Raw genomic sequence first — 230,686 nt, 5'->3', positions numbered from 1 at the left:
ATTGAACGGCAGCACCACTTCTTTCACCGAGTAGTACGGCGGGATAATTTCTTTGGTCACGCCCTGCTCGCTCAGCGTTTTGCCCGCCATGACGCGCGCGGCCACTTTCGCCAGCGGCACGCCGGTGGCTTTGGAGACGAACGGCACGGTACGTGCGGCACGCGGGTTCACTTCAATCAGATACACTTCGTTATCTTTCACTGCGAACTGCACGTTCATCAGGCCACGCACCTGGAGTTCAAAGGCCAGTTTCTGCACCTGCTGGCGCATAACGTCCTGAATCTCCTGGCTTAAGGTGTACGCCGGGAGCGAACACGCGGAGTCGCCCGAGTGCACGCCCGCCTGCTCGATATGTTCCATGATGCCGCCAATCAGCACCATTTCGCCGTCGCAGATAGCGTCCACATCCACTTCTACCGCGTCATCCAGGAAGCGGTCCAGCAGAACCGGCGCGTCGTTGGAAACGCTCACTGCTGTCTGGAAGTAACGGCGCAGGTCGGCTTCATCGTAGACAATCTCCATCGCGCGACCGCCCAGAACGTAGGACGGGCGCACCACCAGCGGGTAGCCGATGTCTTTCGCTTTCTCGATGGCCTGTTCGATGGCCGTTACCGTAGCGTTCGCCGGTTGTTTCAGCTTCAGGCGATCCACCGCCTGCTGGAAACGCTCGCGGTCTTCAGCGCGGTCGATGGCATCCGGGCTGGTGCCGATAACCGGCACGCCAGCCGCTTCAAGCGCTCGCGCCAGTTTCAGCGGGGTCTGGCCACCGTACTGCACGATAACGCCTTTCGGTTTCTCGATGCGCACGATTTCCAGCACATCTTCCAGCGTCACCGGCTCGAAGTAGAGACGGTCGGAGGTGTCGTAATCCGTCGACACGGTTTCCGGGTTACAGTTGACCATGATGGTCTCGTAACCATCTTCGCGCAGCGCCAGCGCAGCGTGTACGCAGCAGTAGTCAAACTCGATGCCCTGGCCGATACGGTTCGGCCCGCCGCCCAGCACCATGATTTTTTCACGATCCTGATTCGGGTTAGCTTCGCACTCTTCTTCATAGGTTGAGTACATGTAGGCAGTATCGGTCGCGAATTCTGCCGCGCAGGTATCCACGCGTTTGTAGACCGGATGGAGGTTGTACTGCTCGCGCAGCTTACGGATTTCCGATTCGCTCACGCCTGCGAGTTTCGCCAGACGCGCATCGGCAAAACCTTTGCGCTTAAGCATACGCAGGAAATCGGCGTTCAGACCGTTGATGCCCTGCTCGGCCACCTGTTCTTCCAGGCGCACCAGTTCTTCAATCTGCACCAGGAACCAGCGGTCAATGTTTGTCAGGTTAAACACGCCGTCCACAGACAGGCCTGCGCGGAACGCATCGGCGATGTACCAGATACGCTCAGCACCGGCGTCTTTCAGTTCACGGCGGATTTTGGTCAGCGCTTCCGGGTCATCCAGGCTCACTTTCGGGTCGAAACCGGTCGCGCCCACTTCCAGGCCGCGCAGAGCTTTCTGCATCGATTCCTGCTGGGTGCGGCCAATCGCCATGACTTCGCCCACCGATTTCATCTGGGTGGTCAGGCGGTCATTAGCACCGGCGAATTTCTCGAAGTTAAAGCGCGGAATTTTAGTGACTACGTAGTCGATGGAGGGCTCAAACGACGCTGGCGTGCGCCCGCCGGTGATGTCGTTCATCAGTTCATCGAGGGTGTAACCTACCGCCAGCTTCGCCGCGACTTTAGCAATCGGGAAGCCGGTTGCTTTAGAAGCCAGTGCCGAGGAGCGCGACACACGCGGGTTCATTTCGATAACAATCAGACGGCCATTTTTCGGGTTTACCGCAAACTGTACGTTAGAGCCGCCGGTTTCGACGCCAATTTCACGCAGTACCGCCATTGAGGCGTTACGCATGATTTGGTATTCCTTGTCGGTCAGCGTCTGGGCAGGCGCTACGGTGATGGAATCACCGGTGTGGATACCCATCGCGTCGAAGTTTTCAATAGAGCAGACGATGATGCAGTTGTCGTTTTTATCACGCACCACTTCCATCTCGTACTCTTTCCAGCCAATCAGCGACTCGTCAATCAGCAGTTCTTTGGTCGGGGAGAGATCCAGACCGCGGGCGCAAATTTCTTCGAACTCTTCGCGGTTGTACGCGATGCCGCCACCGGTGCCGCCCATCGTAAAGGACGGACGGATGATGCACGGGTAACCCACATCGGCGGCCACCGCCAGCGCTTCGTCCATATTATGGGCGATGCCGGAACGGGCTGTGTCGAGGCCGATTTTCTTCATCGCTACGTCAAAACGGCGGCGGTCTTCCGCTTTATCAATCGCGTCGGCGGTCGCGCCAATCATGGTGACGCCAAACTCATCCAGCACCCCCTGACGCTCCAGCTCCAGCGCGCAGTTGAGTGCCGTCTGGCCGCCCATGGTCGGCAGCACCGCGTCCGGGCGCTCTTTTTCGATGATCTTGCGCACCACTTCCCAGTGGATAGGCTCAATGTAAGTCGCGTCGGCCATCTCCGGGTCGGTCATGATAGTCGCCGGGTTTGAGTTCACCAGAATGACGCGGTAGCCCTCTTCACGCAGCGCTTTACACGCCTGCGCGCCGGAATAGTCGAATTCGCACGCCTGGCCTATCACAATCGGGCCTGCGCCAAGAATCAGGATGCTTTTAATATCTGTACGTTTTGGCATTGTTCTCTTTCTCCCGATTATTTAGCGGTCTTACGGTACTGCCCGATTAATTCGATAAAGTGGTCAAACAGCGGCGCGGCATCGTGCGGGCCTGGGCTCGCTTCCGGGTGTCCCTGGAAGCTGAACGCCGGTTTATCGGTGCGATGAATGCCTTGCAGCGTGTTATCAAACAGGGATTTGTGCGTGACACGCAGCGTGGCGGGCATTGATGCTTCGTCGACGGCAAAACCGTGGTTCTGCGCGGTGATCATCACGCGGTCATTATCTAGGTCTTTCACCGGATGGTTGCCGCCGTGGTGGCCGAACTTCATCTTCACGGTTTTTGCCCCGCTTGCCAGCGCCAGCAGCTGATGACCCAGACAGATGCCGAAGACCGGCACGTCGGTGGCCAGGAATTTCTGAATGGCGTCGATAGCGTAGTCACACGGCGCCGGGTCGCCAGGACCGTTGGAGAGGAAGATGCCGTCCGGATTCATTTTCAGTACGTCTTCGACAGGCGTTTTTGCCGGTACGACCGTCAGGCGGCAGCCGCGATCCACCAACATGCGCAGAATGTTGCGCTTCACGCCGTAGTCATAGGCCACCACGTGATAAGGCAGTTCTTCTTCTTTTTTCGCTTCCGGCAGTTCGCCTTTTAATGTCCAGCTGCCCTGCGTCCAGCTGTAAGATTCGGTCGTGGTCACTTCTTTGGCGAGATCCATTCCATTCAGACCAGGGAAGGCTTTCGCTTTTTCCAGCGCCAGCGCGGCATCGACGTTATCCCCTGCGATGATGCAGCCGTTCTGGGCGCCCTTCTCCCGCAGCAAGCGCGTTAGCTTGCGGGTATCGATATCGGCAATCGCCACAATGTTATGGCGCTTCAGATAAGAAGAGAGATCCTCGGTGTTGCGGTAGTTACTGGCAATCAGCGGTAAATCGCGGATCACAAGACCCTGTGCGTGTACCTGGGAGGATTCTGCGTCAGCGTCATTTGTACCGACGTTACCAATATGAGGATAAGTGAGAGTGACAATCTGGCGGGAGTAGGAAGGATCAGTGAGGATTTCTTGATAACCGGTCATTGAAGTATTGAAAACGACTTCCCCTACTGCCGTACCTGTTGCCCCGATGGCCCGACCGTAGAATTGGGTTCCGTCTTCCAGAACCAACAGCGCTGACTTAATCAAAACGTCCTCCAGGGAATAAACAGTCAATTTATTTGCATATTAATTCAACCAGCATAGCTAAATCAATGCAAAAACGCCTGAACAGCGAATTTTTGGCAAACGGCGGCATTCTAGAGAGAAGGTGCGGTAAAGTCCACCCGAAAAGACAATTTTTATTGTTTTTTTGGGGGCTTTATCAGTAAAAGCCAAAGTGAAGGGCAAAAATCAAAGAAAACGGAGCGCAGAAAACGGTTGCTAATTGAGAAAAGTAAAGCGGAAGCATAACACAGCTTTTAAAGTGGACCAAACGGTCAAAATTTACAAAATCATAACATCAAAAAGCAACAAGTCATTTACTTTTACGGTTTAAAACTAAAAATAATGTCTAAGCACCCATAAAAACAAAATAAAAAAGGGCAATAAATTATTGCCCTTTCAATCAAATACTTATGATTGTAATAACCACATCACAATGGATGATAAAAATCACAACGCATTCAGATCCAGCACATCTCGCATATCATAAAAACCCTTTTTACGGGTTTTTACCCATTCTGCTGCCCTGACCGCGCCGTTCGCAAATGTCATCCGGCTGGAGGCTTTATGAGTTATCTCAAGGCGCTCGCCGATGTCAGCAAACATAGCAGTATGTTCACCGACGATATCGCCCGCGCGCACCGTGGCAAACCCGATGGTGCCTGGCTCGCGCTCGCCCGTATGGCCTTCACGCGAGTAAACGGCGCAGCTTTTTAACGCTTTATTCATCGCGCCGGCAATTGCCTCGCCCATGGCAAGTGCGGTGCCGGAGGGCGCATCCACTTTATGCCGGTGGTGCGCTTCAATAATTTCGATATCGGTGTAATCGCCCATCACCTGTGCCGCTTTTTCGAGCAACTTAAGCATCACGTTAACGCCGACGCTAAAGTTGGCGGCGAAAACGATAGCAATGTCAGTTGCAGCATCGCGAATAGCCGCTTTACCCGCCTCGTCAAAACCGGTGGTGCCGATCACCATGCCCTTCCCCTGCGCGCGGCAGAATGCCAGATACGCGAGCGTGCCTTCCGGGCGCGTGAAATCGATAAGCACGTCGAAATCATCTTTTACCGCCTCAAGGCTGCTTTGAAGGATGACGCCCGTCGCGCCCACGCCCGCCAGTTCGCCGGCATCAGCACCCAGCAGGGTAGAGCCTTCGCGCACCAGGGCTGCGCCCAGCGCTACGCCTTCCAGTGACATTGCCGCCTGAATCAACTGCCGTCCCATACGGCCATTCGCCCCCGCGATCGCGACGCGGACCTGTGCATCATGCATATTTATACTCTTCAGATTGCTTAGAAATCGTTCTCAGGGTAACCAGCCCGCCCGCAGGCCGCCAGCCGAAAACAGGAATAATTAGAAATTTATGACAAAACGGCGGGGATATCAGTAAAAGGCGTGGATCGCCTGTTTTTTTTACGGGTATTGCGATGCGCGCAGGCAGGCGCAGACGCCTGCCTCAGAGGGTTAATCCGGGAGCTGGTAGGCCACCAGCAACTGGCCTTTTTTGATTTTAATGCTGGTAAGCGTGACGTCGCCTACCTCGGCCAGCGACGCGACATGCGTGCCGCCGCAACCATATACCGGCAGTTCGCCAAAGCGCACCTGCCGCCGCCCGTCGGCAAACTCAACCTGCCGCGGCAGATCGTCTGCAATCCACGTGGCGATAGCCTGTGCCAGCGCGTCGCTGTCGGGCGCGTCGGCGGCCGTGTCCGGGACAAAGGTGATTTTCCCTTCGCCGGGCCAGTGGTGCGCCTTCACTGGTCGCCAGCCGAGCTGCTCGCCTGCATAACCAATCAGATGCCCTGCGGAATGCCAGCGGGTATGACGGCGACGTACGCTTGCGTCAACGACCAGTTCGACAAGGCCGGTCGCGACCGGCTGTGCCAGCAGGTGGAGAACAGTATCGCCGCGGTTCTCCACGTGTAGCACGGGAAAGCGATTGATAGTTCCCTGATCCGCAGGCTGCCCGCCGCCCTGCGGATGAAACCATGTCTTGTCGAGCTCAACTTCATAATGGCCCTGCGCGTTTTGCTCGCAGCGCAACACGGTTGCCTCGCCCTGTAGCGCGTCGCTCAGGTAATACTCACGTTGTGTCATCGTTGTCCTCCCGGTTCACTACACAGTATATTTATTATTGCCGCAGCGATAATCCTGCGAGATAACAACGAACCTTTGCATCAGGCGCACAAATATGAATTTAGCCCTTCTGCCAGATATCGCGATGTTTGTTCAGGTGGTGGAAAGCGGTAGCTTTTCTGCCGCCGCGCGAAAGCTTGGCAGTACCCCCTCATCCGTTAGCCGCAGCGTCTCCCGTCTTGAACGCGAACTCGGCTGCAAGCTACTGGTGCGCACGACTCGTAAGCTGCGTCTGAGCGAGGCAGGCAATGGCGTGTTCCAGCACGCGGCCAGCATGATGGACGCGGCGCGCGACCTGATGGCACTTGGCGGCACCGCATCGCAGTCGCCGCAGGGCAAAGTCACGCTCGGCGTGCCTAAAGCCGTCGGCCGTTTCGTGATCCATCCCTTAATGGAAGAGTTTCTGACACGCTATCGGGATGTGGATATCTGCCTGCGTCTGGAAGACCGCTATATGGATTTGATTGACGACGAAGTGGACTTGACGCTGCGCATTACCGACTCCCCTTCCCCGGGGCTTTATGGCAAACCGCTGATGCCGATTGAACATCTGCTGTGCGCCACACCGGCCTATCTCGCCCGTCACGGCACGCCGGATACGCCACAGGCGCTACGTCAGCATAGCTGTATCAGCCTTGGCGAAACCGCCGCCGATGCGCGCTGGAAGTTTCGCCGTGACGGAAAAAACGTGGTGGTACAGACGCATGGCCGTTACGCCGCCAACCATACCGGCGTACGCCTTGACGCAGTTAAGCGCCATCTGGGCATCGGCAGCCTGCCGCGCTTTACCGCCAGCGACGCGCTGGCCGCCGGAGAGATTGTTCAGGTATTGCCGGAGTGGGAATTTATCAGCAGCTATTCCGGCAAACTCTGGCTGCTGTGGTCTGCCGGCCGCCATATGCCCGCTAAAATCCGGGTATTGATTGATTACCTGACGGAAAAACTGTGCCCGCGAGCGTGAGTTACGGCGCGAACGCGAGTGTCTGCGCGACCCAGTCACGGAAGGCAGGAACGTCAATACCCAGCGCTACGTGCGCATTGGCAGGTCGGTTCAACCGGCCCTCGATATCCACAACCGTGGTGCCCGCCGTGTAATCGCCGCGCGTTTCTACCGCGACGAAGCAGTGCGTAAGGGTGAACAGCTCGGGTTTGACCAGCCAGGCGATGGCGCAGAGATCATGCATACGCAGGCCCGTGGCCATACTGCCTGAGCGATAGTGGCTGAAGATCGCATGAAGCATGCGGCCTGTCTGACTCAGCGCGGGCAGCGCGGCGAGATAATCTGGCACGAGTACCGCCTGTTGCGTGACATCCAGTCCGCACATCACGATTTCAATGCCACTCTCAAACACGCGCGCGGCGGCCTCCGGATCGATGGCGATATTAAACTCCGCGTTGGGCGTGAAGTTGCCGCGACCGGCGGAACCACCCATCATCACCAGCCGTTTGATTTTCGCCATACTGGACGGATAGTGCGTCAGCAACAGTGCAAGATTGGTAAGCGGCCCGATGGTGACTATCGTGAGCGGCTCATCGCTCGCCATCAGACGTTCATACATCGCCTGAAAGGCGGGTATGCCGAGCGTCTGCCGGTCATGCGTCACAAACGCGTACCCCTCCATCCCTGACTCGCCATGAACCGCAGCGGCATCGCCTAGCGGACGCGTAAGCGGCGTGGCGGCCCCCTGCGCCACCGGCACGTCTGCATTCCAGAAGTGCAGCAACTGCAACACGTTACGGGTCGTTTTCTCCACGCTGACGTTGCCTGCGACGGTGGTGATGAGTTGTACATCAATTGCGGGAGAGAACAGCGCGGCGGCGAGCGCCACGGCGTCATCGATGCCCGGATCGGTATCAAGAATGACAGACGTTGTGGTCATGGAGATCCCTCACTGTTTCAGCCCGGACGTCAGAAAAAAAATGCCGGACGAGTTTACCGTCCGGCATGCTGTTATCGTTGCCTGCGCGGCAATTACTGCACTTCGCGGGCGTCGATGCGCAGTTCCTTCGGCACTTCGAAAACGATGTTTTCTTCACGGCCGGTTAGCTCGTGCGCGTCGCTGCCGCCGAGCGCCTTCAGGCGCGCGATAACATTCTGCACCAGAATATCCGGCGCCGAAGCCCCTGCGGTCACGCCCACACAGGCGGCGTTCTGCACCCAGACTTCCTGGATGTCATTCGCATCGTCGATGAGATACGCCGTTTTGCCCATGCGCTGAGCAAGTTCCGCCAGACGATTAGAGTTAGAGGAGTTTTTCGACCCCACCACTAACACCACGTCCGATTGCTCCGCCAGCGCACGCACCGCTTCCTGACGGTTAGTGGTGGCATAGCAGATGTCGTCTTTACGCGGGCCGACGATTTTCGGGAAACGACGGCGCAGCGCGTCGATAACGTCTGAGGTGTCGTCCACGGATAACGTCGTCTGGGTCATAAAGGAGAGGTTGTTCTCATCCTTAACGGTGATTTTCCAGACATCGTCCGGCGATTCCACCAGGTACATGCCGCCTTCCGGGTTGCTGTACTGCCCCATCGTGCCCTCGACTTCCGGATGCCCGGCGTGACCGATGAGAATTGCTTCTTCGCCGCGACGGCTGGAGCGCGCCACTTCCATATGCACTTTGGTCACCAGCGGACAGGTCGCGTCGAATACCGTTAAGTCACGGCTTTTCGCTTCGTTGCGTACGGCCTGGGACACGCCGTGCGCAGAGAAAATCAGGATAGCGCCATCCGGCACTTCGCTTATCTGCTCGATAAAAATTGCGCCGCGCTCGCGCAGGCTGTCTACAACGTAGCGGTTATGCACAACTTCATGACGAACGTAGATAGGCGCGCCGTAAATCGCCAGCGCGTTTTCTACAATGCTGATAGCGCGGTCTACGCCTGCGCAGAAGCCGCGCGGGTTAGCCAACAGGATCTGCATCTTAACTCTCCAGCGCCGGGTCGATTTCCAGCACGTCTATATCAAAATGAAGGGTATGCCCGGCGAGCGGATGATTGAAATCGACCGTGATCGAGTCGCCGCTGATTTCACGGATAACGCCCGGCATTTCGCTGCCATCCATTGCGGTAAAAAGCATAATGGCGCCGATCTCAGGCTCCCCCGCATCGATAAATTCACGACGTGAGAAATATTGAATCAGATCCGGGCTCGGTGTGCCGAATGCGTCTTCCGGCAGCAGCGTGAAGGTTTTTTTATCGCCAGCATGCAGGCCGAGCAACTCACGCTCCAGACCTTGCGACAGCGAACCGTCGCCCAGGCGAAACAGCGCGGGCTTGCCGCTGTTGCGGCTCGACTCCGCCGTGGATCCGTCTTCAAGCTTAAGCGTAAAGTGCACGAGCACTGCGCTGTTGCTCTGTATAGATGTAGACATGCAAATGGCTCGCTTGTTTTGGCCTACCGGTTTGCCCGGCGGCATGTCGCGTACCGGGCTTGCGGGAGGCCACTTAATCTGTAGGCCGGATAAACTCAACGTCATCCGGCATTTACATTTACGCCTGTTACGCCTGTGCTTTCGCGGCAGGTTTAGGCAAGAAGCCTTCCAGTACGATTAACGCCGCGCCGATACAGATAGCAGTATCGGCCAGGTTGAAGGTAGCGAAATGCCAGTCACCGACGTAGAAGTCGATCATATCGACGACAAAACCGTGCCACAGACGATCGAACAGATTGCCCAGCGCGCCGCCAATAATCAGCGCGTAAGCAATGTTGTTGAGCTTCTGGCTCGCCTTTGCGCGATACATCATAACCGTGAGCAGCACACAGATACCGAGTGCGATGCCGGCGAAGAACCAGCGCTGCCAGCCGTCTTTATCCGCAAGGAAGCTGAACGCCGCGCCGTAGTTACGCGCATAGTGAAGATTAAGCGACGGGAACAGCGACACGGTTTCCCCCAGCGCGAAATGCTGGAGGATTAACGCCTTGCTACCCAGATCGACAATCAGCACCACCACCACCAGCCACAGCCAGCGCAGACCGGTTGAAAGAATCGGTTTACTCATCAGGCAAACTTACGTTTTTCGCCGTCACCGGCGACGTTACTGACACAGCGACCGCAGATCTCTGCGTGTTCCGCCACCTTGCCGATATCAGTGGTGTAGTGCCAGCAGCGCGGGCACTTCTCACCTTCGGCTTTTACGAGCGCGACTTTCAACCCTTTGAGCAGTTCGCTCTGCTGGGCATCCGCAGCGGCGCTGGCATAATCCTCAACCTTCGCCTGCGAGGTCAACAGGACAAATCGTAATTCCTCGCCAAGCGCGGTGAGCTTCGCCGCGAGTTCCGGCTCGGCAAACAGCGTAACCGCCGCTTCCAGCGAGCCGCCGACTTTCTTATCGGCACGCGCCTGCTCAATCACTTTGTTGACTTCGCCGCGTACTTTCAGCAGTGCGTCCCAGTAAGCGTCGTTCATCGTTTCGGTTTCAGCCAGCCCAAACAGGCCTGCATACCACTCGCCGGTGAAGACGTATTTCTCACGATCGCCCGGCAGGTAGCCCCAGATCTCGTCTGCGGTAAAGGACATGATTGGCGCCATCCAGCGCACCAGCGCTTCCGCGATATGATACAGCGCGGTCTGACAGCTGCGGCGCGCCACGCTGTCCGCTTTGGCGGTGTACTGACGGTCTTTGATGATATCGAGATAGAACGAGCCCATTTCGATAGAGCAGAAACGCATCAGACGCTGTACAACCTCATGGAAATCGTACGCTTCATAAGCGCTGACGATATCGTCCTGCGCGGCTTTCGCGCAGCCGACGGCCCAGCGATCCAGCACGACCATCTCTTCCGGCTGCACCATGTCTTTCGCCGGATCGAACCCGTTCAGGTTAGCCAGCAGGAAGCGTGCTGTGTTACGGATACGGCGATAAGCGTCGGCGGCACGTTTTAAGATCTCATCAGACACGGCCATTTCGCCAGTGTAGTCCGTTGATGCGACCCACAGACGCAAAATGTCCGCGCCGAGTTTGTTCATCACATCCTGCGGAGAGACCGTGTTGCCGATCGATTTCGACATTTTGCGGCCCTGACCATCAACGGTGAAGCCGTGAGTCAGTACCTGGCGGTACGGCGCTTTGCCTTTCATGGCGGTAGAAATCATCAGCGAGGACATAAACCAGCCGCGATGCTGGTCAGAACCTTCGAGATACATATCTGCCGCATGGCCTGCGAATTCCGGGCGCACGTCAACTACCGAGGAATGGGTTGAACCGGAATCGAACCAGACGTCCAGGGTATCCGGCACTTTTTCATAGACATCAGCGTCATCGCCCATGATGTCGCGCGGATCGAGATCCCACCACGCCTGAATGCCGTCCACCTCTACACGCTTCGCGACCTCTTCCATCAGCTCAAGCGTACGCGGATGCAGTTCTTGCGTCTCTTTATGCACAAACAGAGACATTGGTACGCCCCAGGTGCGCTGGCGGGAAATACACCAGTCCGGACGGTTAGCGACCATCGATTCAATACGCGCCTGGCCCCAGTCCGGGATCCACTGTACGTCTTTGATCTCTTTCAGAGACTGCGCACGCAGGCCTTTTTGATCCATGCTTACGAACCACTGTGGCGTGGCACGGAAAATGATCGGTGTTTTATGACGCCAGCAGCACGGATAGCTATGCAGCAGTTTCGCGACATTCAGCAACGCGCCTTTTTCACGCAGCAGTTCAACGATTTGATCGTTCGCTTTAAAGACGTTCAGGCCGTCGAGCGTCGGGTAGGTACCTGGCAGGTAAGTCCCGTCAGGGCCAACCGGGTTCGCGATTTCCAGGCCATATTTCTGGCTGATGGTGTAGTCGTCCGGGCCGTGACCGCCTGCAGTATGCACCGCGCCGGTACCGGCATCGAGCGTGACGTGCTCGCCGAGAATCGCCGGTACGTCAAAGCCCATGAACGGATGGGTAAAGCGCAATAGCTCAAGCTCCGCACCTTTCGTCTCGCCAAGTACGGTGTAATCCGCGATGTTCACGCGCTTCATCACGCTCTCAAGCAGATCTTTTGCGACGATCAGTGCCTGACCTTCAACCTGCACCAGCACGTAGTCTATCTCAGCGTGCAGGGAGATAGCGCGGTTCGCCGGCAGCGTCCACGGGGTGGTGGTCCAGATAACCAGCGATACCGGCCCTGTAACGTTTTGCGCGCCGAATTTCGCGGCGACAGCCGCAGGGTCGACCGCGCGAAAAGCTACGTCGATAGACGGCGACGTTTTGTCGTAATACTCCACTTCCGCCTCAGCGAGTGCGGAGCGGCAGTCAACGCACCAGTGCACCGGCTTCGCGCCTTTATGCAGATGGCCATTGCCGATGATTTTACCGAGCGCGCGGATGATGTTGGCTTCGGTTTTGAAATCCATCGTCAGATACGGGTGCGACCAGTCGCCCAGTACACCCAGACGGATAAAGTCTTTACGCTGACCATCCACCTGCGTGGCGGCATATTCGCGGCACTTGGCACGGAATTCGGCAGCGGTGAATTTCTCACCCGGCTTACCATATTCCTGTTCAACTTTCAGTTCGATCGGCAGACCGTGGCAGTCCCAGCCGGGCACATATGGAGAGTCATAACCGGCAAGTCCTTTGGACTTCACGATAATGTCTTTCAGAATCTTGTTAACCGAGTGACCAATATGAATGCTGCCATTCGCATAAGGAGGGCCATCATGCAGAATGAAGGTTTTTTTGCCTTTTTTGGCTGCACGAATGATGCCGTAGAGGTCATCATCGGTCCAACGCGCCAGCATCCCCGGTTCGCGCTTGGCGAGATCGCCACGCATCGGGAACCCTGTTTCCGGCAAATTCAGGGTTGATTTATAGTCACTCATCAGATTCTCGGTTCCGTATTTCGGTTTGATAATTAGCCGATTCAGGCGTTACGCCGGTGTCGGTAGCCCAAAAAAGTCGCGGGCGGTGATCACGTCTCGGGCGATTTGCGCCTTGAGTTCATCAAGCGAGGCAAACCGCTGTTCATTGCGTATTTTTTTACGCAGCACTACATCTATATGGCGGCCATAAAGGTCGATTGCAACGTCCAGCAGATGAACTTCAAGCTGCTGACGCAGACCAGCCACCGTCGGGCGGGTGCCGATATTGGCGACGCCGGGCAGCGGTTTATCGCTAATGCCCAGCACTTCCACCGCATACACGCCCTTCACGGGCGAAACATGACGGCGCAGCGGTACGTTCGCCGTCGGGAAACCTATGGTGCGTCCCAGCGCATCGCCGTGGACGACGCGTCCGGAGATAGCAAAAGGCCGGCCGAGCAGATTTTCTGCAAGAGACAGGTCGTCTTGCGCGAGCGCCTGGCGCACCGCCGTACTGCTGATGCGAACGCCTTCGTCGCAAAACGTTTGCGTGCTGGTGACTTCAAAGCCATATTCGCGCCCGGCTTTCTGTAATAACAAGAAATCCCCTTCGCGACCAGCGCCAAAGCGGAAATCGTCACCGGTTGCCAGAAATTTCACGCCGAGGCGCTCTACCAGCAAATCGCTTACGAAGTTCTGCGCCGTCAGCGCGGCAAAGCGCCGATCAAAGCGAATACAGAGCACATAATCCACGTCGCAACGGGCGAGGTAGCGCAGCTTCTCGCGCAGCCGAGTGAGGCGCGCGGGGGCTTTATCCGCCGCGAAAAGCTCAAGCGGCTGAGGCTCGAAAATCATGACCATAACGGGAAGGCCGCGCTCGCGCCCTTGCGCGCATAGCCCGCTCAGCAAAGCCTGGTGACCACGATGCACGCCATCGAAATTGCCGATGGTCAGCACGCAACCGTGATGCTCAGAGGTGAGATTATGTATGCCGCGTATCAGCTTCATGACTGGCTCAGAACAGTGAAAATCGTCGGATTATACCTTGTACAGCCTTTAAGGTTAACCGACGATTTGGCCCTGTCAGCCATAAACCGACAAGGAATTCATTGCGCTGCGCGTTGGTTTAGCACTGAACGCGAATTTTGTCCCATAAAGGCTGTATTCGCACGAGGCAAGCTGGTAGAATCTTGCGCCATCACTACGTAACGAGCGCCGCATAACAACGGCGCTTATTTGCACAAATCCATTGACAAAAGAAGGCTGAAAGGGCATATTCCTCGGCCTTTGAATTGTCCACATAGATCATATTTGGGAGTTGGACCTTGGCTAATATCAAATCAGCTAAGAAGCGTGCCGTTCAGTCTGAAAAGGCCCGTAAGCACAACGCAAGCCGTCGCTCTATGATGCGTACTTTCATCAAGAAAGTGTACGCAGCGATTGAAGCTGGCGACAAAGCTGCTGCACTGAAAGCATTTAATGAAATGCAACCAATCGTGGATCGTCAGGCTGCTAAAGGTCTGATCCACAAAAACAAAGCCGCGCGTCATAAGGCTAACCTGACTGCGCAGATCAACAAACTGGCTTAATCGCCGTTCGTTGTCGCTTGTTTCAAGCAGCTTGTAAAAAAAACCCGCTTCTGCGGGTTTTTTTATTTCTGTTGCTTTATTTTGGCGGTACGAACAACGCGGAGTAATCGCGATTGCAGATACGCTGCACCGCCGGATGCTGGATCATCCTTTCCGCAAAAATTGCGTGATACTCCTCCATTACGTTATCCACCCGCCCTATCTCGACAATATTGTCATCTTCATAAAAATCATGCGCGTAAAGGCTGGGAGCGACGAAAATGGCATTGTGCGCCGCGCCGAACGCTTTCATAAGCGCCGCATCATCAAATTCGCCAAGGATTTCCACCTTCAAACCCTGCGAATGAATCCAGTTCAGTAATTTGCGCCCGAGCATCGAGCGTCGTCCAGGAATCAACAGTCGCCGCTCTTCAAGACATGTCGGGAAAGGTTTCGCCGGCGCAGGGCTCTGGCACCAGAAACTTACGCTACATTCGCCGATTTTGACGGAAAACAGCCCTGCCTGCTGAGTGGAGTCGATGGGGCAGTCGGAAATAATCATATCGAGCTTATGCTGGCTCAGCTGTTCCAGCAGCATCTCATGGGTCGACTCAAAACAGCGCAGGTGGATCTGCTCATCTTCCACTACCGCCGCGTCCAGTACGCCGCTCACCAGCCGTTTAGACAGCGCGTCCGCCACCCCGACATCAAATAACAAATGCGATTCTTTGCGGTAGTTAATGATGTCGAGCATTTCCTGACTTAGGGTAAACATACGATCGGCGTAACGAAACACCAGTTGTCCCAGCTCGCTCGGTTCAAGCCCTCTTCCTTTACGCTTAAACAATTTGCCCTGCAGCCGCTCCTCAAGCGCTTTGATCTGCCCGGTGATGGTTTGCGGCGTCAGGTACAACGCCTCGGCAGCCCCGACCACGGAGCCTTCCTTACAAACCTGCCAGAAATAATACAGATGGTTGTAATTGATATGAGACATAAGCGCTTTCTCTCTGGGATCCGTGAGGGCGGAGCGGCCTTCACTCCGAAAGGCCGCGTGATAAGGCGGGCGCTAGCGCGTTCCCGACAAATGGCTTCGCAGCAGAAGATACCCTGTTACCGCAGCCAGTAATGAACCAACCAGAATGCCAAGCTTCGCCCAGGTCACCAGAGAGGCTTCGACGTCGCCAAACGCCAGCGAAGCGATAAAAATCGACATGGTAAAACCGATGCCGCACAGTACGCCGACCGCCAGAATGGTTTTCTGGCTGACGCCCGGCGGCAGCGTGGCCCACTTAAACTTTATCGCCAGCGCACAGAAGAGACTGATGCCCAGCGGCTTGCCAATAAACAGGCCAGCAATAATACCCAGCGGCAATAGCGAAGTCAGCCCCGCAAGCGTCACGCCTGCCAGTGAAACGCCCGCATTGGCGAAGGCGAACAGCGGCAGGATCATAAAGCCCACCCACGGATGCAACGCATGTTCAAGCGTCCCGGCAGGCGAACGCCCTTTTTCCGCTTTCAGCGGCACGAAAAAGCCAATGATTACGCCTGCGAGCGTGGCGTGTACGCCCGATTTCAGCACCGCTGTCCAGAGCACTACACCTACCAGAATATAGACGCCCACGCGGCGTACGTTGCAGATATTCAGTACCGCCAGCACAGCGATGGCCCCCGCAGCCACCAGTAATGACATCATTGACAGCGAGTTGGTATAGAACAGCGCAATAATCACAATCGCGCCCAGGTCATCGATGATAGCCAGCGCCATCAGGAAAATTTTCAGCGCGGGCGGCACACGGCTGCCAAGTAGCGCGAGAATACCCAGCGCGAACGCGATATCGGTCGCGGCCGGGATAGCCCATCCCCCACGCGTCACCGGGTCCTGAAAATTAAACGCCAGGTAAAGCATCGCAGGAACGACCATGCCGCCCAGCGCAGCAATCACCGGCAGCGAAGCCTGCCGACGGCTGGCGAGCGAGCCCTGCACCATCTCACGTTTGACCTCCAGGCCCACCAGCAGGAAGAAGACCGCCATCAGGGCGTCATTCACCCACAGCAGCATATTTTTTTTAATCTCCAGCGCGCCGACCTGTAACTCCACCGGCGTGCTGAGAAAACCTTCGTAGAGATCGTGCGTGACGTTCAGGTTCGCCAGCAGCATGGCCAGAGCGGCGGCCACAATCAGGACGATGCCGCCTGCAGCTTCACTTTTAAAAAAACGTTGTACGGTGTTTATCATCATTGTTTATCCAGAACCATGGATCCATTTATTAACTAAATATCGGTAACTATAAGGATAGCGTTCTTTATTCATCGGAAAAGCAGTTTATTGTGCACACAAGACTCGTTAAAACCGAGTTATGGGGCTAGTGGAAAAGAGGGCCGCATGAAAAAGCATAAAAAAAGCCCCGGTAATCCTTACCCGGGGCCAAAGGTCCGCTCAAAGACAGGCTGAGCAGAAAAGGGAATACGCTTAATAAGCGCCTAAATCGGTCCAGACCTGATAAGGTCCGCTGTTCAGGTCAGGCTGCTCGCCCTGCGAGTACCAGTTGACCTGATAGTTACGGCCTTTCCAGCTTACCTTCTCGAAAGTGCCCCATTTTGCGCCGTAAATGGCGCTCGCGCTCCAGAGCGGATAAGGCGCGTTACCGGCGCTGTTATCGTCAGGCACGGGCGTTGGTGTGGGTTCCGGGTCCGGTGTTGGAGTCGGTGCGGGGGTATCTTCGCCAGACGGCGCAGCATTTGCCGGTACAGCGGTGACAACAAACCGCTGCTGAGACGAAGGCTCGTTTTTACTGTCGCGAACGAAAAGGGTGAACTGGTAGTCAGTACTCTGCGTCACCACTGGCACCTCAAACTCAATGACAATTGCGCTCTTATCCGCCACGGTGATGCTGGACGGCACGCCCCAGCTGAAACTCAGCGCGTCGTTATCCTCATCGTGCGACGCCTCGCCAGAAAGCTGAATGCGCGAGCCGCCAACGACACGCAGCTGGATAGCCGCCACCGGCGCATGGTTTACCGTTGGTTGCGGCACGCTGTCGCTGCCACCGTTGTCCGGTACGGCAACGTTAATCCCGTCGAAATAGAACGGCTTCATGTCCACCGTCTGGGTTTCTATTTCATAACCAAGCCCTTCACGAGCGGCATTAACCAGCACGCCGTTGTCCTGATCGATAGTCCAGGTAAACAGTCCGCCAAGATTGCGCGACGCGGCATACTGACCTTTCGCCTTCACCGAGCGCGGCGTATCAAGCGACATAAACAGTTTGCTTTGCGGATTGTAGAGGTAATCGGCATTGGCGATTTTATCGGTATAGACGTTAAAGCCGTTGCGCCCTTGTTGGTTTTCCAGATCCAGGTAGTTATAAAGGGTGTCATACCATTCGGTGCTGCCTGATTCGAACGTCCCGGTAGTGGTGCCATTACCCGGCGAGTAAGCGCCTTTCAGCGGAGAGAAACTCTCAATCACGGCGTTACGGGCATTGCGGGAGTAACCGGCATAACCGATGTTAATGCGATCGGACGGGAAACCTTCGGCAATCAAATAATCCACCACGGCCTCAATGCTCCAGCCGCCAGCGGTGAGCGGCGTCAGGTTGGTGTGATGCGTGAGGGTGTCAGCCCAGGGGGTGCCGAAGAAGTCATATGTCATCACGTTGATGGCATAAAGCCCGGCGTCCAGCAGCGCTTTCACGTTGGAATACTCAAGCGTAGAAACTACCGCCGAGCTGGCGATAGAGATTTTCACGTCGCTGCGCCCTGCCGCGCTGAGCTGTTTTTTCATCTCGGCGATAAGCAGCGCGTAGTTAGTGCCATCTTCCGGGCCGTGCGGGTTGCCGTTGCCTTCCGCGTTCGGGTACTCCCAGTCGATATCCACTTCGCTGAACATCGGGAACTGTTTAAACAGTTTCACGACACCGGCGGCAAAAGTTTTCCGGGAGGAGTCGGTTTTTGACATCTCATGGAAACCATTGCTCATGGTCCAGCCGCCGATACTCATCGACAGCGCCAGGGTATGCCCCTGCTGCTTCGCTTTTTGCTGGAGATCGCGCAGCCCGCCAAGCAGACCTTTGGTGGTCGCCTGGGTCACCGTGGCCGGATCGATATCCCAGCCGCTGGTGGTGTGGCCGCAGTTTTCATAGGACTGAAAATCGCCCCAGGGATCGAGAAACGTCGGTTCGTTGGTGTTTTTATTCGTCTGGCGCGCGGCGTTTTCAATGGTGTACTGCTTTTCGCCTTTGTCGCCGACGATGCCGAGGAAACCAAAAATGATTTTGTCATACGCAGTAGGCGAAACTTTTGCCAGGTCATAACCGCGGCCGCGGTTAGCAGGCGTATCGTCACCCTGCAGGCGGCCATCATATTGTGACCAGTCGGTATAATAACCAAACACTTTTGGTTTATTAGCAGGCTTATATTTATTGTATACCGGCTTTGCTACACGAGCGGAAGTATAACTGTATTTCTCAACTTCGCTGGCCGCTTTAAAACCATCGGCCGCATTACTGGTTTCAGTCAGGCTGTCGCCCTGAATTAATTTACTGGTAGTCATGTTTATTTTCCTTCGTGAAAAGTGAGTGCAGTACTTTCTGCGCTGACTATCATGTCCGGCTACACGGCCCCCGCTCCAGTCACAACTTATAAAAAGAGATTAAAAAATAAATGTGACTTAAATAACGATTACAAAATCGAGAACAAAAGGTATTTTTTACGTCTTTTACATTAGTATTCAACAAAATGAAACAAAATATATCATACAACAAAAATTAACCGCCTGTTAATTGCAAATTAAACGAGATTTAAAATGCCTGGCAAATCGTGATCTGGACTGCCGTTTCGCTAAATAAAAACGTCTTTTTGTTTACCGGCGATGGAAAAGGATTAAGCATATCCCTAATCTGAATGTCGCCAGAGAACTTCCCGCCCTATATTTATAGTTGTCCACAGGTGATATATGAAAAGCTATCTCATCAACCGTAACTGTATTTTTTCAGAGGCAAAAAACTAATTAAAAAATACCGATAATGCATGTGTCATAAAAATGACAACGATGCGGGCTCGGTGTTTGAGTTTTATTATCGAAAACGCCGGAAACGGCGTTATTGAAAAACAGCAAATTGCTGCCGTTTTATGGGGCAACCGGGGGCAGTATGTTAGCGACGCGAACCTGACACAGGTGCTTTACCTGTTGCGCCGGGACCTGCGTAGCCTCGGCATCAACGAGCTGTTTGTCACTATTCCTAAGCTTGGCATCAAGGTAAATGACGATGTCCCGGTCGATCTCCTGACCGAAGAAAACAAGAAGAAACCCAAACGCGCCTTCTGGACGGTAGCGGCTTTCGCCGTCTTTGTCGTCTGTGTCCTCGCGCTTTTAACGCTAGCGGATGTGAGCAATCCCTAATCTCTCTGTGAGGAATCACTATGAATCCTGTTATTGATGGCATTTTAAACATTGAGGGCAATTATGTGGAGCACCCGGCCGATCGTGGCGGCCCCACTAAATGGGGCATCACCGAGAAGACCGCCCGGGCACATGGTTACACAGGCGATATGCGTGACCTGAGTCGCGACGCTGGTTAAATGTGTTTAACCGTGAGCAGAAGCTTTACGACGATCTCGTTGTAGATGGCCATATCGGTAACCAGACGCTGAACGCGTTGAAACGTTATCTTGATACACGCGGCAAAGAAGGCGAAGGCGTGCTTGTGCGGGCGCTGAACTGTACGCAAGGCGATTACTATCTGGAGATAACGGAAAAGCGGGAGGCTAACGAAGCGTTTATCTACGGCTGGTTGCGCGAGAGGGTAACGATGTCCTGAGAAGAAGGCGTAAAAAAGCCCGCTACGATCGCGGGCTTTTTCCTGACTTATTTTAACAGTGAAGCACCGCTCAAAAAGTTTTTCACTTTCTCGCTTAATACTCGCAGGATAGGCGTAGCAAATACTCCGCCTAGCCCTGCCACCATCAGCACCATATTAAAGCTCATGTTACGGTCAATCGCGGCAACGCTTAGCAGGAATGCGGTAAAGCAGGAAATCGCTATCTGGGCCAGACAATCCATGATGTCTTTATGGGTGTCGCTTTTCTCGCGCTTCATTAAATAACTGACAAAGCCGCCCCACCCGCCGATGGCGATAATCGTTAATAAAATCTCCAGTTCGACCAGAACCAGTTTGGGTGCCCCGATGTGCGCTGCAATAGACATAATAAACCTCGTAAGAAATTAAACGGTGAAAGAATACGCCGTCTGGCGATGCGATTACGTTAGCCCCGCAATCAGTAGCATGCTAATCATTTAATCTCATTCTTTTTGCCGATAACGCTTCCCTTTCCGACTGCGCTTGTTTAATAAAAAATGTTTGCGAATGATTCACAGGCGTTTGAAAGATTATTTACGGTAATTGATAAGTGTTTGTAGCATCGCGATAACATCTTTAATCTGCTCACGCTGAGGATTCCCCCGATACCAGGCGGCATAAACTTTAATTATTTCAAGGTCTATAGCTTCGGGCAGCCCAATTAGCGCGATACGGTATTTCCCGCGTGTCTGGAAAAAGCGCGCCACCTTTAAAGGCAATATTGCTATCATCGATGTACTTTCAATAATACTCAATAAACCATTTATTGAATCTGTATAATAGCCGATGGAAAACTGCCTGTTAAATAATGATGACGAATCATGACTGGTGATATCTTTCTTTATTAAGGGTTTTATTGAACAAGGCTGATAGACCGCATGCCGGGCGCCAAAAAGATGCGCGAGCGACAATTGCGGCAGTGCGCAAAGCGGATGTTGAGTATTACAGATAACGGTGTAGTGACGATACTGATCGATAATAAGCTGTTCGATATCCGGTTCGCTGAAATAGTGGGTGGAAATGAGCAGGTCGCTTTTGCCCGTCTGGAGCTCACTGGTATGGCGCGCAACGCCTTTGCCCACGGAGGAGAGGTAATGCAGCCGATAACGTTCAAACATTTCCATATCAAACAGTTGGGAAAAATAGAACTGTTCACTGATGTCGTCCCCGGTTATTTTCAGCTCGCGTCGGGTATTTGACGCGACGTCAGGTTCAAACGTCGCGTTTATCATATTCATTACCTGGCTATAAGCGCGATGAATTTCATGCGCTCGTGGTGTCGGCGTCAGCCCTTCACGGGTCCGAATAAAAAGTTCTTCATTATAAGTTTGTTGCAGACGCTGAATGGCAAGCGTAATGGCTGCAGGGGTTACCTGAAGTCGTTGAGAGGCCCGGGTGGCATTGCCCGCAATGATCACCGCATCAAGTACTTTGATCAGATTATAATCGAACTCCCTGGCATCCTTTTTCTTCATGTCGCGGAGTGTCCTGGCAGGAAAGGTAACAACATATCTGCCCCTCAGCCTTCTGACAAAATCAATTTATCTCGCGGATAAATCACGCTCGCTCAAATAACCTCTTATCTCGTCTTTTTATGGCTAAGTGTGGCGTAAGTGAGAAATGCCGGCGAGGATAGTCGCGTTTGCACGATTTATCCTGCACCTGGCTAATGGCGGACACAAAAAAGCCTGAAAGGGATCTCCTTTCAGGCCTGTTATTGCGCATTAAAGCCAGACGGTTAGCGGGTCAGATCGTCAAAGAACTTTTTCACGCCATCGAAGAAGCTTTTAGAACGCGGGCTATTCTTTTCGCCAGTCGGGCCGCCAAAACTTTCCTGCAGCTCCTGGAGCAATGCTTTCTGGCGATCGTTCAGACCCACCGGCGTTTCGACCACGACACGACACAGGAGATCGCCCTGCGCACCGCCGCGTACCGATTTCACCCCTTTGCCCCGCATGCGGAACAGCTTGCCGGTCTGGGTTTCGTTCGGCACTTTCAGCATTACGCGGCCATCCAGCGTCGGGACTTCAATCTCACCGCCCAGCGCCGCCATTGCGAAGTTGATCGGCACTTCGCAGTAGAGATTATTGCCTTCGCGCTCGAAGATCGGGTGCTGTTTGACCTGCACCTGAACGTACAGATCGCCTGCCGGCGCGCCGTGCTCACCCGCTTCGCCTTCTCCTGCCAGACGAATACGGTCACCCGTATCGACACCCGCCGGGATTTTCACCGACAGCGTTTTGGTTTTCTCGATGCGGCCATGCCCGTGGCAGTTGTTGCACGGATCTTTAATCAGCGTACCGCGGCCCTGACAGTGCGGACAGGTCTGCTGTACGGCGAAAAAGCCCTGACGCATCTGCACCTGACCCGCGCCATGACAGGTCGGGCAGGTCTGCGGTTGGGTGCCGGGTTTAGCGCCGTTGCCGTGGCAAACTTCACACTCTTCAAGCGTCGGGATGCGGATCTCTTTCGTAACGCCGCGTACCGCTTCTTCGAGCGTCAGCTCCATGTTGTAGCGTAAATCCGCGCCGCGTGAGGCGCGACGACCGCGGCCACCACCAAAGATATCGCCAAAGACGTCACCGAAGATATCGCTGAAGTCCGCGTTGTTACCAAAGCCGCCGCCGAAACCACCGCCGCCCATGCCGCCCTGTTCAAAGGCCGCATGGCCATACTGATCGTAGGCCGCGCGTTTTTGCGCGTCGGTGAGGATTTCGTACGCTTCTTTAATCTCTTTGAATTTCCCTTCGGCCTCTTTATCACCCTGGTTACGGTCCGGGTGATATTTCATGGCCAGGCGTTTATACGCCTTTTTTATTTCACGCTCGTCCGCCGTTTTGGGGACGCCTAAAACTTCGTAATAGTCTTTCTTCGCCATTTTTTATCTGCCCCTGACATGCGTGCACGGGCGTGGAGAAAACTCCTACGCCCGTGCCAGTGTTATCTACCCTGCATCAGGGCGATTATTTTTTGTCTTTAACTTCTTCGAACTCAGCGTCAACGACGTCGTCATCTTTCGCATTGTTCGCAGAAGCGTCAGCGGAGCCCGCCTGCTGCTGAGCATGCTGCTGCTGAGCGATTTCCATCAGTTTCTGGGAAACCTGCGCCAGCGCCTGCATTTTCGCGTCGATATCCGCTTTGTCTTCGCCTTTCAGGGACGTTTCCAGCGCGCTCAGCGCGGATTCGATAGCGGTTTTGTCATCAGCCGGCAGTTTGTCACCTGCTTCTTCAACCTGTTTGCGCGTGCTGTGCACCAGGTGATCCGCCTGGTTGCGGGTCTGTACCAGTTCTTCGAACTTACGGTCAGATTCCGCATTCGCTTCTGCTTCGCGGACCATTTTCTGGATTTCGTCTTCATTCAGACCAGAAGAAGCCTTGATGGTGATTTTCTGCTCTTTGCCGCTGTTTTTGTCTTTCGCGGACACATGCAGAATACCGTCGGCGTCGATATCGAAAGTGACTTCGATCTGCGGCATGCCGCGCGGCGCCGGGTTGATACCATCCAGGTTGAACTGACCCAGAGATTTGTTATCGGCAGCGCGTTTACGCTCACCCTGCAGCACGTGAATGGTCACGGCGGACTGGTTGTCTTCAGCCGTCGAGAACACCTGGCTGTGCTTGGTCGGGATGGTGGTGTTTTTGGTGATGAGCGGGGTCATCACGCCACCCATGGTTTCGATACCAAGAGACAGCGGGGTCACGTCCAGCAGCAGAACGTCTTTCACGTCACCGGTCAGAACGCCGCCCTGAACGGCAGCACCGATTGCCACTGCTTCATCCGGGTTAACATCTTTACGCGGCTCTTTACCGAAGAACTCAGCCACTTTCTTCTGAACCATCGGCATACGCGTCTGACCGCCGACCAGGATAACGTCGTTGATGTCAGAAACAGACAGACCTGCGTCCTGCAGCGCCACTTTCAGCGGCTCGATAGAACGGTTCACCAGGTCTTCGACCAGGCTTTCCAGTTTCGCGCGAGTCACTTTGATGTTCATGTGTTTCGGACCGGTCGCGTCTGCGGTGATGTACGGCAGGTTCACGTCGGTCTGCTGCGCAGAAGAAAGCTCGATTTTCGCTTTTTCTGCAGCTTCTTTCAGGCGCTGCATGGCCAGCGGATCATTACGCAGGTCAATGCCCTGATCTTTCTTGAATTCTTCTACCAGATAGTTAATCAGACGGCTGTCGAAGTCCTCACCACCCAGGTGCGTATCACCGTTGGTTGCCAGTACTTCGAAGGTTTTTTCGCCGTCGACTTCATCGATTTCGATGATAGAGATATCGAACGTACCACCGCCCAGGTCGTATACCGCGATGGTGCGGTTGCCGGTTTCTTTATCCAGGCCGTAGGCCAGCGCTGCGGCGGTCGGTTCGTTAATAATACGTTTGACTTCCAGACCCGCGATGCGGCCGGCGTCTTTGGTAGCCTGACGCTGCGCGTCGTTGAAGTAAGCCGGAACGGTAATGACGGCTTCAGTCACCGGCTCGCCCAGGTAATCCTCGGCAGTTTTCTTCATTTTTTTCAGCACTTCCGCGGAAATCTGCGGCGGTGCCATTTTCTGGCCTTTCACGTCAAGCCATGCGTCGCCGTTGTCAGCGCCGATGATTTTGTACGGCATGATAGACACGTCGCGCTGAACTTCTTCGTCCTGGAAGCGGCGGCCAATCAGGCGTTTGATAGCGAACAGCGTGTTCTGCGGGTTAGTCACTGCCTGACGTTTAGCCGGCTGACCTACCAGAGTTTCACCATCCTGAGTGTACGCAATGATAGAAGGCGTGGTGCGATCGCCTTCCGCATTTTCCAGCACGCGAGCCTGAGTGCCATCCATAATCGCTACACAAGAGTTGGTTGTACCCAGGTCAATACCAATAATTTTACCCATCTAAACGTCTCCACTAAAAAATCGTCATCATGTGGTATGAACCTGTTATGCGGGCTAACGGTGGGGATTCAACCGTCCACCGCCCTTTTTTTTCAGGCTCATCCATTGCGGTTGACTACAAGATGGGGTCGCTCAGCCCGCCATCAAGGGGCAAAGCACAAAATTTTTTTATTTTCTCCCTTCTCAGATCATAGACGGCGCGAAAGGGCCTGATTATGATGCCGCGCCCTGTCACGAGAGATAACGGCCGGGGCGTTACTTTTTGCAAATTTTTCTTATTATTTTGAGGGTTTATGGGCAACATTAAGTTGGCTAATCCGGCCCCCCTGGGGTTAATGGGCTTTGGTATGACTACCATTCTGCTCAATCTGCACAACATCGGGATGTTCCCGCTGGACGGCATTATTCTGGCGATGGGAATTTTCTACGGCGGTATCGCGCAAATTTTTGCCGGTCTGCTGGAATATAAAAAAGGCAATACCTTCGGCTTAACCGCCTTCACGTCTTACGGTTCGTTCTGGCTGACCCTGGTGGCGATTCTGCTGCTGCCGAAAATGGGGCTGGCTGACGCCGCTAACGGCCACTTCCTCGGCGTTTATTTAGGCATCTGGGGCGTGTTTACGCTGTTCATGTTCTTTGGAACGCTGGGTGCCGCGCGCATGCTGCAGTTTGTGTTCCTGAGCCTGACCGTGCTGTTCGCCCTGCTCTCCATCGGCCATCTGGTCGATAACGAAAACATCGTACACATCGCAGGCTGGATTGGCCTTGTGTGCGGTGCCAGCGCTATCTACCTCGCCATGGGCGAAGTGCTGAATGAGCAGTATGGCCGCACCGTCCTGCCGATTGGCGAGAAACACTGATTTATGTTTTACGTCGTGCCTGCGGGCACGACGCCTTCTCCCGATGCGCTGATTGACGCGCCGTTCATCCTCTCTGTGCCACGCTTAGGCTATCTCTTTTTATCCGGCACGTTGTCTATGTTCACCGCTTCTTCTTCCTCTTCTCTGTTACGCCGCTGGGTCGCGCTGTTGTTGACTGGCGTGCTCGCGGGCCTTGGCGGCATGTTGCTCGCCCTGTTATTGCATGAAATTCAACATCTCGCGTATGGCTACAGCCAGCACACGCTGCTCGGCCCGCGCTCTTTTTTACAAGGCGTGAGCGATGCGGCCACGCCGCGCCGCTTCCTCGTGCTGGCAGCGGCAGGCATCGTGGCAGGCGGCGGCTGGTGGCTACTTGGCCGCTACGGTAAAAAACGCGTCAGTATCAGCGCGGCGGTCGCCAGTCCCGATATACCGATGCCGCCTAAAACCACGCTGGTCCACATTCTGCTGCAAATCGTGACGGTTGCGATGGGCTCGCCGCTCGGGCGCGAAGTGGCACCACGCGAAGCGGGCGCGCTCTTTGCGGGCGGCATCGCTCGCCGTTTGCATTTAAGCCGCGAAGAGATTCGCCTGATGATCGCCTGCGGCTCCGGCGCGGGCCTGGCGGCGGTATATAACGTGCCGCTCGCGGGTGCCATCTTCACGCTTGAAGTGTTGCTGGTCAGTTTTAACCGCGAGGCGGCGCTGGCGGCGCTAACCACCTCCGCGCTCGCGGCATGGATTGCCTCACTGGGGCTTGGCGATGAGCACCAGTACCGCTTCACCGCCGAAGCCGCTGGCCTGTCGCTGGTCTTCTGGGGAATGCTTTCCGGCCCGCTGTTCGGCGCAGCTGCGTTTCTGTTCCGTCGCCTGACGCAGCGTGCCCGCGCTAAAGTTCGCGCCAACTGGCAGATGCCGGTGTTCAGTCTGGTTGCTTTTCTGCTTCTCGCTGCACTGGCCGTCTGGTTCCCACAGTTACCAGGCAACGGTAAAGGCCCGACGCAGCTGACGCTCAGCGGCGACGTGACGCTACCGCTCGCCGTTGCGCTGTTGTGCCTGAAAGTGCTGGTCATCTGGGCGGTGCTGCGTGGTGGGGCGGAAGGCGGTCTGCTGACGCCGGGGCTGACCGTCGGCGCGCTGCTGGGCTCGCTCATTTTCCTGCTGCTTGGCCGCTATTTCCCCGGCAGCGATATGGCAGGGTTTGCGCTGACTGGTGCCGCCGGATTTTTATCAGCCTCAATGATGATGCCCATCACCGCGGCGATGCTGATGCTTGAGTTCACGCGCATGGATCACAGTTTTATCGTGCCGGTCGCGCTGTGCGTGGCAGGGGCGTTTACCACCTGTCGCCTGCTTGAGGGAGCCTCAAAAGGCTAATTTTTCACCAAAGGGAAACGGCGAGTAAACAAAAGCACAGTAATCCCTTTTTTTAATTGATAAGAATTATCATTCAATAATAGTGTGGCCGGGCGTATGCCGGATATCCCGTATCCGGCGCGCCTGAAATGGAACGTTAAAGAAAGACAACGATTCTGTTGTGCTGCATAAGGTTATCCGATGAACTCCAGCCTTACCGCCACTGAACAAACTGGCGAATCCACCGTTGTGTCGCATTACCGCAAGATCATCGTCAGACGCTTTCTCCTGGCAGGTGTCCTTCTCTTTTTTATTGTGTGCTCGCTTATCCTTGATTTCACGCTTGGCCCATCCGGCCTCTCTGTCTCCACGCTCTGGCAGACATTGATTCACGCCAGCACCGCTGACGCCGGCACACGCGTGATTGTCTGGGATTTACGCCTGCCCTTCGCACTGATGGCCATTGCGGTCGGCATGGCCCTGGGCCTGGCTGGCGCCGAAATGCAAACCATCCTGAATAACCCGCTCGCCAGCCCGTTTACGCTCGGCGTGTCATCTGCCGCCTCCTTCGGCGCAGCGCTGGCGATTGTGCTGGGCTTAGGGATACCAGGCATCGCCGATAAATGGTTTATCCCCGCGAACGCCTTTGTTTTCGCCCTCCTCGCCTGTTTTATTCTGGACGGCATCAGCCGATGGACACGAGTCGCCACCTCCGGCGTGGTGCTGTTCGGTATCGCACTGGTTTTCACCTTTAACGCGCTGATTTCCATTCTGCAATTTGTCGCAAGCGAAGATACCCTTCAGGGTCTGGTCTTCTGGACGATGGGCAGCCTTGCGCGAGCCTCCTGGGATAAACTTGCCATTCTGGTCCTGGCGCTGGTGATTATCGTGCCGCTGTCGCTCAAAAATGCCTGGAAACTTACGGCGTTGCGCCTTGGCGAAGATCGTGCGGTGAGCTTTGGCATCGACGTAAAAAAACTGCGCCTCGCCACACTATTACGCATCAGTATTATCTCCGCGCTGACGGTCGCGTTTGTCGGGCCGGTTGGTTTTATTGGCCTCGTCGCGCCTCATATCGCACGCATGCTTTTTGGCGAAGATCACCGCTTTTACCTGCCGGGTAGCATGCTCATTGGCGCGCTGGTGCTCTCACTGGCATCGGTCTGCGCTAAAAATATCGTGCCGGGCGTCATCATTCCCGTTGGCATCGTGACGTCGCTTGTGGGCGTGCCGTTCTTCCTGAGCATCATTATCCGCAATCGGGGGAACGTATGACCGACGGCCTGCTGGTGCAAAATTTGCACACCGGTTATCGCAAGAAAAAGATCATTTCCGGGCTGACGACCCCGCGACTCCCCCGTGGCGAAATCACGGCTTTGCTCGGCCCGAACGGCTCCGGGAAATCGACCTTCTTACGCGCGATAGCCGATCTCAATCCCGCCGACGGCGCGTTGTTGCTAAACGGCTGCGATTTAATGACGCTTCCTGCGGCGAAGCGGGCGCAAAAGGTGGTGTATCTGCCGCAGTCGCTTCCCCAGGGCGTTCATCTGCATGCGCTTGAATCCGTGATTGTCGCGCGGCGCGCGAGCAGCCAGGCTTCCGGCAAGCACGTTGAGCAGGAGGCCCTGGAGATGCTCGATAAACTCGGCGTCGCGCATCTCGCGATGCGCTTCCTTGACCAGCTTTCCGGCGGGCAAAAGCAGCTGATTGGTCTGGCGCAGTCGCTTATCCGCGAACCGGATCTGCTGCTGCTCGACGAACCGCTAAGCGCCCTCGATCTCAACTATCAGTTTCACGTCATGGATCTGGTGGCTCGCGAAACGCGCCAGCGCAATATCGTCACGATGGTGGTTATCCACGACATCAATATTGCGTTACGCCACGCAAATTATGCCCTGATGCTAAAAGGTGGCGAGCTTATCGCCAGTGGCCTGCCGGACGATGTCGTGACGCCTGAAAATCTGGCGGCAGTGTATGGCGTTCAGGGGCGAGTGGAATATTGCTCTCGTGGACTGCCGCACGTGGTGGTCGACGGATTAACTTCATAAGAAAAAGACGGGGAAAACATGACGCTGAAAAAACTTATTGCCGCCGCAGGCGGCTTGCTCCTGCTGCTCGTGCCGGTTATCGCCGAAGCGCAGCACTGGCCTGTTACGATAAAGGATCTGGATAACCGCACGGTCACGATAGCGCACGAACCGCAACGCATTATCCTTCAGGACGGACGTGATATTTTCGCGCTGGCGCTGCTTGAGCGTGACAATCCTTTCGCCAAAGTCGTCGCCTGGAACAACCTGCCGAAAAAACAGGATTCCGAAACCTGGAATGTGCTGAAGCGCAAATGGCCAGAGGCGGAAGCCATTCTCGATATGAAGTTTTCTGATCAGGGAAATGTCGATCTGGAAACCGTCATCTCTCGTCAGCCGGATCTGATGATAGCCCAGCTGCGCGCTAAACCCTCACTGGTGCAAACCGGCGTGCTGGCGAGACTCGAAGCGCTGCATATTCCGGTCGTGTTCGTCGATTATGAACTGCATCCGGTAGAAAACACGCTGCCGAGCATTGCGCTGTTGGGCAAGGTTCTCGGGCAAACCGACCGCGCGCAGGCGTATATCGATTTCTATCAACAACGACTGGACACGATTCATCAGCGTCTGGCAGATGTGACGAAAAAGCCGCTGGTCTTTATCGAACCGATTGCCGGTGTCGGCGGGCTGGATAACGGCTGCTGCTTTACACACGCGCATAACGGCTGGGGCGGGCTGGTTGAAGCGGCGGGCGGCACGAATATCGGTTCGCAACTGTTGCCGGGCGCGTCCGGCAACGTGTCGGTAGAGAAGATTATCGCCATGAACCCCGATTACTACCTGATGACGGGCTCAAAACGTCCGGGCAAAGGCACAGCGGTTATCCCGTTTGGCTATAACGTTCCGGCAGCCGAGGTGAAGAGCGCCTTTGATGCTTTAGTGGCGCGTCAGGGTGTCGCCAGTATTCCGGCGGTAGCGCAAGGCCATACGGGGGCGTTTTATCACCATTTTTATAACAATCCGTACAACATCGTCGCGATTGAAGCGCTGAGCAAAACGTTCTACCCGACGCAGTTTAAGGATGTCGATCCGCTGAAGGATTACCATGCGATCGTCACAACCTTTACCCATATCCCGGATGACAACATCATCCTGAATTACTCACCGGCGCAGTAATGCCGCAGGCCGGGCGCGCAATGGCGCCCGGCCTGACCGTTTACAGCTGTGAGGGCGCCGCCCCGCACACGCGCGAGACCGCCGGACGATACAGCCAGATACCCAGCCCTAATCCCATCACAGAAAGCGCCAGCACGTACCATGCCGGTGCCATCGGCGAAACGCCCATCAGCATCGTAACCGCAACCGGCGTCAGTCCGCCGAAAATGGCGTACGCCACGTTGTATGAGAACGAGATGCCGGTAAAACGCACCTCAGCCGGGAACGCGCGCACCATCACGTACGGCACTGCGCCCACCACGCCGACACACAGTCCCACCAGTCCGTAGAGTAAAAAGAGCTGTTCAGGGTGCGTGCCAGAGAGGTGGTAAAACGCCCAACTGGATGCCGCCAGCAGTACGCTGCCGACGATAAAGGTCCGGCTGGCGCCGAAGCGATCGGCGGCAAGCCCCGCGATAAGACAGCCGAAGCAGAGCATGATCGTGGCGATACTGTTGGCCTGTAACGTCACCGCGGGCGCAAAGCCGTATTGCTTTTGCAGCCACACCGGCGACATCAGGATAACGACGACAATGCCCGCTGATAACAGCCATGTCAGCAACATCGAGATCACGACGCCCTGACGATGCTTCACCACTACGGCTTTCACCGGCAGTTCCTGTGCCAGCGCTTTACGCTGCTGCATCTCAAGGAAAACAGGCGTCTCCTGTAGCCAGCGTCGCAGATACATCGCCACCAGCCCGAACGCGCCGCCAAGCAAGAAGGGAATTCGCCAGCCGCCATTATGGATAGCCTGCTGCGTCATGCTGGTGTTAATAATGGTCGCCACCACCGAGCCCAGCAAAATACCTACCGTCAGGCCCGCGGTCAGCGTACCGCAGGCAATGCCGATGCGTTTTTCCGGCACATGTTCGGCAACAAATACCCACGCGCCTGGCACCTCGCCCCCGATGGCCGCGCCCTGCAAAATACGCATCAGGAGCAGTAACACAGGTGCGGCAATCCCCATTGCGGCATAATCCGGTAGCAGGCCTATCAGCAGTGTCGGCACTGCCATCAACAGGATGCTGAGGGTAAACATTTTCTTACGCCCCACCAGATCGCCAAAATGCGCCATGATAATGCCGCCCAGCGGACGCGCCAGATAACCGGCCGCAAAGATCCCGAACGTTTGCACCTGGCGCAGCCATTCAGGGATATCCGGTGGGAAAAAGAGTTGGCCAACAACTGCGGCGAAAAAGACGAAGATGATGAAATCGTAAAATTCCAGCGCGCCGCCGAGGGCCGCCAGCGTCAGCGTTTTGTAGTCCTGACGATTAAGTGGGCGTGTTTGCTGTTCCATAACGAACCGTTTGTAAAGAGGTGGGCGAAAATAAGTTTACCTCAAAAGCGTAAACTAAAAGTGACTATATCGTTAAATCACTACCACGCCACCGCTAAACCACGATTATGCCAGGAACAGCAAATAATCAGCCTTTTACTTCGCGAATTGCAGTTTTGGGGCGAAATGCCACTACAACTTCGGGGTTAGTCTCCACATAAGGGCCATCCAGCAACTGGATACAATACGGAACACTGGCAAATATTCCTGACACTCTCACCTGCCCGTTCTCTTCTTTCAGCCCTTCAAGCGTCTCTTTAATCGATTTCGGCTGGCCCGGCAGGTTGAGAATGAGCGCCTGTTTGCGGATAACGCCCACCTGACGCGAGAGGATCGCGGTCGGGACAAAGTTCAGGCTTATCTGGCGCATCTGTTCGCCAAAGCCCGGCATTTCGCGATCGGCGATGGCAAGCGTGGCGTCCGGCGTGACGTCGCGACGCGCAGGCCCCGTGCCGCCAGTCGTAAGTACAAGGTGACAGCCCATTTCATCAACCAGCTCGCAGAGTGTCTGTTCAATAAGCGGTTGCTCATCAGGCACCAGACGCGTCTCCAGTTCGAAGGGCGTCGCAAGCGCCTGCGCCAGCCACTCTTCAAGGGCGGGGATGCCTTTATCCTGATAAACACCGCTGGAAGCGCGGTCAGAAATTGAAACTAAGCCTATGCGTAACGTATCCATATCATTTCCGAAAATCAGTGCGGTTTTGCGAAATGATACACGCCAGCGCGGTTTGCAGACAGGGAGAGAATGCAAGAAACGTGGCCGGCAGGGCCGGCCACGGAGGGATTACAGCAGGTCTTCGACCATTTTTTCCAGTTTTTCCTGGTCAATGGCGAACTTGCGGATACCATCCGCCAGTTTGTCTACGGCCATCGGATCCTGGTTGTGCTCCCAGAAGAACTGGGATTCAGTCAGGCGCGCCGGGCGTGCCTTCACTTCGCCATTGAAAGCGAGTTTGCGCTCAACCGCGCCTTCGCTTTCTGCCAGCTCTTTGAGCAGCGCAGGCGCGATAGTCAGACGGTCACAACCGGCCAGCTCAAGGATTTCGCCGACGTTACGGAAGCTTGCGCCCATCACTACCGTTTCATAGCCGTGCTGTTTGTAGTACTCGTAGATTTCCGTCACGGACACCACGCCCGGATCTTCCTGCGGCGCGTACTCTTTCTTGTCAGTGTTGGCTTTGTACCAGTCGAGGATACGGCCCACGAACGGAGAGATCAGGTAAACACCCGCTTCGGCGCATGCACGCGCCTGCGCGAAGGAGAACAGCAGCGTCAGGTTACAGTTGATGCCTTCTTTTTCCAGTTGCTCAGCCGCGCGAATGCCCTGCCAGGTGGAAGCCAGCTTGATAAGAATGCGATCGTTACTAATGCCAGCGTCGTTATAGAGTTTGATGAGGCGCTTGGCTTTAGTGATGCTGCCTTCAGTGTCATAGGAGAGACGTGCATCCACTTCGGTCGAGATACGGCCAGGGATAAGTTTCAGGATCTCCAGACCGATATTCACCGCCAGCTTATCGGTCGCGTCTACCACCTGCTGTGCGCGATCGCTGCTCTGGCTTTTCGCCCAGGTCACAGCATCGTCAATCAGCTTGCGGTATTCCGGGATTTGCGCGGCGTTAAGGATCAGAGAAGGGTTAGTTGTGGCATCTTGCGGCTGGTACAGCTTCATTGCCGCGATGTCTCCAGTGTCAGCAACCACGGTTGTGAACTGACGAAGGGAGGTCAATTTATCCGTCATGATAGTGTTTCTCTTTAGAACTTCGTGTCAGGGAAAGGTAACCGGTCTGCGTTGATGATAACACGAGACTTTTCGAGCGCAACCGAGGCAATCGCGTCGCCGCGGTGTGATAAACTCCTTTTATTTCAGGCGCTGCTATTTCAGGGAAGGTCTGTTGGCGACCCTCGCCGCAGGCGATAACGCAGCGCAACGCCACGGGGAACAGGCATGTCAGATTTTCTTTTATTTATCAGCGAAATATTATGGGAATCGGCCATGCTGTACCTGCTCGCAGGCGCTGGTTTCTGGTTTTCCTGGCGCACGGGCTTTATCCAGTTCCGCTATCTGCGCTATTTCCCACGCGCGCTGAGCCGCAGCCTGCGTCCGTCCGGTAATGGGCTGACGGCATTTGAAGCACTCTGTACCAGCATTGCGGCGCGCGTCGGCAGCGGCAATATCGCAGGCGTGGCGTTCGCAATCATTAGCGGCGGTCCCGGCGCGGTGTTCTGGATGTGGGTCGCCGGGCTTATCGGCATGGCGACGTCGTTTGCTGAAAACGCGCTGGGCCAGCTCTATAAAGGGCGCGACAGAGAAGGCTATTTTCGCGGCGGCCCCGCCTGGTATATGGAACGCGGGCTCGGCATGCGCTGGCTGGGCGTCCTGTTTTCTCTGTTTTTAATCTTCACTTTCGGACTTCTCTTTAACGCCGCGCAGGCAGGCGCGCTTTCGCAAGCGCTCAGTAAAACGCTGGCGATCCCGCCGCTTCTCAGTAGCGGACTGCTGGCGCTGTGCCTGCTGCCTATGCTGCTGCTCGGCTTTAACCGCGTGGCCCGCCTGATGTGCCGTGTGGTGCCGCCGATTGCCGGTATCTGGATTGTGACCGCGCTTATCGTCATGCTCCTGCATCTCTCCGCGCTGCCCGGCATCCTGCAACTGATTGCGCGCAGCGCCTTCGGCTGGCATGAAGCCGCCGCCGGCGCGGTTGGCTGGACGATAAGCCAGGCGCTCACCAGCGGTTTTCAGCGCGGCATGTTCTCGAACGAAGCGGGCATGGGCGCCTCGCCTAATGCCGCCGCCGCCGCGACTTCCTGGCCGCCCCACCCCGCCGCGCAGGGTATCGTGCAGATGATTGGCGTTTTTATCGACACGCTGGTTATCTGTTCCTCCACGGCATTTATCGTATTGCTCGCAGGCGCTACGTCTCCAGGCTCCCTCGCGACGGACGGATTAGCGCTCGCGCGCGAATCACTGGGTGTGCTTATCGGCCCGTGGGCGAAAGAGCTGGTGGCGGGCGTGATTGTGCTCTTCGCCTTTATTTCTATTGTCGCTAACTACGCCTATGCCGAAAACAATCTGGTGTTTCTGCGCCGCTATACGCCCGCCTACCGCTGGCTGCTGCGCGTCGCGGTGATAATCATGGTGCTCACCGGGCCGTTTCTCAATCTGCCGCTGCTGCGCCAGGTTGCTGAAGTGGCGATGGCATTAATGGCGGTGATGAATCTCTCGGCAATCCTTCTGCTCTCGCCGGTCGTGAAATGCATTGCTGATGACTACCTGCGCCAGCGCAGGCTGGGGTTAAAACCGGTCTTTAACGCCGACCGCTATCCGGATATCGCCCGCCAGGTGGCGCCGGAAATCTGGCGCGGCGCACCGCTGGAGTAAGTGTGTTCAATCGCAGCCATTGGTTCACTTTGCGGCGTTCTTTGGTAGAGTTTCGGGAAAACGAAGAAAGGACATGTCATGCTGATTCTTATTTCTCCTGCCAAGACCCTGGATTACCAGAGTCCACTTGCCACGACACGCTACACCCAGCCTGCGCTGCTCGACCACGCGCAGCAGCTTATTGAGGTCGCTCGTCGTTTAACTGACGAAGAAATCGCCGACCTGATGAGCATCAGCAGCAAACTGGCGTCGCTTAACGCCACTCGCTTTAACGACTGGCAGCCCGATTTCACGCCGGAAAACGCCCGTCAGGCTATCCTCGCATTCAAAGGGGATGTCTACACCGGACTTGAAGCAGAAAGGTTCAGCGAGGCGGATTTTGATTTCGCCCAACAGCATCTGCGCATGCTTTCCGGGCTTTACGGCGTGCTCCGTCCGCTTGATCTGATGCAGCCTTACCGCCTGGAAATGGGCACGCGCCTTGCGAACCCGAAAGGCAAAGATCTCTACACGTTCTGGGGCGAGACGATAACCCAGACGCTGAACGAGGCAATTGCTGCTCAGGGCGATAACATCGTGGTGAATCTGGCGTCGGATGAATATTTTAAAGCTGTCAAACCGGCGAAGCTGAATGCGGAAATCATCAAGCCGGTATTCCTTGATGAGAAAAACGGCAAATTTAAAGTCATCAGTTTCTATGCCAAGAAAGCACGCGGGCTAATGACCCGTTACATTATTGAAAACCGTCTGACGACGCCCGAACAGCTGACGGCCTTCGACAGCGAAGGCTATTTCTTCGATGAGACCGCCTCAGGCGGCAATGAGCTGGTCTTTAAACGTCACGAGCAATAAAAAAGCCGCCTGCGAACAGGCGGCTTTTGTCTTTATCCTTCATGCGCCTTACGGTGCTTTACTCATCATCAGCTCACGCAGCGCGGCGAAATCCGCAGGCAGCGAATGCGACAGCAGCGGCAGATCGACACGTTCGGCAAGTTCCGGCGGCAGCGCCAGGGTTTCGCCGAGCACCGCTTCCACGCTCTCTTTGAATTTTGCCGGATGCGCAGTACCGAGGAACAGCCCGTACTCGCCCGGGCGCAGCTGGTCGCGCAGCGCGCGGTAGGCCACCGCCGCATGCGGCTCGGACAAATAGCCTATCTCGTGCAGTTCGCGCATAGTCGCTCTGGTGGTTTCATCATCGATGGTCGCCACGCCAAGTTCATTCAGGCGCCAGATTTTACGGCGGAAAAGTTCTTCCACGCGCGGCCAGTTGTTTGGCTGTGACACATCCATCGCGTTGGAGAGCGTCGCCACCGTCGCGTTCGGCAGCCATTCGCCGTGTTGCAGAAAACGCGGCACCGTATCATTGGCATTGGTGGCAGCAATAAAGCGCTTCACCGGCAGCCCGATGGATTTAGCAAGCAGCCCTGCGGTCAGATCGCCGAAGTTACCGCTCGGCACCGAAACCACCAGCTGGTTGCGCGCCTCCTGTGGCAGTTGCGCGGCTGCTTCGAAGTAGTAGCAGATCTGCGCCAGCAGGCGGCTGATGTTAATGGAGTTCGCCGAGTTCAGGCCAAGCGTCGCTTTCAGTTCTTCGTCGTCAAAGGCCTGTTTCACCAGCGCCTGGCAGGCGTCGAAATCGCCATCGATCGCAACGGTTTCAATGTTGCCACCAAGCGTACAGAACAGTTTTTCCTGCAATGGGCTGATTTTGCCGCGCGGATAGAGGATAACCACCTGCACGTTTTTCATGCCGTAAAAGGCGTGCGCCACGGCAGCACCGGTATCGCCGGATGTCGCCGTCAGAATGGTCACCGGCTTATCGCCGCTGATCTGCGCCAGCATCTGCGCCATAAAGCGGCCACCGAAATCTTTAAACGCCAGCGTCGGGCCGTGGAACAACTCCAGACAGCCGATGTCATCCGACACATGGCTTACGGGTGCCGGGAACGTGAAGGCATTTTCCACGCGCTGGCGCAGGCTCTCTGCCGGGATTTCATCACCAATATAGGCCGAGAGGATTTTGGTGCTGCGGGAGACGAAATCCATCTCCAGCATTTCATCGATTTCGGTCAGGCTGAATTCCGGCAAATCGTGCGGGAAAAACAGCCCCTGATTTTTACCCAGTCCCTGCGTGACGGCCTGCGCAAAGCTGACCTGCTCGTTATGGTCTTTCAGATTGTAGAGTTTCATGCGTTATCCCAGTACTCGTGCGCCAGCCGTGTCGAGACGGCAAATATGTACAAAGCCTTCCTGATTTTGCAGATAGTGTTGCTTCAGCCACTCCGCCACCCGCTGTGCGGTATCGGTTTTATCGCAGACGGCAAACAGCGTCGGACCGGAGCCGGAGATACCACAGGCCAGGGCCCCCATCTCTGCCGCCGCCTGGCGTGCCTCGCTAAAGCCCGGCAACAGTTTTGTGCGGTATGGCTCGGCGATGACGTCACGCATCAGTTTAGCCGCCAGCTGCGGCTGGCGCGTATGGCAGGCGTGAATAAACCCTGCCAGATAACGCCCGTGACTGATGCAATCCTGACGGCGATACTGCGCCGGTAAAATAGCGCGCGCCTCGGCGGTGGAGACCTTGATCCCCGGATACGCCATCACCCACAGCCATTCGTCGAAGCTCGGTACCGGCTGGCTAATAATGTGGTTTTCTTCCAGCATCAGTTGCAGCCCGCCGAGAAAACACGGCGCGACGTTATCGAAATGAATGCTGCCAGAGATGCGGCCTTCCAGCTCGCCCATCAGTGTCAGCAGGCGATCGTCGCTGAGCGGCTTACCGCAAAATTCGTTCATCGCCATCAGGCCCGCCACTACGGAGCAGGCGCTGGAGCCAAGCCCGGATCCTATCGGCATATTCTTCTCAAGCGTCATGGCAACCGGCACGGTTTTGCCTATCTCCTGACAAAAGCGCTCCCAGCATTGCCAGGCGATATTTTCGCGAGGTTCGGCAGGCAGCTTGCTGACAAAGCGCCCGGTGTTGGTGAGCGAAAAGGTTTCAGCCGCTTCCACCGTTACACAGTCGCCCAGCAGTTCGCCATTGACGGGCGACACGGCGGCGCCTAATACGTCAAACCCCACGCTGACGTTGCCAATGGAGGCCGGGGCATACACTTTAACCATCTTAAACTCCTAACTTCCATGACAGGGTGCGCAGCAGATCGGCAAAGACGCCTGCCGCCGTCACATCGTTCCCGGCGCCGTAACCGCGCAACACCAGCGGCAGCGGCTGATAGTAATGGCTGTAGAACGCCAGCGCGTTTTCGCCGTTTTTCACTTTATAGAGCGGATCGTTGCCATCAACCGCCGCGATTTTGACGCGGCACACACCGTCGTCTTCAATCGTGCCGATATAGCGCAGCACGTTGCCTTCGTCGCGCGCTTTCGCTACGCGAGCGGCAAACTCATCATCCAGCTGCGGCAGACGGGCCATAAAGCTCTCAACATCGCCGGTGGCGTCAAAGCTTTCCGGCAACACCGGCTCGATGACGATATCGCTAAGCTCCAGATGGCGGCCCGTTTCACGCGCCAGAATCAACAATTTACGCGCTACGTCCATGCCAGAGAGATCGTCGCGCGGATCGGGTTCGGTATACCCCAGTTCGCGCGCCATGCTGGTCGCCTGTGACAGGCTCATCCCTTCGTCCAGTTTGCCAAAGATAAAAGAGAGTGAGCCGGAAAGAATGCCCGCGAAGCGTTGCAGCTCGTCACCGGCATTCAGCAGGTTTTGCAGGTTTTCGATAACCGGCAGCCCCGCGCCAACGTTAGTGTCGTAGAGGAATTTGCGGCGCGATGCAGCCGCCGCATGACGCAACTGGTGGTAGTACGCCATCGACGAGGTGTTAGCTTTTTTGTTCGGCGTGACCACGTGGAAGCCTTCGCGCAGGAAGTCGGCGTATTGATCCGCCACCGCCTGATTGGAAGTACAATCGACAATCACCGGATTTAGCAGGTGATATTCTTTCACCAGACGAATCAGACGACCAAGGTTAAATGGCTCGTTGGCCTCAGCCAGCGCATCGCGCCAGTTTTCTAGATCAAGACCATGCACGTTGGTCAGCAACGCGCGTGAGTTCGCTACGCCGCAAACGCGCAAATCGATATGCTTTTGCTTAAGCCAGGTTTGCTGGCGTTTAACCTGCTCAAGCAACGCGCCCCCGACCCCGCCGACGCCGATGACAAACACTTCAATGACCTGATCGGTATTAAAGAGCATCTGGTGCGTCACGCGCACGCCAGTGGTAGCGTCGTCATTGTTGACGACGACCGAGATAGAACGCTCGGAAGAGCCCTGGGCAATCGCCACGATATTGATATTGGCGCGCGCGAGGGCAGCGAAGAATTTCGCTGAAATGCCGCGCAGCGTGCGCATCCCGTCGCCCACGACCGAGATAATCGCGAGGCGCTCCATAATGGCGAGCGGTTCCAGCAGACCTTCTTTTAACTCCAGATAGAATTCATCTTCCATTGCACGCTGAGCACGGGCGCAGTCGCTCTGCGGCACGCAGAAACTGATGCTGTATTCCGACGAGGATTGGGTGATAAGCACCACTGAGATCCCGGCGCGGGACATTGTTGCGAACACCCGCGCCGCCATACCCACCATGCCTTTCATGCCAGGACCGGAGACGTTGAACATCGCCATGTTATTGAGGTTACTGATGCCTTTCACTGGCAGACCGTCTTCATCGCTGCTGGAGCCAATCAGCGTGCCCGGCGCTTGCGGGTTACCGGTGTTTTTAATCAGGCAAGGGATCTGGAACTGGGCGATAGGCGTGATGGTGCGGGGGTGGAGAACTTTGGCGCCGAAATAAGAAAGCTCCATGGCTTCCTGATACGACATCGACTTCAGCAGCCTGGCGTCTGGCACCTGGCGCGGGTCACAGGTATAGACGCCATCAACGTCAGTCCAGATCTCGCAACAGTCCGCGCGCAGACACGCGGCCAGCACAGCAGCGGAGTAATCGGAGCCGTTGCGCCCAAGCACGACCAACTCGCCTTTATCGTTACCTGCGGTAAATCCCGCCATCAGGATCATGTGATCCGCCGGAATTTTGCTGGCCGCGATGCGGCGAGTGGATTCGGCGATATCGACGGTAGACTCCAGGTAATGACCGACTGCGAGCAGTTTTTCCACCGGATCGATCACCGTCACTTTATGGCCACGCGCTTCAAGAAGCGCCGACATGATAGCGATAGAGAGTTTTTCACCACGGCAAATGAGCGCGGCATTGATGCTGTCCGGGCACTGCCCGAGCAGACTGATGCCGTGCAGTACATGTTTGATCTGCGCAAACTCCTGATCGACCACGGTTTTCATCTGCGCGTACGGGAATTCCGGCTGGGCGTCGCTGAGGCCTTTCAGCAGTTCGGCAAAAATACGTTCGGCATCGCTGATATTCGGCAGAGCATCCTGACCACTGATGGTTTTCTCAATCATCGCCACCAGATGGTTGGTGATTTTCGCGGGAGCAGAAAGAACGGTCGCTACCTGCCCCTGCCTGGCATTGCTCTCCAGAATGTCGGCGACACGCATAAAGCGCTCTGCGTTCGCGACCGATGTACCGCCGAATTTCAACACTCGCATGGTTGTTACCCCTTGATTTTTTGCCGAAAAAAAAGCCCGCACGGTTCAGGTGCGGGCTTTTTTCAGTTTTTCCTGTACGCGTCAGCCCGCCCCGTTACCTGTGGTAATGGTGGTGGTAGTAATAATGGTAGTCAGGCTGATGCGAATCATGGATGTTGTGTGCTCTGTACTTTTCTGTTTTCTGTCCTGTATCTCTATTGGTTAAAGTAATCGTCAGGTTAAGTCAACGAATATTTCATTTACGCACCGGTTGAAACTTTCCCGCCAGATACCGTGAAAATGCGCCTTCGCGGTCCAAATAATTGGCAATCACCCTGCATTTTTAGCATTAAATGCTCTGTGTCCGCATTTCGTCAGGATTTCAGCCCGCCAGTTTTTTTTCGATATCATGCAGTAAACGATGCAACATGGCAGTGTCGCGCTGCTCCAGAAGCCCAAGACGTTGCTCCAGCCAGTCGGCCATTTTGAGATCATCCTCAACGCCGAGAGTGGTCAGTAATGTATCGATTCGCAGACGTAATGCTTTCAGCTGATGACGATCGGCTTCGGGTGCAGCGGTGGGCGCATTTTGCATCAGCGCCGTTAATTGATAGCAGTAGACCATGACAGCCTGCCCAAGATTCAGCGACGGGTAATCCGCCACCATTGGCACCCCTGTCAGCACATCGGCCAGTGCCAGTTCGTCATTGGTCAGCCCCGAATCTTCACGTCCGAACACCAATGCTGTGACGGGCAGCCATGCCGCTTTTTCTTCAAGAAGGGGTAATAGCTGTTGCGGCGTTGCGTAGTAGTGGAACTTCGCGCGGCTGCGTGCCGTGGTAGCGACCGTGAAATCGACATCGGCAAGCGCCGCAGCTAAAGTGTCGTAATGCTTTGTATTGTCGAGAATATCGCCAGCACCGTGTGCGACACGACGTGCCGCTGGATCGTCATGCGCCGTGCTGTCGACGATACGCAGTTCCGTAAATCCCATCGTTTTCATGGCGCGTGCAGCGGCACCGACGTTTTCTGGTCTGGCAGGGGATACCAGAATAATAGGCAAACGCATAAGGCTCTCTGTGATTCATTCGTGAAAGAAAATAACGACGCCTACGTTAATACGCGTCGCGAATTTACATTTAATATACAAATACGGTCAGATCATAGAGGTTAGATAGATAAATAATAGTTATGAAAACAACGCAGAAAGCTTCACTTTTAATGCGCTAAAATGGGGCTTATCCGGCTGTTTATCATCAATAAAAACAATATAAATTCCGCTTGCTTATCGGATTCACTTTGTTTATTAGTTAATAGGCGAAATTATCCGCAATGTTACTCATATGTAAACAAAGTTAGTTCTTCGCTGCGATGATCTCATCAAACTGTTAACGTGCTACAATTGAACTTGATATATGTCAACGAAGCGTAGTTTTATTGGGTGTTGGTATCGTATCATCCTGTTATGTTGCTGTTAAAATGGTTAGGATGACAGCCGTTTTTGACACCGTCGGGTCCAGAGGGAAAAGTACCCACGACCGAGCTAATGATGTTGTTGACGTTGATGGAAAGTGCATCAAGAACGCAATTACGTACTTTAGTCATGTTAGGCCAGGCATGTTAATTTATGGCATGCACAAGGCAGGTCAGGGACTTTTGTACTTCCTGTTTCGATTTAGTTGGCAATTTTTAGGTAGCAAACATGCAGACCCCGCACATTCTTATCGTTGAAGACGAGTTGGTAACACGCAACACGTTGAAAAGTATTTTCGAAGCAGAAGGCTATGATGTTTCCGAAGCCACTGATGGCGCTGAGATGCATCAGATCCTCTCTGACAATGATATCAACCTGGTAATCATGGATATCAACCTGCCGGGTAAAAACGGCCTGCTGCTGGCGCGTGAACTGCGCGAGCAAGCGAACGTCGCACTGATGTTCCTGACTGGCCGTGATAACGAAGTGGATAAAATCTTAGGCCTGGAAATCGGCGCTGACGATTACATCACTAAACCGTTCAACCCCCGTGAACTGACGATTCGCGCCCGCAATCTGCTTTCCCGCACCATGAATTTGGGTACGGTGAGCGAAGAGCGCCGCAGCGTGGAAAGCTACAAGTTCAACGGCTGGGAGCTTGATATCAATAGCCGTTCGCTGATTAGCCCGAACGGTGAGCAGTATAAACTGCCGCGTAGCGAATTCCGCGCCATGCTGCACTTCTGCGAAAATCCGGGCAAGATCCAGACCCGCGCGGAACTGCTGAAGAAAATGACCGGTCGCGAGCTTAAACCGCATGACCGTACCGTTGACGTGACCATCCGTCGTATTCGTAAACATTTCGAATCTACGCCGGACACCCCGGAAATCATCGCTACGATCCATGGCGAAGGTTACCGTTTCTGCGGCGATCTGCAGGAATAAGGCGTTCGACGTAAAACAAAAAGGGCGGAGATTCCGCCCTTTTTTATTGCCTCCATTTTACTTCCACAGCCGGAACCGTTCATCCTCTGGCGCAGGTGTCAGGCGCGTATAACGTAATTTTTTAGGCGTCAGCGCATACCAGTCGATATGGCGTGTCAGTAGCATCACCGCTGTCAGCGCGGTAAACAGCAACCCGCTGCCGAGCAACAAGGCGAAATCCTGTGAACGCAGCAGTTGCCAGAGTACGCCGTCCAGCGCCAGCAGACCGCCTGCAAACAGCAGGCTGCGCCGCCAGCCTTTCAGCACCGCCTGCAAATACAGCGCGTTTAGCGCCGCCCCCGCGAGGCTCGCGGTAAGCCAGGCCACATTGAAGCCTGTGTGTTCCGAAAGCGCCAGCAGCAGCAGGTAAAACATCACCAAAGACAGCCCCACCAGCAAGTACTGCACCGGGTGCATTGTAATGCCGCTCAGGGTTTCGCAGACGAAAAAAGCCATATAGGTGAGCGCTATCAGCAGCACCGCATATTTTACCGCCCGGTCGGTAAGCTGATATTGATCCACTGGCGTCGCCACCGTCACGCTGAAAGCGGGCAGTGAATCGAGCCTTACGCTGTCGCCGTGGTGAAACTGGCCGTCGATATTATTGGCATACCAGGTGCTGTGCCACGTCGCCGCAAATCCACTGGCAGAAATCTCCCGCTTCGCGGGCAGGAAATTGCCGTAAAAACCTGGGTGTGGCCAGTTGCTGATAAGCGACAATTCGCTGGTGCGCCCAAGCGGTACGACGGAAAACGCGCCGGTACCGTTGAGCTCAAACGAGAAATTGACCGCCAGCGTCCGGTCCTGAAGCAGCGTCGCCGGAAGGGTGGCGTGCAGGCCTTCTCCGCCGTCTTCAATTCCGCTGCCGGGTTCGACCTCCAGCGGCTGACCGTTGATGTTCAGCGCGCCCACATGGTCGATGCCGCGTGCGTCGCCCACTGCCATTACCAGTCGCGCATCACCCACGCGATACCGCGCGCCGGGCGTTATCTCTTGCGAGGGCAGCCTAAAGCGCGCCTCAAGCGATATGTCACTATGCCAGACTTGCCCTTCGTAAATACCGATATGTCGCGGCTCAACCGCCTGCTTTCCCGACACCACCAGCGACTCCGGCAGATAATAGCGAATAAAGCTCCGCTCCTGCGTCACGTCCTTACCCGCCTGTGTCGTGGTGGTAATTTCCGTAACCGGGATAGCGATAAGCGGCCCCACGAGTTTTTGCGGCCCGCTGGTACTCTGCTCAAGCGAATGCGTCACATCGTCACGGTAGTCCGCGCGTTCATCAATAACGACACTCAAAATACGCAACGGAATTAATAGCAGCGCCATACAACCCAGCAGCGCCATGCCTTTTAACATCAGGGGTGATTTCAACATAAGCCTCTCCTTTTCGATGCTGCCGAAGATAGAGGGCTTATGTGGGGTGAAAATGAAGTTATGTGAAGTGGCGGTGAAGTCAGGCGGCAGGAAGCGAAAGCCGTGCCTCAACGCCGCCTTCAGGCCGGTTGGCAAGCGTAATATCACCCTGGTGTAGTCGTGCCACCTCTTGCACGAAAGCAAGCCCCAGGCCACTGCTCTTCTGCCCGTCCGCACGCGGTAGCGAATAGAAACGTTCAAAGATACGCGCCAGCGCGTAATCGGGTATGCCGCTGCCGGTGTCCGTGACGAGGATCACCACCCGTTCGCCCTCCTGCCGCGCGCCAAGCGTAATCTCGCCCGCAGGCGGCGTAAAATCGAGCGCGTTGTTCAGAAGATTGCCGATAGCCTGTTGCAACAGCGCTTCGTCGCCCGCCACATGCAGCGCGCCTGCTGGAGGATCGAGACGCAAATGTACCGATTTTTGCAGCAGCGAGGAGGCATGCAGTTCGGCAAGGGTCGCGAAGAGCGGTGCCAGCAAAACCGGTTCTGGAGTGATATCCAGCCGGTTTTCGAGCTTCGCCTGGTATAACAGTTTCTCCACCAGCGCCTGCATGCGCGCGTTTTGTTGCAGGATATTGTCGCTGAACCGGCGCGCCACGTCGGGCGGCGGCGCTTCGCGCAGGATTTCCGCTGCGCCGCGAATACCTGCCAGCGGGCTTTTCAGCTCGTGAGTAAGCGCATGGACATATTGCTCAATATAATTTTTACCTTCGAGCCGTACGCGCATGTTTTCCAGCGCCTGAGCAAGACGCCGCAGTTCACGGCTGCCCGGGTCCGGCAGCGGCAGCGGTGCAGCGTCGGTTACGGCATCAGCGTAGCGCACCAGCGTGCCGATGGAGCGGTTAATCCAGAGCACCATCACGATGCCGGTCAGCAGCGCGATACCCAGCAGCGCAATACCCGCCATCATGATCCGATGCTCGCTGCGGCGGATAACCGGCGCGAGCGCGATATTCGGCTTACCGACGCTCAGCACGCCGATAATGCGCCCGGCGTCGCGTACCGGCGCGGCGACATACATTACGGTACTGTCAGGATCGTCGGGATGGAGCGCCGAGCTGCGCGCGCCATATTCGCCGCGAAGCGTCAGCCAGACGTCATTCCAGCGTGAGTAATCCTGCCCTAGCGCCGCGCCGCTGGAATCAAACACCACGCGTCCCTGCGCGTCAGTCAGATAAACGCGGTATTCATTACGCACCTTTTTGATGCCGCTGATGTTGGCGTTAACCGGGTAATGGTTTAACCGCTCAAACGCCTGCGCGAGCTGGCCGTCGAGCGGATGGCCCGCCAGCAGATCGTCACGGGCGATCTCCGCAAGCAGCGTGGCGGTATCGTTAAGCGACCCTTCCGTCGCCCGCCGCACGCCTGGTTTTATCTCTTGCACGAAAATGGCGAGCACAAACCACGCCGCCACCGCGACAATCAGAAAGTAACCCAGCAGAAGCCGCATACCGATGCGCATCAGTTTACCGCCAGGCTATAACCCAGCCCCCGGTGCGTATTAACGGGCGAAACGTCAGGGTTGACCGCACGCAGCTTGGCCCGCAGCGTTTTGATATGGGTATCAACAGTGCGATCGAAACTGTCGTTGGCATCGCCCCAGACATGGTCCATCAGTTGCTGGCGCGAATAGACACGGCCCGGCGCCAGCAGCAGCGTTTTCAGCAGCAGATATTCATATCGCGTCAGTGGTAACGTCTGCCCGCACCAGGCTATCTGCGCGGCCGCCTCGTTCAGTTCGAAACGGCCCGCGCGCACCACTGACTGCGTGCCGCTCTGCTGTTTTTGCAGGCGTCGCAGAATGGTCCGCACGCGAGCACAGACCTCGCGCGGCGAAAACGGCTTGGCAACATAATCATCCGCGCCGATTTCAAGGCCGATAAGCCTATCGACTTCTTCGCTACGCGCCGTCAAAAACAGCACCGGCAACGCCGGATGTGCTGCCAGCAGCTGACGGCACAATTCAAAGCCGCTGATATCGGGCAGGCCGACATCCAGCACCACCAGATCCGGGAGCGTATGACGGGCGGCGTCCAGCGCGGGCAACCCGCGCTCAAACGCCCGTACCGTAAAGCCTTCAAGCTGCATGACATACGCCAGCGCTTCGCTGATGCTGGTCTCATCCTCTACCAGCCAGACGGTTGTCTGATTCATCCTGAATAATCCTGTGAATTACCGGGCCTGGCCCCACGGCATAATTGGCACTGCGCTCAGTGCGTTTTTAGGCGAGCCTTCGACCACTTTGTCGGAATAGGTCAGATACGCCAGCGTATTGCGCTTCGCATCGTAAAAACGCACCACCTGCAATTTTTTGAAAACCAGCGAGGTACGCTTCTGGAACACCACATCGCCCTGCGCTTTTCCAGCTTTGATTTTATCGCTCAGCTCAATTGGCCCAACCTGCTGGCAGGAAATCGCCGCGTCTGAGGTATCTTCCGCGAGCCCCAACCCACCTTTGATCCCGCCGGTTTTTGCACGGCTCAGGTAACAGGTCACATTTTTGACATCCGGATCGTCAAACGCTTCCACGACAATTTTGTGATCCGGCCCCAGCCATTTGAATACGGTATCTACCGAACCAATCTCTTCTGCCCGCAAACCGCCGCTAAATGCCATAAACATTAGGGGAACTAATAACACCCGATATTTCATATTGTTACCATTCATTTAAGGTTACGTTTCGTGACTATTCACTGTGAGAACAAAAAACCTTACAGATCACATTGTTACTCAAAAAACCCTTTTTGTAGCAGCAGATCTCGCCCAAGGCGCAAAAGAAAACACTGAATGCCAGAAGAGCAAAAAATGCTACTATTCGCTACCCACTTTTTCAGGCACTGCGTTTAAGGATGAGGATTATATATGGATCAGTCTGGGATCATTCGGGATCTGCTTACCTGGCTGGAAAGCCATCTTGATCACCCCTTGTCTTTGGACAATGTGGCGGCCAAAGCCGGGTATTCCAAGTGGCATTTGCAACGTATGTTCAAAGAGGTAACGGGCCAGGCCATTGGCGCTTATATCCGCGCGCGACGCTTGTCGAAATCCGCGGTCGCTCTGCGCCTGACGGCGCGCCCTATTTTGGATATCGCGCTGCAATACCGTTTCGACTCGCAGCAGACGTTTACCCGCGCGTTTAAAAAACAGTTTTCGCTGACGCCGGCGCTTTATCGCCGCTCCCCGGACTGGAACGCGCAGGGTATGCGCCCACCGATTCGCCTCGAACCGTTCACGCCGCCGCCGCATCAGTTTGTTACGCTGGCCCCGCTGCAACTGACGGGCCTTACGCAGAGCTATACCTGCTCGCTGGAGCAAATCTCTGAAATGCGCCAGCAGATGCGCGTCCAGTTCTGGCGGGAATTTCTCGCAAACTGCCCGACAATCCCGCCTGCATTTTACGGCCTGAACGAATCGCGTCCGAGCGCAGAGAAAGACGACGAGCAGGAAGTCTTTTACACCACCGCGCTGCCGGAGCCGCTGGCGGAAGGCTGCGTGGAACATGCGCACCCGGTCACGCTGGAAGGCGGCGATTATGTGCAGTTCACCTACGAAGGTCCGGGCACTGGCGTACAGGAGTTTATCCTGACGGTATATGGTACCTGCATGCCCGCCCTGGGGCTGACACGCCGCCGCGGTCAGGATATTGAGCGCTATTTCCTCTCAGAAGAAACCAGCGCTCAGGAACGCGATATAAACCTGCGCTGCGAGTACCTTATCCCGGTTCGCCGTTAACGCTGTAGCTCATCCAGCGCAGGCGCATCAAGATGCGACACGTCGCCTGCCGTCTCCACCACCCAACCGGACGCGAGCCATGGGCTCTGCTGATAATCCACGCGGGAAATCGAGCAGTTACGCAGGCGCAGACGGCGCTCCGCGTACGCTGGCAACCCGAGGATGGTACTGACCAGGCAACCGAGCGCCATGCCGTGGCTGACCAGTAACGGGCGGCTGCCTTCCGGCAGTTCGAGACAGGCGTTCAGCGCGCCGTGCATACGATCGCTCACTTCCTGCATCGATTCGCCTTTTGGAATGCGCCCGTCAGGCGTGCCGTTGACCAACTGACGCCGCCAGCCCTCCTCTTCCTCGCTAAGCGTGTCGAGATGGCGTCTTTCCAGAATGCCCATATCCAGCTCGCGCAGGCGCGCATCGAGTATCACGTCGCAGCCGCAGCCCTGCGCGACAATCTCCGCCGTGCGCCGGGTACGCCCCAGATCGCTGGTGATAATGTGCGTGATGCCAAGCGCTTTGGCGCGCTGCGCCACCTGCATAGCCTGGCGTTCCCCTTTTTCAGTCAATGGGCTGTCCGATTGCCCCTGGATGCGTCGCTCGGCGTTCCACTGCGTTTCACCGTGGCGAACCAGATATACCTGTAACATGCTTTTTATCCGTTATACTGCTGCGACTTTAAACGTCTGTGAGTGTGTATTTATTATGTACCATGTTGTCTGCGCCACGACGAATCCAGCCAAAATTCAGGCGATTCTGCGTGCATTTAGCGAGATTTTTGGCGAAGCATCCTGCCATATTGATGCCGTCTCCGTCGATAGCGGCGTGCCTGAGCAGCCACTTGGCAGTGACGAAACGCGCCTTGGCGCGCGCCAGCGCGTCATTAACGCCCGCGCACTTCGCCCGGACGCCGATTACTGGGTGGCTATCGAAGCCGGTATCGATGAAGGCAGCACGTTTAGCTGGGTTGTGATTGAAAGCGCGCAGCAGCGTGGCGAAGCGCGTTCTGCGACGCTGCCATTGCCTGCGGCGATTCTGGAAGAAGTGCGCGCCGGAAAAGCCCTGGGACCGGTGATGTCTGCCTGGACAGGCATTGACGAGATTGGGCGTAAAGAAGGGGCTATCGGCATTTTCACCGCAGGTAAACTGACGCGCAGCAGCGTCTACCATCAGGCGGTGATCCTGGCCTTAAGCCCCTTTCATAACGCGATTTACCGCTGAGCCTGTAACAACTCCTGTTCGAGCCACTGACGAAGCTCAGCTGGCGCCGCTTTCAGGCTGTTAGAGCCGCGGGTGATCGTTGCGATACCCGCGCCCAGCTCGCTTTTCAGTTCGCGCTGGCTCATTTCTCCGCGTAACAACTCTTCGATTATCCGCACGCGCGTGCCGAGCGCGGCGCGTTCGTCCGGCGTCAGCAGCAGCGTCAGCAAAGGAAGATGAAGCTCGTTGTCGAAAGATTGCTTCAGGAGCGCCACAAAACGCAGCCACTCCTGGTTGCTCTGTTCGGCCTGGGCCGCGGAATAGGTTGAATGTTGAGTCATCGGATGCCGCCATACTCGTTCACTAGTACGCCAGCATAGCACAACACCGCCGATCAGTAACGGCGGCGCCACTCCGCATCGGTCATCAGCACCGGTTTATCGCCCATGAAATAGCGATAATAGGCGTCGTAAGCCAGTACGTTTTTCACGTAACCACGCGTCTCGGAAAACGGAATACTTTCCACAAACGCTACCGCATCAATACGCCCGGCGCTGTTGCCAAGCCAGGTGCGTACGCGTCCTGGCCCTGCGTTATAGGCGGCGGAGGCGAAAATACGGTTGTTGTCGAACATCCCATAGACATACTGCAAATAACTCGTGCCTATCTGAATATTGGTTTCCGGATCGAGTAACTGCGCGCTGCTGCTGTAGCCTGGCAGATTAAACATTTTCACCGTATGGGTTGCGGTGCCGGGCATAAGCTGCATGAGGCCAGACGCCCCCACCGGCGAGCGCACTTTCGGGTTCCAGGCGCTTTCCTGCCGCGCGATTGCCATCGCGTAACTCTGCGCAACGGTTTTATCGCTCACGTAGCGGGCGAACAGATCTTTATACGCCAGCGGGAAGCGCTCTTCGAGCTGATCCCACAGTTTACCGGCGATCGTCGCCTGCACGCTCAGATCCCACCAGTTACGATCAAAGGCGTAGCGCGCCAGCGCCGCTTGTTCCTGCTTACTGCGGCTGGTGACGAGATTCGCCCATTCGCTGCGCGCGGTGTTATCCAGTCCCCAGTACATAAGCTCGCGCACGCGCGCCATTTCTGGGCCTTCAAACAGCGTAGCGTTGACCGCAGGCGCTTTATCGACCCGCAGCGGATAATCTTCCCCCAGCCGCTGCGCCGCAGCCATCGGGTAGAAACCGCGCTCCTGCATCAGCGAATGCAGAATCGTTTTCGCCTCGTCGTCGCGCCCGCGCTCCATCAGGAGATCCGCCTGCCAGTAGCGCCATTCGTCTTTCTCTTTAGCCTCCATCGGCAAGCGCGCAAGCCAGGTGTTCAGACCGCCGCGATCGCCGATGCCAAGCGCCATGCGCACCCGGCGCTCAATCAGCGAAGTGGATTCCGAGCGCATGATCGCATCGTCGCGCCAGCGAGCCTGCTCATCGGTCACGTCATTGCCCATCAGGCGCCACGCCACGATATCGCGAAGCTCCTGCGCCTGTGCATCGTTTAGCTGCTGCGCCTGAATGAGCGAGGGAATCATCAGTCTGGCGTTTTCCACATCCTGACGGGCGACACTTGCAAACGCCACGGCCGCCATCTGACGCGTAAAGTCGGTCGCCCCGACGCTGCGTACAAAGGTCATCACGCTGTTGGGATCGTTGGCGAGACTCACCAGCGCGCTGCTGATGGTCTGGTAATCGGCCGGTAACTGGCCTGCCAGCGAACTCACCAGCCGCGTGTTGCCCTCTTTCATCGCCAGACGAATACGCTCAAGATACGCCAGTGGATCCTGTGCGCCGGAGGTGCGCCACGCCTGGAAAAGTCGCTCGCACGAGGCCGGTAAATTTTTGCCTGTCTGCCACAAATCTTTCGCACCCTGCCACGCACCCTGGGCGTCGCCGGTGTTAAATTTGGCGTAATAGTAATTGCACTGCGCCTCGGTGCTGCCCGGCGGTTGCGGACTGAAGGCCAGCAGGCCACGCCAGTCTTCACGACGCGCCAGTTCATTAACAAAACGAGACGTAAGCGAGCGTGCCGGCGGCAGCGTCGGGTTCGCCTGGATAAACTGCTGTACCGTGATAGTCGGCTGATTCATCAGATCGTCAGTTAACTGGCGATACTGCAAATAGGGATAGAGCGGATAGGTTTGCAGCGTGGGCATCAGTTGCTCCACTACGTCCATCTGCCGGCTATCCCACGCTTGTTTGATCTGCGCATAGCGGCTGCGCTGCTCGTCGAGCGAATCGGCACGTGCGGCCTGGCCGAGCGTCAGCAGGCAGATGCCTGCCGCGAGCCAACGCCAGACGACCTGTCTGGATGTTCCCACAATCCTTCCTCATGTTAATTGACTGACCGGCAGCCTCATGCCGCCTGAAATTCTCAGATACTTCATGCTAACCAGGCGAAGGCCGTTGCGCCATGTCGCGAACATTTTTTTACCATTCGCGTATTAATGCCTTTGATACCGCATTCGCGGCGTTGCTGGCTGGGATTAAGCCTCGAAAACAGCTAAACTTCGCAGCTGTTAACCCCTTCATCATCATAAGAGGCGAAGTCCAACGTGGCTCAATTCGTTTACACCATGCATCGCGTCGGCAAAGTCGTTCCGCCGAAGCGACACATTCTGAAGAATATCTCTCTGAGCTTTTTCCCTGGTGCCAAAATCGGTGTACTGGGCCTGAACGGCGCCGGTAAATCCACCCTGCTGCGCATCATGGCGGGCATCGATAAAGATATCGAAGGTGAAGCCCGTCCGCAGCCTGGCATTAAAATTGGTTACCTGCCGCAGGAACCACAGCTCAACCCTGAACATACCGTGCGCGAATCTATCGAAGAAGCGGTGTCGGAAGTCGTCGGCGCGCTCAAGCGTCTGGACGAAGTCTACGCGCTCTACGCCGATCCGGACGCCGATTTCGATAAGCTCGCCGCCGAGCAGGGCAAACTGGAAGAAATTATCCAGGCCCACGACGGCCATAACCTGAACGTGCAGCTTGAGCGCGCGGCTGACGCCCTGCGCCTGCCGGACTGGGAAGCCAAAGTCGCGACGCTCTCCGGTGGTGAACGCCGCCGCGTCGCGCTCTGCCGCCTGCTGCTTGAAAAGCCGGACATGCTGCTGCTCGACGAACCGACCAACCACCTGGACGCCGAATCTGTCGCCTGGCTGGAACGCTTCCTGCACGACTTCGAAGGTACCGTGGTGGCAATCACCCACGACCGTTACTTCCTCGACAACGTAGCCGGCTGGATCCTGGAGCTGGACCGCGGTGAAGGCATTCCGTGGGAAGGTAACTACTCTTCCTGGCTTGAGCAAAAAGATCAGCGTCTGGCGCAGGAAGCCTCGCAGGAAGCTGCGCGTCGTAAATCCATCGAGAAAGAGCTGGAGTGGGTACGTCAGGGCGCGAAAGGCCGCCAGTCTAAAGGCAAAGCCCGTCTGGCGCGCTTTGAAGAACTTAACAATACCGAATACCAGAAACGTAACGAGACCAACGAACTCTTTATTCCGCCGGGACCGCGTCTGGGCGATAAAGTGGTGGAAGTCAGCAACCTGCGTAAATCTTACGGCGATCGCCTGCTGATTGAGGATCTGAGCTTCTCTGTGCCAAAAGGCGCAATTGTCGGGATCATCGGTCCGAACGGCGCGGGTAAATCTACCCTCTTCCGTATGATGTCTGGCCAGGAACAGCCGGACAGCGGCACCATTACGCTTGGTGAAACCGTGAAGCTCGCCTCCGTCGATCAGTTCCGTGACGCGATGGACAACAGCAAAACCGTCTGGGAAGAAGTTTCCGGCGGGCTGGATATCATGAAGATCGGCAACACCGAAATGCCGAGCCGTGCATACGTAGGCCGCTTTAACTTCAAAGGCGTCGATCAGGGCAAACGCGTCGGCGAACTCTCTGGTGGTGAGCGCGGTCGTCTGCATCTGGCGAAGCTGTTGCAGGTAGGTGGCAACATGTTGCTGCTCGATGAACCGACCAACGACCTGGATATCGAAACCCTGCGCGCGCTGGAAAACGCCCTGCTGGAGTTCCCGGGCTGTGCGATGGTTATCTCGCATGACCGCTGGTTCCTGGACCGTATCGCCACGCACATTCTGGATTACCAGGATGAAGGCAAAGTCGAGTTCTTCGAAGGTAACTTTACCGAGTACGAAGAGTACAAAAAACGCACGCTGGGCGCGGAAGCGCTGGAGCCGAAGCGTATTAAGTACAAACGTATTGCGAAGTAATACCCTAAACGGCCTTCACAAGAAGGCCGTTTTTTTATCTGCCGGCCATACAGATTTATACCCACCCTAAATTCCGATTCATTACCGCTTTCTTGTTCATTCACCCTTATTATGATATTTAATCAACCATATTTAGCCCTTTAGGTTTTATTTTTCCCGTCCTTCGACGGCACCTATTATTATTCGCGCTACGCTTTTTTCATGGAATGAAAATGTCACGGAATCGTTGTCAGAGTAAGCAGGCCGCGGTCAGCCTGTTGTCCGCATCCTCTCCCCTCGCTTTTCACCATTTATAGCGTCAATACATAAAAACAATATTCAGTGTTTAGATTTATTACCGCTTCGCAGCACGGCAAACCGCTATGCTGGACGCTTTCTGAAGGTGAATAGCGGATAGCGCCGGGGAATGCGCCGTCTGGCGCCTGAACATTTTTAAAAAATATATATCTCTATCATTTATTCATAAAATTAATGGTATTAACACCGTGCTCAATAACATAAAGCGCTTTACTGCATGGATGCGACGGCGGGATCTTGCCCGCGTGTTGGCATTATTTCAGCAACATACCGGAAAAATTATCATTGGCGCGCCCTTTCTTTTACTGGCCGTTTATTTGCTGGTGTTCAGCCAGCCGCGCTACGTGAGCGAGTCGCAGGTGGCGATTAAGCGCGCCAGCGATATTGAAAGCGGCAGCCTGAATATCGGCCTGCTGATGGGCGCCGCTAACCCCACCTCCGCCGAAGATGCACTCTATCTCAAGGAGTATCTGCACTCACCGGATCTGCTGAAAAAGCTCGACCGCCAGCTTGATTTTAAAAAGGCGTTTGGCGCAAGCGGGCTGGTTCTGTTTTATCACCTCTACGCAAACGCCTCCGCAGAAGAGTTTCTGGATTATTACCGCCACCGCATCACCATTAATTACGACAATAAAAATGGCCTGCTGACCATCCAGACGCAGGGATTTACCCCGCAGTTCGCCCTGCGCTTCAACCAGGCGGTGCTCAACGAATCCGAACGGTTTATCAACGAGCTATCCCATCAAATTGCCCGCGATCAGCAGGCCTTTGCCGAACGGGAGCTTGAAAAAGCGCGTCAACGGTTGGATACCAGTAAAAGCGCCCTGCTCGCTTTCCAGAATCGTAACCAGATGCTGGACCCACAGGCGTCTGCCGTGGCGGCAAGCTCGGCGGTCAACAATCTGACCGAGCAGAAAATCCGCCTCGAAACCGAGCTGCGCACTTTGCTGACCTATCTGCGTGAAGACGCGCCACCGGTTATCACCACCAAAAATACGCTCGCCTCCATCAACGCGCAGATCGATAAAGAGAAAAACAGCATTACCGCGCCGGAAGGCGACCGCCTTAACCGCGTGGCGGCGGATTTTGACGAGCTGAAATCGCGCGTCACGTTTGATACCGATTTATACCAGCTCGCGCTGACGGCCATTGAAAAAACGCGCGTAGAGGCAGCTCGCAAGCTGAAAAGCCTGGCGGTGATTAGCTCGCCACAGCTTGCTGAAGAGGCCCGCTACCCTGAAGCGCTCTACCTGTTAGCCAGCTGTTTGATGATCTGCTGCCTGCTGTTCGGCACGCTCAAACTGTTGCTGGCCATTATCGACGATCACCGTGCTTAACCCTGCCGCTTTCACCCCCGAGAGAGTTATGAAAAACGTTTCCACCGCATTGCTGATCTTTTTCTGTCTGGCGGCCAGCGCCAGCGCCATTGATCTCACCGCCGACCCGGCACTGACCGGCGCGGCGCCGATTCTGACGCCGTCGTCTTCTGCGCCCGCAAGCGCAGAGGGTTTTGATAACACGCCGCCGCCCGCGCCTGCTGCGGTGATGAGCCGCATGTTCGGCGCGCAGCTTTTCACCTCAACCGGCGCGCAAGGCGTTGCCAGCATCGCCTTTAACCCGAACTATGTGATTGGCCTTGGCGATACCATTCAGGTGCGCTTGTGGGGCGCGTTCACGTATGACGGTACGCTTACCGTAGATCCGAAAGGGAATATCTTCCTGCCGAACGTAGGCCCACTGAAGGTGGCGGGCGTCACTAACAGCCAGCTCAACACGCTGGTTATCATGCGCGTGAAAGAGGTCTATCAGTCCAATGTCAATGTCTACGCCTCGCTGCTTCAGGCACAGCCGGTCAAAGTCTTTGTGACCGGCTACGTGCGCACGCCAGGCTTATATGGCGGCGTAGCGTCCGATTCGCTGCTCTCATACCTCATCAAAGCCGGCGGTGTGGACAGCGAGCGCGGCAGCTATGTCGATATTACCGTCAAGCGCGGGCAGAAAACGCGCTCCCATGTGAATCTGTATGATTTTCTGCTTAACGGCAGCCTGAGCCTTTCGCAATTCGCCGATGGCGACACCATTATTGTCGGCCCGCGCCAGCACACCTTTGGCGTCGAAGGTGATGTCTTTAACAGCTACGACTTTGAATTCACCGATGAAAGCATTTCGGTAAGCGAGGCGCTACGTTGGGCGCGGCCCAAACCGGGCGCGACGCATGTCACCCTGGTACGCCAGCAGGGCGCGATGAAACAGAGCGAATACTTCCCGTTAAGCCAGGCCGCGAGCCGTACGCTACAGGATGGCGACCGCATGGTCGTCAGCTCCGATCGTTACACCGGCACCATTCAGGTCCGTATAGATGGCGCGCACTCCGGTGAACACGCGATGGTGCTGCCTTATGGCGCGACCCTGCGACAGGTGCTGGCGAAACTGCGCCCGAACAGCATGTCGCAACTCAGCGCCATCAAGCTTTACCGCCGATCCGTCGCGCTGCGTCAGAAAGCGATGCTTGATCTGGCACTGCAAAAGCTGGAGCAGGCCTCGCTTTCCGCGCAGTCCGCCACGCAGGAAGAAGCGCGCCTGCGTATGCAGGAGGCGCAACTTGTCAGCCGTTTTGTGGCGAAAGCCCGCACCGTCGTCCCACAAGGTGAAGTGGTCCTGAGCGAAAACAATCTCGATTCGGTGCTGCTGGAAGATGGTGATGTCATCATCATTCCGGAAAAAACGTCGCTCGTGATGGTGCATGGCGAAGTGCTGTTCCCCAACGCCGTTACCTGGGAGAAAGGGCTGGATCCTGATGATTATATTGCCAGATGCGGTGGTATGACGCAGAAAGCCAGCGGCGCGAAAGTCATCGTGATTCGCCAGAATGGCGCCGCGCTCGATGCCGACGACGTTGATGAGATGCAGCCTGGCGACGAACTGATGGTACTGCCGAAATATGAATCGAAAAACATCGAAGTCACACGCGGCATTTCGACCATCCTGTATCAGCTGGCTGTCGCCGCGAAAGTCATCCTGACGCTGTAAGCCGATGAAAACCACCGTAACCGGCATCTTTTCACAGGGCATCTGGCGCATCCCTGGCTTATCTGGGTTGATGCCAATGCCTTGCCGAAAACTCGCGTTGCGCCGTGCGCTTCCCCATGACATAACGGCCATTGCCGTCTGGGGGCGTCGGCCCGGCGCGGCGGCGGCCGAAGCCCGCGCCCGCGAGGCCGGGCTTGCCGTCATTCGCCTTGAAGATGGGTTTATTCGCTCGTCAGGCCCGGCGGTGCTCGGCTATCCGCCGCTCTCGCTGGTTATCGATTATGACGGTATCTATTACGACGCCAGCCAGCCGAGCACGCTCGAAAAACTGATTCAGGATAAACCCGGTAACGCCGCGCTGGAGGCCGAGGCGCGTAAGGCGATGCGGCTTATCGTCGAGGGCGATCTGGCGAAGTATAACCACGCGCCGCCTTTTGATGGCGCGCCCACGGCCCGCGCAGTGCTGGTGGTGGATCAGACCATGGGCGATGTCTCCGTCACATTCGGCAACGCCAGCGCGGCGTCATTTCGGCTGATGCTGGATATCGCCTGTGCGGAAAACCCGGATGCCGAGATCTGGGTCAAAACCCATCCGGACGTATTACAGGGCAGCAAACGGGGCTATCTCACGCAGGCGACCTTGCATGCCCGTGTCAGGCTGTTGACGCAGGATGCCAGCCCACAGTCGCTGCTGCGGTGCGTGGCTCGCGTCTATACCGTCACGTCGCACTTTGGTTTTGAGGCGCTGATGGCTGGCAAACCGGTTGTCTGTTTTGGGCAGCCCTGGTACGCCGGATGGGGGTTAACGGACGATCGCCATCCGGGCGCGCAGGCGCTTGCCGCACGTCGTGGCAAGGCCTCGCTTCTTACGCTGATGAGCGCCGCCTATCTGCGCTACGCCCGCTACCTTGATCCGCACACGCAGCAGCCCGGCACGCTCTTTGATGTCCTGACGTATCTGGCGCTCTGCCGCCGTCATCAACTTACGCTGCGCGGCACGATATGGGCGCCCGGGCTGTCACTGTGGAAACGCAGCATCCTCAAGCCGTTCCTGACGACATCCGATAACCGGTTGCGCTTCACGCGTCGCGTGCCTGAAGCCGACGCGTGCGTGGTATGGGGAACGACAGGTGAAGCGCGCTGGCAGGCGGCGGTGCAGGCGCGCCAGCTCCCTATCTGGCGAATGGAAGACGCGTTTGTGCGCTCGGCAGGACTGGGATCGGATCTCCATGCCCCGCTCTCGCTGGTTCTGGATAAACGCGGCATTTACTACGACGCCTCGCGTCCAAGCGATCTGGAAATCGCGCTTAATACCGCAAACCTGACCCCGACTCAGGCCGCCCGAGCTGAACGCCTGCGCCAGCGCATCGTCAAAGGCGGCGTCAGTAAATATAACGCAGGCGGCGCGTGGCGGTTGCCGCGCGCGGCATGGGGCCGTCGCGTTTTGCTGGTGCCAGGCCAGGTCAGCAATGACGCTTCGCTGGCGTACGGCACGCAGACACTGCGCACGCTGACAGCGCTGCTCCGCACCGTTCGCGCCAGAAACCCTGACGCGTATATCGTGTTCAAACCGCACCCGGACGTAAGTGCGGGTAACCGACCCGGCGAGCCTGACGACAAGAACGCGCTACGCTGGGCAGATTGCCTCGCCACACAGGCTGACATCACAAGCGTGCTCGACCAGGTCGATGAAGTACACACCCTTACCTCACTCACCGGTTTTGAAGCGCTGCTGCGCGGCAAAACGGTGTATTGCTACGGCATGCCGTTTTACGCCGGATGGGGCCTGACGCACGATGAATATACCTGCCCGCGCCGCACCCGGCAGCTCACACTTAACGCGCTGATTTATCAGGCGCTGATTGAATATCCTTTTTACCTGCACCCGACGCGCAAAACCCCAATGACCGCCGAAGACGCAGTGCAAATTTTAAGTACTGCGCCGAGGCATCGCGGCCACGGTAAAACGCTCACGCGCCTTGTGAATAAAGTCCGCAATTTCTTTCACGCTCTTTTTTGATCTTCTGGTGTAACCATGTTCCGTAGTGCCCTTGATACCCTCCTTTCCGGCCAGAACTACCTGCTTTTGCAGGGGCCGATGGGGCCCTTTTTTCGCGATCTCGCCGACTGGCTGGGAACCAAAGGCCGGGAGTCCCGGCAAGTCGTGTTTAATGGCGGCGACCAGTTTTACTGTCGTAAAGGCAAAAGCCTGCCGTATAAGGGAACGCCAGAGGCGTTTGGCGCGTGGTTGACTGGCACACACGACGAGTGGCCGTTCGATACGCTAGTCTGCTTTGGCGATTGCCGCCCGCTGCACCGGGCTGCACGACGCTGGGCGCAGGCGCACGAAATACGCTTTCTGGTTTTTGAAGAGGGGTATTTGCGGCCGTGTTTTATCACGCTGGAAGAGAACGGGGTGAATGGGTTTTCAGGGTTACCGAGGGATCCGGCGTTTTATCGGCAGTTGCCTGCGCAACCAGCGCCAGAAGTGCGCCGCCTGACGCCTTCCACGTGTCGGCGTATCGGTCATGCGGCCTGGTATTATCTGATGGGATGCTACTTTCAGCGCACATTTCAGAACTATCAGCACCACAAGAGCTTTTCCCCCTGGCTTGAAGGCGCGCGCTGGACGCGCGCGGCGGCGCGCAAAGTGTGGTATCGCGCAACGGAACATCGCACCCGTCTTATGCTGGCCTCACAACATCGCGGCGGCTATTTTCTCGCGCTGTTGCAGGTCTTTAATGACAGCCAGCTGCATTATCACAGCGACTATGGCGACATGTGCGAATTTATCGAAGAGACTCTCAGCTCGTTTGCGCGCGCTGCTTCGCCGTCCCGGCTGCTGGTTTTCAAACATCATCCCATGGACAGAGGGCACCGCCATTACCGCAAGTTTATTCATACGCTCAGTGAACGTTACGGCGTAAGTGGACGGATCCTTTACGTACATGATGTACCGCTACCGGAACTGTTGAGTAACGCTACGGGCGTCGTAACGCTCAACAGTACGGCGGGCATCTCCGCGCTGATTCATAATAAGCCGCTAAAAGTGATGGGCAGCGCACTGTATGACATCGAGGGGATAACGTTTCAGGGCGCGCTGGACGCGTTCTGGCGCGCGCCTTTTCGCCCGGATTACCGCCTGTTTTCAGCGTTTCGCTGCTATCTGATGCGCTGCACCCAAATCAACACCGTCTTTTACAGCCGGGAAAACCCTTTTAGCGGCTTATAAACTCGCTTTGCGGATGAGATACACGCGGTTGTCTTCACTGAATACCTCCAGCGCCTCGCTGGTAGCCAGCACGCGATTTGCCAGCGCCAGGTCGGTTTCCAGCGCTTTACGCGCCCAGACCTGCTGGCAGGTAATATCCAGCCACAGCTGATACGTACCGACGGGCAACGCCGCCAGCGAAAGGCCTTCATAGCGCGCCGTACAGAACCAGCCTTTGTCGTAATTCACAAAGCCTTCCTCGTAGAGCTGGCGGGTGAGAATGGCGCGATGAGCTTTCGCGATGCGAAACACTTCTTCAAAGCCGTCTTTTTTGCATACCAGATCGACCTGAATATCCTGATATTCCGCGCAGCTCAGTCCTTTCAGCACCGCCACGCCCTCCGGGAACAGCCGCGCGCCGTTAACGGCAACCTTTTTCAGCACCGCCACTGGCTCAGGCTTAGTCGGGCGCGGCAGCACGCGACTATCCGCCGTCAAAACACATTCGCCGTAGCGCGGTACCGCGCCCTGCGAGAGCGAATAAAAAATCCCCAGCAGCAACGGCACATGGTATGACGTGACCTGATTATGCTCTCTGATAAGCATCGACTGCGCCATAAACAGATTAAAGTTTTGGTATTTCCTGAAGGCGGGAATATAAGGTTTCACTTCAGTTTCATACTGACAGTCGGCTTCGGAGGTTAACAGGTAGATATTTTTATCAAGCGCGGTGTCGCGGTTTAACTGGCGAGGTAATAAAGCATCAAGTAATTGGACTGATGCTTCACTCCCGTCGCCAGTCATATGCGTAAAAACGTCAGGCCAGTGTTTTTTTGCATAACTGCCGATATGAAACTGCGGCACTGTCGATACCATGTTTTTAAAGCCATATTTAAGGCCATACCATAGCGCCGCGCTGCCGCCTTTCGAAAATCCGGCCAGCGTACACTGCGTTTTATCAAGGCGATAGCGCGCAAGCATCATCTCAATAAACGCGATCACCGCCTGCTCAATGCTAAAATCGTTGTTCTGACACAGGTAATAGGTGCAGGCGTTATTAAAATCGTCCTTGATCCACACGACATGTGCCGGACAATCCTGGAGGGCGTTGGCAAAATCATACGTGAACATACCGGCACCGCCAAACCCACTAAAAATAAAAAGCATATGCTGCGTGTCATATTTTCTTTTTTTAATGCGGTATTTAATCTGTACGCCATTCACAATCTCAGTTTGCTCTGACATTTTTACTCCATAAAAAAACAGGCGCGGGTTTATTGCGCCTGTTCTAAATGATTAACGTTTATTGTTGAATATCTGACTTAACCGAAAACTCGCGCAGGAGCCGCAGGTTTTGTAATTTCTCCGCCGCATTGGCAGGCATCTGTTGCGGATAATGACGCAACAAGTTGAGCCAGCAATCATAGGCGTCATCCCAGTCTTCGCAGAGCTGGGCCAGGTCGCAGCGCAGCATCCACGCCGGCTGGTTATAGCGGCTGATTCTGTTACACACCACCGAGAGCGCCTGACTAAAGCGTCCGGCCTCTTTTAACGCGCGGGCATAGATAAGACAGAGCTCATCATCCGGGTTATCGCGGACTTCCAGCAGCGCGATCGCTTCGTTTGTTTTCTTCAGCGCCAGGCACGCCTGTGCGTAAACCTTCAGGAAACGCACGTCATTTTTCAACGCGCTACTCAGAGTGGCGAAGAGCGCATATATCTCTGCGTTTTTACCCGTGCGCAACAGCGCCACGCAGTAATAATAGAGGTGCTCATCCGGCAGATTACCGATATCCGCGCAGGCCTTATTGAGCTGTGTGATGATTTTCTCCCAGTTCTGGCGCAGGAAGGCCAGACGAGCGATTTTCAACCGGCACTGCGGATCGTTTTCGATATATTTCTCATATTTCACCAGACACTGATGCGCGTCACCGAGCTTATTCAGTTGCTGGTAGCAGTAAGAAAGCGTAATCAGAAGTTTATTTTCCAGGCTTTCCATCGATATCACATCCACGCCCTGCTCCTCGACATACGCAATCCCTTCGGCCCATTTTTTCTTCGCCAGCAGCAGACAGAACCGGGCGTAATGGAAACCCGTCACGGGGCGCGCTTTTTTGCACAGGGCCTCCAGGACGGCAACCTGCTCGCTGCGGCAAAGGCAGTAACAGTAGCGGGTGTTATCCGCGTGGGCCTCGCCCGCCTCCTGCCAGTAAACCGCGGCCTGCTGCCAGTGATGCTCGGCCATTTCGAGCAGCGCGCGGCTAACGCTGAGCGCGTAATGGCTTTGCTGCGGATAATGCGCATACCAGCCATCAATAACCTGCCGCGCCGCCACGGTTTTACCCTGTTTGCGCAGCGCTTCGGCAAGGCCCGCGCAGCCCTGCGCATCTTCCTCCTGGGTAAGCGTCAGCGCCAGATACGACTGCCAGCGTTTCTCGGCCAATGCCCAGCGGCGCGCGCTGGCCGCCTGCCGGGCGTACTGCTGGTATATGTCCGCATCAGCGAAGCCATCCGGTAAAGGCGCATCCAGCGATGCGATCGCCTGATACGTGCGCTCGCAGTTCTGCCCGTCGCGGTAGGGGAACGTCTGACTGATACGCTTGAGGATTTTCGCAGAGGGCACCGCGTTATTTTTCAGCAGCGTGTTCAGCTCTTTAAACAGCGCTTTTTCCGTTTCAACCACCGGGCCAAACCCGTGCTCGCGGTAGTCGAAGTAGCCTTTTGAATACACATGGCCGGCAAAGAATTCTTTAGCGTCAAACTGGTAATAGATGATTTGCTTATTTTGCACTGCCATTTCAAACGCAACGGAAGAATAGTCAGTAATCATTAACGCAGCGCGGGTAAATATGTCCTGAATACTACCTGTAACATGGGTTACGACTTCTATATATTCAGGAACATCAAACTGACTCAGATAGGGTAATATGTTAAAATGAGGGAAAAAAGCCACGCGATAATTGTACTGTTTCGCATATTTCTCAAGCTGAGGAGATTGCAAAACGCTTTTCCAACGTAAAGCAAAATCACTTTCCATAAACAACGGGTTAATAGCGCGCTCATCACCATCACCTAAAACTTTACCAACAATAGTCTGGCGCCACGTCGGCATGATAACGATTAACTTTTCGGGCTCTCTGTTGTTGTTTACTAACCGGTCATGTCTTGGAAACCCTGTCAGAAATACCTCTTTTTTAGAGTAAAAATATTTTGTTAGATCATCGCTAATAGAGTGATACTCCGCTGGAGATGAGGTTATAAAACAGTTAATTTCATCTTTTGTATTTAACCACGCGGACAAATCGTCTTTAGTGACGCCATGCTGTAAAAATACAAAATGCCTCCCTGTAAGCATTTTGGGTCCCAATAAATTAGTAATATAATAATTAGCATGGGAGCTGATCACTTTACTGCATGAGCCGAGCGCAAGTATATGCTCCGTAGAACCAAATTCAAGCAGGTTAAACCCTTCTTTTTCCAGACGTGCCCAATCATGCGACTCTCGCTTTAAAGCAAAGAAAATTTTCTTGTCTGGATAATTCTTTCGAACATAGCGATAAAGATGTTCGGCATTGTCATCAGCCTGCATGTCGCGGTCTATAAAAACCCAGGCATCCATGTAATCTTTTTTCTTTGCATACTTAGGCATCATAGAAGAAAAAGACTTAACAATTTCGCATGGGTTCAGGCCATCTTTATGCTGTTTTCCGCCAAGAGAAATACGCGTCGGCAATCCTGATATAGATACTGTTATGTTCTGCGTGTTGCCCAATGCTATCCACAGCCGTCGCTCCAGAATTAAGGTTTCATCCATAAATTCATGGCGGATAGTTTTGGCATAGGCCGGGATCGCATCAGCGCCATCCAGCGTAATCTGCTCTAGGCCGACAAGGCTGGTAAAATAGCGAAGCTGTACCATATGCTTATGCGGATCGTATTTTTCCACATACACAATTTGCGCGTCGGGCTGGAGATCTTTGAAAAATGACAACATCGCCACTTTATGGAAAAACCAGGCACCCGCCAGCTCGAAATTCATAATAGTATTTTTATCGAGATAAACAAAAATCTCTTTAAGCCTATGAATAAACGTTTGCTTTTCATCTACTGATAAAAAGGCGCTACGCCCACCATGATTGGTTAACCATTTCAGATACCAGACAATCTCATAGATCACGGTCCGTTGTATATTTGCTGGTACTACCCCCTCTTTTTCAGCGTAGGATTTTAAGACGTCCAGGTAACCATACACAGGAACATGCGTGAACCGCTCTTTTTTAGTCCAGGAGGTGTCCAGCGTAGACGAGCCATCTTCACGCTTGCGATAATAATATTTTGAATGTGCTAAAAATGCCGCATGTCCAATTTTTTCGCCTTGCAAATAACGGGCAACGAAATGTGCGTCCTCGAAATTAGGCTTCACTCTGGCATCAAAATACACATTTTTTAACGCTATCATGTCCGAACGAAAAAACGCCGTACTGGCTGATAACTGGATCTCTTTTTCCATATTATCAAGCGATACTAGCTGGTTACCTTTTCTGAATTTGAAAGCCAGCGGATGGGCATCCTGATACTGATTTCTGGATTCATAAAACATGATAGTATTACACCCCACCATTTTTATGTCTTTATCCTTGTGCTGATAAAGAAAATTGTCGAGGTTGTAAAAATAATCGGCATCAACGAAGTCATCCGGGTCGATAAACGTCACCCACTCCGTAGCCACATGCTGCAATCCGTTGTTACGTGCGGCCGACTGCCCGGCGTTTTCCTGATAAATATACGCAACATTGTTCGGGAATTTCTTTTGCCACTTTTTAATAATGTCAGCAGAATTATCTGTCGAACCATCATCGACCAGAATCAGCCGGATATGCTTTTTAAACTTCAACCGCTGATGGATAAAACTTTTAAAATAGTCATCCAGAAAGGCGCTGACGTTATACACTGCCGACACCACCGTATAATCGTAGTGCCCCTTTTCTTTTTTAAGATGCAGCTTACTTAATTTCCGTGCCTGATTGGCAGCCATGTCGCTGAAGAACAGTTTGGGGTCCCTTACCAGCTTGCGAAGTTTATTACTAAACATTTTTGTGCGTTCCATTTTCAAAATATGTTTCCAGCATGTCAATCAGTTGGTGCTGATAGTGATGAGTACTTGTGTTACGTGAAGAAAAATCATTAGCGCAGAAGGAATGCGGCGAGACATTATTCTGTTGTCCATCAATCAGCGCGCAATAATGCATTTTGGCGGCGGGCGAGCGTACGTTAAAGTAATAACAGATATCCCTTGCCGGCGCGGCCATCCCCCGGATATAGGTCAGCCAGGGCACCAGAAACGTCGGCAGATTCAAATCGTTGTCGCTTCTGAATTTACAGTGCAGGAACGCCTCGATTTGCTGGCGGTATCGCTGTCGGGTTTCGGAAAAAAGGCTTTTACGCAGCGGCACATAGGTGTGAGCCAGCGGCGCATCGGGTGTAAAGCCGGTGTCGTCTGCAAGCAGCGCGCGGGCGTTCAACGACGCGGCGAGCGCCGGTGTCGGGCTCCCGCGCTGCGCCATCGCCGTCAGGCTCTTACCGGCGATAAAGAGCGACGCCAGACCGTTACTTCTGAAAAAATGACTTGCCGGCAGCTCGCGCGCCACAAACACATCATCATTAAAATAGATAAAATGTTCGGCAAGCCCCGGAATAAGATGTAAATGCGCTTCGATGACGTGCGAGTTAAACGTAGGCAGATATTGCGGCGGAATAATCTCTGCATGAGAGATAAGCTTAATCTTTTCTATATGCCTGGCCCAGGGTAGAGAATGCCCATCGACGACAATATAGATAAAGCGCACCCAGGGCATAAACCGCAATACGCTCAACACTGAATAATAGATTTCATTATGGTTATCAAAACGGGCAAGGTCAGCATCCGTATTTCCACCCGTTTGCAGATGACTGCGCCGGTACTGCTGAAATTTTCTTGCCCAGTGCGGATCGCCGTTATCAACCCAGGTAAAAACCACATCCACCGGAAAGTTAACCTCAAACATGCGCTCCAGCGCGAGGTCATGCTTAAGCAACACGCCTTCCTCCGTTACCGGACAATGAATTTCATTAAAAATAAGCGGGTGCGTTTTAAGAAGGTAATCTCTCAGGAACATGCCGGGGGACGCGAGCAGCTTGCGGGCTTTTCTGTATAACATGATTACAGATTTTCCTGTGCCTTATAGGCATTAATGGCGTCATCGACATCGTCGTAATACTGAACGTGATTTTCCCGGCCAATAAACACCGCCGCATCACAGTACTGCTTCAGAGAATTAAGGTTATGCGACACCATTAAAAAGCAAGACTCGCGGTGACGCGCTTCAAACAACGTCTCGCATTTTTTACGAAAGCTGGCATCGCCTACGGCGGTGACTTCATCCACCAGATAATAATCAAATGTAAACGCCATGCTCAGCCCAAAACCAAGCCGCGCCTTCATGCCGGACGAGTAGGCTTTGACCGGCATATCAAAGTATTTACCGAGCTCGGCGAACGCCTCGACAAACGCTACTTTCTGGCGCAGCTCCTCTTTTGAGGCATAAAGCCGCGCGACGAATTTAACGTTTTCCCGGCCCGTCAGGCTGCCCTGAAAACCGCCCGCCAGGCCGACGGGCCAGGAGATCGTGGCGTCAGAGACAATGCGCCCGCTGTCCGGGTTATCCGTGCCGCCAATCATGCGCAGCAAGGTGGATTTGCCCGCGCCGTTACGCCCAATCAGCGCCACGCTCTGCCCCGCCGGAAAGGTCAGGTTCAAATCCTTAAAGACATAGTGCCGCCCCGCAGGCGTGCGGTAGGATTTCGTGAGGTTTTCGATGGTTATCATGAGGTGAGCATCGCCTCTTCCTGATGACGATAAAGCGCAAGGCCAGTAAAAAGCACAACCAGCGTGCTCATCGCGAGATAAGTAAGGCTCGCGCCTTCGCTCGCGTAGCTGATCGCGAGCGATTGCCGCGTCAGCTCTATGATATGTACCAGCGGGTTCCAGACGACCCAGCGCTGATATTCCTGCGGAATGGCATTCAGGGAATACATCACGCAGGAGATGAAATAGAGCGGGCGCGTCAGCAGTGGCAGAAACTTTTCAGCCTCGGGGAAGGCATTGCCTGCGGCCATAAAAATAAGCCCGGTACCGAAAGAACACATGATCAGACATAACCAGACGCAGAAGAGCGTTAACAGATGAGAACAAGTAAACTCCTCCCCCATCATCGCCAGAAATACGAGCAACAGAAGGTAAACCACAATGTAGATGCTGGCCTCAAGCAGCGTGCGGGCAATAATAGTATCGACGGGTCGGACGGGGCGATAATTAAAAAGCCCCTGGTTCGCCTCGATGGCATTAACAGAACGGCTGGTAATATTGCTAAAAATAAAATAAGGAATAATGCCGCTTAATAAAAAAACCGGGAACGAAATATCAGGTAGCGTTCGCTCCATCACAAAGTCGAGCACGAAAAGCAGAATAGCGAGATGTAGCAGAGGCTCAAGCAATGCCCAGCCGTAGCCTAAACGGAATTTCCCGAACCGAGTTTTAATCTCACGTAAAAATAGCGCCAGTACAGTGGCGCGCTGGACATCCAGCCCATGCCTTTTCATAACAGATTCCAGTAAGAGCGGCGAACAGGCTACCGCCATGGGATATACCCATTGCCTCAAAGACACGCGCATCGGCTACCGGCAAAAAACACAGGCATACACGCGAGGCATTGCCCGCGTAAATATAACCCGCGTTAATTAAATCTCATTTATTATTTGCCGAATGTATTATTGAGAAAATTCGGCAGCAGAGGGGCGCGACAATAATTCAGGCGGTAAACTATCACAAACTATCATCTACATAAATAACTTATGTTGGGTTTCTTTTTTTGGAGGGGTAAAACGTATGTTTTTAATAATGTCTTTTATTACCCGCTCAAATATTAAATTACGCTTTTAATAATCAGGTTAAACTTTTTTATCATAAAACTGCGTAACACCTTTGTATTCCAGTGCAAAATTAATATAGCTGACCAGCGCAGGCGCGTTGAGTTTGCGGCCCGGATAAACAAGATAAAGATCGTTTCCGGTAACCGTCCATTCAGGCAGGATATTCACCAGCGCCGCCGGGCGGGTCATATCATCCAGCAGAAAAGCGGGCAGTAACGTGATCCCCGCTCCGGCCAGCGCGCTTTCACGGGCATAGAGCAAATTATCCGTCTGGTGTATCGGGTTCAGATGGCACACATAGTGCTCGCGATCGCGCTGAAGCTGCCATTGCGTCCAGGCGCGATGGACAATGACGCGGTGCTCCGCCAGCTGTGTGGGGTGTGTGAGCGCCGGGTAACGTGACAGATAATCTGGTGAGGCGAGCAGATAGCGTGGGCAATGGCCAATTTTACGGCCAATTAGTGAGGAATCCTGCGGTTTGCCAGTACGCAATGCCACGTCAAAACCCTCCATAACCAAATCCCGCACGTCATCCGAGATAAACACTTCCAGCGTGATATCCGGGTATTTTGCGAGAAATTCAGCATTCATGCGCGCCAGCAACGTCGCGCCGATCCCCGCAGGGCTTGTGATACGCAGGCGGCCGCTCGGATTATCGCGCAGACGCTGTACGGCGAGCTCCGCTCGCTCGCTGGCCTCCAGCATATCGCGGCAGTGCACAAGGTAATGTTCGCCCGCGAATGTCAGGCTCAGCGTTCGCGTGGTGCGATTAAGCAGCCGCAGCCCGATATGCGCCTCAAGCTGGCTGATGCGCTGGCTGACGCTCGATTTCGGCAGGCCCGCTTTCTGCGCTGCCGCCGTGAAGCTGCCGGTCTCTGCCACCAGCGCGAAAAGCGCCATATCCTGCAGTTGCTTAAACATGATTGTTCATCTCACACGAACAGAACGTTCTGGATTGTCCATCTTATCACTTCCGGCGGGCGCGCATAGACTACATTCAACGCATGACTCTCCAAACGAACTCGTCTAAAGGAATCTACCATGTCTGTTAAAGCTATTGCCGTTAACCCCGATTCGCCAGAAAGCTTTATCGAAATTACGCAGCCGATGCCGCAGCCCGGTGATTACGATCTGCTGGTCGAAGTAAAAGCGGTCTCTGTTAATCCGGTTGATACCAAAGTACATGCCAGCCTTAAGCAAAATGGCTTAGCGGCGCCGCGCGTGCTGGGCTGGGACGCCAGCGGCATCGTGACCGCTGTCGGTAGCAAAGTGAACGGTTTTAAGACTGGTGATGAGGTGTATTACGCCGGTGATATTACCCGTCCGGGCAGCAACGCCAGCCATCAGTTGATTGACTCCCGTATCGTTGGGCATAAACCGCGCACGCTCTCCTGGGCTGCTGCTGCGGCCATTCCGCTGACCGCGCTGACCGCATGGGAAGGACTGTTTGAACGTCTCCATATTCAGGAGGCAGGTGACGATAAAACGCTGCTGATTATCGGCGGCGCGGGTGGTGTTGGGTCGCTCGCAATCCCGTTCGCCAGACTGCACAGCAAAGCGAAGATTATTGCGACCGCTTCACGTGAAGATTCCGCGCAGTGGTGCCGCGATCGCGGCGCGGATCTCGTGGTGAGTTATCACGACCTTCCAGGCGAACTGTCGAAACAGGGTATCAAGTTTGTGGATTATATTTTCATTCTCAATGATACCGACGGCCACTGGGCAGCGGTGAGCCAGCTTATTGCGCCGCAGGGACATATTTGCAGCATTGTAGAAAATGCGCACCCGCTGGATCAGGACGCGCTGAAATCGAAATCCGCCGCCCTGCACTGGGAATTTATGTACACCCGCAGTATGTACCAGACCGCCGATATGGCGCGCCAGGGCGAGATTTTGAATGAAGTGGCAAAACTGGTGGACGCAGGCGAGGTGGAAAGCGCATTGAGTGAGACTTTCCACGGCTTAAGCGTTGAGAGTATGACAAACGCGCATCGCAAGGTGCTGGAAGGCCACATGCGCGGCAAAGTGGTGGTAGAGTTTTAATCACCCCAGACGATACCCCCTCGGCCCGAAGGAAGAGGGGGTACAGCGGCGCGGGTGTGTAATGGCGGTGCCACTTATGGGCGATATTTCATCGTAACGGTAAGCGCGGCGCACCCACCGTTGACACACAAGCGGCGGCTACGCCTGCTCGCCCATGAGCTGTTTCACCAAATCCACGCAGCGCAGGAAACGGGTGTCGTAATCCGGCTCCTCAACATGCACATAGTCGATATGGTTCTCTTCAAGCATCGACACCAGCAGCGACTGAAACGCTTTACGATCCACGGAGCTGCCGAGACTTCTGAGCCCGTCCGCCACCCACGGCGTATTGTTTTCCAGCAAAATCACCAGATCGAAGCGATATTCATCCACCAGCGCCTGCACAAAGGGGTGTTCGCGCCCTTCATACTTTTTGCAAAACGCCTGAGTGGTCACGAAATCCGTGTCGATAAATGCCACTTTATTTGCATATTTCACTGCGAAATCAATGTACTGGGCGTGGCCGAGCGCGATTTTATCGTAATCGGAATATTGCAGCGCCATCTCGTCTCCGCCTAAATGCGAGAACACATAGTCGCGGCCATATTCCCAGGCGCTGGTCGTATTGAAGATATTGGCGAGCTTATTCACCAGCATCGATTTACCGCTCGACTCCCCGCCAAGGATAGCCACGGTACGCACAAAAAACGGCTTCACTTCGGTGGGGATATACTCCCAGTAGCGGAACGGGTTTGCGCGGATCTGCGCGCCGCTGATGTTCATAAAGGTGCGTTTGGGATCGATAATGACGGTCTCAATACCCAGATGTTCGCGGTACTGCGGCGCGTCGGACTCCTCGGAGGTATAGATAGAATCAGGCGCTATGCCCTTCTCCTCCATAAACGCGTTGATCCCTTCGCTCCAGACATCCCAGCCGTGCGGATACGGCTCCATGCCCTCTTCATTGAACGCGTGAATACGGATGTTCTTCTGGTATTTGAACGTTTGCAGCAGCCAGCGCAAACGGTCGCTGATGGTCGGCTGCTGCGACATCGCGCTCTCTTCAAACAGCGTACGGTCGCGTTTTTCGTCATAACCCATGATGATATGCAGCTCATCAACCTGGCTACAGGCGCGCTGGATCAGATAAATATGGCCGGTATGCAGCGGGTAAAATTTGCCGAACACCACGCCCACGCGCTTCTGCCGGCGCGGGAACTCCAGGCCGAGAAACCGGTGCAGGGCTTCGAGTTTTTGCGCGCTGGGGCTTTTGATTTTGGCGTTAAGCAGCTGGCTTAAATAGCCCTTGGTCATGCCGCTGGCATCTGCCACCTGCTGTAACGTGCAACCCTTCTGGCGAATAGCGGTTTTGAGATAGTCGAATGACAAAATGCGCTGCCTCCTGCAAAAGCATGACGGGGTTATATAAAAAGGTTTTTCACCCTGAAGAATTCAATTTGCATCGACGCGGCAACGAAATGAACCCCAGGCGCTTATCTTGTAAACGACCGGGGTGAATGAAGGCAGCCAACAAAGATGCAGGTTGAGTATGACGGGTAAAATTATAAGTCGTCAAAGACAGATAGCGCATCCGCGAGCTTTTTCACACCGAAAATCTGCATGCCTTCCGGCACCTTTTTCGGCACGTTAGCCGCCGGGACGATAGCGCGACGAAAACCGTGTTTCGCGGCCTCAGAGATACGTTCCTGCCCGCTTGGCACTGGGCGGATTTCACCGGCCAGGCCCACTTCGCCAAACACTACCAGATCCTGTGGCAGCGGACGATCGCGCAGGCTTGACACCATCGCCAGCAGCAGCGCCAGGTCTGCGCTGGTTTCAGTGACCTTCACGCCGCCCACGACGTTAACAAACACATCCTGATCCGCCATCTGCAAGCCGCCGTGGCGATGCAGCACGGCAAGCAGAATCGCCAGCCGGTTTTGCTCAAGGCCCACCGCCACACGTCTGGGGTTTGCCATCATCGACTGATCCACCAGCGCCTGGATTTCCACCAGAAGCGGGCGCGTGCCTTCCCAGACCACCATCACCGAGCTGCCGGAGGTCACTTCATCGCCGCGGCTTAAGAAAATAGCGGACGGGTTGCTGACTTCACGCAGCCCCTGCTCTGTCATCGCGAAGACGCCAAGCTCATTGACCGCGCCGAAGCGGTTCTTGTGGCTGCGCAGCGTGCGAAAACGCGAGTCGGCGTCGCCATCCAGCAGCACGGAGCAGTCGATACAGTGCTCCAGCACTTTCGGGCCTGCGAGCGACCCATCTTTTGTAACGTGACCGACCATGACAATCGCCACGCCGCGGGTTTTCGCAAAGCGCGTCAAATAGGCGGCGGTTTCACGCACCTGGGCGACGCTGCCTGGCGACGACTGCACGTCCGCCATATGCATCACCTGAATGGAGTCGATGACCATCAGCTTCGGCTGTTCTTCTTCCGCAATAAGGCAAATCTGCTCGATGCTGGTTTCGGAAAGCATGTTGAGATTCGTGGTCGGCAGGCCCAGACGGTGCGCGCGCATCGCCACCTGTTGCAGCGACTCTTCACCGGTGACATAGAGCGTTTTCATCTGCTGCGCGAGCTTACAAAGCGTTTGCAGCAACAGCGTTGATTTCCCGGCGCCGGGGCTACCGCCAATCAGAATCGCGCTGCCCGGCACCACGCCGCCGCCCAGTACGCGGTCGAACTCTTTAAAGCCGGTGGAGAAGCGCGGCAGTTCTTCCAGGCTTATCTCGGAGAGCTTCTGCACTTTGGCTACGCCCGCGTTGCCCGCATAGCCGGAGAGACGTTCATTGCGCGCCGCTTGCGGCGAGGCGGCGAGACGCACTTCCGTGATGGTATTCCAGGCATGACAGGCGCTGCACTGCCCCTGCCAGCGCGGATAATCCGCACCACACTCGTTACAGACAAATGCGCGTTTTGGAGCTTTCGCCACCTTTTACCTCTTTATTTCTGGTTCAGGCTGCCGGAAAGGATACAGAAAACCCCCATCAGGTCAGCGTGACGGATAGTGATTTCCGTCTTTTCATTAACTTTCGGTTTGGCGTGGTAAGCAATGCCAAGCCCCGCCGTCTGGATCATCGGCAGGTCGTTCGCGCCATCGCCAATCGCCACAGTCTGGCCCGTCGGAATCGCATATTTTTCCGCGAGCCGTTGCAGAGTCTGCGCCTTGAACTGGGCGTCGACGATTTGCCCGTTCACCTCACCGGTGAGCTTGCCGTCTTCTACCGTCAGCGCGTTTGCGACCACGTCATCCAGATGCAGTTTCTCCTGCAAATATTGCGCGAAGAACGTAAAGCCGCCGGAGGCAATCGCCACTTTCCAGCCCAACGCGTGCAGTTTCAGCACCAGCGAGGTCAGGCCCGGCATCAGCGGCAGCACGTCGCGTACCTGGCGCAGAATATCGGCGTCTGCGCCTTTTAGCGTGCCAACGCGCGCTTTCAGGCTCGCCGTGAAATCCAGCTCGCCGCGCATGGCGCGCTCGGTGACCTCAGCCACTTCGTCGCCGGTTCCGGCAAGCTTTGCAATTTCATCGATACATTCAATCTGGATAGCGGTGGAATCCATGTCCATCACCAGCAGGCCGGGCGTTTTCAGATGCGGGATTTTGCCAAGCGGCGCGACATCAAGGCCGGAGTCATGCGCCAGACGCGTCGCGCGCGGCGTCAGCGACCCGGCCAGACGGATCACCTGATAATCTTCCACACACCACGCGTTAACGATAACCATCGCCGCGCCGAGCTTATGCTGATATTGGGTCAGATTTTGCTTATTTAAACCCCGTCCGTACAGGAGCCAGCCGCTTTGGCCAGCGTGATAATCCAGCGGCATCACTTCATCACCGCTTAAAGAAAGGGGCAATCCTGGCCAGAGAGAAACCTCGTTCGGCAGGTCGCACCAGGTAAGACTGTTTGGCATTCAGGCTCCTGTAAATAGTATCGGGGCGGGACAAAACAACGCATGAGGCTACCTTGTCTGCGGCGCTTCTGGCAACATTAAGCTTCAAAATTTAAGCAGGTACTTTATGGCCCGGGCAAAACTCAAATTTCGGCTGCATCGCGCAGTGATTGTACTCATCTGTCTGGCATTGCTGGTGGCACTGATGCAGGGCGCATCCTGGTTTAGCCAAAGCCATCAGCAGTCGCGCAATATCCAGATGGAAGAGCTTGCCCGCACGCTGGCTCGCCAGGTGAGCTACAGCGTCGCGCCGCTTATCAAAGGCGAAAATCCGGATGAGAAACGCGTCGGCGTCATTTTGCGCCAGTTGACCGAAGAGAGCCGCATTCTGGATGCCAGCGTCTATGACCAGCAGGGCGACCTTATCGCCCGCGCGGGGGAGAGTGTCGATGTGCGTGACAGGCTCGCGCTCGACGGTAAAAAAGCGGGCAGCTATTTTAACGAACAAATCGTTCAGCCGGTGCAGGATAAAAGCGGCCCTATCGGCTATTTGCGGCTCACGCTGGATACGCATAGCCTGCCAACGGAGGCGCGTCAGGTGGACAACACCACCAATATTTTGCGCCTGATGATGTTGCTGGCGCTCGCCATCGGTATTGTCCTGACGCGTACGCTATTGCAGGGTAAACGTACCCGCTGGCAGCAGTCGCCGTTTTTGCTGACCGCCAGCAAATCAGTGCCGGAAGAAGAGAGCGAACCTGAGACGCCTGCGGACGACAAACGCGCCTGAGGCCTCATGATATAATGGGCGTTCTTACTTGCTTAAGGGAAAACGCCTGTGTCCTCTTTACGCCTGCTCATTTCCGATTCTTACGATCCCTGGTTTAACCTGGCGGTGGAAGAGTGCATCTTCCGCCAGATGCCCGCCACCCAGCGCGTACTGTTCCTCTGGCGCAACGCCGATACCGTCGTCATTGGGCGCGCGCAGAATCCATGGAAAGAGTGCAATACACGCCGGATGGAGGAAGATAACGTCCGTCTCGCGCGGCGTAGCAGCGGCGGCGGCGCGGTTTTCCACGATCTCGGCAATACCTGCTTTACCTTTATGGCTGGCAAACCGGAATACGATAAAAGCGTTTCCACAACGATTGTGATTAACGCGCTGGCGCAACTTGGTATTCCGGCGTCGGCCTCCGGGCGTAACGATCTGGTGGCGGAGACCGCCGAAGGGCCGCGCAAAATCTCCGGCTCGGCGTACCGCGAGACCGTGGATCGCGGCTTTCACCACGGAACGCTGTTGCTGAACGCCGATTTAAGCCGTCTTGCGAATTACCTGAATCCGGATAAGAAAAAGCTTCAGGCGAAGGGGATCACTTCCGTGCGCGGACGCGTCGCCAATCTTAATGATTTGAAGCCGGGCATTACGCACGCGCAGGTATGCGAGGCGGTCATGGAGGCGTTTTTTGCTTATTACGGTGAGCGTGTGTCTGCCGAGGTGATATCGCCGGATGCCTTCCCGGATTTGCCAGGCTTTGCCGAGACCTTTGCCCGCCAGAGTAGCTGGGCGTGGAATTTCGGTCAGGCACCTGCGTTTACGCACCAGCTGGACGAGCGTTTTGTCTGGGGGGGCGTGGAGCTGCATTTCGACGTGGAAAAAGGGCATATCACCCGTACGCAGCTTTTTACCGATAGCCTCAACCCCGCCCCGCTGGAGGCGCTGGCGAGCCGGTTGCAGGGGTGTGTCTATCAGGCCGATGTGCTGAAGCAAACCTGCGAGGCGCTGGTGGTGGATTTTCCGGCGCATGAGGCAGAGCTTCATGACGTGGGCGAGTGGATGTCACAGGCGGTGCGGTAAGTATTGAATCCTCACCCCTGCCCTCACCCTGAAAGAGAGAGGATCCTGTCTCAAGCCAATAAAAAAGGGCGCCGCAGCGCCCTTTTCTTTCCACTTTATCTTAGCGAGAAACTTACGCTTTATCGCCCAGCAATACGGATTCCAGGGCAATCTTGATCATGTCGTTAAACGTGGTCTGGCGCTCTGCCGCCGTGGTCTGCTCGTGGGTGCGGATATGGTCAGACACGGTGCAGATGGTCAGCGCTTTTGCGCCAAACTCTGCTGCCACGCCGTAGATCCCTGCCGCTTCCATCTCTACGCCCAGGATGCCGTATTTTTCCATCACGTCAAACATAGACGGGTCCGGCGTGTAGAACAGATCAGCGGAGAAAATGTTGCCGACGCGTGCTTCAACGCCCAGCGCTTTGGCGGCGTCAACCGCGTTACGCACCATGTCGAAATCTGCGATAGCCGCGAAATCGTGATCTTTAAAGCGCAGACGGTTCACTTTAGAGTCTGTGCACGCGCCCATACCAATCACCACGTCGCGAAGCTTAACGTCCGCACGTACCGCGCCGCAGGAGCCCACGCGGATGATTTTTTTCACGCCAAAATCGGTGATCAGCTCTTTGGTGTAGATGGAGCAGGACGGGATACCCATGCCGTGGCCCATCACGGAAATTTTACGGCCTTTATAGGTACCGGTGAAACCCAGCATGCCGCGCACGTTGTTTACTTCGCGCACGTCTTCCAGGAAAGTTTCTGCAATATGCTTCGCACGCAGCGGGTCGCCCGGCATCAGCACGACGTCCGCGAAATCACCCATCTCGGCGTTAATATGTGGGGTTGCCATTTTCAGTTCCTTTTAATTTTAATTTGTTATTTTGCCCGGTGGCGCGAACCTTACCGGCCTGCGGTATTACAGGCCGATAAAACGCCGCCGCCAGCCGGTAAGGGGATCAGAACATCGCCTTGCCGTATTCCATATCAGACAGGCCAAAATATTTGGCAACGGTCTGACCGATATCGGCGAACGTCTCGCGATGGCCAAGCGAGCCCGGTTTCACTTTCGGGCCGTAGACCAGAACCGGAATGTGTTCACGGGTGTGGTCGGTGCCTTTCCAGGTCGGGTCGCAGCCGTGGTCAGCGGTGAAGATAATAATGTCATCTTCGCCTACCAGCTCCAGCAGTTCCGGCATGCGGCGGTCGAACAGCTCAAGGCCGCCCGCATAGCCTGCCACGTCGCGGCGATGGCCCCACGAGGAGTCAAAGTCGACGAAATTGGTAAAGACTATCGTGTTGTCGCCTGCTTCTTTCATCTCTTTGATGGTGGCATCAAACAGCGCATCCAGCCCGGTGGCTTTCACTTTTTTGGTGATGCCCATGTTGGCGTAGATGTCCGCGATTTTACCGACAGAAACAACATGACCGCCCTTCTCGTCCACCAGTTTTTTCAGCACGACCGGTGACGGCGGTTCAACCGCCAGATCGTGACGGTTGCCGGTGCGCTGGAAGTTGCCCGCTTTGTCGCCCACAAACGGACGCGCAATCACACGGCCGATGTTATAGCCGCCTTCGGTCAGCTCTTCACGCGCGATCTCGCACAGCTCATAGAGTCTGTCCAGGCCGAACGTCTCTTCGTGGCAGGCTATCTGGAATACGGAGTCCGCAGAGGTATAGAAAATCGGCTTGCCGGTTTTCATATGCTCTTCGCCCAGTTCATCCAGAATGACCGTACCGGAGGAGTGGCAGTTACCGAGATAGCCCGGCAGGTTCGCGCGTTCCACCAGTTTATCGAGCAGCTCCTGCGGGAAGCTGTTTTTCTCGTCGGTGAAATAGCCCCAGTCGAACAGAACCGGCACACCTGCGATTTCCCAGTGGCCTGACGGCGTATCTTTACCGGAAGAGAGCTCGTGCGCCCAGGCGTACGCGCCAGTGATTTCCGCATTGCCGTCCATCCCGGCAGGAATAAAGCCAGTGGCGCCTTCATGCGCCTTCGCAAGGCCCAGCTTCGTCAGATTCGGCAGATGCAGAGGGCCTTTACGGCCAGTGTCCGCTTCACCTTTGGCGCAGGCCTCGGCGATGTGGCCGAGGGTGTCAGAACCCGCGTCGCCGAAGCGTTCCGCGTCTTCCGTTGCGCCAATACCAAAGGAGTCCAGCACCATAATAAATGCACGTTTCATATTTTCTCCGTACCTTTTGCGCTGTAAAAAAGTGATCAGATCAGTATGCCACTTATTGGCTGATTCTGCGATAGACAACCGGTGACGCTTTCGCCGCCGTGTCGTCAACTTTAATGGCCGCTTTCACTGCAGCTGCCGCTTCCTGCCAGCTTGCCTCGCTCTTCGCGTGGATAACCGCCAGCGGGCGTTCGCCGTCGACCTGTTCTCCAAGGCGCGCCATATCGGTCAGGCCGACGCTGTAGTCGATGGTGTCGGATGCCTGACGGCGGCCGCCGCCCATAGAAACCACCGCCATACCCAATGCACGGGTGTCCATTTCAGTGATAAAACCGGCGCGGTCGGCATACACCGCCTTGCTGAGCGTCGCGGCAGGCAAATACCGGTCGTAATGCTCGACAAAATCCGTCGGGCCGCTTTGCGCTGCCACCATGCGGCCAAATACTTCTGCCGCTTTGCCGTTATCCAGTACGGCCTGCAGTTTAGCGCGCGCTTCGGCGTCGTCTTTGGCAAGCCCGCCGGAAAGCAGCATCTCGACGCAGAGCGCCATTGTGACGTCCAGCAGACGCGGGTTGCGATAATCGCCCGTCAGGAATTGCACTGCTTCGCGCACTTCTACCGCGTTGCCGGCGCTGGAGGCCAGCACTTCATTCATGTCGGTCAGCAGCGCCGTGGTGCGCACGCCCGCCCCGTTCGCCACGCCGACAATCGCCTGGGCGAGTTCTTCAGAAAGCGCGTAAGTCGGCATAAACGCCCCGCTGCCTACCTTCACGTCCATCACCAGCGCATCCAGCCCTTCCGCCAGTTTTTTGGCGAGGATCGAGGCCGTGATAAGCGGAATGGAATCAACCGTCGCCGTGATATCGCGCGTGGCGTAAAAACGTTTATCCGCAGGCGCCAGCGAATTGGTCTGGCCGATAATAGCGACGCCTGTGTTTTTAATAATGTCGCGAAAGCGATTGTCGTCCGGGAAAATATCAAACCCCGGAATCGCTTCAAGTTTATCGAGCGTGCCGCCGGTGTGGCCCAGCCCGCGCCCGGAGATCATCGGAATATAACCGCCGCAAGCCGCTACCATCGGGCCGAGCATCAGCGAGGTCACGTCGCCTACGCCGCCCGTGGAGTGTTTATCCACGACCGGACCGTTCAGGTTCAGGCTTTTCCAGTCCAGCACGGTGCCGGAATCGCGCATCGCCATCGTCAGCGAGACTCGCTCGGGCATCGTCATATCGTGAAAGAAAATCGTCATCGCCAGCGCGGCGATCTGTCCTTCGGAAACGGTGTTGTCGCGAATGCCGTTAATAAAAAAGCGAATCTCTTCGTCGCTGAGCGCGTGGCCGTCGCGTTTTTTACGAATAATTTCCTGAGCGAGGAACACGGTAACCCCCGTGGATTAGGGTGAATGAGGGCGGGTCGCGCAGTGACCCGCCGGAAATCCTGGCAGCCCGACCAGCAAACGCGGTCAGGCGCAGGGCAATTTAATAGCAGCTGGCGCTCTTGCCGTCGCCGTGGCCGAGTGCCTGAAGGAGGCTTGCCAGAAGGCTTGAGGCGCCAAAGCGGTAGTGACGAGAATCGGCCCAGTCGGCCCCCAGCAGTTCATCCGCTACGGCCAGGTATTTGGCGGCGTCTTCTGCGGTACGTACGCCGCCTGCCGGTTTGAAGCCCACGGTTTTCGCCACACCCATATCGCGGATGACTTCCAGCATGATGCGCGCGCTTTCCGGCGTAGCGTTCACCGGCACTTTACCGGTAGAGGTTTTGATGAAATCGGCACCCGCTTTAATGGCGATTTCCGAGGCTTTACGAATCAGCGCCTCTTCTTTCAGCTCGCCGGTTTCGATGATGACTTTCAGCAGCACGTTCGCCGCCGCGCAGGCATCTTTACAGGCTTTCACCAGATCAAAACCGACCTGCTCGTTGCCCGCCATCAGCGCGCGATACGGAAAGACCACGTCCACTTCGTCCGCGCCGTAAGCGATAGCCGCGCGGGTTTCTGCCAGCGCGATGTCGATATCATCGTTGCCGTGCGGGAAGTTGGTCACGGTCGCGATACGGATATCCGGCGTCCCCTGAGCGTTCAGGGTCTTACGGGCAATCGGGATAAAACGTGGGTAGATGCAGACCGCGGCGGTGTTGCCTGCCGGGGTTTTCGCCTGATGACATAACGCGATCACTTTTTCATTAGTGTCGTCATCATTCAGGGTGGTGAGGTCCATCAGTTGCAGCGCACGCAGGCTGCTTTTGGTTAAATCAGTCATAACTTTCTCCAACAAAAAAATGCATCTCGGATGAGAAACTCAACACGTTGGAGCGGTCGTGGTTCCATGAAGAAGAGCGGCGTTTACCGCCGTCACGCTGAGATCCGTCTCACCGCACATCATTGCCATCAATGTTAAAATTCTAACACTCACAGGCAGAATGATTTTGTGCCTTGTTTCACAAATTACAAAGTAATGGTTGCATACTTTCAGCCATTATATGTGATTAACACAACATTATGACAGCCTGTGCTGCGGTACAGAAAGAAAAAAGGCTGGCAGTGCGCCAGCCTGAGTGTCACAGAAAATGTGAAAATAATAACATTTTCACATGAGATTACAGCGCCAGAAACACTCCGGCGATGGTGGCGCTCATCAGGTTCGAGAGCGTGCCGGCTGCAACGGCTTTGAGGCCGAGCTGTGCGACTTCATGACGACGAGTCGGCGCCATGCTGCCCAGCCCGCCGATCAGGATGGCGATAGAAGAAAGGTTAGCAAATCCGCACAGCGCGAAAGAGATAATCGCCTTGGTGTGTGCCGAAAGCACCTGAAGCCCTGCCGCTGCGACGGCCGCGTCATCCTTCAGGTATTCGCCGAAGTTCATGTAGGCCACGAATTCATTGATGATGAGTTTCTGACCAATAAACGACCCCGCTACCATCGACTCATTCCACGGCACGCCGATAAGCCAGGCTACCGGCGAGAACACCCAGCCGAGAATCAGCTGAAGCGACAGCTCCGAATGGTTAAACCAGCCGCCGATGCCAGAGAGCATACCGTTAAGTAATGCAATCAGTGCGACGAATGCCAGCAGCATTGCGCCGACGTTCAGCGCCAGCTGCATCCCTGCGGATGCGCCGGATGCCGCGGCGTCCAGCACGTTCGACGGGCGGTCCGGATCGTGTTCTGCACGCTCCAGATGCGGCGCGTCGTTGGGCTGTTCGGTTTCGGGAATAATGATTTTCGCAAACAGCAGACCGCCTGGCGCGGCCATAAAGGACGCGGCGATAAGATATTCTAGCGGCACGCCCATCTGCGCATAGCCTGCGAGGACGGAGCCTGCGACCGATGCCAGCCCGCCGCACATGACGGCGAAGAGTTCGGAGCGGGTCATGGTCGCAATATAGGGACGCACCACCAGCGGCGCTTCGGTCTGGCCGACAAAAATATTCGCCGTTGCAGAGAGCGATTCGGTACGTGAGGTTTTCAACACCTTACGCAGCGCGCCGCCCAGCAGGCGAATAACCAGTTGCATGATGCCTAAGTAGTAAAGCACCGCAATCAGCGAGGAGAAAAAGACGATAACCGGCAGGACGCGCAGCGCAAAGATAAACCCGCCGCCGCCGAAGACCTCGAACATTTTGTCCGACACCAGGCCGCCGAAAAGAAACGAGATGCCGTCGTTGCCGTAAGCAATAACGTTCGCGACCCCCTGAGACATCGCCAGCAGCACCTTGCGACCCGCCGGTACATAAAGTACCAACGCTCCGATAGCCACCTGAATTATCCAGGCGCCGATAACGGTTCGCAGGTTAATGGCTTTTCTGTTACTGGAGAGCGCCACCGCAATGAGCAGTAGCGCCAGCATACCCACCAGCCCCATTAGTATTTGCATACAGTATCCCTGTGTTATTTGTGAATTATGATTATCCCGCGCGCGCAGGCGGGGCGATTTAACGACAGGAAATTAGCGTAAATCCAGACGTTTTACGCTTTTTTAAGCAACCGTGGTCAGTAGGTCACATTTTAAGGCGTGGAAAGCGCGTGCGGGTGTTCTCAAGGACTGTATTTACGATAACGTCTGGCGGCTCAGGGCGCAGTTCACAAAGCACGTCAAAAATGCCATTTACGCGCTCCGGGCGGTTCGGTTGCCCCTGCCAGCCGTTTAACGGCATATCTGGCGCATCAGTTTCCAGAAGCAGCGAAGAAAGCGGCAGTTTCGCAATGACGTCGCGCGTTTTCTGCGCACGTGGATAGGTAATGGTGCCGCCAACGCCAATGCAGTAACCCAGATCGATAAAACGTTGCGCCTGTTGCAGACTCCCCGCGAAACCATGTACTACGCCGGTACACGGCAGCGCATGGCGTTTGAGGAGCATCGCGAGTTTATCGTGGGTACGGCGCGAATGCAGGATAACCGGCAGTTCATAGCGTTTCGCGAGCCGCAACTGGGCGTTGAGGAGCGCTTCCTGTCGCTCGAACAGTGGATTTTCCATATAGAGATCAAGCCCAATCTCGCCTATCGCCACCAGTTTATCCGCCTGCTGTTGCAGGTGATGCTCAAGCAACGCCAGGCTCGCGTCATTATGGTTGCTGATAAAGACAGGATGCAGGCCAATAGCCGCCCATAGCGCCGGGTAGCGCTGCGCCAGATCCAATACCGTCGCAAAGCGCGCAGCCTCTACGGCGGGCACAATAATATGTTCGACCCCCGCCCCGGCAGCAAGCGTCAGGCTTGCCGCTTCATCACCGGTAAACGGCGGGAAATCAAAATGGCAGTGCGTGTCGATAAAGCGTCGCGTCATGCCAGATCCTCATCGTTAAACGTTGCGTCGTTCGCCTGCTCGGTTTTGACCAGCGGGGCGTCCAGCGCGTCGTTGGCGACAGACGCAGGCGGCACGACCCTCGTTGCCTCTGGCACCGCAGGCATCAGAATTTCAGCAGGTGCGGGCACTGCCGGCGTAGCGACAGGCACCACCAGCGGCGTGCGGTAGCGGCGCAATGGCGGCATGTTTACCAGCAGTTTGCCGACAGTTGCCAGGAAATAGCGTCCACACAGGCGGCCCAGCCTGTAATCCTGCATTAATGCCGGATGACGGCTGCCAAGTGCCATGCTGGTCAATGCGCGAGGCGGAGAGATCTCGAAAATGCGCAGCTTACCGGGTGGGTTCTCAATAAATTCCTGAATCGCACGGTAAGTAGTTTCATGGTGCTGCACCAGATTCAGCAGCGGCTGAAGACTGCTGTCGGTGAGCCAGCGCTCCATGCGCTTGAACCATTGCGGCGTGTAGTACATCTGCGAAGGTACGGTACGGATAACCACAAGCGTCGTGGCGCCAAGTCGCGCGGCCTCCTGCACAGGGATGGCATCGCTGACGCCGCCATCGAAATAGTTTACGCCGTTCAGATCCACGCCGGGGCGGTAGAAGCCGGGAATAGCGCTGGAGGCGCGAATAATATCGAGCCAGTCTTTTTCCTGCGGCGCGAAATAGGCGGGCGAGTAATCGTCGCGACGGCACGCGCACATGTAAAACGCTTTGCCCGCGTCGAAAAGCCGCAGCGCGTTGCCTGTCTCAAGCGGCATGCGCGCAGATGTCGCTTCGGTCAGCCAGTCGAGGTCGATAAGGTTGCCGCCGCGCACAAAGCGCACCGGGTCAAAGAAATCGCGTGACGTGGTAAAGCGGGTGATGACACGCCGGGCATAGCCTGGCTGGTTACAGACATAGGCCGAGAGGTTTTGTGCACCGGCAGACGTGCCGAGAAAAAAATCGAACGGGTTGAATTGCGCGCGCATGAATTCATCCAGCACGCCGGCTGTAAAGATCCCGCGCTGACCGCCCCCTTCGCAGACGATAGCCAGCTTACCGGGACGAAACGGTTTCACCGCCAGAGGCGCTATATTGCCTGGCGTTACGGGAATTCGTTGTCCCACCCTGCTTTCCTGTTTGTGACCGTCGCGCAACGCGCGAGCGTTTTTCGGATGCCATAAATCAGCAAAGCCAGTCACAAGGACTGGCTTTGCCGTCTGTCAGTTATCTTTTTATCACACTACGGGCGTCGACGGCCCATAAAAAGGCTAACCAGGAACAGAATAATACCCACAACAAATACGATTTTCGCTGCGCCTGCTGCAGTACCGGCAAGGCCACCAAAGCCCAGAGCGGCTGCAATCAACGCGATAACCAGAAAGATAATGCCCCAACGAAACATACGACTCTCCTTTACCATAGTTAATCTTTATACCGCTTCTTAATGAACGCAGCGTCCACTGGCGGTGTCATCCAGCTGATGTTGCTTACCCCCTCCCGGTCGTAACCGGGAGAGTGGTTTGCCTGTTTACGACTTCACTTTTAAATCGTTTTTGACGCTTTTCACGCCATCAATCGCTTTCGCGATGCTTTCGGCACGCTGAGACTGTTTTTCAGACTCGACGGTACCGGAAAGCTGCACCACACCGTCGGTGGTTTCGACTTTCACGTTACGCGAAGGCACGATGTCATCTGCCAGCAATTTCGCTTTGATTTCGCTGGTGGTGGCCGCGTCGCCTGCATAACCTTTCACCGATTCATTTTTGCCGTCGCGGACATGCAATTTGTCGCTAACGGACGCCACGCCTTCCACGCCTTTGGCGATTTTCACCGCTTCCTCGGCCTGAGCCTGGCTTTCTACAAAACCGCTCAGCGTCACGACGCTCTTCTCGGTTTTCACAGAGATGTCGGTGCTCTTAATTTGTTCGTCATCTACCAGCGCAGCTTTAACTTTCGCGGTGATGGCGCTATCGTCCATGAAGTTACCGACTTTATTCATAGAGCTATCGATTTTTTGCCCTGCGCTATCCGCGGTGGATTTGGTGCTCTCAGTGGCGGAGTTTTCTGCGAACGCAGAAGAGGACGCCATGACAGAACCCAACACAACAGCCAGCAGAGTTTTTGAAATCTTAGTCTTGTTCATCGATTCATTCCTGTGGTTTGCTCAGAATTTGAGCTTCAAGCCGCCATGTCTGCGACTTTTCCTAACAGCAGGCATTAGCGCCGCTGGTGAGTTATTCACATCGCGTCGGCAAGGCATTGTCAGAGGGTTAATCAGACAGTCAGCCGTCGCACTGCGAAAACTCAGTTATTAATATGGCAATAATAACGTTTATGATGATTAATCACCGGCGTGAAAGCACTTAGCGGCATTTCATCCCGGCATCTGTCTCATCACATTGTTAAATATAGATCAGGTTCGCAAAAACGCCTGCCCGAGGGCGGGAAAAATCGCCAAAACAGCAGAGAAAGCAGGAATTTAAGAACATTCCGCATCGCGGAAAAAAGGCGGGAAAGCGAGGCAGGACGCGGCTTTACCGCGTCCTGAAGGGGATCAATGCTCGCGTGTTTTACGGAAGGTCACGTCGGGGTAACGTTCCTGCGTCAGGTTGAGATTGACCATAGTCGGCGCGATGTAGGTCAGGTTATCGCCGCCATCCAGCGCCAGCTGGATCTCATTCTTACGCTTAAACTCTTCGAATTTCTTCGCGTCATCGCAGTCGACCCAGCGAGCCGTCGCGACGTTCACCGATTCGTAAATCGCCTCAACGCTGTACTCGCTTTTAAGACGCGACATGACCACATCAAACTGCAGCACACCGACCGCGCCCACAATCAGATCATTGTTGGAAATCGGGCGGAACACCTGCACGGCACCTTCTTCCGACAGCTGCACCAGCCCTTTGAGGAGCTGCTTTTGCTTGAGCGGATCTTTGAGGCGGATGCGGCGGAAGAGTTCCGGCGCGAAGTTCGGGATACCGGTGAACTTCATGGACTCACCCTGCGTAAAGGTGTCGCCAATCTGAATGGTGCCGTGGTTGTGCAGACCGATGATGTCGCCCGGATATGCTTCTTCCACGTGCGAACGGTCGCCCGCCATGAAAGTCAGCGCGTCAGAGATAACCACATCTTTACCGGTACGCACCTGGCGCAGCTTCATGCCCTTTTCATATCGACCGGACACCACGCGCATAAACGCCACGCGGTCACGGTGTTTCGGGTCCATGTTGGCCTGGATCTTAAACACGAAGCCGGAGAATTTCTCTTCACTCGCCTCTACCACACGGCCATCGGTTTGACGCGGCATCGGCGCAGGCGCCCACTCCACCAGGCCATCAAGCATATGATCAACGCCAAAGTTACCGAGCGCGGTCCCAAAGAAGACCGGCGTAATTTCACCGCTCAGGAACAGTTCTTTGTCGAATTCATGCGACGCGCCTTTCACCAGCTCCAGTTCATCGCGCAGCTGCGCGGCGAGTTCGTCGCCGACGGCTTCGTCCAGCGCCGGGTTGTCCAGCCCTTTGACGATGCGCACTTCCTGAATGGTGTGGCCCTGACCCGTCTGGTAAAGGTAGGTTTCGTCGTTATAAAGGTGGTAAACGCCTTTAAACAGCTTGCCGCAGCCAATAGGCCAGGTGATGGGCGCACAGGCGATTTTCAGCTCGCTTTCCACTTCATCCAGCAACTCCATCGGATCGCGGATGTCACGGTCGAGTTTGTTCATAAAGGTCAGGATCGGCGTATCGCGCAGACGGGTGACTTCCATCAGCTTGCGGGTACGATCCTCAACGCCTTTCGCGGCGTCGATAACCATCAGACAGCAGTCCACTGCCGTCAGCGTGCGATAGGTATCTTCCGAGAAGTCTTCGTGCCCTGGGGTGTCCAGCAGGTTCACAAGACAATCATGGTAAGGGAACTGCATCACGGAGGTAGTAATAGAAATCCCGCGCTGCTTTTCCATTTCCATCCAGTCCGATTTAGCGTGCTGGCTGGAACCACGGCCTTTTACCGTACCGGCAACCTGAATCGCCTGTCCGAACAGCAGGACTTTTTCAGTGATCGTCGTTTTACCGGCGTCCGGGTGCGAGATAATCGCGAAAGTGCGGCGCTTGGCCACCTCTTGCAAATAAGGAGACAACGTCATAATCAATTCTTCTGTGTAAGCGCGCGGCCAGGCGCCACGCGGCGAGTGAGCGAAAAATGCGGCTATTTTACCCATCCGAAAGGGTCAGACAATCATTGTTTACACAGCAGTTGCTCCAGTTCGCTTAAGGAAGTGACCTGCCAGGTCGGGGCGATGTCTTCCGGTAGCGTGCGTCCATGGTGGTTTAACCAGCAGGTCGCAAGGCCCGCATTGATGCCGCCGAGAATATCGGATTCCGCGGTATCGCCCACCATGAGTACGCGCGAACGATCGGGATTGCCCATTTTTTCAAGCGCATAGTCGAAAATTTCCGGCGCGGGTTTCGCGACACCGACCTGTTCTGAGATAACCAGTAAGTCAAAATAGTCGCGAAAACCGGTGCGCTCAAGACGGATCTGCTGAAGCGCCGTAAAGCCATTGGTAATGATGCCAAGCTTGACGTTGCCTTTGAGCGATTCCAGTAACGACGCCGCGCCCGGCAGCGGCGCGCAGATTTCCGCCATCGCATTTAAAAAAGCGCTGTTCAGATCGCCTGCTGGTACGCTCAGGCGGTTAGCCCAACCCTGAAAACGCTGATGCTGAAGCTGCAGCGCCGTGATAGCGCCATTCTGGTAATCGACCCACAGTGGCTTATTGACCGCCTGGTAGTCATGGTAATCCTGCTCGGTGAAGGTAATGCTGTAGTCGAGGAACATGCGCTGCAGGCCACCGAAGGCGTCGAAAGTAAACAGCGTTTCGTCAGCGTCAAAAAGAATCCAGTCCCACTTCATTACGTCACCTTTATTGATTATCAGCCCAGCGGTAACGCCATGATGATGGCGTCTTCGCGCCCGTTGGGCGTCGGGTAATAGTTACGACGAATCGTCGCCTCGTTAAAGCCCAGGCTTTCATAGAGCGCGCGCGCCGCATGATTGGAGGCGCGGACTTCAAGCCAGAGCGTCAGCACGTCGCGCTGCTCCAGCGCGGCGATAAGATGTTCAAGCAACGCCCGGCCGAGACCGCGACGCTGAAAGGCGGGGTCTACCGCGATATTAAAAAGCGTGGCTTCATCCAGCACGACCTGGGTTATCGCGAACGCGGCCATGGTACCGTCGACATCAAGCCGCAGGTTGAGATAACGCTCGCCCTGATTGCTGGCAAAGGTTTTTTCGCTCCAGGGGAACGCATGGGCGCGCTGTTCAATCGAGAAAGCTGCCGCCAGATCAGCGGGCTGGAGTAAGGAGATCATCTTCATGCTCGCAAATTTGTTGCCAGAGGTCGGCGCGCGCCGCGCCGCTGCGCTGTAGCGTCTCAAGCCCGGGTGTGACTAACCTGACACCGGGCAGTTCTGGCGCATCTTCAACGCCCAGACACCAGCTATTGCAGTCAGCATCGTGCAGCATGGCAACACGGTCGGGGGTTATCTGCATGACCTGAGAGGCGTCGAGCGCCAGTGCGCGCAACACATCTTTAATGAAAGGCTGGCTGAGCGGCGGCGGTTCAGAGGCCACCATGACAAGGCGGATATGCGCAGGCAGCACAATGGCAATTTCACCCAGCAGCGCGGCGGGGCGACGCAATACCCACTGGGTGATGCCCAGTTGCTGTAAACGCCAGTCTCGTCGGGATGTCATAGGAATGCCTGAATCTGTGCCGAAGGGGCGCAAATATAGCAAATCCGTCGAACATGCGCCAACAAACCACTATAATCGCCCCTCAAGTTTCCGAAGGAGTGTTTCATGTCTGCTTTTTCCCCGGCAAGCGAAGTTCTGCTACGCCACAGTGATGATTTTACCGAAAGCCGCGTTCTGTTTGCCGGCGATATGCAGGATGACCTGCCTGCGCGTTTTGAAACCGCGCAAAGCCGTGCGCACACGCAGCAGTTCCACCACTGGCAGGTGCTGAGCAAGCCGATGGGCGATAACGCGCGCTACGGTCTGGTGGCCGATGCCGATATCGTGGCGGACAGTGATACCCTTATCTATTACTGGCCGAAAAACAAACCCGAAGCGCAGTTCCAGTTGATAAATCTGCTGTCGCTGCTGCCGGTGGGCACAGATGTTTTCGTGGTCGGAGAAAACCGCAGCGGCGTGCGCAGCGCTGAGGCGATGCTTGAAGCCTTCTGCCCGCTCAATAAAATCGACAGCGCGCGTCGCTGCGGCCTTTATCATGGTCGTCTCGAAAAGCAGCCAGATTTTGATGCGGATGGCTGGTGGGGTGAATATCAGGTCGATGATCTGACCATTAAAACGCTGCCGGGCGTGTTTAGCCGCGACGGGCTGGATGTCGGCAGCGATCTGCTGCTTTCTACTCTTTCACCGCATACTAAAGGCAAAGTACTGGATGTCGGTTGTGGCGCAGGCGTGCTGGCGGCAGTACTGGCAAGCCATTCACCGAAAGTACGTTTAACGCTGTGCGACGTAAGCGCCCCGGCGGTAGACGCCAGCCGCGCGACGCTTGCCGCGAATGGTTTTGAAGGTGAAGTCCTCGCCAGCAATGTCTTCTCGGAAATCAAAGGCCGTTTCGACATGATTATCTCTAACCCGCCTTTCCATGACGGGATGGAAACCAGCTTTGAAGCCGCTCAGACGCTTATCCGCAGTGCGGTACGTCATCTGAATATCGGCGGCGAGCTGCGCATCGTGGCGAACGCGTTCTTGCCTTACCCGAACATTCTTGATGAAACCTTCGGCAACCACGAAGTGATGGCGCAGACGGGTCGCTTTAAGGTTTACCGCGCCGTCATGGGCCGTAACGCGAAGCGCTAAAAGTATCCCTGCGTGAAATGCCGCTTTTTGCACCATTCAGAAAAGCGGCATGAAATTAAGTGTTGACGAAGCCCAGAAAACATCTAGAATGCGCCTCCGTGGTTACAATACTTCCCAGTATTGTTGGTATGCGAAGGTGGCGGAATTGGTAGACGCGCTAGCTTCAGGTGTTAGTGTCCTTCGGACGTGGGGGTTCAAGTCCCCCCCCTCGCACCAAAGACCACGCAAGAAAGTATCGCTCGCACTGCGCGAAGGTGGCGGAATTGGTAGACGCGCTAGCTTCAGGTGTTAGTGTCCTTCGGACGTGGGGGTTCAAGTCCCCCCCCTCGCACCAATGCGATGGCGATACGATAAAAGAGACAGTGCGAAGGTGGCGGAATTGGTAGACGCGCTAGCTTCAGGTGTTAGTGTCCTTCGGACGTGGGGGTTCAAGTCCCCCCCCTCGCACCACTTCTTTTATCACTTCTTATCCCTCGGTATTTCCCTGCGTTACGTTTTCGTTATTCCCTTTCTTAATCTTGCTTATCTGGTTATTCCCTTAATTTAACGCGTTGTGCAGATGCGATACGATTAGCATTAATCCGCTCGCGAATGCGATGCACGATGGCAGCAATACATAGTGCCGCAAGCGCGGATGGTACAGCATGCCGACCGTCGCCAGCAGCGCCAGTACAATAATGACCCGCCACTGTGCCCAGCTCAGTTCACTCCATGCCAGCATTGCGACCAGTGCGCCCGGCAAAATGACGGCCCAACCACTTTCCAGTCGTCTGTACAACATCGATTCGCCTCTCGTATCGATAATGATAAACAATATCATATGATATAAATTCTCATTTGTGAATGAAAATGAGTTTAGCGAGGCTTTACTTAGGTTAAGAGATAATGACATATCAGGATGAAGGTGATAAATTGCTCGCCTTGGTTAAGAAAATTCTCATTCTCTGTTGCATGGCATAATGAGCCCATCCTTTATCTGGCTTTTATAAGAACCTGATAGCGCTAAATAAGTCACCCACGGATATGACTGTAAATAACTGGCGAGCCCTGACAGAAGAAAAATACCAACTGTCCCTGAAACTCTTTCTGTTTCTTAATCTTTTTTCCGCGTTGTTTAATCTCGTGGATCCCCTTTATGACTACCCGCATATTCCCTGGCCCGCCTTAAGTGTTATTGCGCTGTGTGGCGGGTTACTGATACGCGCGCAGACCCGGGCTTTCCGCCTGAAGGCTATCAACCCGACCGCCCTGCTGGCTGGCGTACTCTGGTCATGGAATATCTGGCTCAAAAGCCCGTGGTGTGTTTTTCATGACGGCATATGTCTGCTGATTACCTTGCTCGGCGCGTTATTTATCGCCGCCCTCTCCTTTATAAATATGCCTGCCGCGTTTATCGCGTTTTGCCTGCCCATTACCCTGACCATCCTGTGGCTGGATAACGCCCAGCACTCCACGCTCTTTGCTTATACCCTGGCGCTGCCGTTAATTGGGCTGGTTATTCAGCATCTGATTGCCAGACGGAATGATATTTTCGCGCGGCGCATGATGCAGACGCTGATTGAAGAGAAAGCCACACTTATCGATCTCAGCATGATGGATCCGCTTACCGGCCTTTATAACCGACGCGGCTTTCAAAACCGGTTTGATAATCTTCCACCTGATGCAGGCCAGGTATTCGTGCTGCTCATGGATATCGACCACTTTAAAGCCTATAACGATCACTACGGCCATATGATGGGCGACCAGGCGTTGACGCGCGTGTCAGCAGCAATCCGCGATTCTGTGCGCTCGCGTGATATCGTCACCCGTTACGGGGGCGAAGAGTTTATGGTGCTGTTAACCCATGCCGATGAACAGAGCGCACGTCTGGCGGCCGAGCGTATTCGTCAGCGGGTTTTTGATCTGCGCATTCCACATATTTTTAATGAAAGCGTGGCGACTAACGTAACGCTAAGCATCGGCATCGCCCCACTGAAAAATGGCGATATCGTCGACGCGCTGCGTCGCGCGGATGAAGCGCTCTATGCCGCTAAAAACGAAGGGCGTAACCACATTTTGTATTCCAGCGACCAACGCGCCGCCTGAATTTCTCGCGGCTCCGGCAAGTGGATGGGTGGTCGCGCCAAACTGCTTGCTATCGTTTCCGCCTATAGTTAGGATTGGCAATCATTATCATTTAGATTTGCTGTTCAAACTACGCTATGGCTTATCGTTCCCTTCATTCTGTTGATGATCTTATCTGGCGCGCTCCGCTGCATCGTCCGCCTTCGACGCTCGCCTTGCGCCTGCGCGAAGCGTTCACGACGCACCGCGCACACTTTCACGACATTATGAAGCTTGATGAAACGCCACCGGTAACCGCGTTGACCTTCAGTGAATGGTCGCAGCCCGCCGCACTCGCCTCTTTAATGGCGCTCTACTCCGATCATATTTACCGTAACCAGCCAACAGTCGTTCGTGAAAACAAGCCGCTAAAATCACTCTGGGCGCAGTGGTATCTTGGCCTGCTGGTGCCGCCGTTGATGCTGGCGCTGCTGACACAGCCGCAGGCGCTGGATCTCAGCGAAGAGAATATCGCCGTCGATTTTCACGAAACGGGCCGCGCGGCATGCTTCTATATGATGGTTGAAGAAGATGTCAGTGCTATCGGGCTTTCTGCGCGTGAACGGCTGGAAAAACTACTGCTGGATGTGATGACACCAGTGGTTCAGGCACTGGAAGCCTCGGGCGACATTAACGGCAAGCTCATCTGGAGTAACACTGGTTATCTCATTAACTGGTGCTTTGGCGAATGGCGCGAGTGGCTGGGCGAAGAGACAGTCAACGCGCTGCGTCAAAGCTGCTTTTTTGAAAAAACCTTGTTGAATGGCCAGGAAAACCCACTGTTTCGCACGGTCGTACTGCGCGAAGGATTACTGGTGCGCCGCACCTGTTGTCAGCGTTATAAGCTGCCTGATGTGCAGCAATGCGGCGACTGTACGCTAAAATAAATCACGGCGGGTTTCCCCGCCGTTTCGTTATCAGGCAGCCTGTTCCCCAGCCCCCTGCGCCTCTTTTTGTGCCTCTTCCGCCTCCTGCGCCAGCAACTGTTTTTCGTACACTTTAAAGAACGGGAAGTAGATGATGGCTGACACTACCGCCAGCACCACAACCAGCAACGCAGCGCGGAAATCCCAGCCCAGCGCCCAGGCGGCGCCCACCGGCGCAGGCGCGGTCCACGGCACAACAGAAATCACGCGCCCGATTAAATCAAACTTCATTGCAGCCCAGGCTAACACCGCATTCACCATTGGGGCCAGCAGGAAAGGAATAAAGAAGACCGGGTTCATTACAATTGGCGTGCCGAAAATCACCGGCTCATTGATATTGAATATACTGGGCACCACACTCAGCCGACCGATGGATCGCAGATGCGCCGAGCGGCTGCGCAGATAACAGAACACCAGTCCCATCGTCGCCCCTGAGCCACCAATAACAATAAAGAATGTCCAGAACGCCTCCATAAAGATATGGGGCAGTGGCGCGCCCTGGGCCAGTGCCGTCTGGTTAATGCCGAGGTTCGTTAGCCAGAACATTTGCAGCATGCCGGAGACAATTGCCGCGCCGTGAATGCCAGCAAACCAGAGCAGATGACCAATCAACACCGCGAGCAAAATAGCGGGCAGCGAATCCGCCGCAGAGACCAGAGGTTTGAAAATGGCCATAATGGCCTGCGGAATGAGCATACCGAATTGTGACTGGATCAACAGGCTCAGCGGATAGAGCGTCAGGACCACCACAAGCACCGGAATCAATAAATCAAAGGAGTTTTTGATCATCGGCGGCACCTGGTCTGGCAGGCGGATACCGATATTATGCGCTTTCAGAAAACGCATCATCTCTACAGAGTAAATCGCCACGAGGATCGCCGTGAAAATCCCGGTTCCACCGAGACTGTCCACAGGCAGGGTCCCTTTTGTTTTTGGCGCGGCGACCAGCATGAACGCCATCAGCGATAGCATGGCGCACATGAAAGGATCTAACTGATGCGATTTGACATAGTGTTTGCCCAGGTTATAGGCGATAGCGGCACAAATATAAATCGACATGATCCCCATTGTCATATCAAACGGCGTAAGGATCTGACCTTCAAACTGTTTCGCCATATCCAGCCAGGCGCGCGCAAAACCAAGCGTGGTATCTGGCGAAAACGGCGGATAGGCGAACACCAGTAAAAACGAGCCGACTATCATAAACGGCATCGCAGAGATAAAGCCGTCGCGGATCGCCATAACATGGCGTTGTGCGGAAATGCGGGAAGCTATCGGACTGACATAATTTTCAACAAAGCGAAAAATCACATTAAATGCAGCATGGTTGGCAGACATGGCGGTTCTCCTGTCAGGCAATCAACGTGAATACGCGGCGGGCTGGCGTCGCGCATCATCCCATAATCCATTGAACTGAAAACCGTAACCGGGCGTGTCGCTCTGCTTCCTGCGCAGTGAAATCTTCCGGCTGCACCTGTGTTTTACTGCCTTGCCAGCGGCGTAACTGAGAAAGAAAGGTTTCATAGACGGCTCTTATTATTGGTTACAGAGGGAGGTTACTTAACCAGTATTAATCCGCGATGAAGGGCCTGCAACCGGTTACAGTAACCGGTTTCCTTGATTGTGAAGGAGATCCAGAAAACACCGGATAGTCGCAGAAAAGCGCTTTTCCGATAATTTACAAAAGCTGGCTCTGTATGCCAGATTAGGACAGTTATATTCAGGAGAAATACATGAGTCTGGAATCCGTGCGGCAATTCTTTGTCGACAACGCCCCCGATATTGAAATCATTGAACTGAACCAAAGCACGGCGACCGTTGCGCTGGCTGCTGCCGCCCATCAGGTAGAGCCGGGACAGATAGCCAAAACGCTCTCGCTGAAAGTAAAAGATACGGTGATTCTGGTGGTCGCTAAGGGCGATGCCCGTCTTGATAATAAAAAATTGAAAACCACTTTCGGTGCGAAAGCCAGAATGCTTAGCAGCGATGAAGTCGTGACCTGGACGGGGCACCCTGTCGGCGGCGTCTGCCCGTTTGGACTGGAAAACGCATTGCCCGTCTATTGCGATGTGTCGCTGCGCCAGTATGACGAAGTGCTCCCTGCGGCGGGCGCCATTCACAGCGCCGTGCGCATTACGCCCGCTCGCCTGGCTGAGCTTACGCACGCGAAGTGGGTGGATGTCTGTTTATAACGCCGACGTAGTCGATGATATACGCGGCTGGCGCTAGCCGCGCCGTCAGCTCTCTTCAGTTCTTTGAAAGCGATGACGCGGCCCCAAACCCCTTAAAACAAGCCAGCCCGATGTAAAAGAATGTCCGCCGCGTTCAGTAAACCTGCATCAGTATGAACGCCCAGTTTCAGCATCGCGTTAAACTTGTGCGCGCGAATGGTTTTGATATTGCGCTCCAGCCGACAGGCAATTTGCGAAACCGAGTAACCGTCTGTCAGATAACGCAGAATGATCCGCTCGGTTGGGCTAAGAAGACGCGGACCATGGCTTGCGTACCAGACCTTATTCGGTAATTCGCTGGCACGGGAAGAATCATTCATCGCGGACATCAGTTCGTCGGTAAAGCGTGACAGCGTTTCCGACTTATCGATAATCCCTTGTAACGGCGTAGGGGAAAGCTGGCTTATCAGTTTTCCCTCATTCACATTATTCACCATCACGATGCGCTTCATGCGCGGCCAGGCTTTCGCCATTTCACTGACAAATTGCAGACAGTCACGCCGGTGCTCACGCGTTCCTTCCAGCGAAAAAATAACGGCGGAAAATGCGCGGTTTGCAGTAGCCTGGATAAATGCATGATGATCGGTAAATATTTCCAGGCGATATGATGTCGAATAATTTCCCTGCAACAGCGACCGGATGCCTTCACCGCTCATTACGCATTTTTCAATTAGCGCAACGTTTCGTTTTTCGACTCCGTGTTCCATTCAGCCTGTTCCTTATGTAATGAAAGCAAATTTAATTCCTTTAAACCCTGCAAACTACTTATCCATGCGTACATTTCTGCATTACCGCGTAACGATAATCGCCGCATGGCGCTATTTTTCTGCGCACTAATCGTTTTATTGCTTTTTTTCAGCAACTGGGCGATTTGGTTTATTCCCCAGCCTTTACCAAGAAGGCGTAAAACTTGTCTTTCTGATGTGGTGAGCTTCACCGTAGACGCAGGCTCGGTATGCTGAGCCTGCCGTGGCGTCACCAGCATCTGGCTGACGCGTTCTGCTTTCTCCCGCCCGAGTTGAATGGCATTCACCACGCCTTCTACGGGTTCGGCAGTGGAAAGCAGCGTGGTTTCCGGGCGCATCAGCAACTGAACCGCCAGACTGAACGACGCCGCCGGTACAAGGAAAATCCAGTGCACCGCGGGGGCCTGCGCCACCAGCGAGTAATACGCCTCACACTCCTGACGCGCGTCTTCCGGTGCGCAAGGCAGCTCGGCGAGAACCATATCAACCGGATTTAGCAAAGGCAGCGACAATTCCGCGCTGCTTTTATAGTGATAAAGTTCGGTCTCCGGGAAATGGCGGCGAATAATGGCCGCAAGCCCGGTATGCATGACAGGGATTTGACTAATGATAACGCCTTGTTTGCAACGTCCTGGTAACATATTTCCTCCGGTTATATCCTTCCGGCCAAACATATTTTTTTGAAACGCATTTATGAATCAATGCAAAATTAAAAAAACCAAAAAAAAGAAAAACAACAGCGCAGATAGCCTAAGCAAATGATGTATATAAATAGACAGGAAGAATTCCCTGTCTGGCAAAACACCGGCATTCTATGAACGCTTTATTTTACTGTCAACGACAAAAAAGGCGAAAAATACGCCACGCCGGATTAAAGGATATTCTCATAGTAAAAAGATAAAAAATGTCTATTTATAGACATTATGGGTTCACGTAATAAATAAGCTTTATCGCATCCCGGTGTCGGTATTTATTATCCATATATGGATAACGCGGGTTATGCATGCCGCTGAATCGGATGGAGACGTTTTTAGCGGTTCTTCGACACCCGCGGTGCCGAAAAATGCAGCAAGCTTGATCTGCCTCCACAGCGGAAGCGCCTCGAGCATGTTAATAATGGACACTTCTGGCGCGCTGTCGCCTTCTTTTACCAGGGCCGAATATGGAAGCGGATGCTTTAGCGCAGCGGGAAATCACCCGTTTGTGTATTCAGTGTGGGCTTTATTTATTGCAGCACGGCGCGGAGAGCGCGCTTATCGAAGAACTGATGACGCGGCTTGGCCACGCGCTCGGGATGGACAGCGTGGAGAGCTCTATCTCCGCGAACGCCATTGTCCTTACCACGATTAAAGATAACCACTGCCTCACCACAACACGTAAAAACATCGATCGCGGCATCAATATGCATATGGTGACGGAGGTTCAGCACATCGTGATTATGGCCGAGCATAAGCTGCTTGATCGCTATGACGTCGAAAAACGGTTTTCACAGCTAAAACCTCTGCGCTATCCGCGCTGGCACGTAGTGCTGATGGTTGGGCTTTCCTGCGCGTGCTTTTGCAAAATGAACAAAGGCGGCTGGGACGGTGCGCTGGTGACGTTTATTGCCAGCACGCTTGCAATGTATGTCCGCCAGGCGCTGACGCAGCGCCACCTGCATCCGCAAATCAATTTTTGCCTTACTGCATTTGTCGCGACTACGGTTTCTGGCTTGCTGCTCGCCCTGCCGCCGTTCGCCAGCACTTCTGCCGTCGCGATGGCCGCCAGCGTCCTGCTGCTGGTGCCTGGTTTTCCGCTCATCAATGCGGTGGCGGATATGTTTAAAGGTCATGTGAATACGGGGCTGGCCCGCTGGGCGATGGCGAGCTTACTCACGCTCGCCACCTGCATCGGGGTGATCATGGCAATGGCCTTATGGGGGCTTCGGGGATGGATGTAATTCGCATTATTACGCTGCTGCTGGAAGATATGCTGCTCTCCGCTATTCCGGCGGCGGGCTTCGCGATGGTCTTTAACGTTCCGCGCCGCGCGCTGCTCTGGTGCGCGCTTCTCGGCGCAGTCGGTCACGGTTCGCGCACCGTGATGACGATGCTCGGGCTTAATATTGAATGGGGCACATTTCTGGCTGCTATGCTGGTCGGCTGCATCGGTATTCAGTGGTCACGCTGGTATCTGGCGCACCCGAAGGTCTTTACCGTCGCGGCGGTGATCCCCATGTTTCCGGGCATTTCGGCTTATTCGGCGATGATATCCGCCGTCAAGATCAGCCACTTTGGCTATAGCGACGTGTTGATGATCTCACTGGTGACCAACTTTCTGAAAGCGGCGTCCACCGTCGGCGCGCTCTCCATTGGGTTGTCTTTGCCGGGCCTCTGGCTGTACCGCAAACGTCCGCGCGTATAAAAGCTATCACAGCGACAGGTAAAAACTCACTTGCAATTAAATCGTGCGCTATCTATATTCAAAGCATGAAGACGACACAACAACAACGCGCAGGGCTGCCACTCGATTTAGATAATCAGCTCTGCTTTGCGCTCTACTCGACTAACCTGGCGCTGCATAAAATCTATCGCCAGTTGCTAACGCCGCTTGGGCTGACGTACCCGCAATATCTGGTGATGCTGGTGTTGTGGGAGCAGGACGACGTAACGGTTTCTGAGATTGGCGAACGCCTGTTTCTTGATTCCGCTACGCTCACGCCGCTGCTGAAGCGACTGGAATCCGCAGGGCTGGTGATGCGCCAGCGCTCGCGCCAGGATGAGAGACAAGTGATTGTCACGCTGACGGATGCGGGCCGCGAATTAAAAGCCAAGGCCCACGGCATTCCAGGCTCGGTGATCTGCGCCGCAGCCTGTGATAAAGAAACGTTGTTGAGCCTAAAAGCGCAGCTCGAAACGCTTCGCAGCAATCTGAATCAGCAGTAAGGCCATCGCAGGATGGCGTTACCGCGCATTATAAATAGCACGCGATTAAATCGTCTAAAACTCAAAAGGAAAGGTCTATGTCTTTAGAAAACGTAATCTACCGCGCCAAAGCAAAAGCCACCGGTGGCCGTGACGGCCGCGCCACTTCTTCTGACGGCGTACTGGACGTGAAACTGGGCGTGCCGAAAGAGATGGGCGGCATGGGCGGCGATGTCACCAACCCGGAACAGCTGTTTGCCGCAGGCTATTCCGCCTGCTTCCTGGGGGCGATGAAGTTTGTTTCTGCCCGCGACAAAATCGCCATGCCGAAAGATGCGTTTATTGAAGGCGAAGTGGGCATCGGCCCGCTGCCGACCGGCTTCGGTATCGAAGCCACGCTGAACATTCACCTGCCGGGGATGGACGAATCTGAAGCGCAGAAACTGGTCGATGCGGCACATATCGTTTGCCCGTACTCCAATGCGACCCGCGGCAACATCGACGTTACGCTGAATATCATTGCCTGACGCTATCCCCGCTAACGGGGAAGCTTAAAATAAAAACGAAACTGCCCTCACCAGGGGACGCGAAGCGCGCCAGATGTTATGGCGCGCTTTTTTTTGCCTGTTATTCACCACGCCAATAAGCTCAAACCCCGCCGCTGACTATGCTACTATGAAGGAATTATCGCCTCTGCTGGCTAATTATTGTCCAGTGTCTGATAACGCTTTGATCGAGAACGTTTTATGTCTTCCAGAATCCTGACCCCTGATGTCGTTGATATTGACGCCTTCCGGCGCAATCCCGGCAGCGCGCTGGCGCATGCTGAACGAGGGGCCGTGGCGGTGTTTGATAACAATGCGCCCGCATTTTATGCCGTCACGCCGGCGCGCATGGCGGAACTGCTGGCGCTGGAAAAACAGCTCGCCGCTCCCCGCTCCGATGTCGCGCTGGAAGCGCAATTTTTTGAAGAAGGGAATGATGCCGCGCAGCCCGTTCCGGTGCCGATGGGGAAATTCGCCATGTACCCAGGATGGCAGCCCGATCCGGAGTTTCAGCGCATGGCCGCGCTGTGGGGCATTCCCCTTGCCCAGCCGGTCACGAGCGAAGAGCTGGCCTCTTTCGTCGCTTACTGGCAAGCGGAAGGGAAAGTGTTCCACCATATCCAGTGGCAACAGAAGCTTGCGCGCAGCATTCAGATGAACCGCGCCACCTTTACGTCTTCGGCACGACGCGACGTCAACGCCATCGCACAGCCGGACGATCATATTCCTGACGGATTTCGAGGGTAAACATGAAAAACGTCACTGACCTGATGTTGCGCCTGAAGCGGCTCATGCCGCCTGACGTCAAGCCTGCGTTTAAAACCGGCGAAGAGCTGCTCGCCTGGCAACAGGAACAGGGGCGTCTTCGCTCGGAGGCGATTGAGCGTGAAAACCGCGCGATGAAAATGCAGCGCACCTTTAACCGCTCCGGTATTCGCCCGCTGCACCAGAACTGTTCTTTTGATAACTACCGCGTCGAAAACGAAGGCCAGATGAACGCCCTGAACAAAGCGCGTCAGTACGTCGAAGGCTTTGACGGCAACATTGCGAGTTTCGTCTTTGCCGGTAAACCCGGCACCGGGAAAAACCACCTGGCCGCCGCCATCTGCAATGAGCTTCTGCTGCGCGGAAAATCGGTCATGATCATTACCGTTGCCGATATTATGTCTGCGATGAAAGACACCTTCGGCAGTCGGGAAACCAGCGAAGAACAGCTGCTTAAAGATCTGAGCAGCGTCGATCTGCTGGTGATCGACGAGATCGGCATGCAGAGCGAATCACGCTATGAAAAAGTGATCATCAACCAGCTTGTGGATCGCCGTTCATCCTCTAAGCGCCCGACCGGGATGCTGACCAACCAGAACATGGAAGAGATGACCAAACTGCTTGGCGAGCGCGTAATGGACCGTATGCGCCTTGGCAACAGCCTGTGGGTCAACTTCAACTGGGACAGCTACCGCAGCCGCGTCACCGGTAAAGAGTATTAATTCTCGTCCTGTTCAGCGGGGCGTTTTATCGCGCCCCCTATCTGTCATTCTCCCGTCCCGCTTTTATTTCAGCGTTCTTTAGTGAAATCTGCTTTGTAATAAAATTTTCATAAAAGAAGCTGCTTTTTACTGCTTCCGGTAACTGTCCATTAATAAACATCCCAATTTACGTTTTGCACAACGGCATCCCGCGCCACAGGCGATGAGACACGGTTCAAAAAATCGTATTTCTAAACCTTATCTGAACTGCTCCACATTAAGATGACGCTAAAATTGTAGGAATGTGACAGTAAAGTTATATTCCTACTCTAAAAAAGTGATTTAACCCCAACGGGCCTGGCGCCTTCGCTGCGAGGATGTAGTGTTGTCAGAGTGGCTTTCCGTACTTCTCTTTATCGCCTCCGTGGCGATTTACGCCTTCAAGGCAGGTCGTAACACCTGGTGGTTTATCGCAACCCTGGTGGTGTTAGGGCTGTTCGTTATCCTGAATTTGACGCTGCTTGCCAGTAACTATTTTACGGGCGATGGCATCAACGACGCGGTGCTGTACACACTCACCAGCAGCCTTACCGGCGCGGGTATCAGCAAATACATTCTGCCCGGCGTCGGGCTGGTCGCTGCGCTGCTGGCAGTCTTTGGGGTGTTAACCTGGATCTTGCGCCGTCGTCGCCATCTTCCCTACCACTTCGGTTACAGCTTTGCCGCCCTGCTGTTGGCGCTCGCCTCGGTAGATGCAAGCCCGGCGTTTCGCCAGATAACCGAACTGGTCAAATCCCAGACCGGCGAGGGCGACCCGGATTTCGCGGCCTACTATAAAGAGCCGCAAAAGCGTATCGACAACCCGCAGCTCAATCTGGTCTATATCTACGGCGAAAGCCTGGAGCGCACCTATTTTGACGATCAGGCCTTCCCTGATCTAACTCCCGATCTGGGCGCGCTGAAAAATGAAGGGATTGATTTCAGCCATACCGCGCAGCTTCCCGGCACCGACTACACGATCGCGGGCATGGTTGCCTCCCAGTGCGGTATTCCCCTCTTCGCGCCGTTTGAGGGTAACGCGTCGGCCTCCATGTCGAGCTTCTTCCCGCAGAATGTTTGCCTCGGCGATATCCTGAAAAACTCCGGCTATGAAAACTATTTCATTCAGGGCGCAAACCTGCGCTTCGCCGGGAAAGATGTGTTTTTGAAATCACACGGTTTCGACCATCTCTATGGCGCCGAAGAACTAAAGGGTGTCGTGAAAGATCCGGCATATCGCAACGACTGGGGTTTTTACGACGACACCGTGCTCGATGAGGTCTGGAAAAAATATGAAGAACTGTCTCAATCGGGCAAACGCTTTTCTCTCTTTACGCTAACAGTAGACACGCACCACCCGGACGGCTTCGTATCGCGCACCTGCAAGCGTAAAAGCTACGCCTTTGACGGCAAGCCGAACCAGTCTTTCAGCGCGGTCAGTTGCAGTCAGGAACATGTCGCGGCGCTGATAAATAAAATCAAAGCCTCGCCTTATTTCAAGAACACCGTCATTGTCGTTTCGTCCGATCATCTAGCGATGAACAACACCGCATATAAATACCTCAGTAAACAGGACAGAAATAATCTGTTCTTTGTTTTGCGTGGCGACCAGCCGCAGCAGGATGTGGTCACGGTGAAACGCAACACCATGGATAACGGCGCGACGGTACTCGATATTCTCGGCGGCGATAACTATCTGGGGCTTGGCCGCAGTAGCCTTTCAGGCCAGTCGCTCTCGACCGTCTTCCTGAACATGAAATCGAAAGTGCTCGCCTGGAAGCCGGATATTATTAATCTGTGGAAATTCCCGTCAGAAATTAACGATTTCACCATAGACACGCATAAACAGACCATCGCCTTTTCTGGCAGCCATTTCCGCCTGCCGCTTCTGCTGCGCGTGTCAGATAAACGCATCGAGCCGCTGCCGGAGAGCGAATATTCCGCCCCGCTACGCTTCCAGCTGGCAGATTTCGCCCCGCGCGATAATTTCATCTGGGTGGACAACTGCTACAAAATGGCGCGGCTGTGGGCGCCCGCGCTGGCGCTCTCCACCGACTACTGCGTCTCGCAGGGGCAGCTTGGCGGCGAACAACGCGTACAGCGGGTAGATAAAGCCACCTGGCAGGGCAAAGCGGCGTTTCGCGATACGGTCATCGACACCGCGCGTTACCAGCGCAACGTCGAGACACTCAAGGTGATGGACAACGATATCCGCTATCAGGCCGACAGCTTTATTTTCAACGTGGCGGGCGCGCCGGAAGAGGTTAAACAGTTCTCCGGCATTTCACGCCCGGAGTCCTGGGGACGCTGGTCTAACGCGCAACTCGGCGAAGAAGTGAAAATCGAATACAACCAGCCGCTGCCAGAGCAATTCGCGCTAGTCATCACCGCGAAAGCGTTTGGGCCGAACGCTGGAAAACCGGTGCCGGTGAAGGTGGGTAACAGCGAGCAGACGCTCACGCTCGGCAACGAGGTTTCCACCACCACGCTGTATTTCGACAATCCACAACGCAGCAACACGCTGGTGATTGTGCCGCCCGCACCGCAGGCGACTAACGAGGGCAATATTCTCGGTCATGCGCCGCGCCGTCTTGGCATCGGGATGGTGTCGATTAAAGTCGTTAAGACGAGCGGGTGATCCCGCTCGTTGTTAATCGAGCCGCTTTCTGCGCTTCGCGGAATACATGACGTTATCACTCTCTTTGATCATCTCCAGCAGCGAGCCGAAATCCCCCGCATCGCGGTTAAGCAACCCGTAAGAGTAATTGATGTTGTAAGGCTTTCCGGCGCGCTCGTTATGCACATCGAGGCTCTCGCGCAGCTTATTAAGAAACGGCTGCGTGTCGCTCTCGCGGGTCAGCATGACGGCGAACTCATCACCGCCAAGCCGGCCTGCGATATCTTTTGGGCCCAGATGCTGGCGAAGCTGCGCGGAGAACACCTTCAGCACTTCATCTCCTTCGGCATGTCCCCACAGGTCATTGATAGGCTTAAACTTATCAAGATCGAAATAGATGATGCTAAACGGCTCGGTATTATCCTTCAGCGCAGTAAACCGTTTTTCGCCACTGCGATAAAAGCCGCGACGGTTAGGAATGCCGGTAAGGCTGTCCGTCATCGCCATGCTGATCACATGAAACTCATCTTCGACAATAAACGCCAGATCCATCAGTGTCGCGATGTCGTCATCGCTGAAATCGCGCGGCGTGCCGTCGATAAGACAGAGCGTGCCGACTACCGCGCCATCCGGCAGGCGCACCGGATACCCCGCATAAAAGCGGATATGCGGTTCGCCGGTCACCAGCGGGTTATCGTGAAAACGCGCATCGAGGCGCGCGTCATTAACAATAAACGGCCCGGCTTGTAAAATCGCGTGGCCGCAAAACGACACATCGCGCGTCGTTTCGCGCGTGTTCAGCCCCTGGCACGCCAGCAGCCACTGGCGGTCACGGTCAAGCAGGCTTATCAGTGCCACCGGCACATGGAATAATTTTTTCGCTACCCGCGTGAGGCGTTCGAAACGCTCATCATCCCTGGTATCAAGCAGATCCATCATATACAGCGATTTCAGTCGCTCTTCTTCGTTTTCCGGAATACCAGGAAATTGCATTTTCTACCTCCGCGTCAATGGCAGCGCGTGTGCCCAATAATGAACGGACGATTCTGCCAGAAATATATTCTGTCAAACGAACGAGTATAGGAGGAAAAACAGGGGGTTTGCGAAGCGGTAACGGTTATTACGCATGACCCACGCCACACTTTGCAGACGCCATGCGCCGCCGCGCCTCGGTAATTCAGACGAAACGCAGCCGGGCCTCAGCCACCTGCTTTCAGACGGTTTGCGACCACAATACGCGAACGGCCCATTTCTTTGGCAAGATAGAGGGCGATATCAGCGTTTTTGATGAGGTTTTCACGACGGGCATGATCGGGCCAGGTCGCAAGCCCCACCGAGACCGACACCGGGCCAATCTCCTGACCGTTGTAGCGCAGCGACAGCTCACCGACCTGCGTCAGAATACGTGTCGCAAGCGTATGTGCCTGCGACTGCGACATACCGGGCAGCAATACCAGAAACTCCTCGCCGCCGTAACGAAACGCCTGTGCCGTATCGCCGAGCACCGCGCGGATCGTCCGGGCTATCTCTTTGAGCGCCGCATCGCCCGCGTCGTGGCCGTAGCGATCATTGAGCGTTTTAAAGTAATCAATGTCTATCATCAGGCTGCTTACCGGCGAGCCTGACGCTTCGGCCTGGCTAATGCAGGCATTCAGCGCGTCTTCAAGGTGATAGCGGTTGCGCATGCCGGTCAGCGAATCAAACATCGCTTTTTCGGTCAGCGCATCGCGCAGCTTCTGGTTTGCCAGCGCCAGCGCCAGCGTTTCGGCCATCAGTTCGAGATAGACGTAAGGCGGTTCTTTCGCTTCATCGATCTTTTCAAACGACAGCAGCCCGATAGTTTCATTCTGGGCGATGAGCGGCACGCAAATGGCCTTTGTCGCGACCGCATCCGGCAGATGCTTACAGGGAATATCGACCAAATCGCGGCCCGGGCTGTGCATCTGCCCGCGGCGCAGCGCCCAGCACTCGTCCGGCGTAAACGCGCTATCGCCTCCCGTCGCGTCCAGCCAGCGGGCAGCGCAGGTCATCAGATTATCGCGCGTGTCCAGCACATAAAGCCGTCCCGCAAGCCCCGGCGCTATCTGTGGCGCAAAGAGCCGCGCCAGCTCAATGATATCGCTGCGGGACTCGCTGCCCTGCAACCGCTGTGTCATACGCGACAGCAAACGCCGAATGGCCCAGTCGGCATCACGCTCCTGTTCGAGTCGCTGACGCGCCAGGCCATTTTCCCGGAACACATGAATCGCCTGCGCCATATCGCCAATTTCATCCACCTGCTGAAACAGCGGCGCTTCGACGTCGTAATCCTGCGTCGCCAGGCGATTTACAACATCGCTCAGTTTTACCACCGGGCGCAGAATACGGCGCTTGAGGATAAACCCCAGCACAAACAGAAACAGCAGCGCCGTCAGCCCCACCATAATTTCTGAGAGCGTGCGCAGGCGCATAGAGGCCTCCGTTGCCGTCTGGATCGTAGCGCTGGTGCGTCTGTCCAGCAGGCCGCGAAAATGCGCGAACTGGAAATCCATCTTGTCCAGATCACGTTCATAATTCACACCGAACAACAGTTGCATGGCGCGTTCGTTTTCGCCGCGCGTGACCGCCTCAATCGCCTGCTGCTGTTCATCCTCCAGCTCATGGGCTAGCGCCATGCCGAGGCGCAGATGATCAAGCTCTTCAAGTGTGGCGCCCTGATCGTGCAACCGCGCCAGATGTGCCTCGTTTTTTTCATCCTGCGCTTTTTTCGCCTGCCATGCCGTCAGATCTTCAGGCCGACGCGCCACCACATACGTGCGCGCCAGTTCCGTCAGCGCATACGTCTCCTGTTCAACCGTATCCGTCAGCCTGTCAAACACCTCGCTTTGCCGCACGGCCGCCCGCTCCTCCTTGTCAGCGCTGGAGGCCATCATCAGCACCACGCCGGAGGCGAGAGTGAGCGCCACCGTCGCGCCATAGGCAAAGTTGGTCATTGTCGCGATGCGCACAGAGGATCCCGTTCGTTAAAAAGAGGGCTGACCATAGCCGAATGCCTGCGAAGCGCAGACATATCAGCCAGTTTTCATGTCTGATTGAATAAATTGATTATAGAAACAGATAACCAATTCTTTATGTAAATGATTTGGGCCGGGCGCATGTTGCGCACGGAACGCGGGGCAAAAAAAAGCCCCCGCAGCGCGAGCGGCGGGGGCGGTGTACCAGGGTGCGATTAGAAGGTTTCCCAGTTATCGCCGCCCTGCGCCACCACAGGCTTGCGCGGTGCAACCGGCGCAGCGCTGACGATGACCGGGCTTGTATCACGCGGTTTGTCGCGTGCGTCCTGGCTGATGCGGAACACCGCAACGGACTGCGTCAGGCGGCTCGCCTGCTCTTCAAGCGCGCTTGCAGCCGCGGCGGACTGCTCTACCAGCGAGGCGTTCTGCTGGGTCACACGGTCCATCTCGGCGACGGCCAGGCCCACCTGGTCAATACCGCGGCTCTGCTCGTCAGAGGCAGAGGCGATTTCACCCATGATGTCGGTCACACGGGTTACGGCGCTGACGATCTCGCCCATGGTTTCACCGGCGCTCTCCACAAGCGTCGAGCCCACATCCACTTTGCTGACGGAGTCTTCGATAAGGCCTTTAATCTCTTTAGCAGCCTGCGCACTGCGCTGCGCCAGGTTACGAACTTCACCTGCTACCACCGCAAAGCCGCGGCCTTGCTCACCCGCACGCGCCGCTTCAACGGCGGCGTTCAGCGCGAGGATGTTGGTCTGGAAGGCAATGCCATCGATGACGCTGGTGATATCCGCAATTTTCTGGGAGCTGCCAGCGATATCGCGCATCGTCTGCACCACGTTATCCACCACTTTGCCGCCTTTCTGCGCGGTTTCCGACGCGCTCAGGGCCAGCTGGCTCGCCTGACGGGCGTTTTCGGCGTTCTGTTTCACGGTCGCGGTCAGCTCTTCCATGCTGGCAGCCGTTTCTTCCAGAGACGCAGCCTGCTCTTCGGTACGGGAAGAAAGATCGTTGTTACCGGCGGAGATTTCGCTGGCACCGCTGTAGATAGCGTCCGCGCCGTTACGTACTTCACCGACGGTGCGCACCAGTTCGCCCTGCATATGTTTAATGCTGGCCGCGAGCTGACCCATCTCATTGGTGCCATCCACTTCAATCTGGCGCGCCAGATCGCCGCTTGCGATGTGGCGAATGCTATCGATAAGGCGGTTCAGCGGGGCGATAAGCGTGTTCTGAATACCGAACCAGACGCAGACAATCACGGCCAGTACAACGGCCAGAACGCCAATCAGGATCCAGATAGCCATGCTGTAGGAGCTGTTGCTGCCTTCCACGGCAATTTCATACAGGCTGTCATTCTGCGCCATGTACTCGGTGTAGGCTTTCTCGAAACCGTCCTGATATTTCTGGGTCGGCTGGTCGAAGAATTCGTTGATTTTCCCGGCGCCGAGCAATTGGATAAGCTCCGCCAGCGCACCGTGATAGATATCGTAGTTACGCTTAATCTCTTCTGCGGACTCCTCGCTCTGACGCGGGTCGCGTGGCAGAGCCTGGTAGTCAGCCCAGTGTTTTTCTGCCTGCTTAAGCGTCGTGCTGGCAATCTGCATCAGATCCTGCACGGTTGCCCCGCTCCCCATATTGCTGGCGTCCATCATGTAGCGGATACCGGCGCGGTTTAAGGTATTACGGGTCTGAATCAGCGCGACCCAACTGCCGTTCAGCGTAGACTGCTGCTGACGGATGGTTTGCAGAACGGTGAAATTTTCCTTGTCACTTTTGATGGCATTAAAGAACAAGCCACCGGAAGCCATTTGCAACAGACCGAACAAGACCAAAACTAACAGCAAACTCGTTACAACTTTTATGCGGTTTAACATGGTTTCTCTTCCCGATACGACAGATGGGAAGAGTGTCGGCATTAAATCCAAAAACTTTATATGGATAAGCAATGGCTTAGGCCGATTTTTGTACTAATTTTGGTGGGTATAGCGCCATAACCACGCAGTGTGTGACGCAGATCATATTGCGTGAGGCAGGCAGGCAAATTAAGCACAGCTTAATTCCTGTTTTTAGCACAACGAAATAGCGCTTAATCGCAAAGTGCGAGTCGTTTGTGCGAAGGTGTCTTGACGAGAAAGAAACAAGCAAACGGCCTGTTTCTTCTGAAAATTATTTATTTTTTTATAGCGCCGTTCGCGTCAAACAGCGTATCCCACCGGCGAATTTCGCTGGTTTCAAAAGCAATGCAGCCTTTCACCATCTGGCGGAAATAGCGGACCGATGCCTCGTTATTACCGGGCTCGAAATTCGCGTAGTCGCGCGTCGTCGCCCGTGCGCGCAGCTTAAGGATATAAACCGGGCAAATAAGCTCCACGCTGCCGGTTGAAAACAGGCTTACCCCGCGTATAAAAAAGGCTTTCTCATCACGGCCTGGCATCTCCTGCGTATGCCAGACCGCTTCGGGGAACAGCGCCGTTGAAAACGTCTCGTCATCGACCCGGTAGTAGTGCGGCTGCGGGTCCACCAGCCCGATGGAGACAAGCGAACCATAAACGAGGGTGCTCCAGACGGTAGGAAACAGCAGGACGATAAAGACCACCGCCACACAAGCCGTCACTAAGAATTTTTTAATGGCCCCGCCGTTCTTGTGCTCGCCGCCTTTATGCGAGTAATGCACGATGGCTGGCAGAAATGCCAGAAAGGCAAACAGGCTGATAAATATCCAGGCGAAAACCATAGCCCAGGAGCCTTCGCCGCGGCTGGAGCGAATAAGAAAACCCGCAGGTATTGATACAGAAAGACTCGGTAACAGGATAAAAAGCGTATTGGCGATGATTAATCCCAGCCACATTAACACCAACCAGACTCTCTGCCATTTGCCAGGTTTCAGCGTGCGCAAAAGAAACCCGATATTAAAATAAATCACCAGTAAGGCCGCGGTGATAACCGTTAAGATAAGCACTTTCCCAGCGCTAAAGTCATATGCTCCGGTCATTTTTTTCACAAGCGTGGTATGCGGCAGGAAAACCAGCGTCAGGTAAATAAACGAGACGGCAAAGCAGAGCCAGGGCAGCTTTTTATGAAACGTCTGCTCAGGGTCGCCAGGGTTCACTTCGCGATGCGCCAGTAAAATCGCGCTGGGCAGCACCAGCGTAAGCGCTGTCGCCAGTGAAAACGCGGCGGCGGAGGCGAGCAGCGAGATCAGGCCGATATTAAAGGAAAACGCACCCATCAGAAGATCGAGACGTCCGATACTGGCCAGATAACTCCAGATAATCGCGCCAGACAACAGGGTTGAATAAGGTAATAACGCGACGAAATATTTACTGATTTGCTTCACCAGCGCTTTTACCTTGTCACTCTCCGTGCTCATCACTTTGTTCCTTTAACAACCATATCGTCAGCGGCCCAATATACCGGAAAACATTCCCAGAATAATAACGGCGGCCAGCCCTGCACGCCGTAAATAATAAAGACCCCTCCGTGACGCCTTTTTCACTGCCGAAAATTCTCCGGTTTATCAGAAGTTCCAGCTCAAACCTGAGTTCACACTGTTGTTCTGATAGTTCTCTGAAATCAACCCATTTCGCCGCGCAGCACTGCGGTCGTTTCTGCGGTCGCGGCCCACTTAAGCCCTGACAGGCCCAGCGGGGAGAACCCCGTGGCGATGGCGGTATATCGCTATGCAGACCGTCGCTCCGCCGTGATCGCGGATGCGGTGGTTCCCAACGTTCTGTAACTGACATTCGCGAATAACTCGACGCCCACCCTCCATGTATTTAATATTCGGTGGTGCCGCTTTACGACAGGGAGAATAAAAAGCGATGGCCGAGGTGTTTTTCACTCTCTCCAGCATTGTGCTGGTACTTATGGGTATTTATTTCATTATCTCATTTCAGATGGAAAGAGCAGCAAAGTTCAAAGCGGCGGCTATCAGAGTCGATGCCCGTATCCTTGAAATGCGCTACTCCAGCTCTTCTGACTCCGGCAGCGTGACGTACAAAATGAAGGTGACCTTCACAACGGACAGGGGCCCGGAAACCGCGGTGGGTTCTGCCACGTTGTCGCCGCCGGATATGATTTACGTAAAAGATCACAAAACCATTCCGACCTATTACTTAAAAGACAATCCGCAAAAAATATTGATAGCCGCGGATGAGATCCCCGATTTGCTGTCACAGTAACCCTCGTCAACAATAAAGGCGCCCTCCGTGGCGCCTTTTTCACTACCGGGAACGTCCCGGTTTATCAGAAGTCCCAGCTAAAGCCTGCATTCACGCTGTTGTCCTGATAGTTCTCTGAAATCAATCCGCTGTAGCCAAGCGACAGATGCGCGTTGCGGTTCAGGGCGACTTCGGCATTGGCTTTAAGCACCGTACCGTCGCGTGAGGCCGAAACGCTGTTGGTCACAAACGGCGTGCTACTGCCCTGGAACTTAAGCCCCGTGCCGCGATCGAGGGAGCCGTACTGATGCTGCCAGCCCACTTCACCACGCAGCGCCACGGTCGTTTCTGCGGTCGCGTCCCACTCAAGCCCTGAGCGCAGCCCCAGCGTGGAGAATGTCGCGTCGGTGTGCTGTTTGTCGCCACGCAGCGCCGTCGCCCCACCCTGCTCGCGGATGCGGTTGTTTTCAAAGTTCACGTAAGAGACATTCGCGAACGGCTCAACGCTCACCATGCCCGCCGCCAGCTGATAACCCGCTTCTGCGAAGAACTGCTCAGTACGCGCGTTATATTTCGCCTCGGTGCGATCGGACTGCGTGCCGTAGCTGACCGAACGACTGGTGTCGAAGCGGTGCCAGGTGTAGCCCGCGCCAGCGCGCAGCGCAAGCTCGCCCAGTTGTTTGCCGCCGTAGACCGCCAGATGGTAGTTGTCGCTGTCTGCGTTCGCGCCGTAGCCGCCATCAAGCGAAGTACGGGTGTAGCCCGTCGCCACCCCCATGCGCCAGTCGTCGGCATAGGCGGAATCAAGCCCCAGCAGCACGCCGTAGGTCGACGCCTGATAGCCGGTGGCGTTCTCATCGCCAGAGGCGTGATCCCACGCGCCGAGCAGTTTCGCCCAGGCACCACCGTCATCTGCCGCGACAGGCGAGACGCTGGAAAGCCCTTCCGCCTGACGCAGACGCTCGTTCAGCGTATCGCGCAGGTAGCGGCTGTCGTTGATCTGCGCCGAGGCGATATCCGCATGGATCTGGCCGCCCAACTGGCGGAACGCCTGGCGAGCCTGCGCAACCGAACCGGTCGCAAGAAGGCTCTCGTACACCGGGTTGCCTGCGCCAAGGGTCTCCAGGGCGTTGGCAATGGCACGACCATTGGCGGTATCTGCGATACTTGCGAAGGAAGTGTCATTACGCGCCACATCCAGCGTCACCTGCCCGGCGGCATAACCAAGCGATGTGCCGAGGAAGAGATAATCCGGTGCCACGCTGTCGAACTGGCCGGTCACGCCGCCCGTCGCCGACAAAATGTTGTACTGCTGGCCGAGCAGGCTGCGCACTTCCGACTGGCTCAGCAGATTGCTGCTGTTCTCAAGCGTGACCGCCACTTCGCCGCCGTTAACTGCAATTGCGCCGGTGGCGTTAATGACATCGCTGCGCCCGTCCGGCGAAACTTCCACCGCATAACGCGAACCCGGCTGGAACGTCACGTCGCCATTCACATTCAGCGTGCCAATGGAGTTACCCGGCGCGACGGTACCGCCGCGCGCTGCCGTCAGCGAGCCAATCGTACCGTTCCCTGCCAGCACGCCCTGCTGTTGAACGGTCACGTCGGAGGTGACGGAGCCATTCACCACCAGCAGGCCGTCATTGACCAGCGTCGGGCCGGTGTAGGTACTGTTGCCGGTCAGCCAGAGCGCGCCCGCGCCTTGCTTGGTCAGACCGCCATGGCCGGAAATATCGTTCGACCACAGATCAAGCGCGCACTGAATATCGTTACAGGTGCGCGCGAGGTTTGTGCCCGCCTCCACTTCCTCGCCGATGCCCGGGATATTCGCAACGAACTGCGACGAGCCGTAAGCGACACCGTCTGGATCCGGCACACGGAATGCTTCAGGAATATCTTCGGCGGTATAGAACATACCCGGCCCATGGATAGCCTTGCTGAGATCGATCATCCCCCAGCCGTAGAGCGCGTCGATGCCCGGATCGCCCATATCCACCGCGGTGGTTTTCAGCACGGTCGCAATTTGTTCGCCAGTCATGTACGGGAAGCGCTCCATCAGCACCGCCACGCTGCCTGCCACATGCGGCGCGGCCATCGAGGTGCCGCTGTAGTTGGCATAATCGGTGGTGAGCGTCTCAGGGCTGGTGCCTTCGATAACCGAACTGTAGATACGGCTGCCCGGGGCCGAAACGCAGAAGCTCGCCGTGTAACCGCAGCGGGAGGAGAACGTACTGATGGTGTAAGGAATGCTGTTGGCGGAGGCCGGATCTTTCATCACGCTCGCCACCGTCAGCCAGTTCGGCGCGATATCCGGCACAAAGTACGCCAGCCCCGCTATCGCATCCGGGTTATTGAGGTTGTAGTCATTACCGGCTGCGAAAATAGTGACGATGCCGCTGCGGGCCGCGTCGATAGCGCCCTGATACGCGCCGCCAGGTTTGGTGCCGAGGATCGCTTTGATCTGATCGAACTGCGCCTGCGCATCCGCGACGGTAAAGTGCGGATACGCGGGATCTCTCCCGCCCTGATCGAACTTCTCAGTGATGCCGATGCCCCAACTGTTGTTGATGATGCGCGCGCCGCTGTCCATCAGCGCATGCCAGCCGGCCTCATATACCGCGCCGTCGTTACCAAGGATGATGCCATCTTCCGGGCCGGGGTCGCCGTTTTCGGCGCTGATGATTTGCGAGTTAAACGCCACACCATGCATCGGGCCGCCGTCGCGACTGCCCGCCGCGATGCCGCCGACGTGGGTGCCGTGTGCGCCCAGTTCGCCGTCAGAATCCACGGACGGCGTACCGTCATAGCGGAACGCATCGCCCTTTTTCACCGGAATATACGGGTCGGTATATTCACGAATCCCTTCCGTCACCAGGTTAATCACTTTATTGGTGCCGGAAAATTCCGGGTGTTGCGCATAAACCGGCTGATCGAAAATACCCAGCTTAATCCCTTTGCCGGTATAACCTGCGGCGTAGGCTTCATCGGCATGAATAGCGCCCAGACCCCATTCCGCATTAAATTCGCTGCTCCGCCAGCTGGCGGCGTCGCCCGCTTTACCCTGCTCAATATAATTACTGGCTGCCGCCGGTCCGATACCGGCCAGGCCTAACGCTACCGCCAGCGCGCTCATGCGAATACGGCGCCCGCCCCGCACAGGCGAATATCCCGCCTGAACAGGTTCAACTGCTCTGCTTCTGTTGATCATCCCAGAGTCCGTCCATTGTGATTAATATGCGGGCCAGACACGCCGGCCCTTATAGTCATTGGTATTGCGCGCAGCCATAACGGCCGTCGCGAATATAAAGGTTAAGCAGAATTTAATTATTTTTACCAGCGAGATGATAGCGTGAGAAAATTTTAAAAAGTGACGTGTGTCATATTATTTTTCTATAGGTTGAGGGGTTTCAGCCGGTTAATGCGTCTTTAAAAAAACGCGCGCAGAGACCCCACTTTTTGATTTACCGCTTCGCTTAGTGGCAGCAAAAATAAAAAAGCACGAAATATTAACCGATTACCACCTATTAACTATAAGACATGAAATAGTATTTTTCCGCAAATATAAGAACCAGAAATCATCAGGCATAATATTTAAGACGTATTTCTGGATGATGCATAAATAAAAATTAAAAAAGCCTATGGCGCATTTTCTGTCTTTTAGGAATTTTCGCAAAGAAGAATAAAAAATAACCACATTGAGATAATTCATCGAAATAGCGTTAATCGTCCATAAAAAAAGCGCCCGCAGGCGCTTGTGGAATAACGGTATTAATGCAGGGCGATTCAGGAATAGTGAAGGGTTTCTGGCTCGCGGCGCAGGATCACCTCTCCGTGGCGCACGGAATAACGCGCCTTCGCCTGGCGACGCACCACTTCGTAATCATCCGGCGCGTCCAGCACCACCAGATTGGCGGGGCGCCCTTCACAAATGCCGTAGTTATCGCCAAGGTTCATCGCCCGGGCGCTGTTGTCAGTCACAAAGTCCAGGCTGCGCTTGAGATCCTCATAGCCCATCATGTGGCAAATATGCAGCCCGGCATCGAGCACGCGCAGGATGTTGCCATTGCCGAGCGGGTACCACGGATCTTTAATCGAATCTTGCCCGAAGCAAACGTTCATGCCCGCGCGATCCAGCTCCGCCACACGCGTGACACCGCGCCGCTTAGGCCAGGTGTCGAAACGCCCCTGTAAGTGAATGCTTTCCGTCGGACAGGAAACAAAGCTTATCCCGGAGCGCTTTAGCAGACGGAACAGCTTTGAGCAATAGGCGTTGTCATACGAGCCCATCGCCACCGTGTGGCTCGCCGTGACGCGCGCGCCCATGCCGCGCACCCGGGTTTCTTCCGCCAGCACTTCGAGAAAGCGCGACTGCGCATCATCGGTTTCATCGCAGTGGACATCCACCAGACAGCCGGTGCGCTCGGCCAGATCCATCAGAAATTTCACCGAACTGACGCCCTGCTCACGGGTATTTTCAAAGTGCGGAATGCCGCCAACGACATCCGCGCCCATCTCTACCGCCTGCTCCATCAGCGCGCGTCCTTGCGGGTACGACTCAATGCCCTCCTGCGGGAACGCGACGATTTGCAGATCGATAAGATGACGAGCTTCTTCTTTTACCTCCAGCATTGCCTTCAGAGCCGCAAGCGTCGGGTCGGTCACATCCACATGGGTGCGCACATGCTGAATGCCGTGATCGCGCAGCATCCCGATTGTCGCGTGCGCGCGGCGTTTGGTGTCGTCATGCGTGATGGTGGCTTTGCGCTGGCCCCAGCGCTCAATGCCTTCGAACAGCGTACCGCTCATGTTCCACTCAGGCTCGCCCGCCGTCAGGGTGGCGTCCAGATGAATATGCGGCTCGACCAGCGGCGGGATGACCAGGCCTCCCTGCGCATCGAGTTCGCCCTCAAGCGGCGGCTGCATCGCCGTCTGCGGCGTAATGGCTTTAATCACCCCGCCGTTCAGTTCCAGCGTGAACCAGCCTTCGCGGCGGCGTAAACGGGCATTAACGATATTCATAACGGCTCCTTTCAATAAGACGGTAAGGGCGGCTCACGGTTGCGGTTCCGCCAGCGCATCGCGCGGTTGCCGGCCTCGCACCAGGCGCACCAACACAAGATAGCTCGCCGCCGACACCGCGATGCCTACCAGCGGCGCTATCCACGGCGAGAAATACGCGGTCAGCGCGCCGAGCGCATAAGCCGCAAGCCCGGCGTAATTAAAACGCGGCAGGCGGGTCTCGCTTAGCGCCGGGTAGCGCCCGCGGCGGTAAAACCAGTAATCCGCGATAATCACGCCGCCGACCGGCGGAATGATGCTCCCGAGCAGCACCAGGAACGGGATAAGCATTTCATACATCCCGCCGATGGCGAGCAGAATGCCGATGCCCGCGCTCGCGACGGTGAGCGTGCGGCGGCGTTCGCTGCGCAGCAGATGGCAGGCTGCGGCGGACACGTTATAGATAGTCGGCCCCTGGATAGTCCAGAGGTTGAGACACAGCATGATGACGGCTGCGACTGATAACCCCTGTAGCGTCATGACCGCCACAATATCCGCCTGCTGATACACCACCGCGCACCACGCGCCCGCCACCACCATCAGCCCGTTGCCGAGCAGAAAACTGATCATGCTGCCGGTCATGGCGGTTGTGCTGCTGCGCGCAAGCCGTGTCCAGTTGGTGGCCTGGGTCGCGCCACTCGCAAAGGTGCCGAACACCATGGTAATCGCCGCAGACCCGCTCAGCGTCTCGGTCGGCGCAATGTGCTGCATCCCCTGCCAGCCGCCCGCGTGGCGGGTCGCTATCCACATCGAGGTCACCAAAAGCATAAACATTAGCGGCACCGAGACGCGCGACAGCAGATCCAGCCCGCGATAGCCCACCAGCGCCGTGAGGCAAAACGCAAGGCCGAAGAACACCATCAGCGGCGTGGTGAGCCATTCCGGCAGCGCGAGCAGTTTCACAAGCGTAATCGCGACCGTCGCCGTGCCCCAGGCATACCAGCCAAGCTCTGCGAAACCAAGCAGAAAATCGGAGAGCTTGCTGCCCATTTCGCCAAAGCAGAAGCGGCCCATAAGTACGGTGTTTAATCCGCTGCGGGCGGCGATAGCCCCCAGCGCCGCGGCGTAGAGCGCCAGGAGCAGATTGCCGATGGTGGCAATCCAGAGCATATCGACAATAGGAAAGGCGACGCCGAGCTTGCCGCCCGCAAACATCGTGCCGGTAAAAAAGGTAAAGCTGAACAACACCATAGAAATGGAAAGCAGGCCTTTGCGTCCTGTTGCGGGCGCTTCGCTTAACGGGAATTCGGTGTTCGCTGACATAACGTGTCCTCTGCGAAAAAGTAAAAACGCGATTGCGCAGAGATTGAGCAAGTTATATGCCAGAAATAGTAGGGCATAACAGCCACACCACAGTGTGCAGTATGCACATAAAGAGGTGAAAATCGGGTGGCGTGCGCCCAGACGTTGTGCAACGTGTCGCGTCTTGCACCATTTGCGGGAGCGGTAAAAAGCCGCGCGCCGCCTTTAAGGCGACGCGCGCAGAGTGACGTCAGTCGAGATCGGCACCGTGGCTGGCGATCACTTTTTTGTACCACCAGAATGATTTTTTACGTTTACGCTCGAGCGTGCCGCGGCCCTGATCGTCGCGATCCACCCAGACGAAACCGTAACGCTTGCTCATCTCGCCGGTTGAGGCAGAAACCAGATCGATACAGCCCCAGGTGGTGTAGCCCATCACCGGGATACCGTCTTCGATGGCTTCGCGCATCGCAAGGATATGCTCGCGCAGATAGCTGATACGGTAATCGTCTTCGATTTCGCCCTTTTCATTGAAAGCATCTTTCGCGCCGAGGCCGTTTTCTACCAGGAACAGCGGTTTCTGGTAGCGGTCGTACATCATGTTCATGGTGATACGCAGCCCCAAAGGATCAATGCCCCAGCCCCATTCGCTGGCTTCGATATAGGGGTTTTTCAGCGACTTCACGATGTTCGCCGCGCTGGTCACCTGGGTGTTCATATCCGCTGATGCACAGCGCGAGGCATAGTAGCTAAACGACACGAAATCGACGGTATCCTTCAGGATCTCGTCATCTTCTGGTGCTTTTTCAATGACGATGCCTTTCTCGCGGAACAGGCGCTGGGTGTAAGCCGGGTAGGCTCCGCGCGCCTGCACATCGATGAAAAACAGGTTTTCTCTGTCTTTCTCAAGCGCCGCCCAGACATCTTCTGGCTTGCAGGAATAGGGATAGAAATTGCCGCCTGCCAGCATACAGCCCACCTGGTTTTGCGGGTTCACTTCATGGGCAATGCGGGTGGCGATGGCACTTGCGATAAGCTCATGGTGCGCGGCCTGGTATTTCACCTGCTCCTGATTTTCGCCCGGTTCAAAGGCCAGACCGGCGCCGGAAAACGGGCTGTGTAGCAGAATGTTAATTTCATTAAACGTCAGCCAGTACTTGACCAGACCGTCGAACGCCTCGAAACAGGTGCGCGCGTAGCGGGTGAAAAACTCCACCATTTTGCGGCTACGCCAGGAGCCATATTCTGTCACCAGATGCATCGGTACGTCGAAATGACAGAGCGTTACCAGCGGCTCGATATTGTACTTTTTGCACTCGCTAAAAAGGTCGCGGTAAAACGCGATGCCCGCTTCGTTCGGCGTCTGCTCATCGCCGTTCGGGTAGAGACGGCTCCAGGCTATCGACGTGCGGAATACCGTGAAGCCCATCTCCGCCATCAGGGCGATATCTTCTTTATAGCGATGGTAAAAATCGATCGCTTCATGGCTTGGGTAAAACTCATCGTCACGCCAGGCAACGCGTTTATCCTGACCGAGTTTTACCGCCAGACGATGTGGGCCATGCGGCAGCATATCAACCGTGGTCGGCCCTTTGCCACCCTCGCGCCAGGCACCTTCAGCCTGGTTTGCCGCAATGGCGCCGCCCCATAAAAATCCTTCGGGAAATGTTTTGTTGTCCATACGCATCCTCTGTTTAATTCGTTTTTACGGCGGTCGCCTGCGTGGTGAAAGCGGCAGGCTGCGCCTCGTCGCGGGCAGGCTGCGCCTCGTCGACAGGAATATCCTCAAAGCCCAGCACCAGCGTCAGAATGAACGAAAGCACTACCGCCAGCGCCATCACGCCAAAGACCCAGACAATCGTCATCGGGTTTGCCGGATCAAAAAACTGCACGCTGGTAAAGAGCCCCGGCGCCGCCATCGAATGGCTGGCAAGCCCTGCAAGCCCGGCGACCGCGCCGCAGACAAAGCCGCTAATAAGGCTCGCGACCAGCGGGCGTTTAAGCCGCACCGCCACGCCATAGAGCGCCGGTTCGGAAATTCCCGCCACAATGGCCGAGGCCGCCGCGGCCAGCGCCGTCTGGCGCAGTTCCGGGTTGCGGGTGCGCCACGCGACAGCGAGCGACGAGCCGCCAAGCGACAGGTTGGCGCCAATTTCCGACGGCATCACCATGCCCTCTTTGCCGGTTTCGGCGATAGTCTGAATGATGGTTGGCGTAAAGACACGGTGCATCCCGGTCATCACCAGCAGCGGCCAGAGCGCGCCCATGATAGCCACCGACAGCCAGCCCAGATAATCATGGATGGTGTAAACCACCGAAGAAATGCCGCTACCGATCCAGATGCCAATCGGGCCTATCAGCATGATGGCAATGGGCGAGGCGATCAGCACAATCAGCATTGGCTTCAGGAAGTTCTTGGTCACCGCTGGCGTGATTTTGTCCACCCAACGTTCAATATAGGAAAGGATCCAGGTCATGCAGAGGGCCGGGATCACGGTATAGGTATATTTTACCGCCGTGACCGGAATCCCAATGAAATCCACCGGTTGCCCCTGCGCGGCTTTCGCCATCAGGTCAACGAAGTTCGGGTGTACCAGCACGCCCGCGATGGCGATGGCGAGCGACATATTGGTTTTAAACTTCACCGCGGCGGAGGCCGCCACCATGATCGGCAGGAAGAAAAACGCGCCGTCGCCAATGACGTTAAGAATGGTCAGCGTTGGCGCACCCTTTGCCACCACGCCCGACATTTCCAGCACCATTGCCAGCAGTTTAACCATCGAGCCGCCGATAATGGCCGGAATGAGCGGCGACATGGTGCCGATCAGCGCATCCAGAATGCCCGCGCCGATGCGCCGCAGCGTGATCTTGTCGTTGCGCGGCAGCGCACGCTCGACCCGCGCGCCTTCCGGCAGCAGCTTCAGGACTTCCGCATAGGCCTGGGACACCGTATTGCCGATGATGACCTGGCACTGGTTGTCGTTTCGCACCACGCCCAGCACGCCCGGGAGGGTTTTCAGGCGCGCGATGTCTACCGCGCTATCATCGTTAAGCACAAAGCGCAGGCGCGTCATGCAGTGCGTGACTGCCGCCACGTTACCGCCACCGCCAATCGCATCGACTACCGCGCGCGCCAGCGCTACGTAATTCTTTGACATGATGGTGAAATCTCTCGTTATCACACGCCGTGGCGCTACTTCCGCCCCTGCGCGTTTATTATTTTAAATTCAGGTACTTGCCAGATTGCTTCGTGCGAAACGCCACGCTGCGCTGGCAGGATGATGAAATAGGTAACCGGTTCCACATTAGAGTGGTTGTGTGCATAAAACAGATCAACAGAAATTTAATCAGGCTTTAAAATTTGTGATGAAGATCGCCATGACACCCGCATAAGCCTGCGCAATGCCCTGCCGCCTGGGTAGGAAATGTGTAGAATGTGCGGCACGTAAGCTGAGCCGGAGTGAACCCATGTCAACAATGCAGGAAGTGGCCAAAAAAGCAGGCGTTTCAAAGGCCACCGTTTCTCGCGTGCTTTCCGGCAAAGGGTATGTGAGCGAAGAGACGCGCAAACAGGTCTTCGATGCCATCGAAGCCACCGGCTATCGTCCGAACCTGCTGGCGCGCAACCTCGCGACCAACAAATCCCAGTGCATCGGGATGGTGGTCACCAACACGCTCTACAGCGGCAGTTACTTCAGCGAAATCCTCTCCCGTGCGGCGAAAAAGCTGGAAGAGAATGGCCGGCAGTTGATTCTGGTCGACGGCAAACACAGCGCCCGCGAAGAGCGCGAGGCGATTGAGTTTTTGCTCGATTTACGCTGCGACGCCATCATTCTTTATCCGCGTTTTTTGAGCGTCGATGAGATAGACGACATCATCAGCCAGACCCGTCAGCCAGTAATGGTGGTGAACCGTAAACTGCGCAAACATCAGAGCCACTGCGTCTGCTGCGATCACAAAGGCTCAGGCTTTGAGGCCACCCGCGCGCTGATTGCGCGCGGCCACCGCGATATCGCGTTTATCACCGGATCGCTCGACTCCCCAACCGCGCTGGAGCGTCTGGCAGGCTACCAGGAGGCGCTGCGCCAGCATGACATCAAGGCTGCGTCTGCGCTTATCGTGGAAGGAAAATGGACACCCGCGAGCGGCGCACAAGCCGTCACCACGCTGCTGGAAAGTAAGGTCGTGTTCAGTGGGCTTATCGCCAGTAACGACGATATGGCGGTCGGCGCGCTGAAAGCCCTGACCGATGCGGGCATCAGCGTCCCGCAGCAAGTATCGCTGATAGGCTTCGACAACAGCCCCACCGCGCCGTTTTTAAGCCCGGCGCTCGCCAGCGTCAAAGACCCGGTGTCGGACATGGTTCACGAGACCATCAACCGCCTGATTTCCATGCTCGACGGTGGTTATCTCTCGCGCGACAACCTGTTTGTCTCCGAGCTCATCCTGCGTGATTCCGTCGGCAACGGGCCTTATTACGGGCGCGCGTAAGTGGCGCTAATAGTTAGCGGGAAATGCGCAGCCGTGGCGAAATGCGCGGCGAATAAGCGCTGCGGGCCGCCTTTACGGTTCTGGAAATAGTAATAGGCGGAGTAGCGGTTACCGGGGCGATAACTAAATCCCAAATCGGGTAAACACTGCCCGCGCGCCACGTGGCGTTTCGCCTCGGGCAACTGCGATTCCATTAAGGACTCTCCCTTCTCGCTGTATATTTCAACCGAGCTGATGACCTCATCAGGTTTATTCGCCACCAGTAAACAGACCGTATCGCCACGCGCCATTACCGCGGCTGGCTCTTCGAGAGATATCCTGTCCGCACCGGACGGACACCCTGTCAGCAAACCTGTCACAACCACAACCAGCAGGCGTTTCAATTTTCTGCTTCCTCAGCATTTCCGTTATGCATCATGCATCACGAGTTTAACGCGCTGCGCAGGGGCTCGCCAGCCATCCACGCGGCGCAATGCAACCCACTTAAGGCTCGCTTTTCACCACGTAACGGGTGGCGGCGAAGCGGTTTAAGATGAGGTGCACTAAAAATACCATCGTGAGGGTTATCAGCAGCGACACGGTGACGGAGCTGATGCGGTAGAGATCGCTGAACACCAGATCGGTGTCGGGGTGCAGGTTTTGGCCAAACATAATCCCAAGCGTCGTAATGCTGGCGAACCCCACGCCCGCGCCGACCTTTTCCATCACGTGCAGGCGAGCGCTAAAGGCAAAGCCGAGCGCGATAAGCGGCATCATCAACACCATATGGCTGCTGTGATCGTAGAGCACCAGTTGCACCAGCAGCACATAGAGACAGCCAATCACCACGCCCACCACGCGCCACAGCGAGCTTAATACCGCGCCGCGGTAATGCATGGGAAAGAGGATAAGGATGCCCGCCATCAGCGCCGAGAGCGAATCGCTCAAATCCGCCATCTGAAACACCACGAAGTTCAGCGTCGCCACCGTACCGGAGAGCAGGTATTCATGGCGCACCCGCGCGGCGTCTTTCTCAATTAGCGGCGGCGGCTTGCGCGGCTCTACATCCGGCAGCAGATAGTGCATCAGAGCGCTTAAGCCCACGGCCATCACGCTCGCCTCCATGTTCGAAAACAACAGCGTATGCCAGTCGCTGGTGGGGTAACTCATGAAGTTAAGCATCACGCTCTGACAGACCACGCCCATAGAGCCAAAGAGAAACAGGGGCCCTTTGCTCATAAAGCGAAAGCGCATCACGTAGAGTGCAAACACCACGCCTGTCATGATCACCGGCCACTGCGAAAGATAACCGACGATAATGACCATTTCGATGCAGTTCAGCGCCGCACTAAAGATGAACTGTTTAGCGACATGGCGATTAAACACGGGCACCAGCGACAAGAGCATAATCGGGTAGATAACGAAAAAGACCCCGTAGCTGGTGTTGTAGAAACTTGAGATGCTAAGCGCCGTGACGCCCGCCGCCATGATGCGCAGCGTCTGGCGAAAATCGTTCGCCGTGTAAACGATATTGCCGTGGGGCGTAAAGACCCTCGCCAGCGTATTAATAGACATAATGCAGCAGGCTAATCAGGTGGATTTGCAGCCCTGAGAAGAAACGGGCGAACGGCCCTTCGCTGTTATAGAGCTGTACCGTGGCGCGTGCGCCGGTCGGCAGCGACTGCGGCAGCGGCTCGTCGAGCGCCACGTGAATACGCATACGCCGCGCGTCACGCACCCAGCGGTTTGATTCTTCCGGCTGAGAAAGCTGGCCGTTCACGGCCTGCTGGCCGGCGAGAATACCCGCGTCATGGCTTATCACATGCGCGTGGAACACTTTGCCCGGCAGCGCGTCGAACACCACCGCCGCATCGGTGCCCACCTGCGTGTGGCGTAAACTCTTCTCACGGAAATCGGCCACGATGTCGGTGTGCTCGCTCACAAGCGCCAGCGCAGGCGTTCCGGCGGCGGCGTACCAGCCGGGGCTTAACTGAAGATTACTGACGGTGCCGTCGGCCTCAGCGCGGATCTGCGTCCAGCCCAGGTTCAGCTGCGCGTCCTGCAACGCGTTGCGGTATTTTTGCAGCGTCACGTTGCGGCTGTCGTCACGCTCACCGCGCGCGATGGTCAGCTCATTAATTTTCGCCTCCAGTTGCGCCACGGCCTGTTCGCTGGTCTGCCAGGTGGTGCGCACTTTATCAAGATCCTGCTGCGAGACGTTTTGCAGCGCGCTCAAACGCTGGTAGCGATCGAAGGTTACTTTGTCATTGCGGGCCGTCAGGCGCGCGGTCGTCAGGTTCGCTCTGGCGGCGGCTAACTGGGCATCGAGTTGATCGTTGGCAAGCTTTGCCTGGCGCAGCGCAATGTCCGCTGCATCCACACGGTTGGCAAAGGGCGCGGCGTCCAGTTCAAACAGCAAATCGCCCTTTTTCACATGACGGTTATTGGCGACGTGCACCGCAGATACATAGCCGGAAACCCGCGAGGAGACGGGCGTCACCACGCGCATGACAGTGGAATCTGGCGTCAGCGGGATCCAGATATCGGCGAAAATAAAGTACACGAACATCACCAGAAAACTGGCAATGCTCACCCTTACCCAGCGGGCAAATTTTTGTTCCGGAGTCATCATAGTTATTGTGTGTTATCGAGGTCTTCTTCGCGGATGGTCCGCAGATTACACGCGATGTGATTTAACGTTTCGCTGAAGATTTCCATATCCTGCGCGGGAATATTTTGCGACACGCGCGCCTGATAACGCGTAATCACCTCATTTAGCGTGGCGAGCATCGCCCTGCCGTCGTCGGTGAGCGATAACAGACGAATGCGTTTGTCGTAAGGCGAGGTGCTGCGCACCAGATAGCCTTTACTTTCAAGGCAGGCCAGCGTGCGCATGAGCGGCGGCAATTCGATGCCCTGCACCTGCGCCAGTTCGCTTACCGAAATGTTGTCCCCCTGTTGATCAAGCTGCATCAGCACCGTCCAGCCAGACTGCGTCAGGCCCGTCCCGGTTATCGCGTGATCGATAATGGCGCGCCACTGGCGCACAATCATCGCCATACGCATACCCATGGGACGGCGTGCGAACCGTTCATCTTCAGTCATCGGAGGCTCCCTTCGGTTAGCGGGAGGGCAACTTAATACTTATCAGGATAAGTATCAAGAAACGGGCGGGGAAAAAGCATGGATTGCGAAACGCGCGGGCCGCTACTTATCGCGCAGCAGCCCGGGCATGATGGGCGTGGTTACTGACTAAGACGACTGGCGATAAGCCGCAGTTCATCGGCGATTTTGCGCATGTCTGGCGTGTCGTCTTCACGCGGGCCGGTAGAGTGACGAATAACGAGCCGTGCTGGCAGAATCGACGACAACCGGGAGGCGTCGCTTTCGCTTGCTTCCAGTAACCGGCGTACCGCCTCTTTACCCTGCATATCGAGATCGAGCGAGACTGTCGTCAGTGCCGGGTAGAAAAACGAGCTTTCGTAGGTGTCGTCATAGCCAATCACTGATTTCTGGCCCGGAATGGAAAGCTGCTGCTGATGGAACGCGCTGAGCACCCCAAGCGCCATCTGGTCGTTCGCCACCAGCACTGCGGTAAAGTGCGGTGCTTCGCGCAGCATCTGCAGCGCGCCCGCATAGCCGCTTTGGGCGTCCCAGTTGCCGTGTAACACCGTAACGGGCTTCAGGCCGTAGCTCTCCAGCGTCTCTACCCAGCTTTTCAGACGCAGCCGCGCCGAGACCGAGCGCTCCGGGCCTGCCAGCAGTGCAATCTCCCGGTGCCCCATCTCATACAAATACTTCACACTGGCGCGTGTGCCATCGGCCGGATTGAAAGAAACATTAAACACCGAGCTGTAGGGATCAACATCCAGGAACAGGCACAGAATATCGTCGTTATCGGCGGCTATCTTCTCGGCCTCCTGCGTCTCCAGCGGCACGTTGATGATAACCTTATCCACCAGCTGTGACTTGAGCTCGTTGATGGAATCCTGGATCCCCTGGCTGACGCTCTCATCGATCATTGAGATCAATACCTGATAACCGTCCACATTTGCGTAACGTTTCACCGCCGCCGCCACCTGCGACGGCGCGTGTAGCGCAAGGGATGTGGTGACCAGGCCAAGGGTCATGCTCTGCTTGCCGACAAGCTGCTGCGCCAGTCGGTTCGGCACATAACGCAAATGCGCGATCGCCTCCTCTACCTTGCGGCGCGTGGCTTCAGAGACATTGGCAGACTTATTCAGTACACGAGACACCGTCTGGTAGGAAACCCCCGCATGGCGGGCGACGTCTTCCAGTGTGGCGCTTTTAGACTTCATGTTCCGGTTCCTTTTTCATGGGCTGGGCTGATTGTAACAGGGGCCAGCCGGAAAAACCTTTTCTGCACAAATCCCCGTTATCCTTCCGTTAAGCAAAGTACTACGTTCACAATACATAAAACTCGTGAGAAACATCACCGTTCGTTACAAAAAAGCCTGATTTATTTGCACCTCGTCACAATTAATTAAGATCAAAATTGCCTGATATTTAACAAAGGCGTTTTATGGCTGCGGTTATGTGAACGTAATACAAAACAATAAAAGAGGTTACTATGAATACTACGCTACGCACAGTGGCCGTTGCGTTAGCCGCCGCGCTGACTTCACCCTGCCTGATGGCGGCCTCATCTTCTGTACCTATTGATTTTCATGGCTATTTGCGTGGCGGCGTGGGCGTCTCGCAGGATGGCGGTCAGGAAGAATGGCAAAAAAACAAGCTGGGGCGTCTGGGTAACGAAACCGACACCTATGGCGAAGTGGAGCTGGGATCGGAAGTCTACAAAAAAGACGAAGTCAGTTTCTATGTCGACAGTATGGTCAGCATGGTTTCTGACGGTTCCAACGATAACGAAAGCACCCGTAATGACGACGCCGAATTCGGCCTGCGCCAGTTAAACCTGCAGATCAAAGGGCTTGTCCCGGGCGATCCGAACGCCGTTATCTGGGGCGGCAAGCGTTACTATCAGCGCCACGATCTGCACATCATCGACACTAAATACTGGAACATCTCAGGCTCTGGCGCGGGGATCGAAAACTACACCGTAGGCCCGGGCGCCGTCTCTTTTGCATGGATCCGTGGCGATGCGAACGATCTCGACTACCGTGTCGATGGCGATAACGACGTCAACATCAACTATCTCGACTTACGTTACGCAGGCTGGAAGCCGTGGACCGGCGCCTGGACCGAGTTTGGCATCGACTACGCCATGCCAAACCCGACTGACAAACAGAAGGATTACGGCGGTCTGTATGAGGCTGATAACGGCGTCATGCTGACCGGCGAAATCAGCCAGGACATGCTCGGCGGTTATAACAAGTTAGTGTTGCAGTACGCCAACAAAGGGCTTGCGCAGAACATGGTGTCGCAGGGCGGCGGCTGGTATGACATGTGGAACGACGTGAACGACGCCAGCGGTTATCGCGTGATCAACACCGGTCTTATTCCTGTCACCGACAAGTTTTCCTTTAACCATGTGCTGACCTGGGGCTCGGCGGACGATATCACCGCCACGACCGATAAATCGCGCCTCTTCTCACTGGTGGGCCGTGGGCAATATCAGTTCACGCAGTACGTGCGCCTCATCGGTGAAGTGGGTGGGTTCTGGCAGAAAGACACCTATAACAACGGCACGCATTACAAACAGAGTGGCGAGAAGTACACCCTCGCGCTGGGCCTTGCCGATGGGCCGGATTTCATGTCGCGCCCGGAACTGCGCGTCTTCGCCTCTTATCTTAACGATTCGCAGAACGGCAAATCGTTACAGGATGGCACCGCCAGCGACACCTGGAACTTCGGGGTTCAGGTTGAGGCCTGGTGGTAAGTCGTAGTCCCCCTGACGCGCCGAAAGCTACAGGCAGCATGGACGGTAGCGGCCCGAAACCGCCGCCGTCTGACATCGCAGCCTGGCTTGCGACAACGCAGGGTTAGCGTTGTATCTCCGAGAACTTTGGCACATCCATCAAGGCGCAAGCCGCTGATGCACCCTCGTTGCCTTTTGCGGGATAACCTTTTATGCAGGGTTATCCCGCTTTTTTTATGACTGGCTCGTTTCTTTACTGACTCGTAAAACGCTCATCCAGCAGCTTGCGCAGCGCGTCGGACTGCTTGCCGAAAATCGCATGCACCTCCTGGCCGAGGATAATGACCCCCAGCGCGCCTTCTTCCTGCAACGCGTGCGGGTCCACGCGGGTTAAATCTTTCACTTTGACGCGCAGTCGCGTCATGCACGCATCAACGTGTTCGATATTGTCCTGCCCGCCGAAATCCGCCACCAGGCGAGCGATTTGCTGACGCTCCTCCTCGGTTAACGTGGTGGGGCTTGCAGGCTGCGGGCGAGTGACATGCTGGAGAAACGATTTGAGGCTAACCATAGCGGCTCCTTTTCGGGCGGAGAATAAAAAAACGCCCGTTCGGGTGAACGGGCGCGCAGGGAGAAAACTCAGGCGAGGTGGCGGCGCAGGATCCGGCAACCCCAGGGCGCGAGCGGCAGCTTGCCGCTGACGGCATCGCCCGTCAGCATATCCACGCAGCCCTCCGGCAGCGTCACCGACTGCGGCGCACCAGTGTAGTTCTCAACAAAAATAAACGCTGATTCGCCATCCTGGCGGGCATGCGCGGTGACGCCTGGCGGGAAATCCGCCTCCAGCGCACGCGTAAGCGCCAGTTCTTTGATGATGTTGCCGAAGAAATCGCGCTGGAAGGCGAGATCGTTACGCGAGGCGACATACCAGGCTTTGCCCGCGCCAAACCGGTTGACGGTCACTGCCGCGCGCCCGGCATAGAAATCGTCGCGATAGGTCGCAAGTGCCGTCGCGCCTTCGGTATGGATCAAATCGCACAGGTGGCGCACCTGATACGGCCCTTGCAGCCCACACTCATTGCCCGCCAGCCCCTGAATCAGGTTGCGTTCGCCATCGGCAAGGCAGTCAATCTCTTCCGCCCAGATACCCAGCAGCTTACGCAGCGGCCCAGGAAAACCGCCCAGATGGCAGAGATCGGTTTCGTTCACAATGCCGCTCCAGTAGGTCGTCACGAAGTGACCGCCCTGCTCGACAAAGGCTTCGGCGCGTTGTGCAAAGCCGTCGCGCACCATGTAGAGCATCGGCGCGATAACCAGCTTATAGCGGCTGAGATCGGCGTCGGCGTTAATCACATCGACCGCGATCCCCTGCTCCCAGAACGGGCGATAGTGCTCGGCAACGGTTTTTTCATACTCCAGCCCGAGGTTGCGCGGGCCCTGCGCGTCGTCCATCGCCCAGCGGCTTTCCCAGTCGAAAATGACCGCCACCTGCGCATCGACGCGCGCACCGACCACCGGATCAAGCTGGCTTAACATATCGCCGAGCTGCGCCACTTCGCGCCCGATACGGGTATCAAGATGACCGACATGGTCGACGACCGCGCCGTGGAATTTCTCCACCGAGCCGCGGCTCTTGCGCCACTGAAAGTACTGCACCGAATCCGCGCCGTGCGCCACCGCCTGGAGTGAGGAGAGGATATGCATCCCCGGCTTTTTCAGCTTGCTGGTAGGCTGCCAGTTGGTGGTGCCGGGCGTGGATTCCATCAGCACAAACGGTTTGCCGTGTTTTAACGTGCGCATCAGGTCGTGATACATCGCGGTGTAGCAGGCAAGCTCCGTTTCGTCTTTATCGCGGTGCCACATCGGGTAGCTGTCCCAGGAGATAAAATCGAGCGGTTCGGCAAGCTGCCAGTAGTCGTAATCGTAGAAATATTCCATGAAGTTGGTGGTCGCCGGTAAATCCGGGTTCACCGCCTTCAGCGGAGCCAGTTCATGGCGGCAGAAATCGGTCACCTGCGCGGTGTTAAAACGGTGCCAGTCCAGATTCAGGCCGTGAATGGAATTTTCGCCCTGCGGCGCCGGGGATTCAATCTGCGACCAGTCGGTAAAGGTGTGGCTCCAGAAGGTGCTCCACCAGGCCGCGTTGAGTTTGTCGAGCGTGCCGTAGCGCGCCTTCAGCCAGCCGCGGAAATTCTCCTGGCAGCGATCGCAGTGGCACTCGCCGCCATATTCGTTAGAGATATGCCACCCGAGCACCGCCGGGTGGTGCGCATAGCGCTCCGCCAGCAGACGGTTAATGGTCGCCGTCTTTTCGCGATAGACCGGCGAGCTCATGCAGTGGTTATGACGCCCGCCATGCAGCGCCGGTACGCGGTCGCGCCCTACGCGCAATACCTGCGGATATTTTTGTGACATCCAGGCCGGACGCGCGCCACTCGGCGTGGCAAGGAAAACGTGAATGCCGCCCTGATACAGCTTGTCGATAACGTCGTCGAGCCACTCGAAGGTAAACACGCCCTCCTCCGGCTCAAGCTTCGCCCAGCTGAAAATGCCCACAGACATCACGTTGCATTTCGCCTGTTGCATCATGGCGATATCGCTATCTACCGTGCCGGGATAGTGCTCCCACTGCTCCGGGTTATAGTCCGCGCCGTGCAAGAGCGCGCTGACCTTCGGACTTAAAGGCGCAAATTTGTTCATTTGTAAGCTTCCTGTACTGCATACCCGTCCGGTTTCACCCGGCAGGCCTCGCGCCCTGCCGGGTGAATTCATCAGGATATAAATGGAATAAAAGGGATTAATTAAAGACTTTCACCGACGGCAGCACCTGCCCATGGCAATCGAAAAACGCCTGGTTTTCGCGGGCGTTGCCGGTCTTCCACTCGTCGTGGATATACTTCATGCCCGCGGGCGTCGCCCAGGTGTTGCCGGGCACCGCAATCCAGGCCGGCTCCCAGTAGAAGATGCCTTTACCGCGATGGTTCTCGACATTCGCCACGCTCTGCATCAGGTCATGCACGTAGTCGTACTGGCCCTGCACCGTCGCCGGGTAACCGCCGTCTTTTTCCTCTTTTTGCTGGAAGCTATTTTCGGCGTTATCGCAGTTCTCAAGCGTGTACGCGTAGGCCGCCTCGACCACAATCACGTCTTTGTTGTAACGCTTACTGATGTCATCCATGTTGGCTTTCAGCGCGCTGATGGGCCCGTTCCAGTAGGTGTACATCGACAACCCAATGACATCGAACGGCACCTGGCGTTTGGTGATTTCATCAAACCACCAGCGGAAGGTGTCGTTTTTGGTGCCTTCCGCCAGATGCAGCATGATTTTCACCTGCTCACCCTGGGTGAGATTTTCCCGCAGGCCACTGATGGCCGCGTTCAACAGCCCCGCGAGACGGTCAAACTCGCCGCCGCCCTGCCCCCAGCTTTTGCCCTCCGGCCACAGGATGCCGCCGTTAATTTCATTGCCGATCTGCACCATGTCCGGCAGGACGCCTGCCTTTTTAAATTCAGCGATGGTGTCGCGGGTGTAGTCGTGGATGGTGGTTTTCAGCTGGTCGTAATTCTGGTTTTCCCAGGCTTTCGGCTTGAACTGTTTGCCGGGGTCGGTCCAGAAATCGCTGTAGTGGAAATCGAGCAGCAGCTTCATGCCCTGCGCTTTCACACGCTTCGCCAGCGCAAGCGTGGTGGCGAGATCGTTGGTGCCGCCGCCATAAGGCGCGCCGGCGCTGTCTTTCGGGTCAACCCACAGGCGCAGGCGCACATAGTTCACGCCGTTCTGGCGCAGGATAGTCAGCGCGTCCTGTTGTTTATGGTGCGCGTCGTAAAATTTTGCGCCCTGGCGCTCCAGCTCCGGCAGCGTGGAGATATCCGCGCCCTTGATGAAATCTGCCGGGAGCGACAACGGTTTTGGGGTAATCGGCGTCATCGTGGCGGCGAAAGCGGAAAAACAGCAGGCCAGCGAGACGGCAAGCAGTGCGGGTTTACACAGTTTCATCAGATTATCCTTTGGTACTGCCGGAGGTCAGGCCGGAGACGAAGTATTTCTGTAAGGCCAGATAGAGGATGGCGACGGGTACGGCAATCAGCACCGCGCCCGCGGCGTAGGTGGTGTAGCTCGCGCCCATCTTCTGCGCCACCAGGTTATAAAGCCCGATAGGCAGCGTGTATTTATCCGGCGTGCGCAGAATGGTGCTCGATAAGATGAAATCCCCGAGCGGCCCGGTGAAGGAGAACAGCGCAACGACCGCAACGATAGGTTTAGAGAGCGGCATGATGATTTCGATGAAGATCCGAAAATTGCTGGCACCGTCCATGCGCGCGGATTCGTCGAGATCTTTCGGGATAGCGTCGAGATACCCCTTCATCAGGTACGTATTCATCGGGATCATCCCGGCGACGTAAATCAGCACCAGCGCCAGGTGGCTGTTGATAAGCCCCAGCAGCTGCGACAGCACGAAAATAGCAATCAGCGCCGAGAACTGCGGGATCATCTGCAATAACAGGAACAACATCAGCCCGTTCTGACGCCCTTTAAAGCGAAAGCGCGAGAACGCATAGGCGGTGAAACTGACGCTAATTAATGTCAGCACCATGGTCATGAAGCTGATTTTCATCGAATTCCAGTACCAGGTGACGTAATTCACCTGACCGTTGAACAGATCGGCATAGTGCTGGAACGAGAGGTTTTCCGGGATTATCGAACTGCTCAGCAGGCTGTTGCCCGCATTCAGCGACGCGCCGATCGTCCAGATAAGCGGATAGATAATGATCACGCTGACCGTCAGGATAACCAGCCACGAGAGCGAGAGTCGCAGCCACTTTTCCTGTTTCATGCTTTGTCTTTTGGCCATGACTCCTCCTTATGCCGTCTCGTCATTTTTGAACGATTTCGTGGCGCGGAACTGCCACAGCGCCAGTCCCACCACAAAGATGGAGAGCAGAATCGTTATTGTCGCGGCGATGGCGTACTGGGACGAAGACATCGTCAGCTTATAAATCCAGGAGACCAGAATGTCAGTGCCGCCCGCGTTCGAGCCGGCCACCGCAGGACCGCCGTTGTTAAACAGGTAGATGATGTTGAAGTTGTTAAAGTTGAACGTGTACTGGGTGATGATGATGGGCGCAATCGCATAGAGCACCAGCGGCAGCGTGATGGTGCGAAGGCGCGTCCAGGTACTGGCGCCGTCCATCTTCGCGGCTTCATACAAATCATCCGGGATGGCCTGCAACACGCCGGTCGTCATGGCGAACACAAACGGAAAGCCGAGCCACGTCTGCATCATGATGAGCGCCGTTTTGGTCCAGAACGGGTCCGTCATCCACGGCTTCGGCGAGACGCCGAAGAAGGCCAGAATCGCGTTGTTAATTACCCCAAAGCTGTCGTTAAACATCCCGGCGAACACCAGAATGGTGACAAAGCCCGGCACCGCCCACGGCAGGATGAAAATAGTGCGGATAAGCGGCTTAAAGCGCAGATCTTTCTGGTTCACCAGGATCGCCAGCAGTACGCCCACCGTGCACTGAAAGGTGGTCGCAAGCAGCGTCCAGACCACCGTCCACTGCAGCACGTCAAGGAATGTGGAGCGCCAGATGGAGAGCGTGAAAATGTTGACGAAATTCTTAAGCCCCACCCAGTCCACCAGCTTCGCAGGCGGCGTGTGGTAAAGGTTGTAATTGGTGAAGGCGATGGCAAACCCAAACAGGATCGGAAACACCACCAGGAACACCAGCAGAATGAAACCTGGTGCAATCATCAGATACGGGAAGCCGTCCGAGAGCAGCAACTGATACTGCTTGCGTACGCTGTTGAGCGTCAGCCCTTCGTCGCGGCGCTTGCCATTCACCCAGGCGTCACGCAGCGAGAAGTAATAGACCGTCACCCCAAACCCCACCACCAGCAGGCTCAGAATGCCCTCGGCCAGCAGGAAGATAGAGTTATCGCGCGGCACTTCTTCACCCAGCGTATAGAGCCCCCACAGCCCCATACGCAGGAAATCGTGAAACACGCCAAGGAAGCTTGCCAGCAGCACCAGAAAGGTGACGCCTTTTAGCCACTGACGGTTATAAAACTGGCCCACGCCCGGCAGCAGAGCGCAGAGCAGCGCGCACCAGGCGTGTCGGCCCGCCCCTCGGGCTACGGGCATCTTTTCGCTGGGACTGATAATCACACACGGCTCCTTCTGAAAACGGGAGGCGCCCCTCCCGTTTTTAACGGTTCATCCGGCGCGCCCTACAGACCGCGCCGGGTACGGCTTACTGATTGCTGGCCTGCATCGCTTCAATCTGCATCGTGATTTGCTTCACGGCGTTATCGAGTGCGGTTTTCGGGTCTTGCTTACCCGTGACGCTCAGCTCCAGCGCAGCGTTGGCCGGTGCCCACACTTCACCCATTTCCGGAATGCCTGGCATCGCGCTGGCGCGTGCTGCCTGTACCGCGACGGCGCTCGCTTTCTGGTCGTCTTTAATCACCGGATCGTCCATCAGCGACACCAGCGGCGGGATCTCGCGGGTAGCGATGTAGCGCGATTTCACATACTTCGGCTGGTTAATAAATTCGATAAACTGCTGCGACAGCGCTTTGTCTTTACTCCAGGTAGAGACCACATAGCCTTTCACGCCGAGGAAAGAACTCATCGGTTTGCCATCCGGCAGGGTCGGCAGCGGCGCCACGCCATAGTTGATGCCTGCGGCTTCGTAAGGCTGGAACGCCCACGGGCCGTTAATCACCGCCGCGGCTTTTTTCTCAGTAAACAGCGAATCGATAGCGTTCAGGCCGTTATCGCCGATGATCCCCGCCGGGAAGACCCCGTCGGTGTAGAATTTTTTTAAGAAGGTGACGGCTTCTACCGCGCCCGGTTTGTTCAGGCCAACGTCCGTCGCGTTAAAGCCGCCTTTGTCGTTTTTGCCAAAGATGTAGCCGCCCATCGGGCCGATAGCGCCCCAGCTGTAGTAAATCTGGTCGAACTTGGCGAGCAGGCCATACTGGTTTTTCGCGCGCTGCGCTTTAGAGAAGTCATACCAGGCCTGAAGGGTGTCGAAGGGTTTTTCCACCAGATCTTTGTTGTAGATAAGCACCAGCGTTTCGACGGCTTTCGGCAGGCCGTATTGCGCGTTGTCCATGTGGAATGCCGCGATAGAGGACGGCGTAAACGCGTCGGTCTCTTTTTTGTCGAAGCTCAGCGGCGTTAACAGCCCCTGCACCACCGCGCCGCCCAGCTGATCGTTTGGGATCACCAGCACATCGGGGCCGATCCCCGCCGGGCCGTCGAGACGCAGTTTTTCGAGCTGCTGCGCGAACGGCATCTCCTGCATATTCACTTTCACGTCGTACTGCTTTTCAAAATCCGCCACAGCATCCTTAATTCCGGCGGATTTTTTGATGTCTTCCCAGACGTTAAGCTGTTTGGTCGCCGCACTGACGCTGGCGCTGGTCAGCGAGCCGGCCATCAGAGCAGAGAGAACCAGGGCGGTAAGGGTGTTCTTTTTCATTATCAACCTCATGTGAAGGTATAACAATTAGGTAATTTTTATTGCGTGCTTCACTGCTGTTTTAAAAGCCAATCGCTGTAACCACGCAGCTTGTACAAGCCCACTTAGCGATATTTCATTTTGTTATACGCTACGCTGCCAACCCTGATAACTCTACAAAAAACTGTGCGTTGTGTGATCGTCGTTACAGAAATGAAAACCGGCGATAGGGGGCGAAATCCGGGGAAGTTATAGTCATGGCACTGATTTAAAGCCGTTGCGCATCACTCCGCTGAATTGTTACACGTAATACAAAAAGAGATTCAGCGCCCGTCCGGTTCGCCAGCGGCCACTACGGCTTACACTTTCGAGGAACCCTGATGTCCAGCATAAGACTGAGGAATGTCACCAAACGGTTCGGGAAAACCGAAACCCTGCACAATATCAATCTCGATATTGCCGACGGCGAATTTGCGGTATTCGTCGGGCCGTCCGGCTGCGGAAAGTCCACGCTGCTGCGCATGATCGCGGGCCTTGAAGAGGTGAGCGACGGCGAGGTGCTGATAGGCGATGAGGTGATGAACGACGTGGCGCCCGCGCACCGCGGCGTGGCGATGGTGTTTCAGTCCTACGCGCTCTACCCGCATATGACGGTTGCCGAAAACATGGGCTACGGGCTTAAGGTCAATAAAGTCCCGAAAGATCAGATCCGTCATCAGGTGGAGATGGTGGCGAAAACGCTGCAGCTTTCACACCTGTTGGATCGCAAGCCGAAACAGCTCTCCGGCGGCCAGCGTCAGCGCGTGGCGATTGGCCGCGCCATCGTGCGTAACCCGCAGGTGTTTATGTTTGATGAGCCGCTTTCGAACCTTGATGCCGAGCTGCGCGTCGAGATGCGCCTGCATATCGCAAGGCTCCATCAGGAGATGAAAACCACGATGGTGTATGTCACTCATGATCAGGTCGAGGCGATGACCCTCGCCGATAAAATCGTGGTGATGAACTACGGCAAAGTGGAGCAGATGGGCTCACCGATGGAACTCTATTACAACCCGGTGAATAAATTTGTGGCCGGGTTTATCGGCTCACCGAAGATGAATTTTCTGCCTGCGACCGTGGCGCACTGGGAAGAAGGCATGCTGGATGTGACGCTCTCGCAGGGCAAGACGTTGCGGCTCGCGCTCACGACCGCGCCCCTGAAGCCGGGCGATGCCGTGACGCTCGGCATTCGCCCGGAGCATCTCTCAACCGGCGCGCAGGCAGACGTGAGCCTGACGTTTAACTGTGAAGTGGTGGAGCGGCTTGGCAACAACACCTATCTGTTTGGCCAGTGCTACGGGCACGATAACGTGAAAATTCTGCTGCCGGGCGACGTGCATTTCCGGGCGTGGCAGGAGATAGAGGTGGGCTTCAGCCCGCGCGACTGCATGGTGTTTGACGCCGATGGGCTGCGCATCAGCGCCGAAACCGACGTACCACACGCCCATTAATCTTCTTATGTCGGCCCGCCCTGGGCCGGCTCTTTTCCTGTACGAGCACCCCGCTTTTCGGATTTCACAAAGATCCCCTCCCACAACAACTGTATATAATGCCAGTATTTTACAGACCCGTTTTACCACCCGTTTGTTTAAGGAGGAACTATGTCAACGCTCGCTTTACCCGTCCCGCCGCAAGCCACCACCGCGGCGCTTGTATCGCCCGCCGCGCCATCGGGACCGGCTGCCCCACGCCGCATTCGCGTGAGCTACGCCAGCCGCTTTCATGACGGCGTAAACCTCGCGGCGTTAACCTTGCGTGGCAAGTGGCTTGAAGAAGCGGGGTTTCCTACCGGTACGGATGTAGAAGTGCGGGTGATGCACGGCTGTATCGTCATCACGGCACGCGCGCCAGAACCCGAAGAGCCGCCACTGATGACATCCCTGCGCCGCGTCTGCAAGCTCTCGGGCCGCAAGCAGCAGCAGGTGCAGGAATTTATCGAAGTGATTGCGGGCAAGCGTAAAAAGCCCACGTGAAGATGCTCCGGGGAGCGGCGTTTTGGCGCTGCGCCCGTGTAGCGTGCTTAGCCCATATCATCGCGTCGCACCCGGCTTGCTCTTTTCCACCTCGGGCAAATACCGCAACTGCCCGCGAATGAACGGCACCGGCGGGCGCTCAGGCATGTCGGCGAGGTGCTACATCATGCGATGGAAGAGCGCTAAGACTCCGGAGAAATCTCCTGTCGTCATAACCGCATGGGTTATATGCTTAACGCATGGAAAAATTAGCTGAACTGAAGCGCGCCAAGCGTCTGGCGCTCGCCCTGCTGCTGACAGCAGCGGCCACGTTTGTCACCACGCTGTTTCTGCCGCCAGGTTTCTGGGTGAGCGGCGTCAAGGCCATCGCAGAAGCGGCGATGGTCGGCGCGCTGGCGGACTGGTTCGCCGTCGTGGCGCTGTTTCGCCGCGTGCCCATCCCTTTTATCTCGCGCCATACCGCGATTATTCCCCGCAAAAAAGACCGTATCGGCGAGAACCTCGGGCAGTTTGTGCAGGAGAAATTTCTTGATACCGACTCCCTGGTGGCGCTCATCCGGCGCCATGAACCGGCGCAGCTTTTGGGCCAGTGGCTGAGCCAGCCTGCCAACGCGCAACGCGTGGGGCAAAACCTGGTACAGGTGATGAGCGGCTTTCTGGAGCTGACCGACGACAGCCGCATTCAGGGCTTACTGAAACGCGCGGTGCATAAGGCGATTGATAAGGTCGATCTCACCCAGACCAGTGCGCTGATGCTGGAGAGCATGACCAAAAATAACCGCCATCAGGTACTGCTGGATGCGCTCATCGGCAGGCTAATTCGCCTGGTGCAGAAGCAGAGCACGCGCGATTTTATCGCCCGCCAGATTGTGCACTGGTTAAAGACCGAGCACCCGCGTAAGGCGAAAATTCTGCCCACCGAATGGCTCGGCGAACACAGCGCCGAGCTGGTCTCCAGTGCCGTCAATTCGATGCTTGACGACATTAGCCACGACCAGGCGCACCAGTTGCGCCTGGCCTTTGACCGCATCACCGTGGAGTTTATCGACAAACTGAAAAGCGACCCGGAGATGGCCGCGCGCGCTGATGGCATTAAGGCGTACCTGAAAGAGGACGAAGCGTTTAACCGTTACCTGGCTGAGCTGTGGGGCGACCTGCGCGGCTGGCTGAAGACCGACATGCAGGCCGGGGATTCCCGCACCCGCCAGCGCATCGCCGATGCCGGACAGTGGTTCGGCGAGTCACTGATGGCCGATAGCGCTTTGCGCGCCTCGTTCAACGAACATCTCGAACAGGCCGCAACCAGTGTTGCGCCGGAGTTTGCGACGTTCCTGACACGTCACATCAGCGACACGGTAAAAAGCTGGGACGCGCGCGAGATGTCGCAGCAAATAGAGCTCAACATCGGCAAAGACCTACAGTTTATCCGCATCAACGGCACGCTGGTCGGCGGCACCATCGGCTTAGTGCTCTATTTACTGTCGCAGATACCGCATCTGCTCTAAGTCTGCTTAGCGGACAAACACCTGGCCGATGCGCGGCGATTTCAAAAAGTACGGGATCCAGCACGTGACGCCGATGGCCGCCGTCAGTACGCTGCGGATACTGGCGTTATCCCAGGTCGCGCCGAACAGATTTACCGGCAGCACGGCGAACCAGAGCGCGCTCACCACACCTGCCAGATAATAGATGACCATCGCGCGGCGCGTCTGGCGTTTACGCTGAAAGAACTGCCAGCTCGCGTAGGCGGTAATACCAAACAGCACGATCAATAGCGCTGCCGCGCCCGCCGCATACCACGTAATAATGCCCGAGCGGCTGAAATACTCACTTATCGCGCTGACCAGGTCAAACAACTGCACCGGCAGAAAAAAAAGGCTGAAAATAAGGCCAGCCGCTGGCAGATACAGCAACCCGTTAATTTTACAGGCTTCAGCTTCTTCGCATGCGTGACATAATCCCGATTCTTTATTCGGTTCATTTTCATTGCACTGGATGCACTTCATCGTCGTTCCCTGTTAATTTTACTTAAAAATAAAGCGTGAGGCTTTTAGCGCAACACTATACCCACGGCGCCCCGTATCAGAAACCGCTTAACAGCGGTGAAACCGTAATTTAAGTAAGGGAGAATAATCATGCTGCCCCGGCGCGTTAAGGGCAGAGATTACGTTATGAAGGACGCAGCGCGCGCTTCTGGCTTTTACGTAACGCGGTGTAGAGCGAACAAAGCTCCTGGAGACTTTTTGTCCCGGTGCGTTTCATTAACCCGTTGCGCTGTACGCTAACGGTTGTGGGGCTGACGCCACGGATGCGCGCGATATCCTCCAGCGAATGCCCACGCATAAGTAATCGCATAATTTGCTGTTCGGCAGCGGTAAATTTAAAGATATCGGGGCGATAGCCCGCACTCTGGTTTTGTTCATATAAAAGGCTCATGACCGATAACGCCTGCCGTAATTCTTCCACGCTCAGACTTTCCGGCAAACAGAGTTTCATTAGCCCCGGGAACAGACGGTTAAAGGATTCAAAATAACGCTCAGAAGCAATGAATATAGAGTGATGCACAGGTGGAAACGTAAAGAATAGGGAGTACATCTCCTGAATGTCCATGCCCGAGGTGACATAGACGCAAGCCGGGCTTGCGTGCACGCCTCTGCCCCGCTCCCGATGCAACGCTTTGAGTATTTTCTCTATTCCATAAATGTAGAAGCGATCCTTCCCATAGATGGTCATATCGGTGCTCCAGAGGTCATTATTTTTATTGCTCCCCGCAGGGGCTTTTTGGCGAGTGTTCAGCAGGCACAATGGCTGCGCAACGTCATCACCAGGCTCGTTTATCTGCCGTTTAACTTAAGGGCGACCTGATGCGATTTTTGCAACCGCCGTCAGGTTTTCCTGCATCATAGGAAAATTTCCGACTTCCGTTTTGCTTTTTATCCAGGAATAAATTTAACAAATCTTTTTGAATATCATTCCGTATGATCCTGTAAAATAATGAACACCCAACTAAGGCACTGATAAAGATAGCTAAAATTTATAGGATTATCTTTAACAACGGATAAAAAAAGGATCAACTGTGAATTTTAAATAGTCAGATCTCAGTCTCAAAACACCATTTCATTTTATGGGAAATTGAATTCCACAATAAAGCAACCGTATTAATCCACTCTTACTCTGTGGATACGCGTTATGTGTGGTGAATCCCCCTTAGCGGCGGGGTCATGCTGAATGAGGACACCCTCAATGATGTTTCGTTTTTATGGACGAGTCAGATGATCAGCGTCTGATTCACCGGGAGGCACCCGGCACCACACGCCTTTTCATTAAAAGGTAAAAGCGCATGCTACGGTAACGGCGTTAATCGCGTCCGTCTGAAGAATATAAAATCCTGCCCGAAAGAGGCAGGAGCATTTTAATAAAACCCGTTATCTGCTACAGCGCAGAGAACATCTTATACCCTGGAAAATAACAACGAGGCCCTTATGTTGCGCTCACTCTTATTATTCACTGTACCTCTTATCAGCATTAGTGCTCATGCGGTAACTTTCGATTATCGCCATGAAACCAATGACAGCGGCGGAAATAACCACAAAGACAGGCTGGCAATGTCGCACCGTTTTGCCAGCGGCTTTGGGCTGTCGCTGGAAGGGAAATGGAAAGGCTCGCAGGATAAAGACAAGCCTTACGATGAGACCGTAAGTAACGGCACAGAAGTCGTGGCGAGCTATGTCCATAAGCTTAACGATTCCTTCCAGATAGAACCGGGGTTCTCGCTTGATACAGGATCGTCTTACAACAACTATCGCCCTTACCTGCGCGGTAAAGCGAACCTGACGGATAATATCAGCGCCTCGCTGCGCTATCGTCCCTACTTTAAACGATATTCCACTAATATTGGCACGCAAAAAAACACGTCAGAAAATGGCTATAACCTGACAAGCGTATTGTCATGGAAATTCCTGAAGGATTATCAGCTCGATTATGAGCTGGATTATAAAAAAGCCAATGCCGCGGGCGTTGTCCTTGCTGATAATGAAAGCTATGACTGGACGCATGACTTCAAGCTCACGTATAAATTTGATAAAAACTGGTCGCCTTATATGGCCATTGCTAACGTCGCCGGAAGTAAAACAACAGACGAAAGACAAACCCGCTATCGCGTCGGCGTGAAATATTCTTTCTGATATCGCCATAACAGAATCATCGCATGAATCCGGGCCTTATTTATGCCCTTTATCTTCAAGAGGAACATGATGAGAATTTCAACTATTGCGCTGGCCGTGGGGTTAATCAGTCTGTTTTCCTTTAACGCCGCGGCGCAGGAGAGCGCGCGCCTTGAGAGTGTTAAAGCGTTTGCCGATACCGTATTTGAGAAAGCAGGCGATCGCTACGGCCATTCGGTACCATTGCTGGCGAACGGCGTTGATCCCCGTACCGGCAAACAACTGGAGTGGGTATTTCCCGACGGCAAGCGAGCCGTGCTGTCAAATTTCTCGGCTCAGCAGAATCTTATGCGCGTCCTGGTCGGGCTCACTAACCTGACCGGTGACGCCCGTTATAAACAGCGTGCGGAAGAGAATGTCCGTTATTATTTTGACCACTATCAGGACGAAAGCGGCCTGTTGTTATGGGGCGGACACCGTTTTGTGGACTTACGAACTCTGGAGCAGCAAGGCCCCAGCGAAAAAGAGCTTGTTCATGAACTCAAAAACGCCTACCCCTATTACGACCTGATGTTTGGTGTCGATAGCGCGGCGACTACCCGCTTTATCAAAGCGTTCTGGAATGCCCATGTTTATGACTGGAAAACGCTGGAAACCAGCCGCCACGGTCAGTACGGCAAACCGATGGGCAAGCTGTGGGAGAGCGATTTTGAGCAACAGCCGCCGTTTTTCGCCACTAAAGGGCTGAGTTTCCTCAATGCCGGCAACGACCTTATCTATTCCGCCGGCATGCTCTACGAACATGACCATGACGCGGGCGCGCTGACGTGGGCGAAGCGGCTTGCCGAGCAATACGTACTGCCGCGCGATAAAAAAACCGGGCTTGGCGTGTATCAGTTCACACAGCCGTTGAAACGCGCCGATACGACAGACGATACCGACACCAACTCAAAATATGGCGACCGCGCCCAGCGGCAGTTTGGCCCGGAACTCGGCCCGGACGCGCTGGAAGGCAATATGCTGCTGAAAGGCCGAACCAGCACGCTCTATTCCGAGAATGCGCTGATGCAGCTGGCGCTGGCAAAATCGCTTGGCAGGGACGGCAACGACCTGAAAAAATGGACGCTCGACGGTCTTAAAGCCTTCGCCACGTATGCCTACAATGAAAAAACTAACACCTTGCGCCCGATGCTTGCGAATGGCACCGATCTTTCTGGCTATACGCTTAAACGAGACGGCTATTACGGTAAAAAAGGCACCACGCTGCAACCTTACCCGGCGGGAGATGAGTTTTTACTTTCGTATGCCCGCGCCTGGACGCTGGAGCAAGATCCCGTCCTCTGGACCGTCGCGCGCGGCATTGCTCGCGGCCAGGGCCTGGGTGACATCGGCAGCCCCGGCGGCGCCGACCATAAGCTCAACATGGACACCGACAATCACGAGCCGTATGCGATTTTCGCGCTGATTGACCTGTGGCAGGCGAGCGGACAGAAGGCGTATCTGACGCTGGCAGACCGCATCGCGGATAACATCCTGAAAACCCGTCGCGTGAACGGTTTCTTTATGGACAACCCGCAAGCGGAATACGCCAGTATCGATAACATCGCACCTTATGCCCTGCTGGCGCTGGAAGCAGCCTTTGAGGACAAACCCGGCGCGGTGGCACCGTTCCTGAACGGCGCCGGATTCACCGAAGGCGCTTACCTGATGCCAGACGGCACCGTGCGCTATTCCACCCGCGACGATGAACTCTTCGCGCTTAAACCCGGTGAACAACTTAAACCTAACGGTAAAAAGTGATGTTCAGCCCCGTTGCGAGACGGGGCGATGTATTGTGCCGATAAGTGCTAGCAGGTAGTTGAACTGAACGTGAATGTGATTAATTAGCTGATTGGGTCATGGTATTGGCTCGCGTTTTCGTTTCATACCGCCGGGCTGCATTGCGGCTATCTCAAAACCTATTTCACGCCGGAACTGGCTGTTATTCCGGCGTTTTTTGTTTCAGCGACAGACGATTAATACGCGCCCTGTTGGTTGCGCGCCTTTGATTACCTGCCCGGTCGATACAACACGATCACCTATCCTTTAGATGTAGCGCAACAAATGCGCAGTAACCCGGCGCTAGAGTCAGGGATTGAGAAGTCTGAACAAGACAGGGATACATCGGGTTAACTTACTCACTGAAGGAGAACTGGTATGGATCGTATCATTCAATCACCGGGCAAATACATTCAGGGCGCAGGCGTGCTCAGCCGAATCGGCGACTACCTGAAACCGCTGGCCGAACGCTGGCTGGTCGTCGGGGATAAATTCGTACTCGGGTTTGCAGAAGAGACCCTGCGTCAGAGCTTTAAACAGGCCGAACTGGGCGTCGAAATCGCGCCCTTTGGTGGCGAATGCTCGCAGAATGAAATCGACCGCCTGCGTAAGCTCGCCGACAGCGCACGCTGCACCGCCGTGCTCGGCATCGGCGGCGGTAAAACGCTCGATACGGCAAAAGCGCTGGCGCACTTTATGGCGGTGCCGGTCGCTATCGCACCCACCATCGCCTCTACCGACGCGCCCTGCAGCGCGCTTTCCGTTATCTACACCGACAACGGCGAGTTCGACCGTTACCTGATGCTGCCGCACAACCCTAATATCGTTATCGTCGACACGCAGGTTGTGGCGGGCGCCCCGGCGCGCCTGCTGGCGGCCGGTATTGGCGATGCGCTGGCCACCTGGTTTGAAGCGCGCGCCTGCTCGCGCAGCGGCGCGACCACTATGGCGGGCGGAAAATGCACCCAGGCCGCGCTGGCGCTGGCGGAGCTGTGCTACAACACACTGCTTGAACAGGGAGAAAAAGCGATGCTGGCGGCTGAGCAGCACGTCGTCACCCCGGCGCTCGAACGTATTATCGAGGCCAACACGTATCTCAGCGGCGTCGGCTTTGAAAGCGGCGGCCTCGCGGCGGCGCATGCCATCCACAACGGGCTTACCGCCATTGCGGACGCGCATCATTACTACCACGGCGAGAAAGTCGCCTTCGGCACGCTCACCCAGCTGGTGCTGGAAAATGCGCCGTCAGAGGAGATTGAAACGGTTGCTGCGCTGTGCCACAGCGTGGGGCTGCCGATTACACTCGCGCAGCTCGATATTAAAGAGGATGTGCAAACCAAAATGCGCATGGTGGCGCAGGCGGCGTGCGCGGAGGGTGAAACTATTCATAACATGCCGGGTGAGGTCTCGCCTGATCAGGTCTATGCCGCGCTGCTGGTCGCCGACCAGTACGGCCAGCGCTTTTTGCAGGAGTGGGAGTAAGCACAGCGAGTGGTGTTTGAAGCGTGTTAACTGGAAAATCCCCGCTGCGGCGGGGATTTTTGTGCATTACTTCTGCTGGTTGTTTTTATCGGTATTCGCAGAACGATTATCCGGAAACACGAATGCAGCGTGAATAAGCTTTTGGTAGTCATATTCTTTGTTATTCAGGCCATAATACAGCGTGTAGTTTTTGTTCGCTTTAAAGTGATATCCAAAGACAGGCAAACACTGGTTAGCCACCGGATGAACCGGCTTATCGTTAAATACTTCATAGACGAAATCATTTTGTTCGCTGCCCATCTGGACAGACGTGATATTGTCGCCAGGCCTCACCGGGTAGGTAATGCAGACGTTGTTGCCAGAAAACGTCACTTGCGCAGGCACCTTCTCCGGCAGGCGATCGCCAGGGCCGGGGCATCCTGCCAGCAGCAAAAGCGGAAATAACGTTAGGGTTTTTCTTATCACTTAATCTCTTCCCGTTACGATTTTGCGATACAGCCGTGGTATGTCACGCAGGTTGTCATTTCCGCAATACCTGCCCTGATGGTTTGGCGCATGAAAGCTTATCCATGTATTCATTCCGTATACCAGAATAAGCCAGTAATCCGCAATGATAGAAGCCTGTTGCTCCAGAGAATAATCAGTCAGCGTCGCTTTATCTAGCTTGTAATAATAGTCCGCAGCCCAGCTAAATAATCCTCGCATTCTGACCCATTGCCCATGCTGGTGCTGCCATACGTGTCCCAGTTCATGAATAAACGTATGTTTGTCTTCAACAGAGGCATCTGTACCTGAAAAGTCACGATAGTATATTTCTTTGCGAAACCAAATTTCTCCATTTGGTGCCATCGCGTAACCCCGCTTTTGTAAACCACATGGGAAGTAGCTATCGCAATGTATCCATACCCGGCTATACACAATGCTATGCCCAAAAACACGCTTCGCCATCGCAATTTCGCTAAGCGTCATCAGCCTCAATGCTCCTTCAACATCGTTTTGCATCGTCTTGTCCCTGAAACGAAAATATGATTTTGCATTTATTATTTATCAGACAAGAGAGGCAAGAAACGGGTGTGTTATTAATGCATTAAATAAAGAACCATTACAAAAATTCGCAAGTCCTTATTATTCAAATAAAAAATTCATTGATTAGATAAAACCTGAAGTTTTCATTTTCGGACAATGAATTAATGGTTGAGTTAATTAAGCTGAAAAAATCTTATTTAATATAATTCAAGATGGCATCTTTAACGTCTTGATCAAGCAACTGCCAGCGGAGCAACAAATACGCAAGTTCATCATCTTCAGTGTAAAAGTAAGCGAGCGGTACTGCTAAAGCGTCCGCCAGTTTGCGTGCGATTTCGATACTTGCCTGATGAACGCCCTTTTCGTAGCGGTTGATACGTGCACTCGCGACGAACTCATCTATCCCGGCCAGGATGCCAAGCTTCTTCTGAGATAGGCCCTTCGCTTCACGCGCCGTTTTCAGGCATTTGCAAAAGACAGTTGGAATAGTTGCTTGGTAGCTGAAAAAAACAAAATTTTGTTACGCACTAATTTTAAATACAAAAAAGACGGTCTCTATGGATATCTTCTTTTTGAAGGCCGGACTCGAACATCGCAACTATCCTTATGATCTTAAGAGATTAAAACTTAACATAGTGGGTTAGATACCATCATTGATACCATCAGTCCCGATTGGTGATAATCGAACACTATAAAAAATCATGACGAACATTATGAATGTAAGTTAATTCATGTATTTTTAGCAAGAATTTTTTAAAGAACACCAAAATAACTCGTATATTTATTTTTTCATCCGATTGAAAAATAGGATAATTTATATACAGGTTATAAGGATTCTTGAGTTATGGTAATATAAAACAACAAATATATTGCCTGGAGAAATGAACTTGGATACATTATTTAAGATTTTTGAAAAATTTAGTTCAAGACCGCTTTATTTTATTTTCTTTGGTTTATCAGTATGTGAATTTTTACAAAAAGAGTCAGCATTAAAAAGTCCTAACATAGAAAACATACTATATCTTTTATCTGCAATGATAATGGTAGTCTTTTTAACAGGGGGATATGAATGGCTCATATTTAAGTTCAATGTCACATTGGAACCTCATGATCAGGGCGATATCGGCCCTACGATTGGAACGGCAACATTAGCAGTTTATTTGGTTCATGCATTTCATTTTTTAAGTGAGCAACCAGATGCCTTAAATCTCAAGTTGCTAACTAATTCAGGATTCATTTATAGCACAACTTTATTGTTATTTTCGCTTGAGTCAATGAAACTTAGGAGATTAAAGCAAAGATAATAATTAAGTTTCGGAAGAGTATTAAATATAACTTGGTACTATAAAAAGCCGATATGATTATACTCCTATATCATATCGGCTTTTCATGTTTTAAGGCATCATAGATACATAATCTACACCAATTCTAGAACTGTATTGCGACGCAATAGCTTGGTATCGTTCAGCATAACCACTTCGAAGCTGGGACTTTAATTTCAGTTTAACTGGTACATTTTGTACATTGTCATCCATGCTACTCAAGAATACCGCTGAAAGTATATTTTTCTCTTCCCCCGGAACGGTATGGCCGTGATTTAAAACAACCATATAATCAACCACTGGTAAAGTTTTATCGCCTTCAAATATAGATAAATACTTTCTGGTATTCTTATGAATTACATAAATATACTTGGATTGTTCTGCATTAGGTAATGCTTTATTCTGGTTAGCATTGAAAAGTTCTAACACCTTAATTAAACGATGAGGACTTAATCTTTTATGATGTGGATCATTACCCTGAGTAGGCACAAGATCGCAAGCAGCAGAAACACATAAATACCATTTTTCAGATTCAGTATCGAAGAAAATTGTACCTGTTGAAATATGTCCTTCTTCAAAATTTTTAGAAGACAGATTCATGTTCAAAGCATGATACATCTCATTAAATGAGCTTGCATTTGCAGGTAAATTCATTTGTTTTGAACAATACTCTAATGATTTCGCTTCTCCACTACTTTTAAAATCAGTTGTATATGTTTCAAAAACATCATTAATAAAGCCTACTAAAGATTTATTTCCCTTCAATCTTTCATAGAGTTCTTCAGATAAATTACTAAAAACAAATTCAATGTTTTTCCTTTTAATTTGATCAGAAGCGGAATTTAATATTTGATTCAACCATCCAGCTTGACCATAACCATCATTAGCTAAATGGTTATTGAAAGAAAGTGCTTCGGCTTCAATAGTATTTTGAATCTCTGACTTGATAATTTGATAGTAAGATGGGTTCCATTCAATTAATGATTCATTTAGTGTTTGCCAAATTCTCTCACCATCACTTTCATGATCATCTTTATCCTTATGGAACACACTGATAAATATATTACCACTTTGAATCCATTTAATACCGGCTGTATCCCCTACAACCATACTTTTTGTCACATAATCTGGAATGACGGCATTTTCAGCGACTGCATATTCAGAAATCATCTTAGCAATGAAATTAATATCATTTTGCTCTGTAAGGCTTCCATCATCTCGGATTGCTTTCTTAATACGCTTACATAGGCAGTCAGTTTGGATATATAGTACAGTTTCATCCCTCGTTAATGCCCTTTCTCCTTTGTGGATCAAATCAGGTAAAATAACACTCTGCCAGTATTCAATTAATTCATCATTTTCTGTTTCAAGTATTTTATCATTACAATTTTCGATCCCTCTTAGAGAAGAAGCAATTTGCATCCAAACAGTTTTGAGTTCCTCTCTCGTATAAATAACAATCATATTCAAATGATCAGAATTTTTTAATTCTTTTAATATTGTAATAGTTTTATCCGGTGCATTGTTATCTAAATGATAATCCATTATGACCAAATCTGACTTACGGATGCGGTCAACATCAAAGTTTACTGAACCGTTGTCAATATCACAGATCATATTCTTGGCTTGAAAATATTCTTCGAGGGTAGCAGCACGCTTAGAGGAATCAATTTTTGCTGGGTCTAATTTTATCTCGCTATTAAGTGCTTTGATAGAGTCAGAATAAGTAATAAAATCGTCATCTATCATTACTACTGAACGAATAGCATTATCACAAAAAGTTTTCTGCACAAGGGAATTATAAGTTGTTATAGCCATTTTATGACTCCACTCCATTGAACTTAATTACGAAATTAGCACCATCTTTAATTAAATAGTCATCTTCAACATTTGGATCAGAATACCAAATCTTGTGGTGTGCTACAGCTAAATTCTCCCTGCATAAATAAAGCCCGACACCATGACCATTAGCTCTTTTGCTATAAAACAATTCAAATAAACGAGGAATGTCATCTGGGTCTATAGCAGGGCCTGTATTTGCAATTATAACTAAAGAATTAACAAAATCTATTTTGATAAGACGATTATCGGACAAACTCACCCAATACATTGCGTTATTTATAATATTAGTAAAAACCGGATATATTCGTGAAGGTATATCATTGATAGATATGTTCTTAAAATCATCACCGAACTCAATGGAAATACGTTGTCTTTCAAAACGATCACCAAAAAACTTCAGGATATAATCCATTATATTTTTCCCAGAAATTTTTTGCCTTGACTGATATCCAGATATTTTCAAAGGTGATAAAAACCTGATTTGTTGTGTTAATGATCTATGTGCATTCAGAGCCAATGTGAAACCTGGGTGTTCCTTCGCGGTTGAAGGCAAAGAATTTAGTCCTCGTGTAACCATCGAGTCCATTTCTTCAAGCTCGTGTGAGAGTATTTCGACGCTGATTCCTAACTGAGCCAAAGCATTTAAACTCTTAGCTTTATCCTCGAAATACTCTCTTTCTTCTTCTGATAGCGAAAAAGCGGAGTCTAAATTTACTCCTTCAAATAACCTTTCTAATCCTTTATTTATAGATTGATATTTGAATGTTAGGGAGTCAATTGTTTCAATATAAATGCTGTCGAGTAAATTTAAAACATTCTCGATCTCAGTATTGTTATTAATTGAGTCAACTATTGATATAGCTTTAGAGTAATATATAGCTCTATCACTTTTAATTTCTTCTCCCCATTTCTTTAAGAGTGCATTTGTTTTTTCATCTATATTATTACTAAACTTGGTTAATCTGGCATTTATGATCCCTTGATTTTTATCAAGATGATTTTTACCTACTAACGAAGGTTCTAACTTATTTAATTCAGAATCCAATTTATTAACTATTAATTTCATCTCTAATATATACGCAGAGAATTCATTGTATTTATCACGATAATTTCTATATCTCTCCTCATATACACCAATTTTAGGTGGCTTAGTTGGAGTTTTTATTTCTGTTCTCAATGATTCTAAATTAGCAAGGTCAGCATCTATTTCTTTTATATAATTATAATCATGCTTGTTTTGATTACTATCTAATTTAGTCTTCAATTTTTTTACAGCTTCAAGCGAAGCATCTAAAACGGGAGTTTGCGTTTTTAGTGCCTCAGAGAAACTCTTTTGTGTAGATTTACGAGCTTGTTGCTGTGCTGATTTTCGTAATTCCTTTTCACGTTTAACTTGCTCAAGAAGTTCTTTACGATCTTCGGAATTTCTACCAAAAAATCTATCCGCTAATGATGTTAATAAATCTGAAACTAATGTTTTCAATTCTCTAGCAGCTTGGTTTCGAATGAAGCCTTCCCTTCCAGATTTATCCTTTAGTTCTTTATTATTTGATTGTGTGATACTGATAAATCCGAAAATTCTTCGGTTAGACCAATAGTACCGCCCAGCATTCCATGAACGTCTTTCCTCGATCTGGAAGAAATCATTATCTACTCGTCCATATGGCAACACTCTTAAATTATCCCGAAACACCATAAGCCCAGCATATTTTTTTGCCTTGAGGTCAAAGTGTGTATGCTCTCGCTCGGTGTGCGAGGTATTTTGCGGCAGAAATTCTAATGTCCCAATTTGAATTTCAAATGGTCCGACTCCAGAATCAGAATTAACACTTATGCTGGCAGGAATAACTACTTCGCCCTTATCCTCACCAAAAGCTTTTACGCGACCTCTAAACCAACCTTTCTCATCAACGTAGCCTACAACAGTGTGCTCTAAAGCATCAAAATCGCTTTTACTAAATACATCCGATTGCTTTAATATTTGACGATGGTAACCATTGGCCTTAACTGTATATATCTCATAAGAGAATGATAGATCCTCTAAAATATAAGGATTTACAAATGCCCTTAAAGTGTCAACCAAGCTTTGTTCAACATCAGATAACTCTGCATTATCCTTAGCTAAATCCCCTGCATTGGTTAATAATGACAAATCTCGTCCAAGCTCCAATAAAAAGAGAGCGGTACCATGTTTACCACCGTCTATCTTTTCAACTTTGATTAAGATTTCTTCCCAAGGAACGAAGACACTAGGATCAATTGTAAATTGATCACAAAAATTAATTATTTTATCTTGAGTAGTAATAAAGTCACTTTTTTCATTTACAGCTTTCTCGTCTTCTGAGAATTTTTCCCAAGCTGCTTTTGTGAGAAGATGATTAAAATGACGAACTTCATCATCATCTTCATCTTCGCTGGGAAAGGATACATTCTTCTTAAGTTCAATGAGCAAACCAGATAAAACATCAGAGAGAGAATCTATTTTTTCAAACTCTCTGAATGGAACAGTGACATCGTCAAATGAGAGATACGGGTTTTCGAAAAGCCTCCAATCAATTAGTAAGGCAACATAATTATTATCCATTTTCTTAGTAACAAGAAAAGTTACGGGAGATAGAAAAGCAGCAGATAATCGCCCAATCCCTTTTTCTCCTTGAGTTTTTCGGATACCTAATCCGAACCGCTCATTTTCTTCTAATGTGTTCTTTCTCGTTTTAGATTCGGTGCCAACAACAAGCCAATTATCAATAATTTGTTGCAAGGACATTCCGCAACCGTTATCTATAAGGGCTCCGCAAGGGTAATCGCCATCTATTGTGTATAATGCCACATCTCTTGCATAAGCATCATATGCATTTTTCCAAAGCTCACTTACAGCAGTTGGGCAATCTGCAATCTGCCCCTTACCGAGATGTTCAATTGTCCTTGCTCTCGCTTTAAAGCTAAGAGATCTCATCTGCATTTTTATCATCCCTTTGAGAGTTATTGATTATTATTTCAACACAAGATTTCAGAAGAATTTTCCCCAGATTTACAGGAACAGCATTTCCCACCTGTTTCCCTTGGCTAATGATGCCTCCAGAAAAAATGTAATCATCGGGGAATGTTTGAAATCTAGCCGCCTGCCTTACAGTAATTCCATGGTTATCCCACGGATGTAGGAAACGGCCCTTTGAAGGATTAAAACAACCAGTCGTTATTGTTGGGCCAGGTAATGATAGCCTTATCCGACCATAAACATCTTTATGACCAACATAGCCATTCGAATGACAAGGCAATCTAAAATCAACATCTTCCCGACTGCCATTGATTGGTGTCAAACTAAATCTTTCAATCATATAATCAGCATGATTCATATGAATATTATTTGGATCACTTTTATTTTCTTTAAGCGTATTTTTAAATTTTAATTTCTGTGCGACATCTTGCCCTAAAACAGCAGTAATTTTTTCAATAATAGAAGATGTAGGTTTTTCAAAGATTTCAGAAGCATTAACCCAATAAGGTTTTTTATCTTTGAAATGAGTTGGGGAAGGTGGCCAATCACCTTCGCTGATAGAAATATCATCTCTGAGACCTAAGATAAATACCCGGTTTCTGTTTTGAGGAACTCCATAATCTTTTGCATTCAACTTTAATGGACCCAAGATATTATATCCACTATTAGCGGCAAGCCTTTTAAAGTTGTTTAAATAATCTTTATGTTTTTCCCAAAGCAAACCTGGCACATTTTCAACAAGAAACATCTTAGGCTGAAAAATTTTAACAAAATCATAGTAGCGAATAAGTAATTCGTTTCTTGGATCATTAACACCAGCATTTCTTATTCTATGAGATGAAAAACCTTGGCAAGGTGGCCCACCAATGATTAGATCCAACTCTTTTTCTTTCAGTTGTAAGCTATCCATTAACTCATCAGGTGAAATAGTCATAATATCTTTGTTTAGTAATTTTATGCTATTTTCTCTTTTTTGAATTAAATTTTTTCTGTATGTATCACAAGCATCTTTATCAAGTTCTATTGCAGCTAAAATTTCAATACCCAGATCCAGAGCGGCTAACGAAAAGCCTCCCGCACCTGAAAAAAGATCTATGGCCTTGATTTTGTTCAATTTATCCTTCACTCTTATAAGCAATCGTTTTCTTACAACTAATTTTACAGTAAGCGGGCAGTTATCACAATCCAAAGGTAACATCAAGGCAGTTTCTGGTTTTAAGTCACCCTGTAGAGAATAAATACTTAAACTGAATAAATTCGGTTCCTCATGCTAACTTTATTTCCTTTATTGAAAAATACCTAAATATTGCCTTTTGAGTTAGTTTTTCATTATTTCTCGTACTAAATAAATTTTTTTTGTTCAGATGACGAATGTATTCAATATAAATTCTCGAAAGCTGGTGTTGTGTTACCATATTATAAAAGGAAATATATTGCATGATAAAAATAGATTTATTTAAATCAAACAGTTTAAGATAATTTATTATCGAAACTAGTAGTGCCTCTTCATTTTTTTGTTTACATAGTTTTTTTATCATTGTTAAAGTAAACACGTCTGATATTAATTCATTGAAATGATATTCATCAACACTATAATAAATTGGCACTTTTATTAAAGACAAACTTATTTCATCAAACTCCAAATATAAATCATGCACTTTAAATTCTTTTTTTATCTTTAATATATCAATTAACATCTCGTTATTATTATAAAAACAATTTTTTTTAGTTATGTACGACTCGGAAAGACAAACGCTATCAAGTGAATTGTAGTATAAGTTGTTGTTTGCATCAATATATATTTTAGGAAACGCAAACAACTTTTTATTTCCGCAGCAAATTTCTTCAAGTTTTAAATTGAAATGATGAAAGTCCATATATTCCCCTCTTTTAATTACTGATAATGCATATTTTTTGTTTGTCAATATCTATGAATGATGTTAATATTTATTTTTTGATATCAGCATTCTTAAATCATAGCCAAGAGAGATCTTAATATGTCAAATCATAGATTTTACATTGTAAAGATTTGCACCCCGGAGTTTTTAGTATATATCCCTGAATTTTTAAAAATTGAACTGTCGCATAATAATATTTGCCCTTCTAACTTCATTCCTATTTTTGTAGTTATTGATCGAGCCAATAAAATTGATCCTATTGTTTGTGTTACAGAAGCATATGCATTAAATAAAAAAAAGGAGTTGCAGAAAGCTCACCAAGCTGAAGATCCTTTATTCAAATTTCCTAAATTAGAAAAAAAGTTAAAGCTTATTAACGAAGAAGAAGGCTGTCGTTTAAGAATTATACTGTTAGGCGAAGAGTGTGAAGAAGAGTTAGAAGAGTTGCCAGAAGAAAAATCAACCATTACAATTTTCGACAGGATATTATATTCGACGTGCTGTTTTTTATTAAAAATTCATAAAGAAATAAATCGCAATAATAGTGTAATATTATATTTAGAAACTAGCATTAACTATCTTAAAGATAAGTTTGACAAAATCGCTTCAGACAAAGATGAAATTTCAAACTCACTCAATTCTTTGGATAAAATATCAAATAGTAATAAACCAAAGATATAATAAACACTACACCTCCTAAGCAAGGGCTAACTCATCGAAGCTCCGCTTCTTTGCGTTCCCTTGTTTTTCGCCCTTCGGTTGAAAAATATCAGCCATTACATTTTAATATTTCGCTCATTCAGTTTCGTATAAAACTATCAAACTTAGTATACTCAGTTATATAGAAGGTTAATGATACAACAAAACCTTTACCATCATTACTTTTTATGTTATGAAATGACCATTGCACTGATAGTGGTCAAACAAATGAAAACAAGAGACAAACCTAAATTTAAAATACTTTCAGTAGAAAAAATTGAATCCTCTCATGAAATAGCTCAATGGCTTATGCAATTTAATAGCAGCCAAAAAGCAATTGCAAAAAACATCTTGAGCAAGTTAACTTTTGTAAGTAGAGATGAGTTTACCATATGGCTTCAAAAGAGCATTTCTGATTTACCAAAAAATAAAAACTATGCCCTTTATTCAGTTCGCAAATTAGATCCAGACAAACAAGTATTATGGGACCTTAATGGTGATGTTGTTAATAGACCAGGTCATTCGCAAGGTAGCGAAGACTTAGTATATTCAATTATTTCAAACCTTGTGCGGTCTAATAAAACTATGTTTTTAGATCATCCATCTCTCAATGATCTGAAAAAATCTAAAGTCAACGATTTTTTACTTATTGATGATTCGATTGGTAGTGGTGATAGAGTATCCGGATTTATTAATGCCATGCTCGATAACCCTACCTTTTTAAGTTGGTGGAGTTTAGGATTAGTAAGATTAACTTTAATTTCTTTCGCCAGGACACTAGGTTCTGAAAATAGAATAATCAATACTATTCGCGGCTCAGACCATGGAGTAAGAAAGTATAGAAAATCTGAAAAAATCAATTTCATAAGTAACATCGTATATAATGAAAATTGGTTAGAAACTCGGTGGGGTGAGCAGTATAATGAAATAATCAATCTTTGTAAAAATCAAACCAAAATTCCTTCATGGGCTCGTCTTGGCTATGGTAATGTTTTATCTAATATAATTTTCTATCATAGTGTCCCTAATAACCTTCCTGGAATACTATGGTTTTCTAATAAAAAATGGCAAGGACTAATGCCTGATAGAGCAATTCCAGGATGGCTGCTTGCCTTGTTAGAAAATGGAACAAAGCATAACACTTCCCCCCATTCATCTTTATCTCCCGAAATTATAAATTTACTAAAACTTATAAAAAGAGGTGTCAGAGATAACAAAAGCATTGCCTTACGTTTGAATGTTGATTGTTCGTATGTAGAAAAACTACTCATATATGCAGAGACATTAGGACTATTGACAACTCAAAAACGACTATCTAAATTCGGACTTGACAAACTTTTAAATTCTAGGCATGTTAAAAACGATAGTGTATGGGATTTTGGTCTTTACATTCCAGAGTCTTGGTGTGCTGATCAGCACTCCGTTCAGCCGTTAAACAATGATGAGTGAAATTCACCGCTTGTTTGACAGAATCTGTTGTGGCTTTTGTTACAACGGATGGGGATGTTGGAGAAACATCTCTGGAAAGATCTGACGCAAAGGCGGCTACGCCGCCCTTCAATGTCATACATTAACGGCCATCGAGGACTCGGAAAATGTATGACACTGATGGCCCCCTGGGCTCAAAGGATAGGTGAATGGAAATCTGGTCAGCACACCAACTTTATCAAAATGCAGAGTCATCCTTAGGGAAGACACAGGCTCTAAATTTAAGAAATTATGCAAGTAATCTGAAGAAAAATAATCTCCCTGTAATTTTTACATTACGCCATCTTTCAAAAATTACTGGTGTTGATTATCGCTTGCTACGATCCACTGTATCACGCCGCCGTGAATCAGCAAATTATCGCATGTTTGCTATAAAAAAACGTTCAGGTGGAAGACGCCATATTCATGCTGTAACTGGCGAGATATTTAAAGTACAGCATTTCATCAATAGTGAAATATTAAAAAAGTTAGTTCCCCATAATACTTCTTTTGCTTTCCATCCTAATGGTGGCATCAGAAAATGTGCCGAACAGCATTGTGGTGCTAAATGGCTCTTCCAATTCGACATTTCCGATTTCTTTTATTCAATAAATGAATCTGATGTTTATATGGTTTTTAAAAATGCTGGATATCGGCCATTAATAGCATTTGAACTATCAAGGCTATGCACAACTATACGTTTACCACAACATTTACAATCTCTAATTTCTGTTCCTAAGCACTCAACTAAGGAATATAAGCTTTACGGACAAAATAAAGAGAAGAACCTTTTTTGGGACATATCAGAACCATGGCCGTTAGGAGTGCTACCTCAAGGGGCACCGAGTAGCCCAATGCTTAGTAATTTAGCCACTGTAAAGTTAGATATTTCTCTATCTGAATATGCTAATAAATATGGCTTCACTTATACTCGATATGCTGATGATATAACATTATCCTGCGGTGGTACTCTACCCGACAGTGTTTCGGTTGGAAAAATAAAAAATAACATTATCAGCATCATTCGTAAGCACCATTTCAAAGAAAACGTAAGCAAAATAAGAGTAGCTGGACCTGGCTCAAAAAAAATAGTTTTAGGATTACTTGTTGATGGCAATGTCCCTCGATTGTCTAAACAAACTTATAAACGTATTGAACGCCACCTTTACTCAATAAAAAAATTTGGTCTATCAGAAGTTGCAAGACATGAAAAATTTGACTCTCCAATTGGCTTTTACAATCATGTCGCAGGTCTGATTGCTTTTGTAAAGGATGTTGATAATGCAAGATGGCTGGAGTTTAGTCAAAAGTTTGTTTCAATAGAGCATCCTTAACTTTAATTTAGGGAATCTTTGAATACTTTATTTCAGAGGGATTTATTTTTAGCACATTAAACCCATATATCAAAACCGTTCTGCTATTGACTAATGGGAAATAATAACTATCATTAATCATATTAAATCATATAAAAGGAACTTATATGGCTAAATTAAGATCAGATGACAGAATTAGAATACATTGCATAAGTGTTCGACTCAACAACAATGAATTACAGATTTTAAATATTAAACGAGGTAATAAAAGTAAAGGTGAATGGCTCCGCATGTTATTTCTGCAAAACCTGCCACCAGTAGTACCGACAATTAATACTGAAGCCTGGAAAAAATTGTCTGACATATCACAAAAGTTGAATCGTATTTCTCTCCATATCGACAGTAAGAGTAAAGATAGCCAGCTTACTCATACAGAGCTTTTCGCTGTCAAACGACAACTGCAAGAGCTTCGCCAGCACCTGCTAAATGCTGACATATGGAGCAAACCCTATGAAGGGTATGCAGAAGATCAAAAGGGGTAAGAGCTTCGCTGGTGTTGTTCGTTATGCATTGCAGCCAGGAGTACATCATAAAAGCGATCCAGTCGTAATTGGGGGCAATATGCTGGGTGGCTCCGCTCTTGAACTGATTGCTGAATTTGATGGCACCAAACAGCTTCGGCCAGATGCCCAGAAACCTGTTTGGCACAACTCGCTTCGCTTACCTGATGGTGAATCATTATCGAATGACCAATGGGCAATGATAGCTGACGACTATATGAAGAAGCTGGGGTTCAATGAGACCCATCTCCGCTGCTATGTTCTACATGACGATTCTGCCGGCCAGCACATACATATCATTGCAAGCAGGATTGACATGGCCGGTGGTAAGCTTTACTTGGGCAAGAATGAAAACCTCATCAGCACCCGGATCATTAGTGAACTCGAAATCACTCACGGTCTGACAGTGACCAAGACAGCACCATCCATCTCAAATAAACAACCGAAGCGGAAACGAATCTCTCGCAACGAACAAATGCTATCAGAACGGACTGGGGTTCCCTGCACGAAGAAATCTCTTCAACGGACCATTGATAGTAGTTTGGCTGATAAGCCTGACCTTTTGACTTTTATCAAGAGGCTGGAACAAGCAGAAGTATCCTGGAAGGTTAATGTTGCCTCTACCGGTAAGATGAACGGCTTTTCATTCGAATATGCAGGAATCGCTTTCAAAGCTTCGCAATTAGGTAAAAGCTACTCTTGGTCAAATCTCAGTAATCGGCTTAACTACAACCCCGACCACATAGAAGCTCTGCGAGCGACAAAGGAAGTTATCCCTGCTCCTGCTCCTGCTCCTGCTCCTGCTCCTGCTCCTGCTCCTGCTCCTGCTCCTGCAACAGTTTTGAAAAACACTGAGAGAAAGGAAAGTATCAGTGAAAAAATTGCTGAACTCGAACTACGACTCAAAGAAGACAGAAGAAACGAAATCGTAGAAAAGATTCTTCAAAAAAACTCAGTACAACAGCAAAAGCATCTCAGGCTTATCGGCTGGATTCCATTTCTCAGAAGGCTCGCAGAGCTTCTCAGAAGCTATGGGAAGAGCATTCTTCACAAAACCCATATGACCTTCTCAAATATCTCCGCAATGAAACCTTTAAACAAGGCGAGAAAAATTCGTTTATAGACAGCTAGTTGTTAACCCCTTTCGTAACCACACTCTATTCTCTAGTAGTAGATTTGTGTTTAGTCAAGAAAATATTGATCGTTATTACAGATCGATAAACTAGTTATGATAGATAATACCTATCAAGCAACAACCATCGATCGGTACAAGCAATTTTACTAAAGCGAGTCGGTCATCGAGAATCTCTGTAAACGCACCATTTAATCTTCCAGATTGGGATAGCTATGGAAAACGAAACAATAAAGTGCCCGTTCTGCTTTACACAAAGTCCTCATGGTGTGCGGATTTGCAAAGGCTGTCATGCAAAGGTCGCTTATGGTGAAAGCCCGCTCAGTGTGGCATTCCTGTTTCAATTCGTGGCATTTGGTCTCGCGTGGTTAGCATTTTCGTGGACCGGCAGCACTCTTGTATCAGTCATTACGTTTTTCGTAAGCATCATTATTCTTATCTATAAAATCAAAAGAATGTATGCAGACAGAGTTGTTTTTATACGGTGAAATTAATTTCACACAACCGCAAACATAAAATGAGAAAGTAAATGAACCGATTTATAACGTCCTCTTTTTTTATTATTGTCTTCCTGCTTTCTGGCTGTTCAACATCAGGGAACCAGAACCTTAAAAACGAAACACCACAAAGCCTCCAGTCAAAGATCATTAAAAACAAAACAACTAAGACTGAATTACTCACTAAGTTAGGTGAGCCTGATACAAGAACCACACTCGATGACGGAAATGAGCAATGGAAATATTTCATGTCTAACAATCAGTTCAATGCAACGACTTTCATTCCTGTTGTGGGGCTGTTTACTGGCGGTTCTCAGACTCAGTCTAAAACTCTTGAGATCGACTTCAAGGGAGAGACCGTAAGTAAATGGACTTTCTCCTCTGATAACAACAACACCAAAACTGGTATTCTTAATTAATTATTTTTGGATAAGAAAATGAAAATATACTCAATCCTCACAGTTATTCTTACCTCATTTCTTCTAACCGCATGTAACAGTGAACCATCGCAAGACGATATATACAATGCTTTCAAAAGTGTTGTAGATAAATCAAATGCCAGTATGAAAGCTTTTGATTCAAGAGTTTCAGAAAAAGATCTTTTAAGAATCGATTATGTGAAGAAAGTTAGCTGCACAGAAGAAGCAAATAATGTTTATAACTGCATTGTCGATGCCTCTATTAGTAATATGAAACAGACAAAACCTGTTAAGCTTGTGAAAGCAGATGGTATCTGGAAAGAAGTTCAGTAGTAGCCTGTATCAATAAGTCTTTTTTAGCCCCTGCTTAGGGGCTTTTTATTGCCTATAACCTGACGGTTCTTACGCGAACTTCATGGGTTAACTCTTTCTCAATTACTTTCATTTCATATTGTGCTCTGACAGTAGCATAGATTTCCTCTGCTTTTTCTTGATTGTTATCTATGTAATTAACAAGCGAGTTTAGTTCCCTAATAACTCCTTCTTTGTTATTTAATCGTTGTAGAAGATTGCTTGTCAGACTTTTGTATACCGAGCTAAACATAGTCATTATGTTATCAATATTTTGATTGGATTTGGAATAAATCCTTTTAGGGTAGAAATATTTTAAATGGTATCCCACAAAAATTAGGTAAAGTTGATATGAGAAACTTTTATCACCTGGCTGGTATCGTTTTGAGATATATTTATCGACGATAATGATAAGTTGCTCTTCCAGAGTAAACTCTGGATAGATAATGTTTTTGTCCATAAAATGCATCCTTGCATTAGTTAAATAGTCTTCCTGACCATATATTTATATTTATCGCATTTATTAAACTTGTCAATAGGTGTAACCTATCAAATATTATTTTTTATTAAATGGCCTATTCAACTGTTCCATAGTAAGACCGTGTCTATAAGCATTATACTGCCAATAGCTAAATTGCTCTTTGTATCTATTGTTCTGTTTTTTCAACATTTCGTTTTCGGCTTTAAGGTTTATTATTTGTTGTGCCGCAATAGTTAAGTTAGCTGGTTTCTTTAGACCAGATTTTTTCAAATTGGACAAACTTTTCTTTATTCTATATGCTTCAACAACTTCATCATGAGCACTTAAAGATTGCCTTGTGATAGTTCTGTTTAGATTCTTATACACTGATTCACATAAATCACTCCATGTGATTTTACCGTCCCAAGTCAGTATAATGTGTTTAATTGCTTTTATTTCACTCCTGTTCAAATGTTTTGCCATAAGTATCTCCTGTTTTAATTATTCAAAAGCTTATTAATTCTTTCCAAATTTTTTTCATGGTGTTGCAACCATTTGTCTGCACCATAATCACCATTTTCATAAGCGATCTGAGTTATTCTCTTTAATTGCATTACTTTCTCTCGGACAGATTGCAGTCTAATTCTATCTACTGAGTTAATGTCCGGTGTTTCATTATCACATTCAATAAGATGATTAATTTTTGCACAAGGCTTGATTAAATAGTTATGTACACAGTAACCAAATTCAGTTAAGTGTATTGCACCTTGATTAAGGTTATCAAAATCAATTGTCAATTCATTTGTGGGTATTGACTCCCTTTGACAGTAATTACTCCTATTCAATTTAATAGCTTTGATTTTATCTAACATATCTTCTTCCGACACATGGTTATAAACTCTGTTCTGATTCGCATTGATACGACCAGACCATTTAGCTATATCCAGTTCAGACATTTCACCATAATGGGCTATTGTGTTTAAAAGGTGCCGTGGCTGGTGTGAGCGAATAAGTAGTGGTTTACCTTCATCATCATAATATCCATATCGGGAAAATATATTTTTATAATTCATCTCATAGCTTTTTTTTCTTTGTATGTCACTGAAAAAGAAACTTTTAGTAGGCTTATAAAATGTGAAAATTGAAGTCATTCTTGATAAAGAAAATTGATCAGTATTGAGCAAGCATAAAGCATTACTAAATTTTATGGATTTTTCTTTATCATACCATGGAAAGTCTCTGCTAAAATTAGAACTAATAATTTCCCACAAATCACTCAATGAATAGTTGTAATCATTGTGGTTTAAGAAGCTTTTCCCACCATCCAAACTCGTTCTTTTAATTTTTAAAACACATGATTTATGATCAAATAAATGATATCCCAGTGCATGGCAAACTTGTACAACGGTCAATTTAGCTTTTTCATCAACTGTTGGGCAAAGCTCATGTCGGTAAAATTTATCCGGGTACTTTTCGCACCAGTGAGCAAGTGCTCTTGCATGTTGTGATAAGGAAAGTAATCTTCTAATCGCTTTCTTTGCAACTGGTATCATAACCCGTGGAATCCATTTGATATTAGGACCATACCCTTTTGCCGAATAAAATCTCAACCCATATCTTTCGATACCCTTGCCATCTATTTGTGTAATCTCACAATCAGCAGGTAAGGCTAAAATTTCAGAGATTCTGCTCGGACAACAAAGTAGAAGTGCAAATACTGAACTGGTGAACTTATCCCTTGGACTCAGTAACTCATCATTTTGTGAAAAAATATCAGCAATAGCGAGTAATGCCTCTTCATCTGGTAACTTATCGCTTCGGTGATAATCCTCAATCTCAGGAAGATAATTGTTTTTGACTTTCTGTTTTACATGATTTTTCCATGAGATATATCCTGACTTCACAAGATTATGTTCACATAGAAACTTTGATATTTTTTCAAGCTGTATTCCACATTTAGCTAAAACGTTACCTTCAAAATATTTACTCCCGATCTGCATTGCCTCATCGAAAACAACGGCTGTAACATTATAAATGAGACCAGTGTTCTGAACCTGCAAAAGGGCCTGTTCGAGACATCGCAAGGCCATCATAATAACCCCATAATTTTTCAATGGTTTCAATGAGTGTTGATATCTGATATATGCTTTCGCAAAATTGATATAATCTTCGTGCATTGCATCAATGGAATCAAAGACTTTATTTCCAACCCCTATTTTTCTAAATGTTACATATCCTTTCCAGGCATACTGCTCCCAATCCTGAGTTTGGGTTAGTCCGGGCAGTTGATAGCGACAAAATTTTATAAACTCATTATAATTTTCTTCTACAAGAATATGTTTTTTTGATTTGAACAAAATAATATTATTCATAGTTGATTCACCTCACTGCGATCAATCGGAATAAAAAATATACATTGATTGCAAGGGAATCCTGAATTCTGACTCTGGCATCTACTTGAAGAAAAAAATTTGAAATGACTACTCTTTTTCGATTTGATTCCGTTCATAAAAATATCAGCGACAAATGACAATTGTTCTGAAACAGCGGAATCAATCCTTTCAACACTGTCAGCATGATTTTTAATATAAATCCCCGCACTTGAAGTAGATGAATGATCCAATAATTCAGCTATAGTATTAACATTATGCCCATTCTTAGCCAGCATAGTTGCTATTGTATAACGAAGCCTACGAGGAGTAATATTTAGTATCGAACCGGTACGGTTGGATATTACATTCCCATTATTAACAATACTTTTCAATGCTACATTAGCAATTGTAGGCTTCGCATATAATTTATTATATTCCAGAAGAATTGAACCTGTTATGGATAAATCTGAGAGTTTTTCCTCATTTAAGAAAATAGGAACTTCTCGTTTAGAATAATCATCAAGAGTTTTTCCAAGAGCTTGCTCAACAAGTTTCACTGATTGATTAGCTTGCAATTGAACAATTGATGCAACCTCTGATATTATTGCAAGCTCTCGATATCGTAGTTCTTTACCCCGTTGTTTTACTCGTGGCACTGAAATTACATATTCTACTTTGCCATTATCTAAGTTCTTTTGAAGAAGGTCTTTATATTTCAACATAACTAACTGCTGAGGTCTTCTACCTGTAAGACTGATCAATAGTGATATTGCATAATGTGGCAGTGACAGTTCACCTTTTCTATATGCATGATTCATAGCCTTAATCAAAGAAGTATGTTCTTCTTTATTTAATGGTCCCTCTGTTGGATCATCTTGAAGCACAGACTGACCAGATTTTTTTATTTTTAGGTCCAAATGCTTTAACAGTTCTACCGCACTTTCATCTATTCCTGGATATCCTAACTCAAACCATTTAATCAAAAATGGTCGTAAAACGCGAAATGATGCTGAGGCTTTTGATAATTTCTTATTTTGATATTCAATTAGAACCTTATCATCAATATGAGTAGGAGATAGTTTACGGATAAGACTCTCCATATTTCTAACAATATTTTTCACATACAAATAGCTGTTGCTATTAAAATAATATTGTACTGTATATACAAACCCACAAACCAAATTTTCGTTCATAGCATATATTAAGTTTGTAAGATTGATTCCGTTATTTTCAATCGAACTGACGATTTTATGTTCATGCAAAGACATTTTATCAGATTTATTTTTAATTAAATTATTCATCAAATTCTCCTTTGAATAGTTGCTCTTGTTGTTCAAGTGCAGTTTTTTTCGATAGCTCATAAATATGCCTGCGATTATAAATCATTGAAGTTTCTGAACCCGGTCGCCATCCCATGAGATAAGAACGGATTTGTTGCTCTTTTTCATCGGATATGTCCTGATTCTTGTCTATTGCTTTCGAAAACTCATAATTCCATGTATGTCTGAGTTTGTGACCTGTCAATCCCCCTAGAAGTGAGGAGGATTGACGAACAACACTCACCACTTTGTGATATGAAGAAAATGAAATAGGTTGCCCTTGAGTTTTTCCTTCCTTATAAGTAATAAACAGGAAATCATGTTTGTTAGAATTTTTTATGTTTCTTCGATCATTCAGAATATAATCTGAAATTTCAAACATGAGCTTTTTATCAGCAATTAATTTCCTCTCACAAGTTTTAACTAAAGGCTGATACACTCGCGGATCTGTTTTATCATTTGCTCTTCTTCTTATTGCAATTGTCGATTCTGCAAAATCTATATCACCAATTCGCAGATTCAAAAGTTCACCTGCTCTCAGGCCAAAGCAGTGTAATAGCAGGAATATTAGATTGTTTCTTTTTTGCACTTTTTCTGAAAAAGGATTTAATTTGCTACCCGGTGCAAGAATGCTAAACAAAGAATCCAATTGTTCATTATTTAAACTTTTTTCTATATCCATATTATATTTATCATTATTTCTCGGTTTCTTTCGTTTTATGTTGTTAATGAAATCTAAAATATATTTGAGAGTATCCTTCTGTCCTGTATGAGAAAGATGTATTTTGCACAGCCATTCCAGATAGTTAGCTATGGTTGTTATCCGAAAGTACTTAGTTGGTTTTTTGACATTTGAACTTCTAAAATTATCATTCTCGCCATCTCGAAAATTGAATGAAGTGAATTCGATCAAATCTTCAATTTCATGAGGAGCCAGAAATATCCTTTTCTGAATTCTTTCATCAATATTGATCTCTTTCCTCATAAAGAATCGATATAACAATGAAATGCTACCGGCAATAACCTTCATTGTTGATATAGACTCTGACCGATTCCTGACCTGTGTTGTTATATACAAGTTAGGATAATACAATGGTTCACCAGTATTTTTATTTACGATATGACAATATCTCTCACCATTTTCGAACATAAAAGAATCCACACAAATACTACGCATATTTTCCTCCTAAACTTTACAAAAAGTATAATTCCAATATATTAATAATAAGCATTTCGTAGATTTACAAATTTATTTGAATTGATTAAGCCATTTAGTTAAATTAAAACAGTGAGATAGATGTTTATTCCTGTCAAATTATCATCTGGTAGATCTAGTTATTATTATATACACTTAATACTTCGAAAACTATCTCACTGCCTTGCTAATAAACGGTCATAAAAATAATGTAAGTTATTCTGTAAAGTTTTAAGATAAATTATGCAGCCAAACTTTACATTTTCATAAAAAGCTCTTAGTCCAATAGATATAAAATTATCCGCTTCGCTAAGAGTTTCATTTCATCAGGACATTTAATTAGAGAAAACCAAGTCTCGTAAACATATATCTGTTTGGAAGCATTAAGCTCAGAGATTGAGTCTAAAGGTTCTCTCAAATTTCCTACAAGGTACTGACTGAGCCAGTAAATAATTTCTTTATTAAACTCGTTATTGGGTAAGTCATAAATCACTTCTTGGTCAAAGATCTTATAAAAAAGATCTCCGCATAAATTGCACATATGGTTATCTTCACTCACAAATTCTTCGATATTCATAACATGTCTCCCTAAATTAACTAAGCAACATTATTTCGACTTGTTTCGATAACAGACTGAATCCAGGCATCAATCTCACTTTCGACGAAAGCAACGGCACGAACCCCGATCTTCACTGGTGCCGGAAACCGACCTTCACTGATCAGACGATAGATCCAGGCCTTGCCGAAACCAGTTCGTTTCAAGACTTCTGGTAAACGAATTAAGCTATGATTGGTTGTATCGGTTGTATTCATTTGGCTGTCTCCTCCGTTTCCGTTACGGAGATATTAGCCACACAGATTTGTATCTATGAAGGGAATGCTGATAACTGAAAAGTTAGATGAGGGAAGAATGAAAGGAAATTCCGGGGAAGAAAAATATTTACGCCCTCCCCTTGACAATTAACATGATGATTTACAACTAGAAAGAGCCGAGTTCAGAAATCGGTATGTTGACGAGATGGCTGTTTTTGCTGATAAAATATTCGAGACTACGGGTTGTTTCTCCATTCAATGACTTCTCTGCAACTGGCCTGTCTGTATCTTTAATGTGATCTTCTCCTCTGATCTCACTTGTAAAGTCGGGATACAAGACACGAGACAAGACCATATTTGAGATTTTTACTTTTTTAAATTTTGCCCAAATCAATAGATCAATCATTGGGATAATATTGTAATCGACAAGTTTTCTTATTTTTGCCAGTCCAATTTTTTCTGTTTTTACTGGCTCAATTTCATATTCTTTCCTGAGAATGGGTAGCATCGTTTGTAAAGCTGTTATAATTTCTTCATCGCTGGACATTCCTAAATCAAATGAAACATACATCTTGCTGCTATTTTGGTTAAGAAAAAAGTCTCTCATAGTTTTTGTTATTGGTTTCTTTTTCAACTCTTTTTTGAATTCGCCATTTTCTTCAAAAAAATCCATGCTAAACATTATTAACTTGTTCTCTAATTTTTTTATATCACCAAAGCTAACCTGCGCAACATGTCTTTGGCCCTTGTCAAAATGACCATGATTATTATTATCTTGTCTGCTTAAAATAGGATTACCTTCAAGGATAGACCTTAAATTTTGATTATCATCTTCCCATCCAAAATTTACACTGTCGAAAATCGCTTCTCTAAAGGCAAGCTCCGTATACAGTTCTTTGATTGTAAGTGATTTTAACTGCTCATAGTTTTCGAGACTAAACCAGCTTTTTAATTCTTCATAAGGGCTTACTACTTTCATTAATCCCTCCACAGGTTTCAAAGCATGAATGAGTTAACACTGCTTATTTGAATTAATTCTCCCTTAACAAGATTGATAAGGGAGAGCGATTAATTAACTACTTATTCATAGTTAAATATTTTTAAAATCAAATGGTGAAACTTGTCGTATTCTAAGAAGGTCAAGGTAATCGGCCCACCACTGCAACATAAGCTTTCTCTCATCAAGGTGCTCTGCTTTATGTATGTACGCAGCACGAACTGAGTTACGCTCCTGATGGCTCATTTGCCGTTCAACAGCATCTTTCGACCACAAACCGGATTCAATTAAAGCACTACAAGCCATAGCCCTGAATCCATGTCCACAGACTTCAACAGTAGTGTCGTAGCCCATAGCTCGCAAAGCTTTATTAACTGTATTCTCGCTCATAGGTTTGCGGAAATTATGATCACCAATAAACACGAGTTCATGGTCACCACTGATCTCTTTGATTTCCGTCAGCACAGCCAATGCCTGACAACTCAAAGGAACAAGATGTGGAGTTCGCATTTTCGAACCACGGTGCGAATGTTTGACCCCTGGCAATGGCTCGCGTTCTCCAGGGATAGTCCACATCGCATTTTCAAAGTCGATCTCCGACCATCTTGCGAATCTGAGTTCACTGGAACGAATGAAAATGAGTAATGTAAGCTTCACAGCTAACTTCGTGAGTTTTCTACCTTTGAAGTTATCAATTCGTTCTAAAAGTTCAGAGAATCGTTCGAATGGCAAAGCTGGCCTGTGGGTTCTTTTGGCTACAGCAATAGCTCCTGCCATTTCCTGAGCAGGGTTGTAATCTATCAGCCCATTCTGTACAGCATATCGCATCACAGCCGTTGTTCTTTGCTGTAGGCGGGAAGCAACTTCCAATCGCCCGGAAGCTTCAACAGCCTTGATAGGTGCAAGAAGATCTCTGGTATTAAGCTCGGATATTTTTCTTTTACCGATTGCAGTAAAGAGACCATCTTCCATGCTTTTTAGAACTCTCTCACTATGGGAATCTGACCATTTCCTTTTACAGGCAGTATGCCAGTCCCTTGCAACAGCTTCGAATGTTAGGGCTTCGCTTTGCTCAATCTTATCTGCTTTTTTCTTCTCAGAAGGGTCGATACCATCAGATACCAACTTTTTGGCCTCATCTCGTTTCCTGCGAGCTTCACCAAGAGAGACCATTGGATAAACACCCAATGCTAAAACTTTCTGTTTGCCATCGAAACGGTATTGGAGTCGCCAGTATTTTGAACCATTGGGGTTGATCAGCAGGTGCATACCCTGCCCATCTGTGAGTTTGAAAGGTTTGTCGGAGGGCTTGGTAGTCCTAACTTTGATATCGGTGAGAGCCATCAGTTGATACCTCCAGTGTTGGTACCAAAATCAATCGAACCGGGAATACCATCAGTTATACCATCATCAGTTGGTATATGTTCAAGGAATTGAGTAGACGTGGACAGACTAAGAAAAGTCAGAAATCTGCTTAACTTACTGTTTTTATGGACTAAAGTAGACGTTAGTAGACTTGAAAAAAGCTTTATATGGTGCCGAAGGCCGGACTCGAACCGGCACGTATTTCTACGGTTGATTTTGAATCAACTGCGTCTACCGATTTCGCCACTCCGGCACGGAAGGGATGCGGAAAACGTTGGGATTATACCTTTTAGGTGCCGTCATGCAAGCAGCGCTCTTGCAGCGACCTGTCGAGTGCTGAAAATTTCAGCATAGCGTATCGTCTTTTCTTCCTTATTGCTCCTTGTACATACTACAAAACGACTGCGGTGGCGTGATGCACTTCGGAAAAGCCCCTCACATCTACATTAGCGCTGTCACCGCCCGGTCGAAGCAACGATCAAAATGACGTAACCTGCTCCATGTCAAAACCAGCGTGTTCACGCCGTATAAAGTAAGATGCGCCACTTAAACCATTTTAAAAAAGTGAGATATTGACAATTATTAAGCGCAGATGCTGTGCTATCACAACATCATCAAGGTTATTATCAATAGTGAAGAATACAAAAAACTGGTTTCCGTTATTTATAATTTAGAGAGGGTATTATGTACATGTGAATTGCTAAAAACGTATCCTCATAGTCTTGATACTGTTCTTTAGTAACAGTAACTATTAATCCCAAACTTGAATCCCTGCCATCACTGAATAAAAACGTTTTGTATATCACAATATTGTACAGCGTTTTAGGAGAAGTGATATGATGGCTCGGTTTTTTATAAAAATGAAGGATTCGCCGTACATGATCTTGGAGTTTCTCTCTTACATAATGCCTAAGCTAGCCTGGATTATTCCACTAGTAATGTTGTGCTTTGTCATTTATGTCATCAGTGGTATCAGAGAACGTAATATATATGACGCATACATTAAAGAGAATGGCGTTGACGTTGATGCGATAATGACTGAAGTCACTTACGATCAATATCAGCGCATCAATAATCATTTAGTCGCAGTGTTATCTCTGGAATACGCTTATGACGGTAAGAAGATCACGTCAAAGCGAGGTGTGATATTTTGGGTGACTGACAGAGAAAAATTTGTCCCCGGCACGCCTATCAGGATCAGAATAAACCCTGAAAAGCCTGCTGATTTTTATTATCTGGATTATGAAACCTGTTAATTTTTTTCAATAAGATAATGCCAACCTGAACATCCCCTTCAGGAAAAAAACCGACAGAAAGAATCTCTTTACAGCATATAAAAAGATTACTCTGTCGGCGCTGGGGGATGCTTCTCCTGGTTTTCACGACGTAGTTTAACCAATACCTGATGTAATTTACCTACAGAAAGATCGCAGACCACGGGTTGAGGCCGCCCGTGAAGCCAACGCCAGAAATAACCTATATCTATTAAGCCTAAACCTTCGCTGTTAAAAAGGTATTCATTATCACTAAGGGAGAATAGCGTTCTGAAATCTTCATCAGGTGTCTCGAAACTCACGCAGAACACTTTTTCTGCTTCTTCAAGAAGCTCCACACCGTCATCACCGGTAATATGGAGATCCTTTTCCAGACGCGTGTTTTCATCGATCGCTTCACGACGACAACCTGAAAACTCACGTATGAAAGCGATAACTTCTGTTAAGGAAGGCCCCATATAAATATTCTCGTTCATTCGTTGTAGCCGCATTCACGACCCATCAAAATCATAATACGTTACACAATAACGGTAAGCGGTAATCCGCAAATCGCTCAAGAGTGACACGCTAATTACGCTTACCTTATCAGAAAGCCCCGGGAATGCGTTGGGCAGTAGCAGCGGCTTGCCCCGTTCCCGTCTGTCGCCTGCCTATAGACACTTTGATGTTGGTAAAGCACCTGACTGATTGTATGAATAAACGGCCTCCTTTCACACTTTGAGCCATGCTCAGTGTGTGAACAGCCTCTGTAACCTGAATGTTCTACAATCTCCGGGATAATCACAACAAAGGAAACCGCGATGACCATCATCAAAAGTTACGCCGCGCATAAAGCTGGCGCAGAGCTTGAGCTCTATGAGTACGACGCAGGCGAACTGAAGCCTGAAGATGTGGAGGTTGAGGTTGAGTACTGCGGCATCTGCCACTCCGATCTCTCGATGATCGACAACGAATGGGGCATTTCAGCGTATCCGCTGATTGCGGGCCACGAGGTGATTGGCCGCGTGAGTTCACTGGGCGGCAGCGCGCAGAATAAGGGCCTGAAAGTGGGCCAGCGTGTCGGTATCGGCTGGACAGCGTCAAGCTGTGAGCACTGCGATGCGTGTATCAGCGGCAACCAGGTGAACTGCCAGCACGGCAGCGTGCCGACTATCCTGAACCGCGGCGGCTTCGCCGATAAAATTCGCGCAAACTGGCAGTGGGTGATCCCGATGCCGGAAAACATCGACGCCGCGTCTGCCGGTCCGCTGCTGTGTGGCGGTATCACGGTATTCAAACCGTTGCTGATGCATCACATCACCGCCACCAGCCGCGTCGGCGTTATCGGTATCGGCGGCCTCGGACATATCGCCATTAAGCTGCTGCGCGCGATGGGCTGTGAAGTGACCGCGTTCAGCTCGAACCCGTCGAAAGAGCAGGAGATCCTGGCGATGGGCGCGGATAAGGTAGTGAACAGCCGTGACCCGAAAGCGCTTGAAGCGCTGGCCGGGCAGTTCGACCTGATTATTAACACCGTGAACGTGTCGCTCGACTGGATGCCGTACTTCCAGGCGCTGGCCTGGGGCGGGAATTTCCATACCGTCGGCGCGGTGATGAAGCCGTTCGAAGTCCCGGCGTTTTCACTCATCATGGGCGATCGCAGCGTGACCGGCTCCGCGACCGGTTCTCCGCACGAGCTGCGCTCGCTGATGAAGCTCGCCGCACGCGCGAAAGTGGCTCCGCAGACCGAAGAATTCCCGATGTCTCGCATCAACGAGGCGCTGCAACACGTGCGCGACGGCAAAGCGCGCTACCGCGTCGTGCTGAAAGCGGATTTCTAAGATCGGCAAGTCAAAAACAAAGGCGCCGCACGGCGCCTTTATTATTTAGCAGATGTTCGTCGCCTAACGCGTGGCGTTAAAAGACGGTGGCGCCTGCGCTTATCTTCTCAGTTGCGCCAGTTGCTGAAGCGCCTCATGCACCGGCACCACGCCAAACAGCATCTCGTCCTGGGTTATCCAGACCGGCGCTGCTAACAGCAGACCCGTCGCGAAAACAAGCGTCAGCAGCGAGCCGATTATCCAGCGGCTGCGCAGACGCTGCTGTTGCAGGCTCCAGGCGGCGAGCGGACGGCCAAAGCGGCGTTTTAACCAGCTTTTACGCCACAGATAACCCACGATCATGCCGACCGGCGCGATACACGCCATCGCGACACCATGCACGCTCGCGATGCCCATCAGCGAGTATTGCAGCTGCTCCACGCTCTGTAACCCGACAGGGACCGTGAGATAAATACGCCCGTGTTCAAAGTCCATCATGCCCTGGCGCAGATACGCCACCAGCGTCGGCAGGAACAGATACATCAGCAGGGCGGTAAAGGCGCTCCACTTGATAACCGACCAGCGTTGCACCGCGCTGACTATCTTGCCAAGGCTGATAAGCGCCTCATTAAGATAAGGCGTCGCAAACGCGCGGTTGAGCGCCTCGCGAAGCGCGTCGCCTCGCTTGCCGCGGCTATGCTCCAGCAACATCGCCTGATGCGCCTCAGACTCCATAAACGTCTGTACCGTTTTACGGCTGCCCAGGCCCACCCACGGGTTGAACAATTTCCCCGGTCTCGCCTGGCGCACCAGCATGTCGAGATCCTTTTTCAAAAGCGTCTGCAACACGTGCCCGGCGTCGAAAATACGCGGCGTCACGCCGTAGAGGATCCAACGGACAGGTTCAACGCCCGCCTCTGGTAATGGGCTTTCCAGGCGGCCAAAGGGAACACTCGCGTTATAAAGCACCGATACGCCGCGGCGGACATAATCAACATCATCGTGAGCGTGCTGGACCGGGCCGTAACTTCCCAGCGCGGGTAAGCCCGGCTTGTATAACGCCTCGCGGATAAACTCAGGCACGTCGGCCTGCGGATAAATGAGCTGATAATCCGGCGTGGCGGTCATCATCAGCGAGGTGATGTACGACATCACGCCCGTACCGTTGCAAGGCCCGCACTGTTTATCGCCGGATCCGCCGCAACTGCTGCAGCGCACTTTGCCGCTACCAAAGCAGCCGGAGCAGTGCTCGTAGTAGTTCTCGGTGCGGTTCTGCTTGGTGTAATGGTCGTAATAGCTGCGCTGGCGCATTACCTGCCCGCTGCCGCCGCAGCCGGAACACGAGGTTTTACCAGAACCGTGGCAGCTGCCGCATCTGACGGCACCTTTGCCGTGGCAGTTATCGCAGTTCTCCGTCAGGCACACGCGGAGCGGGTGAAAATAGACGCACTCTTCTTCGTGCCAGTTGCCATAGGGCCGCGAGAGCAGCGACGCACGCGCCTCATCCAGCGTTTTGTCACGGGCGAGCACCGCGCTGGTCTGCGCCTGCATGGCGCGTTCGTAATCCGGGCGCGTGCGGCAGACCTCAAGATCCTGACGTGCGGAAACCCGGCCCGCCTGGTTTGCGGTCTCGGTTTTTACGTTGAAATGCAGTTGCAGGCCAATCTGATAATGGAAATCGATGTACTCAAGAGGCACAACCTTCAGCTCGCCGGGTTCAAGGCGCGTCGAATCGCGGATAAAGGTCTGGATGGTGGTGTCGCAGGCGGCAAGCCAGGCGTCTTTCATGATGTTTCCTCAGGCGGAGTGGATCCGTGAAATGCAGGCCGCCGTCAGCCAGGGCTGCTCATCGTGGGTCAAAGGTGAAGAAACAGAATATTAACATAGCGAAGCGGGTGACTATGCTCCCGATTATGGTGGGGCGGGCGTTGACCGCGGGTGGCGCAGCACCACCCGCAGTTTCTTTCCTGTAGCGCCTATAACATCGCCTTAAACACTTCGGCGACCGCAACAGCACCGGGATCTTCTACGCCTTCCAGGTTATCACTCCCCACATAGGATGAGCGCCCGGCATTGGCCTTCCCCATCTGCGCGGTGGCGTTCGCGCCCTGCTCCGCGGCCTTTGCGGCGGCGGTGAGATCGCCCTGTTGCAGGGCTTCCAGAGCCGGTTGCAGCGCATCAATAAGCGTCCGGTCACCCGGCGCCGCGCCGCCGTAATGTTTCATCTGCGCAAGCCCCGTCAGCAGCGCATCGGGCAGCGGCGCGCCATCCGCCACCTTCTGGCCTGCGGCGGTAAAGAAAATCGACATCAGCACGCCGCTGGAGCCGCCCATCACCGTTGCGAGACGCTCGCCGATAAGCTGCAACAGCGCCGCGGCGTCATTCAGCGGAAGCTGGTTATCCGCAAGCTTCTGCGCAATATCCCGCGCGCCTTCGGCAAACGTCGAACCGGTATCGCCGTCGCCCACTCGGGCATCCAGCGCGTTAAGCCGCGCTTCCAGCGCAATGAGTGTCGCCGTGGCGTTTTTGACGAACGCCCGCACCTGCGGATTATCAGACGGCGTGGCCGACACGCTGTCGCGCACCAGCGGATGCGGCGCGGCAGGCACCTCGCCAAACGGCACTGCGGGCAGCCATCCTGCGGTCTCTACCGGCGCAGTCAGCGCCTGTTCGAAGGTCTCGTTCAGCGGTAACAGGGAAAGCGAAAAGCCTTTCATATCAAGCGCGCTCACAAGCGGCGCCGGGCCGATGAGCCACGCAAGCTTGTCTTTGAGCGCCGAGCGCGACAGTTCGCGGGTCAGCAGCGCCATCTCAAGCGTGGAGGCCCCGCCGAGATTATTGATAAGCACCGCAAGACGCGCGTCGGCAGGCACATGCGGCGTCAGGCGCTCCACCAGCATCGCCACGATTTCGCGGCTGTTCTGCGTGCTGATAGTGCTTGCGCCGGGCTCACCGTGAATGCCGAGCCCCAGCTCCGCTTCGTCCGGCTGAATGCGCCCTTCGTCATCCTGGCTGCCAGGCAGGTTGCAGGTCTGTAGCGCCACGCCGAGGCTTTTCACTGCGTCGCTCGCCTGCTGGGCCAGCGCCCGCACCTCGCTGAGCGATTTCCCTTGTTCGGCGGCGAAACCGGCAATTTTATGCACCAGTGCCGTTCCCGCAATGCCGCGCGGCTGTTTGTTATCCGCAAGTGCCACATCGTCGGAAACAATCACCATCTCCACTTTCAGTCCATGGCGTTTGGCTTTCTCCGCCGCCAGGCCGAAGTTCAGCCGGTCGCCAGTGTAGTTCTTCACAATCAACAGGCAGCCGCGATCGCCGGTCACGGCGACAATTGCGTTCAGTACCGCCTCCACGCTCGGCGAGGCGAACAGATCGCCGCATACCGCCGCAGTGAGCATTCCCTTACCGACAAATCCGGCGTGCGCGGGTTCATGGCCGGAGCCGCCGCCGGAGATCACCGCAACGTTGCTTTTATCCCAGTCGCGACGCGCCACTACGCGGATGGCCGGGTCGATATCAAGGCGGGTAAGGTTCTGATGGCGGGCAGAGAGAATGACGCCGTCAACGGCATCATTGATAAGACTTTTACGGTCGTCAAAAAAGAATCTGGACATGGTTTCCTGCGAATCAGTGAACGGTATGCAAAGCATAGCCGTTTCGCAGGCAAGCGGCGCTCAGAGCCCGTATTACCCATAGCCACGGCGCGTTTGCAGGCGACTGAGCCACCGATCAGCGAAGTAAACGCATACTAACATCGCAGCCAGAAACACGGTGTGCAGCCAGAAAGCGAAGCGCCCTTCAAAGATAAAAAAGCTGATGATGAAGTACGGCACTGTCGCGGTAATTATCGCCATTAACAGGTGCCCACCCAGGTTAAACAGATGCAGCACCTCGTCGGCCTCGGCTTCCTGCGCAGAGCCACGAGTCACAACACCAACCGCCAGGCTACGTTTGTCAACATGGCGCGCCAGCAGGACAAAAAGCAGCACCAGTAACGCAAACAGCCCGCCTTCGGCAAGCAGCCATGACAGCGGATCCCGAAAGTAAAAGTAAGTGCCTACTATCAGTAGAAAGACGAGCACTTCTGGGACAAAAGTAAGATAAAAAAAGAAAAGGAGTAACAACGAGGCGAGTCTTTTCATGGCTTCCCTGCGAACGTGAAAAGCGAGTAAAAACGCACTCCCCTAAGCCTCGGGGAGTGCGAAAAGCGTCAGGCGCGTTTCATCAGCAGCCAGAGGCTTATCAGGAAGAAGCTGGCGCTCGGCAACAGCGCGCCAATGATTGGCGGAATGCCGTACACCAGGCTGAGCGGCCCGAAGATTTGGTCCAGCACGTAGAAGATAAAGCCGAAGCTGATACCGGTGACGACACGCACGCCCATCGGTACGCTGCGCAGCGGCCCGAAGATAAACGACAGCGCCATCAGCATCATGACCGCCACCGAGAGCGGCTGGAAGATTTTGCTCCACATATTGAGCTGATACCGGCTGGCGTCCTGACCACTCGCCTTCAGATACGTGACGTAATTACGCAGACCGGAAATCGACAGCGCCTCCGGGTCGAGCGCCACTACGCCGAGTTTGTCTGGCGTCAGGTTGGTTTTCCAGGTGCCGGAGACCGTCTGCGAGCCGGTGATTTGCTTCGGATCTTTCAGGTTCGATTCATCCACCTGCGACAGACGCCACAGCTTGTGTTCCGGGTCGAACTTCGCGCTGGCGGCGTAACGCACTGACTGCAGGCGACGCTTCTCGTTAAAGGAATAGATGCTGATGCCGCCAAGCTCATTCTCGCCCTTCACGCGTTCGATATAGACGAAGTTGCTGCCGTCTTTCGCCCACATGCCTTGCTGAGTGGAGAGCAGCGAACCGCCGTACATCTGCTGCGCGCGCAGGTTACGCGCCATCTGTTCGCCCTGCGGCGCGACCCATTCACCGATGGCCATCGTAAAAATAACCAGCGGGATTGCGGTTTTCATTACCGCGGCCGCCACCTGCATGCGGGTGAAGCCGGAGGCCTGCATGACCACCAGCTCACTACGTTGCGCCAGCATCCCCAGCCCCAGCAGCGCGCCAAGCAGCGCGGCCATCGGGAAAAAGATTTGGATATCTTTCGGCACGCTGAGCAGGGTGTACGTCCCGGCGCCGAGCGCGGTATAGCTGCCCTCGCCGGTCTTTTTCAGCTGATCGACGAACTTGATGATGCCCGACAGCGACACCAGCATGAACAGCGTCATCATTATGGTGTTGAAAATTGTTCTGCCGATGTACCGGTCAAGAACGCTAAATCCCAGCATCGATCACTCCCCGACGCGCAAAACGGGCGCGAATGCGGCGCACCGGCACGGTGTCCCACACGTTCAGCGCCACGGCCAGCGCCAGATAAAGCAGGTTAATGGCCCACATCCAGATCATCGGATCAAGCTTGCCTTTCGCGCCGTTAGAGCGCAGCGAGGTCTGGAGCAGGAAGAAGATAAGGTAAAGCAGCATCGCGGGCAGCATCGAGAGCACACGGCCCTGACGGGGGTTAACCACCGAGAGCGGCACGACCATCAGCGCCATGACGATCACCGCGAAGACCAGCGTCAGCCGCCAGTGGAATTCGGCGCGCGCCGATTTGGAATCCGCCTGCCAGAGCGTTTTCATGTCCATCTGCTCGGCGTCGTCCGGGTCCAGCGCCACGGCCTGATGGCCGATAATCGCCTGGTAATCTTTGAAATCAGTGATGCGGAAATCGCGCAGCAGCGCGGTGCCCTCAAAGCGGGTGCCTTGATTGAGCGTCACGACCTGCGAGCCATCCTTACGTTGCGAGAGTTCGCCAGAATCAGCCACGACCACAGAAGGACGCGCGTTGCCTTTCGGACGCAGCTGCGCCAGGAACACGTCTTTGAATTTGCTGCCGTCCACGCTTTCGATGAACAGCACCGCGTTGCCGTCGGTCGCCTGCTGGAACTGGCCCTGCGCGAGTGCGGCCATACCGGGGTTGGCTTTCGCCTCTGCGAGCACTTCGTCCTGATGGCGCGACGACCATGGGCCGGCCCACATAACGTTCACTGCCGCAACGATACCGGTCAGCAGCGCCAGCACCATGGCGGCTTTCACGAGCACCGCTTTGCTCAGCCCGCAGGCGTGCATCACGGTGATTTCACTTTCGGTATAGAGCCTGCCGAGCGTCATCAGGAGCGCGAGGAACAGGCTTAACGGCAGGATGAGCTGCGCCATTTCCGGCACGCCCAGACCGAGCAGAGAGAGCACGAGGTTAGTCGGGATATCGCCGTCCACCGCCGCGCCAAGAATTCTCACCAGCTTCTGGCAGAAGAAGATCAGCAACAGGATGAACAAAATCGCCAGTTGGCTTTTGAGCGTCTCCCGAACCAGATATCTTATGATTATCACATTAAATACGCCTGTGAATACGAGTCTTTTTGCAGGAAAATCGCTTGTTTCATGGCTTAAACGTCATTTATTCTCTTGAGTCGTCGAAAAGATCGCTAAGATTACATATCTTAACGGCTTCGCGCTTCAAGCGTTGCTGACGAGCCGAAACCAAAACAACATTCGTTAAGATTAACACGAAGTCATCGCAACAGCGGAGCAAGAGTTACGAATCGTCAATTCTATCTGTAGCCGCCGCCGTTGTCTTTAAGATTCAGGAGCGTAGTGCATGGAGTTCAGTGTAAAAAGCGGGAGCCCGGAAAAACAGCGCAGTGCCTGCATTGTCGTAGGCGTTTTTGAACCGCGCCGTCTCTCTCCCATCGCCGAACAACTCGATAAAATCAGCGACGGCTATATCAGCGCCCTGCTGCGTCGCGGCGAGCTGGAGGGCAAACCGGGCCAGACCTTGTTGCTTCATCACGTTCCGAATGTGTTGTCAGAACGTATCCTTCTGATCGGCTGCGGCAAAGAACGCGAGCTGGATGAGCGGCAGTATAAGCAGGTGATTCAAAAAACCATCAACACCCTGAATGATACCGGGTCGATGGAAGCGGTCTGCTTCCTGACCGAGCTGCACGTCAAAGGTCGCAACACCTACTGGAAAGTGCGCCAGGCGGTGGAAACCGCAAAAGAGACGCTCTACAGCTTCGATCAGCTCAAGACCAACAAGAGCGAGCCGCGCCGTCCACTGCGTAAAATGGTGTTCAACGTGCCGACCCGCCGCGAACTGACCAGCGGCGAACGCGCTATCCAGCATGGTCTGGCGATCGCCTCCGGCATCAAAGCCGCCAAAGATCTCGGCAACATGCCGCCGAATATTTGTAACCCTGCCTATCTCGCCTCGCAGGCGCGCCAGCTCGCAGACTCTTTTAGCAAGAACGTCGTCACTCGCGTGATTGGCGAACAGCAGATGAAAGATCTGGGCATGCATTCGTACCTCGCGGTGGGCGCCGGTTCCCAGAACGAATCCCTGATGTCGGTGATTGAATATAAAGGCAGCAGCGAGCCGGACGCGCGTCCGATTGTTCTCGTGGGTAAAGGGCTGACCTTTGACTCCGGCGGCATCTCAATCAAACCGTCCGAAGGGATGGACGAGATGAAATATGACATGTGCGGCGCGGCGGCAGTGTACGGCGTGATGCGCATGGTGGCGGAGCTGAACCTGCCGGTAAACGTCATCGGCGTGCTGGCGGGCTGCGAGAACATGCCTGGCGGGCGCGCGTATCGTCCAGGCGACGTACTGACCACGATGTCCGGCCAGACGGTTGAAGTGCTGAACACCGACGCCGAAGGCCGTCTGGTGCTGTGCGACGTGCTGACGTACGTCGAGCGTTTCGAGCCGGAAGTGGTGATTGACGTCGCGACGCTGACCGGCGCGTGCGTGATAGCCCTTGGCCATCACATTACCGGGCTGATGTCGAACCACAATCCGCTGGCGCATGAGCTTATCGGCGCGTCGGAGCAGGCGGGCGACCGCGCCTGGCGTCTGCCGCTGGCGGATGAATTCCAGGAGCAGCTGGAGTCCAATTTCGCGGATATGGCGAATATCGGCGGCCGTCCTGGTGGGGCGATCACGGCAGGGTGCTTCCTGTCGCGCTTTACCCGCAAATATAACTGGGCGCACCTGGACATCGCCGGCACCGCGTGGCGCTCCGGCAAAGCCAAAGGCGCGACCGGCCGCCCGGTGGCAATGCTGTCGCAGTTCCTGCTGAACCGCGCCGGGTTTAACGGCGAAGAGTAAAGCCTGGCCCTCTCTCCGTTGGGGAGAGGGTATCGCCTTGTGTTAAGGTAAAAGGCGGGTGCGCTTTGCTTACCCGCCCTACGCAAACTATGCGGCGTGTGTAAAAACGGCGGGTGCGCGTCGCTTACCCGCCTTACCAAACACCTCCCTGCACGACGGCGGCGAGGCAAAACCCCGTAGGGCGGGTTAGCGTAGCGCCACCCGCCATCCTCAGGCCAGAATCAAGACAAGCAGCCAACAGCGAGGCAAGGTGAAAGACCACGGGTATAGCTCATGAAAAACGCAACGTTCTACCTGCTTGATAACGACACGCACGTCGACGGACTGAGCGCGCAGGAAGCGCTGGTGTGCAACGTCGCCGCAGAGCGCTGGCGCTCAGGCAAACGCATTCTGATTGCCTGCGTCGACGAAGCCCAGGCGACCCGCATCGATGAAGCGCTCTGGAAACGCGACCCGGACAGCTTCGTACCGCACAATCTGGCGGGCGAAGGGCCACGCGGCGGCGCGCCGGTAGAGATAGCCTGGCCGCAAAAACGCGGCAGCAGCCCGCGCGAGCTGCTGATAAGCCTGCTGCCCGAGTTTGCAGCTTTTGCCACTGCTTTCTATGAAGTGGTAGACTTCGTACCTTACGACGAATCCCAGAAACAACTGGCGCGCGAACGCTACAAAGCCTATCGCGCCGCCGGTTTCCACTTGACCACGGCCACCTTCACGGCGCCCGGAACGACACAGTAGACATGGAAAAGACATATAACCCCCAAGATATCGAACAGCCGCTTTACGAGCACTGGGAGCAGCAGGGCTACTTCAAACCCAATGGCGACGAGAGCCAGGAAAGCTTCTGCATCATGATCCCGCCGCCGAACGTTACCGGCAGTTTGCATATGGGTCACGCCTTCCAGCAAACCATCATGGACACCATGATTCGCTACCAGCGTATGCAGGGGAAAAACACCCTGTGGCAGGTCGGCACCGATCACGCCGGTATCGCGACCCAGATGGTGGTTGAGCGTAAAATCGCGGCAGAAGAAGGCAAAACCCGTCACGATTACGGCCGCGACGCCTTTATCGAAAAAATCTGGGAGTGGAAAGCGCAGTCCGGCGGCACCATCACCCGTCAGATGCGTCGTCTGGGTAACTCGGTCGACTGGGAGCGCGAGCGCTTCACCATGGATGAAGGTCTTTCCAACGCGGTGAAAGAAGTCTTTGTCCGTCTTTATAAAGAAGATTTGATCTATCGCGGCAAGCGTCTCGTCAACTGGGACCCGAAACTGCGCACCGCCATCTCTGATCTGGAAGTGGAAAACCGCGAGTCGAAAGGCTCCATGTGGCACATCCGCTACCCGCTGGCAGACGGCGCGAAAACTGCTGACGGCAAAGATTATCTGGTGGTTGCCACCACGCGTCCGGAAACTCTGCTGGGTGACACCGGCGTGGCCGTGAACCCGGAAGATCCTCGTTATAAAGATCTGATCGGCAAATATGTCGTGCTGCCGCTCGTTAACCGCCGCATCCCGATCGTCGGCGATGAACACGCCGATATGGAAAAAGGCACCGGCTGCGTGAAAATCACCCCGGCGCACGATTTCAACGACTACGAAGTTGGCCGTCGTCACCAGTTGCCGATGATCAACATCCTGACCTTTGATGGTGATATCCGTGAAAGCGCGGAAGTCTACGACACCAAAGGCAACGAATCTGACGTTTACGCAAGCGACATTCCGGCGCAGTTCCAGAAGATGGAGCGTTTTGCCGCGCGTAAAGCGATCGTCGCTGCAGTTGACGAACTCGGCCTGCTGGAAGAGATCAAACCGCACGATCTGACCGTGCCTTACGGCGATCGCGGCGGCGTCGTTATCGAGCCGATGCTGACCGACCAGTGGTATGTGCGCGCCGACGTGCTGGCGAAGCCGGCGGTTGAAGCGGTAGAAAATGGCGACATCCAGTTTGTGCCGAAACAGTACGAAAACATGTATTTCTCCTGGATGCGTGACATTCAGGACTGGTGTATCTCCCGCCAGCTCTGGTGGGGTCACCGCATCCCGGCGTGGTATGACGATCAGGGCAACGTCTATGTTGGCCGCAGCGTTGAAGAAGTGCGTCAGGAAAATAACCTGAGCGCTGACGTGGCGCTTCGCCAGGACGAGGACGTGCTGGATACCTGGTTCTCCTCTGCGCTCTGGACCTTCTCCACCCTCGGCTGGCCGGAAAACACCGACGCGCTGCGTCAGTTCCACCCGACGAGCGTGATGGTTTCCGGCTTTGACATCATCTTCTTCTGGATTGCCCGCATGATCATGATGACCATGCACTTCATCAAAGATGAAAATGGCAAGCCGCAGGTGCCGTTCCATACCGTCTACATGACCGGGCTTATCCGCGATGACGAAGGCCAGAAGATGTCCAAATCTAAGGGCAACGTGATTGACCCGCTGGATATGGTCGACGGCATTTCCCTTGAAGACCTGCTTGCCAAGCGCACCGGCAACATGATGCAGCCGCAGCTGGCGGAGAAAATCCGCAAACGCACCGAGAAACAGTTCCCGGAGGGTATCGAGCCGCACGGCACCGACGCCCTGCGCTTTACGCTTGCGGCGCTGGCCTCGACCGGTCGCGACATCAACTGGGATATGAAGCGTCTCGAAGGTTATCGCAACTTCTGTAACAAGCTGTGGAACGCCAGCCGCTTCGTGCTGATGAACACCGAAGATCAGGATTGCGGCTTCAACGGCGGCGAGAAAGTGCTGTCGCTGGCGGACCGCTGGATCCTCGCAGAATTCAACCAGACCGTAAAAGCGTACCGCGACGCGCTGGACAGCTTCCGCTTCGATATCGCGGCGGGCATTCTGTACGAATTCACCTGGAACCAGTTCTGCGACTGGTATCTGGAGCTCACCAAGCCTGTAATGAACGGCGGCTCCGACGCCGAACTGCGCGGCACTCGCCATACGCTGGTTACGGTGCTGGAAGGTCTGCTGCGTCTTGCGCACCCGATCATTCCGTTTATCACCGAAACCATCTGGCAGCGCGTGAAAGTGATTGCCGGCATTGACGCCGATACCATTATGCTGCAGCCGTTCCCGGCGTTTAATGCAGACCTGGTGGACGACGCGGCGCTGGCCGATACCGAGTGGCTGAAACAGGCGATCATCGCCGTGCGTAATATCCGCGCGGAGATGAACATCGCACCGGGCAAGCCGCTTGAACTGCTGCTGCGTGGTTGCAGCCAGGACGCGCAACGTCGTGTGAACGACAACCGCGGCTTCCTGCAGACGCTGGCGCGCCTTGAGAGCATCACCGTACTGCCTGCCGATGACAAAGGCCCGGTTTCCGTGACCAAAATCATCGACGGCGCGGAGCTGCTGATCCCGATGGCGGGGCTTATCGATAAAGACGCTGAACTGGCGCGCCTTGCTAAAGAAGTCGCCAAAGTCGAAGGTGAAATCGGCCGCATCGAAAGCAAGCTGGGCAACGAGGGTTTTGTCGCCCGCGCGCCAGAAGCGGTGATTGCAAAAGAGCGTGAAAAGCTCGCCGGTTATCACGAAGCGAAAGCGAAACTGATTGAGCAGCAAGGCGTTATTAGCGCGCTTTGATTGCTGCGTTTCATGAAAAAGCCGGGGCTACCCCGGCTTTTTTTATGGCGGGCATTTTACCGCACGCTCTTTCGCCGCATGCTCCCCTGCCCGACTTCTGTTGTATGAAATAAAAAACGGCGCCCGTGAGCGCCATTTTTATTTCACCAGGCAGACCGCCCGGTTAAGCCAATTCAGAGTGCGAAAGGCAGAATAGAGAAACCGCGGCCCAGCACGCTTGCCGGATCGTTACGCGCCTGCTCGTCATGATCGACCAGCGCCAGGTTATCCAGTTCGCCATCGACGTGGGTATTTTCCAGCAGGTAACGGGTCATGCGTACTTTCGCCCACGGCCACGCCAGACCGAAAGTAATACCGCAGACAACAAAATTGCTGGCGAGCAGCCACACAAAGGCACCTACCGTCACCGTTGAGCGGAACGTGATACCGCCTTCGAGGGACATCTGCTGATAAACATAGTTACGGATACGTACTAACGCGAAGCTATAGCACACCAGTATGCCCGCCAGATAAATCATATACGCAAGGAACATGGTGGAAAACAGCGATGAGGCAACGCCCAGCATTGCTGCTTCGCTATCCCCACCGTATATGCTGTACTGGAAAATCTGCGTGATCATCGGCACCACCATAAACATCACCAGCGCGATGAACGGAACAAACAGCAGCATCGCTTTGATATAAATAAAGGTGCAGGTTTTCACATTCAGGTTAATGGCGAAACGGTGTTTACCATATTGCAGGTTATTCACCAGCAGGCTGAACCACATGGAAGCAGTTACCCCCTGAATCAGCGCCGTACCGCCAAGGCCAATCACGATAGCCAGCACGATACCGGTGATAATGCCGCTGACGCTGCCGCTGGAGCCTACGAGCGTGAACACGATAGCGAGAACCGCGAAGAGCAGCACAGCAATCAGTAGTGGGCAACCCATCATGACCCACCACGCGCGCAGCGGGCCCGCTTTAAAGCTAAAACGCAGACCGTTAAGCTGGGTCATCAGCAGTTGATAACGCAGGCCCTGCATAATCAGGAACGGGGCGAACGCGATAAACAGCACCATAATACAGAGGTTTAACAGCGTATTTTCATGTACCGCGTTAATCAGGAACACCACATAAAGGATGGCGAGACATAAAAAGCCTACGAAAATGGCGCGGCCCGTTGCGTGGTAAGAAAAACGCGCCCCGGCCAGCTCGGTATTTTCATAGAAATAACGGCGCGCACGCACCATCGCCCACGGCAAAAACAGCCCGGCGGTGATGACAGTCAGCACTATGTTGACCAGCCAGATGGGAAAATAGCCACCGCCGCTCCCCTGAAATGAAAATGCGTGTGTCTTATTCCCTGCTGGGAATTTATTATCGTCTGACATAACAATCCTTATTCTGTAAAAAAGAAAAAAGCGCCGTTATAACCATTAATATCTTAGGGTTAATCCAGTGCGTACTTTATTGTAATAAAGGCCCGGAAAGAATAATAGCAGCCAATATTCCTGGGCTTGCGTGACGCTGCTGGTAATGGTATTAAGCACACCAATATGTTGGACATATGACAGCAGAGCAGAAAGATGAATGTTGAGGCGCCGGTTGAAATTATCATGCGCCGGATGACGGCGGCGGATAACGCCCCGGTCGCCCGGGTGATCCGCCAGGTTTCCGCAGAATATGGCCTGACGGCAGACAAAGGCTACACCGTCGCGGACCCGAATCTCGATGTGCTTTATACGCAATACAGCAAACCTGGCCACGCGTATTGGGTCGTGGAGCTGGACGGCGAGGTCGTCGGCGGCGGCGGTATCGCGCCACTGGTCTGCAGCGAAACCGATATTTGCGAATTGCAGAAAATGTATTTCCTGCCCGTTGCGCGCGGCAGAGGGCTTGCCAAAAAGCTTGCTATCCAGGCGATGGACTTTGCCCGCTCGCAGGGTTATCGCCGCTGCTATCTGGAAACCACCGCGTTTTTAAAAGAGGCCATCGCGCTTTATGAACGCCTTGGGTTTGCCCCGATTTCCGAACCGCTTGGCTGCACCGGCCATGTCGACTGCGAAGTGCGCATGTTAAAAACGCTCTGATTAGCGAATATCAGCGCGAAATAAAAAAAGCCGGGTTATCCCGGCTTTTTTATTATTGCTGCATCGCGAGACGGATAACCGCCCCGGCTTTTTCCGGCGGCAAAGCCAGCACGTTACGCCAGAGATCCTGCACCATATTGCAGACCTGTTTTTCCTGGCCGACGCCTTTTTGCGGATCGTTAAAGACCTCTACCGTCTCGCCATATTTTTCCTGTAACGCCTGGCCTATCGGGGCCATCGTCTCTCCTGCGAGCGCCTGCTCCTGCGGGGTAACTTTATGCGCGTTAGGGCCGTAGCTTGCCGACAGCAGTTGCATCTCGACGTCCATACGCTTTGCAATGATATCTTTCGACAACATATTCACCGGGTTCACGCCGCCTTTTACCTGCGGCATCAGGAAGCGGAAACAGGCATCATCGCTGTGTTGCTGCATTTCGCGGGTCTGCGCCATGCTGGTACGCATATAAGCCATCACTTCATTATCTGGCGCAAACTGAATCCGCTGCATTTCAAGGTCGGCCATATGAATTTGAATGGCGTCGATCACTTCTTGCTGCGTTTTGCCCTGCTTCACCATTTCAACAGCCTGGTTGCGAACGCGCGCGTAAAACGCCGGATCTTTTTCCTGAATCAGCTTATACACCGGCATGCTGTTAAACGCCTCATCGAAGCCCTGCTCCGGTGATGCCTTACTGCCCTTAAGCCAGGCGATATCCGCGACATTCCATACCACAATGCCGACGACGAAAATCGCAATCGCCGCAAATTTATTCACTTTGCCTTTCTTATAGAGCGCTGAAGCGATGCCCGCGAGCGCAACGCCCACCCATGCGGAAATCAAGACATGATGCCAGTTCATTTTTATCCCTTCGGTATTGATCGTTTTTAGAAGGCGCAAGCCTGCGCCGGTACGCCGCTGTGAAAGCGAAACTCGGCGTCGGGCTGATTAATCAGCCGTGCTTCCGCCTCGCCCAGCGTTTGCACGCGTGGCGTAATGTCATCGGGTGAAATCCGCTGTGCCAGATCGAGGTAATCCTGATAATGCCGCGCTTCAGAACGCAGCAGCGACAAATAGAACTTCTGTAAATCGTCATCCAGATAAGGCGCCAGCGCGGCGAAACGCTCGCAGGAGCGCGCTTCGATATACGCCCCGCAAATCAGCTTATCGATAAGCGTTGCCGGCTCATAGGTGCGCATTTCGCGCCGCAGCCCGCGTGCGTAGCGGCTGGCGGTAATTTTCACGTACGGAATGTTACGCGCTTGCATCACTTCGCGCACCTGCCAGAAGTGGTGTAATTCTTCTTTGATAAGCAACACCATGCTGTCGATAAGCGTCTGGCCCCACGGGTCATCGGTCTGAGGCATCACGCTTTTGCCAATGCGCTTATGCAGCGCCAGAAAATCTGGCTCCGGCCCTTCGCGGTAAGTGAAATCTTCATAGGGCTTCAGCCAGCCGAGAAGATCGTCAGAACCGCTTTTATCGGCGACATAGCGGCGAATCAACAGCATCGCGGTTTGCGCGGCTTTCAGCTCACAAATCATGTGGTCGGTCAGCAGCAGCGGCAGGTTTTCCGGCGCTCTGGCTTCATCAATCCAGGCTTGTGGGGTCGCGCAGTGCAGAAAATTTTTAACGGGGAGGAGGAGTGCGTCGTAATTCATGCGGGGTTCCTGAAATGCGGCAGCGCTGCGCTGCCGCAAAGGGCGACTTAGTGACGGACACCGTCGTCGTCTTTATCCATATCGTCGTCGTCGTCTTCTTCGCCTTCGCCGTCCGGGTCTTCAAAGTAAGTACCCCAGCCGTCGTATTCAACGTTGAATTTTTCCGCCAGATTCATCAGTTGCTCGACCTGTGCGTCGATAAGCTCCGCATTCAGCGCACACTCGCTCAGCGCGTCGCAGCAGATGACGGTTTCACCGCCCTCTTCGAGCTCCAGCTCTTCCGGGTCTGTCACTTCATAGCCAAGCTTAAAAACTTCCACCGCCAGCTTCTCCAGCGTATCGAAATCGTCTGCTGAGAAATGGTGTTCAATGGTGTACAACGCATCAGGATCGCTGCCATCGTCAAGCAGCTCTTCAATAATCAGACGCGTCTCTTCGCGCTGCTCTTCCAGTAATTCCGGGTTTGCCATGGCTCGTTCCTCAGTGTGTCGGCAGATACCTTCTATTTTCACACACCATCGGGAATGCCTCCACCTTTCCCCGCAAAGTTTTAACACGAGGGGTTGCAAATGCATATTCATACATATATATTGAATTTTAATTCAATAAGTGGCGTCAGCCAGTGAGGGGATCATGTCTGCGTTGTATCAGAAATCGTTTTTAAAATTGCTCGATTTTACGCCTGCCCAAATTCATAACTTGCTGGAGCTTTCCGCAAAGCTCAAAAGCGATAAAAAAAAGGGCATTGAAGTTCAAAAGCTTACCGGAAAAAACATTGCGCTCATCTTCGAAAAAGACTCAACCCGCACACGATGCTCTTTCGAAGTTGCCGCATATGACCAGGGCGCGCGCGTCACTTACCTCGGGCCAAGCGGCAGTCAAATTGGGCATAAAGAATCAATTAAGGATACCGCGCGCGTCCTGGGCCGTATGTATGACGGCATTCAGTATCGCGGCTTTGGTCAGGAAATCGTCGAAACGCTGGCGCAGTATGCTGGCGTGCCGGTGTGGAACGGCCTGACTGATGAGTTTCACCCAACACAGCTGCTGGCGGACCTGCTCACCATGCAGGAGCATTTGCCAGGCAAAGCGCTTAACGAAATGACGCTGGTCTATGCCGGCGACGCGCGTAATAACATGGGCAATTCGATGCTGGAAGCCGCCGCGTTGACGGGGCTGGATTTACGTCTTGTCGCCCCGCAGAGCTGCTGGCCTGCCGAAGAACTGGTCACCGAGTGCCAGGCGCTGGCGAAAGAAACCGGCGGGCGCATCACATTAACCGAAGATATCGCCGCTGGCGTAAAGGACGCAGATTTCATTTATACCGACGTCTGGGTGTCGATGGGCGAGGCGAAGGAGAAATGGGCGGAGCGTATCGCACTCCTGCGCCCTTATCAGGTGAACCGTCAGATGCTCGCACTTACCGGCAACCCGAACGTGAAATTCCTGCATTGTCTGCCCGCGTTTCATGACGACCAGACCACGCTTGGCAAGCAGATGGCCGAACAGTACGGCTTAAAAGGCGGCATGGAAGTAACCGACGAGGTGTTTGAATCGGCCAACAGCATTGTGTTTTGCCAGGCCGAAAACCGGATGCATACGATCAAAGCGGTGATGGTCGCGACGCTGGCTGAATAAATCCGGAAAGCGGATGCGCATGCTCTATGCGCACCCCTTCCGAACGGTGGGTGCGCTTCGCTGGCCCACCTGTAACCCACTCATTCCATCAACATCTTCACCACAACTTTGCGTACCTTGTCCGGCTCGCCCACCGCGCACAGCGGTTTATGCACTTCGCCAGGCCAGAAAATCACGAAGTCGCCCTCTTCCAGCACCACGGTTTTTTCCTGCGCGCCCTCGGGCAAAAACGCAATGTCTTTATCCGCCAGCCAGTCCGTTTCCGGCGCCCCTGCCGGCTGTGTGCTGAAGGTCATTCCTTCACGGCCCGCCAGCACAATCTGAATATCCAGATACCGCGCGTGATACTCGGCGCGACGCTTTTCAAACGGCTCGGTCATGTCTTCCGAGAGCAAGAAAAAGAGGCGGTTACCGTCCAGATCGTACTTACCCGGCGCGGTTTGCGCCGTCACCTGCTGTTTCACCTGCTCGATGGCGTCGCGAAACGGCGCGGGCAGCCAGGTGCCCAGCGCGTGGATATTACCGATGATCATTGCCAGCTCCTTATATAAAACACTGTTTCATTTTTCTGTGTTATACGAGGAATTGCCGCATCATGCCACTGGTTTCTCAGCGAAACCTGCTTCAGCGCATGGTTATCGCGTCATGCGTTACAAGCTTGTTAATGTTAGCCAGGCGTTTATGCAACTTTTATGCATAACTCTGGCGAATATAAAACGGCGCTTCGCAACAACCGACTGTTTTAAAAGCCAATAACGGAAAAAAGGCGGTGCGGTCACGTTTTGCTTACCCGGCAAACAAGCGCGCCAGCGTCATAATTATTTGCGTTATTTGCAGTCTTTCGAAATAAATGCGCACCGGTAATGCATAACGATATTCACCTCTCTTAAATATGCTTATTATTCATTATCTTATATAGGTGTTCGTTTATTGACCACAAACAAAATATTAACACTGCCGCATAAGCGTTGCATTTTCTGCGTAGCGATTCATATTGCCCGACGAATTAATTAAACTTTCCATGAAATAAATCATCCTTTCTTCGGAATAATAAAATCCCCGGCTTTCCCGTGATATTCATCACAATGTCAGCGAATCGCTCCAGTACTATTTATATCGAGTTCAATCTGCACGGTTATTCGTTATGCGAACACCTTTCGCATAATGCCACCGTTTTTATTCTGAAATTAGCCAAGGAATAAATATGGAAAAGCATTACGTGGGATCAGAAATTGGTCAATTGCGCAGCGTTATGTTGCACCGGCCTAATTTAAGCCTGAAAAGGCTGACGCCGTCTAATTGTCAGGAATTACTTTTCGACGATGTATTATCCGTCGAGCGTGCGGGAGAAGAACACGATATTTTCGCCCGGACGCTGCGCGAACAGGGCGTCGAAGTATTATTACTGACGGATCTGCTTACGCGTACGCTGGATATTCCCGAAGCGAAAGCCTGGCTGCTGGAGACGCAGGTCTCTGAGTACCGTCTGGGGCCTTCTTTTGCTTCCGATATCCGTGGCTGGCTTGCCGATCTGCCGCACCGGGAACTGGCGCGCCGCTTAAGTGGCGGCCTGACATTCAGCGAAATCCCGGCCTCGATTCATAATATGGTGGTGGATACGCACGGAGCCAATGATTTTATTATGGAGCCGCTGCCTAATCATTTGTTCACCCGCGACACCTCCTGCTGGATATATAACGGCGTATCGATTAACCCAATGGCAAAACAAGCTCGCCAGCGCGAAACCAATAATTTACGTGCGATTTATCGCTGGCACCCGGCATTTGCCGATGGCGAATTTATTAAATATTTCGGCGACCAGAACATTAATTACGACCACGCGACCCTTGAAGGCGGAGACGTATTAGTGATTGGGCGCGGCGCGGTATTAATCGGCATGTCTGAACGCACCACGCCGCAGGGGGTGGAGTTTCTGGCAAGCGCCCTGTTTAAACACCAGCAGGCGACGCGCGTGATTGCCGTTGAACTGCCCAAGCATCGCTCCTGTATGCACCTCGACACCGTCATGACGCATATCGATATCGACATTTTCTCCGTCTATCCCGAAGTGGTGCGCCCCGATGTGAAGTGCTGGACCTTAACGCCGGATGGGCGCGGCGGCATTGCGCGCCGGGAAGAAAAAACCCTGGTATACGCACTTGAGAAGGCGCTTGGCGTCGATCGCATCACGCTCATCACTACCGGCGGCGACGCCTTTGAGGCCGAGCGCGAGCAATGGAATGACGCTAATAACGTGCTGACCGTACGCCCCGGCGTGGTGATCGGCTATGAGCGCAACATCTGGACCAACGAAAAATATGACAAAGCCGGCATCACCGTGCTGCCCATTCCTGGCGATGAACTTGGCCGTGGACGCGGCGGCGCCCGCTGCATGAGCTGCCCACTGGAACGCGACGGTATTTAAGGAGAACCCCATGGAAACGAAACCCACACTCGTGGTGGCGCTCGGCGGCAATGCGCTGCTTAAACGCGGCGAACCGCTGGAGGCGGAGATCCAGCGTCACAACGTGGAGCTGGCGGCGCGCACTATCGCACAACTTACCCGGCAGTGGCGCGTGGTGCTGGTACACGGCAATGGTCCGCAGGTTGGGCTGCTGGCGCTACAAAACAGCGCTTACGTCAACGTGGCGCCCTACCCGCTCGACATTCTGGGCGCAGAAAGCCAGGGGATGATTGGCTACCTGCTGCAACAGTCGCTGAAAAACCTGCTGCCGGAGCGCGAAGTCAGCGTGCTGTTAACGCAGGTGGCCGTGGATGAAAACGACCCGGCATTTCAAAACCCGACCAAATACATTGGCCCGGTTTATGACAAATCCCAGGCAGACAAGCTCGCTGCCGAAAAGGGCTGGGTGATGAAAGCGGACGGGCGCTATTTCCGCCGCGTGGTGCCCTCGCCGCAACCGCAACGGATTGTCGAAAGTGATGCCATTCGCACGCTTATCGGGCGCGATCATCTGGTGATTTGCAACGGCGGCGGCGGCGTACCGGTGGTGGATAAAGCCGACGGCTACCACGGTATCGAGGCGGTTATCGATAAGGATCTTTCCGCCGCGCTGCTGGCGCGCCAGCTTCACGCCGACGCGCTGTTGATTCTGACCGACGCCGACGCGGTGTATTTCGACTGGGGCAAACCGACGCAGCGCCCGCTCACCCGTGTGACACCCGCACAGCTGGCCGAACTGTCATTCGACGCAGGCTCAATGGGGCCAAAAGTGGCGGCGTGCTGCGCGTTTGTCGAGCAGTGCGGCGGCATGGCCGGGATCGGCGCGCTGGGTGACGGCCCGGCGATCCTCGCAGGCGATAAAGGCACGTTGATTCGACAGTGAGTTTTCGCCCCCACACCCCAGCCCTCTCCCCGCCCGGGAGACGAATAGTGCGAGGGGCGCCCACCACTTTGACACCAAAAGGATATGACCATGACTATCAACCTGAAAAACCGCAACTTCCTGAAACTGCTCGATTACACCCCGGCAGAGATCCAGTACCTCATTGACCTCGCGGTCGAACTGAAAGCCGCGAAAAAAGCCGGACGCGAGAAAAAAACGCTGGTGGGTAAAAACATCGCGCTGATCTTCGAGAAAACCTCCACCCGCACCCGCTGCGCCTTTGAAGTCGGGGCGTTTGATCAGGGCGCGCAGGTCACCTACCTCGGGCCGAGCGGCTCGCAGATAGGCCATAAAGAGTCAATGAAAGACACCGCGCGCGTGCTGGGCCGCATGTATGACGGCATCGAGTATCGCGGCTACGGCCAGGCAATTGTCGAGGAGCTCGGCAAATACGCAGGCGTGCCGGTGTGGAACGGGCTGACTAACGAATTTCACCCCACGCAAATTCTGGCCGACCTCATGACCATGCTCGAACACTCGCCGGGCAAAACGCTTAGGCAAATCCGTTTCGCCTACCTCGGCGACGCGCGCAATAACATGGGTAATTCGCTGATGGTGGGCGCGGCGAAAATGGGTATGGAAATCCGTCTGGTTGCGCCGAAAGCGTTCTGGCCGGAAGAGGCGCTGGTTGAACAGTGCCGGGCAATTGCCGCTGAGACCGGCGCACGTATTCACCTGACGGAGCACGTTGATGAAGGCGTGGACGGCGTCGATTTCCTCTACACCGATGTGTGGGTCTCAATGGGCGAGCCGAAAGAGGCCTGGGCCGAGCGCGTCGCGCTGATGAAACCCTACCAGGTCAATCAGGCGGTCGTGAAGGCCACCGGCAACCCGAACGTCAAATTCATGCACTGCCTGCCGGCGTTTCATAACGAGCACACCACCGTGGGCCGCGACATCGAAACCGCGTATGGCCTCAAGGGGCTGGAGGTGACAGAAGAGGTGTTCGAATCGCCCTGCTCCATTGTGTTTGATGAGGCGGAAAACCGCATGCACACCATCAAAGCTGTGATGGTGGCGACGCTTGGCGAATAACCTTTGCGGGCGCGCCGCGGCGCGCCCGCCGTTTCGGAGAGACCCTCATGCACAGGTTCAAATTTCCTTCCGCTTACACCATTTTGTTCGTGCTGATAGCCCTGGTCGCGGCGCTGACCTGGATTGTGCCCGCCGGGAAATACCAGATGGCGATGAACGACACGCTCGGCAAAGAAGTCCCGGTTGCAGGCACCTACGCGCCCGTCGAGGCGCATCCGCAGGGTATTACCGCCATTTTGCTGGCCCCCATAGATGGCCTCTATAACCATGTGACCTATACCGCAGGCGCTATCGACGTGGCGCTGTTTGTGCTGATCATCGGCGGCTTTCTGGGCGTGGTGAATAAAACCGGGGCCATCGATGCTGGCATCGAGCGCGTCACGGAGCGCCTGCATGGTAAAGAAGAGTGGATGATCCCCATACTCATGGCGCTGTTTGCCGCAGGCGGCACGATTTACGGTATGGCGGAGGAGTCGCTGCCGTTTTACACGCTGCTGGTGCCGGTCATGATGGCCGCGCGTTTTGACCCGCTGGTGGCGGCCGCGACGGTGCTACTCGGCGCGGGTATCGGTACGCTCGGCTCGACCATTAATCCCTTCGCGACCGTCATCGCCGCCAACGCCGCAGGTATTCCCTTCACCAGCGGTATTGGGCTGCGCGTGGCGCTACTGGTCATCGGCTGGGTTATCTGCGTGTTGTGGGTAATGCGCTACGCCCGCCGCGTGCGTCAGGATCCATCCTCTTCCGTCGTGGCCGATTTATGGGAGTCCAACCGGGCGCATTTTCTTGGCAACCGCTCAGAGGAAAGCCTTCCCTTCACGGCTACACGCAAAATAATTCTTGTGATTTTCGCCGCTTCCTTTGCGGTGATGATCTATGGCGTGGCGGTGCGCGGCTGGTGGATGGGCGAGATTTCCGGCGTCTTTCTCGCCGCCGCCATTATCACTGGCGTCGTGGCGCGCATGAGTGAAGACACCTTCACCAGCACGTTTATTGACGGCTCGCGGGATCTGCTCGGTGTGGCGCTTATCATCGGCATTGCGCGCGGGATCGTGGTGGTAATGGATAACGGCATGATCACCCATACCATTCTGCACAGCGCCGAAAACCTGGTGACCGGGCTCTCCACCACGGTTTTCATCAATGTGACCTACTGGCTTGAGGTCTTGCTCTCGTTTCTTGTGCCCTCATCATCCGGCCTTGCCGTACTGACCATGCCTATCATGGCGCCGCTCGCGGATTTCGCCCATGTGGGACGCTCGCTGGTGGTGACGGCGTACCAGTCAGCGTCCGGCATTGTAAACCTGATTACGCCGACCTCGGCGGTGGTGATGGGCGGTCTTGCTATCGCGCGGGTGCCTTACGTTCGTTATCTGAAATGGGTGGCGCCGCTCATCCTCATCCTGACGGTGCTGAATATGGCCGCGCTCAGTCTCGGCGTGCTGTTTTAGCCATTCATGGCGTCGCGGCGCTGTCAATCACGGGCATCGCGCCGCATGAAACGCCTCCCATTTCTGTAAAAGCCCGCGTGTCGTCAGGTTATTGTGGTTTCCCCGCGCGCGGGTCGGGAAAACAATATCGTTTTTCTTCAACTTTCATCAACGTAAGGAGTGACGGTCCATGAAGGATTACGGTGATTATTCCGGAAAAGAGCAGCAGCAAATGACGGTGTGCCAGCGGCTTATCAGCAATAAAACCTACTGCTCTCAGGAGGAGATCCGGCGGGATATGCAGCGCCACGGGTTTGACAATATCAGCCAGTCCTCCGTCTCACGCCTGCTCAAACTGCTTGGTGTGGTGAAAATCCGCAACGCCAAAGGACAAAAAATTTATTCTCTTAACCCGCTGTTACGCCCGGCCCCGGATGCGGCGCGGTCTATCTCAGAAATGGTCGTGAGCGTCGAACATAACAGTGAATTTATCCTTGTCCACACGGTTGCAGGCTATGGCCGCGCAGTGGCGAAAGTGCTGGATTATCACGCGCTGCCGGAAATCCTGGGCGTGGTCGCGGGCAGCAGTATCGTCTGGATAGCGCCACGTGATGTCAGGCGCACCGCCCTCATTCACAAACGCATTAATTATCTACTAAGAATGCATTAATATTCACAGCAATCGATTCCTGGCGACAAAGTGTGCATTTCTTGCTTGTCAGCTAAACGCACATGCGTATAATGCCGGGCAATTTGCCGGAGGGAAGTATGGTCCAGTGTGTTCGACAATTTGTCTTACCGCGTCGTCAGAAAACTGACGGCCAGGCCGTTGCTCTTTCCGTTCCAGAATTGCTGTTAAAAGCCCCTCAATGAGGGGCTTTTTTTTGTCCAGCGTTTGTCCGCCGGCCTAAAGAGGAGACAAAAATGGCGAATCCGCTTTTTCAAAAACATATTATTTCCATCAACGATCTCAGCCGCGCCGAGCTTGAGCTGGTGCTGGAGACAGCGGCGAAGCTAAAGGCGAACCCGCAGCCGGAGCTTTTGAAGCATAAAGTTATCGCCAGTTGCTTCTTTGAGGCCTCGACCCGCACCCGTCTGTCGTTTGAAACCTCCATGCATCGTCTGGGCGCGGCGGTAGTGGGTTTCTCTGACAGCAGCAATACGTCACTTGGGAAAAAAGGCGAAACGCTGGCGGATACCATTTCGGTTATCAGCACCTATGTGGACGCCATTGTGATGCGCCATCCGCAGGAAGGCGCAGCGCGCCTCGCGACGGAATTTTCCGGCGGCGTGCCGGTGCTGAATGCGGGCGACGGCGCCAACCAGCATCCGACCCAGACGCTGCTCGATCTCTTCACCATTCAGGAAACGCAGGGACGGCTTGAAAACCTCACCATCGCGATGGTGGGCGACCTGAAATATGGCCGCACCGTGCATTCACTGGCGCAGGCGCTGGCGAAGTTTAACGGCAACCGCTTTTGCTTTATCGCCCCGGATGCGCTGGCGATGCCGCAATACATTCTCGATATGCTGGATGAAAAAGGCATCGCCTGGAGCCTGCACAGCGCCATTGAAGATGTGGTGCAGGAGGTCGACATCCTCTATATGACCCGCGTCCAGAAAGAGCGCCTCGATCCGTCGGAATACGCCAACGTGAAAGCGCAGTTCGTGCTGCGAGCCGCCGATCTGCACGGCGCGCGCGCCAACATGAAAGTGCTGCACCCGCTGCCGCGTATCGACGAAATTACGACCGATGTCGATAAAACGCCGCATGCCTGGTATTTCCAGCAGGCGGGCAACGGCATTTTCGCTCGTCAGGCGCTGCTGGCGCTGGTACTGAATCACACGATTTAGCGCTGTAAGGAGAAGCTCATGACACATGACAATAAACTTCAGGTAGAAGCCATTCGCCGCGGCACAGTGATTGACCATATCCCGGCGCAGGTCGGTTTTAAGCTGCTTTCCCTGTTTAAGCTTACCGAAACGGATCAGCGCATCACTATCGGCCTTAACCTGCCCTCCGGCGAGATGGGCCGCAAAGATTTGATCAAGATTGAGAACACCTTTTTGACCGACGAGCAGGTAAACCAGCTCGCGCTCTACGCACCGCAGGCGACGGTCAACCGCATCGACGATTATGAAGTGGTGGGCAAGAGCAAGCCGAGCCTGCCGGATCGTATCGACAATGTGCTGGTCTGCCCGAACGGCAACTGCATTAGCCGCATTGAGCCAGTCGCGTCCAGCTTCGCGGTGAAAACCCGCGGTGAGGCGGTACAGCTGAAGTGTAAATATTGCGAGAAAGAGTTCGCCCGTCACGTCGTGCTCGCGGATTAATTGTGGCTGGCAAAGGCCTCCTGGCTCCCTATAATGAGCGGGAGCCTTACCGCTGTTAACTTCAGGAGAAATTATGTCCCGCACTATCGCCACGGAAAATGCACCCGCAGCAATCGGCCCGTATGTTCAGGCCGTCGATCTGGGCAACATGGTTATCACCTCCGGGCAGATCCCGGTGGATCCGAAATCCGGCAGCGTGCCGGACGACATTGCCGCACAGGCGCGCCAGTCGCTCGATAACGTGAAAGCGATTATCGAAGCCGCTGGCCTGAAAGTGGGCGATATCGTAAAAACCACGGTATTCGTAAAAGATCTCAATGATTTCGCGACCGTCAACGCCACTTACGAAGCGTTTTTCACCGAGCACAACGCCACCTTCCCGGCGCGCTCCTGCGTCGAGGTGGCGCGTCTGCCGAAAGATGTGAAAATCGAAATCGAAGCCATCGCGGTTCGTCGTTAAGCATCACGCTGGCATAAAAGAAAAAGCACCGCGAGCGGTGCTTTTTTTATGGGCTTAACGCGCCGTTTTCCTGGTCTTCGGCAGCGTCTGGCGCTGATGGCTGACCGGCGTATGCCTGGTCAGCGCTGGCTGGGTTTTGCGATACTGACGCTTCGCGGCGCGCATCTCTTCAAGGGTTGGCGCGGGCACCAGACAGTCGCGGCGCGAACCAATCAGATGCTTTTTGCCCATGGCTTCCAGCGCCTCGCGAATCAACGGCCAGTTAGCCGGATCGTGATAGCGCAGCAGCGCTTTATGCAGCCGTCGCTGACGGTCGCCTTTCGGCACCACCACATCTTCGCTTTTGTAGCCGATTTTCCCGAGCGGATTTTTACCGGTGTAATACATCGTCGTCGAGTTAGCGAGCGGCGACGGATAGAAGTTCTGCACCTGATCGAGCCGGAAGCGGCGCTGCTTGAGCCATAACGCCAGATTCACCATATCTTCATCGCGCGTGCCGGGGTGCGCGGAGATGAAATACGGGATCAGATACTGCTCTTTCCCCGCCTGCTTTGAATACGTATCGAACAGTTCTTTAAAGCGGTCATAGCTGCCCATGCCCGGCTTCATCATTTTCGACAGCGGCCCTTCTTCGGTATGCTCCGGCGCTATCTTCAGGTAACCCCCAACGTGATGGGTCGCCAGCTCTTTGATATAACGTGGATCTTCCACGGCGAGATCGTAACGCACACCGGAGGCGATCAGGATCTTCTTGATGCCACTGAGATCGCGGGCGCGGCGGTAGAGATTGATCGTCGGCGTGTGATCGGTATCCATATGCGGGCAGATATCCGGGTAGACGCAGGAGAGGCGGCGGCAGGTCTGTTCGGCGCGCGGCGAGGTGCAGCGCAGCATATACATGTTGGCGGTCGGCCCGCCGAGATCGGAAATGACACCGGTAAACCCTGGCACCGAATCACGGATAGCCTCTATCTCATTAATGATGGAGTCTTCCGAGCGGCTCTGAATGATGCGCCCTTCGTGCTCGGTAATGGAACAGAACGAACAGCCGCCAAAGCAGCCGCGCATGATATTCACTGAGAAGCGGATCATTTCATACGCCGGAATACGCTTTTTACCGTACGCCGGGTGCGGCACGCGCTGGTACGGCAGCGCAAATACGCTGTCCATCTCTTCCGTTGATAACGGGATCGCAGGTGGGTTTATCCAGATAAAGCGATCGCCATGCTTTTGCATCAGCGCGCGGGCACAGCCGGGATTCGTTTCGTGATGCAGAATGCGCGAGGCGTGCGCGTAGAGCACTTTGTCGCCTTTCACTTTTTCATACGACGGCAGCAGCACGTAGGTTTTTTCCCACGGCTTCGGGCGCGGCGGCTGCACGGTAACGGCTTTCGCCGCCGGTTTTTCCGGCTTATTGCCCTCGGCACAGGGCAGATCCTCGCCATAAGGATGCGGAATAGGATCGATGCGCCCCGGCGTGTCGAGACGCGTAGAGTCGACGCCAGACCAGCCCGGCAGCGCCTCTTTAAGCATAATGACCGTGTTGCGCACCTCACGGATAGTGCTTATCGGCTCGCCCGCCGCCAGACGATGCGCCACTTCCACCAGCGGACGCTCGCCGTTGCCGAAAATCAGCATATCGGCTTTGGAATCCACCAGCACCGAACGGCGCACGGTATCAGACCAGTAATCGTAATGCGCGGTGCGTCGCAGGCTTGCTTCAATACCGCCTAAAATTACCGGCACGTCTTTCCACGCCTCTTTACAGCGCTGGGTATAAACGAGCGTCGCACGATCCGGGCGCTTCCCGGCTTCGTTATCCGGCGTGTAGGCGTCGTCGTGACGCAGTTTACGATCGGCCGTGTAGCGGTTGATCATCGAATCCATATTGCCGGCCGTCACGCCGAAAAACAGATTCGGCTTGCCAAGCCGCATGAAATCCTCTTTGGTATTCCAGTCCGGCTGGGCAATGATCCCCACACGAAATCCCTGCGCCTCAAGCATACGGCCACAAATGGCCATACCGAAGCTCGGATGATCAACATAGGCGTCGCCGGTGACGAGAATAATATCGCAGCTGTCCCAGCCGAGCTGGTCCATCTCCTCGCGCGACATGGGTAAATAGGGCGCAGGCCCAAAACAGGCGGCCCAGTACTGGGGCCAGGAGAACAGATCGCGATCCGGCTGGATCAGGCTCAGGGAACTCATAGTGCTTCCGGAAAAATGGCAAAAAATCGACAAAGGGCGGCGATTATACGTCCGGAAGTGACAAAAAAAGAAGGGATATTCTGCGGAAAAAAGCATCACTGCTTTTCCCCGCAGCTAAACGTGATTATTTGCTGTGCCAGTACGCCGCCGCACGCATCAACTGCGCGTTGACGCGGCCTTCAAACGGTTCACTGACGTGTTTGACGACCTTACCTTCACCGGTTATCCAGAGGTAATAGTCATCCTCTGGGACGGTCAGCGTCGCCAGTTTTTCTTCTATTGCCCGCACGTCGTGACCGACCACCCAGTGGATAGCGAACTCACTGAGGTGCGACAGATAACCCTTCAGGGATTCATCAGCCACCGTCACGATAGCCTCAACCTGCACCGGTTTCGCCTGCGCGCGCAGCGCCTCAAGGCGTCGACGCAGTGCGGGCATACCGGACTCATCGCACACATAAAGCTGCCAGGCGTAATCTTCTGGCACAACCAGCGAGCCGCGCGGCCCGCCGATACAAAGCGTATCGCCCGGTTTTGCCGCGACCGCCCAGTCGCTCGCGACACCCGCGTCATGCACGTAAAAATCGATAGTCAGTTCCTGGCGCGCCTCATCAAAGAGCGGCGTGTAATCGCGTGACGGCGGACGCACATCGCTTGCCCAGACAATGCCTTCGTCTGTCACTTCAGGCGCGACGAACGGGACGCCCTCCTGCGGGAAGAACACTTTGATATGGTCATCAAAGCCGCATGAGGTGAAACCGGCCAGTGAGTCGCCGCCGAACACGACACGCTGAAACCCGCTGACGCGTTCATTGCGCAGCACCGTGATTTCGCGAAAACGCAGCGCGTTACGCACGCGCTGCGGAAAATGAGTTGTCTGATTCATCATCAACCTGCCAACGTAAACGGTAAATTAGATATATCTAAATTGTCGTAAATGATAATGATTGCCAATAACTCAAATGGCAAGCCTTTTTTAGATAGGCCGCACAAAAAGCGCACAGGCTGTCACTAATCAAAAATTAATGTTTACCTTTCATTAAGTTATTTTTTAATGCTGCATTTTTAAGACGTAACTGAGAAAAAAAGATATAGTTAAGATATATCTGTTTTAAACGGAGAGATTGCCATGCGTTCTGACGACCACCACGCTTCATCCCCCCGCCGTGAAGGCCGCCACGGGCCAGACGGCCACCGCCGCCCGCGCTTTTTCGGCAATGGCGAACTGCGCCTGGTGATGCTGGATATCCTCTGCGGCGGCGCGAGCCACGGCTATGAGCTCATCAAAGCCATCGAAACGCTCACCGCGGGCCACTATGCGCCAAGCCCTGGCGTGGTCTACCCGACGCTCGACGCGCTGGAGGCGCAAGGGTTTATCGCGCAGCATGAAGAGGACACTGGCCGCAAGAAGATTGCTATTACTGACGCGGGCCGCGCCTGGCTTGAAGAAAACCGCGAGACGCTGACGCATATTCATGCGCGAATGCGGGCGCGCGCTATCGGGCATCAGCTGCGTAAAGATCCGCAGATGAAACGGGCGCTCGACAATATGAAAGCGGTGCTGGATTTAAAAGTGAATCAGGCGCAAATCAGCCCGGAGACGTTAAAGCAGATTATCGGGATCATCGATCAGGCCGCGCTGGATATTTCCCAGCTCGACTAACCAGAACGGCGGTGGCCTGCCACCGCCGCGGTCTGTCAGGCGCTGAGGCGGAACACTTTTACCAGCGCTTTTAAACTATGCGCCTGGTCGTTCAGTGAAGAAGCCGCCGCGACCGACTCCTCCACCAGCGCAGAGTTTTGCTGCGTGGTGGTGTCAATCATGCCGATAGCGCTGTTAATCTGCGAAATGCCATCAGTCTGTTCACGACTTGCCTGTGCGATTTCCCGCAGGATCGTGTCCATTTCGTCGACGTTGGTCACCATACCGTTCAGAAGGCCGCTCGCTTTCTCAACAAGCTCCATCCCTTCGCGCGTCTGGCCGGTCGAGTCCTCAATCAGCGCGCGGATCTCACTTGCCGACGAAGCGCTCTTCTGCGCAAGCTGACGCACTTCACCCGCCACGACCGCAAACCCGCGCCCGTGCTCGCCCGCACGCGCCGCTTCCACGGCGGCGTTCAGCGCCAGAATATTGGTCTGGAAGGCGATGGCGTCGATCAGGTTGATGATGTCTGACATGCGATCGGACGTGCCGCGGATGAGGCGCATTTTGTCCGTCACCTGGCGCATCATCTCGCCGTTGCTTTTCACCACGCTCGCCGCGTCGGAAGAGAGCCGCGTCGCTTCGCTGGTGTTGTCAGCGGTGTTTTTCACAGTTGACGTGATCTGCTCCATCGAAGCCGCAGTCTGTTCCACGGAGCTTGCCTGCTCTTCGGTGCGCGCTGCCAGATCCTGGTTACCCGCCACAATCTGCGACGCGGCGCTGGAGATACTTTCAGCGCTGTACTGCACCTCCCGCACAATTGCCTGCAGACGCTGCTTCATATCCATTAACGCATGCAGCAGCACGCCGGTTTCATCACGCCCGTTCACCGTCACGGAACGGGTCAGATCGCCTTCGGCAATCGCCTCGGCAAACGCCACCGCCTGGCCGAGCGGGCGCGTAATCGCGCGCACGATAAGCCAGCCCATCAGCGAGCCGAGCATCACGCAAAGCAGCGTCAGTCCAATCATCAGCGCACGGCTGCTGCTGTAATCGTTCGCCACCGTTTCACCCGCCTCGCGCATGTGGCTGTCCTGAATTTTAATCAGCGCCTGTACGCGCGCGGTATATTCCGCCTGCAATTGCAGCGTGGTAGACATCATCTCCTCCATCGCCGCATTACGGTCATTGCGTTTCACCGCATCGAGAATACGAAACCGCGAGGCCAGATACTGCTTACGCACCTCGGCAATCTGCGCCAGCGCCTGACGCGAAGCGTCGTCGGTCAGCGTTTTATCCAGATCCGCGAGCAGCGCGCTGATGCGCCCGCTGATGGCGCTAAGCTGCGCCTGCGACTGTTGCGTCCAGCGCTGGTCTTGATCCAGCAACATTAATTGCTGGGTACTGACGAAGCTCTGGAAATTCTCAATAAGCTGATTAGCTTTAACGGTAGTGGGATAGTCCTTTATCACAATCTGCTGAATATTATTATTCGCCTGGCTAAGACTGCCGAGCGATAAACTGGCGCTGATGAGTAGAAGAACAATAAAGAAAGCAAAAGCGAAAATAAGTTTTGTGCGGATTTTTATATCGCGGATGGACATATTCACTCCGTTGAACGGGTTATTTTGCGCTGGCGAAACGGAAATCGCAGCGATGGATAACGTGATCCGCCGAACCTACGGGGATCGACAAAGGTCGTTATCGTCCGGACGTTTCGTAACTTTATGACTTTGATCGTTTTTTTCTTTTATAAAAGCCTTAAACAATAGCCATTAACTATTAATAAACGGTGATTGATCGGCCAAACGTGCGCCAGATCACTTAATCGCGCAACTAATTACAGCGAGGCGGGTGCATTTTTTTCTGAAGCTTCAGCAGGATGGAAAAAGTAATTTCAAATGCAGGGATTTAAATTAATACATTTAATTAATTTATCATTAACAATAAATCAACAAATAAAGATCACGTTAAAAGCGCACAAAATGCAAAATAAGAGTATGTCGGCGAGGGAATAAAAAAGGCGGCACGGGCCGCCTTCAGGGAGATTAATGCAGGACCGTGACGGCGTCTTGCAGACGCCCGGCGCGGTGTTTCACCATCGATGACACCTGGGCGCTCTCTTCCACCAGCGCCGCATTTTTGCGGGTGATGGCGTCCAGCTCCGCCACCGCCCGGGTGAGATCGGAAAGCCCGTCGGCCTGTTCTGTGGTCGCCTGGCTTATCTGGCCAATGAGGCGAGTGACGTTCTCCACCTGGTTGACGATATCCTGCATGGTGCGGCCCGCTTCATGCACCTGCACCGTGCCAGATTCCACCTTACTGGCGCTGGCATCAATAAGCTTGCGGATATCGTTAGCAGCGCTGGCGCTACGGTTCGCCAGATGGCGTACTTCACCAGCCACGACCGCAAAGCCTTTGCCCTGCTCGCCCGCCCGCGCCGCCTCTACCGCGGCATTGAGCGCCAGGATATTGGTCTGGAAGGCGATGTCATTAATCAGCGCGGTAATGGAGCCGATGCGCTGGGTGCTGTCGGCAATCTCATCCATGGTGTTGACCACGGTTTCCATCGTCTGCCCGCCAAGGCGCGCCGCGTCGCTCGCCTCGCTGGACAGTTTGTCTGCCGCCGCAGCGGTGGCCGAATTGTTCTGCACCGACGCCGCCATCTGGTTCATGGTCGTGACAGTTTGCTGAACATTCGCGACCGTCTGGCGGGTGCGTTCGTTCAAATCATCATTCCCGCGCGCCAGCGTTTCGCTGCCGCGACGGACACTGCTCACCTGCCCTGACACATCATTCATCAGCCAACGGCACATCAGGCCGAGCTGCCCGATTGCGCGCAGCGTCACGCCGACTTCATCCACGCGATGAATATGCGCCACGCTTTGCGATTCGCCGGTGGCGATACGCAGCGCCTGCCGCGCCACATTTTCTACCGGGCGAACAATCTGCCACTCCAGCGCTGCGCCGCCCAGCAGCAGCATTACTGCCGCCGTGATAACGGGCGCCAGCAGCGGCGCGCCGGTACACGCCATCACTGCGGTCCAGGCGACAAACAGGGCGGCCAGCACGCCGCGCAGACGCCAGCGCAGCGGCAGCGCGGGCAGTTTACCCCACCAGCCGTTTCGCAGGACCAGGCCTTTAAAGAGACGGCGCGGTTTGCGCCCTTCGCGCAGCGCCTGATAAAGCGGCTCTACCGCAGCGATTTCCTGCGCGCTGGCTTTCGTGCGAATGGACATAAAGCCGGTGATGTTGCCATCGCGCACCATCGGGGCGACGTTTGCACGCACCCAGTAGTGATCGCCGTTTTTACAGCGGTTTTTCACGATGCCGGTCCAGGGCTCGCCCTGCTTTAGCGTGTACCACATATCAGCAAAAGCGGCTTTTGGCATATCCGGATGACGCACCATATTGTGCGGGCTGCCGGTGAGCTCCTGAAGCGTATATCCGCTGACCTCGACGAAGGCGTCATTGGCGTGGGTGATATAACTTTGCAGATCGGTGGTAGACATAAGCGTGGTGTCGTTATCGAGCGCAACGTCGCGCTGCGTAACGAACGGCTGAGAAGACATAACGGCGTCCTTAAGCAGGTTATCCAATTGTAAAACTTTTTTCTTCTTTGTTATGTCGGCGATATATAAATTATCTTTAGCTGTTAAATTCGATTCAGCTCGCACTTTACGCGCTTCATTATTATTTTTTTATGTTTGCGGCCGATGATTTATATCCGCAATTATTCCCTCGCGTTAACACTCTCTCTTTATTATTAACCGAGCGTCTCCAGTGCACTGTCACTGTGGGCAAGAATGCAGCGGGCGCGCCCGCTATTTTTACCAAAATACATCGCTTTATCCGCCCGGCCGATCGCCTCATGCAGCGTTTCATGCGCGAGTACGCGCGTAAGGCCGCCCGTCGCCGTCACGTGAAGGGTGTCGCCGCCGAGCAGAAGCGGGGTGCGCCCCAGACTGCCGCAAAGGCGCAATGCCGCATCCCGTGCCGCTTCCGGCGTATGGGATTCCAGCAGCGCGACAAACTCTTCGCCGCCAAAGCGATACACGCGCTCATGGTGTCGCGCTTCGGTTTTCAGGCGCTGCGCTACCTGGCGCAGCACATCATCACCGGCGTTGTGCCCGTAGGTATCATTGACCTTTTTAAAGCGATCGATATCGCTAATCAGCAGCCACAGCGTTTCTTTGTGCGCGCTGGCGTGCAGGTAGGCGAAGTCTTCATACAGCAGATGGCGCAGCGGCAGGCCAGTGAGCGCGTCATGCAGGTTACGCAGCGAGAGTAACTGCTGGCGGTAATCGTCAATGCTCGCCACAAACTGTTGCTGGGCCGCGTGGTAAGCATATAACGCAGTAGCATTGACCTGGTTATCCGCTATCGCCTCAATCAGCGTGCGCGCTTTACCATGCATATGAAGATGCGTGTCGCTAATATTTTCTATGAAATGTGCGTGGCGAGGCGGGATATTATCGCGCGCGGTCATCCACTGGCAAAAACGACAATAACGATGCGACTGCGGATGAATAAACGCGTTATCGGGAGACGAGCCTAATAATGCCAGCTCTAAAAATTTGCCGGTCCATTCATAATGTAATTTAAGCGCCTGGTTTAGCGCTTTTAATGATGAATCGATCTGTTCTAAATCCATGCTTACCTCATAAAGCAGCCACCGCCCTGGTTTTCAGGGAAACGCGAGAGAGTAATGAACTGCGCGCGACCTCACCTGGCGGCAAATCAGTAAATATGGCAATAAACGCTGAAAGATATATTTTAAATACATTATGTACATAAAGACATCCGCTGAAACAGTCGCAAATGCCTGCACGAGGGTCGCGCACGGCGCCCTGTTTTGGTGCGCGTTCCCGTGAGCCCGCCTGGAATGCGGCCTGCGGGGGCAGCATGAAGCGCGGCTATGCCTTTTTAAGAATGATTTCGTACCGCGTCCCCCGCAGCCTCACAGGCGTTTATCCCGATTTTCACCTCCCACGCCGATGTGGCGTAAAGGCTGCAATACTTAAAATCGGTATCATGTGATACGCGATCCAAAGGGGCACATTTTGAACAGGTTACCTAACAGCGCCTCGGCTCTTGCCTGTACCGCGCACGCACTGAATCTCATCGAAAAGCGAACGCTGACGCATGAGGAGATGAAAGCACTTAACCGGGAGGTTCACGATTATTTCCAGCAGCATGTTAATCCAGGGTTCTTAGAGTACCGAAAATCAGTGACCGCTGGCGGGGATTACGGAGCCGTAGAGTGGCAGGCGGGAGGACTTAATACGCTTGTCGACACCCAGGGGCAGGAGTTCCTTGATTGCCTGGGTGGGTTTGGCATTTTTAACGTGGGGCACCGTAATCCAGTTGTTGTATCCGCCGTAGAAAATCAGCTTGCGAAGCAGCCGCTGCACAGTCAGGAACTGCTCGACCCGCTAAGAGCCATGCTCGCCAAAACCCTCGCCGCGCTGACGCCCGGCAAACTCAAATACAGCTTCTTTTGCAATAGTGGAACGGAATCGGTCGAGGCGGCGCTGAAGCTTGCTAAAGCGTATCAGTCGCCACGCGGCAAATTCACCTTCGTGGCCGCAAGCGGCGCGTTCCACGGGAAATCGCTCGGTGCGCTTTCTGCCACCGCCAAAGCCGCGTTTCGTAAACCGTTTATGCCCCTGCTGCCAGGCTTTCGCCACGTGCCGTTTGGCAATATTGAGGCGCTGCGCGAACTACTCAGCGAGTGCAAAAAAACGGGGGATGATGTCGCCGCGGTGATCCTTGAGCCGATACAGGGCGAAGGCGGCGTGATCCTGCCGCCGCCGGGCTATCTGCCGGCGGTACGTAAACTCTGCGATGAATACGGCGCGCTGCTTATTCTCGACGAAGTGCAGACCGGCATGGGCCGCACCGGCAAGATGTTTGCCTGCGAGCATGAGAACGTGCAGCCGGACATTCTGTGCCTTGCCAAAGCGCTGGGCGGCGGCGTGATGCCAATCGGTGCCACGGTCGCGACGGAAGAGGTGTTCTCGGTGCTGTTTGACAACCCGTTCCTGCACACCACAACGTTTGGCGGCAACCCGCTCGCCTGCGCGGCGGCGCTTGCTACCATTCATGTGCTGCTGGAAGAGAATCTGCCGGCCCAGGCGGAGCAGAAAGGCGACATGCTGCTGGATGGCTTCCGCCAGCTGGCGCGCGAGTACCCGCAACTGGTGCAGGAGGCCCGCGGCAAAGGCATGTTGATGGCTATCGAGTTTACCGATAACGAAACCGGCTACCGTTTCGCGAGTGAAATGTTCCGCCAGCACGTGCTGGTGGCAGGGACGCTCAATAATGCGAAAACCATCCGCATTGAGCCACCGCTGACGCTGACCATCGAACAGTGCGAACAGGTGATCGCTGCCGCCCGTACGGCACTGGAGACGCTCAGCACTACCCGCAGTGACGCGGTGATTGCCGCCGAAAGCTAACCCACAGGCGCGCGTCTTCGTCCCTGGCGGCGAAGGCGCGACGCCTTTTCACCCCCGCCTGAAGTTTGATTGCCATCACAATCATTAGATTGTCTCTTTCCCTTTTGGGCGTCGATCGCTTAATCATTAACTCATCCGACCACATAACAATTATTTTACACTGGATGAGTGCAATCATGAGCTACCCGTCGCTGTTCGCCCCGCTCGACCTCGGCTTCACCACGCTTAAAAACCGCGTCCTGATGGGTTCTATGCATACCGGGCTGGAGGAACATCCGGACGGCGCACAGCGTCTGGCGGCGTTTTATGCCGAGCGCGCCCGCCACGGCGTGGCGCTGATTGTCACGGGCGGCGTCGCACCATCGCCCTCCGGCGTGGCGCTGCATGGCGGCGCGGTGCTGAACGACGTAAGCCATCTGCCCCCTCACCGGCTGGTGACCGAGGCCGTGCACCGCGAAGGGGGCAAAATCGCGCTGCAAATTTTGCATACTGGCCGCTATAGCTTTCAGCCGCGCCCTGTCGCGCCATCGCCGCTACAGGCACCCATCAACCGTTTCGCCCCCCACGAACTGACCCACGAGGAGATCCTGACGCTGATTGAGGATTTCGCCCGTTGCGCGTCGCTGGCGCGCGAGGCGGGCTACGATGGCGTTGAAATAATGGGCTCAGAAGGCTATCTGATAAACCAGTTCCTGGCGGCGCGGACTAACCAGCGCGAGGATGAATGGGGCGGCGACTACGCGCGGCGGATGCGCTTTGCCGTGGAGGTAGTGCGCGCGGTGCGTGAGCGCGTGGGCCGCGATTTCATCATTATCTACCGTCTTTCAATGCTGGATTTAGTTGAAGGCGGCTCGACCTTTGCCGAAACCGTCCAGTTAGCGAAAGCCATCGAGACCGCAGGCGCGACGCTCCTCAATACGGGGATCGGCTGGCACGAGGCGCGTGTGCCGACTATCGCCACACCGGTGCCGCGCGGTGCGTTTACCTGGGTGACGCGCAAGCTGCGCGGGCAGACCCGCCTGCCGCTCGTGACGACTAACCGCATTAACGATCCTCATGTGGCGGAGGCGATTCTGGCGGCGGGCGATGCCGATATGGTGTCGATGGCGCGCCCGTTCCTGGCCGACGCCGAACTGCTGTCCAAAGCGGCGAGCGGGCGCGAGGCGGAAATTAATACCTGCATTGGCTGCAACCAGGCCTGCCTTGATCAGATTTTTGCCGGGAAAGTCACCTCGTGTCTTGTGAACCCACGCGCCTGCCATGAAACCGAAATGGTCGCCACGCCCGCCCATGCCCCCAAACGGCTGGCGGTAGTGGGCGCTGGCCCTGCCGGGCTGGCGTTCGCGGTTAATGCCGCGCAGCGCGGCCATCAGGTGACGCTGTTTGACGCACAGGGGGACATCGGGGGGCAGTTTAATATCGCCAAACAGATCCCCGGCAAAGAGGAGTTTTACGAGACGCTGCGCTACTTTCGCCGGATGCTGGAGGTGACGGGCGTGACGCTTCGTCTCAACGAATGGGTGACGCCTGAGACGCTGACGGCGTTTGACGAGGTCGCGCTTGCCACAGGCATTGTGCCGCGCGTGCCGGATATCAAAGGCATCGATCATCCGAAGGTGCTGACCTACCTTGATGTGCTGCGTGATAAATGCCCGGTAGGCGAGCGCGTGGCGATTATCGGTTGCGGCGGGATTGGTTTTGATACCGCGATGTATTTAAGTCAGCCGGGGGAAGCCACCAGCCAGAATATCGCCGAGTTTTGCGTGGAATGGGGCATCGACACCAGCCTGAACGCGCCCGGCGGCCTGCGCCCGGAAGGACCCGTGCTGCCAAAAAGCCCGCGCCAGATAGTGATGTTGCAGCGCCGGGCAGGAAAACCCGGCGACGGGCTTGGTAAGACGACCGGCTGGATACATCGCGCCACACTGCTCGCGCGCGGCGTGAAGATGATCCCGGCGGTGAGTTATGAGCGTATCGATGATAGCGGATTGCATGTGCGGGTGAACGGTGAACCCCAGGTACTGGCGGTGGATAATGTGATTATCTGCGCAGGCCAGGAGCCGCAACAGGCGCTGGCGGCGCCACTGCGCGCGGCGGGTAAACCGGTACATCTGATTGGCGGCTGCGATGTGGCGCTGGAGCTTGACGCCCGTCGCGCCATCGAGCAAGGCACCCGGCTGGCGCTGGCGATTTAACACACGCCGTCACCAGTCTGAACAGCGGCGGGTACACGTTGGTTACCCGCCCAGCAAAGAGAGGAGACGGAACCCGCAACGGCGGGCGTTCCTTACCGGCTTTTACGCAACTTCACCGCTTTTAACACCACAAACTTATTGTTAGTGGCGACGGTCGTGCAGTTGCCGAAAAGCTTCTTCAGCTTGCGGTAGTAATCCAGGTGGCGGTTGCCGACGATGCGCAGCTCGCCGCCCCACTTCAGACAGCGGCGGGCATCCTGAAACATCTGCCAGGCGATATGATCGGTAATGGCGTGCTGCTGATGAAACGGCGGGTTGCAAAGCACCGCGTGGAAGCTCTCCGGCTCCACGCCCGTCAGCGCGTTATTCACCTGAAACTCGCAGCGTTCTAACGCCTCCGGCAGGTTGGTCTCGACATTCAGACGGCTTGAGGCGACCGCCATATAAGATTCGTCGACAAACCGCACCCGCGCCTGCGGGTTTTGCGCGAGCAGCGTCAGGCCGATAACACCATTGCCGCAGCCGAGATCCACCATCTCACCTTCCACCGCTTCTGGCAGATGCTGCATGAAGAAGCGCGCGCCAATATCGAGGCCAGTACGGGAAAATACGCTGGCGTGGTTATGGATCGTCCACGGGGTTCCGTCGAGTTTCCAGCTTAAGGTCTCGGGCGCATCGTCAGTCACCGGCGCGCTGAACGCGCAATGGATGAGACGCGCCTTTTTCCAGGCGAGCGTCGTCGTGGTCGGCCCTAAAATTTTCTCAAACAGTGCCAGCGTCGATGTGTGAATATCACGCGCTTTAGCGCCTGCGATAATGCGCGTTTGCGGCGTCACGACCGCACGCAGCGCGCGCAGTTGCTGCTCAAGTAACGCGAGCTGTTTGGGGATCTTTATCAGCACCAGTTCAGGGGCCGCGGGCAGCGGGCTCAGGCTGTCCTGCATTGTCACGTGCGACTCGTCGATATCATTAAGGCGCAGGTTATGTCGCGTGGCCTGGTGCGCGATAAACGAATCATTGATGCTATACGGGCGGGTCGTCGCCAGGGCACAGGCGAGCGCGCCGAAACTGTCGTTGAAAATCAGTACCGGGCCGGCAGGTGCATCGACCTGTTGCAGCAGATAGTCGTCCGCCGCCTCCCAGGCCTGCAGCGGCGTCTCTTCCGGCATTGGCGGAAAACGCTGCAGCGTCAATGTTTGATTGAGTAACTCCACCTGGCTCATCGGCCCTCCCGAATGGTAAAATCCGCGCGTTTTATCCCTTAATTACACCCCTGAGTAAACCTTTTTTTCACCCGCTGAGGCCGTGATGACCACACTGACATATCTGCAGGGCTACCCGGAATCGCTGCTTGCCCAGGTGCGCACGCTGATTGACCAGAACCGCCTCGGCGAGGTGCTGGAAAAGCGCTACCCGAACAAGCATCTGATTACGACCGATAAAGCGTTGTATGAATATACGCAGGCGCTGAAAAACCGCTATCTGCGTAGCGCCCCGCCCCTGAATAAAGTGGCGTATGACAATAAAATCCATGTCATGAAACACGCGCTTGGGCTGCATACCGCCATTTCGCGCATTCAGGGCGGAAAGCTCAAGGCGAAGGCGGAGATCCGCGTCGCCACGGTATTTCGCCAGGCGCCGGAAGATTTTCTGCGAATGATCGTGGTGCATGAACTGGCCCATATAAAAGAGAAAGAGCATAACAAAGCGTTTTATCAGCTTTGCTGCCATATGGAGCCGCAGTATCATCAGCTCGAATTCGACACTCGCCTGTGGCTGACTCAGCTTGCGCTGACGCAACGCGACGGACCAACGGCGTAATATCAGGCTTTTGCAAGGACGCTTCGTGACACTCTCTTCCCGCTGGAAACACATTTTCGCCGTCATCGCCCTGCTGGTCGTGACCGGCACGCTGGCATCGGTTATCGCTATTATCGCAGCCGACCGCGCGGTCACCCACGCAGCCGCAGGCAAACTTTATGACGTGGTGGAAAACACGCCGCCGCGCAAGGTGGGTCTGGTGCTGGGTGCCCGGCCTGACAACCGCTTTTTCAACCGGCGCATTGAAGCCGCTGCCGCGCTCTACCATGCAGGTAAAGTCTCCTGGCTGCTGGTGAGCGGCGACAACAGCCGCGCCGATTACGACGAGCCGACTGCCATGGCCGAGGCGCTTAACCGCCATGGGGTGCCTGCCGCCGCGATTTTTTGCGACTACGCCGGGTTTTCAACGCTGGATTCCGTGGTGCGCGCCCGCGAGGTGTTTAAGGAAAACCGCATTATGGTTATCTCGCAGGCCTTTCATAATGAGCGCGCTATTTTCCTCGCCCAGCATTACGGCATCGATGCCATCGGGTTTAACGCCGAAGATCCGGCGTTTCGCCACACGCAATACACGCTCTTGCGCGAGCGATTCGCCCGTGTGCGTGCCCTGCTTGACGCGCGCCTGTTGCGCCGCGAGCCGCACTTTCTTGGCCCACAGGTCGCCATAGGCCCGAAAGACGCGCCGCGCGGGTGCAATATTTACACGCCCCAGCCGTAACGTTCTGCGTTCACGCGCACTGGTTTTGTCATTTTCGCGTGTTACTCTGAAAGGATATTCACTGCCGGAGAAGACACGCCTTTATGATACGTTTCGCCGTTGTTGGAACGAACTGGATCACCCGCCAGTTTGTCGATGCCGCCCACGAGACGGGCAAATTCACGCTGACTGCGATCTACTCCCGAAGCCTGGAACAGGCGCAGGCGTTTGCCAGCGATTACCCGGTGGAGCATCTTTTCACCTCGCTGGAGGCGCTGGCGCAGAGCGACGCCGTTGACGCGGTCTATCTCGCAAGCCCCAACGCGCTGCACTTTTCCCAGTCCTGCCTGTTTCTGAACCATAAAAAGCATGTGATTTGCGAAAAACCGCTCGCGTCGAACCTGCGGGAAGTCGAAGCCGCCATCGCCTGCGCGCGCGAAAACCAGGTGGTGCTCTTTGAAGCGTTCAAAACCGCGAGCCTGCCGAATTTCATCGCGCTGCAACAGGCTTTGCCGAAAGTGGGCAAACTGCGCAAGGCGTTGTTTAACTACTGCCAGTATTCATCACGCTACCAGCGTTATCTCGACGGTGAAAATCCGAACACCTTTAATCCGGTGTTCTCGAACGGATCTATCATGGATATCGGCTTTTATACGCTTGCCAGCGCCGTAGCGCTGTGGGGCGAGCCGCATGACGTCAAAGCCACCGCCAGCCTGCTTGAAAGCGGCGTGGACGCCCACGGCACGGTGCAGATGAACTACGGCGATTTCGACGTCACGCTGCTGCACTCCAAGGTGAGTGACTCGACGCTGCCAAGCGAAATCCAGGGCGAGGCCGGCTCGCTTATCATCGAGAAAATCTCCGAATGCCAGCGCATCACGTTTGTACCGCGCGGCGGCAAACCGCAGGCGCTGACGCTGCCGCAGCACATTAATACTATGCTGTATGAAGCCGAGACGTTTGCGCGCCTGGTTGAGACCAGTGAAGTCAATCATCCGGGCTTAACGGTAAGCCGCGTGACGGCGAAGCTACTGACCGAGATCCGCGCCCAGACCGGCGTGAAATTCCCGGCCGATGACGTCATCACGCCACAACTGGCGTAAAGCTTTGTAAAAGCGCCCCGACGAGGCATTGACCGCATAAATGTCTTGTAATAGTTTGTTACTTGCAAAGGGGAGTAACTTCTATTGCCGACGGTCGTCATTACGATGCCATGCATCCGGTCGTCGGGCAGTTAACTCGTTACGCGCCACCGCAGTAATGCGGCTTGAGCGGCGATAACGCGGCGACTGTAAGTGAGACCTTGCCGGAAGGCGAGGTCTATGCGGTGCTCTCAGGCAAAGCGGCTGACGTCTTCTGACGTTAGCCGTTTTTGTTTTTGAGGATTTAACTTATGAATACTGTCGGCACTCCCTTACTGTGGGGCGGCTTCGCCGTCATCGTGGTCATTATGCTGGCTATCGACCTTCTGCTTCAGGGGCGGCGCGGCGCACATGCCATGACCATGAAGCAGGCGGCCGTCTGGTCCATTGTCTGGGTCTCGCTGTCACTGCTGTTTAACGCGGCATTCTGGTGGTATCTCACCGGCACCGCAGGGCGCGAAGTAGCAGATACCCAGGCGCTCGCCTTCCTGACCGGTTATCTCATCGAAAAAGCGCTCGCGGTGGATAATGTCTTCGTCTGGCTGATGCTCTTTAGCTACTTCGCCGTACCGCCTGCGCTACAGCGTCGCGTGCTGATTTACGGCGTGCTGGGCGCCATCGTGCTGCGTACCATCATGATTTTCGCCGGCAGTTGGCTTATCACGCAGTTTGAATGGCTGCTTTATGTGTTCGGCGCGTTCCTGCTCTTTACCGGCGTGAAAATGGCGCTCGCGAAAGAAGATGAAGGCGGCATTGGCGACAAACCGCTGGTGCGCTGGCTACGCGGGCATCTGCGCATGACCGACAGTATCGACAGCGAGCACTTCTTTGTACGCAAAAATGGCCTGCTTTACGCCACACCACTGCTATTGGTGTTGATTATGGTCGAGCTGAGCGACGTGATTTTCGCGGTGGACAGCATCCCGGCGATTTTCGCAGTCACCACCGACCCGTTTATTGTGCTGACGTCTAACCTGTTCGCCATCCTCGGTTTGCGTGCGATGTACTTCCTGCTGGCGGGCGTGGCAGAACGCTTCTCGATGCTAAAATATGGCCTGTCGGTCATTCTGGTATTCATCGGCATCAAGATGTTGATTGTCGATTTCTACCATATCCCGATCGCCATTTCGCTTGGGGTGGTGGGCGGTATTCTGGTCACGACGCTTGTGATTAACGCCTGGGTTAATCATCGCAACGACAAGAAAAAACTCGCAGAGTAATAACCTGCGCCAGTCGTAATAACGCCGCCTGTGTTTCGCAGGCGGCGTTTTTTATGCCCCGTCACGGCCCGCGCTTTTGCAATGCTCCTGATACCGGAATTGTTGATATTGTCACAATAACGTTAATAGATAGTTAAAAAACGGGAGCAGTTCAGAAAATCCAGCACTATCCCCTTCCTCCGGGCCAACAAATCCCTATACTCGTCCGTGCAAACAATTGTTACATCCCGAATAAACGTGGCTTAAGAACACGACACGGATGCAACCACATCACTTCTGAAGGAAATAAGTATGACGACGCAATCTCAGGGCGGCGGTCTGCTGCGCCGCCTGGCGCAAGGCAGCCTGGTAAAACAGATCCTGGTAGGTCTGGTGCTTGGTATTCTGCTTGCCTGGCTTTCAAAACCCAGCGCCATCGCAGTCGGGCTGCTCGGCACGCTGTTTGTCGGCGCGCTGAAGGCCGTGGCACCGGTGCTGGTATTAATGCTGGTCATGGCGTCTATCGCCAACCACAAACACGGTCAGAAAACCAATATTCGCCCTATCCTTGTGCTCTATCTGTTGGGCACCTTTTCGGCGGCGCTCACTGCCGTCCTGTTTAGCTTTATCTTCCCCTCCACACTGCACCTCGTCGCTGGCGCGACGGACGTTACTCCGCCAACAGGCATCGTCGGCGTGCTGCGCGATCTGCTGCTGAGCATGGTGGCGAACCCGGTAGATGCGCTGCTGAAGGGCAACTACATCGGCATTCTGGTATGGGCTGTGGGCTTAGGCTTTGCGCTGCGCCATGCCAACGACACCACAAAAAACCTGATTAACGATATGTCCGATGCGGTCACCTTTATGGTGCGGCTCGTTATCCGCTTCGCACCGATCGGGATCTTCGGTCTGGTTTCCTCTACGCTCGCGACCACGGGTTTCGAGGCACTGTGGGGCTACGCGCAACTGCTGATGGTGCTGGTGGGCTGTATGTTCCTGGTGGCGCTGGTGATAAACCCGCTGATCGTCTATGCGAAAATTCGTCGCAACCCGTATCCGCTGGTGTTCGCTTGCCTGCGTGAAAGCGGCGTGACGGCGTTCTTTACCCGCAGTTCGGCGGCCAATATTCCGGTGAACATGGCGCTGTGCGAAAAACTGAATCTGGATCGCGATACCTATTCGGTGTCGATCCCGCTGGGTGCCACCATCAACATGGCGGGCGCGGCTATCACGATTACCGTGCTGGCGCTTGCCGCAGTACATACGATGGGCATTGTGGTGGATATACCGACCGCGCTGCTGCTGAGCATGGTGGCGTCGCTGTGCGCCTGCGGCGCGTCGGGTGTCGCTGGTGGATCGCTGCTGCTGATCCCGCTTGCGTGCAACATGTTCGGCATTCCGAACGATGTCGCCATGCAGGTTGTCGCGGTGGGCTTTATTATCGGCGTGCTGCAGGATTCCTGCGAAACCGCGCTGAACTCCTCAACGGACGTCCTCTTCACCGCGGCGGCGTGCCAGGCGGAAGATAATCGTCTTGCCAGCAACGCGCTGCGTAGCTGATACCTCACCGGCGGTCTTCGGGCCGCCGGTATTTACCCCTTTTCCACCACTTCTTTTTCAATCTTAAACGGATCGATACCGCGCTTTTTCATCCGCCAGAAACGCACAATGTTCAGCCCGTTGATAATCAGAAAACTGCCCTCGATCAGCGTGCCGCCAATGGAGCCAATCCAGAAGTTATGCGTGACCCAGCAGGCGGTCGAGCACCACATTACGCAGCGCGTCGTAAGCCCCGAGCAGCGAAACAGCGCCCAGGTGCTGGCAACCGTGCCGATAATCGGTAGCAGTTCGATGACGTGATGGAGTTTTATCAGCCCGAGCGTCAGAGTCAGCACGATGAAGAGCGTCATTACCCACAGGCTGCGGGTGCGAAGTGAGATAACCGTTCGCAGCGCGTTAAGCTCCGCGCTCATGCCGGCAGGCGTCGCGCCCATCAGAAAAAAGTGACCGCCAATCACGGCACTATAGACCGCCAGTTGCAGCTTGAAGCGACGCTCGTCGCGGTTAAAAAAAGTGGTGATACCGATAAGAAAGGCGATGACCCCAACGCCCTGGGCTAGCCAATACGCGGTCATAAATAATCCTTCTCAAAAAGAAACGGCGCTTCATAAATGAAACGCCGTGTGAGGAATACGCAGTGCAAAGCCTACAGCGTCACACCGCTTTTAAAGATGGCCAGTTCACGGAAATCATTCTTCTCGTTGCAGGTCTGCTTACCGGAGGCGATCGCCACAATACTGTCGACGAACTTCTCCAGCAGTTGCGGCATCGCGGTGCCGTGCAGAAGCTGACCGGCGTCGAAATCGATCCAGTGCGGTTTCTTCGCGGCCAGCTCGCTGTTGGTCGCGATTTTCACCGTCGGAACGAAGCCGCCGTACGGCGTACCACGCCCGGTACTGAACAGCACCATGTGACAGCCAGCGCCCGCCAGCGCGCTGGTCGCCACGGCATCATTGCCCGGCGCGCTCAGCAGGTTAAGACCCGGCGTGTGCAGGCGTTCGCCGTAGCGCAGCACGTCCACGACCTGGCTTGCGCCCGCTTTCTGGGTACAGCCGAGCGATTTCTCTTCAAGCGTGGTGATACCGCCTGCTTTGTTACCCGGCGACGGGTTTTCATAAATCGGCTGGTTGTGCGCGATAAAGTACTGTTTGAAATCGTTCACCATGGTGACGGTTTTCTCAAACGTCGCCTCGTCGCGACAATGGCTCATCAGAATACGTTCCGCGCCGAACATCTCTGGCACTTCAGTCAGAACCGTGGTGCCGCCGTTAGTAATCACGTAATCAGAGAACCGGCCAAGCATCGGGTTAGCCGTGATGCCGGACAGCCCATCCGAACCGCCGCACTCCAGCCCAAACTTCAGCTCGCTCAGTTTGCCTGGCTCGCGTTTGTCGTGGCGCATGACGTCATACAACGCGTGCAGGTGCTCAAGCCCCGCTTCCACTTCATCTTCCTGGTGCTGGCACACCATGAAGTGGACACGCGCCGGATCGAAATCGCCGAGCGTCTCGCGAAACGCGTCCACCTGGTTGTTTTCACAGCCGAGACCGATTACCAGCACCGCCCCGGCGTTCGGGTGACGCACCATGTTTTGCAGCATGGTGCGGGTGTTGATGTGGTCATCGCCAAGCTGAGAGCAGCCGTAGGTGTGGCTGAAGAGAAACACGCCGTCGATATCCTGCGCGTCGTGCGTCTCTTTCAGGAAACGGTTCTGGATCTGACGCGCGATGCCGTTGACACAGCCCACGGTAGGTAAAATCCAGAGTTCGTTGCGAATGCCAACCTCGCCACTGGCGCGGCGATAGATCTGCACCTCGCGATCGCCCATCTGCTGACCGGCCTGGGGCGCTTCGGGTTGATAGCTGTACTCATCCAGATCGCTGAGATTGGTGCGGGTGTTATGGGAGTGAATATGTTCGCCCGGCGCAATATCTGCCAGGGCATGGCCTATCGGCAGGCCATATTTAATGACGTTCTCTCCCTGTGCGATGGGCAGCAGCGCGAACTTATGCCCGCGCGTCACCGGCTGCAACAGCATGACGGACAGCCCGTCAATGGCGACGACCATACCTTCGGTCAGATCCGCCAGCGCTACCGCAACGTTATCCTGCGAATGGATCCTGATGTATTGCATATCAACCTCAAAGGGCCTTAGTTGAGTTCAATGGCGAAGTAATCGCGGGCGTTGTTAAAGCAGATGTTTTTCACCATCTCGCCTAACAGGTCGATATCCGCGGGCGCTTCGCCTGCTTCCACCCAGCGGCCAATCATCTGGCACAGAATGCGGCGGAAGTATTCATGACGGGTGTAAGACAGGAAGCTGCGGCTGTCGGTCAGCATACCGACGAAGCGGCTCAGCAGGCCGAGCTGCGCGAGCTGGGTCATCTGACGCTCCATGCCATCTTTCTGATCGTTAAACCACCAGCCGGAGCCAAACTGCATCTTGCCTGGCATCCCTTCGCCCTGGAAGTTGCCGATCATGGTGCCCAGCACTTCGTTATCACGCGGGTTCAGACAGTAGAGAATGGTTTTCGGCAGCAGGTTTTCTTCGTTCTGTTTGCTCAGCAGTTTCGAGAGCTCTTCCGCCAGCGGGCGGTCGTTGATGGAGTCAAAGCCAACGTCCGGCCCCAGCAGTTTGAACTGACGCAGGTTGTTATTACGCAGCGCGCCGATGTGGTACTGCTGCACCCAACCGCGGCGGGCGTATTCCGCGCCAAGCCAGACCAGCACGGCAGTTTTAAACTGCGCTACTTCATGCTCGCTGAGCGTCTCGCCTGCCAGACGACGCGCCAGGATGCTGTCGAGTTCGCTTTCGCTGGCGTCAGCAAACAGCACCACGTCAAGCGCATGGTCAGACACTTTACAGCCGTGCGCCGCGAAGTGGTCGAGACGCTTGGCAAGCGCCGTCTGCAAATCGGTAAAGCGGCGAATGTCGGTGTCGGAGACTTCGGCGAGTTTCGCCATGTAGTCGTTAAAGGTTGCCTGTTCAATGTTGAACGCTTTATCAGGGCGCCAGCTCGGCAGCACTTTAACGCTGAAGCTGCTGTCTTTCGCGACGGTCGCGTGATGCTCCAGTGAATCCACCGGATCGTCGGTGGTGCCGACCATTTTCACATTCATCTGTTGCATGATGCCGCGGGCGCTGAAGCTGTCCTGCGCCAGCAGGTCGTTGCACTGGTTCCAGATCTCATCGGCAGTTTTTGGCGACAGCACTTTGCCGGTAATGCCAAACGGACGGCGCAGCTCCAGATGGGTCCAGTGGTACAGCGGGTTGCCGATAGTGTGCGGCACTGTGGCAGCCCACGCATCGAACTTCTCGCGGTCACTCGCATCGCCGGTACACAACTTTTCTGGCACGCCGTTAGTGCGCATGGCGCGCCACTTGTAGTGGTCACCTTTCAGCCAGATGTCATACAGGTTTTTAAACCGGTAATTTTCGGCAATCTGCTGCGGCGGAAGATGGCAGTGATAGTCGAAAATCGGCTGATCTTTAGCGTAGTCGTGGTAGAGACGGCGGGCAAATTCGGTGTCGAGCAGGAAATCTTCGGTCATAAACGGGGTCATTTTATGCTTCCTCTGAGCCAGTAATTCAGATGCGTTAGCATGATGCTGACAAAGTTATCACACCAATTTCTAGTGACCGAAGCTATTTTCGTGAGTCAGATCAATAAAAGCACACAAATAATCTACCCTTTCCGGGGTAAACACCCCGCCAGCCCGCGCCACGTCTGGCTTTGCGCCACGCCTGACGTAACCTTACAAAGAAAGATGCTTTTGTGATGGCACTCAACTTTTAAAGCTGTATGACAAGTTATCTTTCTGCCGTCGCAACATATAAACCCACGGAATGTTTTAAGGGTTGAGAATTCATCCCATTAGCCGGAACGGATACCGGATTTGTCCCATGAATACTGAATGGCAAGGCGTGGGCGGCACCGATAACACCTCCGGTGCGCCTCCCGTTACTGAATGAGTACCGTGCAAGCTGGCATACCACCTTGCCTGCACGGGGAATGATTAAACGATGAGGTTTCCAATGCGTAAAATTAAAGGGTTACGATGGTACATGATTGCACTGGTGACGCTGGGCACCGTGCTGGGTTACCTGACCCGTAACACCGTGGCGGCCGCAGCGCCGACCCTGATGGAAGAGCTGCACATCTCCACGCAACAGTACTCTTATATTATCGCGGCCTATTCCGCGGCTTACACCGTAATGCAACCTGTTGCAGGTTACGTGCTGGATGTCCTCGGCACCAAAATCGGTTACGCCTTCTTCGCGGTAACCTGGGCTATCTTCTGCGGCGCAACAGCGCTGGCAGGCAGCTGGGGCGGCCTGGCGCTGGCTCGTGGTGCAGTGGGTGCCGCAGAAGCGGCGATGATCCCGGCGGGCCTGAAAGCCAGCTCCGAATGGTTCCCGGCGAAAGAGCGCTCTATCGCGGTGGGCTATTTCAACGTAGGGTCTTCTATTGGGGCCATGATCGCACCGCCGCTGGTCGTGTGGGCTATCGTGATGCACAGCTGGGAAATGGCATTCATTATCTCTGGTGTGTTGAGCTTCGCCTGGGCCATGGCCTGGCTGATTTTCTACAAACATCCGCGCGATCAGAAAAAACTGACCTCCGAAGAACGTGATTACATTATTAGCGGTCAGGAAGCGCAACATCAGACGAACAACGCTAAAAAAATGTCGCCGTGGCAGATTGTCCGCACCCGCCAGTTCTGGGGCATCGCGCTGCCGCGCTTCCTGGCAGAACCGGCATGGGGTACGTTCAACGCCTGGATCCCGCTGTTTATGTTCAAAGTCTACGGCTTTAACCTGAAAGAGATCGCAATGTTCGCCTGGATGCCGATGCTGTTTGCCGATCTCGGCTGTATCGTCGGCGGCTATCTGCCTCCGCTGTTCCAGCGCTGGTTTGGCGTGAACCTGATTGTCTCCCGTAAAATGGTTGTGACGATGGGTGCGGTACTGATGATTGGCCCTGGTATGATAGGCCTGTTCACCAGCCCTTACGTGGCGATTGCGCTGCTGTGTATCGGTGGCTTTGCGCACCAGTCACTCTCCGGCGCGCTGATTACCCTCTCTTCAGACGTATTTGGTCGTAACGAAGTGGCGACCGCTAACGGTCTGACGGGTATGGCGGCCTGGACGGCGAGCACCCTGTTTGCACTGGTGGTCGGTGCGCTGGCTGATACCATCGGCTTTAGCCCGCTGTTCGCCGTACTGGCGGTATTCGACCTGATGGGTGCGCTGGTTATCTGGACGGTATTGAAAAACAAACCCGCCAGTGAACTGGAGCAAGAGGCGCGAAGTGGTGCCCCCGTCACACAACACTGATCAATCTTCTGGAAAGCCGCCTACGGGCGGCTTTTTCATGCGCGTCGAGTGGAGGGCTCACCCGAAAAGTGGTATAACAAATCTAAGCAGTATTGTGTTCACTGGAGTCACCCATGGAAATTGCAGAACCGCGTCGTCTGTATCAACAACTGGCCGCCGAGCTTAAACAACGCATCGAAGACGGTGTTTATCAGGTTGGTGAGAAACTGCCTGCCGAACGATTTATCGCAGACGAGAAAAACGTCAGCCGCACCGTAGTGCGCGAAGCCATCATCATGCTGGAAGTGGAAGGTTATGTTGAAGTACGCAAAGGTTCTGGCATCCATGTGATTGCCAGCCAGGCGAAATACCATGCCCCTGCCCCCGAGCAGGAGTTTGAATTTGCAAGCTATGGTCCGTTCGAACTGTTACAAGCCCGCCAGTTGATTGAAAGCAACATCGCCGAGTTCGCCGCAACTCAGGTTACCAAGCAAGACATCATCAAGCTGATGGAAATCCAGGAAAAAGCGCGCAACGAGAAATTCTTCCGCGACTCCGAATGGGATTTACTGTTTCACGTTCAGGTTGCGCTCGCCACGCAAAATAGCGCGCTGGCCGCTATTGTTGAAAAAATGTGGACTCAGCGCGTTCATAACCCGTACTGGAAAAAACTGCACGAACATATCGATTTACGCACCGTTGATAACTGGTGCGACGATCATGACAAAATCCTTAAGGCGCTGATTCGTAAAGACCCTCACGGCGCTAAACTCGCCATGTGGCAGCATCTTGAAAACACTAAACAGATGCTGTTTAACGAAACCAGTGACGACTTTGAATTCAACGCCGACCGCTATCTTTTTGCCGAAAACCCGGTGGTTCATCTCGACGCGGCAGCAAACAGCGAAAAGTAACCCTTTCTTACCGCGAGGGTAAGCAAACCATATATAGTGTCAGCCTGTGTAAATACCCTCGCAAGCCTGGTCCCTGGAAAGCAAAATCATTCCTCAACAAAGCACGATTTCTGTGACGCATCAGGCAGAGCTTTGTTACAATTAGACGCATTTCCTGGTGAAAAAGTTAGCACTTGCTTACTTCTCTCATCGCACACGGAGCCGTGCAGGCACCAGGAACGCACAGAGCGCTGTTGACGTCCTTCATACCTCAGAAATGTCGCCATGCTATCTGTTCTACCCCATTGGCTTTAACCGATGTGCCAGGATCACTGAATGGAACTTTTGACACAATTACTCAACGCGCTGTGGAGCCAGGACTTCGAAACGCTCGCCAACCCTGGCATGATCGGCATGCTCTACTTTGTGCTGTTTATGATCCTGTTCCTGGAAAACGGTCTGCTGCCTGCCGCCTTTTTACCGGGCGATAGCCTGCTGGTGCTCGTTGGCGTGCTTATCGCCAAAGGCGCGCTGGGGTATCCGCAAACCGTCCTGTTGCTGACGGCCGCTGCAAGTCTCGGCTGCTGGGTGAGCTACATTCAGGGGCGGTGGCTTGGCAATACGCGTATCGTGCAAAACTGGCTCTCTCATCTGCCCGCGCATTATCACCAGCGTGCGCATCATCTTTTCCATAAACATGGGCTGTCAGCGCTGTTGATCGGCCGCTTTATCGCCTTTGTCCGCACGTTGCTGCCGACTATCGCAGGCATCTCCGGCCTCAATAATGCGCGTTTCCAGTTCTTTAACTGGATGAGCGGCCTGCTGTGGGTGGTGATTTTAACCACGCTCGGCTATCTGCTTGGCAAAACGCCGGTGTTCCTCAAATATGAGGACGCATTGATGTCCTGCCTGATGCTCTTGCCAGTGGTCTTGCTGGTAATTGGTCTGGTCGGCTCGCTGGTCGTGTTGTGGAAGAAAAAACATGGAAACCGGAGCTAAAGGATGGCCTTCTCTTCCCGTTTTTCTCGTCGCCTTACCCTGTCGCTTGCAGCAGGAACGCTGCTTGCGGCAGTGCTGTTAAGCTGGGCGGCGCTGCAAAAACATGAAACGACGCTTGAGATCCGCGCGGTCTCTCAGGGCGCGATGATCCCGGACGGTTTTTCCGTCTGGCACCATCTCGACGCCAACGGCATTCGTTTTAAAAGTATCACCCCGCAAGATGACATTCTGCTGATTAAATTTGATTCCAGCGATCAGAGCGAAGCGGCACGCAAAGTGCTCTACCGCTCGCTGCCGCGCGGTTTTGTTATCGCCCAGCAGGAAGAAAAAAGCCTCACTCCCGCCTGGCTCTCACGCCTGCGTCACGACATTCAGCGCCTGGGATAAACCTTCCAGGAATCTGAATCTTTTCACAGACTTTGGGGTTTGCGTCATTACTTACTATGCTTGAGTAAGCGCAACCCATTGTCTTGTCCGCGCAATTAACCGGAACCGCGTCTGGCCTGGGCCTGCGCAACACAATGGAAGGTTTGACCATGAATTACCGCACAGTACTGGCCTTAGCCCTTTTTTCCTGGAATGCCGCAGCGCTTGCCGTCTCCCCCTGCGAAGAGAAAGCGCAGGAGATTGAAAAGGAGATCCGTTACGCGCAGCAGCATAACAACCAGGGCCGCATTGACGGACTGAAAAAAGCGCTAAGTCAGGTACGCGACAACTGCCGCGACAGCGACGTTATCGCCGATCACCGCAAGAAAATCGCGGAGAAGGACGCGGAAGTGGCGGAACGCCGCGCCGAATTGCAAGAGGCAACGCAGAAAGGCGATGCCGATAAAATTGCCAAACGTCGTCACAAGCTCGCTGAAGCCGAGCGAGAACTGAAGGCGCTGAAAGCTCAAGATTACTGAGCTTATGGATAACCCTCACTTATCAGGAGAGCATTATGTCAAAAGAAAATACCGATCACCTGCGCGCTGAGTTGAAATCGCTTGCCGATACGCTGGAAGAGGTGCTGACCGCCTCCGGGGATAAATCGAAAGAAGAGATGAGCAAGATTCGCAATAAAGCGGAACGCGCGCTTAAAGACACCCGCTATCACTTAACCGAAACCGGCGATGTGATTGCCAAACAGACCCGTGAAGCCGCGGCGCGCGCAGAAGAATATGTGCGTGAAAATCCGTGGACTGGCGTAGGTATCGGTGCGGCTATTGGCGTCGTGCTGGGCGTACTGCTGACGCGTCGCTGATTATGACGGAACCTCGTCACGCACAAGGGCCGGGTAAAAGCGTTCTCGGCATCGGACAACGTATCGTCACCGTGCTGGTTGAGATGGTGGAAACCCGTTTACGGCTCGCCGTGGTGGAACTGGAAGAGGAGAAAGCTAACCTCTTTCAGCTGCTGCTGATGACTGGTCTGACGATGCTGTTTGCCGCCTTTGGACTGATGAGTCTGATGGTGTTGCTCATTTGGGCCGTCGATCCGCAGTATCGCCTTAACGTCATGATTGGTACCACCGTCGCGCTGTTTGTCCTGGCGCTGATAGGCGGTATCTGGACGCTTAAGAAATCGCGTCAGTCGACGCTGCTGCGCCACACGCGACATGAGCTTTCAAACGATCGCCAGTTGCTTGAGGATGACAAATCATGAGTATGAGCAAAGCCGAGCGCGAACGGCGCAAAGCGTTGCTGCTCAGTCAAATCCAGCAGCAACGGCTGGATATGGCCGCCAGTCGTCGTGACTGGTTTGCCGTGACCGGCTCTTACGATCGCAGCTGGAACACGCTATTAAGCCTGCGCTCCTGGGCGCTGGTGGGCAGCAGCGCCATGGCCATCTGGAGCATTCGTAACCCGAATTTCCTGATGCGCTGGGCCAAGCGCGGGCTCGCCGCCTGGAGTACCTGGCGGTTAGTCCGCACAACGATGCGCCAACAGCTCCCCTGATAACAACGCCTCTCGCTGAGAGGCGTTTTTTTTACCCCTTCGCCAATCCTTCATTATTTTTGAATAACATTGCCAGTTTTCCTTGCTTACATTCCCGTCACGCCCACCCTATGATGCTCTCCATCAACAGCAGAACGCGGATAACCCCGCGTAAAGCAACCCTTTAAACAATGATAGCGTTTCGTGATGAAGCGGGTTTCCCTGGAGAGTAAAATGAAAAAATTCGAAGATGCTGGTGTACTGATTGCACGTATCCTGATGCCGATTCTGTTCATCGTGGCAGGCTGGGGCAAAATCACCGGTTATGCGGGCACGCAGCAATATATGGAAGCGATGGGCGTACCGGGCTTTATGCTGCCGCTGGTTATCCTGCTTGAGTTCGGCGGCGGTCTGGCTATCATCTTCGGTTTTCTGACCCGCACCACGGCGCTGATTACCGCTATCTTCACCATCCTGACCGCGTTCTTGTTCCACGGCAACTTCGCACAAGACATGAACTCGATTATGTTCATGAAGAACTTCTCCATCGCAGGCGGTTATCTGCTGCTGGCGCTGATGGGTCCTGGCGCGTATAGCCTGGATCGCCTTCTGAAAAAGAACTGGTAATGACCACAGGCAGGCGGCTCACACCGCCTGCTTTTGCCATACTTAGCGGATACGACTAACAGGAGAGCACCATGGGACAATTGATTGATGGCGTCTGGCATGACACCTGGTATGACACGAAATCCACTGGCGGGCGTTTTAAACGCACCTCGGCGGCGTATCGCAACTGGGTCACTGCCGACGGCGAACCGGGCCCGACAGGCGAAGGCGGCTTTGCGGCACAAAAAGATCGCTACCATCTCTATGTTTCACTCGCCTGCCCCTGGGCGCACCGCACGTTAATGATGCGCAAGCTTAAAGGGCTGGAATCGTTTATCTCTGTTTCGGTAGTGCATCCACTGATGCTGGAAAACGGCTGGACCTTCGGTGACGATTTCCCGGCGGCCACCGGCGACACGCTCTATCAGCACGATTTTCTTTATCAGCTTTATCTTCAGGCGGACCCGCACTATTCCGGACGTGTAACCGTGCCGGTACTGTGGGATAAAGAACGCCAGACCATCGTGAGCAATGAATCCGCCGATATCATCCGTATGTTCAACAGCGCTTTCGACGCGCTGGGCGCGCGTGCCGGCGATTACTACCCGCAAGCGCTGCGTACTGAGATTGACGAGCTAAACGGCTGGATTTACGACACCGTCAATAACGGCGTTTATAAAGCGGGCTTCGCCACCAGTCAGCAGGCGTATGACGAAGCGGTCGAACAGGTATTCGCCTCACTGTCGCGTCTTGAACAGATCCTCGGCCAGCAGCGTTATCTCACGGGCGACCAGCTAACCGAAGCGGATATCCGTCTCTGGACGACACTGGTGCGTTTTGACCCGGTCTACGTAACGCACTTTAAGTGCGATAAGCACCGCATCAGCGATTACCTGAATCTGCACGGCTTTCTGCGTGAGATTTACCAGATACCGGGCATCGCTGACACCGTGGATTTCGGGCATATTCGTCACCACTATTTTTGCAGCCACAAAACCATTAACCCGACCGGCATTATCTCCATCGGGCCGTGGCAGGATCTCAATGAGCCGCACGGGCGCGACGAGCGCTTCCGTTAATCCGCTTCGCCCTAAGCCTCCTCTGAAAAATGCGCCGTTCCGACGGCGCTCACAATTTCCGTTTTCCTTCAGGCCGTTTCGCCCGGCGCCAGCTAGCATTTACTGAAGTAGATCGCTTTAAAAACAAGTGATTGATGGCAAGGGAGGCGGACACGCATGTACTGGTACATTAAAGCGTTTAGAAATTACCTCAATTTTACCGGCAGGGCGCGCCGTAAAGAGTTCTGGATGTTCACGCTGGTGAATTTCATCCTGGCAGGCGTGATGCTGGCGCTCGACAAAATGCTTGGCCTGCGGGCTGTGGGCGAATACGGTTTACTGAGCCTTATCTATGGGCTGCTGGCGCTGCTGCCCGCGTGGGCTGTGCAGTTCCGCCGCCTGCATGATACCGACCGCACCGCGTTGTGGTTGCTTCTGTTACTGGTGCCTGTCATCGGCTGGATTGTGATCCTCATTTTCAACTGCCAGTCCGGGACGCACGGTGAAAATCGCTTCGGCCCCGATTCTAAACACCACCTCTGATCGCGACCCGCTCGCCGCGCGCTGACGCGGCGTGCTTTCCCCTCTTGTTGCCCCTTTTGTTTTTATGCACACAAAGTCTGTTGATTAGCTAAACCGGTTTAACTATTGTTTAGCGCAAGATGAATCAAAGGAGATACACATGTCAGCAAAAGTGTGGGCCCTGGGTGACGCAGTCGTGGATCTGCTGCCCGATGGCGAGGGTCGGTTACTGCAGTGCCCCGGCGGCGCCCCGGCAAATGTGGCGGTCGGCGTGGCGCGACTGGGCGGGGCGAGCGGCTTCATTGGCCGTGTCGGGCGCGATCCGTTCGGGGAATTTATGATGCAAACGCTCTCCCGCGAAGGCGTGGATATCAGCGCGATGCATCAGGATCCGGCGCACCGCACCTCGACGGTCGTCGTGGCGCTGGATGAGCACGGTGAACGCACATTCACTTTCATGGTCCGTCCGTCAGCGGATCTCTTTCTCACTCCAGGCGATCTCCCCCCGTTCACGGCGGGCGAATGGCTGCACGTCTGTTCCATCGCGTTGTGCGCCCAGCCCTCGCGTGATACCGCGTTTGAGGCGATGGCGCGGATAAAACACGCGGGCGGGTTTATCAGCTTCGACCCCAATATTCGCGACGATCTCTGGCAGGACACCACGATTTTGCGTGAATGCGTGGAACGCGCCCTTACCCAGGCCGATGTGGTGAAGCTTTCGCTTGAAGAGCTGGCCTTTATCACCGGCGGTGAAGAAGAAGACCACGCGCGGGCACTGGCGCAACGCCATGCGATCCCGCTGCTGCTTATTACCCGCGGCGCAGAAGGGGTTGATGCCTGCTTTAACGGTGAATTACGCCGTTACCCGGCAGTGCCGGTGGCGTGTGTCGACACGACCGGCGCGGGCGATGCCTTTGTCGCCGGGCTGCTCTGGGGCCTTGCGGCACACGGCCTGCCGCACAATGCCTCACAACTGGCGCCTGTGCTTTCGCATGCCCAAACCTGCGGTGCGCTTGCCACTACAGCCAAAGGCGCAATGACAGCGCTGCCCCGCCTTCACGACCTCAAAAAACACCTCGCCTGATCGCACGGGCCGCCGCCGCGGCCCGTTTTGCGAACCGTATCACAATCACTAAACCGGTTTAGCTAATTTTATTGCCAGTAAAAATGGGCCATGATTATGATTGCCTCCTAAACCGGTTTAGCAAGTTAGCACAATGATGATAACTCCTCCTCAGGGATGCCACACATGATTAAAAAAAGCACTCTTGCTCTGACGATTGGCTTACTGGCCGGTGCCCCCGCAGCCTTTGCCGACAGCAATATGACCAGCATCGAATCGCGTCTGGCGGCGCTTGAACAGCGCCTTCAGGCTGCAGAAGCTCGTGCAAGCGCCGCGGAAACCCGCGCCGAGGCGGCAGAGCGTCAGGCCCGGCAACTGGCCGTTGCCCAACAAAAACAGCCAGCAGCACAACCGGTTGAAGCCAGCGCCGCGAAACCCGCGCCGCAAGCGGCTGACGCAGGCGGCTTTGAGTTTCACGGCTACGCCCGTTCAGGCCTGCTGATGAGCGACTCTGCCGCGAAAACGCAAGGCGGCCCGTCCTTCACCCCGGCAGGTGAAACCGGGGGCCACGTCGGGCGTCTCGGTAACGAGCCGGATACCTATCTCGAAATGAACCTCGAGCATAAACAGACGCTCGCCAACGGCGCGACCACACGCTTTAAAGTAATGGTGGCCGACGGACAGCGCAGCTATAACGACTGGACCGCCTCCAGCAGCGATCTCAACGTGCGTCAGGCGTTCACCGAGCTTGGCCACCTGCCGACCTTCACCGGCGCGTTTAAAGACGCCACCGTCTGGGCGGGTAAACGCTTTGACCGTGATAACTTCGACATTCACTGGATTGACTCCGACGTCGTGTTCCTGGCGGGTACCGGCGCGGGTATCTATGACATGCGCTGGAGTGATAACGCGCGCAGCAATTTCTCGCTTTATGGCCGCACCTTCGGCGATATTGAAAACAGCGAAAACACCGCGCAGAACTACATCCTGACGATGAATAACTATGTCGGGCCGGTACAGCTGATGGTGAGTGGCATGCGCGCCAAAGATAACAAAGATCGCCTGGACATCGACGGCAACCGCGTGAAAAAAGACGCGGCGGAAGATGGCGTGCATGCCCTGCTCGGCCTGCATAACGACAGCTTCTACGGCCTGCGCGAAGGTTCCTCCAAAACCGCGCTGCTGTATGGTCACGGCCTCGGCGCGGAAGTGAAATCTATCGGCTCCGATGGCGCATTGCTGCCGCAGGCGGACACCTGGCGCCTCGCCACGTACGGCATGACCCCGCTCGGCGGCGGCTGGCATATTGCCCCGGCGGTGCTGGCCCAGAGCAGTAAAGATCGTTACGTCAAAGGCGATAGCTATCAGTGGGCGACGGCGAACCTGCGCGTCATTCAGGAGATTAACCAGAATCTCGAACTGCAATATGAAGGCAGTTACCAGTACATGGATTTGCGCCCCGAAGGCTATAACGCGCGCAATGCGGTCAGCGGCAACTTCTATAAGCTGACCTTTGCGCCGACGCTGAAAGCAGGCGACGTGGGCGAGTTCCTCAAACGTCCAGAGCTGCGTCTGTTCGCCACCTGGATGGACTGGGATCACCGCCTGGATAACTACGCCTCCAGCGATTCCTTCGGCAGCAGCGGGTTTACCGCTGGCGGCGAATGGAACTTCGGCGTGCAGATGGAAACCTGGTTCTGATAATAACGGCCCTCGCCACGCGGGGGCCTGCGCTTTGCTGACAACATAAAAAACCACAAGACTGAGGTTGTTATGGATTTTGAACAGATTGCCCGCTCGCTCCTGCCGCTGCTTGGCGGTAAAGAGAATATCGCCAGCGCCGCCCACTGCGCCACGCGCCTGAGGCTGGTGCTGGCCGATGACGCCAAAGCCGACACGACCGCCATTGGCAATGTGGAAGGCGTAAAAGGCTGTTTTCGCAACGCAGGCCAGCTGCAGATTATTTTCGGCACTGGCGTGGTCAACAAAGTCTATGCGGCATTTATCGCTGCCGCCGGGATCAGCGAATCGAGTAAATCGGAAGCGGCGAGCGTGGCGGCCCGCAAGCTGAACCCGTTCCAGCGTATCGCCCGTCTGCTTTCCAATATTTTTGTGCCGATCATTCCGGCTATCGTGGCTTCCGGCCTGCTGATGG

Annotated in this window: 202 protein-coding genes, 4 tRNA genes, 3 pseudogenes and 1 other annotated feature (2 of these 210 running past the window's edge); of the genes and pseudogenes, 91 read left to right on the top strand and 118 right to left on the bottom strand. The window is 53.7% G+C overall.

The features are described 5' to 3' along the window. The 4 genes from carB to AFK62_RS03425 all read right to left on the bottom strand — a co-directional run. On the bottom strand, positions 1 to 2,694 hold the 5' portion of the coding sequence (carB, locus tag AFK62_RS03440) for a carbamoyl-phosphate synthase large subunit (RefSeq protein ID WP_053531717.1). It extends 531 nt beyond the left edge of the window; the window shows 2,694 of its 3,225 coding nt (coding positions 1-2,694); its start codon is at positions 2,692 to 2,694; its stop codon lies off the left edge, out of view. 17 nt (positions 2,695 to 2,711) lie between these two features. Beyond that, on the bottom strand, positions 2,712 to 3,860 hold the full coding sequence (gene carA / locus AFK62_RS03435; protein ID WP_032984684.1) for a glutamine-hydrolyzing carbamoyl-phosphate synthase small subunit: 1,149 nt from the start codon (positions 3,858 to 3,860) through the stop codon (positions 2,712 to 2,714). A 465-nt stretch (positions 3,861 to 4,325) separates the two neighbouring features. Next, a complete protein-coding gene (gene dapB / locus AFK62_RS03430; RefSeq protein ID WP_053531716.1) occupies positions 4,326 to 5,147 on the bottom strand; it encodes a 4-hydroxy-tetrahydrodipicolinate reductase in 822 nt (273 codons plus the stop codon). A gap of 192 nt (positions 5,148 to 5,339) precedes the next feature. Next, entirely contained in the window at positions 5,340 to 5,972 is a 633-nt protein-coding gene (locus tag AFK62_RS03425) for an alanyl-tRNA editing protein (protein WP_007672385.1), read from the bottom strand. Positions 5,973 to 6,066: 94 nt separating this feature from the next. Here AFK62_RS03425 and AFK62_RS03420 point away from each other — a divergent pair, with 94 nt between their 5' ends. Beyond that, the gene (locus AFK62_RS03420) at positions 6,067 to 6,972 is read left to right on the top strand and encodes a LysR family transcriptional regulator (RefSeq protein ID WP_007672386.1); all 906 of its coding nucleotides are present in this window, start codon (positions 6,067 to 6,069) and stop codon (positions 6,970 to 6,972) included. 1 nt (position 6,973) lies between these two features. Here the strand turns inward: AFK62_RS03420 and rihC are convergent, their stop codons facing one another. The 6 genes from rihC to ribF all read right to left on the bottom strand — a co-directional run bounded on the left by rihC (position 6,974) and on the right by ribF (position 13,816). Next, positions 6,974 to 7,891 (bottom strand): ribonucleoside hydrolase RihC, encoded by a 918-nt coding sequence (gene rihC, locus AFK62_RS03415; protein WP_007672387.1) that lies wholly within the window; start codon positions 7,889 to 7,891, stop codon positions 6,974 to 6,976. Positions 7,892 to 7,983: 92 nt separating this feature from the next. Beyond that, positions 7,984 to 8,934, bottom strand: coding sequence for a 4-hydroxy-3-methylbut-2-enyl diphosphate reductase (gene ispH, locus AFK62_RS03410; protein WP_007672388.1), 951 nt, complete (start codon positions 8,932 to 8,934; stop codon positions 7,984 to 7,986). 1 nt (position 8,935) lies between these two features. Further along, entirely contained in the window at positions 8,936 to 9,385 is a 450-nt protein-coding gene (fkpB, locus tag AFK62_RS03405; protein ID WP_032984403.1) for an FKBP-type peptidyl-prolyl cis-trans isomerase, read from the bottom strand. Between the two features lie 127 nt (positions 9,386 to 9,512). Next, positions 9,513 to 10,013, bottom strand: a complete 501-nt coding sequence (gene lspA / locus AFK62_RS03400; protein WP_007672392.1) for a signal peptidase II — start codon at positions 10,011 to 10,013, stop codon at positions 9,513 to 9,515. Next, the gene (gene ileS, locus AFK62_RS03395; protein WP_053531715.1) at positions 10,013 to 12,829 is read right to left on the bottom strand and encodes an isoleucine--tRNA ligase; all 2,817 of its coding nucleotides are present in this window, start codon (positions 12,827 to 12,829) and stop codon (positions 10,013 to 10,015) included. The genes lspA and ileS overlap by 1 nt, the downstream gene beginning before the upstream one ends. Before the next feature lie 48 nt (positions 12,830 to 12,877). Next, positions 12,878 to 13,816: a bifunctional riboflavin kinase/FAD synthetase gene (gene ribF, locus AFK62_RS03390; RefSeq protein ID WP_007672405.1), complete on the bottom strand. Its 939-nt coding sequence runs from the start codon at positions 13,814 to 13,816 to the stop codon at positions 12,878 to 12,880. 317 nt (positions 13,817 to 14,133) lie between these two features. Between ribF and rpsT the strand changes: the two genes are divergently transcribed. Further along, on the top strand, positions 14,134 to 14,397 hold the full coding sequence (rpsT, locus tag AFK62_RS03385) for a 30S ribosomal protein S20 (RefSeq protein WP_001518655.1): 264 nt from the start codon (positions 14,134 to 14,136) through the stop codon (positions 14,395 to 14,397). 76 nt (positions 14,398 to 14,473) lie between these two features. Here rpsT and nhaR read toward each other — a convergent pair whose 3' ends face one another. From nhaR to AFK62_RS03370, 3 genes are all read right to left on the bottom strand, one after another. Further along, a complete protein-coding gene (gene nhaR, locus AFK62_RS03380; protein ID WP_032984402.1) occupies positions 14,474 to 15,370 on the bottom strand; it encodes a transcriptional activator NhaR in 897 nt (298 codons plus the stop codon). A 72-nt stretch (positions 15,371 to 15,442) separates the two neighbouring features. Next, positions 15,443 to 16,615 (bottom strand): Na+/H+ antiporter NhaA, encoded by a 1,173-nt coding sequence (nhaA, locus tag AFK62_RS03375; RefSeq protein ID WP_007672490.1) that lies wholly within the window; start codon positions 16,613 to 16,615, stop codon positions 15,443 to 15,445. Between the two features lie 231 nt (positions 16,616 to 16,846). Further along, the gene (locus tag AFK62_RS03370; RefSeq protein ID WP_007672506.1) at positions 16,847 to 18,928 is read right to left on the bottom strand and encodes a glycosyl hydrolase family 18 protein; all 2,082 of its coding nucleotides are present in this window, start codon (positions 18,926 to 18,928) and stop codon (positions 16,847 to 16,849) included. Positions 18,929 to 19,330: 402 nt separating this feature from the next. On the opposite strand from AFK62_RS03370, the pseudogene AFK62_RS03365 reads away from it, so the two are divergent. After that, positions 19,331 to 19,777, top strand: a pseudogene (locus tag AFK62_RS03365) (winged helix-turn-helix domain-containing protein). Positions 19,778 to 19,797: 20 nt separating this feature from the next. Next, positions 19,798 to 20,195: pseudogene (locus AFK62_RS20805) on the top strand (putative peptidoglycan-binding domain-containing protein). A 47-nt stretch (positions 20,196 to 20,242) separates the two neighbouring features. Here AFK62_RS20805 and AFK62_RS03355 read toward each other — a convergent pair. The 4 genes from AFK62_RS03355 to dnaK form a co-directional block, all read right to left on the bottom strand. Then, positions 20,243 to 20,581, bottom strand: coding sequence for a phage holin family protein (locus tag AFK62_RS03355; protein WP_007672516.1), 339 nt, complete (start codon positions 20,579 to 20,581; stop codon positions 20,243 to 20,245). A gap of 183 nt (positions 20,582 to 20,764) precedes the next feature. Next, positions 20,765 to 21,709 carry a LysR family transcriptional regulator gene (locus AFK62_RS03350; protein WP_007672526.1) on the bottom strand — a complete coding sequence of 315 codons (945 nt, stop codon included), beginning with the start codon at positions 21,707 to 21,709 and terminating at the stop codon, positions 20,765 to 20,767. A gap of 263 nt (positions 21,710 to 21,972) precedes the next feature. Continuing rightward, positions 21,973 to 23,112: a molecular chaperone DnaJ gene (gene dnaJ / locus AFK62_RS03345; protein ID WP_007672527.1), complete on the bottom strand. Its 1,140-nt coding sequence runs from the start codon at positions 23,110 to 23,112 to the stop codon at positions 21,973 to 21,975. 85 nt (positions 23,113 to 23,197) lie between these two features. Then, the gene (dnaK, locus tag AFK62_RS03340) at positions 23,198 to 25,114 is read right to left on the bottom strand and encodes a molecular chaperone DnaK (RefSeq protein WP_053531714.1); all 1,917 of its coding nucleotides are present in this window, start codon (positions 25,112 to 25,114) and stop codon (positions 23,198 to 23,200) included. A gap of 293 nt (positions 25,115 to 25,407) precedes the next feature. On the opposite strand from dnaK, the gene satP reads away from it, so the two are divergent. From satP to AFK62_RS03315, 5 genes are all read left to right on the top strand, one after another. After that, on the top strand, positions 25,408 to 25,974 hold the full coding sequence (gene satP / locus AFK62_RS03335; protein ID WP_053531713.1) for an acetate uptake transporter: 567 nt from the start codon (positions 25,408 to 25,410) through the stop codon (positions 25,972 to 25,974). 117 nt (positions 25,975 to 26,091) lie between these two features. Next, positions 26,092 to 27,351 carry a chloride channel protein gene (locus tag AFK62_RS03330; protein ID WP_032984577.1) on the top strand — a complete coding sequence of 420 codons (1,260 nt, stop codon included), beginning with the start codon at positions 26,092 to 26,094 and terminating at the stop codon, positions 27,349 to 27,351. Positions 27,352 to 27,531: 180 nt separating this feature from the next. Further along, entirely contained in the window at positions 27,532 to 28,605 is a 1,074-nt protein-coding gene (locus AFK62_RS03325; protein ID WP_007675797.1) for a FecCD family ABC transporter permease, read from the top strand. Then, on the top strand, positions 28,602 to 29,378 hold the full coding sequence (locus tag AFK62_RS03320; protein ID WP_007675795.1) for an ABC transporter ATP-binding protein: 777 nt from the start codon (positions 28,602 to 28,604) through the stop codon (positions 29,376 to 29,378). The genes AFK62_RS03325 and AFK62_RS03320 overlap by 4 nt, the downstream gene beginning before the upstream one ends. 18 nt (positions 29,379 to 29,396) lie before the next feature. Continuing rightward, positions 29,397 to 30,533, top strand: coding sequence for an ABC transporter substrate-binding protein (locus AFK62_RS03315; protein WP_007675794.1), 1,137 nt, complete (start codon positions 29,397 to 29,399; stop codon positions 30,531 to 30,533). A 40-nt stretch (positions 30,534 to 30,573) separates the two neighbouring features. Here AFK62_RS03315 and AFK62_RS03310 read toward each other — a convergent pair whose 3' ends face one another. From AFK62_RS03310 to tal, 3 genes are all read right to left on the bottom strand, one after another. Continuing rightward, on the bottom strand, positions 30,574 to 31,875 hold the full coding sequence (locus tag AFK62_RS03310) for an MFS transporter (protein ID WP_007675792.1): 1,302 nt from the start codon (positions 31,873 to 31,875) through the stop codon (positions 30,574 to 30,576). Positions 31,876 to 32,002: 127 nt separating this feature from the next. Beyond that, on the bottom strand, positions 32,003 to 32,590 hold the full coding sequence (gene mog, locus AFK62_RS03305) for a molybdopterin adenylyltransferase (RefSeq protein WP_032984573.1): 588 nt from the start codon (positions 32,588 to 32,590) through the stop codon (positions 32,003 to 32,005). Positions 32,591 to 32,698: 108 nt separating this feature from the next. Further along, entirely contained in the window at positions 32,699 to 33,652 is a 954-nt protein-coding gene (gene tal, locus AFK62_RS03300; RefSeq protein ID WP_032984566.1) for a transaldolase, read from the bottom strand. A 207-nt stretch (positions 33,653 to 33,859) separates the two neighbouring features. On the opposite strand from tal, the gene AFK62_RS03295 reads away from it, so the two are divergent. Together AFK62_RS03295 and yaaA are read left to right on the top strand one after the other, a co-directional pair. Continuing rightward, complete coding sequence (locus tag AFK62_RS03295; protein WP_007675789.1) at positions 33,860 to 35,293, top strand: alanine/glycine:cation symporter family protein; 1,434 nt, start codon at positions 33,860 to 33,862, stop codon at positions 35,291 to 35,293. 78 nt (positions 35,294 to 35,371) lie between these two features. After that, the gene (gene yaaA, locus AFK62_RS03290) at positions 35,372 to 36,145 is read left to right on the top strand and encodes a peroxide stress protein YaaA (RefSeq protein ID WP_007675788.1); all 774 of its coding nucleotides are present in this window, start codon (positions 35,372 to 35,374) and stop codon (positions 36,143 to 36,145) included. 48 nt (positions 36,146 to 36,193) lie between these two features. Here the strand turns inward: yaaA and thrC are convergent, their stop codons facing one another. The 6 genes and pseudogenes from thrC to yjjY all read right to left on the bottom strand — a co-directional run bounded on the left by thrC (position 36,194) and on the right by yjjY (position 42,464). Further along, positions 36,194 to 37,483, bottom strand: a complete 1,290-nt coding sequence (gene thrC, locus AFK62_RS03285) for a threonine synthase (RefSeq protein ID WP_007675784.1) — start codon at positions 37,481 to 37,483, stop codon at positions 36,194 to 36,196. 3 nt (positions 37,484 to 37,486) lie between these two features. Further along, positions 37,487 to 38,416 (bottom strand): homoserine kinase, encoded by a 930-nt coding sequence (gene thrB / locus AFK62_RS03280; protein ID WP_007675781.1) that lies wholly within the window; start codon positions 38,414 to 38,416, stop codon positions 37,487 to 37,489. Between the two features lies 1 nt (position 38,417). Further along, positions 38,418 to 40,880 (bottom strand): bifunctional aspartate kinase/homoserine dehydrogenase I, encoded by a 2,463-nt coding sequence (gene thrA / locus AFK62_RS03275; RefSeq protein ID WP_032984563.1) that lies wholly within the window; start codon positions 40,878 to 40,880, stop codon positions 38,418 to 38,420. 25 nt (positions 40,881 to 40,905) lie between these two features. Then, positions 40,906 to 41,023 (bottom strand) — a sequence feature (Thr leader region). Then, positions 40,962 to 41,030, bottom strand: coding sequence for a thr operon leader peptide (thrL, locus tag AFK62_RS20800; protein WP_071601047.1), 69 nt, complete (start codon positions 41,028 to 41,030; stop codon positions 40,962 to 40,964). Its footprint overlaps the feature before it by 62 nt. Positions 41,031 to 41,241: 211 nt before the next feature. Beyond that, positions 41,242 to 41,928: a tRNA/rRNA methyltransferase gene (locus tag AFK62_RS03270; protein WP_007675771.1), complete on the bottom strand. Its 687-nt coding sequence runs from the start codon at positions 41,926 to 41,928 to the stop codon at positions 41,242 to 41,244. 394 nt (positions 41,929 to 42,322) lie between these two features. Further along, positions 42,323 to 42,464 (bottom strand): annotated as a pseudogene (gene yjjY, locus AFK62_RS22060) (YjjY family protein). A 97-nt stretch (positions 42,465 to 42,561) separates the two neighbouring features. On the opposite strand from yjjY, the gene arcA (AFK62_RS03265) reads away from it, so the two are divergent. Continuing rightward, positions 42,562 to 43,278, top strand: coding sequence for a two-component system response regulator ArcA (gene arcA, locus AFK62_RS03265; protein WP_007675752.1), 717 nt, complete (start codon positions 42,562 to 42,564; stop codon positions 43,276 to 43,278). Between the two features lie 57 nt (positions 43,279 to 43,335). Here the strand turns inward: arcA (AFK62_RS03265) and creD are convergent, their stop codons facing one another. From creD to creA, 4 genes are all read right to left on the bottom strand, one after another. Continuing rightward, positions 43,336 to 44,694, bottom strand: coding sequence for a cell envelope integrity protein CreD (gene creD / locus AFK62_RS03260; protein ID WP_007675744.1), 1,359 nt, complete (start codon positions 44,692 to 44,694; stop codon positions 43,336 to 43,338). A gap of 79 nt (positions 44,695 to 44,773) precedes the next feature. Further along, entirely contained in the window at positions 44,774 to 46,198 is a 1,425-nt protein-coding gene (creC, locus tag AFK62_RS03255; RefSeq protein WP_007675742.1) for a two-component system sensor histidine kinase CreC, read from the bottom strand. Continuing rightward, a complete protein-coding gene (gene creB, locus AFK62_RS03250) occupies positions 46,198 to 46,890 on the bottom strand; it encodes a two-component system response regulator CreB (protein WP_007675740.1) in 693 nt (230 codons plus the stop codon). Before creB ends, creC begins: the two co-directional genes overlap by 1 nt. Positions 46,891 to 46,908: 18 nt before the next feature. Further along, entirely contained in the window at positions 46,909 to 47,388 is a 480-nt protein-coding gene (gene creA / locus AFK62_RS03245) for a protein CreA (RefSeq protein ID WP_007675738.1), read from the bottom strand. Between the two features lie 210 nt (positions 47,389 to 47,598). Between creA and robA the strand changes: the two genes are divergently transcribed. Further along, positions 47,599 to 48,468, top strand: a complete 870-nt coding sequence (robA, locus tag AFK62_RS03240; RefSeq protein ID WP_053531712.1) for an MDR efflux pump AcrAB transcriptional activator RobA — start codon at positions 47,599 to 47,601, stop codon at positions 48,466 to 48,468. Here the strand turns inward: robA and gpmB are convergent. Next, positions 48,465 to 49,112, bottom strand: a complete 648-nt coding sequence (gene gpmB / locus AFK62_RS03235) for a 2,3-diphosphoglycerate-dependent phosphoglycerate mutase GpmB (protein ID WP_007675735.1) — start codon at positions 49,110 to 49,112, stop codon at positions 48,465 to 48,467. The two genes, robA and gpmB, sit on opposite strands and share 4 nt — an antisense overlap. 55 nt (positions 49,113 to 49,167) lie before the next feature. Here gpmB and yjjX point away from each other — a divergent pair, with 55 nt between their 5' ends. Next, complete coding sequence (yjjX, locus tag AFK62_RS03230) at positions 49,168 to 49,683, top strand: inosine/xanthosine triphosphatase (protein ID WP_007675733.1); 516 nt, start codon at positions 49,168 to 49,170, stop codon at positions 49,681 to 49,683. Here the strand turns inward: yjjX and trpR are convergent. Next, positions 49,674 to 50,003 carry a trp operon repressor gene (gene trpR, locus AFK62_RS03225; protein WP_007675730.1) on the bottom strand — a complete coding sequence of 110 codons (330 nt, stop codon included), beginning with the start codon at positions 50,001 to 50,003 and terminating at the stop codon, positions 49,674 to 49,676. The two genes, yjjX and trpR, sit on opposite strands and share 10 nt — an antisense overlap. 53 nt (positions 50,004 to 50,056) lie before the next feature. Next, positions 50,057 to 51,991, bottom strand: coding sequence for a murein transglycosylase (gene sltY, locus AFK62_RS03220; RefSeq protein WP_053531711.1), 1,935 nt, complete (start codon positions 51,989 to 51,991; stop codon positions 50,057 to 50,059). A gap of 234 nt (positions 51,992 to 52,225) precedes the next feature. Here sltY and ettA point away from each other — a divergent pair, with 234 nt between their 5' ends. The 5 genes from ettA (at position 52,226) to AFK62_RS03195 (ending at position 60,452) form a co-directional block, all read left to right on the top strand. Continuing rightward, the gene (ettA, locus tag AFK62_RS03215; protein ID WP_007675724.1) at positions 52,226 to 53,893 is read left to right on the top strand and encodes an energy-dependent translational throttle protein EttA; all 1,668 of its coding nucleotides are present in this window, start codon (positions 52,226 to 52,228) and stop codon (positions 53,891 to 53,893) included. Between the two features lie 518 nt (positions 53,894 to 54,411). Beyond that, positions 54,412 to 55,527: a capsule biosynthesis protein gene (locus tag AFK62_RS03210; protein WP_032984571.1), complete on the top strand. Its 1,116-nt coding sequence runs from the start codon at positions 54,412 to 54,414 to the stop codon at positions 55,525 to 55,527. Between the two features lie 28 nt (positions 55,528 to 55,555). Then, entirely contained in the window at positions 55,556 to 57,220 is a 1,665-nt protein-coding gene (locus AFK62_RS03205) for a polysaccharide biosynthesis/export family protein (protein ID WP_007675722.1), read from the top strand. Positions 57,221 to 57,224: 4 nt separating this feature from the next. Further along, positions 57,225 to 59,240 (top strand): capsular polysaccharide biosynthesis protein, encoded by a 2,016-nt coding sequence (locus tag AFK62_RS03200; RefSeq protein ID WP_053531710.1) that lies wholly within the window; start codon positions 57,225 to 57,227, stop codon positions 59,238 to 59,240. A gap of 15 nt (positions 59,241 to 59,255) precedes the next feature. Further along, positions 59,256 to 60,452 (top strand): capsule biosynthesis protein, encoded by a 1,197-nt coding sequence (locus tag AFK62_RS03195; protein ID WP_007670982.1) that lies wholly within the window; start codon positions 59,256 to 59,258, stop codon positions 60,450 to 60,452. Here AFK62_RS03195 and AFK62_RS03190 read toward each other — a convergent pair. From AFK62_RS03190 to AFK62_RS03165, 6 genes are all read right to left on the bottom strand, one after another. Beyond that, positions 60,447 to 61,676 (bottom strand): alpha/beta fold hydrolase, encoded by a 1,230-nt coding sequence (locus tag AFK62_RS03190; RefSeq protein ID WP_053531709.1) that lies wholly within the window; start codon positions 61,674 to 61,676, stop codon positions 60,447 to 60,449. The two genes, AFK62_RS03195 and AFK62_RS03190, sit on opposite strands and share 6 nt — an antisense overlap. Before the next feature lie 58 nt (positions 61,677 to 61,734). Beyond that, positions 61,735 to 65,538, bottom strand: coding sequence for a CDP-glycerol glycerophosphotransferase family protein (locus tag AFK62_RS03185; protein WP_321029372.1), 3,804 nt, complete (start codon positions 65,536 to 65,538; stop codon positions 61,735 to 61,737). Further along, a complete protein-coding gene (locus AFK62_RS03180; protein ID WP_007670994.1) occupies positions 65,516 to 66,628 on the bottom strand; it encodes a stealth family protein in 1,113 nt (370 codons plus the stop codon). The genes AFK62_RS03185 and AFK62_RS03180 overlap by 23 nt, the downstream gene beginning before the upstream one ends. A gap of 2 nt (positions 66,629 to 66,630) precedes the next feature. Then, on the bottom strand, positions 66,631 to 67,296 hold the full coding sequence (locus AFK62_RS03175; protein WP_007670997.1) for an ABC transporter ATP-binding protein: 666 nt from the start codon (positions 67,294 to 67,296) through the stop codon (positions 66,631 to 66,633). Then, entirely contained in the window at positions 67,293 to 68,069 is a 777-nt protein-coding gene (locus tag AFK62_RS03170) for an ABC transporter permease (protein ID WP_053531708.1), read from the bottom strand. The genes AFK62_RS03175 and AFK62_RS03170 overlap by 4 nt, the downstream gene beginning before the upstream one ends. A 348-nt stretch (positions 68,070 to 68,417) precedes the next feature. Beyond that, positions 68,418 to 69,320, bottom strand: coding sequence for a LysR family transcriptional regulator (locus tag AFK62_RS03165; protein WP_007671003.1), 903 nt, complete (start codon positions 69,318 to 69,320; stop codon positions 68,418 to 68,420). A 120-nt stretch (positions 69,321 to 69,440) separates the two neighbouring features. Here AFK62_RS03165 and AFK62_RS03160 point away from each other — a divergent pair, with 120 nt between their 5' ends. After that, positions 69,441 to 70,442 carry a zinc-binding alcohol dehydrogenase family protein gene (locus AFK62_RS03160; protein WP_007671006.1) on the top strand — a complete coding sequence of 334 codons (1,002 nt, stop codon included), beginning with the start codon at positions 69,441 to 69,443 and terminating at the stop codon, positions 70,440 to 70,442. A gap of 138 nt (positions 70,443 to 70,580) precedes the next feature. Here the strand turns inward: AFK62_RS03160 and nadR are convergent, their stop codons facing one another. The 3 genes from nadR to serB form a co-directional block, all read right to left on the bottom strand. Further along, entirely contained in the window at positions 70,581 to 71,813 is a 1,233-nt protein-coding gene (gene nadR, locus AFK62_RS03155; RefSeq protein ID WP_032984337.1) for a multifunctional transcriptional regulator/nicotinamide-nucleotide adenylyltransferase/ribosylnicotinamide kinase NadR, read from the bottom strand. A gap of 170 nt (positions 71,814 to 71,983) precedes the next feature. Next, positions 71,984 to 73,366 carry a DNA repair protein RadA gene (gene radA, locus AFK62_RS03150; protein ID WP_007671010.1) on the bottom strand — a complete coding sequence of 461 codons (1,383 nt, stop codon included), beginning with the start codon at positions 73,364 to 73,366 and terminating at the stop codon, positions 71,984 to 71,986. An 11-nt stretch (positions 73,367 to 73,377) separates the two neighbouring features. Further along, complete coding sequence (gene serB, locus AFK62_RS03145; protein ID WP_032984338.1) at positions 73,378 to 74,349, bottom strand: phosphoserine phosphatase; 972 nt, start codon at positions 74,347 to 74,349, stop codon at positions 73,378 to 73,380. Between the two features lie 106 nt (positions 74,350 to 74,455). Between serB and AFK62_RS22055 the strand changes: the two genes are divergently transcribed. Together AFK62_RS22055 and lplA are read left to right on the top strand one after the other, a co-directional pair. After that, positions 74,456 to 75,118: a YtjB family periplasmic protein gene (locus AFK62_RS22055; protein WP_053531707.1), complete on the top strand. Its 663-nt coding sequence runs from the start codon at positions 74,456 to 74,458 to the stop codon at positions 75,116 to 75,118. A 48-nt stretch (positions 75,119 to 75,166) separates the two neighbouring features. Further along, the gene (gene lplA, locus AFK62_RS22050; RefSeq protein ID WP_007671024.1) at positions 75,167 to 76,183 is read left to right on the top strand and encodes a lipoate--protein ligase LplA; all 1,017 of its coding nucleotides are present in this window, start codon (positions 75,167 to 75,169) and stop codon (positions 76,181 to 76,183) included. Between the two features lie 112 nt (positions 76,184 to 76,295). Here lplA and deoD read toward each other — a convergent pair whose 3' ends face one another. The 13 genes from deoD to AFK62_RS03075 form a co-directional block, all read right to left on the bottom strand. Further along, positions 76,296 to 77,015, bottom strand: coding sequence for a purine-nucleoside phosphorylase (gene deoD / locus AFK62_RS03130; protein ID WP_007671027.1), 720 nt, complete (start codon positions 77,013 to 77,015; stop codon positions 76,296 to 76,298). A gap of 106 nt (positions 77,016 to 77,121) precedes the next feature. Further along, the gene (gene deoB, locus AFK62_RS03125; RefSeq protein WP_007671030.1) at positions 77,122 to 78,345 is read right to left on the bottom strand and encodes a phosphopentomutase; all 1,224 of its coding nucleotides are present in this window, start codon (positions 78,343 to 78,345) and stop codon (positions 77,122 to 77,124) included. 52 nt (positions 78,346 to 78,397) lie between these two features. Further along, positions 78,398 to 79,720 carry a thymidine phosphorylase gene (gene deoA, locus AFK62_RS03120; RefSeq protein WP_007671033.1) on the bottom strand — a complete coding sequence of 441 codons (1,323 nt, stop codon included), beginning with the start codon at positions 79,718 to 79,720 and terminating at the stop codon, positions 78,398 to 78,400. Between the two features lie 100 nt (positions 79,721 to 79,820). Then, complete coding sequence (gene deoC, locus AFK62_RS03115) at positions 79,821 to 80,600, bottom strand: deoxyribose-phosphate aldolase (RefSeq protein WP_007671034.1); 780 nt, start codon at positions 80,598 to 80,600, stop codon at positions 79,821 to 79,823. Between the two features lie 337 nt (positions 80,601 to 80,937). Then, positions 80,938 to 82,215 carry a NupC/NupG family nucleoside CNT transporter gene (locus AFK62_RS03110; RefSeq protein WP_007671035.1) on the bottom strand — a complete coding sequence of 426 codons (1,278 nt, stop codon included), beginning with the start codon at positions 82,213 to 82,215 and terminating at the stop codon, positions 80,938 to 80,940. Positions 82,216 to 82,339: 124 nt separating this feature from the next. Then, entirely contained in the window at positions 82,340 to 83,125 is a 786-nt protein-coding gene (locus AFK62_RS03105; RefSeq protein ID WP_007671036.1) for a metal-dependent hydrolase, read from the bottom strand. Next, positions 83,122 to 84,252, bottom strand: a complete 1,131-nt coding sequence (locus AFK62_RS03100; protein ID WP_032984339.1) for a patatin-like phospholipase family protein — start codon at positions 84,250 to 84,252, stop codon at positions 83,122 to 83,124. The genes AFK62_RS03105 and AFK62_RS03100 overlap by 4 nt, the downstream gene beginning before the upstream one ends. A 116-nt stretch (positions 84,253 to 84,368) precedes the next feature. Beyond that, positions 84,369 to 84,530: a DUF1328 domain-containing protein gene (locus tag AFK62_RS20795; RefSeq protein WP_002437547.1), complete on the bottom strand. Its 162-nt coding sequence runs from the start codon at positions 84,528 to 84,530 to the stop codon at positions 84,369 to 84,371. Between the two features lie 126 nt (positions 84,531 to 84,656). After that, the gene (gene osmY / locus AFK62_RS03095; protein WP_007671040.1) at positions 84,657 to 85,271 is read right to left on the bottom strand and encodes a molecular chaperone OsmY; all 615 of its coding nucleotides are present in this window, start codon (positions 85,269 to 85,271) and stop codon (positions 84,657 to 84,659) included. Positions 85,272 to 85,682: 411 nt separating this feature from the next. Further along, the gene (gene prfC / locus AFK62_RS03090) at positions 85,683 to 87,272 is read right to left on the bottom strand and encodes a peptide chain release factor 3 (RefSeq protein ID WP_032984350.1); all 1,590 of its coding nucleotides are present in this window, start codon (positions 87,270 to 87,272) and stop codon (positions 85,683 to 85,685) included. Positions 87,273 to 87,364: 92 nt separating this feature from the next. Further along, the gene (gene yjjG, locus AFK62_RS03085; RefSeq protein WP_053531706.1) at positions 87,365 to 88,042 is read right to left on the bottom strand and encodes a pyrimidine 5'-nucleotidase; all 678 of its coding nucleotides are present in this window, start codon (positions 88,040 to 88,042) and stop codon (positions 87,365 to 87,367) included. A gap of 20 nt (positions 88,043 to 88,062) precedes the next feature. Continuing rightward, positions 88,063 to 88,506 carry a ribosomal protein S18-alanine N-acetyltransferase gene (rimI, locus tag AFK62_RS03080; RefSeq protein ID WP_032984340.1) on the bottom strand — a complete coding sequence of 148 codons (444 nt, stop codon included), beginning with the start codon at positions 88,504 to 88,506 and terminating at the stop codon, positions 88,063 to 88,065. Continuing rightward, positions 88,475 to 88,885 carry a DNA polymerase III subunit psi gene (locus AFK62_RS03075; RefSeq protein ID WP_007671051.1) on the bottom strand — a complete coding sequence of 137 codons (411 nt, stop codon included), beginning with the start codon at positions 88,883 to 88,885 and terminating at the stop codon, positions 88,475 to 88,477. Before AFK62_RS03075 ends, rimI begins: the two co-directional genes overlap by 32 nt. Positions 88,886 to 88,990: 105 nt before the next feature. On the opposite strand from AFK62_RS03075, the gene rsmC reads away from it, so the two are divergent. The 4 genes from rsmC (at position 88,991) to AFK62_RS03055 (ending at position 90,469) form a co-directional block, all read left to right on the top strand. Further along, positions 88,991 to 90,019, top strand: a complete 1,029-nt coding sequence (gene rsmC, locus AFK62_RS03070; RefSeq protein WP_007671052.1) for a 16S rRNA (guanine(1207)-N(2))-methyltransferase RsmC — start codon at positions 88,991 to 88,993, stop codon at positions 90,017 to 90,019. Between the two features lie 130 nt (positions 90,020 to 90,149). Next, a tRNA-Leu gene (locus AFK62_RS03065) sits at positions 90,150 to 90,235 on the top strand. A 32-nt stretch (positions 90,236 to 90,267) separates the two neighbouring features. Then, positions 90,268 to 90,353, top strand: a tRNA-Leu gene (locus AFK62_RS03060). Positions 90,354 to 90,383: 30 nt separating this feature from the next. After that, positions 90,384 to 90,469 (top strand) — tRNA-Leu (locus AFK62_RS03055). Positions 90,470 to 90,557: 88 nt separating this feature from the next. On the opposite strand, the gene AFK62_RS03050 is transcribed toward AFK62_RS03055, so the two are convergent. Then, complete coding sequence (locus AFK62_RS03050; RefSeq protein ID WP_007664990.1) at positions 90,558 to 90,839, bottom strand: DUF1435 domain-containing protein; 282 nt, start codon at positions 90,837 to 90,839, stop codon at positions 90,558 to 90,560. Between the two features lie 203 nt (positions 90,840 to 91,042). Here AFK62_RS03050 and AFK62_RS03045 point away from each other — a divergent pair, with 203 nt between their 5' ends. Together AFK62_RS03045 and fhuF are read left to right on the top strand one after the other, a co-directional pair. Further along, positions 91,043 to 92,104 carry a GGDEF domain-containing protein gene (locus tag AFK62_RS03045; protein ID WP_007664987.1) on the top strand — a complete coding sequence of 354 codons (1,062 nt, stop codon included), beginning with the start codon at positions 91,043 to 91,045 and terminating at the stop codon, positions 92,102 to 92,104. A 116-nt stretch (positions 92,105 to 92,220) separates the two neighbouring features. Continuing rightward, the gene (fhuF, locus tag AFK62_RS03040) at positions 92,221 to 93,009 is read left to right on the top strand and encodes a siderophore-iron reductase FhuF (protein ID WP_007664986.1); all 789 of its coding nucleotides are present in this window, start codon (positions 92,221 to 92,223) and stop codon (positions 93,007 to 93,009) included. Between the two features lie 30 nt (positions 93,010 to 93,039). Here fhuF and AFK62_RS03035 read toward each other — a convergent pair whose 3' ends face one another. Continuing rightward, positions 93,040 to 94,386 carry a PTS sugar transporter subunit IIC gene (locus AFK62_RS03035; RefSeq protein WP_053531705.1) on the bottom strand — a complete coding sequence of 449 codons (1,347 nt, stop codon included), beginning with the start codon at positions 94,384 to 94,386 and terminating at the stop codon, positions 93,040 to 93,042. Positions 94,387 to 94,781: 395 nt separating this feature from the next. Between AFK62_RS03035 and AFK62_RS03030 the strand changes: the two genes are divergently transcribed. Then, positions 94,782 to 95,240: a YbaK/EbsC family protein gene (locus tag AFK62_RS03030; RefSeq protein ID WP_007664982.1), complete on the top strand. Its 459-nt coding sequence runs from the start codon at positions 94,782 to 94,784 to the stop codon at positions 95,238 to 95,240. A gap of 92 nt (positions 95,241 to 95,332) precedes the next feature. Here AFK62_RS03030 and bglJ read toward each other — a convergent pair whose 3' ends face one another. Next, positions 95,333 to 95,986 (bottom strand): DNA-binding transcriptional activator BglJ, encoded by a 654-nt coding sequence (bglJ, locus tag AFK62_RS03025; protein ID WP_007664978.1) that lies wholly within the window; start codon positions 95,984 to 95,986, stop codon positions 95,333 to 95,335. Then, on the bottom strand, positions 95,950 to 96,666 hold the full coding sequence (locus AFK62_RS03020) for a helix-turn-helix transcriptional regulator (protein WP_200908865.1): 717 nt from the start codon (positions 96,664 to 96,666) through the stop codon (positions 95,950 to 95,952). The genes bglJ and AFK62_RS03020 overlap by 37 nt, the downstream gene beginning before the upstream one ends. Before the next feature lie 521 nt (positions 96,667 to 97,187). Here AFK62_RS03020 and AFK62_RS03015 point away from each other — a divergent pair. From AFK62_RS03015 to opgB, 7 genes are all read left to right on the top strand, one after another. After that, complete coding sequence (locus tag AFK62_RS03015) at positions 97,188 to 97,964, top strand: threonine/serine exporter family protein (protein ID WP_007664972.1); 777 nt, start codon at positions 97,188 to 97,190, stop codon at positions 97,962 to 97,964. Beyond that, positions 97,955 to 98,428 (top strand): threonine/serine exporter, encoded by a 474-nt coding sequence (locus tag AFK62_RS03010; RefSeq protein WP_053531704.1) that lies wholly within the window; start codon positions 97,955 to 97,957, stop codon positions 98,426 to 98,428. The genes AFK62_RS03015 and AFK62_RS03010 overlap by 10 nt, the downstream gene beginning before the upstream one ends. 65 nt (positions 98,429 to 98,493) lie before the next feature. After that, positions 98,494 to 98,949, top strand: coding sequence for a MarR family winged helix-turn-helix transcriptional regulator (locus AFK62_RS03005; RefSeq protein ID WP_200908864.1), 456 nt, complete (start codon positions 98,494 to 98,496; stop codon positions 98,947 to 98,949). 77 nt (positions 98,950 to 99,026) lie between these two features. After that, positions 99,027 to 99,455, top strand: coding sequence for an organic hydroperoxide resistance protein (locus AFK62_RS03000; protein ID WP_007664963.1), 429 nt, complete (start codon positions 99,027 to 99,029; stop codon positions 99,453 to 99,455). A 219-nt stretch (positions 99,456 to 99,674) separates the two neighbouring features. Then, the gene (dnaT, locus tag AFK62_RS02995) at positions 99,675 to 100,220 is read left to right on the top strand and encodes a primosomal protein DnaT (RefSeq protein WP_007664961.1); all 546 of its coding nucleotides are present in this window, start codon (positions 99,675 to 99,677) and stop codon (positions 100,218 to 100,220) included. 2 nt (positions 100,221 to 100,222) lie between these two features. After that, positions 100,223 to 100,960, top strand: a complete 738-nt coding sequence (dnaC, locus tag AFK62_RS02990; RefSeq protein ID WP_007664959.1) for a DNA replication protein DnaC — start codon at positions 100,223 to 100,225, stop codon at positions 100,958 to 100,960. A 364-nt stretch (positions 100,961 to 101,324) separates the two neighbouring features. After that, a complete protein-coding gene (opgB, locus tag AFK62_RS02985) occupies positions 101,325 to 103,616 on the top strand; it encodes a phosphatidylglycerol--membrane-oligosaccharide glycerophosphotransferase (protein ID WP_032983929.1) in 2,292 nt (763 codons plus the stop codon). Between the two features lie 12 nt (positions 103,617 to 103,628). Here the strand turns inward: opgB and AFK62_RS02980 are convergent, their stop codons facing one another. The 4 genes from AFK62_RS02980 to AFK62_RS02965 all read right to left on the bottom strand — a co-directional run bounded on the left by AFK62_RS02980 (position 103,629) and on the right by AFK62_RS02965 (position 109,967). Continuing rightward, positions 103,629 to 104,588 (bottom strand): sensor domain-containing diguanylate cyclase, encoded by a 960-nt coding sequence (locus AFK62_RS02980; RefSeq protein WP_007664952.1) that lies wholly within the window; start codon positions 104,586 to 104,588, stop codon positions 103,629 to 103,631. A 206-nt stretch (positions 104,589 to 104,794) separates the two neighbouring features. After that, positions 104,795 to 106,582, bottom strand: a complete 1,788-nt coding sequence (locus AFK62_RS02975) for a diguanylate cyclase (protein ID WP_053531702.1) — start codon at positions 106,580 to 106,582, stop codon at positions 104,795 to 104,797. Positions 106,583 to 106,803: 221 nt separating this feature from the next. Continuing rightward, positions 106,804 to 108,471 (bottom strand): methyl-accepting chemotaxis protein, encoded by a 1,668-nt coding sequence (tsr, locus tag AFK62_RS02970; RefSeq protein WP_007664945.1) that lies wholly within the window; start codon positions 108,469 to 108,471, stop codon positions 106,804 to 106,806. A 296-nt stretch (positions 108,472 to 108,767) separates the two neighbouring features. Continuing rightward, the gene (locus AFK62_RS02965; protein WP_007664943.1) at positions 108,768 to 109,967 is read right to left on the bottom strand and encodes a hypothetical protein; all 1,200 of its coding nucleotides are present in this window, start codon (positions 109,965 to 109,967) and stop codon (positions 108,768 to 108,770) included. 451 nt (positions 109,968 to 110,418) lie between these two features. On the opposite strand from AFK62_RS02965, the gene AFK62_RS02960 reads away from it, so the two are divergent. Continuing rightward, positions 110,419 to 110,778 carry a DUF3592 domain-containing protein gene (locus AFK62_RS02960; protein WP_007664941.1) on the top strand — a complete coding sequence of 120 codons (360 nt, stop codon included), beginning with the start codon at positions 110,419 to 110,421 and terminating at the stop codon, positions 110,776 to 110,778. A 64-nt stretch (positions 110,779 to 110,842) separates the two neighbouring features. Here AFK62_RS02960 and AFK62_RS02955 read toward each other — a convergent pair whose 3' ends face one another. The 5 genes from AFK62_RS02955 to ascF all read right to left on the bottom strand — a co-directional run bounded on the left by AFK62_RS02955 (position 110,843) and on the right by ascF (position 120,215). Beyond that, entirely contained in the window at positions 110,843 to 113,890 is a 3,048-nt protein-coding gene (locus AFK62_RS02955) for an autotransporter outer membrane beta-barrel domain-containing protein (RefSeq protein WP_053531701.1), read from the bottom strand. 650 nt (positions 113,891 to 114,540) lie between these two features. Next, complete coding sequence (codA, locus tag AFK62_RS02950; RefSeq protein ID WP_007664924.1) at positions 114,541 to 115,776, bottom strand: cytosine deaminase; 1,236 nt, start codon at positions 115,774 to 115,776, stop codon at positions 114,541 to 114,543. A 33-nt stretch (positions 115,777 to 115,809) separates the two neighbouring features. Then, positions 115,810 to 117,078, bottom strand: a complete 1,269-nt coding sequence (gene codB / locus AFK62_RS02945; protein WP_007664922.1) for a cytosine permease — start codon at positions 117,076 to 117,078, stop codon at positions 115,810 to 115,812. A 229-nt stretch (positions 117,079 to 117,307) separates the two neighbouring features. Beyond that, entirely contained in the window at positions 117,308 to 118,738 is a 1,431-nt protein-coding gene (locus AFK62_RS02940; protein WP_007664921.1) for a 6-phospho-beta-glucosidase, read from the bottom strand. Between the two features lie 13 nt (positions 118,739 to 118,751). Continuing rightward, a complete protein-coding gene (gene ascF / locus AFK62_RS02935; protein ID WP_007664919.1) occupies positions 118,752 to 120,215 on the bottom strand; it encodes a PTS cellobiose/arbutin/salicin transporter subunit IIBC in 1,464 nt (487 codons plus the stop codon). Between the two features lie 310 nt (positions 120,216 to 120,525). Between ascF and AFK62_RS02930 the strand changes: the two genes are divergently transcribed. Beyond that, complete coding sequence (locus AFK62_RS02930; protein ID WP_007664916.1) at positions 120,526 to 121,548, top strand: LacI family DNA-binding transcriptional regulator; 1,023 nt, start codon at positions 120,526 to 120,528, stop codon at positions 121,546 to 121,548. Here AFK62_RS02930 and AFK62_RS02925 read toward each other — a convergent pair. The 5 genes from AFK62_RS02925 to AFK62_RS02905 form a co-directional block, all read right to left on the bottom strand. Further along, complete coding sequence (locus tag AFK62_RS02925) at positions 121,533 to 121,931, bottom strand: putative T6SS immunity periplasmic lipoprotein (protein WP_007664913.1); 399 nt, start codon at positions 121,929 to 121,931, stop codon at positions 121,533 to 121,535. The two genes, AFK62_RS02930 and AFK62_RS02925, sit on opposite strands and share 16 nt — an antisense overlap. A 100-nt stretch (positions 121,932 to 122,031) precedes the next feature. Next, the gene (locus AFK62_RS02920) at positions 122,032 to 123,102 is read right to left on the bottom strand and encodes a DUF2955 domain-containing protein (RefSeq protein WP_007664910.1); all 1,071 of its coding nucleotides are present in this window, start codon (positions 123,100 to 123,102) and stop codon (positions 122,032 to 122,034) included. Further along, a complete protein-coding gene (locus tag AFK62_RS02915; RefSeq protein WP_007664907.1) occupies positions 123,092 to 124,159 on the bottom strand; it encodes an HlyD family secretion protein in 1,068 nt (355 codons plus the stop codon). The genes AFK62_RS02920 and AFK62_RS02915 overlap by 11 nt, the downstream gene beginning before the upstream one ends. 2 nt (positions 124,160 to 124,161) lie before the next feature. Further along, positions 124,162 to 124,632, bottom strand: a complete 471-nt coding sequence (locus tag AFK62_RS02910) for a MarR family winged helix-turn-helix transcriptional regulator (RefSeq protein WP_007664905.1) — start codon at positions 124,630 to 124,632, stop codon at positions 124,162 to 124,164. Positions 124,633 to 124,772: 140 nt separating this feature from the next. Continuing rightward, on the bottom strand, positions 124,773 to 125,846 hold the full coding sequence (locus tag AFK62_RS02905) for a LacI family DNA-binding transcriptional regulator (RefSeq protein ID WP_007664902.1): 1,074 nt from the start codon (positions 125,844 to 125,846) through the stop codon (positions 124,773 to 124,775). Between the two features lie 272 nt (positions 125,847 to 126,118). Between AFK62_RS02905 and AFK62_RS02900 the strand changes: the two genes are divergently transcribed. Continuing rightward, positions 126,119 to 127,387 carry a maltoporin gene (locus AFK62_RS02900; protein ID WP_007664899.1) on the top strand — a complete coding sequence of 423 codons (1,269 nt, stop codon included), beginning with the start codon at positions 126,119 to 126,121 and terminating at the stop codon, positions 127,385 to 127,387. A gap of 232 nt (positions 127,388 to 127,619) precedes the next feature. Here AFK62_RS02900 and AFK62_RS02895 read toward each other — a convergent pair whose 3' ends face one another. From AFK62_RS02895 to AFK62_RS02870, 6 genes are all read right to left on the bottom strand, one after another. Next, positions 127,620 to 127,937 (bottom strand): glucose PTS transporter subunit EIIB, encoded by a 318-nt coding sequence (locus AFK62_RS02895; RefSeq protein ID WP_007664893.1) that lies wholly within the window; start codon positions 127,935 to 127,937, stop codon positions 127,620 to 127,622. A 68-nt stretch (positions 127,938 to 128,005) separates the two neighbouring features. Beyond that, entirely contained in the window at positions 128,006 to 130,066 is a 2,061-nt protein-coding gene (locus AFK62_RS02890; RefSeq protein ID WP_007664890.1) for a beta-galactosidase, read from the bottom strand. Between the two features lie 97 nt (positions 130,067 to 130,163). Further along, positions 130,164 to 131,363, bottom strand: coding sequence for a glycoside hydrolase family 53 protein (locus tag AFK62_RS02885; RefSeq protein ID WP_007664887.1), 1,200 nt, complete (start codon positions 131,361 to 131,363; stop codon positions 130,164 to 130,166). A 4-nt stretch (positions 131,364 to 131,367) separates the two neighbouring features. Further along, complete coding sequence (locus AFK62_RS02880; protein WP_007664885.1) at positions 131,368 to 132,219, bottom strand: sugar ABC transporter permease; 852 nt, start codon at positions 132,217 to 132,219, stop codon at positions 131,368 to 131,370. Between the two features lie 9 nt (positions 132,220 to 132,228). Further along, on the bottom strand, positions 132,229 to 133,512 hold the full coding sequence (locus tag AFK62_RS02875; protein WP_085960951.1) for a carbohydrate ABC transporter permease: 1,284 nt from the start codon (positions 133,510 to 133,512) through the stop codon (positions 132,229 to 132,231). Between the two features lie 109 nt (positions 133,513 to 133,621). Next, positions 133,622 to 134,857 (bottom strand): extracellular solute-binding protein, encoded by a 1,236-nt coding sequence (locus tag AFK62_RS02870; RefSeq protein WP_007664883.1) that lies wholly within the window; start codon positions 134,855 to 134,857, stop codon positions 133,622 to 133,624. 359 nt (positions 134,858 to 135,216) lie between these two features. Here AFK62_RS02870 and AFK62_RS02865 point away from each other — a divergent pair, with 359 nt between their 5' ends. The 3 genes from AFK62_RS02865 (at position 135,217) to AFK62_RS02855 (ending at position 138,353) form a co-directional block, all read left to right on the top strand. Beyond that, positions 135,217 to 136,326 carry an ABC transporter ATP-binding protein gene (locus tag AFK62_RS02865; RefSeq protein ID WP_007664882.1) on the top strand — a complete coding sequence of 370 codons (1,110 nt, stop codon included), beginning with the start codon at positions 135,217 to 135,219 and terminating at the stop codon, positions 136,324 to 136,326. A 150-nt stretch (positions 136,327 to 136,476) separates the two neighbouring features. Continuing rightward, complete coding sequence (gene symE / locus AFK62_RS02860) at positions 136,477 to 136,848, top strand: endoribonuclease SymE (RefSeq protein ID WP_007664881.1); 372 nt, start codon at positions 136,477 to 136,479, stop codon at positions 136,846 to 136,848. 239 nt (positions 136,849 to 137,087) lie between these two features. Continuing rightward, positions 137,088 to 138,353 carry a DUF445 domain-containing protein gene (locus AFK62_RS02855; RefSeq protein ID WP_007664879.1) on the top strand — a complete coding sequence of 422 codons (1,266 nt, stop codon included), beginning with the start codon at positions 137,088 to 137,090 and terminating at the stop codon, positions 138,351 to 138,353. A gap of 6 nt (positions 138,354 to 138,359) precedes the next feature. Here the strand turns inward: AFK62_RS02855 and AFK62_RS02850 are convergent, their stop codons facing one another. Next, a complete protein-coding gene (locus tag AFK62_RS02850; protein WP_007664878.1) occupies positions 138,360 to 138,854 on the bottom strand; it encodes a DUF2569 domain-containing protein in 495 nt (164 codons plus the stop codon). A gap of 163 nt (positions 138,855 to 139,017) precedes the next feature. Beyond that, a complete protein-coding gene (locus AFK62_RS02845) occupies positions 139,018 to 139,581 on the bottom strand; it encodes a helix-turn-helix transcriptional regulator (protein ID WP_032983928.1) in 564 nt (187 codons plus the stop codon). Between the two features lie 749 nt (positions 139,582 to 140,330). On the opposite strand from AFK62_RS02845, the gene AFK62_RS02840 reads away from it, so the two are divergent. The 3 genes from AFK62_RS02840 (at position 140,331) to gldA (ending at position 144,311) form a co-directional block, all read left to right on the top strand. Continuing rightward, the gene (locus AFK62_RS02840; RefSeq protein WP_007664873.1) at positions 140,331 to 141,032 is read left to right on the top strand and encodes an oligogalacturonate-specific porin KdgM family protein; all 702 of its coding nucleotides are present in this window, start codon (positions 140,331 to 140,333) and stop codon (positions 141,030 to 141,032) included. A 69-nt stretch (positions 141,033 to 141,101) separates the two neighbouring features. Then, positions 141,102 to 142,811, top strand: a complete 1,710-nt coding sequence (locus AFK62_RS02835; RefSeq protein ID WP_053531700.1) for a pectate lyase — start codon at positions 141,102 to 141,104, stop codon at positions 142,809 to 142,811. A 396-nt stretch (positions 142,812 to 143,207) separates the two neighbouring features. Next, the gene (gldA, locus tag AFK62_RS02830; protein WP_007664870.1) at positions 143,208 to 144,311 is read left to right on the top strand and encodes a bifunctional L-1,2-propanediol dehydrogenase/glycerol dehydrogenase; all 1,104 of its coding nucleotides are present in this window, start codon (positions 143,208 to 143,210) and stop codon (positions 144,309 to 144,311) included. 66 nt (positions 144,312 to 144,377) lie between these two features. Here the strand turns inward: gldA and AFK62_RS02825 are convergent, their stop codons facing one another. The 3 genes from AFK62_RS02825 to AFK62_RS20790 all read right to left on the bottom strand — a co-directional run bounded on the left by AFK62_RS02825 (position 144,378) and on the right by AFK62_RS20790 (position 145,824). Further along, positions 144,378 to 144,776 carry a putative T6SS immunity periplasmic lipoprotein gene (locus AFK62_RS02825; RefSeq protein WP_007664862.1) on the bottom strand — a complete coding sequence of 133 codons (399 nt, stop codon included), beginning with the start codon at positions 144,774 to 144,776 and terminating at the stop codon, positions 144,378 to 144,380. Then, a complete protein-coding gene (locus tag AFK62_RS02820; protein ID WP_032983927.1) occupies positions 144,777 to 145,313 on the bottom strand; it encodes a hypothetical protein in 537 nt (178 codons plus the stop codon). Positions 145,314 to 145,530: 217 nt separating this feature from the next. After that, on the bottom strand, positions 145,531 to 145,824 hold the full coding sequence (locus AFK62_RS20790) for a helix-turn-helix domain-containing protein (protein ID WP_071884419.1): 294 nt from the start codon (positions 145,822 to 145,824) through the stop codon (positions 145,531 to 145,533). A 400-nt stretch (positions 145,825 to 146,224) separates the two neighbouring features. On the opposite strand from AFK62_RS20790, the gene AFK62_RS20785 reads away from it, so the two are divergent. Continuing rightward, positions 146,225 to 146,641, top strand: coding sequence for a hypothetical protein (locus AFK62_RS20785; RefSeq protein WP_071884418.1), 417 nt, complete (start codon positions 146,225 to 146,227; stop codon positions 146,639 to 146,641). A gap of 90 nt (positions 146,642 to 146,731) precedes the next feature. On the opposite strand, the gene AFK62_RS02815 is transcribed toward AFK62_RS20785, so the two are convergent. The 4 genes from AFK62_RS02815 to AFK62_RS02800 all read right to left on the bottom strand — a co-directional run bounded on the left by AFK62_RS02815 (position 146,732) and on the right by AFK62_RS02800 (position 153,376). Then, positions 146,732 to 148,477, bottom strand: coding sequence for a response regulator receiver domain (locus AFK62_RS02815; RefSeq protein WP_007664857.1), 1,746 nt, complete (start codon positions 148,475 to 148,477; stop codon positions 146,732 to 146,734). 1 nt (position 148,478) lies between these two features. Further along, on the bottom strand, positions 148,479 to 151,463 hold the full coding sequence (locus AFK62_RS20780) for an ATP-binding protein (protein WP_007664855.1): 2,985 nt from the start codon (positions 151,461 to 151,463) through the stop codon (positions 148,479 to 148,481). After that, a complete protein-coding gene (locus AFK62_RS02805; protein WP_007664854.1) occupies positions 151,444 to 152,697 on the bottom strand; it encodes a DNA cytosine methyltransferase in 1,254 nt (417 codons plus the stop codon). The genes AFK62_RS20780 and AFK62_RS02805 overlap by 20 nt, the downstream gene beginning before the upstream one ends. A 67-nt stretch (positions 152,698 to 152,764) precedes the next feature. Continuing rightward, positions 152,765 to 153,376, bottom strand: a complete 612-nt coding sequence (locus AFK62_RS02800; protein WP_053531699.1) for a hypothetical protein — start codon at positions 153,374 to 153,376, stop codon at positions 152,765 to 152,767. A gap of 120 nt (positions 153,377 to 153,496) precedes the next feature. Here AFK62_RS02800 and AFK62_RS02795 point away from each other — a divergent pair, with 120 nt between their 5' ends. The 8 genes from AFK62_RS02795 to AFK62_RS02775 all read left to right on the top strand — a co-directional run bounded on the left by AFK62_RS02795 (position 153,497) and on the right by AFK62_RS02775 (position 159,817). After that, entirely contained in the window at positions 153,497 to 154,078 is a 582-nt protein-coding gene (locus AFK62_RS02795) for a hypothetical protein (RefSeq protein WP_032984060.1), read from the top strand. Between the two features lie 171 nt (positions 154,079 to 154,249). Further along, positions 154,250 to 155,545, top strand: coding sequence for a phosphoribosyltransferase-like protein (locus AFK62_RS20775; protein WP_007666376.1), 1,296 nt, complete (start codon positions 154,250 to 154,252; stop codon positions 155,543 to 155,545). Positions 155,546 to 155,733: 188 nt separating this feature from the next. Then, positions 155,734 to 156,897, top strand: coding sequence for a reverse transcriptase family protein (locus tag AFK62_RS20770; protein ID WP_007666379.1), 1,164 nt, complete (start codon positions 155,734 to 155,736; stop codon positions 156,895 to 156,897). A gap of 146 nt (positions 156,898 to 157,043) precedes the next feature. After that, positions 157,044 to 157,418: a hypothetical protein gene (locus AFK62_RS02790; protein ID WP_032984061.1), complete on the top strand. Its 375-nt coding sequence runs from the start codon at positions 157,044 to 157,046 to the stop codon at positions 157,416 to 157,418. Then, on the top strand, positions 157,387 to 158,559 hold the full coding sequence (locus tag AFK62_RS02785) for a relaxase/mobilization nuclease domain-containing protein (RefSeq protein ID WP_007666382.1): 1,173 nt from the start codon (positions 157,387 to 157,389) through the stop codon (positions 158,557 to 158,559). Before AFK62_RS02790 ends, AFK62_RS02785 begins: the two co-directional genes overlap by 32 nt. Positions 158,560 to 158,783: 224 nt before the next feature. Beyond that, the gene (locus AFK62_RS22745) at positions 158,784 to 159,056 is read left to right on the top strand and encodes a hypothetical protein (protein ID WP_007666384.1); all 273 of its coding nucleotides are present in this window, start codon (positions 158,784 to 158,786) and stop codon (positions 159,054 to 159,056) included. 41 nt (positions 159,057 to 159,097) lie between these two features. Next, positions 159,098 to 159,484 carry a hypothetical protein gene (locus tag AFK62_RS02780; RefSeq protein WP_001078959.1) on the top strand — a complete coding sequence of 129 codons (387 nt, stop codon included), beginning with the start codon at positions 159,098 to 159,100 and terminating at the stop codon, positions 159,482 to 159,484. Between the two features lie 18 nt (positions 159,485 to 159,502). After that, positions 159,503 to 159,817: a hypothetical protein gene (locus AFK62_RS02775; protein WP_008322889.1), complete on the top strand. Its 315-nt coding sequence runs from the start codon at positions 159,503 to 159,505 to the stop codon at positions 159,815 to 159,817. Positions 159,818 to 159,869: 52 nt separating this feature from the next. Here AFK62_RS02775 and AFK62_RS02770 read toward each other — a convergent pair whose 3' ends face one another. The 10 genes from AFK62_RS02770 to AFK62_RS02730 all read right to left on the bottom strand — a co-directional run bounded on the left by AFK62_RS02770 (position 159,870) and on the right by AFK62_RS02730 (position 168,609). Then, entirely contained in the window at positions 159,870 to 160,295 is a 426-nt protein-coding gene (locus AFK62_RS02770) for a hypothetical protein (protein WP_032984063.1), read from the bottom strand. Between the two features lie 96 nt (positions 160,296 to 160,391). Continuing rightward, a complete protein-coding gene (locus tag AFK62_RS02765) occupies positions 160,392 to 160,778 on the bottom strand; it encodes a hypothetical protein (protein ID WP_001062149.1) in 387 nt (128 codons plus the stop codon). A 14-nt stretch (positions 160,779 to 160,792) separates the two neighbouring features. After that, positions 160,793 to 162,667, bottom strand: coding sequence for a hypothetical protein (locus AFK62_RS02760; protein WP_021518351.1), 1,875 nt, complete (start codon positions 162,665 to 162,667; stop codon positions 160,793 to 160,795). Continuing rightward, positions 162,664 to 163,968, bottom strand: coding sequence for a tyrosine-type recombinase/integrase (locus tag AFK62_RS02755; RefSeq protein WP_053531698.1), 1,305 nt, complete (start codon positions 163,966 to 163,968; stop codon positions 162,664 to 162,666). Before AFK62_RS02755 ends, AFK62_RS02760 begins: the two co-directional genes overlap by 4 nt. Next, positions 163,961 to 165,163, bottom strand: a complete 1,203-nt coding sequence (locus AFK62_RS02750; RefSeq protein WP_001725342.1) for a tyrosine-type recombinase/integrase — start codon at positions 165,161 to 165,163, stop codon at positions 163,961 to 163,963. Before AFK62_RS02750 ends, AFK62_RS02755 begins: the two co-directional genes overlap by 8 nt. 295 nt (positions 165,164 to 165,458) lie before the next feature. Continuing rightward, a complete protein-coding gene (locus tag AFK62_RS02745) occupies positions 165,459 to 165,758 on the bottom strand; it encodes a hypothetical protein (RefSeq protein ID WP_032984946.1) in 300 nt (99 codons plus the stop codon). Between the two features lie 20 nt (positions 165,759 to 165,778). Next, the gene (locus tag AFK62_RS20760) at positions 165,779 to 165,994 is read right to left on the bottom strand and encodes a helix-turn-helix transcriptional regulator (RefSeq protein ID WP_032984947.1); all 216 of its coding nucleotides are present in this window, start codon (positions 165,992 to 165,994) and stop codon (positions 165,779 to 165,781) included. Between the two features lie 166 nt (positions 165,995 to 166,160). Beyond that, complete coding sequence (locus tag AFK62_RS02740) at positions 166,161 to 166,973, bottom strand: DUF6387 family protein (protein WP_007681866.1); 813 nt, start codon at positions 166,971 to 166,973, stop codon at positions 166,161 to 166,163. Between the two features lie 111 nt (positions 166,974 to 167,084). Further along, a complete protein-coding gene (locus tag AFK62_RS02735; RefSeq protein WP_007681868.1) occupies positions 167,085 to 168,335 on the bottom strand; it encodes a tyrosine-type recombinase/integrase in 1,251 nt (416 codons plus the stop codon). A gap of 189 nt (positions 168,336 to 168,524) precedes the next feature. Further along, a tRNA-Leu gene (locus AFK62_RS02730) sits at positions 168,525 to 168,609 on the bottom strand. Positions 168,610 to 169,234: 625 nt separating this feature from the next. Here AFK62_RS02730 and AFK62_RS02725 point away from each other — a divergent pair. Further along, positions 169,235 to 169,612, top strand: a complete 378-nt coding sequence (locus AFK62_RS02725) for a hypothetical protein (protein WP_226991962.1) — start codon at positions 169,235 to 169,237, stop codon at positions 169,610 to 169,612. Positions 169,613 to 169,698: 86 nt separating this feature from the next. Here the strand turns inward: AFK62_RS02725 and AFK62_RS02720 are convergent, their stop codons facing one another. Continuing rightward, positions 169,699 to 170,106: a hypothetical protein gene (locus tag AFK62_RS02720; RefSeq protein WP_007681870.1), complete on the bottom strand. Its 408-nt coding sequence runs from the start codon at positions 170,104 to 170,106 to the stop codon at positions 169,699 to 169,701. 324 nt (positions 170,107 to 170,430) lie between these two features. Between AFK62_RS02720 and ahr the strand changes: the two genes are divergently transcribed. Further along, on the top strand, positions 170,431 to 171,450 hold the full coding sequence (ahr, locus tag AFK62_RS02715; RefSeq protein WP_007681871.1) for an NADPH-dependent aldehyde reductase Ahr: 1,020 nt from the start codon (positions 170,431 to 170,433) through the stop codon (positions 171,448 to 171,450). Between the two features lie 99 nt (positions 171,451 to 171,549). Here ahr and AFK62_RS02710 read toward each other — a convergent pair whose 3' ends face one another. The 5 genes from AFK62_RS02710 to lptF all read right to left on the bottom strand — a co-directional run bounded on the left by AFK62_RS02710 (position 171,550) and on the right by lptF (position 177,821). Continuing rightward, a complete protein-coding gene (locus AFK62_RS02710; RefSeq protein WP_053531697.1) occupies positions 171,550 to 173,217 on the bottom strand; it encodes a hypothetical protein in 1,668 nt (555 codons plus the stop codon). Positions 173,218 to 173,405: 188 nt separating this feature from the next. Then, positions 173,406 to 175,043, bottom strand: coding sequence for a dihydroxyacetone kinase subunit DhaK (locus AFK62_RS02705; protein ID WP_007681875.1), 1,638 nt, complete (start codon positions 175,041 to 175,043; stop codon positions 173,406 to 173,408). 72 nt (positions 175,044 to 175,115) lie between these two features. Next, positions 175,116 to 175,571: a hypothetical protein gene (locus tag AFK62_RS02700; RefSeq protein WP_007681876.1), complete on the bottom strand. Its 456-nt coding sequence runs from the start codon at positions 175,569 to 175,571 to the stop codon at positions 175,116 to 175,118. 68 nt (positions 175,572 to 175,639) lie between these two features. Beyond that, positions 175,640 to 176,722 carry an LPS export ABC transporter permease LptG gene (gene lptG / locus AFK62_RS02695; RefSeq protein WP_007681883.1) on the bottom strand — a complete coding sequence of 361 codons (1,083 nt, stop codon included), beginning with the start codon at positions 176,720 to 176,722 and terminating at the stop codon, positions 175,640 to 175,642. Next, positions 176,709 to 177,821 (bottom strand): LPS export ABC transporter permease LptF, encoded by a 1,113-nt coding sequence (gene lptF, locus AFK62_RS02690; protein WP_007681884.1) that lies wholly within the window; start codon positions 177,819 to 177,821, stop codon positions 176,709 to 176,711. The genes lptG and lptF overlap by 14 nt, the downstream gene beginning before the upstream one ends. Before the next feature lie 268 nt (positions 177,822 to 178,089). Here lptF and pepA point away from each other — a divergent pair, with 268 nt between their 5' ends. The 3 genes from pepA (at position 178,090) to AFK62_RS02675 (ending at position 183,194) form a co-directional block, all read left to right on the top strand. Further along, positions 178,090 to 179,601 (top strand): leucyl aminopeptidase, encoded by a 1,512-nt coding sequence (gene pepA, locus AFK62_RS02685; protein ID WP_007681885.1) that lies wholly within the window; start codon positions 178,090 to 178,092, stop codon positions 179,599 to 179,601. A gap of 273 nt (positions 179,602 to 179,874) precedes the next feature. After that, the gene (locus AFK62_RS02680) at positions 179,875 to 180,336 is read left to right on the top strand and encodes a DNA polymerase III subunit chi (RefSeq protein ID WP_007681886.1); all 462 of its coding nucleotides are present in this window, start codon (positions 179,875 to 179,877) and stop codon (positions 180,334 to 180,336) included. A 2-nt stretch (positions 180,337 to 180,338) separates the two neighbouring features. Next, positions 180,339 to 183,194: a valine--tRNA ligase gene (locus tag AFK62_RS02675; RefSeq protein ID WP_053531696.1), complete on the top strand. Its 2,856-nt coding sequence runs from the start codon at positions 180,339 to 180,341 to the stop codon at positions 183,192 to 183,194. 173 nt (positions 183,195 to 183,367) lie between these two features. On the opposite strand, the gene AFK62_RS02670 is transcribed toward AFK62_RS02675, so the two are convergent. Beyond that, a complete protein-coding gene (locus AFK62_RS02670) occupies positions 183,368 to 184,570 on the bottom strand; it encodes a YjgN family protein (RefSeq protein ID WP_007672588.1) in 1,203 nt (400 codons plus the stop codon). A 195-nt stretch (positions 184,571 to 184,765) separates the two neighbouring features. Here AFK62_RS02670 and AFK62_RS02665 point away from each other — a divergent pair, with 195 nt between their 5' ends. Beyond that, positions 184,766 to 185,269 carry a GNAT family N-acetyltransferase gene (locus AFK62_RS02665; RefSeq protein ID WP_007672591.1) on the top strand — a complete coding sequence of 168 codons (504 nt, stop codon included), beginning with the start codon at positions 184,766 to 184,768 and terminating at the stop codon, positions 185,267 to 185,269. Between the two features lie 52 nt (positions 185,270 to 185,321). Here AFK62_RS02665 and AFK62_RS02660 read toward each other — a convergent pair whose 3' ends face one another. Genes AFK62_RS02660 through rraB form a run of 3 tightly spaced genes read right to left on the bottom strand, consistent with a single transcriptional unit; the run spans position 185,322 to position 187,398 of the window. Continuing rightward, on the bottom strand, positions 185,322 to 186,128 hold the full coding sequence (locus AFK62_RS02660) for a hypothetical protein (protein WP_007672594.1): 807 nt from the start codon (positions 186,126 to 186,128) through the stop codon (positions 185,322 to 185,324). Positions 186,129 to 186,154: 26 nt separating this feature from the next. Next, a complete protein-coding gene (gene miaE, locus AFK62_RS02655) occupies positions 186,155 to 186,928 on the bottom strand; it encodes a tRNA isopentenyl-2-thiomethyl-A-37 hydroxylase MiaE (protein ID WP_007672596.1) in 774 nt (257 codons plus the stop codon). Positions 186,929 to 186,975: 47 nt separating this feature from the next. Continuing rightward, on the bottom strand, positions 186,976 to 187,398 hold the full coding sequence (gene rraB / locus AFK62_RS02650; RefSeq protein WP_053531695.1) for a ribonuclease E inhibitor RraB: 423 nt from the start codon (positions 187,396 to 187,398) through the stop codon (positions 186,976 to 186,978). 163 nt (positions 187,399 to 187,561) lie between these two features. On the opposite strand from rraB, the gene argF (AFK62_RS02645) reads away from it, so the two are divergent. Beyond that, complete coding sequence (argF, locus tag AFK62_RS02645; protein WP_032984404.1) at positions 187,562 to 188,566, top strand: ornithine carbamoyltransferase; 1,005 nt, start codon at positions 187,562 to 187,564, stop codon at positions 188,564 to 188,566. Positions 188,567 to 188,646: 80 nt separating this feature from the next. Here the strand turns inward: argF (AFK62_RS02645) and AFK62_RS02640 are convergent, their stop codons facing one another. Then, positions 188,647 to 189,099 (bottom strand): YhcH/YjgK/YiaL family protein, encoded by a 453-nt coding sequence (locus tag AFK62_RS02640; RefSeq protein WP_007672602.1) that lies wholly within the window; start codon positions 189,097 to 189,099, stop codon positions 188,647 to 188,649. Positions 189,100 to 189,770: 671 nt separating this feature from the next. Between AFK62_RS02640 and arcA (AFK62_RS02630) the strand changes: the two genes are divergently transcribed. The 8 genes from arcA (AFK62_RS02630) (at position 189,771) to ridA (ending at position 197,232) form a co-directional block, all read left to right on the top strand. Beyond that, positions 189,771 to 190,991 carry an arginine deiminase gene (gene arcA, locus AFK62_RS02630; RefSeq protein WP_007672603.1) on the top strand — a complete coding sequence of 407 codons (1,221 nt, stop codon included), beginning with the start codon at positions 189,771 to 189,773 and terminating at the stop codon, positions 190,989 to 190,991. A gap of 10 nt (positions 190,992 to 191,001) precedes the next feature. Next, positions 191,002 to 191,913, top strand: coding sequence for a carbamate kinase (gene arcC / locus AFK62_RS02625; RefSeq protein ID WP_007672604.1), 912 nt, complete (start codon positions 191,002 to 191,004; stop codon positions 191,911 to 191,913). A 90-nt stretch (positions 191,914 to 192,003) separates the two neighbouring features. Further along, a complete protein-coding gene (gene argF, locus AFK62_RS02620) occupies positions 192,004 to 193,008 on the top strand; it encodes an ornithine carbamoyltransferase (RefSeq protein ID WP_007672605.1) in 1,005 nt (334 codons plus the stop codon). 47 nt (positions 193,009 to 193,055) lie between these two features. Next, complete coding sequence (locus AFK62_RS02615; RefSeq protein WP_007672608.1) at positions 193,056 to 194,459, top strand: YfcC family protein; 1,404 nt, start codon at positions 193,056 to 193,058, stop codon at positions 194,457 to 194,459. A gap of 169 nt (positions 194,460 to 194,628) precedes the next feature. Then, positions 194,629 to 195,108 (top strand): arginine repressor, encoded by a 480-nt coding sequence (locus AFK62_RS02610; RefSeq protein ID WP_032984405.1) that lies wholly within the window; start codon positions 194,629 to 194,631, stop codon positions 195,106 to 195,108. A gap of 254 nt (positions 195,109 to 195,362) precedes the next feature. Beyond that, positions 195,363 to 196,292 (top strand): aspartate carbamoyltransferase, encoded by a 930-nt coding sequence (pyrB, locus tag AFK62_RS02605; RefSeq protein WP_007672615.1) that lies wholly within the window; start codon positions 195,363 to 195,365, stop codon positions 196,290 to 196,292. A gap of 18 nt (positions 196,293 to 196,310) precedes the next feature. Then, positions 196,311 to 196,772, top strand: coding sequence for an aspartate carbamoyltransferase regulatory subunit (gene pyrI / locus AFK62_RS02600; RefSeq protein ID WP_007672616.1), 462 nt, complete (start codon positions 196,311 to 196,313; stop codon positions 196,770 to 196,772). A gap of 73 nt (positions 196,773 to 196,845) precedes the next feature. Next, complete coding sequence (gene ridA / locus AFK62_RS02595; protein WP_004388683.1) at positions 196,846 to 197,232, top strand: 2-iminobutanoate/2-iminopropanoate deaminase; 387 nt, start codon at positions 196,846 to 196,848, stop codon at positions 197,230 to 197,232. A 54-nt stretch (positions 197,233 to 197,286) separates the two neighbouring features. Here the strand turns inward: ridA and AFK62_RS02590 are convergent, their stop codons facing one another. Together AFK62_RS02590 and AFK62_RS02585 are read right to left on the bottom strand one after the other, a co-directional pair. Continuing rightward, entirely contained in the window at positions 197,287 to 199,440 is a 2,154-nt protein-coding gene (locus AFK62_RS02590; RefSeq protein WP_007672617.1) for a YgiQ family radical SAM protein, read from the bottom strand. Positions 199,441 to 199,564: 124 nt separating this feature from the next. Next, complete coding sequence (locus tag AFK62_RS02585) at positions 199,565 to 200,329, bottom strand: siderophore-interacting protein (protein WP_032984406.1); 765 nt, start codon at positions 200,327 to 200,329, stop codon at positions 199,565 to 199,567. A gap of 240 nt (positions 200,330 to 200,569) precedes the next feature. Between AFK62_RS02585 and AFK62_RS02580 the strand changes: the two genes are divergently transcribed. Continuing rightward, a complete protein-coding gene (locus AFK62_RS02580; RefSeq protein WP_007672625.1) occupies positions 200,570 to 201,103 on the top strand; it encodes a PadR family transcriptional regulator in 534 nt (177 codons plus the stop codon). A gap of 35 nt (positions 201,104 to 201,138) precedes the next feature. On the opposite strand, the gene AFK62_RS02575 is transcribed toward AFK62_RS02580, so the two are convergent. From AFK62_RS02575 to AFK62_RS02565, 3 genes are all read right to left on the bottom strand, one after another. Further along, entirely contained in the window at positions 201,139 to 202,686 is a 1,548-nt protein-coding gene (locus AFK62_RS02575) for a methyl-accepting chemotaxis protein (RefSeq protein ID WP_007672626.1), read from the bottom strand. A gap of 444 nt (positions 202,687 to 203,130) precedes the next feature. Continuing rightward, positions 203,131 to 204,654: a methyl-accepting chemotaxis protein gene (locus AFK62_RS02570; protein WP_007672629.1), complete on the bottom strand. Its 1,524-nt coding sequence runs from the start codon at positions 204,652 to 204,654 to the stop codon at positions 203,131 to 203,133. Positions 204,655 to 204,848: 194 nt separating this feature from the next. After that, positions 204,849 to 205,736 carry a diguanylate cyclase gene (locus tag AFK62_RS02565; RefSeq protein WP_053531693.1) on the bottom strand — a complete coding sequence of 296 codons (888 nt, stop codon included), beginning with the start codon at positions 205,734 to 205,736 and terminating at the stop codon, positions 204,849 to 204,851. Between the two features lie 409 nt (positions 205,737 to 206,145). On the opposite strand from AFK62_RS02565, the gene ygjG reads away from it, so the two are divergent. Together ygjG and AFK62_RS02555 are read left to right on the top strand one after the other, a co-directional pair. Further along, positions 206,146 to 207,543 (top strand): putrescine aminotransferase, encoded by a 1,398-nt coding sequence (gene ygjG / locus AFK62_RS02560; protein WP_007672635.1) that lies wholly within the window; start codon positions 206,146 to 206,148, stop codon positions 207,541 to 207,543. A 176-nt stretch (positions 207,544 to 207,719) separates the two neighbouring features. Continuing rightward, complete coding sequence (locus AFK62_RS02555; protein ID WP_007672638.1) at positions 207,720 to 209,738, top strand: oxidoreductase; 2,019 nt, start codon at positions 207,720 to 207,722, stop codon at positions 209,736 to 209,738. Between the two features lie 92 nt (positions 209,739 to 209,830). Here the strand turns inward: AFK62_RS02555 and rlmG are convergent, their stop codons facing one another. Further along, on the bottom strand, positions 209,831 to 210,961 hold the full coding sequence (rlmG, locus tag AFK62_RS02550) for a 23S rRNA (guanine(1835)-N(2))-methyltransferase RlmG (RefSeq protein ID WP_007672641.1): 1,131 nt from the start codon (positions 210,959 to 210,961) through the stop codon (positions 209,831 to 209,833). 85 nt (positions 210,962 to 211,046) lie between these two features. Here rlmG and AFK62_RS02545 point away from each other — a divergent pair, with 85 nt between their 5' ends. The 5 genes from AFK62_RS02545 (at position 211,047) to sstT (ending at position 216,157) form a co-directional block, all read left to right on the top strand. Continuing rightward, positions 211,047 to 211,559 (top strand): M48 metallopeptidase family protein, encoded by a 513-nt coding sequence (locus tag AFK62_RS02545; RefSeq protein ID WP_007672650.1) that lies wholly within the window; start codon positions 211,047 to 211,049, stop codon positions 211,557 to 211,559. A 25-nt stretch (positions 211,560 to 211,584) separates the two neighbouring features. Next, positions 211,585 to 212,277: a SanA/YdcF family protein gene (locus AFK62_RS02540; protein ID WP_007672651.1), complete on the top strand. Its 693-nt coding sequence runs from the start codon at positions 211,585 to 211,587 to the stop codon at positions 212,275 to 212,277. Between the two features lie 83 nt (positions 212,278 to 212,360). Continuing rightward, positions 212,361 to 213,359 (top strand): Gfo/Idh/MocA family protein, encoded by a 999-nt coding sequence (locus AFK62_RS02535; RefSeq protein ID WP_007672656.1) that lies wholly within the window; start codon positions 212,361 to 212,363, stop codon positions 213,357 to 213,359. Between the two features lie 290 nt (positions 213,360 to 213,649). Further along, on the top strand, positions 213,650 to 214,618 hold the full coding sequence (locus AFK62_RS02530) for a TerC family protein (protein ID WP_007672659.1): 969 nt from the start codon (positions 213,650 to 213,652) through the stop codon (positions 214,616 to 214,618). Between the two features lie 291 nt (positions 214,619 to 214,909). Further along, positions 214,910 to 216,157, top strand: a complete 1,248-nt coding sequence (gene sstT, locus AFK62_RS02525) for a serine/threonine transporter SstT (protein ID WP_053531692.1) — start codon at positions 214,910 to 214,912, stop codon at positions 216,155 to 216,157. Positions 216,158 to 216,189: 32 nt separating this feature from the next. Here the strand turns inward: sstT and AFK62_RS02520 are convergent, their stop codons facing one another. The 3 genes from AFK62_RS02520 to uxaC all read right to left on the bottom strand — a co-directional run bounded on the left by AFK62_RS02520 (position 216,190) and on the right by uxaC (position 219,721). After that, the gene (locus tag AFK62_RS02520; protein WP_007672662.1) at positions 216,190 to 216,732 is read right to left on the bottom strand and encodes a YgjV family protein; all 543 of its coding nucleotides are present in this window, start codon (positions 216,730 to 216,732) and stop codon (positions 216,190 to 216,192) included. A gap of 71 nt (positions 216,733 to 216,803) precedes the next feature. Further along, the gene (locus tag AFK62_RS02515; RefSeq protein WP_007672667.1) at positions 216,804 to 218,291 is read right to left on the bottom strand and encodes a UxaA family hydrolase; all 1,488 of its coding nucleotides are present in this window, start codon (positions 218,289 to 218,291) and stop codon (positions 216,804 to 216,806) included. A gap of 17 nt (positions 218,292 to 218,308) precedes the next feature. Continuing rightward, complete coding sequence (uxaC, locus tag AFK62_RS02510; protein ID WP_007672672.1) at positions 218,309 to 219,721, bottom strand: glucuronate isomerase; 1,413 nt, start codon at positions 219,719 to 219,721, stop codon at positions 218,309 to 218,311. A 472-nt stretch (positions 219,722 to 220,193) separates the two neighbouring features. Here uxaC and AFK62_RS02505 point away from each other — a divergent pair, with 472 nt between their 5' ends. The 14 genes from AFK62_RS02505 to AFK62_RS02440 form a co-directional block, all read left to right on the top strand. Next, positions 220,194 to 221,495, top strand: coding sequence for an MFS transporter (locus AFK62_RS02505; RefSeq protein WP_007672684.1), 1,302 nt, complete (start codon positions 220,194 to 220,196; stop codon positions 221,493 to 221,495). A 113-nt stretch (positions 221,496 to 221,608) separates the two neighbouring features. Further along, a complete protein-coding gene (gene exuR, locus AFK62_RS02500) occupies positions 221,609 to 222,388 on the top strand; it encodes a transcriptional regulator ExuR (RefSeq protein ID WP_007672685.1) in 780 nt (259 codons plus the stop codon). A 315-nt stretch (positions 222,389 to 222,703) separates the two neighbouring features. Then, complete coding sequence (yqjA, locus tag AFK62_RS02495; RefSeq protein WP_007672686.1) at positions 222,704 to 223,366, top strand: DedA family general envelope maintenance protein YqjA; 663 nt, start codon at positions 222,704 to 222,706, stop codon at positions 223,364 to 223,366. Between the two features lie 3 nt (positions 223,367 to 223,369). Further along, entirely contained in the window at positions 223,370 to 223,753 is a 384-nt protein-coding gene (gene mzrA / locus AFK62_RS02490; protein ID WP_007672687.1) for an EnvZ/OmpR regulon moderator MzrA, read from the top strand. 149 nt (positions 223,754 to 223,902) lie between these two features. After that, complete coding sequence (locus AFK62_RS02485) at positions 223,903 to 224,271, top strand: DUF1090 domain-containing protein (RefSeq protein WP_007672689.1); 369 nt, start codon at positions 223,903 to 223,905, stop codon at positions 224,269 to 224,271. 35 nt (positions 224,272 to 224,306) lie between these two features. Beyond that, positions 224,307 to 224,609: a DUF883 family protein gene (locus tag AFK62_RS02480; RefSeq protein WP_007672692.1), complete on the top strand. Its 303-nt coding sequence runs from the start codon at positions 224,307 to 224,309 to the stop codon at positions 224,607 to 224,609. A 2-nt stretch (positions 224,610 to 224,611) separates the two neighbouring features. After that, the gene (locus tag AFK62_RS02475; protein ID WP_007672694.1) at positions 224,612 to 225,010 is read left to right on the top strand and encodes a phage holin family protein; all 399 of its coding nucleotides are present in this window, start codon (positions 224,612 to 224,614) and stop codon (positions 225,008 to 225,010) included. After that, positions 225,007 to 225,303: a YqjK-like family protein gene (locus AFK62_RS02470; RefSeq protein WP_007672696.1), complete on the top strand. Its 297-nt coding sequence runs from the start codon at positions 225,007 to 225,009 to the stop codon at positions 225,301 to 225,303. The genes AFK62_RS02475 and AFK62_RS02470 overlap by 4 nt, the downstream gene beginning before the upstream one ends. A 213-nt stretch (positions 225,304 to 225,516) precedes the next feature. Continuing rightward, a complete protein-coding gene (locus AFK62_RS02465) occupies positions 225,517 to 225,909 on the top strand; it encodes a DoxX family protein (RefSeq protein ID WP_032984051.1) in 393 nt (130 codons plus the stop codon). Positions 225,910 to 225,980: 71 nt separating this feature from the next. Then, entirely contained in the window at positions 225,981 to 226,967 is a 987-nt protein-coding gene (locus AFK62_RS02460) for a glutathione S-transferase family protein (RefSeq protein WP_032984053.1), read from the top strand. A gap of 156 nt (positions 226,968 to 227,123) precedes the next feature. Next, positions 227,124 to 227,489, top strand: a complete 366-nt coding sequence (locus tag AFK62_RS02455; protein ID WP_007666238.1) for a DUF805 domain-containing protein — start codon at positions 227,124 to 227,126, stop codon at positions 227,487 to 227,489. Between the two features lie 139 nt (positions 227,490 to 227,628). Next, positions 227,629 to 228,552: an aminoimidazole riboside kinase gene (locus AFK62_RS02450; RefSeq protein ID WP_007666240.1), complete on the top strand. Its 924-nt coding sequence runs from the start codon at positions 227,629 to 227,631 to the stop codon at positions 228,550 to 228,552. Between the two features lie 165 nt (positions 228,553 to 228,717). Then, positions 228,718 to 230,232 carry a carbohydrate porin gene (locus AFK62_RS02445; RefSeq protein ID WP_007666241.1) on the top strand — a complete coding sequence of 505 codons (1,515 nt, stop codon included), beginning with the start codon at positions 228,718 to 228,720 and terminating at the stop codon, positions 230,230 to 230,232. 72 nt (positions 230,233 to 230,304) lie between these two features. Next, positions 230,305 to 230,686 carry the 5' portion of a sucrose-specific PTS transporter subunit IIBC gene (locus AFK62_RS02440; RefSeq protein ID WP_007666244.1) on the top strand. It continues 989 nt past the right edge of the window, so the window shows 382 of its 1,371 coding nt (coding positions 1-382); its start codon is at positions 230,305 to 230,307; the stop codon falls past the right edge of the window.

It is taken from the genome of Cronobacter condimenti 1330, from assembly GCF_001277255.1.
GTDB classification, from domain to species: domain Bacteria; phylum Pseudomonadota; class Gammaproteobacteria; order Enterobacterales; family Enterobacteriaceae; genus Cronobacter; species Cronobacter condimenti.
Note: the sequence above shows the minus strand (reverse complement) of the source record. Positions and strands in the feature narration are given on the sequence as shown.

Bases quoted from the DNA above. Each gene is read 5' to 3' on its own strand.
- dapB (WP_053531716.1), bottom strand. From the start codon at position 5,147: ATGCATGATGCACAGGTCCGCGTCGCGATCGCGGGGGCGAATGGCCGT.
- AFK62_RS03425 (WP_007672385.1), bottom strand. From the start codon at position 5,972: ATGACACAACGTGAGTATTACCTGAGCGACGCGCTACAGGGCGAGGCA.
- AFK62_RS03420 (WP_007672386.1), top strand. From the start codon at position 6,067: ATGAATTTAGCCCTTCTGCCAGATATCGCGATGTTTGTTCAGGTGGTG.
- rihC (WP_007672387.1), bottom strand. From the start codon at position 7,891: ATGACCACAACGTCTGTCATTCTTGATACCGATCCGGGCATCGATGAC.
- ispH (WP_007672388.1), bottom strand. From the start codon at position 8,934: ATGCAGATCCTGTTGGCTAACCCGCGCGGCTTCTGCGCAGGCGTAGAC.
- fkpB (WP_032984403.1), bottom strand. From the start codon at position 9,385: ATGTCTACATCTATACAGAGCAACAGCGCAGTGCTCGTGCACTTTACG.
- lspA (WP_007672392.1), bottom strand. From the start codon at position 10,013: ATGAGTAAACCGATTCTTTCAACCGGTCTGCGCTGGCTGTGGCTGGTG.
- ileS (WP_053531715.1), bottom strand. From the start codon at position 12,829: ATGAGTGACTATAAATCAACCCTGAATTTGCCGGAAACAGGGTTCCCG.
- ribF (WP_007672405.1), bottom strand. From the start codon at position 13,816: ATGAAGCTGATACGCGGCATACATAATCTCACCTCTGAGCATCACGGT.
- nhaR (WP_032984402.1), bottom strand. From the start codon at position 15,370: ATGTCTCATATCAATTACAACCATCTGTATTATTTCTGGCAGGTTTGT.
- nhaA (WP_007672490.1), bottom strand. From the start codon at position 16,615: ATGATGATAAACACCGTACAACGTTTTTTTAAAAGTGAAGCTGCAGGC.
- AFK62_RS03370 (WP_007672506.1), bottom strand. From the start codon at position 18,928: ATGACTACCAGTAAATTAATTCAGGGCGACAGCCTGACTGAAACCAGT.
- AFK62_RS03355 (WP_007672516.1), bottom strand. From the start codon at position 20,581: ATGTCTATTGCAGCGCACATCGGGGCACCCAAACTGGTTCTGGTCGAA.
- AFK62_RS03350 (WP_007672526.1), bottom strand. From the start codon at position 21,709: ATGAAGAAAAAGGATGCCAGGGAGTTCGATTATAATCTGATCAAAGTA.
- dnaJ (WP_007672527.1), bottom strand. From the start codon at position 23,112: ATGGCGAAGAAAGACTATTACGAAGTTTTAGGCGTCCCCAAAACGGCG.
- dnaK (WP_053531714.1), bottom strand. From the start codon at position 25,114: ATGGGTAAAATTATTGGTATTGACCTGGGTACAACCAACTCTTGTGTA.
- satP (WP_053531713.1), top strand. From the start codon at position 25,408: ATGGGCAACATTAAGTTGGCTAATCCGGCCCCCCTGGGGTTAATGGGC.
- AFK62_RS03330 (WP_032984577.1), top strand. From the start codon at position 26,092: ATGTTCACCGCTTCTTCTTCCTCTTCTCTGTTACGCCGCTGGGTCGCG.
- AFK62_RS03325 (WP_007675797.1), top strand. From the start codon at position 27,532: ATGAACTCCAGCCTTACCGCCACTGAACAAACTGGCGAATCCACCGTT.
- AFK62_RS03320 (WP_007675795.1), top strand. From the start codon at position 28,602: ATGACCGACGGCCTGCTGGTGCAAAATTTGCACACCGGTTATCGCAAG.
- AFK62_RS03315 (WP_007675794.1), top strand. From the start codon at position 29,397: ATGACGCTGAAAAAACTTATTGCCGCCGCAGGCGGCTTGCTCCTGCTG.
- AFK62_RS03310 (WP_007675792.1), bottom strand. From the start codon at position 31,875: ATGGAACAGCAAACACGCCCACTTAATCGTCAGGACTACAAAACGCTG.
- mog (WP_032984573.1), bottom strand. From the start codon at position 32,590: ATGGATACGTTACGCATAGGCTTAGTTTCAATTTCTGACCGCGCTTCC.
- tal (WP_032984566.1), bottom strand. From the start codon at position 33,652: ATGACGGATAAATTGACCTCCCTTCGTCAGTTCACAACCGTGGTTGCT.
- AFK62_RS03295 (WP_007675789.1), top strand. From the start codon at position 33,860: ATGTCAGATTTTCTTTTATTTATCAGCGAAATATTATGGGAATCGGCC.
- yaaA (WP_007675788.1), top strand. From the start codon at position 35,372: ATGCTGATTCTTATTTCTCCTGCCAAGACCCTGGATTACCAGAGTCCA.
- thrC (WP_007675784.1), bottom strand. From the start codon at position 37,483: ATGAAACTCTACAATCTGAAAGACCATAACGAGCAGGTCAGCTTTGCG.
- thrB (WP_007675781.1), bottom strand. From the start codon at position 38,416: ATGGTTAAAGTGTATGCCCCGGCCTCCATTGGCAACGTCAGCGTGGGG.
- thrA (WP_032984563.1), bottom strand. From the start codon at position 40,880: ATGCGAGTGTTGAAATTCGGCGGTACATCGGTCGCGAACGCAGAGCGC.
- AFK62_RS03270 (WP_007675771.1), bottom strand. From the start codon at position 41,928: ATGCGTTTGCCTATTATTCTGGTATCCCCTGCCAGACCAGAAAACGTC.
- arcA (WP_007675752.1), top strand. From the start codon at position 42,562: ATGCAGACCCCGCACATTCTTATCGTTGAAGACGAGTTGGTAACACGC.
- creD (WP_007675744.1), bottom strand. From the start codon at position 44,694: ATGTTGAAATCACCCCTGATGTTAAAAGGCATGGCGCTGCTGGGTTGT.
- creC (WP_007675742.1), bottom strand. From the start codon at position 46,198: ATGCGCATCGGTATGCGGCTTCTGCTGGGTTACTTTCTGATTGTCGCG.
- creB (WP_007675740.1), bottom strand. From the start codon at position 46,890: ATGAATCAGACAACCGTCTGGCTGGTAGAGGATGAGACCAGCATCAGC.
- creA (WP_007675738.1), bottom strand. From the start codon at position 47,388: ATGAAATATCGGGTGTTATTAGTTCCCCTAATGTTTATGGCATTTAGC.
- robA (WP_053531712.1), top strand. From the start codon at position 47,599: ATGGATCAGTCTGGGATCATTCGGGATCTGCTTACCTGGCTGGAAAGC.
- gpmB (WP_007675735.1), bottom strand. From the start codon at position 49,112: ATGTTACAGGTATATCTGGTTCGCCACGGTGAAACGCAGTGGAACGCC.
- yjjX (WP_007675733.1), top strand. From the start codon at position 49,168: ATGTACCATGTTGTCTGCGCCACGACGAATCCAGCCAAAATTCAGGCG.
- trpR (WP_007675730.1), bottom strand. From the start codon at position 50,003: ATGACTCAACATTCAACCTATTCCGCGGCCCAGGCCGAACAGAGCAAC.
- AFK62_RS03210 (WP_032984571.1), top strand. From the start codon at position 54,412: ATGCGACGGCGGGATCTTGCCCGCGTGTTGGCATTATTTCAGCAACAT.
- AFK62_RS03205 (WP_007675722.1), top strand. From the start codon at position 55,556: ATGAAAAACGTTTCCACCGCATTGCTGATCTTTTTCTGTCTGGCGGCC.
- AFK62_RS03200 (WP_053531710.1), top strand. From the start codon at position 57,225: ATGAAAACCACCGTAACCGGCATCTTTTCACAGGGCATCTGGCGCATC.
- AFK62_RS03195 (WP_007670982.1), top strand. From the start codon at position 59,256: ATGTTCCGTAGTGCCCTTGATACCCTCCTTTCCGGCCAGAACTACCTG.
- AFK62_RS03190 (WP_053531709.1), bottom strand. From the start codon at position 61,676: ATGTCAGAGCAAACTGAGATTGTGAATGGCGTACAGATTAAATACCGC.
- AFK62_RS03185 (WP_321029372.1), bottom strand. From the start codon at position 65,538: ATGGAACGCACAAAAATGTTTAGTAATAAACTTCGCAAGCTGGTAAGG.
- AFK62_RS03180 (WP_007670994.1), bottom strand. From the start codon at position 66,628: ATGTTATACAGAAAAGCCCGCAAGCTGCTCGCGTCCCCCGGCATGTTC.
- AFK62_RS03175 (WP_007670997.1), bottom strand. From the start codon at position 67,296: ATGATAACCATCGAAAACCTCACGAAATCCTACCGCACGCCTGCGGGG.
- AFK62_RS03170 (WP_053531708.1), bottom strand. From the start codon at position 68,069: ATGAAAAGGCATGGGCTGGATGTCCAGCGCGCCACTGTACTGGCGCTA.
- AFK62_RS03165 (WP_007671003.1), bottom strand. From the start codon at position 69,320: ATGTTTAAGCAACTGCAGGATATGGCGCTTTTCGCGCTGGTGGCAGAG.
- AFK62_RS03160 (WP_007671006.1), top strand. From the start codon at position 69,441: ATGTCTGTTAAAGCTATTGCCGTTAACCCCGATTCGCCAGAAAGCTTT.
- serB (WP_032984338.1), bottom strand. From the start codon at position 74,349: ATGCCAAACAGTCTTACCTGGTGCGACCTGCCGAACGAGGTTTCTCTC.
- AFK62_RS22055 (WP_053531707.1), top strand. From the start codon at position 74,456: ATGGCCCGGGCAAAACTCAAATTTCGGCTGCATCGCGCAGTGATTGTA.
- deoD (WP_007671027.1), bottom strand. From the start codon at position 77,015: ATGGCAACCCCACATATTAACGCCGAGATGGGTGATTTCGCGGACGTC.
- deoB (WP_007671030.1), bottom strand. From the start codon at position 78,345: ATGAAACGTGCATTTATTATGGTGCTGGACTCCTTTGGTATTGGCGCA.
- deoC (WP_007671034.1), bottom strand. From the start codon at position 80,600: ATGACTGATTTAACCAAAAGCAGCCTGCGTGCGCTGCAACTGATGGAC.
- AFK62_RS03110 (WP_007671035.1), bottom strand. From the start codon at position 82,215: ATGCAAATACTAATGGGGCTGGTGGGTATGCTGGCGCTACTGCTCATT.
- AFK62_RS03105 (WP_007671036.1), bottom strand. From the start codon at position 83,125: ATGACGCGACGCTTTATCGACACGCACTGCCATTTTGATTTCCCGCCG.
- AFK62_RS20795 (WP_002437547.1), bottom strand. From the start codon at position 84,530: ATGTTTCGTTGGGGCATTATCTTTCTGGTTATCGCGTTGATTGCAGCC.
- osmY (WP_007671040.1), bottom strand. From the start codon at position 85,271: ATGAACAAGACTAAGATTTCAAAAACTCTGCTGGCTGTTGTGTTGGGT.
- prfC (WP_032984350.1), bottom strand. From the start codon at position 87,272: ATGACGTTGTCTCCTTATTTGCAAGAGGTGGCCAAGCGCCGCACTTTC.
- yjjG (WP_053531706.1), bottom strand. From the start codon at position 88,042: ATGAAGTGGGACTGGATTCTTTTTGACGCTGACGAAACGCTGTTTACT.
- rimI (WP_032984340.1), bottom strand. From the start codon at position 88,506: ATGAAGATGATCTCCTTACTCCAGCCCGCTGATCTGGCGGCAGCTTTC.
- AFK62_RS03075 (WP_007671051.1), bottom strand. From the start codon at position 88,885: ATGACATCCCGACGAGACTGGCGTTTACAGCAACTGGGCATCACCCAG.
- rsmC (WP_007671052.1), top strand. From the start codon at position 88,991: ATGTCTGCTTTTTCCCCGGCAAGCGAAGTTCTGCTACGCCACAGTGAT.
- AFK62_RS03050 (WP_007664990.1), bottom strand. From the start codon at position 90,839: ATGATATTGTTTATCATTATCGATACGAGAGGCGAATCGATGTTGTAC.
- AFK62_RS03045 (WP_007664987.1), top strand. From the start codon at position 91,043: ATGACTGTAAATAACTGGCGAGCCCTGACAGAAGAAAAATACCAACTG.
- fhuF (WP_007664986.1), top strand. From the start codon at position 92,221: ATGGCTTATCGTTCCCTTCATTCTGTTGATGATCTTATCTGGCGCGCT.
- AFK62_RS03035 (WP_053531705.1), bottom strand. From the start codon at position 94,386: ATGTCTGCCAACCATGCTGCATTTAATGTGATTTTTCGCTTTGTTGAA.
- AFK62_RS03030 (WP_007664982.1), top strand. From the start codon at position 94,782: ATGAGTCTGGAATCCGTGCGGCAATTCTTTGTCGACAACGCCCCCGAT.
- bglJ (WP_007664978.1), bottom strand. From the start codon at position 95,986: ATGGAACACGGAGTCGAAAAACGAAACGTTGCGCTAATTGAAAAATGC.
- AFK62_RS03020 (WP_200908865.1), bottom strand. From the start codon at position 96,666: ATGTTACCAGGACGTTGCAAACAAGGCGTTATCATTAGTCAAATCCCT.
- AFK62_RS03015 (WP_007664972.1), top strand. From the start codon at position 97,188: ATGGAAGCGGATGCTTTAGCGCAGCGGGAAATCACCCGTTTGTGTATT.
- AFK62_RS03010 (WP_053531704.1), top strand. From the start codon at position 97,955: ATGGATGTAATTCGCATTATTACGCTGCTGCTGGAAGATATGCTGCTC.
- AFK62_RS03005 (WP_200908864.1), top strand. From the start codon at position 98,494: ATGAAGACGACACAACAACAACGCGCAGGGCTGCCACTCGATTTAGAT.
- AFK62_RS03000 (WP_007664963.1), top strand. From the start codon at position 99,027: ATGTCTTTAGAAAACGTAATCTACCGCGCCAAAGCAAAAGCCACCGGT.
- dnaT (WP_007664961.1), top strand. From the start codon at position 99,675: ATGTCTTCCAGAATCCTGACCCCTGATGTCGTTGATATTGACGCCTTC.
- dnaC (WP_007664959.1), top strand. From the start codon at position 100,223: ATGAAAAACGTCACTGACCTGATGTTGCGCCTGAAGCGGCTCATGCCG.
- AFK62_RS02980 (WP_007664952.1), bottom strand. From the start codon at position 104,588: ATGCAATTTCCTGGTATTCCGGAAAACGAAGAAGAGCGACTGAAATCG.
- tsr (WP_007664945.1), bottom strand. From the start codon at position 108,471: ATGTTAAACCGCATAAAAGTTGTAACGAGTTTGCTGTTAGTTTTGGTC.
- AFK62_RS02965 (WP_007664943.1), bottom strand. From the start codon at position 109,967: ATGAGCACGGAGAGTGACAAGGTAAAAGCGCTGGTGAAGCAAATCAGT.
- AFK62_RS02960 (WP_007664941.1), top strand. From the start codon at position 110,419: ATGGCCGAGGTGTTTTTCACTCTCTCCAGCATTGTGCTGGTACTTATG.
- AFK62_RS02955 (WP_053531701.1), bottom strand. From the start codon at position 113,890: ATGAGCGCGCTGGCGGTAGCGTTAGGCCTGGCCGGTATCGGACCGGCG.
- codA (WP_007664924.1), bottom strand. From the start codon at position 115,776: ATGAATATCGTTAATGCCCGTTTACGCCGCCGCGAAGGCTGGTTCACG.
- codB (WP_007664922.1), bottom strand. From the start codon at position 117,078: ATGTCAGCGAACACCGAATTCCCGTTAAGCGAAGCGCCCGCAACAGGA.
- AFK62_RS02940 (WP_007664921.1), bottom strand. From the start codon at position 118,738: ATGGACAACAAAACATTTCCCGAAGGATTTTTATGGGGCGGCGCCATT.
- ascF (WP_007664919.1), bottom strand. From the start codon at position 120,215: ATGTCAAAGAATTACGTAGCGCTGGCGCGCGCGGTAGTCGATGCGATT.
- AFK62_RS02930 (WP_007664916.1), top strand. From the start codon at position 120,526: ATGTCAACAATGCAGGAAGTGGCCAAAAAAGCAGGCGTTTCAAAGGCC.
- AFK62_RS02920 (WP_007664910.1), bottom strand. From the start codon at position 123,102: ATGTCTATTAATACGCTGGCGAGGGTCTTTACGCCCCACGGCAATATC.
- AFK62_RS02915 (WP_007664907.1), bottom strand. From the start codon at position 124,159: ATGATGACTCCGGAACAAAAATTTGCCCGCTGGGTAAGGGTGAGCATT.
- AFK62_RS02910 (WP_007664905.1), bottom strand. From the start codon at position 124,632: ATGACTGAAGATGAACGGTTCGCACGCCGTCCCATGGGTATGCGTATG.
- AFK62_RS02905 (WP_007664902.1), bottom strand. From the start codon at position 125,846: ATGAAGTCTAAAAGCGCCACACTGGAAGACGTCGCCCGCCATGCGGGG.
- AFK62_RS02900 (WP_007664899.1), top strand. From the start codon at position 126,119: ATGAATACTACGCTACGCACAGTGGCCGTTGCGTTAGCCGCCGCGCTG.
- AFK62_RS02895 (WP_007664893.1), bottom strand. From the start codon at position 127,937: ATGGTTAGCCTCAAATCGTTTCTCCAGCATGTCACTCGCCCGCAGCCT.
- AFK62_RS02890 (WP_007664890.1), bottom strand. From the start codon at position 130,066: ATGAACAAATTTGCGCCTTTAAGTCCGAAGGTCAGCGCGCTCTTGCAC.
- AFK62_RS02885 (WP_007664887.1), bottom strand. From the start codon at position 131,363: ATGAAACTGTGTAAACCCGCACTGCTTGCCGTCTCGCTGGCCTGCTGT.
- AFK62_RS02880 (WP_007664885.1), bottom strand. From the start codon at position 132,219: ATGGCCAAAAGACAAAGCATGAAACAGGAAAAGTGGCTGCGACTCTCG.
- AFK62_RS02875 (WP_085960951.1), bottom strand. From the start codon at position 133,512: ATGCCCGTAGCCCGAGGGGCGGGCCGACACGCCTGGTGCGCGCTGCTC.
- AFK62_RS02870 (WP_007664883.1), bottom strand. From the start codon at position 134,857: ATGAAAAAGAACACCCTTACCGCCCTGGTTCTCTCTGCTCTGATGGCC.
- AFK62_RS02865 (WP_007664882.1), top strand. From the start codon at position 135,217: ATGTCCAGCATAAGACTGAGGAATGTCACCAAACGGTTCGGGAAAACC.
- symE (WP_007664881.1), top strand. From the start codon at position 136,477: ATGTCAACGCTCGCTTTACCCGTCCCGCCGCAAGCCACCACCGCGGCG.
- AFK62_RS02855 (WP_007664879.1), top strand. From the start codon at position 137,088: ATGGAAAAATTAGCTGAACTGAAGCGCGCCAAGCGTCTGGCGCTCGCC.
- AFK62_RS02850 (WP_007664878.1), bottom strand. From the start codon at position 138,854: ATGAAGTGCATCCAGTGCAATGAAAATGAACCGAATAAAGAATCGGGA.
- AFK62_RS02845 (WP_032983928.1), bottom strand. From the start codon at position 139,581: ATGACCATCTATGGGAAGGATCGCTTCTACATTTATGGAATAGAGAAA.
- AFK62_RS02840 (WP_007664873.1), top strand. From the start codon at position 140,331: ATGTTGCGCTCACTCTTATTATTCACTGTACCTCTTATCAGCATTAGT.
- AFK62_RS02835 (WP_053531700.1), top strand. From the start codon at position 141,102: ATGAGAATTTCAACTATTGCGCTGGCCGTGGGGTTAATCAGTCTGTTT.
- gldA (WP_007664870.1), top strand. From the start codon at position 143,208: ATGGATCGTATCATTCAATCACCGGGCAAATACATTCAGGGCGCAGGC.
- AFK62_RS02820 (WP_032983927.1), bottom strand. From the start codon at position 145,313: ATGCAAAACGATGTTGAAGGAGCATTGAGGCTGATGACGCTTAGCGAA.
- AFK62_RS02815 (WP_007664857.1), bottom strand. From the start codon at position 148,477: ATGGCTATAACAACTTATAATTCCCTTGTGCAGAAAACTTTTTGTGAT.
- AFK62_RS20780 (WP_007664855.1), bottom strand. From the start codon at position 151,463: ATGCAGATGAGATCTCTTAGCTTTAAAGCGAGAGCAAGGACAATTGAA.
- AFK62_RS02805 (WP_007664854.1), bottom strand. From the start codon at position 152,697: ATGTTACCTTTGGATTGTGATAACTGCCCGCTTACTGTAAAATTAGTT.
- AFK62_RS02800 (WP_053531699.1), bottom strand. From the start codon at position 153,376: ATGGACTTTCATCATTTCAATTTAAAACTTGAAGAAATTTGCTGCGGA.
- AFK62_RS02795 (WP_032984060.1), top strand. From the start codon at position 153,497: ATGTCAAATCATAGATTTTACATTGTAAAGATTTGCACCCCGGAGTTT.
- AFK62_RS20775 (WP_007666376.1), top strand. From the start codon at position 154,250: ATGATACAACAAAACCTTTACCATCATTACTTTTTATGTTATGAAATG.
- AFK62_RS20770 (WP_007666379.1), top strand. From the start codon at position 155,734: ATGGAAATCTGGTCAGCACACCAACTTTATCAAAATGCAGAGTCATCC.
- AFK62_RS02790 (WP_032984061.1), top strand. From the start codon at position 157,044: ATGGCTAAATTAAGATCAGATGACAGAATTAGAATACATTGCATAAGT.
- AFK62_RS02785 (WP_007666382.1), top strand. From the start codon at position 157,387: ATGAAGGGTATGCAGAAGATCAAAAGGGGTAAGAGCTTCGCTGGTGTT.
- AFK62_RS22745 (WP_007666384.1), top strand. From the start codon at position 158,784: ATGGAAAACGAAACAATAAAGTGCCCGTTCTGCTTTACACAAAGTCCT.
- AFK62_RS02780 (WP_001078959.1), top strand. From the start codon at position 159,098: ATGAACCGATTTATAACGTCCTCTTTTTTTATTATTGTCTTCCTGCTT.
- AFK62_RS02775 (WP_008322889.1), top strand. From the start codon at position 159,503: ATGAAAATATACTCAATCCTCACAGTTATTCTTACCTCATTTCTTCTA.
- AFK62_RS02770 (WP_032984063.1), bottom strand. From the start codon at position 160,295: ATGGACAAAAACATTATCTATCCAGAGTTTACTCTGGAAGAGCAACTT.
- AFK62_RS02765 (WP_001062149.1), bottom strand. From the start codon at position 160,778: ATGGCAAAACATTTGAACAGGAGTGAAATAAAAGCAATTAAACACATT.
- AFK62_RS02760 (WP_021518351.1), bottom strand. From the start codon at position 162,667: ATGAATAATATTATTTTGTTCAAATCAAAAAAACATATTCTTGTAGAA.
- AFK62_RS02755 (WP_053531698.1), bottom strand. From the start codon at position 163,968: ATGAATAATTTAATTAAAAATAAATCTGATAAAATGTCTTTGCATGAA.
- AFK62_RS02750 (WP_001725342.1), bottom strand. From the start codon at position 165,163: ATGCGTAGTATTTGTGTGGATTCTTTTATGTTCGAAAATGGTGAGAGA.
- AFK62_RS02745 (WP_032984946.1), bottom strand. From the start codon at position 165,758: ATGAATATCGAAGAATTTGTGAGTGAAGATAACCATATGTGCAATTTA.
- AFK62_RS20760 (WP_032984947.1), bottom strand. From the start codon at position 165,994: ATGAATACAACCGATACAACCAATCATAGCTTAATTCGTTTACCAGAA.
- AFK62_RS02740 (WP_007681866.1), bottom strand. From the start codon at position 166,973: ATGAAAGTAGTAAGCCCTTATGAAGAATTAAAAAGCTGGTTTAGTCTC.
- AFK62_RS02735 (WP_007681868.1), bottom strand. From the start codon at position 168,335: ATGGCTCTCACCGATATCAAAGTTAGGACTACCAAGCCCTCCGACAAA.
- AFK62_RS02725 (WP_226991962.1), top strand. From the start codon at position 169,235: ATGATCTTGGAGTTTCTCTCTTACATAATGCCTAAGCTAGCCTGGATT.
- AFK62_RS02720 (WP_007681870.1), bottom strand. From the start codon at position 170,106: ATGAACGAGAATATTTATATGGGGCCTTCCTTAACAGAAGTTATCGCT.
- ahr (WP_007681871.1), top strand. From the start codon at position 170,431: ATGACCATCATCAAAAGTTACGCCGCGCATAAAGCTGGCGCAGAGCTT.
- AFK62_RS02710 (WP_053531697.1), bottom strand. From the start codon at position 173,217: ATGAAAGACGCCTGGCTTGCCGCCTGCGACACCACCATCCAGACCTTT.
- AFK62_RS02705 (WP_007681875.1), bottom strand. From the start codon at position 175,043: ATGTCCAGATTCTTTTTTGACGACCGTAAAAGTCTTATCAATGATGCC.
- AFK62_RS02700 (WP_007681876.1), bottom strand. From the start codon at position 175,571: ATGAAAAGACTCGCCTCGTTGTTACTCCTTTTCTTTTTTTATCTTACT.
- lptG (WP_007681883.1), bottom strand. From the start codon at position 176,722: ATGCTGGGATTTAGCGTTCTTGACCGGTACATCGGCAGAACAATTTTC.
- pepA (WP_007681885.1), top strand. From the start codon at position 178,090: ATGGAGTTCAGTGTAAAAAGCGGGAGCCCGGAAAAACAGCGCAGTGCC.
- AFK62_RS02680 (WP_007681886.1), top strand. From the start codon at position 179,875: ATGAAAAACGCAACGTTCTACCTGCTTGATAACGACACGCACGTCGAC.
- AFK62_RS02675 (WP_053531696.1), top strand. From the start codon at position 180,339: ATGGAAAAGACATATAACCCCCAAGATATCGAACAGCCGCTTTACGAG.
- AFK62_RS02670 (WP_007672588.1), bottom strand. From the start codon at position 184,570: ATGTCAGACGATAATAAATTCCCAGCAGGGAATAAGACACACGCATTT.
- AFK62_RS02665 (WP_007672591.1), top strand. From the start codon at position 184,766: ATGAATGTTGAGGCGCCGGTTGAAATTATCATGCGCCGGATGACGGCG.
- AFK62_RS02660 (WP_007672594.1), bottom strand. From the start codon at position 186,128: ATGAACTGGCATCATGTCTTGATTTCCGCATGGGTGGGCGTTGCGCTC.
- miaE (WP_007672596.1), bottom strand. From the start codon at position 186,928: ATGAATTACGACGCACTCCTCCTCCCCGTTAAAAATTTTCTGCACTGC.
- rraB (WP_053531695.1), bottom strand. From the start codon at position 187,398: ATGGCAAACCCGGAATTACTGGAAGAGCAGCGCGAAGAGACGCGTCTG.
- argF (WP_032984404.1), top strand. From the start codon at position 187,562: ATGTCTGCGTTGTATCAGAAATCGTTTTTAAAATTGCTCGATTTTACG.
- AFK62_RS02640 (WP_007672602.1), bottom strand. From the start codon at position 189,099: ATGATCATCGGTAATATCCACGCGCTGGGCACCTGGCTGCCCGCGCCG.
- arcA (WP_007672603.1), top strand. From the start codon at position 189,771: ATGGAAAAGCATTACGTGGGATCAGAAATTGGTCAATTGCGCAGCGTT.
- arcC (WP_007672604.1), top strand. From the start codon at position 191,002: ATGGAAACGAAACCCACACTCGTGGTGGCGCTCGGCGGCAATGCGCTG.
- argF (WP_007672605.1), top strand. From the start codon at position 192,004: ATGACTATCAACCTGAAAAACCGCAACTTCCTGAAACTGCTCGATTAC.
- AFK62_RS02615 (WP_007672608.1), top strand. From the start codon at position 193,056: ATGCACAGGTTCAAATTTCCTTCCGCTTACACCATTTTGTTCGTGCTG.
- AFK62_RS02610 (WP_032984405.1), top strand. From the start codon at position 194,629: ATGAAGGATTACGGTGATTATTCCGGAAAAGAGCAGCAGCAAATGACG.
- pyrB (WP_007672615.1), top strand. From the start codon at position 195,363: ATGGCGAATCCGCTTTTTCAAAAACATATTATTTCCATCAACGATCTC.
- pyrI (WP_007672616.1), top strand. From the start codon at position 196,311: ATGACACATGACAATAAACTTCAGGTAGAAGCCATTCGCCGCGGCACA.
- ridA (WP_004388683.1), top strand. From the start codon at position 196,846: ATGTCCCGCACTATCGCCACGGAAAATGCACCCGCAGCAATCGGCCCG.
- AFK62_RS02590 (WP_007672617.1), bottom strand. From the start codon at position 199,440: ATGAGTTCCCTGAGCCTGATCCAGCCGGATCGCGATCTGTTCTCCTGG.
- AFK62_RS02585 (WP_032984406.1), bottom strand. From the start codon at position 200,329: ATGATGAATCAGACAACTCATTTTCCGCAGCGCGTGCGTAACGCGCTG.
- AFK62_RS02580 (WP_007672625.1), top strand. From the start codon at position 200,570: ATGCGTTCTGACGACCACCACGCTTCATCCCCCCGCCGTGAAGGCCGC.
- AFK62_RS02575 (WP_007672626.1), bottom strand. From the start codon at position 202,686: ATGTCCATCCGCGATATAAAAATCCGCACAAAACTTATTTTCGCTTTT.
- AFK62_RS02570 (WP_007672629.1), bottom strand. From the start codon at position 204,654: ATGTCTTCTCAGCCGTTCGTTACGCAGCGCGACGTTGCGCTCGATAAC.
- AFK62_RS02565 (WP_053531693.1), bottom strand. From the start codon at position 205,736: ATGGATTTAGAACAGATCGATTCATCATTAAAAGCGCTAAACCAGGCG.
- AFK62_RS02555 (WP_007672638.1), top strand. From the start codon at position 207,720: ATGAGCTACCCGTCGCTGTTCGCCCCGCTCGACCTCGGCTTCACCACG.
- rlmG (WP_007672641.1), bottom strand. From the start codon at position 210,961: ATGAGCCAGGTGGAGTTACTCAATCAAACATTGACGCTGCAGCGTTTT.
- AFK62_RS02545 (WP_007672650.1), top strand. From the start codon at position 211,047: ATGACCACACTGACATATCTGCAGGGCTACCCGGAATCGCTGCTTGCC.
- AFK62_RS02535 (WP_007672656.1), top strand. From the start codon at position 212,361: ATGATACGTTTCGCCGTTGTTGGAACGAACTGGATCACCCGCCAGTTT.
- AFK62_RS02530 (WP_007672659.1), top strand. From the start codon at position 213,650: ATGAATACTGTCGGCACTCCCTTACTGTGGGGCGGCTTCGCCGTCATC.
- sstT (WP_053531692.1), top strand. From the start codon at position 214,910: ATGACGACGCAATCTCAGGGCGGCGGTCTGCTGCGCCGCCTGGCGCAA.
- AFK62_RS02520 (WP_007672662.1), bottom strand. From the start codon at position 216,732: ATGACCGCGTATTGGCTAGCCCAGGGCGTTGGGGTCATCGCCTTTCTT.
- AFK62_RS02515 (WP_007672667.1), bottom strand. From the start codon at position 218,291: ATGCAATACATCAGGATCCATTCGCAGGATAACGTTGCGGTAGCGCTG.
- uxaC (WP_007672672.1), bottom strand. From the start codon at position 219,721: ATGACCCCGTTTATGACCGAAGATTTCCTGCTCGACACCGAATTTGCC.
- AFK62_RS02505 (WP_007672684.1), top strand. From the start codon at position 220,194: ATGCGTAAAATTAAAGGGTTACGATGGTACATGATTGCACTGGTGACG.
- exuR (WP_007672685.1), top strand. From the start codon at position 221,609: ATGGAAATTGCAGAACCGCGTCGTCTGTATCAACAACTGGCCGCCGAG.
- yqjA (WP_007672686.1), top strand. From the start codon at position 222,704: ATGGAACTTTTGACACAATTACTCAACGCGCTGTGGAGCCAGGACTTC.
- mzrA (WP_007672687.1), top strand. From the start codon at position 223,370: ATGGCCTTCTCTTCCCGTTTTTCTCGTCGCCTTACCCTGTCGCTTGCA.
- AFK62_RS02485 (WP_007672689.1), top strand. From the start codon at position 223,903: ATGAATTACCGCACAGTACTGGCCTTAGCCCTTTTTTCCTGGAATGCC.
- AFK62_RS02480 (WP_007672692.1), top strand. From the start codon at position 224,307: ATGTCAAAAGAAAATACCGATCACCTGCGCGCTGAGTTGAAATCGCTT.
- AFK62_RS02475 (WP_007672694.1), top strand. From the start codon at position 224,612: ATGACGGAACCTCGTCACGCACAAGGGCCGGGTAAAAGCGTTCTCGGC.
- AFK62_RS02470 (WP_007672696.1), top strand. From the start codon at position 225,007: ATGAGTATGAGCAAAGCCGAGCGCGAACGGCGCAAAGCGTTGCTGCTC.
- AFK62_RS02465 (WP_032984051.1), top strand. From the start codon at position 225,517: ATGAAAAAATTCGAAGATGCTGGTGTACTGATTGCACGTATCCTGATG.
- AFK62_RS02460 (WP_032984053.1), top strand. From the start codon at position 225,981: ATGGGACAATTGATTGATGGCGTCTGGCATGACACCTGGTATGACACG.
- AFK62_RS02455 (WP_007666238.1), top strand. From the start codon at position 227,124: ATGTACTGGTACATTAAAGCGTTTAGAAATTACCTCAATTTTACCGGC.
- AFK62_RS02450 (WP_007666240.1), top strand. From the start codon at position 227,629: ATGTCAGCAAAAGTGTGGGCCCTGGGTGACGCAGTCGTGGATCTGCTG.
- AFK62_RS02445 (WP_007666241.1), top strand. From the start codon at position 228,718: ATGATTAAAAAAAGCACTCTTGCTCTGACGATTGGCTTACTGGCCGGT.